The organism is Lysinibacillus sp. FSL W8-0992 (assembly GCF_038008685.1).
In the GTDB taxonomy this organism is placed as follows: Bacteria; Bacillota; Bacilli; order Bacillales_A; family Planococcaceae; genus Lysinibacillus.
In genome coordinates this window covers 1,842,939-2,073,624 of sequence record NZ_JBBOZQ010000001.1, presented here as the reverse complement: position 1 = coordinate 2,073,624, position 230,686 = coordinate 1,842,939, and the positions used below count along the sequence as shown (strand labels likewise).

The window sequence follows — 230,686 nt, the reverse complement described above, 5'->3', positions numbered from 1 at the left end:
ATTGGTACACTAAAGTAAATTAACATAATATGCATAATAATCGGTGTGCCTCTAAAAAAGGATACGTAAAAATTTAATAATGGTGCTATACCTTTTATTTGTTGTATCCGAACAAAGGCTACGACTATACCGATTACTATACCTAAACATACAGGTGTAATAGTCATAAACAAGGTTAATGGCAACACCTTAATAATTTCCTGCAACGCATCTATCATAAATGCTACATCTATCGTCATTATCAAATCCCCCTAGCTCGTCGCTATTTCTTTCATATAACGATTAAGATAGCGTTCATTGCGTTTTAATACTTTTTCTAATAGCAACACAATAAAATAGTAAACAACTGAAAGTGCCAAATAGATTTCTAAGGCCCGTGTCGTCGAAGCAATAAGCGTTTCTCCCCGACCGACCATATCCATTACACCAATTGAAAATGCCAAGGAAGTATCCTTTAACGAACTAATCATTGTATTCGACATATTTGGAAAAGCAACACGTAGCGCCTGCGGTAGTATAATACGGCAAAATGCTTGTGCTCGATTTAAGCCAACTGACAACGCCGCTTCCATTTGTCCTTTATCAATCGTTAATATAGCTGCTCTGAAAATTTCAGCAAACGCTGCAGCATTACTGAATGTATAAGTTATCATAACAAAATAAATAGCATCCATTCTTGTAACATCAATATGAACTAGCTTTAATATTGCTGGAATGCCATAAAACACTAAAAACAACTGTATTAAAATAGGCGTGCCACGAATAAATGAAATATATACCGTGACGATTTGCTTCAAAATAGGTATTTGCAGTAGCTTTGGTATAGCTACTACAATTCCAAGTAACATCCCAAAAAGGATGGAGCATACTAAAATTTCAAGTGTTACGGGTAAATATTGAAGCAATATCGGAAGTACATTCGCTATTAGCATCAAGTCAAAATCATTTGCCATACTTCCTTCTCCCTCTCCTATGTCGTCTAGAAGTCTACAGTGTAATCATCACCTAGCCATTTTTTACTAAGCTCGCTAATGACTCCCTCCGTCTTTAACTCTCGAATTGCCTCATCGATACGTTCCTGTAATGTCACTTCATCCTTGTTCAGTAGGAAGTAAACTTTTGAGTTTAAAAGTGCTTCTCCTACTACTTTTTGCTGGGCTTCATTGCTTTCGTTATAGTATCTCACTGCAAATGGTGTCGTAATTATCGCATCAATACGACCAGTTGCAAGTTGATTATTAACATCCACTGAACCAGAGGAATACACAATGTTGATCCCTAGATTATGCTCTTTATTGTATTGCTCAATAAAGACTGCAGAGTTACTCGTTGGTGAGACAGTAACATTTTTGTCTTTTAAATCAGCGATTGATTGTATATCATTATTTTTCGCATTCACTGTTACTTGTAATGGGAATACATTATAAGGCTCCTTGTTAAATAGAAACTTTTCCTCACGCTCACGATTAACTTCCATCTGATGTGCGATTAAATCTATTTTTCTCGTTTCTAAACTTAGTAATAGATTCGAGAACTCCATCGTTTTAAATTCAAAATTATACTCAGGTAGCTTTTCATCAATCGCTCGAACAAGTTCGACATCATAGCCTGTTAACTTCCCCTTTTCATCGAGGAAGCAAATATTCGGAAATTGTGTGCCTGTGCCAACTAGTATCGTTTGAACGTCATTTTTACTTTGTGCTTTAGCGTTGTCACTAGTACCTACCTGAGATTTTTCAGTACTTGAGCAAGCCGTTAAAAATAACGTAAGCACACAAGTTATATAGAGCGCTAGTTTCCTCATAAAATCTCCCTCTTTTCTATACTTTTGATGGTAAATCAATAGCAAGTGCTGTTTTGACATGCTCAAGCCCTATTTCTGTCACAGCTTTGTACACACCATCTTCACTTGACCCAATTTCTACTATAGGTACATAACGTACGCCATACTTTGCTTGTAAAATGTCCCGAAAAGCATCGTTATGTGTGACATCAACTGTTTTATACGGAATTTCCAACTCTTGTAAATACACTTTTACTTCATCACAATAACTACAGCCTTGCTTTGACCAAACGACTACATCTATCTTTTTTGCCATGTTCCTTCCTCCTTAGCTCACTGCTTCTTTTCGTTGTAAGTGTAAATTTACAGGACTTAATAGTTCAAATGAGCGTTGTCGTTCAAATGCCTTTAAAACAGGCGTATGCACAATGAATTCATCAATTTGAAATTGCTTGTGAAAGGCATCTAATGTCGCTTTGATATCTTCAGGGGTGCCAAATACAATATCAGCATCATACTGCTGGACAGTGAACGCCTCCCCTGATTCTTGCCCAAATTTTTCGGCTAATTCAACCGATTGTAGGGTCAAACTACGCCCACTTGCTAAATGCACCTTTGTAATTTTTTGTTCCCCTACTAATGCCTGCGCTTCTTCCGTTGTTGGTGCAGCAAGTGCTGCAATTGAAACAGCAAAATGACCATTCGGCAGATGCGTACGATAGGTCTTAGCCGCTTCAGTCAAAACATCGATATCACTATTGATAAAACGCGCAAAGACAAAGGCAATACCAAGTTTTCCTGCAATTTCTGCACTTTTCGGACTTGCACCAAGTAAAAATAACGATGGCTTTATTTTTGGAATAGGTGTTGCCTGCACACCATTTAGCTCATGTTCTACTGGTAGTGTGTTAGCAATTAATTGTTGCAAAAACGTTAGCCGTTCCTCAAAGTCTTCACCATTGTTTAGCGTGCCATATTGCAATGCCTTTGTGGACAGCGGTAGCCCCCCTGGTGCTTTGCCAATGCCCAAGTCCACTCTTCCTGGTTCCAACGATGCTAACACATGAAAATTTTCTGCAACTTTATAGGGGCTATAATGTTGTAACATAACACCACCGGAACCAATACGAATCGATGTCGTTTTTGCAAGTAAATACGATACTAAAATTTCTGGTGATGTCCCCGCTAATGTCTCGCTATTATGATGTTCCGACACCCAAAAACGTGTATATCCTAGCTGCTCAGCCTTTTGCGCCAAAGCGACTGTTTGTTGTAATGCTTGCTCGTTTGTTGCACCCTCGATAAGAGGACTTTGGTCTAATATGCCTAAAGAATAACTCATACAATACCTCCTCTAAATATATTTATTCAAATAAGTTTACTTGGTTTTTAAACAGACTGTTTGACGTATCGACTTTCTTTAAACGGTAAGCCTAAATTACCACGCAATGTATCTGCTTCATATTCCTCTTTGTAAATACCACGTGATTGCAAAATCGGTACAACCTTATCGACAAAATCATCAAGTGCACCTGGCACTGTTACAGCAACAATAAAACCATCTGCCGCTTCTTTTTCAAACCAATCTTGCACCAAATCGGCAATCTGTTCAGCAGTGCCAAAGAATGCTGTTTTTGGCGTTGCTTCACGTAATGCTACTTGACGAAGCGTAAGCCCCTCTTGCTTGGCATATTTTTTTATATAATCTGTCGTACTACGGAAGCTGTTTGCTCCAATATCACCTAGCTCTGGAAACAATGCATCCACATCATACTGAGTAAAATCATGATGATCGAAGTAGCGACCAAGATAAGCAAGTGCACGTTCAATCGAAACGAGTTCTACTATTTCCTGATACTTTGCCTCCGCTTCTTCAATCGTGTCCCCAATAATTGGCGATATCCCAGGGAAAATCTTTACTTCATCAGGATTTCGTCCAAAAGCAGCGACCTCCGTTTTCACCTTTTTATAAAATTTCTGCGCTTCTTCTAACGATGCCCCATGCGTGAATATTGCATCAGCATCTTTTGCAGCTAGACGAACACCCGCATCAGATGATCCCGCTTGGAAAATTACAGGCTGACCTTGTTTTGAGCGTGCAATATTAAGTGGTCCTTGCACAGAAAAGTATTTGCCCTTATGTTGCAATGTGTGTAATTTTTTCGGATCGAAGAACACGTCATGTTCCACATCTGCTATAAAGGCATCATCATCCCATGAATCCCAAAGTCCTTTTGTCACCTCTAAATATTCCTCTGCAATTTGATAACGTTCTGCATGACTTGGATGCTGTTCTATCGTTTTATTGTAGTTTAACGCCGAGCTTTCTAATGGCGTCGTTACAACATTCCAGCCTGCCCGACCGTTGCTAATATGATCGAGTGATGCAAACTGTCGTGCCACCGTAAATGGTTCACTATAGGATGTCGATACAGTTCCAACGAGCCCTATATTTTTTGTTGAAACAGCTAGTGCAGATAATATCGTTAGTGGCTCAAAGCGATTTAAAAAATGAGGAATCGACTTTTCATTGATAAATAAACCATCTGCGATAAAGGCAACATCAAACTTCCCTTGCTCCGCCTTCTGCGCCTGTTGTATATAGAAAGGTAAACTCACACTTTGATTGCTAGCTACTTTTGGATGGCGCCAGCTAGAAATATTCCCACCTACACCGTGTATAATCGCCCCAAACCGAATTTTATCCTGTCTAACCATAATGTTAATCCTCCTCGAATTTATTATTTTTACTAAACTTAGTGGTTAAGTATGCTTTAAGCTAAAAAATAATATTTCACTTATGCTGTCAGATGGACATTCATAAATAAAATAGGATTGAGGAAGATATTACCGTTCAATGGACGTGAATGCAATAGTTCTTGTAATAGAAAAAAATTTTATGTTCTATAAAATTTTTTATCAATGCAGCTTTTGGATACTTTCAAATTGAGTGGCTGTACTTAAAATGTTGTCCCAAAAAGCTGATTCTAGCGTATCCTTCTTTAAATACGTTAAGAAAATATGCTGATTTATATCGAGTAAATGCTTCACATCTATTTCAACAAACTCGCCACTTTCAAGCTCCGTTTTCACACATAGATGTGGTAAAAAGCTCACATATTCTTTCGTTCGAATAAATGCCTTTGCTACTTCTAAATGGTCTGTACGAACTTCAATATTTGCTGACACGCCTTCTACCTCAAACATTTTATGCACATAATTCCAATCAAACGCACCGCATTCAAAAAACACCATTTTTTGCTTTGCCAATTTTTTTGCTGTTATATTGGTCTCTTGTATAAATGGATGATCGCGATGCATAACGAGCTTCACAGCATTATTTAATAACAACTCATTGCATACCCCTTCTTTATGCACATATTGAATAAAAGCAAAATCAATTTGGTGACTTTGTAATTTTTCTAAAATGATCGCAGTAGAACCTGTAATGATTTGAAAACGCATATTCGGAAAACGTTCTTTCCATTTAGGTAGTGCATAGGCTAAAAAGTATTGAGCCGTCACACCGTTTGTTCCGATGCAAACTTCATTTGAAGCATGTGTTTCCTGCAATTGTTTTTTACCATGCTGGAACGTTTGCACAATCTGTGTGGCAAATGGCAAAAAGTCCTTTCCTTTTTCCGATAATATAACACTTCGCGCATCACGATAAAATAATTCAACATTTAACTCACGTTCCAATGTTTTGATGCGAGCTGTTACAGTTGGTTGTGATAAAAACAAAGCATTAGCAGCCTTATGAATACTTTTATAATGAACTACATATAAAAATGCCTCGATATGATCAATATTCAATTAAAGCCCTCCTAAAATTTCGTATTGTCCTTATTATATAGATTTATTTTTCATTTCTCTATAACATATAGGAAAACTATGTATATGTGCTATTAAAATAAAAAAAGTAACCCAGCGTCTCCCAGGTTACTTTCACTATGTAGCGATGAAGTCATCCATCTTGACAACGTACATCGCGCGCAGCTTACATCCCTCTGTCTGTATGCCACTAGTATGTTGCTCACATTAACACCCTCTGTTGCGAATGTGAACTTTGTATATAGGAACTCTCAATTAGAGAGTCAACTATCATATCCTTTTTTTAAGCCATAATTGAAGCTAAAACAGCTTTTTGAGCATGGAGTCTATTTTCTGCTTGCTCAAAAATATAAGAATTCGGGCCATCTATAACAGATGTTGCCACTTCCTCTTCACGATGTGCTGGTAAGCAATGTAGGAACATATAATTTGGCTTTGCATGTGCCACTAGCTCATCATTGATTTGATAATCAGCAAAATCATGTAAACGTTTCGCCGCTTCCTCTTCTTGGCCCATTGATGTCCAAACATCTGCATACACTACATCTGCATTTTGAACTGCTGCCACTGGATCATTCGTAATTGTAATTGTACTGCCATTTGCCATTGCGATAGCTTGTGCTTTTGCGATAACCTCTGCATCACATTCATAGCCAACAGGCGTTGCTACTGCGACGTTCATACCGACGTGTGCAGAAGCGACTACTAAAGAGTGCGCCACGTTATTGCCATCACCAACATATGCAATTTTAAGACCTTGTAATTCACCTTTAAATTCAGCGATTGTTTCTAAATCGGCTAATGCTTGGCAAGGATGATATATATCCGTTAAGCCATTAATTACAGGAATCGTTGCATGCTCTGCAAGCTCTTTAACCATCGCATGAGAGTTTGCACGAATCATAATGCCATCTAAATAACCTGATAACACATGTGCAGTATCATATATTGATTCACCGCGACCAATTTGTAAATCACGCGCATGCATAAACATACCTTTACCGCCCAATTGTTCCATTCCCACTTCAAATGAAATACGAGTACGAGTTGAATGTTTTTCAAAAATCATGCCGAGTGTTTTTCCTTCAAGTAGCTTCGGACATTTTCCTTCTTTTGTAATCATTTTAAGTTGCGTCGAAAGTGCAACTAATTGCTGAACCTCTTCACTTGTATAGTCTAGCAAAGTTAGTAAGTCTTTTCCTTTTAAGCTTGATACTAACTTTAACTGTACTTCTTCTAGTAATTTCATAGCCTTCTCTCCTTGCTTTTGTAACTGTTGAGTTTAGTATACACATGCATAAATATAAAATCAACTGAATTTTTATGTTTATTTTCAAAAGTTAGAATTCATATGTTGTTTGTGACAAAAATGCGTCTGTTTGAATATTTATGCATTTTCTACAATTAAAGAGCATATCGGCTAACGAATAATGAAGCTCCTAAACGATTCCAGTCCATCCTGCAAACTTATGTAAAGCACTATAAAAAAGAGCCTACCCGTAGGCAAGCTCCATTTAAAAATATGCTAGCATTTACTGCTAATTTAATGTTTCCTTTATTAATCTAGCGTAGTTTCATCACTTCGGTATTCTAAAATATCTCCTGGCTGACATTCTAGTGCCTTACAAATCGACTCTAAAGTAGATAAGCGAATCGCTTTTGCTTTTCCATTTTTTAAGATAGAAAGATTAGCCATCGTTATGCCAACCCTATCCGAAAGTTCCGTTACGCTCATTTTTCGTTTTGCTAACATCACATCGATGTTAATTATAATTGCCATATCCTCAACCTCACACTATTAACTCATTTTCAGATATTATATCTACGACTTCTTTAACAAGATGTTGGAGAACACCAGCAAAGGTTGCAATGACACTTGAAGCAAAAGTAAAATATAACCCTAATGCCATAATACCAGCTCTGTCCCCATCAAGAAATACCGCAACAAAAAGGGTTCCACCTACAATAAATGCACTGATGATGATTGCACAAAACTTAATAACCTTTAATGCCCCCACTGATAATTGCGAAAAGGTATTATTTTTATCAATGTAAATTAAAAGCTTAAATGCTTGATATAACGCAATAAAAAATGGGAGAGCCAATGCATAGGCAGCTAGTAAAAAAGGATATTGTAAATAAGCAGAACCTGGATTCATTTTTACATCACTACTAGCTATATCAGGCACACAAAATAAATATAAAGTTAACGTCACGATTCCTATAAGGAGAATCACTCCTTTTAAAAATATCGTTGCACCACGTTTCATCAAACACCTCCAACTATCAATCTTCTCAAACTACTAGGTCGTTTTCTGATTTTATATCAATCGCTTCTTGTAATAGTTTTTGAAGTACCGCCGCAAATACAGCAATGACCATAGATGCGAAAGGTACAAGCAATCCAACAAATATTACACCCGGTGCGTCGTCCATCTCTGCAAATAGGTAAAAGAGTGGCAAAGCTAGCACATGTAAAATGCTAATTGTAATGGCACAGTATTTGATTTTCTTTAATGACTTAACGGATAATTCCGAAAATGCTTTATTTTGATCGATGTTGCGTAAAAGTTGAAAAGCTTGATATAAAGCAAAGTAAAATGGAATCGAAGAAGCATAAAAAATAATCGAAACGATATATTTTATTGCTGAAAACGATGGGAGCAGTTTTGCTGCAAGCTCTCCTAATTCAGGCACAAGAAAAATACACAATGCTAGAACTGGAATGGCCATAAGAATCACCGCTATTTTTAAAAACAAAGTTGTTGCTATTTTCATAAAAACACCTCATTGGTTTATTTTCAATTTGATTTTAAACTAAAATTTATCGTTTTACAATAAAAAAACATTGAATTTCACCAAAATATTATTGTTAACCTAGTTAACCTTTATTGTTTTGACCAATTTTACCGCGAGTGTATAATGCAAACTTACTCAGATATAAGCATAAAAAAAAGCCTTCTAACATTTTAGTTAGAAGGCTTTTTTGTTTATTGTAACAATTAATCAAATGTAATTTTGTTTACTGCATCGCGGTCTAATTTTTTAATAACTTCAACCATTAGCTTAACAGCATTATCGTAGTCATCACGGTGTAAAATACCTGCGTGTGAGTGGATATAGCGTGTTGCAATACCGATTGATAAAGCAGGCACACCATTTGCAGTTACATGGATTGAACCAGCGTCTGTACCGCCACCAGCCATTGCTTCAAATTGATATGGGATATTGTTTTCATCAGCCACATCTAAAACAAATTCACGTAAACCACGGTGTGATACCATTGAAGCATCGTAAACAACGATTTGTGGACCTGCACCCATTTTGCTGTTTGACTCTTTCGGTGTTACACCTGGAGTATCTCCTGCCACACCTACATCAACTGCAAAACCGATATCTGGTTGAATTTTATGTGTTGCTGTTTTCGCACCACGAAGACCTACTTCTTCTTGTACGTTCCCTACAGAATATAGGATATTTGGATGTTTTTCATCTTTCAATGCCTTCATGACATCAATTGCAATCGCACAGCCAATACGGTTATCCCATGCTTTAGCTAATAAGTATTTGTCATTTTTCATTACATTGAATTCGAAATAAGGTGTTACCATGTCACCAGGGCATACTCCCCACTCAAGTACTTCTTCTTTTGAAGCTGCGCCAACATCGATAAACATATCTTTAATGTCTACCACTTTGTTACGCACATCAGCTGGTAAAATATGAGGTGGTTTAGAGCCGATTACCCCAATAATTTCTTCACCTTTACGTGTTGTAATTGTTACGCGTTGTGCAAGCATTACTTGGCTCCACCAGCCACCAACTGTTTGGAATTTGATGAATCCTTTTTCATCGATTTGTGTCACCATAAAGCCTACTTCGTCTAAATGGCCAGCAACCATAATTTTTGGGCCGTTTTCATCGCCCACTTTTTTAGCAATTACACTACCTAAATGATCTGTTTCTACAGTATCTGCGTATGGTGCGATGTATTTTTTCATTACCTCGCGTGGTGCACGCTCGTTACCTGCAATCCCATTCGCGTCTGTTAAATCTTTAAACATTTGCAAAGTTGAATCTAGTTGTGTCATCCTTTTGCCTCCTACATTTTGTATCTCATCTATTATACTTCGTTTACCGAAATATTCCTAGTGAATTTGTCTGAAAATTGGTGTTTTTTTTACTCTTTAGTCTAGTAAATTAATAGCCACTACGTTGACGAATATAATTTTCTTCATTTTTTTCAATGTATGCTGACACGACATCCTCAAATGTGTAACCGAGGTTATACGCAAGTAAACCATAGCATTGCCATATCGCTAAATATCTATCCTCTGTTGGATCGTTAACAAATGTTAATATATAATCCTGTGTCATTAAAAATGTTTCTGTTAAATCTCGCTTCTCCTCAACAACAGGCCATTTTTCAATAGACGTATACCCTTTTAATAGTCCTAGCGATAAAATAAAATGAATAGAATCCACATACTCCTCTAAAATCACATCACGCTCGGACGGCCCTTTCGTACTCCAAAACTTAAAGCAGCGTGTTTCATTTGCAAGTTCTGCCAGTTCTACCATTAATGCGAGGCCTTTTTCTTTAAAAACATCACGTTCAATTTTTTGTGTCGTTTCAATAAAATGATCTAGTTCTTTTTGCATTGAAAATAATTGTTGTAAATTCATTTTTTTCTCCTAAATTTCTAAAAAATATTTTTAAAAAGTGAAACTAATTGTCTCCCCTAATCGTATAGGTAGGAATAACCTTTCTTCAAGGGGGAATTTTAAAATGTTACCGTTACTTATTCGACTTGCTGTGATAGCGCTTATTATCTATGTATTCTATAAAGCGATTCGATATATAACCGATCCTAAACGAAAACTCGATGAGGCCTATGAAAAAGGCCAATATTACTTTTATGATGACGTAAAAAATGTTCGAAAGAATTTCTTTATTTCTTTTAAAGGTGCGCTTTTTGAAGGTGAAAAATACTTAGGCACAACAGAAGATGCATTTGAGGTCGTTACCATTTTTGTTGGTGCTCGTGATGCCGCAACTTTACAAGGGTTTACTAGGAGTGACTTCGAATATCTTCAGCAAGAAATCCTATTTAACTACCCTAACGCTAAAATTAACTGGAAGCAACCCATTGAACAACTTATGCGTAACACATCCTCCACATGAGGATGTGTTTTTTAACGCAAAAAGTGCCCGCGGGAGTGCCAGTCACTCACACAATTTCTATAAAGAGCTGCCCCATAATTGCACAATAATAAAAATTTGAATAGCCGCAATCAATGGGAAGCCAAACGCAAAGCTGTTATGGCGTGTTTTATGGCGAAATAAATACATGCCTAACACGCCACCAACTGCCCCACCTGCAATAGCTAGTGTAAATAACGTACGCTCTGCAATGCGCCATTCATGCTTTTTTGCGCGTGATTTATCCATGCCCATCATGACGAGCAATACGACTGAAACAATTGCCATATAGGCAAGTAATGCTTGAGCCATTAAAACAACCTCCTATGTAAAAAGACTGATGAAATAACCCCCATCAGTCTTAACTATACACTAATTTATTTACCCCTGTCGCTCCAGCTTACGAGGCAGAAATTTACTTTGCTCCTGCCGCTCTGCTTTCGGGGCTGAAACCTTATTTTGCCCCTGTCGCTTCGCTTTCCGGGCTGAAACTTTATTTTGCCCCTGCCGCTTCGCTTTCCGGGCTGAAACCTTATTTTGCCCCTGCCGCTTCGCTTTCGGGACAGAAATAACTTTATTTTGCCCCTGCCGCTTCGCTTTCGGGGCAGAAATAAAAAAGAGCGACTAATGTCGCTCTTTTTTATTTCGCTACTGCTTTTTTAGCAGCTTCTGCTAATTGTGTGAATGCTGTAGCATCTGTTACAGCTAAGTCAGCTAACATTTTACGGTTAACTTCGATACCAGCAACTTTTAAACCGTGCATTAAACGGCTGTATGAAAGACCGTTCATGCGAGCAGCTGCGTTGATACGAGTGATCCATAATTTACGGAAATCACGTTTTTTCTGACGACGGTCACGGTATGCATATTGACCTGATTTCATTACTGCTTGGTTAGCAACTTTATATAATGTATGTTTAGAACCATAGTAACCTTTAGCTAATTTCAATACTTTTTTACGACGTTTGCGCGTCACTGTTCCGCCTTTTACGCGTGGCATATGAATTACCTCCTGCTTTTCATTAAAAAATGAATATTAGTTTATTTTGTGTAGTCAATCATTTCATGTAAACAAGTAATGATTTGATGCGTTTGAAGTCACCTGATGATACAACTTTACCTTTACGTAGGTGACGTTTTTGTTTTGTAGATTTGTTTGCGAATAAGTGGCTTCCATAAGCACGGTCATATTTTAATTTACCTGAACCCGTTTTTTTGAAACGTTTCGCAGCTCCACGGTGAGTTTTCATTTTTGGCATGTCGAATTCCTCCTAAACTGTTTCGTCTAATACTATTTCTCGTTCTTTGGTTGAAGAACTAAGAACATGCTTCGGCCTTCCATCTTCGGTTTTTGTTCAACCGTAGATACTTCAGCACAAGCTTCAGCAAATCGATCTAATACACGCTGACCAATATCTTTGTGTGTAATCGCACGACCTTTGAAACGTAAGCTACATTTAACTTTATCACCTTTTTCAAGGAATTTAATCGCATTACGTAGCTTTGTTTGGAAATCATGTTCATCGATTGTTGGGCTCAAACGAACCTCTTTCATCACGATGACTTTTTGATTTTTACGAATTTCGCGGTCTTTCTTTTGCTGTTCAAACTTAAATTTACCATAGTCCATGATACGAGCGACTGGCGGCTTGGCTTGAGGGGCCACAAGGACAAGATCCAAGTTTACACGAGTGGCGATTTCTAGCGCTTCGTTACGTGTCTTTACACCAAGCTGGTCACCATTGTGATCGATTAATCGAAGTTCACGTGCGCGAATGCCTTCGTTTACATACATGTCTTTGCTAATAGTAATCCACCTCCAAGTAGTTGTCGCGAATACATGGTTTGGGCAAAGCCTTGCCCGGTTGAACGGTACATCCTCTTGTCATGTCCATAAAAAAAGGACGGACATTTTTGAAGATGTCCGCCCGCTATATGTGCATGCGTAAGTGTACGCAAAACAATTCAACGTGTAATACCTGTTCACAGCCTAAGCGTTGTATCAGGTGAGAAGCGGGCAGCCTCTACTTCAACCACAAACTTTGTATTCATTAACCTTAATTATATTAGCATGTACAATTTAGATTGTCAAATATGTTATTTACAATCTTATAATTATTATGTGCAATACATTGAAACTTTATACGTACTATAGCACAACGAAAGAACAATATCTAATCATTTGTTCTATTAAAAACGTGTAACCTCAGCTTTAATATTCGCTAGGAAGTCCTCGAAAGAAATTGTTTCTGAGTCTTTTGAGCCGTAGCGACGCACGTTAACACCGTTTGCCTCAACTTCTTTATCTCCAATAACAAGCATGTAAGGGATCTTTTTCATTTGTGCTTCACGGATTTTGTAACCAAGTTTTTCTTCACGGTCATCCATTTCAACACGTAAACCTGCTGCTGTCAACTGTTCTTCGATTTGTTTTGCATAATCAAAGTGTGCTTCGTTCGATACAGGAATTACCTCTACTTGAACTGGCGCTAACCAAGTTGGGAATGCACCTTTGTATTCTTCAATTAAGAATGCTACGAAACGTTCCATTGTTGACACAACACCACGGTGAATTACAACTGGACGGTGTGGTTTGCCGTCTTCACCTACGTATGTTAAGTCAAAGCGTTCTGGTAATAAGAAGTCTAATTGTACAGTTGATAACGTCTCTTCTTTACCGATCGCTGTTTTTACTTGTACGTCAAGTTTAGGACCGTAGAATGCAGCCTCACCTTCAGCTTCGAAGTAGTCTAGGCCAAGCTCATCCATCGCTTCTTTTAACATGCTTTGCGCTTTTTCCCACATTGCATCATCATCAAAGTATTTCTCTGTATCCGCAGGGTCACGGTAAGAAAGACGGAATGAGTAATCTTTTAAATCAAAGTCTTTGTACACTTCTAAAATTAATTGTACAACTTTTTGGAACTCTGCTTTAATTTGATCAGGACGAACAAAAATATGTGCATCGTTTAAAGTCATCCCACGTACACGTTGTAATCCTGAAACAGCACCAGACATTTCATAACGATGCATTGTACCAAGCTCAGCAATACGTAGTGGTAAGTTACGATATGAGTGCATGCTATTTTTGTAAACCATCATATGGTGTGGACAGTTCATCGGACGCATAATTAATGTTTCATTGTCCATTTCCATTGGTGGGAAAATTGAATCTTGGTAATGATCCCAGTGACCAGAAGTTTGGTAAAGCTCTTTTGAACCAAGTACTGGTGTGTATACATGTTTATAACCAAGAGATAATTCTTTATCTACAATATAGCGTTCGATAACACGACGGATTGTTGCACCATTTGGTAACCAAAGTGGTAAACCTTGACCAACTTTTTGAGAAGTTGTGAATAACTCCAATTCTTTACCGATTTTACGGTGGTCACGTTCTTTTGCTTCTTCTAACATTTGTAAGTGATGCTTTAATTCTTCTTTTTTGAAGAAAGCAGTACCGTAAATACGTTGAAGCATTTTGTTATCAGAGTTTCCTCTCCAATAAGCACCTGCTAATGATAGTAATTTAAACTCACGTAGTTTACCTGTTGATGGTACATGAATACCACGACAAAGGTCGAAAAACTCACCTTGATAGTAAATAGACACTTGCTCATCAGCTGGAATCGCTTCAAGTAATTCTAATTTGTATTCATCGCCAATTTCTTCATAGATTGCTTGTGCTTCTGCACGGCTTACATTTTTACGCTCTACTTCTAGATTTTCAGCGATAATTTTTTTCATTTCTTTTTCGATTGCTGGAAGGTCTTCAGCAGTGATTGGTGTTGGTGCATCAATATCATAATAGAAGCCACCTTCAATAACTGGACCAATGCCAAGCTTCACTTCTGGGAATAAACGTTTAATCGCTTGTGCTGTAAGATGGGCAGTTGAGTGACGAAGGATTTCTAATGCTTCCCCATCATCTTGCGTAATAATTGCAATTGTTGCATCTTCTTCAATTGGTGTTTTTAAATCTACTAATTCCCCATTTACTTTACCTGCATATGCTTTTTTACGAAGTCCTGGGCTAATAGATAATGCTACATCATCAGTAGATGTACCTTTTGCAAATTCCTTTACAGCGCCATCAGGGAACGTTAATTTAATCATATCTGACATTTTTTTGCACTCCTTATTTGGTTGTTTTTGTGATGCACGATGAAACAATGGACTTTATGTTTAGTGTAAGTTTGAGCAATAAAAACTCCTGAAAAACAAAAAAGCCCCGTCCCTCACAAAAGGGACGAAGCGTATGCTCGTGGTTCCACCCTTCTTCCTTCCGACAAAATAGTCAGACGAAGCTCAAGGCTAGCTAACGGGCTAGGGACCGGCGAAAGATATTCCCTTTCGCTGCTCAGTAGGTAGTAAAAAATGTGCCCAAACTAGGAAGCTTACAGCCGATGACTTCCCTCTCTAAAAGCTGTTACACAAAATTCATGTCCTCATCATTGCATTGTGATATATAGTATATGTGACAGTATACGCTCGATTGTCGTAAAATGCAACTGCCAATATTATAAACGTCGATTTTTGCCACGCATTTCAATTGGTTCTGTTAAAGCTTTAATACGTTCCATAATACGTCCAGCTTTCACAACCTCAATTCCTTTTTGGGACTGAGCTAAATGATGTTCTAATTCATCATAATTAAAATTGGAAGTAATGAATGTTGGCAATTGCTCTGCCATTCGATAATGGAAAATAGTACCCAAGATTTCATCGCGCGTCCAAGCTGACATCGTTTCTGCTCCTAAATCATCAAGCATTAACACGGGCGCCTTTTTCACATAATCTATTTTGTCATTTAAAGTATTGTCACCGATAGCATTTTTCATTTCACGTAAAAATTCAGGTACGAAAACAACGACTGAACGAATCTTCTTTGAAGCTAGTTCATTAGCAAGTGCACCAAGCACAAAGGATTTTCCTACACCGAACTTTCCATATAAATAAAAACCTTTCGTTGGAAGCTTCCCTGTTTCCTCAGTTTTCTTAACAAACTGTGCCGCTCTTTGCGCAATAAGGACACGAGATTCATCATCAATCATTAAATCTTGGATTGTCGCCTGAAGCACATCTTTCGGCATATGCATACTGGCAATCATATTAGCAACATCACGACGTTCATCCTCACGTACCTTTTGTTCACAGCGTACGTAATCAATTTCTACCGTATTGCGTACTACACGTAATGTTGGAATAAAACCTTTTAAATAGTTTGTACAATGTGCTGTATTATCGCAGCCACAGCAAACAGTAGATTGACTAATAAATTCATGAAGCTTTGGTAAATTGCGTTCGACGGCATCATAGCTAAGCTCTTCAGCATGCTCTGCTAAAAAAGCTTGCACTCTAGGGTGTTCTAAAATTTCTCTACGCATCGCTTCATATCGCTCTTGAAATGATGGTACATTAATTGCTCTTTTTAATGGCTTGTTAATTGGTTCGATTGCCATTCACCTACCTTACTTATCGCTTTTCCCTAGCATTGCTAATATTTTTTGACGCTCTTTTTCAAAATCCATTGCACTTGAAGAAGATGCGCTTTCTTCAGGTTGCTCATTACGCTTATAAAACCACTCAGGCACCTTTTCCTTACGCTGATTGTCTACTCGACCTTTAGCATATTGGTTATTTTTAGTCGGTGTCTGTGGTTTATTTTTCCACGTTGTATATTTATCATGTTCTTGGCGTGCAAGCTCCATTGCTTCCTTCGCCGTCTTAATATTTTTTCGTACCCAATGGTCGGCAATCGTTTCTACATACTTCTTTGGTAGCTTCATATCCGTGGAGAGCATGACATACTCAAGGAGTGCATTGACTACGCCTACTGGCATACCATGTTGGACGATTAAGCTCTCAGCTAGCTGGACAGATGTTTGCAATGGTTCTTTCCCATTATTAATATCTCGTAACACTTGGACAGGAGGTGTTGATTCTAAATAATGTTGCAACTCCTCATCCTTCGTTTTTTGAACAGCATCTACCTCTACTGGGGAAGCAAATACTTTTGCAAGTTTCGGTGGCTCTTTAGAAACGGTGAGTTTATAAAAATCAGCTGCTGCTTTTCGCAAACGTTCTAATGAAATACCTAAATCGTCATCAAGTGCTAAAATAACAACTTTTTGCATATCCAACGCAGTTAAATGATATAAGAATGCTAGTTTCGCAATTGTTTCGCGCACTTCAAGCGTCAATAAATTTGCTGGTACTAACTGGTCAGATAAACCTGCCTGTAACAACTCAAAATCAAATTGCTCAAAATAAAACGGATAAACCTTTTGCGAATTTTCTTTGCTTTCAATCCCACCTTGCAGGTCTGTAGGTATATTGGTGTTGACTGGTTTAAAAACATCCATAAAGGCACGTGATACATCTTTAAATTCTGCACCTCTTACAGGTTGAATAAAACGTTGGCGCAACTTCCGATACGCCTGTTCTCCAATTTTACTAAACAAAAACATAGACAATAGTGGATCTTTCATAAAGCTATCTGCATCAAGAGGGCGCATGAGCTCATATACAAAGCATCGCTGTTCTTGCTCTTCTTTTTTCCATGTTCGCAATAAACCGATTGCTTCAAGGGCAATACGCGCTTCGAACACTTTGCCTATTGGCAGCCCGAGCACATTCATTAAATAATAATGATTCATTTGCTGTCTTGGCATTTGCTCTGCTTCAGCCCATAACGTTAAATAAAGACTAATTGGTTCAGCACCAGTTAGTGGTTGATAAAATAACGTTACTAATTGACGTTCCATCGTGGAAAGCGCATGAGGTAGACGAATGTCAAAAGTATCTGCTGGTTGCAATTCTTTATACAAATGAATCAACGTCATTCACCCTCTCTGTTTTTCCTATGATTTTTGCTCTGTTTGACGTTGAATAATTTCTTTTATTTCCTCGATAAAAACATTGATATCCTTAAACTGGCGATAAACCGAAGCAAAACGAACATAGGCAACTTCATCGATTTTTGCTAAGCGGTCCATCACCATTTCTCCAACATCCTCTGATCGTACTTCAGCATTTCCAATACGTCGAAGGTCTTTTTCAATAGACATTACCAGTGCCTCTAATACATCTAGAGCGACAGGACGTTTCTCACAAGCACGAATAAGACCGCGCAAAACCTTCTCGCGGCTAAATTCTTCCCGTGAGCCTTCTTTTTTCACAACGACTAACGGTGTCTCTTCAATTTTTTCAAACGTTGTAAAACGAAAGCCACACGACTCACATTCACGACGTCTACGTATTTCTTTATTATCATCTACTGGCCTCGAATCCACTACACGTGTTCCGTTAAATTGGCAAGAAGGACATCTCATATTTTTACTCTCCTGATTCCACAACAATTTGATATTTATATTATAACAAATTTCCTACAAGTAAGAAAAGCTCATTCATCCAACCGGAGTATGGCAGATGCTTTCAGACCTAGAACAGTGTACATTTTCCCTCATTTTCTTTTTAGCAAACAATGTACTAGAAGCGTCTTGAATAAGACGAAAACAACAAAAAAATGCTTTTGCAATTGCTAATTCGTTCCCAAATAAAAAGTTCATGCACACTACTGTCGGAACGCACGCAATATAAGCAGCAGCAGATGGCGACTTACATCGTGCCCTCGAAAAGCGCAGTGGATTTTTACACTTTAGAGTCAAATAGTATGCTTATAAAAAAAAGCACATTGAAACCATTAAGATTTCAATGTGCTAAGACTTCATTAAGCGCTAACTGTTTCTAATGCTTTTGCAACTTTTTTCACTAGGTCTACAACACGTGCAGAATAGCCCCACTCGTTGTCGTACCAAGCAAGTACTTTCACTTTACGATTTCCCATTACCATTGTGGAAAGTCCATCAACTGTTGATGAGAAAGTTGTTGTGTTGTAATCAATAGATACAAGCGGCTCGATTGAGAAGTTTAAAATGCCTTTCATTGGCCCCTCAGTTGCAGCTTTCACAAATGCAGCATTGACAGAATCTACTGTAACATCAGTATTTAAATCTACAACAAGGTCTACTAATGATACATTTGGTGTTGGAACACGAAGTGCCATACCGTGAATTTTACCTTCCAATTCAGGTAACACTAATTTTAATGCTTTTGCAGCACCTGTTGAAGTTGGAATAATAGATTGTGCACAACCGCGCGCACGACGTAAATCTTTATGTGGATTATCTAAGTTTTTTTGGTCATTTGTATATGCGTGAACTGTTGTCATTAAACCGCTTTCGATACCAAATGTATCATTTAACACTTTTGCTACTGGTGCTAAGCAGTTTGTTGTACAAGAAGCATTTGAAATTACGTCATGTTTTTCAACATCAAGCTTTTCATCGTTTACACCTAAAACAATTGTAACATCCTCGTTTTTACCTGGTGCTGTTAAGATAACTTTTTTTGCGCCTGCTTCAAGATGCATAGCTGCTTTCTCACGATCATTGAATTTACCAGTTGCTTCAATTACAATATCTACACCCATTGTAGCCCATGGTAATTTTAATGGATCACGTTCGCTAATAATTTGGACATGTTTACCATTTACAATTAAAGCATCGCCCGCTGGTTCAATCGTACCTTCGAATGTTCCGTGATTTGTGTCATACTTAATCAAATGTGCTAACGTTTCTGCTGGGTAGCTTGCATTAATTGCAACAATATTTAAACCTTCCTGTACGATCGCTTGGCGGAATACCATACGTCCGATACGTCCGAAACCGTTAATAGCAACTGAGACTGTCATTATAAAATCCTCCTGTGAGTGCATACTCATATTCATTATATACTTTATGATGCTTTATGCTAATTAGTATAACACAATTTTAAAAAAGATGAACATTATATATCCATAATAAAAAAGTTCTTATTTTCTGAAAAATAGAACCTTTGTAGAAATGAAAAAATTCAGTACTTCATCCTTATTATTTCGCATAAAAGCAAAAAAATGCGCAGCAATTATCGCTGCGCAAAAGAATGCATTTGGCTATTACCGTTGATTTCCGCTCTGGGCAGGCGCTTTCCGCGGGCACACCGTAAGCCGCAACCCTCGCTACGCGCGGTCTGTTGCGTCTTACGTTTTGTGCGTTCCCGCAGGAGTCGCCTGCCCTCCGCTCCAATCAACTAAACAACGTAAATCGTGTTTTGCTAACTTAAAAAAACGATTATTCAGATATGAAAAACATCTTTATAAAGGGGATTTGATCAAATAGGATGTTCAATTGGGTATTTGAATGACATTTCAATTCTAAAAAGACTAAAAAAATAAAAAGAGACATCAAGAGTAAACTTCTTGATGCCTTTGACAGTACTATTATCCCCGCACTTTTCTAAAGTACGCCCCAATGAGTAAGAATCTTAATTAACTGCTCTTCTGTTTGCTGTAAATTTTCATTGTTATAAATGACAGCATGTGCACTTTTTTCTTTCACAGACATCGGTAACTGCGAATGCATGCGTGCTAGCGCATCTTCTTTTGATAATTGATTGCGCTCCATTAATCGTCGAAGCTGCACCTCTTCGCTAACTGAAACTACAAGTATGCGCTCAACAAAATGCTGCAATTTGCTTTCGAACAGTAATGGAATATCCATCACGACATGTTTTTGTCCTGCCTCTAAATATGCATCACGTTGATGGAGCATTTCCTGACGAATAGCAGGATGCATAATATCATTTAAAATTTTTCGTTTCGCAGGCTCATGGAAAATAATATCCCCAAGCTTTGGACGATTTAGATTGCCGTCATCAAGCAAAATATCTTCGCCAAAATTTTGAACAATGAGTGCTAACGTTTCCGTTCCTGGTTTTACCACATCACGTGCAACAACATCTGCATCGACAATCGGTAAACCAAGTGCTGTCATCATTTTTGCGACTGTACTTTTGCCACTCGCAATACTTCCTGTTAGTCCGATAATCATATTTAATTCCCCTTTAATGTTGACAATTTGGACAAAATACAGATGTACGTCCACCAATTGTCATTTGACTCGTCTCTGTACCACACACCGGGCATATTTTCTTTCCATACATTTGTAATCGGTTTTGCATGCTCCCTGCTTCACCGTTAATATTTCGATAATCCGAAATTGTCGAACCTCCTGCTTCAATGCTTTGACGCAGAACGGCAACAATTGCATCAAAAAGTGCACGTTTACGCTTTTCACTTATGCGGTTCATTTTGCGGGCAGGGTGAATTTTTTGTGCAAACAGCGCCTCTGTGGCATATATATTGCCACAGCCCGAGATAACTTGTCCGTCCATAATAACTTCTTTAACAGACTTTTTCTCATATTTCGGTAGCAATGATTTAGCTATAAAATAATCGCTCGCAGCCTCATCAAACGGTTCAGGCGCCATTTTTGTTAGTGGTGCATGATCTTCTATTTTCGTTAAAAACCGCAGCTCACCAAAACGACGAATATCAGAGTATATTAAATAGCCGCCGTCAGCCATTTGAAAAGTCGCATGAATATGCTTTTTAAATTTTTCCTCATTGATATCTTCAGGAGTGTCCACAATAAACCATGCACCTGTCATGCCTAAATGACTGACCAAAACATAGGACAATTCCTCTTTCATCAAATGAAAAAATATATATTTTGCACGACGCTCAATTTTCGTAATCTTCATTTGAGATAATGCCATCTCAAATGCATCCGGCTCAGCTTGCTTCACTATACATTGCTTTCCTTCATCATAAGAAAAGCGAATAACTTCTGAAAGCTGTACCTGCTTTATTGTGCGACCTTCAATTTCTGGCTTTAATGCCTGTACGACACCTTCTACCTCTGGTAATTCAGGCATTGTAACCCCTCCTTACTTTGCATCGTACCATGTTGCCCCAAAGTCAAAGTCCACTTTCAACGGAACATTTAGTTCAATGGCATTTTCCATTACTTCTGGCACGATTTTTTCTAGTAATGCAATTTCTTCTCTAGGTGCTTCAAAAATTAATTCATCGTGTACCTGTAGAAGAAGCTTTGCTTTCATGTTTTCCTTTTTCAAGCGTGCATCCATATCTATCATGGCTTTTTTAATAATGTCTGCAGCACTTCCTTGAATCGGTGTATTCATCGCTGTACGCTCCGCAAAACTACGTAAATTGAAATTCGAACTTGTAATATCCGGTAAATAACGACGGCGATTTAATAACGTTGTGACATAACCATTAAACTTCGCATCTTGTACAATTTCATCCATATATTTTTTAACACCTGGGAAGCTGGCAAAATATTTCTCAATAAAAATAGCTGCTTCCTTACGTGTAATATCTAAATTTTGTGATAAACCATAGTCACTAATTCCATAAACAATCCCAAAGTTAACTGCTTTAGCAGCCCTACGCATATTGCTATCAACTTCTTCTGCAGTAACATGGAAAACATCCATAGCTGTACGTGTATGAACATCCATGCCTTCGCGGAAAGCTTCCACTAAGTTTTTATCATCAGACATATGCGCTAAGACACGTAATTCGATTTGTGAATAGTCAGCGGAGAAAAGAATCCAATCTTCTTGTGATGGCACAAATGCCTGACGTATTTTACGACCTTCCTCTAAGCGTATAGGAATATTTTGTAGATTAGGATCTGTTGAACTTAGACGTCCCGTTGACGTTAGTGCTTGCTGGAAGCGTGTATGCACTTTACTGTCCGCTTCATGAATTTCTTTTAGCAAACCTTCAATGTAAGTAGATTGTAACTTACCAAGCTGACGGTACAATAAAATATGCTCGATAATGGCATGTTCAGGCTTTAATTTTTCCAACACATCAGCCGCTGTGGAATAACCAGTTTTCGTTTTTTTAATGACTGGCAACCCAAGCTTATCGAAAAGTATCACGCCTAACTGCTTTGGTGAATTAATATTAAACGCTTCTCCTGCTTCAGCATAAATTTCCTGCTCTATAACGACTAGCTTATTACTCAACTCTTGCCCCATCGTTTCAAGTGTTGAACGATTCACTGTGATGCCTTCGCTTTCCATCTCGCTTAAAATCGAAGCCAATGGTAGTTCTAGGTTTTTATACAAGTCAAACTGTTCATTTTCCTTTAGCAATGCCTCTAGCTTAGGTTGTAATTCCCACACAGCAAACACTTTTCGACTGGCATGTTCAGCTAAAATTTCGATAGCAGGAATAGCACGTTTTGCTCCTTTTCCATAGACTGCCTCATTAGCTTGCACTTCACGATATCCAAGGTCTTTTGCTAGTGTAGCCACATCATCACCGCTAAGTGCCGGATTATTGATATAAGAAGCTAGCAATAGGTCAAACTCGACACCTGCTAAATGAATGCCTACTCGTTTCAAAGCTGCCTGTGCTGCCTTCGTATCTGAAATATATTTAGTTTTAGTTGCATCCTCTAGCCAACGACGAAGTTCATCTGATGTAGTGACCACATCGAATGGCACATAAAACGTATCAGTACCATCAGTTAATGCGATACCTAACTGCTGACAAGTATGATAATGCTCGTCCTCTAACTCTAAATGTATCGCCATGACATCCTTTAATTGCTCTGGCTTTACCTCTTGCATAATGTCATAGTCAAATGGAGCACGTTGTTCTTCTTCCACAGAAAAATCACTTTTTTCAAGTAGTGATTTGAAGCCAAGCTCTTGCCACACACTAATTAACTCTTCTTCATTTGGCCCACTGTAAGCAAGGTCATTAAAAGTTACTTCAATTGGCGCCTCTGTAAAAATTGTAGCAAGCTTTTTACTCATAAGTGCCTGTTCTTCATTTGCAACTAGCTTTTCTTTCATCTTTGAAGCTTTTAGCGTATCCATTGCTTCATATAATGCCTCAACTGAACCATGCTCTTTTAGCAATTTAACAGCTGTCTTTTCTCCAACACCAGGTACCCCAGGAATATTATCTGAAGCGTCCCCCATGAGACCCTTCATATCTATAATTTGAAGAGGTGTTAAACCATACTTTTCTTCAATAAATGCAGGCGTATTTTTTTCAATTTCAGTAATACCTTTTTTCGTAATGTACACTGTTACCTTCTCTGTTGCCAGCTGGGTAAGGTCGCGATCTCCTGACACGATAATTACTTCCATATCCTGTTCTGCAGCTTCTTTCGCTAATGTTCCTATAATATCGTCGGCTTCGTACATTTCAAGTTCATAACGCTTAATCCCATAAGCATCGATAAGTTTACGAATATAAGGAAACTGCTCTGATAGTTCTGGTGGCGTTTTTTGGCGGCCACCTTTATATTCTGTAAATGTATCGTGACGGAACGTCGTTTTACCTGCATCAAAAGCAACGAGCATCTTCGTCGGTTGCTCTTCCTCTAAAATTCTTTGCAACATTGTTGTAAAGCCGTACACAGCATTCGTATGAATACCGCTATCATTCGTTAGTAATGGCAACGCAAAAAATGCACGGTAAGCTAAACTATTACCGTCTAGTAATAGTAATTTTTCCTTAGTCATTTTATTATCCTCCTGAAGTCGTCGTTCTTTTAATTGTAAAACGAAAACGTATGTTTGAAAATGCTCTTTCCTCTACTTTATCGGGAAAGTAAACTTTTTACCAATCATAGGACGCATATCAGATAAAAAATTCATGTGTATTTCTGCTAAATCCATAAAAAAAGTCAATTGCAAATTGCAATCGACTCACCTACTATTATTGACTTACATTATTAACTCTTTCTTTACGGTGGAATATTTCCTCATAAATAACTGTCATAATGAAGGCATTCATAAAAGCAATAACGAAAAATAAAGGCATTCCACCTAGCGTTAAATGTGTTAGCCCTGTACTGAATACCATAATCACACCGATTTGTGATAAGAAGAAAATAAAGCCAATTCCAACTTGCCATATTGGACGTTTTTCTTTACGTTTCTCGTACCAGAACATTTTTTTGAAAACTTTTCGTACATCCTCTGCAATGACTAAACTTAATAAAAACAAAATTACAAAAAATACCGGAATATAATAAACACTTTTCGTCACCCATGCAAAATCAGTTATACGGAAGAAAAGTGTAAAAAGCGATGCAATACTACAAGCAATCCCTAAATTTTGGAGCCACGTGCTAAAATATAATTTCACAGCTATTACCCCCATTTGTCATTTCTAAACATCATCATTTTATCAGAAAATAGCAATCTATAACACCACCAATTATTTGTTTGCATTATTTTCTTTGTTTTGGTGCTAGAAACTTTAAACGGAACAAAAGAGAAAAAGTGTTAGAATGACGGCCGTCAATCTAACACTTTTTTTGCTAACAGTTGAAGTCTACTATGGGGGTGCTTTCCGCAAGGGTCACCACCTCCACTACCATCAACTAATGTATTAAACCCCTGCAAGGATTACAATATTATTCTATATAGCCTGATAATAGTTTTGCATATGGTGAAGTTGAAGGCAATATGATGACCGTATCTTCACCAACTGTTTTCTTATATGATTCTAATGTGCGGTATAGTGAATAAAATTCAGGATCTTTCGAAAATGAGCCATTGTAAATTTTCGCTGCCTCCGCTTCTCCTTCCGCTTGAATCAATGCCGCTTCTTTGTTGGCTGTTGCTAGCATTTCTTGCACTTCTCTATCTGTTTGTGCTTCAATACGGCGTTTATCCGCATCACCTTCTGATAAATATAGCTGTGCAGTAGATTGACGTTCAGAAACCATGCGCGTAAATACAGACTGCTCGTTTTCTGCTGGCAAGTCTGTTCGACGAATGCGCACATCTACTACTTCAATACCGTACTTATCGTTTAGTAATAGTTCATTCACACGTGCTGTCACACGGTCATTTAAACTGCCTCGTGAAGAGTTTTCATCATTAATGATTTCATCGTATTTTAGTTGACCAAGCTCTGTTCGAATAACCGAATAAATAAACTCCGCCATCCTAGATTCCGCCTTCGTTAGCGTTCCAGCATTGGAGATAAGCGCTTTCGGATCTGTAATACGCCACACAGCATAGTTATCAATTATGATACGTTTTTTATCCTTTGTATTAATTTCTTCCTCTGAAATATTATAAGTTAATTGATTTTTCGGAAGTGTTGTCACGGTTTGAATAAAAGGCACCTTCATTTTCAAGCCTGGATCACGTTCAAACTTTACAACTTCACCGAACTGTCGAACTACTGCATATTCAGATTCTTTTACAATATACACATTAGCAAAGAGAATAACCGCAACAGCAAAAACAATCGTTAATGTTACAACAAGAGAAATGTACTTTTTAGGATTTAATGGGCCCTTTTTTGACATCTTAATTACCTTGTCTCCATCACTAGAAGCAGTATTTTTTGATTTCCCCGATAAAAAACTTAGAAATTTTTCAAGATCTTTATTTTTCTGGTCCATTAATTACCGCTCCCTTCTTTTTTCTCTGGCGATGATTGTTGCTCTGTTTGTGCTTGTTGTTGTGTTGGTGCTTGTTGTTGTATAGTTGGTTGTAACGCCTGTAGTGGTAAATACTTCATCGTACTACCATCATCATTCATAATATAAATTTGTGCCTTAGGTAACACATTTTCAAGAGTTTCTAAAATTAAACGTTCGCGTGTAATTTGTTGATTACCTTTGTATTGCTCATACATTTTATTGAAAACTGCTACATCCCCATGTGCTTGTTCAATACGTGCTGTTTTTGCACCATTTGCTTTTGAAATAATCGCATCTTTTTCACCATTCGCTTCACTAATTCGTTGGTTTTTGTATTTTTGAGCTTCATTCGTTTTTGTATTTTTTGTCTCACGTGCGTCTGTTACGGCTGTAAATGCTGCACGTACCTCTGCATTCGGTAATTCTACATCCTGCAATTTAACACCTAATACACCAATTCCAATATCATATTTGTCTATGAGTGAAACAAGCAATTCTCTTGTTTTTGCTTCAATATCTGCTTTTCCATCTGTTAGCGCAGCATCAATAGTCGAACTACCAATTATGGAGCGAATCGCGCTTGATGTAGCGCTATGTAAAATTTCTTCTGGATTTTGTGCATTAAATAAGTACTTACGAGGATCTGTAATTTTCCATTGAACAACAAGATCTGTTAGAACAATATATTCATCACCTGTAATCATTTTCGTTTCTGCATCAAAGGCTTCCAATTCGCCTTCTTTATTTTGCTTATAACCAAACTGTAAACTGAATGTTTCTCTCGATAAAATCTCAACTGATTGTACGGGCCAAGGTAATTTAAAATGTAAGCCTGGATTTGTGACCATCTCATCAGCACGACCAAATGTTATAACAACAGCTTGCTCCGATTCATCGACTGTGTACCACGAAGTAAATACAGCGATAAGTGCTACAATGCCGAATATCCCAAGTCCCACCATCATTAGTGTCTTTTTCACACTCATGTCTGTTCCTCCCTTTTGCTTAGTACTATTGTATACGGTATAGCTTTTAAAAAGATTCAAAATAATTTCATAAAGTAAACTCAGACTATAGACAAAGAAAAAATACTGCCGGTGATTTCTGTTGCGTGCGGACGCTTTTCGCGGGCACACAGGAGTCTGACTAGCACGGAAATTGTTTGAGTGCCTGGTACTTAGCATGGATACCTACATAATGGCGGCTTCTAAATTGAAAAATCCACTTCGCTTTCCGCGGGCACACACGTAAGCCACAACCCTCGCTGTCGCGTGGTTTGTTGCGTCTTACGTTTTGTGCGTTCCCGCAGGAGTCTTCGTGGATTTTTACTTGGATAACCCTACTGAAAATTTCAAAATTGTTTGTGTGCCTGGCACTAATAAAAAGAAAAAATCCTGTCGCCATTAAGGCAACAGGATATTCATAACTAGGTGTTCTAATACTGGGAAAAATGTTGTTGATAAAACAATACTTATTAGGGCGGCTACAATCATCGCTAAACTAGCAAAGGTACCTTCTAGTTCTCCTAATTCAAATGCTTTTGATGTACCAGTGCCGTGAGCACCCATCCCAAGCATTAAGCCTCTTGCAGATGGCTTTTGGAAACGACATATTCGAATAACGATTGGTGCAATCAAACTACCTAATATACCAGTTGTCATAACAAAAACAGCTGTAAGAGTAGGTGATCCTCCTATCATATTGGAAATATCCATCGCAATAGGAGTAGTGACCGAACGTGGCACTAAGCTATGAACAAGTTCATCATTTAGTCCAACAACGCGTGCAATGATAAATGAAGAAGCAATTGCAACAGCCGACCCGACAGCAATGCTAAAAATAATTTCAAAAGCATGTTTTTTTAATAGATTAAAATTTTTATAAATCGGTACAGCGAATGCAACTGTTGCAGGCCCTAATAAATTGGACAAAATATTTGCCCCTGCATTATATGACGCATAAGATGTATCGGTTAATAGTAACAATACAATAATAATTAATGGGCTAATCAATATCGGAGTAAGCCATTCTTTAGGAAACTTTTGATAGAATGCTTTGCAAGCATAAAAAATAGCAATGGTTCCTAGTAAACTGATGACAGCAATAACTATACTCATACAGTGTCACCCTTCTTTCTCTCTAACCACTGTGCAGTAAAACCCGTCACTAACATTACGACGAATGCACTTACTACAATAACAACTACAACTTTCATGCCTTGTATACCGATTAGCGCATCATAATCAATGACGCCTATCGCTGAAGGAATGAAAAACAATAACAATTCACTAAGTAATAATCCTGCCCCTAACTCGATCCATTCTAGTTTAATAAGATGAAACTGTAATAGTAAAAATAATAAAACAAGCCCAATTATACTACCTGGAATCGGCAAGTGAAGTAAACGCGCAATACTATTTCCTATAAATAACACTATATAAAGATAGCCAATTTGCACGAAACTTTTGACGATTTTCATGGTCAACCTTCTCTCAATTTTTTATGCTACTATACTTTACACCTAAATCAACGATGTGTAAAACAGAAAAGAATCCATTTCCACAAAATAGGAAATAGATTCTTTCTGTGGTGAAGCTAAGTAGTAACCATAAAAAATCTTCATACAAGCATAGTTAGATTTCAAAATTATTTTCATCTTATCATACAAAATAGGGGGTTTCTATAAAATAGTATAGCCCTCTATTTTGAATCTTATATATTATTATTGTAAAGAATTTGTTAATTTTTTTGGAATCATTACAATCATCTTTGTGCCAACGCCAACTTTACTTTCTACCTGAATCCGTCCATGATGAGCCTCCACTAGATGCTTCACAATGGCTAGCCCTAACCCAGTTCCACCAGAATTTCTGCTACGTGCACGATCGACACGATAAAAACGTTCAAAGACGCGTGCAATTTCATTCTTTTCTATGCCGATACCTTCATCTTCAATTTCAATAATTCCATATGTGTCATTTTCCTTCAAGCGAATCGTTACTGTTGTATTTTCAGGTGAATACGTAATCGCGTTTGTAATTAGATTCGTAACAATTTGAATAACCCGATTGGCATCCCCCATTACTTCTACATCACGGGCAATATCCACTTGAAAGCTCATATTTTTTTCATCGAGCCGCGGACCTGTTAATTCTGCACCACGTATAAGAACATCCTGCAAGCCCATTGGCATAATATTTACAGTGAATCCGTGTTGTTCAATTTTAGACAGCTCTAATAAATCTTGGATGAGCATTTGTAGACGATTGCTCTCTTTATGCATAATTTCTAAAAAAGATAGCAGCATCTTTTCATCTTTATAGGCACCATCCAGTAATGTTTCAGAAAAGCCTTTAATCGATGTAATAGGTGTACGTAGTTCATGCGATACATTGGCTACAAAATCTTTACGAATTTGCTCAAGTCGAACAAGCTCCGTAATATCATGCATGACAATGACTACGCCTAGCCATCGTCCGTGATCACCAATTACTGGTGCACCATATACTTCTTTATTGTATAGCTCTTGTTGTACTTCCATCTTTATTTGTTGTCGATATGGCATTTCCGTTAAAAACACATGGTCAATAAATTGCTCAAGCGTTTTCGGTAAACCAATCGTGCGGAAGACTTTTCCTTGCACATGCTCCAGTTGCATTCCAAAACGTTCTAAAAACACTCGATTGACGATTGATATGTTGCCTTCACGACCAATCATCATAAGTGAGCTGCCCATGTTTTCAATTAGCGTTTTTAGCCTTTCTTCCTCTACCTCTCTTATCGTCGTAATATCCTGTAAATTACGCGCTAAAATATTGATAGAGTGACTCAGTGGTATCATGCGCTCATGCTCATTTTCGTGTGCACGGGCACGATAATTTCCTTTTGCCAATTCAAGTGCCGTTTCGGTCACATTATCAATCGGTGCGGTAAAATTTCGAATCATATAGCGGCTTACAATAGCAATTAATATAAGCGTAATTGTAAATAATATCGCTAACACACCATATAGCCGAGCACGTACATATGACAGCAGTGAGTCCTTCATTTCGATTGTTTGAGCTGCAAATAATGCTTTCTTATCTTCATCAGATAAGGAAATTTGCCGTTCATCAAGTACTTTTTCCATTGCTTCTTGACTATAGGAACTCGATCGATCATTGTATTGTTCTACATAAACAGGAAAAAGCTGACCTATAACAATCATTAGGACAGCAAGAATTGATCCGAGCGAGAGCATGAATGTCAAGAATAAGCGGTTGCTCATTGATTTCATGAAGTTTTCGGCTCCTCAAATTTATAGCCAAGACCACGAATTGTTTTAATAAACATCGGTTTACGACTATTTTCTTCAATTTTATCGCGGAGGTGACTAATATGCACATCCACAATACGAGTATCGCCTGCAAAATCATATTTCCAAACAGCACTCAATAACTGATCACGAGTTAATACACGGTTTTTATTTTCTAGTAAATAAATGAGTAGCTCAAATTCCTTCGGTGTAAATTCAAGTGCTTCTTCTTGTAAAAATACTTCAAATCGCTCAGGAAATACACGCAGTTGACCAAACTCATACATTTTTTCTTGAGGCTCATCCTTATCCTCTATTACAACATTTTGTGTAAATCTTCTTAAGACTGCTTTGACACGTGCTAAAACTTCCCGTGGACTAAAGGGTTTGGTCATATAATCATCTGCCCCTAGCTCCAAACCAAGCACCTTATCGAACTCATCATCTTTTGCCGTTAGCATAATGATTGGTGTATTCATACGTTGTTGACGAATTTGTTTACAAACTTCCATGCCATCCAGCTTAGGAAGCATTAAGTCTAAAAGGATTAAATCAGGCTGTATTTCCATTGCTTTATTTAACCCTTCTAATCCGTCTGCTGCTGTTTCAACTAAATAGCCAGCTTGCTCTAAGTTATATTTTAATAAGGTCGCAATAGAAAATTCATCTTCTACAACTAAAATAGTTTTTGTCATGTGTATTGCCTCCGTTAGTGATTTGAAACCCCCATTTCAAATCTCAAGACGCTCGCTATAATGCCAGTGGTGGTGTCACCAGCAATGTACCTTCAATTACAAGCTGCTTTTGTTCATTATAGGAGAGCACAGAAACAGTAATGGTATTCTGTACTTTATTTACTGCTGTTACCTCTAAAAGCGTATCGAATAATTCATAATGATAGAGTGGCCCTAAATAGGTTAAATGTTGTTCTATAATACGCGCACCAGGTCCTGGAATATACTTCGACACAGCTGACGTAATAATACCATTTAACATAATAGTTGGTACAATCGGCTTTTTAAAAGGCGTCATTGCTGCATAATCATGTTGAATGTAAAGCGGATTATTATCATTTGTAAGTCCTAAATAAAGCAATAAATCCTTATCTTCTATTTTTTCAGTAATATGAATCTTCTCGCCGACTGTAATTTCATCAATAGTGAGACCAAGCTTACTGTTCTTTTGAAGCAAAGATACGCCAACCCCTTTTCTATCATACTACCTTCATAGTATCAATTTTATTCTAAAAGTACAATGAAAAGCAGAATAACCATTTTATGTGTATGCATATTATGAAGAATAATAGAGGCTGTTTTGACAGTTTCTTTATGTACAATAAAAAAATCGAGTAAGAATGATTCCTACTCGATTTCATAAGCTTTTATTAAGCTAAAACTTTCATCACTGCTTTTACGGCTTCAGCAGAGTTATCCAATGCTGCCTTTTCTTTGTCAGTTAATTCAAGCTCAAAGATTTTTTCGATACCATTAGCACCTAGTAATGTTGGGACTCCTAAATAAATATCGTTGTACCCATATTCACCTTCTAAGTATGCGATTGATGGTAGGATACGCTTTTGATCTTTAATAATTGCTTCAGCCATTTCAATAAGTGCTGCTGCTGGAGCATAATAGGCAGAACCATTTCCAAGTAAGTTTACGATTTCTGCACCACCATTGCGCGTACGGTCAACGATTGCTTCTAAACGCTCTGGGGCGATTAACGTTTCTAAAGGAATACCGCCAGCAAATGAATAACGAGTAAGTGGTACCATTGTGTCACCATGACCACCTAATACAAAACCAGTGATGTCTTTTACAGAGATGTTTAGCTCTTCCGCAACAAAAGCACAGAAACGAGCAGTATCAAGTACACCAGATTGACCGATTACTCGATTTTTAGGGAAACCTGTTTCTTTGAATACTGTGTAAGTCATTGCATCAACAGGGTTTGTTAATACGATAATGGTTGCATTTGGCGAATGAGCAGCGATTTCTTTTGAAACAGTTTTCATAACACCTTGGTTAATTTGAACTAAGTCGTCACGGCTCATGCCAGGTTTACGGGCAATACCCGCAGTAATAATTACTACATCAGAATCTGCAGTGTCTGCATAGTCAGAAGTACCTTTAACAAAAGAATCAAAACCTTGTATTGGAGCAGCTTCCCACATGTCTAAAGCTTTACCTTTTGTTGGGTTTTCAGCTTGTGGAATATCTACTAATACAACATCGCCAAGTTCCTTTTGTGCTGCTAAAAATGCTGCAGTAGCGCCGGTGAATCCGCCACCGATTACTGAGATTTTTTTACGTTTCAAAGTCATTTGAATACGCTCCTTTTTTAGGTTGTATGCTAAAAAAGGGAGGAGAATAAATTCTCTCTCCCTCCATTAAACCAGGTACTAATATTACTGTAGCAAACCAATTTTACATTAAACAAATATCTGTTAACCACGCTGGATTGTTACAGTGATAATTTTTACAGCTTCGTAAAAATTATAGGTTTTTAATTAGTTCGTTAGCGAATTCTGAACATTTCACTTCTTTAGCGCCGTCCATTAAACGAGCGAAGTCATAAGTTACAACTTTTGAAGAGATTGTATTCTCAACAGATTTAGTGATCATGTCAGCTGCTTCTTGCCATCCTAAGTGTTCAAGCATTAATACACCTGAAAGTAATACTGAAGATGGGTTTACTTTATCTTGACCAGCATATTTTGGAGCTGTACCGTGAGTAGCTTCGAAGATTGCGTGACCAGTTACGTAGTTAATGTTCGCACCTGGAGCAATACCGATACCACCAACTTGTGCAGCTAATGCATCAGAAATATAGTCACCGTTTAAGTTCATTGTAGCTACTACATCGAACTCAGTTGGACGAGTTAAGATTTGTTGTAAGAAGATATCAGCGATAGAATCTTTTACTAAGATTTTGCCAGCTGCTAAAGCTTCAGATTGTGCTTTGTTTGCTGCTTCTTCACCTTGGTCAGCTTTGATTGCATCATATTGGTTCCAAGTGAATGTTTGATCAGCAAATTCAGTTTCAGCTAATTCATAACCCCATTTTTTGAATCCACCTTCAGTGAATTTCATGATGTTTCCTTTGTGAACTAGTGTCACAGATGGACGGTTATGTTTAATTGCATATTCGATAGCAGAACGAACTAAACGCTCAGTACCTTCTTTAGATACTGGTTTTACACCGATACCTGAAGTTTCTGGGAAACGGATTTGATTTACACCAAATTCTGATTGTAAGAAGTTGATGATTTTTTTAGCTTGTTCAGAGCCTGATTCGAATTCGATACCAGCATAGATGTCTTCTGTGTTTTCGCGGAAGATAACCATATCAACGTCTTCTGGGCGTTTAACTGGAGAAGGTACTCCATCAAAGTGACGTACTGGACGTAGGCAAACATATAAATCAAGTTGTTGACGTAATGCTACGTTTAGAGAGCGGATACCACCACCGATTGGAGTAGTAAGAGGACCTTTAATTGCAATTAGGTATTCGTTAATTTTATCTAAAGTTTCTTGTGGTAACCATTCACCAGTTTGGTTGAATGCTTTTTCACCAGCTAGAACTTCTAACCATTCGATTTTCTTTTCACCGTTATAAGCTTTTTCTACAGCTGCGTCAATTACGCGAGATGCTGCTGCCCAAATATCTGGACCGATTCCATCACCTTCGATGAATGGGATTACTGGATTGTTTGGTACATTAAGTACGCCGTTTTCAACTACAATTTTGTTTGACATTGTTGTTGCCTCCTAAATTCATAATCATAGGACTGTGTTATAGGTAACACAGTCCCAAATATTCTAGCATATTTTCCAAATTAGCGCTCGCTGATTGGAACATATTTTTGCATACCTGGTCCTACATACTCAGCACGTGGACGGATCAGGCGGTTGTTAGCATATTGCTCAAGAATATGTGCTACCCAACCAGAAGTACGTGAAACTGCAAAGATTGGTGTGAATAAGTCATGATCGATGCCTAAAGAATCGTACACTGATGCAGAGAAGAAGTCTACGTTTGCAGGTAATTTCTTTTGTTCAACAATCATGTCATGGATTTTAACTGACATTTCGTAAAGCTCTGGTTTACCAGTTAGTTCAGTTAATTTTTGTGACATTACACGTAAGTGTGGTGCACGTGGGTCGCCTTTGCGGTATACGCGGTGACCGAAGCCCATGATTTTTTCTTTGTTATCTAATTTATTTTGAATGTAAGATTCAACGTTTTCAAGAGAACCAATTTCAGTTAACATCTTCATAACTTGCTCATTTGCACCACCGTGAAGTGGTCCTTTTAATGCGCCGATAGCTGCAGTTACACCAGAATAAACATCTGATAATGTAGCTACACATACACGTGCAGTAAATGTTGATGCATTTAATTCATGGTCAGCATGTAATACTAACGCTTTATCGAATGCTTCAACTTCGATTGGTGCTGGCTCTTCACCTTTTAACATATATAGGAAGTTTGCTGCATAGCTAAGTTCTGATTTAGGTTGGATTGGCTCTAAACCTTTACGTACACGTGCAAATGCAGTAACAACAGTTGCAATTTTAGCTTGTAGACGAATTGCTTTACGGTAGTTAGCTTCAGGATCCATAACATCCGCTTCTTCATCGAATACACCAAGTAAAGATACTGCCGTACGAAGTGCAGCCATTGGATGTACAGTTGAAAGTGGGTAAGTTTTGAATTGGTCTACAATTGCTTGTGGAATAGCCATGTTGTCTGCCAATTGTTGTTTTAATTCAGCAAGCTCGTCCGCTTTAGGTAAACGAGTATGCCAAAGTAGGTAAATTACCTCTTCAAATGATGCGTTATCTGCTAAATCATCAATGTTGTAACCAACATATGTAAGTGTGTCATCGATAATTGAACTGATTTTAGATTCCGCTGCTACGATACCTTCTAATCCTTTTGTTGCTGACATAAATTATCGCTCCCTCATACTAATAATTTTTGTTGTAAACGCTTTTTCAACCTTAGCATTTACGTTTTTGCTCACATGAACCATTAAGTAAATCGCTTACATTGTTATTATAATCATTTTTGACAGCTTTGTGAATGAAAAACCTTCAAATTAAGAAAAAGTCGGACGAGCGACTATATAAGCGTACTAAAGAGGGTATTTTGTATATTTTGACAATATATTTTCATTTGAATTGGGGTGAATTTGTTAAATTGAGGAATATTAAATATTTTTCATACGAAAGAACTATTAATGTTTTATTATTTGTTTTTTATTTAGTGATTCTTTGGTTCGTTTTACCTGTATCTCTTGCTATATTTTTATCATTTACAACATATCCTATAATAAATTTCCTTCATAAATACTTTAAAATCAATTACTGGATTGCCGCTATTATCGTAGAAATATTGATACTTTCTTGTATAGTTCTCCTCATAGTCATCTCAATAAACAGTATTATTCTCATCTTTCCTGAAATACGTGACACACTTCAAAACTTTCCATTGTTCACTGAGTATGAATCCATATTTATACAGTTTTTGCAAGAAAAATCAATGTCTATTTTCGATTCTATCGTCGTTTATACTGCAAATTTATTTCAAATATTTATGAAGCACGTCATTGAAGTTTTTATATTCCTTGTAGCATATTATTTTGCATTAATCGAAACAAGAAAATCTCGTTACTGGTTCTTTCAATATGTCCCCAAAAAATATAGAAATCAATGGCAATCTCATTTTTCGAAAGTGATGCAACTTTTTCATTACTTTGTATTCGTAGAATTTCAATTATTTACGATAACATTACTTATACTTTGCGCGGGCTTTATGATATTTCAATTTGAACAAGCCATTATTAAAGCATTCATTGTAGCATTTGCAGATGTACTACCCTTCTTTGGTATCGGCGTCTTTCTTGTACCAATGAGCATTTACTTCTATTTCAATGGCAATACCTTTTTATGTGGTGCGATTTTACTTTTGTATTTGTTTGTTCAATTAACAAGGCAGCTCGCTGAATCTATGCTTTGGTCAAATACGTTGCAATTACGAACGTTTCATACGTTTTTCATCAGCGCTGCCTCTATCTTATTATTTGGTTTTTACGGTATTTTACTCAGCCCAATTTTTTTATTTTTAGCAGTTAAACTGAAAGAAAAGTCTATTTTTGAACGATAATAAATTGACCTTTTTTCATTTTTTTACGCATCCAATAAAATACAAGTGGTTGGAACAATTTACGTGTCACTGGTAGTAGCATTAATAAACCAATTATATCTGTTATAAAACCTGGCAATGCTAAAAGCACACCGCCACTAAAATTCAACATTGCATCCACTAATGCTGGTCCAGGGGCTTCTCCACGTGCAACCATATGTTTTACGTTTTTTACTGAATTGATACCTTTATTTTTCGCTATATAAATGCCAATGATAGTCGTTGCGACAACAAGCAATAATGTATTGAAAACACCAATATTTTGACCAATAACTATTAATAACGCCAGTTCGGCTAATGCATATACAACAAAACTAAGAAAAAATTTTTTCATATTTTTCTCCTTTCTATTGAAAAAGCTATACCTTCTATACGTTATTATAGCCCAATAAGTTTCAACTAAAAAATAAACAGGCGTAAATACTAATTTTCATTGTTATTTAAAAGGCTCTAGTACGGTTACCCCATACTAGAGCCTTTTTACTATCTATTAAAGTACGCTTGCATGTCCTTTATAAATAACACCTGTTTCAGCATCCATTGTTATTTCTTGACCGTGGCGAATTAATGTTGTTGCTTCTTTTACACCGACGATTACAGGAATACCAAGACTTAACCCTACTACAGCGGCATGACTTGTCAGTCCGCCTTCCTCTGTAATTAGCCCGATACACTTTTCAATAGCTGGCATCATATCACGATCTGAACCGACCGTTACTAAAATACATCCTTCTGTATCATAGGCTAATGCCTCAGCTGCATTTTTTGCTACAACTGTATTACCAATTACTGACGCTTTGCCAATCCCTTGACCACGCGCAAGTAAATCGCCAATAATGTGTACCTTCATTAAGTTTGTAGTACCAGCTTCCCCTACAGGAACACCTGCTGTAATAACAACTGCATCACCATGATTTACAAAACCATGCTTCAAGCTTTCGTCAACTGCTAGTTCTAAAATTTCGTCTGTCGTTGTAACGCGTTCACAAACTACAGGATAAACACCCCAAACAAGCGTTAGTGTATTTGCAGTGTTTTCAGAGCCAGTAACAGCGACAATCGGCACACCAGGACGATATTTTGCAATCATTCTAGCCGTGTTTCCACTTTCTGTTGGTGCTAGTACAGCTTTTACGCCTAAGTTTATCGAAGTATATGCTACAGCCTGAGAAATAGCCTCTGTCATATTTGCTTCTTTTTCACGACTACGTGTAGAAACGATTGCTTTATAATCTAATGAATCTTCTGTACGTTGTGCAATTTTGTTCATTGTTTGTACGGATTCAACTGGGTATGTCCCTGCTGCTGTTTCACCAGATAGCATAATCGCATCTGTTCCATCAATAATGGCGTTCGCAACGTCACTTGCTTCAGCGCGTGTTGGACGAGGATTACGTTGCATGGAGTCTAACATTTGAGTTGCCGTAATAACTGGTTTGCCAACTTGGTTACATTTTAAGATTAATTTCTTTTGAACTAATGGTACCTCTTCAGCTGGAATTTCTACGCCTAAGTCACCACGTGCAACCATTAATCCGTCAGATACTAAAATGATTTCGTCGATATTATCGACACCTTCTTGGTTCTCGATTTTCGGGATAATTTGAATATGACTACCGCCATTTTGCTCAAGTAATTCGCGAATTTCTAAAACATCTTTAGCTCGACGAACGAATGAAGCTGCAATGAAATCCACACCTTGATTAATACCAAATAGAATATCCTGTGCATCTTTTTCAGTAATTCCAGGTAGTTGAACTGAAACCCCAGGGACGTTAACACCCTTTTTATTTTTTAAGACACCTGCATTTTCTACTATTGTGTGAATAAGCCCTTTTTCCGTATCTGTTGCTAACACACGTAATTGAATTAAGCCATCATCTAATAAAATAATTGAGTTTTGTTGTACATCTTCGATTAGTCGTTCATACGTAACAGAAAAACTTGCCTCTGTTCCTTCTACTTCCGTCATCGAAATGTCGATTACCTGACCTGCTTTTAAATGTAGTTCCCCATTTTGCATGTTATGCGTACGAATTTCAGGTCCTTTTGTGTCGAGCAAAATACCTACTGGTTTCCCTAATTTGTTTGCAACTTCACGAATTAAATTAATACGCACTTCATGTTCTTCATGTGAACCGTGTGAAAAATTCAAGCGAGCTACATTCATACCTGCTTCAATTAGTTTTTCTAAAATTTCTGGTGACTCACTTGCCGGACCAATTGTACATACGATTTTTGTTTTTCTCATTCTCTGCCCACTCCGTTTTACGCAAAATTATATTGATAGTTCTTTCATTAAAGTATATAAGCTTACATCAGACTCATGATTCTTTTCAAAAGCCTCTGGCATATCGTAGTCAATGACTGTATGGTTGCGTATTCCTACAGCTCGACCAGATTTACCTTCCATTAATAATTCTACCGCATGTGCACCAAATTGACTTGCGAGAACACGATCACGTGCTGTTGGAGAACCACCGCGTTGAATATGACCAAGAACAGAAACTCGCGTCTCTTTTCCTGTCTTTTCTTTCAGTAATTTTGCCAACTCGCCACCTGACATTACACCCTCTGCAACAATAATGATACTATGCTTTTTCCCTCGTGCTTCACCACGCTCTAAGCGTGATACGATGTCGTCTAAATCATATTCTTCTTCAGGAATTAAGACCGTTTCAGCACCTGCTGCAAGCCCTGCCCATAATGCGATATCACCTGCATCTCGCCCCATTACTTCAACAATAAAAGAATTTTCATGGGAAGTCGCTGTATCACGAATTTTATCGATTGATTCTACGACTGTATTGAGCGCGGTATCAAAGCCAATTGTGTATTCTGTTCCAGGAACATCATTATCAATTGTGCCAGGCACTCCAACAGCTGGAAAACCTTTTTTTACAAGATCCATTGCACCTCGGTAAGAACCATCACCCCCGATAACAACTAACCCTTCGATACCTGCTTCACGCATATTAGCAATTGCTTGCTGTTGAACAGCATCTTCCTTAAATTCAGGGCACCGTGCTGAAAATAAATTGGTACCTCCTCTTTGAATGATGCCACCTACAGAACCTAAATCGAGCGGCTCAAAAGATCCTTTTATTAAACCTTCATAACCATGCTTAATTCCTACAACATCCATTCCGTGATAAGCTGCCTTACGAACGACTGCTCGAATGGCTGCGTTCATGCCAGGGGCATCTCCACCACTTGTTAATACGGCAATTTTTTTCATTGTCGAACAACCTCCTGCAGTGTTATCTAATATTATTCACATTAACACGAAAAAACAAACTATGTAAGGGTTCTGGAGCTAGAAAAACATAACTTTTACATAAAAAATGAAAAGAATGCGCTTTCACACACTCTTTCCATCACAAAGCATCTAAAATTTAACATTTTATAAAAATATTTCGCTTTAATTTAACGGATTAGACCTTTAGAGCATCGCCATGTGATTTGTCTATTCTTCTATATATTGTCCGATTTTTTTAAATTTATCATATCGATCTTCGATTAATTGTTCACCATTTAAAGAATTTAATGATTTTAGTGTGTCGCTAATACATTCTTTTATATAGATTGCCTGCTTCGCCACATTGCGATGTGCTCCGCCAGTTATCTCAGGAATAATACCATCAATCACACCAAGCTCTTTTAAATCAGGTGCAGTAATTCGCATTGCTTCAGCTGCTTGCTTAGCAAGGCTACCATCACGCCATAAAATTGAAGCAGCACCTTCTGGAGATATAACAGAATAAGTAGAGTTCTCTAACATGTAAACGCGATTTGCTACGCCTAAAGCTAGGGCACCACCACTACCACCTTCTCCAATAACGATGCTAATGACTGGTACTGATAATCCCGCCATTTCTACTAAATTACGAGCTATCGCCTCACTCTGACCACGCTCTTCTGCTGCTTTACCAGGGTAGGCACCTTTTGTATCAATGAAACAAATGATTGGGCGATTAAATTTCTCTGCTTGTTTCATTAGGCGCAACGCTTTACGATAGCCTTCTGGATGGGGCATACCAAAATTACGACGAATATTTTCTTTTGTTGATTTACCACGTTGATGTCCAATAACAGTGACAGGTTGTCCTTCAAAAAGGGCAATACCGCCTAGAATCGCTGCATCATCGCCAAACGTACGATCTCCATGTAATTCAATAAAGTTTTCACACATAGCTTCAATATATTGTAGTGTTGTTGGTCGTTCAGGATGTCTTGCTACTTGCACGCGATCCCACGGCTTCATATTGGCATAGATTGATTGCTCGAGTTGCGTTAAACGCGTTTCTAGCTTTTCAATCTCCCCTGTCATATCTACGTCCGCTTCAGCAGCAATTGTTTTTAATTCATCAATTTTTTCGCGCAGTTGAACTACTGGCTCTTCAAAAGCTAAATTTTTAGACATGTTGCACGCCACCTTTCGTATGCATTTTTACAAGCACAGATACTTGTTTCCGTAAATCTTTACGATGGAAAATGGCATCCAGTTGACCATGCTCTAATAAAAATTCTGCTGTTTGGAAATCACTCGGTAGTTTTTCTCTTACCGTTTCTTCGATTACACGTCTTCCTGCAAAGCCGATTAGTGCCTGAGGTTCTGCAATATTGATATCCCCTACAGAGGCAAAGCTTGCAGAAACGCCACCAGTAGTTGGGTGCGTTAAGATTGAAATAAATAATAAGCCTTCATTGCTATGACGTTTTAAGGCAACACTTGTTTTCGCCATTTGCATTAAAGAAAGTACACCTTCTTGCATACGAGCTCCACCACTTGCAGTGAAAATAATAAAAGGCAAACCTAATTCAGTTGCTTTTTCAACCGCACGTGTTATTTTTTCTCCAACAACAGAGCCCATTGAGCCCATACGGAAATGAGAATCCATTATCGCTACTACAACTTCTTCTCCATCAAGCGTACCTAAACCTGTCAATACAGCCTCATTTAAACCTGTTTTTTGTTGATCAGCATTAATTTTCTCAACATAGGCAGGGAAATTAAGCGGATTACTTGTTTGTAAATGGTCGTCCATAGAAACAAATGATCCTTCATCTAAGAAATAGTCAACACGCTCTTGTGCAGTCATTTTAAAATGATGGCCACACTTCGTGCATACTTTATGATGCTTTTCCAATTCTTTTGTTAACTGAATATGACGGCATTCTGGACATTTTGTCATGAGTCCTTCTGGAAATGCCTTTTCCTGACCATCCTGTTTCTTTTTTCGATTTGCGTTAAATATGTCGCGTATTGCCATGTTTGACTCCCCCTTTATTGTCTAAAAAGTTTGACCAGTACCCATCCACTGCTCGTAAGCTAGTAATGCTTCTTTTTCATAGCCAAGTTGCATCGATTTCAACATCGTTTGAAGGATTAGTTTTTCATCTTCCGTTGAGTTTCGATTTAAACGGTCACCGTCATATGCTGCAAGTTGAAACCAGATTTTCAGCGAAAGCCGATTGCCTGACGTAACTAATATTTCTCTCAATACATCACGACAATTTACTGTTCCTTCAATTTCCAGCTTCACAAAAAAACTATCCCACACAGGTAGTGTACGAAGAATCTCTGTACAACTTATTACGCGAATTGCTTCCTTTTCATGAATTTGTCGCGTTAATTCGACATCTTTTTTTGATTTTTCATCTTCTAATATAAACATCGACAGTACTTCTACAAGCTGATGCTTATGTGTTGCGGCAAGAAATGTACCTCCACCGTGTCGCGTTTCAATGAGTCCAAGTAACTCTAAACTGCGCAGTGCCTCCCTTACAGAGGATCGCCCAACACCTAACCTTTCTGATAAAACACGTTCAGAAGGAAGCTTCTCTCCAGCTTGAATTTTTTCCATTCGAATAAGTTGACGCAATTGCTGAACGATTTCTAAAAACACTTTTTTTTGTTCGGTTTGTTTATCCATATGATTAACTCCCGTTATCAAAAAGTGGTCTGACCACTTTTTTAGCATTGACTACATCTTACAAAATAACTGTTTAAAAGTAAAGAAGAAACTGCATAAAATTCTATGCAGTTTCTAAAATCTTGTTTAATTTCATATCTTTTTAGTCGATTGTGCATGTTTTACTTTCACTTGCGATTTCCCAAAACGTTTTTCAAGTGTACCTTCAATATAAAGCAATTCATCTTCTATCAAAATTTCCTGTACTAGTTGAAATACTTGTGGAAATAAGGTTACTGATACGATTCCAAATTCATCTTGAAGCTGGACAAAGGCCATTTGCTCTCCTTTTTTTGTCCTTATTTTTTTCACTTCTTCAATTAAGCCAATCATTTTTACATACGTTCCTTCACGCGCATACTTCAGTTCAGCACATGTTACAGTAACTTCTCCCCAGTAACTTCTTTCTTCAGTAACTGGATGAGCAGATATATAAAAACCTAAACATTCTTTCTCATGCTGGAGTTTTTCCTTCTGAGACATCGCTTCAGCTTGCATATACTTCGGTTTCCCAAAATTAAAGGCAGTTGCTGTTTCTATATCTACATCTTCTGTTGGGCGCACGAGCTCTGCCTGTTTTAATGCTGCCTCTAAGGTAGCCACAAGTACAGCACGATCCTTCCCTAAATAATCGAGCACACCTGCATAAACGAGAGACTCCATTACATTCGGTTTAAAATGCTGCGCACTTAAAGCTACAGCCAAATCAAATAAATTATGAAAGGCATCTGGATTCGTTTTACGTAACGTTACTACTTTCTCTAAAAAGGTGTGCGGTACACCTTTAACGCCAGATAAACTATAGCGAATTCCATCCTTTTCTACTAAAAAGAATTTAGTACTTTGCAATAATGATGGCGGATAAAATGGAATGCCTTTTTCTTTTGCTTCCGTAACAAGCTGTTGAATTTTTTCTATATTTCCTGTTGCATTTGTTAATAATGCTGCATAAAAGCTTTGTGGGTAATGAGCCTTTAAATACGCCATATGATACGAGATGACACTATAGGCAACAGCATGACTTTTTGCAAAGCCGTAGTCCGCAAAGCGTACAATTAGCTCGTAGACATCTTCTGCATCTCTCCTAACAAAACCTTGTCTCAATGCTCCATCTACAAAGGCAGTGCGTTGTTCCTCTAATATATCGCGATTTTTCTTACTAACCGCACGGCGTAATAAATCCGCCTGCCCCATTGTAAAACCGGCCATAGTTGCAGCAATTTGCATAATTTGCTCCTGATAGACAATTACGCCAAATGTTTCACGTAAAATTGGCTCTAGCAACGGATGGGGCATCGTTACATGCTCTTTGCCTGCCTTTCTTCTTGCATAGACAGGAATAAAATCCATCGGCCCTGGACGATAAAGTGCATTGACAGCAACAATATCTGAAAAATGCGTTGGATGAATATCACGTAATGCTTGTTTCATGCCATCTGACTCTAATTGGAAAATACCTACTGTATCTCCTTTTTGAAGTAACTGAAAGGTGCGCTCATCATGCATCGGGATAAGATCAAACTCTATCCACGGTCCCCCTGCTTTGTATATAGACCAACGTACTTGCTCTAAAATTGTTAAATTGCGCAACCCTAAAAAGTCCATTTTTACAAGCCCACGTTCTTCCACGTCCCCCATCGGCCATTGAGTACAATAAATCCCTTCATGTCCATCCTCAATTGGGACCGTATCAACTAATGGCGTCGGTGCTAAGACAATGCCAGCAGCATGGGTAGAAGCATTTCTTGGCAAGCCTTCTAATTTTAAAGCTACGTCAAGCCAACGTCGATGGTATTCATTTTCAGCTAACCAACTTTGAAAGTTTTGCGACTCCGCTACAGCTCTTTGCAAAGTCATACCTGGTTTGTTCGGAATCATTTTCGATATTTTTTCCATCACTTCAGCATCAAATCCAAAAACACGCGCAACATCTCTCGCCACTGCTTTCGCAGATAAAGTACCAAACGTAATGATTTGCGCAACATTCGCCTTGCCATATTTTTGTGCGACGTATTGAATAACTTGTTGTCTTTTACTATCAACAAAGTCAATATCAATATCAGGCAATGTTACACGTTCAGGATTTAAAAATCGTTCAAACAATAATCCATAGGCAAGTGGATCTACCTGTGTAATGGAGAGACTAAATGCAACAAGCGAACTTGCCGAAGAACCACGTCCTGGTCCAGTTAAGATGCGATTTTCTTTGGCAAAGCGCATAAAATCAGCAACAATTAAAAAGTAATCAGCATAGCCCATTGAACATATAATTTCTAGTTCATATTGCAATCTATCTCGATAAATTGCAGGTACCTCAGACAGCTTTAGGCGCTCAGCTAAACCAGAAAACGTTTCTTTTACTAGCAAACTTTCAGCTGTTTCACCCTCTTGTATTGGAAATTTGGGCATTTGAACATGCATTTCAGGAATTTTTGCTACACAGCTTGCAAGCATGCCTACACTTCCCTCAATCCATTCAGGACGGTCTGAATACCATCCCTTCCACTGTTCCTCAGTTGGTACAAAATAGTTTTCTAAATGGGCTGTTAACATTGTGTCTTGAAGTTTTTCCCCTGTATCAATTGCTCTCGCAACCTCATAAGCAAAATGATCTTCAGGTTGTAAAAAATAACAACGCTGAGTAGCTACGATTGTAATTTCTTTTGTCTCGCACCAATGTGAAATCATAGCTTCATTGTCTGCTATTATTCCTCCTGGTCTTGCAATCCCTACATATAACCGTTTTCCAAATACTTGTTGTAAAGCACTTGTCATTTCTGTCCATTCTGCTATTTCCGCTACATCCATTGCCGAAAGTAATGCTATACAACCCGCTGCATAGCCTTCAAGCCATCTCCAAGGCAATACCTCATCTTCTCGAATAGAAACAGCACTACTAATCTTTAAAAGATGTTGGTAACCTTCCTGTGTTTGTGCATACAGCACGAGCGGTATTATTTTATTATCCCATTGCACCTTCACCGAAAGCCCTATTACAGCATGAATATTTGCCTGCTGCATTGCTTTACAAAAAGGCAAAAGCCCGTACAACTTCGAATTGACGATTGCACAGGCCTGCGTATTTTGTTCTTGTAAAAAAGGGATCAATTGTTCAAGCCGAATCGTGCTTTTTAATAAATCCGCGCTCGTATGCATTTGAGTATATACATGTGTCAAAAGAATCCCTGCCTTTCAAAAATTATTGATATGCCTTACAAATGTCTTTTAAACGTGTAGTGACGCGATCCGCTTCTTGCCATGAATAGGCAGTTGCACCAGAAGCAAGTGGATGTCCACCACCATTAAATTCCTTCGCTAATGTGTTAATAATCGGACCTTTAGAACGCAGACGGACACGAATTTGGTCTTCCTCTTCTATGAAAATTACCCATGCACAAATTCCCTTTACGCTACCTAGGCAACCTACTAAAAGCGAGGCTTCAGATGGTACAACTTTGAATTCGGCAAGCAATTCTTTTGTCAGCTTAACATACGCTGCGCCATTTTCATCCATAACGAAATTTTGGTAAATATATCCTTGTAAAGATAACAGCTTTTGCTCCATTTCATACATCCCATCGAAAATTTGATTTCGATCAAAGTTATATGAAATTAGTTCCGCTGCAACTTTAAATGTTTTTACAGTCGTACTTGGGAATTGGAAACGACCTGTATCTCCTACAATCCCAGCGAATAATAATCGTGCGGATGCATCTGAAAGTTTCCAATCAGCGATCTCTTTTCCTTCTTCAAAAAGCTCATAAATCATCTCACTGCATGAACTAGCAGTTGTTTCTACCCACAATAAGTCTCCGTATTGATCGTCATTAGGATGGTGATCTATTTTTACGACCATTTTCCCTTTTGTATAGCGCTGATCGTCAATACGCTCAGTATTCGCCGTGTCGGTAACAATAACCAATGCATTTTCATATACATCATCCGCTATTTGATCAGGTTCAGCTAAAAACGACAAGGATGTATCATGCTCACCAACAGCGTAAACTTTCTTTTCTGGATAATTTGCTAAAATCAATTCTTTTAACCCTAACTGTGACCCATATGCATCAGGATCTGGACGTACATGTCGATGGATAACGATTGTCTCATATGAAGCAATTGTGTCGATGATTTGTCTTTTCAAAATGGTTTCCCCCAAAATGATAGTAATAACCGTTAGCATTTTTCCTCAATTATCGTTACAATAATGTCTAGTTATGCTAGGAGGTTTACTATGTTCAATTTAATTTTTGTGTTTGCAATAATTATATCATTTGTCTTTTATTTTTATTTTAAAACAAAACAGTTCCGTTCTCCATTACCTATTGCTAAAAATTGGTACAAAAGTAAGTCAAATATAGGTTTAGGTTCTTTCATTCTTGCATTTGCATTGAACCAAGCATACTTATTCCCTGGAACGTTTACATTTATCATTGTAGCAATTCTTGTCGTATTAGGCATCTTTGTTGTTGTTGAAAATATTAAAAAGGCTCGTCACTATGGTCAATTTGTTGATGAAGAGTTTCGTATTAATCGATAACTATTACACTGCATTGCACATATAATTGAAAAAAACTGTTAAAGGGATGACCTAGTATTTGCCCTAGGCCATCCCTTTTTTGTTTGCTTAACGCTCTAATAGTTGGAACATCATCATTGCCTTACCGACAAGCATTTGCTGATTAAATACTTCGAAGTCCATTTTTACGAACTTACGACTCATATCTAATATGCGAGGTTTGACAGTAAGTGTGCTCTCCATTTGAACAGGTTTGATGAAATAAATTGTCATGTTTTCTGCAACTGCATCGCCACGCTTACGACGCTTTAATGCAAATGATCCAACTTCGGCTAGTAAAGTTGTAAATGCTCCATAAGAAATAGCCCCATATTGGTTTGTCATTTGCGGTGTCACTTTAAACTCCACGATTAAATCTTCATCGCCAAGTACTTTCATTTCATTTTTCACTAAATCATCAATGGTCTCACCGTGTTGAGGCTGTCTTTGCGCTAGCTGCAACGCCTTTAACACATCTTGTCGACTAATTACCCCTTGTAAAACATTATCGTCATTTACAATTGGTAGTAAATCGATACCTTCCCAAATCATGCGATGCCCTGCTGAAGCGACGCTCATTTTCATTGATCCAGCAATTGGGTTTTTCGTCATCACTTTCTCAATAAGCTCGTCCTCTTCCCTACCGATTACGTCTTTAACCGTAATCATTCCAACTAGCTTATTCATAGCAGTTACTACCGGAAAGGCACCATGAGTTGTACGCTCATTTAACTTATGGAAGTGATGAATCGTTTCATCATTATGGAGCACAGATGTCTCGGTCATTGGCACGAAAATATCCTCAATAAATAAAATATCTTTTTTGATTAACTGGTCATAAATCGCACGGTTAATCATCGTTGCCACAGTAAAAGTATCATAACTAGTAGAAATAATCGGTAAATCTAATGAATCGGCAAGCTGTTTGTTATCATCCGTTGTATCAAATCCACCTGTAATTAATACAGCTGCACCTGCTCGGAGCGCATTTTCATGAGCTTTAAAACGGTTTCCGACAATCAGTAAGCTACCTGCATCTGTATAACGCATCATATCTTCTAATTGCATCGCACCGATTACAAATTTTGTTAATGTTTTATGTAGACCGGTTTTGCCACCTAGCACTTGGCCATCTACAATATTAACAATTTCTGCAAATGTTAATCGTTCGATATTTTCTTTCTTTTTCTTCTCAATACGAATTGTTCCTACGCGCTCAATAGAACTTACAAGGCGGCGATTTTCCGCTTCTTTAATGGCACGGTAAGCCGTTCCCTCACTCACTTGCATTTCCTTTGCAATTTGTCGTACTGAAATTTTATCGCCCACGGGTAGTGATTCGATGTATTGTAAAATCTTCTCATGTTTTGTTGACAAAATATCACCTATTTCTCAAGCAATTAATTCTGTTATTAGTGTACCATATTTATTGCGAAAATATTGAGTATAAAGGTGTAAAATGTTTTACGTTTCCTATTATTTCAACTACGCACGTGGTGTCAATCATTATAGTACAGCAACTTAAATGATTAGGAACAGTTTACTTTTTCACCCGCTTTTAAAATTTGAACTTCTGCATTTTGCACTAAATTAGCAAAAATTTGCGGATCCTGTTCGATTGGAGGGAATGTATTAAAATGGATCGGTACAACGATCTTCGGCTTTAAAAATGATACTGCACATGCCGCATCTTCAGGACCCATCGTAAAATTATCGCCAATTGGTAAAAACGCAATATCAATTGGATGACGCTCTCCAATTAATTTCATATCACTAAATAGTGCTGTATCACCAGCATGGTAAATTGTTAATCCTTCGATAAACAATAAAACACCTGCAGGCATACCCATATAAATAATTTCATTGTTTTCTGTTACATAAGACGAGCCATGGAATGCCTGTGTAAATTTGACCTTTCCAAAATCAAACTCTCTCGCTCCCCCAATATGCATTGGATGCGCTTTCACACCTTGCCATGAAATCCAGTTTGCTAACTCATTCGGTGCAATAACTAGCGCATCCTTTTTCTTTGCAAGCTCTACTGTATCGCCCACATGGTCATTATGCCCATGTGTAAGCAAAATAATATCTGGTGCTTCTTCAGCAACCTTTAAATCAGTTTGGCTATTTCCATTAATGAAAGGGTCAATTAAAATTGTTTTACCATTTGTTTGAATTTTAACAACAGAATGTCCATGATAACTAATTTGCATTAATCGTTCCTCCTGATATTGAGAATATTTGCTCCATCTTTTAATTCGCTATCCATGCGCTTTTTCCCTTTTTTTGATATGCTTAAACAGGATATGAAAAGTGTATAGTGCTTAGCTTTTCCCGACATACAAATGCCGAGAAAAAGCCACGCCGTGTTTTACTTTTAAGGAGTGGGCACTAGTAAACTTTACTTTGCTTTCACCTTAAATCATTGAAGCTACATAAAGGCGTGCCGCTATAGGCTAACATCAGTAAACTAGGTGCAATATGAGGAGGAAATGGATGATGTCAAAAGTACAAGAAATCCAAAATTATTTACAAAAAAATCAAATTGATGCTGCTTTCGTTACGACTCCCGATAATGTTTTTTACGTATCTGGTTTCAAAAGTAACCCCCATGAACGATTACTAGGAGTGATGATTTTTAAAGAGGCAGAGCCTTTTTTAATTTGTCCACAAATGGAGATTCCAGATGCAAAAGCTGCAGGCTGGTCATATGAAGTCATCGGTCACCAAGATACAGACAATGCTATTGATATTCTTGCACAAGCAATTATTGCTCGTAATGTAAATCCTTTAACGTTTGCAATTGAAAAAGCACAGCTTATTGTAGAGCGCTTAGAAGCTTTACAACAATCATTTCCACAGGCAAATTTTGTACGTCTAGATGAAAAAATTAATGCAATGCGTGTTATTAAAGATGAAGATGAGTTGAACAAGCTTCGTAAAGCCGCACAGCTTGCAGATTACGCAATTGAAGTAGGCTGTAAAGAAATTGCTGAAGGTAAAACTGAAATGGAAATCTTAACAGCTATTGAAAGCGCTATTCAAGAAAAGGGCTGTAAAATGTCCTTTGAGACAATGGTGTTAAGTGGTCCTAAAACGGCTTCACCACATGGTAAACCAGGCGCTCGTAAAGTCGAAAAAGGCGATATGATTTTATTTGACTTAGGGGTAATTTACGATGGCTATTGCTCAGATATCACACGTACAGTTGCATTTGGAGAGCCTTCTGAGGCACAAAAAGCAATCTATGATGCCGTATTAGCTGCTAATACAAATGCAATTGCGGCAGTAAAACCTGGAGTACGCGCAATGGATTTAGATAAAATTGCTCGCGATACGATTACTAATGCAGGCTATGGAGAATATTTCACACATCGACTTGGTCATGGACTTGGTATTTCCGTACATGAATTCCCATCTGTTACAGGAGCGAATGACATGGTTATGGCAGAAGGTATGGTGTTTACAATCGAGCCAGGTATTTACAAATCAGATGTGACAGGTGTACGAATTGAAGATGATGTCGTAGTGACAAATGATGGTGTAGAAGTTTTAACAAAATTCCCTAAAGACTTAATTGTACTGTAATTAACAAAGTGTTTTACAGTTGTAGAGGATGGAACTAATTACTTTGGTGTTTCATTCAAAGTTGTTAATGAATTTCCACTATGTAAAATGAATAAAATGTTAGCTATTCTTTCTTTTGCAATCATAAGAGAGCACTAGTTGATGGTAGCGGAGGCGGCGACTCCTGCGGGAGAGCACGCATAGTAAGAAGCAACAAACCACGCGTCAATGATGTTGCGGCTTACAGTATGCCCGCCGTAGCGGACATCAACAGCATAGCAAAAAAGTGTTAGATTGACTGCCGTCAATCTAACACTTTTTATATCCGCACGTAACGGTAATGAACCTCAAAATTTTTCTATATTTATTTTAGTATTTTATTTAATTAATTCATCAACATTCACATATGGCAAATCTTGCGCTTCTGCTACCGCTTTATAAGTAATATGCCCATCTAATGCATTAACACCCTTTTTCAATGCAGGATTGTCTATACATGCTTGTTTATAGCCTTTGTTTGCTATTTGTAGCGCATATGGAATTGTATTATTTGTTAAAGCAATCGTTGACGTACGTGGTACAGCACCTGGCATATTGGCAACAGCGTAATGTACAACCCCATGCTTAATATATGTTGGATCATCGTGTGTTGTCACGCGATCAGATGACGCAAAAATCCCACCTTGGTCAATCGCGATATCCACAACAACAGAGCCTGGTTGCATCGATTGAATCATTTCTTCCGATACTAGCTTCGGTGCTTTAGCACCAGGAATTAGAACAGCCCCAACAACTAAATCTGAGCTTTTCACTGATTCTGCAATATTATAAGGGTTAGAAATTAACGTTTGTACATCGCGACCAAACATGTCTTCTAATTGACGTAGACGTTCCGGACTTAAATCAATAACCGTTACATCCGCTCCCATACCAACAGCGATTTTCGCAGCATTTGTGCCAGCAATTCCGCCACCAATAACTGTTACTTTTCCGCGTTGTACACCAGATACACCACCTAATAAAATACCTTTACCACCATGATTTTTCTCTAAATATTGTGCACCAATTTGAGTTGCCATTTTACCTGCAACTTCACTCATCGGCGTTAATAAAGGTAAAGAGCCATTTGCAAGTTGTACTGTTTCATAGGCAATACCTACAACTTTTTTATCTATTAATGCCTGCGTTAGTTCACGCTCCGGCGCTAAATGTAAATAGGTAAATAAGATTTGTCCTTCATAAAAGTAATCGTATTCCGATGCTACGGGTTCTTTTACTTTTAAAATCATTTCTTGAGCCCATGCTTCCTTTGCTGATGCAACAATATGTGCACCCGCTGCCGCGTAATCTGCATCTGTAAAGCTTGAACCAATACCAGCTCCTGCTTCAATATACACTTCGTGGCCAGCATGCGTTAATGAGACAACCCCTGCTGGTGTCATTGCTACGCGATTTTCGTTGTTTTTAATTTCTTTTGGAATACCAATCTTCATATTTCCAATCCCCTTTCATAACCTATGAACTAAGCAATATCTCACCAAAATACGATTCCTCGTAGATGATGACCCCCTTGCACTTCCATCTTACCAAACAAGTGAAAAAAATGCTTTAATTAAAGCAAATACTAATTAAATTCGTAACATTTTTAAAATACTAAATATTACTACTAATCAGTTGAAACGAGGTATTTCATAGTAAACGACTTTACTTATTCACAAATTTTCTCCGGAAAGTATTTCCTTTAGAAAATGATTTGGTATAATTACATTATACAAATAGGGAGGTAATACAAATGGCTAATCATTATAAAAGCATTGTAGTTGCAGTAGACGGTTCTAAAGAAGCGGAGTACGCTTTTCGTAAGTCAATCGATGTTGCTAAACGTAACGAAGGTGCTGTATTAAACCTAGTAAACGTAATTGATACACGTTCATTCGCTGCTATCGAAGCATATGACCGTTCAATTGCAGAACGTGCACAAGCTTTCTCAGAAGAATTATTAAATGGTTACAAAAAACAAGCTGAAGATGAAGGCTTAGCAAACGTAAACCTAATAATTGAGTATGGATCTCCTAAAAATATTATTACAAAAGAGCTTTCTAAAATCGTAGATGCAGATTTAATTATTTGTGGAGCTACTGGTTTAAATGCAGTAGAACGCTTCCTAATCGGTTCAGTTTCAGAAGCAATCGTACGTTCAGCTAATTGTGACGTACTTGTTATCCGTACACCAGAAGCTTAATAAGCAATACATAAAAAGGTATCCAAATATGGATACCTTTTTTATTATTTTCCTTCTTGCCACATTTTCACTTTTTCAAAGAACATCGCAAGAGCTTGTTTATTTTGCATATTTGGTACTTTCGCCAACAATACTTCTTTCGGAGCTTTAAAAGCTTCCCCTTGTTTTTGTAAAATCACAATACTTTTTTCAAGTGATTTATTAGCAAACATCGTATCTGGCAATTGAATTATTGCTTGAATCCAAGCATGCTTTTGAATGTACTTATGCAGTTGCTTAGACTGTTCAGATTCAAAGAGATGCGTCGGAGCTAGGAAAAATAAATATCCCCCATCCTTCGTATAATTGACAGACTGCTCAATAAATAAATGATGTGCATAGCTCATGCCCTCAGATGCACAAAGCTCATAATCTAACGCCACTTCCTCATTCGGATAGTAACCGACTGGTAAATCACAAACAATGGCATCTACAGGATCTACTAATAGGTCTTGCAAAGCATCTTGTCGATATAAAGAAACTGGCTGCTCTGTTAAATCTGCTGTTGCTGCGGCTAATCGGATAAGTAACTCATCAACCTCCACACCAGATGCCTCTACTTTTCCATCAAGTAAATTCATAACAGTTAACAGTAAGTTACCAGTGCCAACTGCTGGGTCCAACATTGTCAGTTTTTCTTTTGCTAATCGATCCGCAAAAATTTGTTCTACGAAATAGCCAACTAATAGACCAAGAGTATCTGGCGTCATTTGATGATTTGGCTGGGAACCTTTTCGCATTCCTTTTAAAATAGCAATTTGAATGGACTTGCGCACGTCTTCTTTCGTTGCACCTTGCTGTGAGAAATCTACATCCCCATCAAGCCAAGCCTCTAGTCCATCAAGTACACCCTCTAATAAAGTCGTATCCTGCTCTTTTTCTATTTTTTCTGCATGCTCATTTAGCATCCCAAATAGTTTTTCAATCTTTTCCATACATAACTTCCTTTCACGCAGAAAAGAGCCGTGACAAACTCTGTCACAGCCCTTTTGTCTAGTATTATCTTAGCCTAAAAGAAGCAAATTATGCTAGTGCTTTAACTGCTGCAATTGCTGCTTCATAGTTTGGATGATCTGTAGCCTCAGGTACATACTCGACATAAGTCACTTTTCCAGCTGCATCTACCACAAATACTGCACGTGCTAGAAGACGTAATTCTTTAATATATACACCATATGCTTCACCGAAAGAAAGATCGCGATGATCTGAAACTGTTTGAACTGCATCAATTCCTGCAGCCCCACACCAACGTTTTTGAGCAAATGGTAGGTCAACAGATACTGTATAAATAACAACGTTATCTCCTAAAATTGCAGCTTCTTCATTAAAACGACGTGTTTGTGCATCACATACGCCTGTATCTAATGACGGAACAACACTAAATAAACGAATTTTACCTTCTGAATCCGTTAAAGAAACAGGTGATAAATCATTTGCTAAAACTGTGAAATCCGGTGCTTGGTCTCCAACCTTTACTTCGTTACCTATTAGTGTTACTGGACCTTTTTTAAATGTAATTTGTGCCATGAAAACGCCTCCTAATCATCATATGTACATAATCTTACTAAATGTAGGGAATTAATTGCAACTAGGACAGCTTATTATAGGCTAATCTTTGTGAATGCCTGTCAATGCCTGTCATTTGCCACCTAATATTGCTCGACAACAGTCCAAAAAAGAAGGGCCACCTCATATGTTGGAGGTGGGCCCATTATTATTCTTCTTCAATCTTCTCCACTATCTGTTCAGGCTCTTTTAATTTTTCCTGAGTTGGTGTCGCTAATTGTGCTGTTTCTTTCGCTACGTATACTTTTTCATGGACAACCGTCGTATCTGCAAAATAATCATGTATGCCTTGGTTGTCAGGTAAAATCGCCACAAAAATATACAGTGGCATAATTATGTTACTAATTAAGCGACCAATCCATTCTCTGAACAGCACATCTGACCAAGTAAGTTTGTCATGCTCTAGTGAGATAACGCGTAGCCCGAAGGCCATTTTCCCTAACGTTTGCCCAAAAAATTTCGTCATTAGTACAAAGTAACAATAATAGAGAATAGCTGAAATAATTGAGATAGGTGCATACCAGACCGAATCCGATAGTGACCAGTCCATTAAGTAAAATATCGGATTGGCAACGATACCACCAACTGCTGAAATAATTAATCCATCTAAGACAAATGCCCAAAAGCGCACCCAAAATCCTGCTGTCTTCAATTCGTAATTTGTAGTCACTATTGGTGTCGTTGGCTTATCTAACAGTTCTTGTTCAATTGAGGGTGTCCCTTGCAAAACGAATTCATTGTTTGTCATGGTATGCCCTCCTTAGTATTCACCATATAAGTACATCATTTTAGGTGCCTTGTATTCTGTCATAATTTTCGTTAGCATTTTTTCTTCAGCCGATGGACCAAAAAGAGAGCTTACTTTCATACCAATTAATGACGGTAGGCCACCTTGATCATAGCTGTATTCAAACAAAACTGCATCCTCTAAACCGTAATCTTGACGTAAAGCTGCAATAGCTGCTTGCTCGTCGCCAATTTCATCGATTAAGCCTGCTTCAAGTGCCTTTGTTCCACCAAGAATTCGACCATCTGCCACTTTTTTCACGTCAGCTTCAGACATATTACGTCCTTGTTCAACAATATCAACGAACTCTTCATATGATTCGTTAATCATATCTTGCATCATAGCGCGTTCTTCTGCTGTAATTTCACGCGTTGGACTCAGCATGTCTTTATGTTGCCCAGATTTAAACGTCTCAAATTTCACGCCAACTTTTTCTGCAAGTTCCTGATAATTAATAGATTGCATAATGACACCAATTGAACCTGTTATCGTATCACGGTGTGCATAAATTTTATCTGCTGGTGCTGAAATGTAATAGCCACCTGATGCTGCCATCGAATCCATTGACACATAAATTGGAATTTGACGTTCCTCTTTAATTTGCAACAGTTTTTTATAAATCTCTGCCGATTCCTTTACACCACCACCTGGTGAATTAACACTAAGAACAATACCTTGTACTGAATCATCATATAAAATATTGTCCAACTGATTTAAGAAAAACTGGTGATCATAAGCAACGGTTTGCCATAATGTGTTCGATCCAACATCTTGAATCGTTCCATCAACTTTTAAATAGGCAATACGCTTACTATAATCTTCACCCTCAATAACCGTTTCATAAACATTTAAATTATTTCCAGCGACAATGCTGTCAAAATTACTAAAAAAGTCTGATTTAAATATGGCAAAAATCGTATTAATCCCTAATGAAAATACTAACAACACAGCTGCAATAGCCAAAGCTATCCACCTTTTCACATTCATACAAACGCCTCCTCATCACGTTATACGTCTAAATGTCCAAAACGTTTCACTTTTAAGTAATTTTTATGTAAAAATGTTCTGTTGTTTATTATTTTACTATAAATAAATGGGGCTACAACAAAAAATCAAAAGTTCATAAAAAAACATGAACTTTGATTTTCCGACTTTATTTCCTAGGAAATATTTATTGATGTGTGTAATGCGCTTTTTCTTGTTGTCGTAATTCGACACGACGGATTTTACCAGAGGCAGTCTTAGGTAACACTTCTACAAATTCAATCGCACGTGGATATTTATAAGGTGCAGTCAATAATTTCACATGGTTTTGTAACTTTTTAATAAGTGTATCATCCCCAGTCTCATTTTCACGAAGGACTATAAATGCCTTAACAATATTTCCTCTTACTTCATCTGGACTAGCAACAACAGCCGCTTCCTTTACTGTAGGATGTTTCATTAATGCATCTTCTACTTCAAATGGTCCTATTGTATAGCCTGAAGAAATAATGACATCATCTCCGCGGCCCTCAAACCAAAAATAGCCATCAGCATCTTTATATGCACGGTCGCCTGTTATATACCATTCTCCGCGGAATTGTAGGTTTGTGCGTTCAGGATCTTGGAAATATTTTTTAAAGAGTGCAGGTGTTTCTCGATGCACTGCTATATCCCCAACAACACCTTCCGACACAGGATGTCCTAGGTCATCGATTATTTCTACTGTATTTCCTGGTGTCGGTTTACCCATTGAGCCGACGCGCGCTTCCATGCCAACCATTGTCCCAACAAGTAATGTATTTTCCGTTTGCCCGTAACCATCTCGAACCTGTATATCAAACGTTTCAGAGAACACTTTTACTACTTCACTATTCAGTGGTTCACCCGCTGATACAGCTTGGCGAATTTCGCTTAAATTATAGTCCTGTAAATTATTGAGTGCTGCCATAAAACGATACTCTGTCGGTGTACAACATAATACATTTACTTTAAATTTTTCAAGCAATGACAAATAAGTTGACGCATCAAATTTGCCTTTATAAACAAATGCCGTAGCACCACTTCCTAAAGTTGCTAGGAATGGACTCCAAATCCATTTTTGCCAACCGGGCGCCGCAGTAGCCCATACTATATCATTTTCTTGAACACCTAACCAATTCGGTGCCGTTGTCCGTAAATGAGCGTAACCCCAGCTATGTGTATGAACAGCCGCCTTAGGATTGCCAGTTGTTCCACTTGTATAGGCTAAAAAAGCATTGTCAGTACTTTTTGTCGGTGTAGGATTCGTATAGTCTGTAGGATGCTCCTCCATTTTTTCAAGCAACGGTTGCCATGGTGTATGAGCATGACCAATAACATATTGCAAAATACCCTTTAAGTTTTTTACTTCGTCAAATTGCTCAATATATGGCTCGTAGGCAATTATTCCTTTTGCATTTGCATGTGTAATTCGGTATTCAATATCCTTTGTACGCAACATTTCCGAACTAGGGATAATCGTTAAGCCCGCTTTTAATGCCGCTATGTAGACGATATATGCCTCGACAGATCTTGGAACCATAACTAAAAGCACATCGCCTTTTGTTAGTCCCTGCGAAGTAAATACATGGGCCGCCTGATTTGCTTTTTCAAGTAAAGTTGCATATGTAATATGTTGAATTTCTTCATGATTATTATAAACAATTAATGCATTTTTAGTTGGGTCCTGAGCATATTTCTCAATCTCCTCAACAATGTTATACCATTCTGGTGCGATTAAATCCTGTCTTTTCATAATAACTGCCTCCTTATTGCTAGGTTTATTATAAAACTCATTTTTTATTATTTTCAATGGATGAACCTTATTTTAAGAAAGTCATGACAATTATCATGGTTTATTATATGGCATCAGTCACTGCTTTCCAGATAATGATAAAATGCTATTGAATACTGTGGATAGGTATGTTACATTTTGGACAACTAAAAACTTCATGATTGCGGGGGGACTCATAACGAGTTGAGAAGGTAAAACCTGACCCTTTGAACCTGTTAGTTAATACTGACGTAGGGAGCAACACACATCTTATTATTGATGATAGGCTCTTTTTACGTGTATATTTCGCACGAAAAAAAGAGCTTTTTTGCATGCTTACGTCCGTCCAAAAAAAGGAGGACTACGATGATTTTTCAAACTATTCGTAAAAAACAACCACTCATTCATTGTATTACAAATTATGTTGTGGCAAATTTTCAAGCAAACGGCTTATTAGCAATTGGTGCTTCGCCTGTAATGGCAGATGAATCTCTGGAAGTTGAGGAGATGGTATCGATTGCATCAGCCTTATTGATTAATATTGGCACGCTTACTACCCGTACAAAAGAATCGATGTTACTTGCTGGAAAAAAGGCAAATGCGCTAGGTGTACCGATTATTTTGGACCCAGTTGGTGTTGGAGCAACAAATTTACGTAAACAAGCGATACAGCAATTATTAGAAGCCGTTCATTTTGCTGTTATTCGTTGTAATATCGGTGAGCTTGCCGCTATTGCTAATGTTCATTGGCAACAAAAAGGAGTAGATAGTGGTAGCGGTTCAATTTCTGTTGAAGATAAAGCAAAAGAAATTTCTAAAAAATATAATTGTATTGTTATTGTAACTGGTGAAAAAGATTTTATAACTGACGGAGAGCACTCCCAATGGATTATTGGTGGACATGCTCGAATGACAGAAGTTACAGGAACTGGTTGTTTGTTAAGTGCCATTTGCTGTGCAGCTTATATTGCAGGTAATGAGCCATTTTCTCAGTTGTGCAATACATTAACGTGCTATAAAAAAGTTGCTGAACATGCCGCTTCATCCGCGCCATATAACGGTGATTTTGCAGTTTCGGTCTTAAATGAATTACACCGTTTATCGAAGGACGGTGAAAAATAATGCATATTGTAACAACAATAGCTGGCTCAGATAGCGGTGGTGGAGCTGGTATCCAAGCTGATTTAAAAACATTTCAGGAATTAGAAGTATTCGGGACATCCGTTATAACTGCTTTAACAGCACAAAACACATTAGGAGTGAACGGTGTACTTCCAATTGAACAAGCTTTTGTAAATAAACAACTTCATTCACTACTGGATGATTTTTCAATTAGTGCAATAAAAACAGGAATGCTTTTTTCTTCAGATATTATTCATACAATTGCACGAGCTCTGTCTAATTTAAATATTCCGCTTATCGTTGATCCTGTAATGATTGCCAAAGGTGGCGAAAACTTATTACAACAAGAAGCAGTTGAGGCATTAAAAAAAGATTTATTACCTCTTGCTACAATCGTAACGCCTAATATTCCAGAAGCAGAGACACTTACTGCTAGAAAAATAAACAATTTATCAGACATTCAGCAAGCTGCTCAATCATTATTAAAATTAGGTGTTCAATGTGTCATTATCAAAGGCGGACATTTACATGACGATCATTTTGCAACAGATTATGTATTTTTTGAAGATGGCGAATCATTTTCAATGCAATCTACTCGAATTGCAACGAAAAACACGCATGGAACGGGATGTACATTTTCTGCTGCATTAACCGCTTTTATTGGTCAAAAAATACCTTTAAAACAAGCAATTATTGAAGCGAAAAAATTTATTCAATTAGCTATTAGCCATGATTTATCGATTGGAAATGGCAATGGACCAACGAATCATTTTGCTTACAAAAAATTTCATGATACTTGCGAGGTGACCATACATGAAAAGGAGTGACTTACAGCTTTATTTTATAATGGGCACAGCGAATGTGAAAAATAGACAACCTTTAGAAATACTTGAGGCAGCATTGCAAGCAGGTATTACGATGTTTCAATTTCGTGAAAAAGGACAACATGCATTGACGAATGAGCACTACGAGCATTTTGCACGTCAATGCCAAAATCTATGCAGGAAATATAACGTTCCCTTTATCGTCAATGATGATATCGACCTTGCCCTTAAGCTTAATGCAGATGGTATTCACATAGGTCAAGATGATTATCCCGTCTCACTAGTACGACAAAAAATTGGACAAATGATCCTTGGTGTTTCTGTCCATACAGCTTCTGAATTGCAAGTTGCTTTAAAATATGGAGCAGATTATATAGGTATTGGTCCTATTTATGCAACCACATCTAAAAACGATGCCAAACCACCTTGTGGAACAGAATTTTTACATCAAGCACATAGCATTTATCCGCTGTTGCCGATAGTCGCAATTGGTGGTATTGACTGCCTGAATGCATCTGCTGTTATTAAAGCAGGTGCAGATGGTGTCGCTGTTATTTCCGCTATTTGCGAAAGTAATGACATTCAAAAAAGCGCTTCAACTTTCAAATCATTGTATTTATAGCTTTGTTATATGTATGCATGTAATCGTCTGGCATAAAAAAACTAAATTTAAACAAACTAAAACCAGTGCCTTTTACGGTCACTGGTTTTAAGTTTATAATTGCTTATTCTGCAATTATTGGTTTTTTGGCATACCTTTTAATTGAGATTCTGCCATTTGTACAAGACGTTTAGTGATTTCACCACCAACGGAACCGTTAGCACGAGCTGAAGCATCAGCTCCTAATTGAACACCAAATTCTTGTGCAATTTCGTATTTCATTTGATCAAGTGCTTGTTGTACACCAGGTACTGCAAGCTTGTTTGAACTACCATTGTTGTTTGTCATGTCTGTCTCACCTCCTTGTGATTATAGAATGTGCGATATTTGTTTTTTAATACAAAAAAAATAAAGGTAAAATGTAACTCTAAAGGAAATTGACTAGAAAATTAAAAAAAGAACCGTCCCAAATACGATTTTGAGACGGTTTCCTTCTTATTAAATGGCGTTTTTAAATAAATGCAAAACAACGATAAATTTATTTGTTACGCCCGTAATTTTTTTATAAAAGATCTGCAAATTTATCTGTTGGCTGCTCTTTTTTCGGGAAAATGTAAACTTCACGGTTGGTCACAGCACGTTCAATTAGGTCATCGAAATCAGAAAAGCTTTCATAATGCTCTACTTTTTCAAGCTTTGGTTTCGTTTTCGGACTAGCAGGTGTGAAAATTGTACAGCAATCTTCAAATGGCTGTATCGACGTTTCATATGTGCCGATTTTCTCCGCAATTTCAATAATGTCTAATTTATCATTCGATATAAGCGGACGTAAAATCGGTGTATTCGTTACAGCGTTAATAGCAGTCAAACTTTCAAGCGTCTGACTTGCTACTTGTCCAAGACTTTCACCTGTTACTATGGCAAGTGCGTTAATTTCTTCACGTACTTTATCTGCAACTTTTAACATCATACGACGTGTTGTAGTCATAGACACATTAGATGGCACTTTTTCTTTAATAAGCACTTGGATTTCTGTAAACGGAATAACATGTAATCGAATACTTGCGCCGAATTTTGTTAGCTCATTTGCTAACACTTTTACTTTTTCTAATGAATTTTGACTTGTATATGGTGGGCTAAAGAAATGAATTGCCTCTAAACGCACACCACGTTTCATCATTAAGTAGCCTGCAACAGGACTATCAATCCCACCTGAAAGCATTAATAATGATTTTCCGTTAGAACCAACAGGCATACCACCTGCGCCAGGAATAACTTGCGCCATCATATAAGTTGAATCGTGGCGCACTTCCACGCGTAGCTCTACATCTGGATGTTTCACTTTTACAGATAAATTTTGATATTGAGGTAAAACATGAGCGCCAATTTCACGCTGAATACCGTGAGAATCTAATGGGAATGTTTTATCTGTACGTTTAACTTCAACTTTAAAAGTTAATTGTTCATGTTTAAATGTATCCATAATCGTAATTGCAAGCTGTTTCATGGCATCCATATCTTTGTCACAAGCAGCAACAGGACTAAATGATTGAATCCCAAAAATTTTCGGTAATCCTTCTACTAAAACATTCATTTGTGCCTCATCTTGAATGGCGATAAACATACGATCACGTTCTGTACGAATGTGTAAATGCCCTAAATCTGCAAACGCATAGCGAATATTCTCACGTAAACGACGGATAAAATCCATTTTGTTGCGTCCTTTTGTCGATAGTTCGCCATAACGAATTAATATTTCTTTCCAAATCATAATAAAAGTTCTCCTTTTAGTTCCATCAATACTTTTTTGATAGCTAGTATAAATTGTGCTATGTCTTCAGATGTTACATGTGCGCCAAAACTCACACGAATCACACCTTTTTTAAAATGTTCATCAATATTTAATGCTTCTACAACATGGCTCGTTTTTGTTTGCTTTGACGAACAAGCACTTGATGTAGAAACAATGACACCATATTTTTGTAAGGCATTAATAATTACCTCACCTTTTAAATCACGAACACTAAATGATAAAATATGAGCTGCACTTTCTGGGGTAGATAAAATATGGACAACGTCACCAAATTGCTCTAGCTCAGCACGGATTTGCTGCTGCCATTTACGGTATTTTTCCGCGCGTTCATTCATTGTTTCTACTGCAATACGAGCTGCTTTCGACAGTGCTACTGCTTGCGGAACAGCAACTGTGCCACTACGTAAACCAAATTCCTGTCCACCGCCTAAAGCATATGGCTGCCATTGCATTTTTTTTCGGAATGCTAAGACACCTGAGCCTTTAAATCCATGAATTTTATGTCCAGAGATTGTAATACAATCAGGACCTTCCTCACCGTTAAATGCTAAAGGTAATTTTCCAAAGCTTTGCACTGCATCGATATGGAATGCCGCTCGACTTTCTGCATGGACGATTGTAGCAGCTTCAAAAACAGGTTGAATAGCACCCATTTCATTATTTACATGCATCATACTAACTAAAATCGTATCTTTGCGTATTTTTGCCTTTAGCTCGTCTAATGAAATTACACCTTGTGCATTTACATGTAAATACTCTATTTCAAAGCCTTCTTTTTCAAGCTGTTTGACTGATTCTAACACAGAAGGATGCTCTATTTCCGTAGTTAAAATATGTTTACCCTTATGTGTGTTGCCACGTGCTAAACCAATAATTGCTGTGTTATTTGATTCGGTACCACCTGAAGTAAATAGCACATTTTTTGCTTCAGTCTTCAAAATATCTGCTACTTGCTCACGCGCACGCATTAATAATTCATTTGATTCTACACCCATGGCATGAATCGATGCAGGGTTCGCATAATACTGTTCATTCACTGCCATAAACGTCTGCATTACTTCTTTATAAGGCTTTGTTGTAGCACTATTATCAAGATAAATTGTATTAACTTTCATTATTTTTCACACACTTTCAAAACGTTGATTTAACGGTATTTATCATAACGCAATCTGTGGCGATTGACTACTAATTATTCTGATTTAGTCATTTATCATCCCTTTTTGATGACCTATATAATTTATTTTGACCATAGAATAGCACGAATAAATTTACTTTTTTTGACCATTGCTAACGTTAGTAGCAATAAATAAAATAGCTACCTAAAAAGTTCATTACGTCACTTTTTAGGTAGCTGTTTCTTTAGTTTATTTTCTTTTATTCACTTCGAAGTACTTAAGACTTTGTTAGCGTCTCTTCTGCAACTATTGCTTCTATACGCTTTAATGCACCTGGCTCCATTTCCTCTACTGCAGTCCCAGCTTCTTCTAAAGCTTTCGCATAACGGTATTGATGGAATGCTTGTTCCGCTTCTTTTAAACGAGCATTTAATTTTGGATTCGTTGCACGGTGACGATTGCCATATTGAATGATACGTTCGATAAGCATGACATTCTCAATCAATTCATGTGCCTTCGAATGCACATCCTCAACACAAAGAGTCGCTGCATTCAAGTTATTATGGATTGTTCCCATGTTGAGTGGAACTTCTTGTAGACTTTGCATGACAATATAAATATGCTCAGCAGCCTCATCTAAACGAGCATCCATCTCTTCTGGAATACCAGGAATATTTGCCTTATTTAACAGGCGATCTGTTTCTTGTAGTGTTTTTTTCAAGTTTTCCACTTGTGTACGAGCTTTATTTTCATCAATGCGAAGCTTTTTCATTGTATTCGATAAATGCCCTTGCTCTTCGTGGATACGCTCTAGCTCTTCGCTAATTTCAATTAATTCCTCTTGTAGACTTGAATAAGCCGATTTTTCCTCTGAAACACGCATTGCCAATAAATCATAGCGGCGTTGAAGTGCTTCTAATTGTTTTAAAGCAGCTTTTGGAATTTCAGCATCTTTTTCATTCAAATGGTAACTTTGCTGAACAAATGTTGCTTCATCACTAACTAATCGAGTAGAGCTAATAACGTTAGTAATGGATCCTAACAATCGCTCACAATTTTGGTCTACATAATTTTTAGCAATTACTTCTTTTTCAAGTAAATCATAGAAACGGTCAATTTCTTCATTTATTTCAGCAACACGAGGTTTAACAGCTGTTAAATTCAGCTCCGCAAGTTCACCTTTTAACGTAGCAAATTCAACTTCCAGTTTGTCCAACGCGTCTGTTAGCTCTAAATGATGCAAGTAGTATGATTGTTCTTCCATTTCACGCTGACCATTGCGCAATTCTTGAACCGCACCTGGTAACTTTACTTGTAGTTCCGTCAAAATAGTTGGAACATCATTAATGTATTCAAATGTCTGCTGTGATTCTTGATTCAAGCTAATGACAATTTCACGCGCCTGCAAATAATTCCCTTCGCTTGTGAGTACATCAAATTCCTCAAATTTTTGAATAAACACTTCTAATTTTTGTTCAAGTGCTGGTAAAGCCACACCAAATGAGTGTTGATGCGCAAGCAATGTTTTACGTGCTGATCGATAATATTCTTTAAGCTGTTCAATTTCAATACGGTTTTTTTCTTCGCTGCCAATTAATTCATTAAGTTCTTCTAAGATTTTATCTTTATCTTTTTCACACTTAAGAATATAATCTTCTATTTCACGTTCTATCAACGTTGCTTTTTTAAAACGAAGACGATTGATTTGATCTTCAGCGTCGAATAGAAGCGAATCAATTTTTGTCATATGTACATCGATGACTTCATCCCAACTATTACGCCACCGTTCAAACATTTCCTCTGTTTCACCATTCATGTTTAAAGATTTAACTTTGGAAATTTCCTCATTTATGGGATTGTTTTGTATTTGTAATTTTTCATTTTCAAGTTGTGAAATGATTGTTGTATGTTTTCTTCGCATCATTAATCCTACTATGGCTAAAATTAATAGTAGGATAATTGGAATGATGATATACTCCATCGTAAGCCTCCTATTCTACAATAAACGAATTGGCTAGTTGTATACATTATATACTATGTTTTCGCCTTTTGTACTAAAATTTGAGTGATTTTCAGAAAAGTGTATTCACGACCTACATATTGACAGTTCCGCCTATGTCATTGAACATAGAGCTTAAATATGTAATTATCATTTTACTAGATAAAGGAGTGTAATATGTATGAAAAGAGACGGCCATATCCATAGCCCCTATTGCCCACATGGGACATCTGATTCATTTACACAATATATTGAAAAAGCTATTGCTGAAAACTTTACGGATATTACATTTACAGAACATGCACCATTGCCTTCTAATTTTAGCGACCCAACACCCGAACAGGATAGTGGAATGCAACCAGATTTTTTAATGCCGTATTTCGAGGACTTACAGCAGCTCCAAAAGCAGTACGCACAAGATATTCGCATTCGTATTGGTTTAGAGATAGACTATATTCAAGGCTTTGAGCAAGAAACGCGTAAATTCCTTGATACATATGGGCATTTTTTAGATGACTCTATTTTATCAGTGCATTTTTTACAATGGGAAAACACATATGAATGTATTGATTTTTCTGCTGATAGTTTTATAGCTTTTGCTAAAAAGGTAGGTTCTATTGAACAAGTTTATCACTTATATTATGATACTGTCCTACAATCTATAGATGCAGATTTAGGTCAATACAAACCGAAGCGCATCGGACATCCAACACTTGTTCATAAGTTTCAACTAGCCCATAATACGAAAATTGATGATACTGTCCGCATTCAGGAAGTATTAACTACTATGCAGCAAAAAGGATATGAGTTAGATTTAAATAGTGCTGGTTTAAGTAAAACATACTGTCAAGAGCCATATCCACCATTTGCCTTTATCGATTATAGTAAAACGATCGGATTACCTGTCGTTTTCGGTTCTGATGCGCATACCGCTGTTGATCTACATCAGCATTATAAAACTTTATTTCCAATTATATAACTTTTAAACGAGGTGCTATTATGTTTACACAAATTAATTATGAAGGATCCATCGTCGATCAATACAATACATTAGCAAAGCAATTAGATGCACTACTCACTGGAGAAACAGATCGTATTGCTAATTTAAGCAACGCGTCTGCATTGCTTAATCAATTCCTCCCTGACATTAACTGGGTTGGCTTTTACATATTACAAGAGGAAGAGCTAGTATTAGGACCATTCCAAGGCTTACCTGCATGCGTGAGAATTCCAGTTGGGCGTGGCGTTTGCGGATCAGCTGTGTCAACAAAAGAAACGCTTGTCGTAGATGATGTTCACGCATTTCCAGGACATATTGCATGCGATGCTGCCTCTCAATCTGAAATTGTCATTCCTCTAATTCAACAAGACAAGGTAATGGGCGTGCTTGATATTGATAGTCCTATCAAAAATCGCTTTTCTGCTGATGATCAAATCGGCTTAGAACATTTTGTAAAAACATTGCTGCTTCATATTTAAAAGACCCACAAGTAGCCACTAAAAAATGCCCTGAAATGGATTATAAATATATCATTTCGGGGCAAATTTATTGTAAAACATAGTTTATGCATTTGTTTGTAACGTTCGATCATGAATACAGAATCTATTTTTCCCATTATTTTTCGCTTCATATAAAGCTGTGTCAGCATGTAGGAAAACAGATTGAAAGGCTGGTCTATAGAATTGATCCCATGTAATAAGACCTGCTGAAATTGTTACTTGAGGATCTGTTGCATTCGGAATTACTTCTACTATTGTTGATGCTAGCTCGATAGCTTCTTGCTCATCAACATTAGGCACATACACCGACATTTCCTCTCCACCCCAGCGAGCACAAATTCCACTGGCACCTATTGTTTCCTCTAATTGCACGGCAATCTGCACGAGAATTTTATCACCTATTTGATGACCATAGGTATCATTGATGCGTTTAAAATTATCAATATCAATCAGTAAGAACATTCCTGATTGATCTGTTTTCAGTGATTTTTCTACAAATTGGTCTAAATAACTACGTGCATATAATTTTGTTAAATGATCTCGATCAACCATTTCTTGTAGCTGATTTCGTAAAATAGAGTTTGCTATCGCTAATGAAGAATGATGGATTAACGATTGCATTAGCTTAAAACTATCAAATGAAAAGAAATACGGCTCTTTGTGTAATACGATACTAAAGCCATTAATTTTTTCCTCCATTAAGATAGGAATCGCCATAATTGAACGATATTCTATTTGATTTGGGGTTAACCTGCTAAAATCGGCAATAAACAGTGGATCATTTGTATGCTCAAAATGTTGTTCAACATGATTTATATAAGTCTTGCCTTCGTCTGATTTAAATAAGGATGTACTAGCATCTTTCACTACATAGGTAGCATTATCTTTAAAAGCGAAACAAACTTCCATTGGTTGGAAAGACTTCATTAATTGTTTTTGTAGGAAAAGTAACATTTCATTAATATCAATTCGCATATTTAATCGATGCGATGTTTCATTGATAAGTTGTAAGTCACTTACGAGGCGATGCGATTGATGATATAATTTGGCATTTTCTAGTGCATTGCCAGATGCTTGTGCGAGCATGCGCACAAAATCTTTTTCAGTTGCTGAAAAAAGGTATGTGGTTGGTGCATTAACTTGTAAAATCCCATAAATGGCTTGTCTCCCTTTTATAGGAGCGTTTAATAATCGACAATTTAAGTCTCCAGCTAGTTCAGTTGTCAACTCACCTGATACAAAGGCTTCAATTGTAGCAGGTCTTTCCGATAAGTAATCAAAAAGCTTTATATCGATTGTCGTATGGCGATCTTGATCGTTGGATAAAATAAGCTCCACATTAAATTCCGGGAAATTATCTCGAATATTTTTTAAAACGTTTTCTAAAATCAAATCAATATCCATTGTTGAATGAAATAAGTCCGTCATATTATAAAGTTTTCTATATTGGTCTTCATTCAATTTTACTTCTAGGTTTTCAATCAGTAGTTGTAAAACTTTCGTAAGCGTTTCTACACACTCTTCACCATAATCCGAAGTCATAAAGTCCGTCCAAGTATCAGTGGCTTCTACAAGCAACACACCAATAGGATCTTTGCCCTCCGCCTGGAAAAGCACCATATCTGTCATCATATTATAGGCTGGTTTTTCTTTTAATATATAAGGAAGCTTCACCACTTTCTGTTGGTAAAAGCTGGCTTCTATCATTAGCCATGACACAGCATTTAGTTTTGTTTCAATCGTCAAATTAGCTAATTCTTCCACAGGTATTAAACTATTACCTTCAAAGCTAAGAAATGCCGCATTTTCAATTTTCAAGTGCTTCTTTAGACACTGTTTAAATGAATAAAAATACTCATTAAAACTAATTAGTCCTCCATTCGAACTCACCCAAATGCTCAAAACATCAGATTTTATATATTTCAGCGTTTGTAAATGGTCTGTCATGAAATCACCTTTTCTATATAACGTACAAATCAATTACTATTAACTTATAATGTATTATACATAATTTGTGTCATTTTGACTATTTAATTCTGCCTTACTTTTACAATTTACATTTAATACCGTATCATTAACCATTTCGTAGTAGTGTAAAATGACTTTCAAGGAAATTCCTACTATAGACCTTTTTGAAAAAAGCAATACTAATAATTGACGTCTACGCTATAAGCAGTTACAATGAAGATTGTGTAAAATAAACGCAGCAGTGGTATGAGCTTATTACTGTATTTTATTCCTCAATTTTACTGAGTATTACTTCTCAAAGTCTCTCAGATACAAATTGATGGTGTATTATGTAACCTAAAGGCTGCATAGGCGAAAATACATGAAAATAAAATACGTATAAGAATGGGTACTACTGGTTTTTGTTTTACAACAAAAAAACCAAATTTAAAGGAGGAGACAACAATATGTCTCGTTATACAGGTCCATCTTGGAAATTATCACGTCGTCTTGGTATCTCACTAAGCGGTACTGGTAAAGAAATCGAAAAACGCCCTTACGCACCAGGTCAACACGGCCCGAACCAACGTAAAAAATTATCAGAATACGGTTTACAACTTCAAGAAAAACAAAAACTTCGTCATATGTATGGTATGACTGAACGTCAATTCCGTACTCTATTTGACCGCGCTGGTAAAATGAAAGGTGTTCACGGTGAAAACTTCATGATCCTTCTTGAAACTCGCCTTGACAACTTAGTTTACCGTTTAGGTTTAGCTCGCACTCGTCGTGGTTCTCGTCAATTAGTAAACCACGGTCATATCTTAGTAGATGGCAAACGCGTTGATATTCCATCATTCAGCGTTAAACCAGGTCAAACGATTTCTCTTCGTGAAAAATCTCAAAACCTTGCTGTAGTAACAGAAGCTATCGAAGTAAACAACTTCGTACCTGACTACTTAACTTTTGATGCAGACAAAAAAGAAGGTACATTCACTCGCCTTCCAGAACGTTCTGAACTATCTGCTGAAATCAACGAAGCATTCATCGTAGAGTACTACTCTCGTTAATTTTTTAACGTTAGATTGTTTTCGTTTCTTAAACCCCGCAACCTTGTTTATTCAAGTGTTTGCGGGGTTTTTTGTGTATATTCACAAATTTAAAATAAACAGCTTGCATTTCAAAACAATCTCATATAGACATATTTAATTAGGGTATTAATTTTCCCTACATATAAAAGAAAGTCACTCATTATTTTCAAATGAGTGACTTTAGGTGCCAGGCACTCAAACAATTTAGAGTGCTGACGATCGTTTACACTAAGCCAACTGTAAAACAGGCTGGCTTACAAGGTTATGGTATGCAAGTAAATCTTGTTCATATAAATGATTATATGTCGCTAGGCTATGTTGCTTTATATAGTCAAAGTCGTTTTTATCTATTAGCTGAAGTGCATTATTAAGGGTCCGTGCATTATCCCATGCAGTTTCCTCAAATTGAATATTCATTTCGTGCTCTTCAATTATCATAGATAAAAGACGTTCATTTCGATAAATTTCTTTTTTTGCATGCTGTTTTTTCATTTTAAAAATTTCAATTGTTCTTGGAAGTGATGCTTGTAGCGCTTCACGGTCAATAGCATGACCTAGTTCATGTAAAGTAATGGTTTTTACATAAACCTCAAGTGGAAGTTGTAACATTAGCTCATTTCTTGCTTCTATTAATCTGTTCGCATCAAATCCTATATAATCCCCAATAAAGTTATAACTCATATTAATACCAGAATGATCTTGTTTTATCGCCACCGTTATCCCTACAGTTTGCATAACGGAATTAATTACATCATATAGTTCTTTTTCTTTATGCAATGTTGTCATTATTAACGCTTTCCTCATTTCCTCTGAAAACAAGCTAATGATAATTTATTACAAGCGGATTAAATATATACTACATTTAGGGGAAATTCAATATATTTATCCTGTTAAATCAGAGAAAATGAGAATTTTTCCATTAAAAAGGCGTTTGTAGTTATAAACTACAAACGCCTCTTTGCTTGGTTAAGCCTTTTACTTCATATTAATTAATTGTTGTTGTTATTGTTATTTTTATTACGTTGATTTTGGTTTTCATTGGAGTTGCTACTACGCTGGTTGCTGCGTGCTTCTCCACCTTTACGTCCTATTTCTTCATAAAAATCATGATCATGATTTTTGGAGGTAGCTTCTCCGCCTTTACGACCCGCTTCTTCTACAGTCATGTTTTCATTGTTGTTTCTGTTGCGATTGTTTTGCATGTTAGCCATTATAATTCCTCCTAAATAATTTTTTAAGCTATTGACTAGCTCACTGTTTATATTCCCAGTCTATACATGACTAAACATTATTTTTTAAAAAGTCTATTATTTTCTTTAAACTTATAAAAATAACTATTGTTTTCATAATAGAGATGGATATCGAATTTAATCGTATTTAATTGTAAAAAGTTAACGTTTCTATAGAGCCTCTATGTTCTAGTACTCTTGAACAGTTCTCTTCTTCATACTAATTAGCGCCTATTGTTAGATAAACCGCCGTACAAGTGTGTTGCAACTTCCTTGCTTACTCTCATTAGCATAACTACTATAAAGCACTCTCCCCCACTTCAACTTATTAAAAATGCAATTACACTTTCCTCTCTTCAATAATCCAAGAGCTATTATCTTTTCAGGAAAAATCCTTTCGTCTTAAATTGACAAAATTAACATTTAAATTAATTGTAAATTTTTCTGTACATTAAAATAGCAATTCTCCACTTCTCAAACAACATAAACACTATCATTATATTAACAACTGTATATCAGTTATTTACTATTCAACTAGCCTTATAAATAGAACGAATTTCCAAAAAATATATTTTACTTTTATACGATAGTATTTCTTAAAATGTATTCAAATCAACCATCTTACTCCCTATTAACTTCTTTAATATCATCTTTGCAGTTACTTTTTTGTGAAATAATAACAGGAAGAAAATTAACAATTTTAATAAAAATCCGTCTTGAACTTTCAAAAAAAATAGAATAATATGGATTTCGGAAGGTGGTTAGCCATCATTCAAGCAATAATAATTTGTTAAAAGGGGTTGGAAATATGTCAGACGTTCTAAAGCAATTTGTAATGCCAAAAACAAACTTATTTGGACCTGGAGCAATTCAAGAAGTTGGTAAACGTTTAAATGATTTAGAAGTGAAGAAGACATTGATCGTAACAGATGAGGGCTTACACAAATTAGGTCTCTCAGAGCAAATTGCTAACATCATAACAGCAGCTGGAATTGATGTTGCAATTTTCCCTAAAGCAGAACCAAATCCAACAGATCAAAACGTTGAAGATGGAATCGCTGTCTATCATGCAGAAAACTGTGATTCAATCGTATCTCTTGGAGGCGGTAGTGCACATGATGCAGCAAAAGGTATCGGACTTATTGCTTCGAATGGTGGACGCATTCATGATTATGAAGGCGTTGACAAATCAGAAAACCCACTGGTGCCATTAATCGCTATTAATACAACAGCTGGTACAGCGAGTGAAATGACACGTTTTACAATCATCACGGATACTGAACGTAAAGTTAAAATGGCGATTGTTGACAAGCACGTTACACCGCTAGTTTCAATTAATGATCCAGAGTTAATGATTGGTTTACCTCCAGCTCTAACAGCTGCAACTGGTTTAGATGCATTAACACATGCCATCGAATCTTTTGTATCGACAGACGCAACACCTATTACTGATGCATGTGGAGAAAAAGTACTTCAGCTAGTACCTGAGTTTTTACCACGTGCATACGCAAATGGTGCTGATTTAGAAGCACGTGAGCAAATGGTGTATGCACAATTTTTAGCAGGTATGGCGTTCAATAACGCTTCACTTGGCTATGTACATGCTATCGCTCACCAATTAGGCGGCTTCTATAACTTACCGCATGGCGTATGTAATGCGATTTTACTGCCTCACGTTTGCCGCTTCAACTTGACAGCACGTACAGAGCGTTTTGCTCGTATCGCTGAATTGTTAGGAGAAAATATTGAAGGCATCAGCAAACGTGACGCTGCTGAAAAAGCAATTACTGCCATTGAAAAACTGTCTAAAGACTTAAATATTCCTAGTGGCTTCCGTGAATTAGGTGCTAAGGATGAGGATATCGAAATTTTAGCAAAAAATGCAATGCAAGACGTTTGTGCTGCAACAAATCCTCGTAAAGCTACATTAGAGGACATTAAACAAATCATTACAGCAGCAATGGGACCTGTAGTAAAAACAGCACAATCCCTTGAAGCTGTTGCACTTTCTTAAAACATTAATAAAAATGGCGTGTCTCAATGAGGCACGTCTTTTTTTGAGCAAAAAGCAATCGCTTATTGTATGTGCGTCTAGTGACAGCTATACTTTTCTTAAAAAGATATGGGGGAAACATATGCGATTAATCTCAATTTGCCCAAGCAACACTGAGCTTGTTGCCTATCTAGGGTTAACCCATCAACTTGTAGGTGTTGATGATTTTTCAGATTGGCCTATAGCTGTGCATGAATTGCCAAAGCTTGGCCAAGATTTATCGATTGATATGGATGCACTAGAGGCACTAAAGCCAGACTTAGTACTTGCCTCGTTAAGTGTACCTGGCATGGAAAAAAATATAGAGGCATTACAGGAAAGAAACATTCCCCACATCGTCTTTAATGCCAACTCGCTAAATGAAATTGCGCTGGACCTCATAACATTAGGTGTTGCTTGTGGAGTAGAGGAACATGCTAAAAAGATTTCTGAGGAGTATTTGCACTTTATCGAACAGCTTCAAACGATTGCACAAACTATTCAAGAAAAACCAACACTATATTGGGAATGGTGGCCAAATCCTATTTTTACGCCTGGAAAGGTCAATTGGTTAACTGAAATTAGCAATCTTGCAGGTGGACAAAATCTTTTTCGCGATATCGAGTTAGCAAATGTCCAAACAGACTGGGAAGAAATTGTACGACGTAATCCTGATTATATTTTAATGGCATGGGTCGGTGTTGCCTTTGCGCGCATTAAGCCAGCTCATTTATTGAAACGTCCACATGCCAACGAACTTCAGGCAGTTCAAAAACAGCATGTCCACGTAATGGAAGAATGGTTGTACTGTCGTCCATCGCCTCGTCTCGTTGAGGGCGCACTAAAACTGGCTCAGCTTCTACACCCTCAAAGCTATCAGCATATAGCTCTGCCAAGCTTTTTAGAATGCTAAAAATGAAAACATCCCCTCGATAACGAGGGGATGTTGAATTATGTGAGAATTGTGTGAGTGACTGGCACCCAATCTATCCGAATTTCACCATATGGTATTTTTTCTTACCGCGGCGCACAATGCTAAATGCATCTTCTAAACGATCTTTTTCATCTACGATATATTCTAAATCCGTAATTTTTTCACCGTTCACGCTAATTGCACCATTTGTTACATCTTCACGAGCTTGACGTTTTGAAGATGAAATCCCTGCTTCCACAAGTAAATCCACGATGTTTTTCGCTTCTTTCGCCATTTCAATAGAAGGAACATCTTTAAATGCATCCTTCATTTCCTCAGCTGACAGAGCTTTTAAATCGCCCGAGAATAGGGCAGCCGTAATGCGAATAGCCTGATCTAATGCTTCCTGACCATGTATTAAGCGTGTCATTTCCTCCGCTAAAGCTTTTTGAGCCTTACGTAAATGTGGTTCTTCTTCGACAGATGCAGCTAACGCATCAATTTCTTCACGTGTTAAGAACGTAAAGATTTTTAAATATTTAATAACGTCCGCATCAGCAGCGTTAATCCAGAATTGGTAGAACTCGTACGGAGATGTTTTCTTACTATCTAACCATACTGCACCACCAGCAGTTTTACCGAATTTCGTACCATCTGCTTTTGTTACTAATGGAATCGTAATACCAAATGCTTTTGTTTCTTCTTCATGTGTTTTACGAATTACTTCTAAACCAGTTGTAATATTACCCCATTGGTCTGAACCACCCACTTGAATGCGACAGTTGTAGTTGTTGTATAAATGATTGTAATCAATACCTTGAATTAATGTGTAAGCAAATTCTGTAAATGAAATACCTGTATCAAGACGTGAAGCAATCGTATCCTTTGCTAACATGTAATTAACATTAATTAATTTCCCGTAATCACGTAAAAATTCAATTGTACTAATATTTCCAATCCAGTCACGGTTGTTAACAAGTTGCGCTCCATTTCCATCCTCTGCAAATTCAAAAATGCGTTCTAATTGGCCTCGAATAGCTTGCACGTTTTTGTCAATTTGCTCCACTGTTTGAAGTTGACGTTCTTCAGAGCGACCAGACGGATCCCCAATCATTCCTGTTGCACCACCAACAAGTAAAATTGGACGGTGGCCTGCTTTTTGGAAGCGACGAAGCGTTAATAAAGGCACGATATGACCGATGTGCATAGAGTCAGCTGTTGGATCTACACCACAGTAAAGAGAAACAGACTGTTCTGCTAAAAGTTTTTCCATCCCTTCAGCGTCAGTTTGTTGGTACAGCAAACCGCGCCATTCTAAATCTTGTAATAATTCGTTTGTCATTGTTTCTTCCTCCTAAAATGTTTTTCTTTAGCGTGTAGAAACAAAAAAGTCCCTACACGCAAAAATATTGCATGCAGGGACGTTAATAACTAACGCGGTACCACCCGGCTTGAAGATGTCATCCATCTTCCTCTCATTCAACCGCCTTTATCGCAGGCGCGCACGTCTAAGCTCCAAGTACGTAATTCGTCTCTACATTATGACCAGCTTTCACCAACCGCTGGCTCTCTAAACAGGGAATATAGACACTACTGCAAACTCTTCATCACTAGAAAACTATAAGCATTATTCTAAACGATTCTCTTTCAATGTCAATAACTATGTTCGAGGCAATTCATTATATGCTATAATAAACAAGATTTTAGGAGGTCGATACCTTGAAAGATTGGATTGAGAAAATCAATGCAAAGATCGATGAATTACTCGAACAAAAATGGATGAAGACATTACGTATTTCAGGCAGCGTAGTCTGGAACTTATTTTTACTATTTTTAGTCTTTGCATTGGTAGGCACAGTATTTGTTGGTTCTGTTGGCGCCGGCTATTTTGCCTCACTTGTAAAAGAAGAGCCATTGCGCTCTAAAGAAGAATTAAGGGACCTTATTTTCAACTATGAGGAAACAAGTGAAATTTATTTTGCCAACAATATTTATATTGGGAAATTGCGTACTGATTTAGAACGTCGTGAAACATCTCTTAGCGCTGTTGCACCAGACTTAATTAATGCAGTACTCGCAACAGAGGATGAATATTTCCGCGAGCATAATGGGATTGTTCCTAAAGCCGTTATTCGAGGGCTACTACAGGACGTAACTAACTCTGCTACGCAAACAGGTGGCTCTACATTAACACAACAACTTATTAAAAACCAAGTGTTAACAAATGAAGTTTCCTATGAACGAAAAGCAAAAGAATTGCTATTGGCAATGCGTTTAGAGCACTTTATGACAAAGGAAGAAATATTAGAGGCATATTTAAATATTATTCCTTACGGTCGAAATTCAACTGGACGCAATATTGCAGGTATTGAAACAGCTGCTGAAGGTATATTTAATGTAAAAGCAAAGGATTTAACGCTTCCTCAAGCCGCTTACATAGCAGGTATTCCACAGGCACCTTATACTTACACACCATTTACTAATACAGGTGTGCTAAAAAGTGAAGAAGCTTTACAATTAGGCATCGATCGTATGAAAACGGTGCTCTATCGTATGAAAGAAGCTGGCTACATTAACGAGACACAATATAAAGATGCGCTTAATTACGATATAACAGCCGACTTCCGTGCACCAGAAGCACGTCCAGAAGATCGTTATCCATGGTTAACGTATGAGCTAGAAGAACGTGCGAAACAAATTATTGCTGAAAAGCTAGCTAGTGAAGATGGCGTTGATCCAGAACGTTTAAAAACAGAAGAAAAATTACTAGAAAAGTATTCAATTTTAGCGGACCGTGACGTTCGTTCGAAAGGCTATCGTATTTATTCCACTATCAACAAGGATATGTTCGATGCCATGCAAAAAGCGGCCGATAACTTTAAATACTATGGTCAAACATATACAGGCAAAGACAAGGACCCTGTGACGGGTGAGGAAATTGATGTTCAAATGCCTGTACAAGTTGGTAGTATTTTAATAGAAAATAGCACAGGACGAATTTTAAGTTTCCTAGGTGGTCGTGACTTTAAAACGAATCAATTAAACCACGCTACGAAAGCTTACCGTTCTAATGGTTCTACAATGAAACCATTACTCGTATATGCGCCAGCGATTGAATATGGCGTTATAGGTGCAGGTAGTCCATTAGTTGACGTAAAATTCTCAATTGGTTCTTGGAGTCCGAGCAACTATCTTACAAATGATGAACGTGGTCTTATACCTGCGCGAGAAGCTTTAGCTGACTCACAAAATATATCAGCGCTGCGTTTATATAACGATATTTTAAATAGACGTCCTGCTGAATATTTAGCAAAAATGGACTTCTCAGAATTAAAACCTGAAGATTACACAAACCTTGCAACAGGTATTGGAGCTTTACAAAAAGGGACAACTGTTGAAGAAAATACAAATGCATTTGCAACTTTTGCTAACGGTGGTCAATTTATTGATGCCTATATGATTGAAAAAATAGAAGACCAAGACGGAAATCTTATTTATCAACATGAAGCTGAACCTGTACAAGTATTCAGCCCTGAAACGTCTTATATCGTGACAGATATGTTGCGAGATGTATTATCAAAAGGAACAGGGACAGTTGCAAATAATACGTTAAAATTCTCTTCTGATTTTGCAGCTAAAACAGGTACTTCACAAAACTATAATGATGTGTGGTTAGTTGGCTATAATCCAAATGTTTCACTTGGTGTATGGATGGGCTACGATAAACAACGCTCACTTTATGCATTTAATAATACGTATTTACAGCCAAGTGTACGTATTAACAAGCTTTGGGGTACATTAATGAACTCTATGTACGATGTAGATCCTAAATTAATTGATGCTCCTACAAACTTTAAGGCACCAAAAAATGTTGTAACTGCTTCGTTTTGTGGTATTTCTGGTCTTGCACCTTCTGCGGCTTGTGCTAGTGCCGGACTTGTACGCTCAGATTTATTTAACGCGAAAGTATTTTTACCGTCACAACCTGATGACAGCTTAGCTTCATCAAGCGTCGTAACAATTCAAGGTAAAACGTATAATGCACATCCAAATACACCAGCAGAGTTTGTAAAAGCTAGTGGTGCTGGTATTAACCAAGCCTTTATAAAACGGATGTTAGGTAAACTTGGTGGGAATCCAGCAAGTCTACTACCTAAAAATTCATCACTATCCAATTCATCTGTATCAGCAGTCGATTTCCCAGCAGATGGTAGTGCGCCTGCAGCTGTAAATGCTTCAATTAATGGCAATACACTATCTTGGAGTGGCTCGTCTAACGATGTAGTTGGCTATCGAATTTATAATGTAACGAATGGTGGGAACACGCTTGTTTCTTCGGTACTAGAAGCTACTCAAAGTATGACAGTTGCTAGCGGACAAGCTTATGTAGTCGTTGCTGTTGATATTACAGGTTTAACTTCACCACAATCAAATGTTGTTTCAACAGGTGGCAGTGATACAAAACCAGAAGAAGATGACGATGAAGAAAAACCAACTACACCTACTGTTCCAATACCACCGGCAAATGGGAATAACGGAAATGGGTCTAACAACGGCAATGGCTCCGGCAATAATGGGAACGGTTCTAATGGCGGCAATGGCTCTGGTAATGGTAATGGTGGTAATGGCTCTGGTAATAATGGGAACGGCTCTAATAATGGCAATGGTTCCGGCAATAATGGGAACGGCTCTAACAATGGCAATGGTTCCGAAAATAATGGAAACGGCTCTAATAACGGCAATGGTTCCGGCAATAACGGAGGTACGACACCCCCAACGGATCCATCAACCGAATAATACAAGGCTTACTACAATGAAATTTCAATTGTAGTAAGCCTATTTTTTTGTCATTATTAAGAGGATAACTAAACAAAGGGGTAGGTAAAATGAAAATTTTAGTTTTAGGTGGCACGCGCTTTTTCGGTAAAAAATTAGTGGAACTTTGCCTTCAAAACAAACATGACGTAACAATTTTAACTCGCGGTCAAAGTGGCAACCCGTTTGGAGAACAAGTTCACCAAATTACCGTTGATCGCAACGATGTCCCAGCATTAACACAAGCATTAGCGGATACAACATGGGATGTCGTCTACGATAATATTTGTTATTCACCAAATGAAGCACATGAAATGGCGCAAATATTAAAGAACAAGACGAAAAAGCTAGTATTCACCTCAACACTAGCTACATATGATGCAGATGGAAAAATAAAAACAGAAGCTGATTTTAATCCATATGAATATGAGATTCGTATGGGCGATATTAATGATTTCACATACGGTGAAGGGAAACGTCAAGCAGAGGCTGTCCTTTATAAAGAAGCAACATTTCCTGTTGTCGCTGTCCGTTTCCCTATTGTTCTTGGTGAGCACGACTATACGCGTCGCTTACATTTTCACGTAGAACATATTTTAAATGAACAACCTATATCGTTACCGAATGTTGATGCAAAAATGAGTTTCATTTCGGATGAAGAAGCTGCAGCATTTTTATATTTTGCTGGCGTTGCGCCAATTGAAGGGCCATACAATGCGACAGCATCTGGTACTATTTCATTGAAAGCGTTACTCGAATTAATTGAGAAGGAAACAGGAAAACTCGCAAAAGTTTCGCTAATTGGCGGCGATGAAAATTCCCAATCGCCTTATGGTGTTCCAAATCATTGGTATATGTCAAACGCAAAAGCAGAAGCAGCAGGCTTCACATTTAGTGAATTAAACGTTTGGCTTCCTAGCCTTGTAAACAAATTGGTCAAACAACTGCAATAACTTATACCCTAGTATCGCTAGGCTGGGACATAACGAAAAAATGCCAGAGAACAAAGGTGTTCTAAGCGGCGGTGACTCCTGCTCAGAACAGCAAAAAGGTTATTTCCGTAGAATAGCGAGAGTTGTAGCTTACGGTGCGCTGAGCGCAAAGCAACCGCCGTAGTGGACATCAATGGCAACAAAAAAGTGTTAGATTGATTGCAGTCAATCTAACACTTTTTCTCTTTTTAGGTTCTAGTAACACTCTTTTATTCTACCTACTGTAAAATCGTTTTTAAAATTTCTACTGCTTCGTCAATCTCTGTTTTAGACACCGTAAGCGGTGGTAAAAGTCGAATAACATTTGGGCCTGCTCCTACAAGAAGTAAACCTTTGTCCTCCGCTGCTGTAATGAAAGGTGCTACTTCCGTATCGCCACAACCAATCCCAAGTAATAAACCTTGACCTTGTACTGTATAGCCTGTCGGTAAATTGGCTTGGAGTTGCTTCACAAAATAGGATGATAATTCTTGCACATTTTCTAAAAAACTTGGCTCAAAAACGTTAGCGAGGACAGTTTCAGCAACACGCATTGCTAAAGGATTCCCACCAAAAGTAGTACCATGCGTTCCCGGACTAAACGTATCATATAATTCAGCTGTCCCTAACATTCCTCCTACTGGGAACCCTCCACCTAAACCTTTTGCTAATGTCACGATATTCGGCTTCAAGACTGTTTGTTCATATGCATAACGCGTTCCTGTTCTGCCGATACCTGTTTGCACTTCATCAACAATCAATAAAATGCCTTTATCCTCACAAATTTTTGCAATTGCTGCTGCAAATTCAGGCGATACACTATTAACACCGCCCTCACCTTGAATCATTTCCAGCATAATGGCTGCAACTGAATCGTCTATCGTTGCTTCAAGGACCTTTACGTCATTGAATGGGAGTATTGTAAATTTATCAACAAGTGGTCCGAACCCGTTATGTACCTTGCCTTGACCAGTTGCTGACATTGCTCCAAACGTTCGACCATGAAATGATTTTTCAAATGTAATAATATGATGTTTCCCTGTATGCTTACGAGCGAGCTTAATTGCCGCTTCATTAGCTTCCGCACCACTATTACAGAAAAAGGCATACGTAAAATGTGTATTAGCAACTAATTTTTGGGCTACCTTCTCTTGCCCAGGTATATCAAATAAATTCGACATATGCCAAAGCGTTTCACTTTGTTCTTGAATAGCCTTTACGATAGCAGGGTGCGCATGCCCAAGACTAACAACGGCAATACCACTTGTGAAGTCTAAATACTTTTTGCCATCACTATCTTGAACAACAGTTCCTTGCCCTTTAACGATTTGGGCACGACGTTTGCCATAGTTTCCAAATAAAGCGCTCATATTATCAGCTCCTGAACTTCATTTTTAATGGACACCACCTTCACAGCACGGCGTCCACTTATTACATAACTACATTACGGCAAAATCGTTGTGCCGACTAATGTGTCTCCAACAATTTGCACGGATGGAATGCCTGCATTTAGACACTCGATGGCCCCTTGTACTTTGGGAATCATTCCACCATAAATATGCCCTTCCTCTATCCACTGTGCTATTAACGGCGGCGTTACTTCTGTTTGATATTCATCTTGAATACGGATACCCGAAACATCCGTCACAAGCAGTAAACTTTCTGCCCCAATAGCAAGCGCTACTTCACTCGCTACTGTATCTCCGTTAATATTCAGCGCTTGCCCAGTGTGATTAGCCCCAACACACGCTATTACTGGGACAATTCCAGCTGTAATTAATGCTTCTAACAACGATGTATTGACTGATTGCACCTCACCTACGAAGCCGTAAGTTTCCTTGTCTAAAAAGTCCGCTACAAGTAATTGACCATCAAAGCCATTAAGCCCGACTGCTGCAATTCCTGCTGTTGTTAACTCATGTACTAATGAAGGATTAACATTCCCTATTAATGTAGACTGAACAATGTCAATAGCTGCCGCGCTTGTTACACGTATGCCATTTAATGCATGTGATTCAATATTTCTTGCAGCAAGCTCGCGATTAATAGCAGGGCCCCCGCCATGCGTAATAATCAGTTCTACTCCGCTATCTTGTAGTTTTTTAAAATTCTCAAAAAATGCCTCGTTTAAGCCTTCAAGCGTGCTGCCGCCGAGCTTAATAACCATACGTTTACGAGCGGTAAGATGCATTGATTTGAACGTAGTCATACGTTAAGTCACATCCCCAAGCATGCCCCTTGCCTTCGCCTATGCCAAGTGACACAAAGATTTTTACTTCATGCATTTTTAAAATTTGAATTAACTCATCTTCAGAAAATGCAATCGGTTCACCATTTTCGACCATTGTTGCGCCACCAATTTGAATTGTAATTTTATCAGAATCAACTGTTGCGCCACTATAACCAACCGCTGCAATAATTCGTCCCCAGTTCGCATCGCAGCCAAATACAGCTGTTTTTACAAGTGGCGAACCAACAACTGTTTTCGCAATTTTACGTGCTTCATCATCTGAAACGGCGCCTTCTACTTCAACCTCAATTAGTTTCGTTGCACCTTCGCCATCTTTCGCAATCATTTTCGCTAAATCTTCTGCTACAGTTTTTAATGTATAGTAAAAGTTATGCCAATCAGGATGCGTAGATGTTAAAAGTTCATTGCCGGCTACACCATTTGCCATCACCACTACCGTATCGTTTGTCGAAGTATCTCCATCTACCGTAATCGCATTAAACGTTAAGTTTGTAATTTCCGATAACGCCTCTTGCAATACATCCGATTCAATATTCGCATCTGTCGTAATAAAACCTAGCATTGTCGCCATATTAGGTTCAATCATTCCTGATCCCTTTGCTACACCAGCAATAATAATTTCTTTACCATCAATAATTGTGCTATAGCTCGTATTTTTCATAACCGTATCAGTTGTTAAAATTGCTTGCGCAAAATCGATTGCACTCTCTAAGCTATCCTTCGGCTCTAATTGGGATATCCCGCTAGTAACCGGCTCCATATTCATAATTTCTCCGATTACACCTGTTGAGCAAACACCAACTAAATTTGCAGTAATCCCTAACTTTTCAGCTGCTAAAGCTTGCATTGTTTGCGCATCTTTCACACCTTGCTTGCCAGTACATGCATTCGCATTACCGGAGTTTACAATCATTGCTTGTATTTTTTTTGTTGTGTAGACAACTTCTTTCGTTACTTTTAACGGTGCTGCTTGAACTGCATTTGTTGTAAATACGCCCGCTACACTTGCTGGTACGTCACTAACTAAAATAGCTAAATCTTTTTTCTTATGCTTTAATCCGCAATGGATACCTGCTGCTTTAAAGCCTTTCGGTGAAACGATGTTTTTACTTGATAATTTTTTCATAACGTTCGTTGATGCTGTTAATGTCATAAACGTATTCCTCCTCAGGATAAGAGTGACTGGCACTAAAACAATTAGGAAAATTCAAAATTGTTTGGGTGACTGGCACTTAAATGGGTTCTTAAATAAAAAACGGCACGACGTCTAAGCCTGTTGTTTGTGGTAAATCCAATTGCACATTCATATTTTGTATCGCTTGCCCTGCTGCTCCTTTAACTAAATTGTCAATAACAGCAACAATCGTTGCACGGTTTGTACGGTTATCAACTTTTACGAAAATATCACAATAGTTAGAGCCTTTCACACGGTTTGTAGCAAGGCTATTAACATCGGTTACAACCCGTACAAACGGATGTTTTTCGTATGTTGCTTGTAAGCAAGCGACTAATTGATGCTCTGTAATACCTGGCATTAATGGCGCATATGCAGTGGATAAAATTCCACGTGTCATCGGCACTAAATGTGTATTAAATGTAATAGCAGTATCTACACCAGCAAACATTGAAATAGCTTGCTCGATTTCTGGAATATGTTGATGCGTATTTGTCTTATATATAGAGAAGCTTTCGTTCACTTCACTAAAATGTGTTGTTTGCGATGGTTTATTGCCAGCTCCCGAAATGCCACTTTTTGCATCAATCACGAGATAATTAGAATCTATTAGTCTCTCTTTTAACAAAGGTAATAACGAAAGCAGAACCGCTGTTGGATAACATCCTGGGTTCGCAATGAGTGAAGCATTTTTCACATTATGAGCATTCCATTCAGTTAAGCCATACACACTTTGCTGAATAATTTCTAATGGAGCAGCCTTTTTTCCGTACCACTCTTCATAGCTAACTGGATTCTTTAATCGAAAATCCCCTGATAAATCAATTAACCTCGGACCTTTTCCAACTAAAGGTGGTAACAGTTCACTTGTCACACCTGAAGGCGTACTAGCAAATACTACATCCATTTTCGATAATGTTTCATAATCTATTTTTTGCAATGGCGAATCTGTAATCGTAACTAAATGTCCAAACTTTGTAGAAAAAACGACACCTTCTTCAGAAGATGTAAAAAGATCAATGTGCTCCACCGCCGGATGATAATGTAAAAAGCGGATAAGCTCCAATCCTCCATATCCTGTTGCTCCAACAATTCCTACTTTCATTACACTCACCTCTAAAATAAGTTAAAAATAGTATACGTCTGCATATTTATTAAGTCAACTGAATTTTTATTTATTTATATTATTTTCTCAATCTTCTGTTACAATTGTTCAAAATCCATAGTTTCTATTGTAAATCAAGAAAAAGAAGGTAGGAACCCTTTCGATAACCGAATGAATTCCTACCTTCTTTAGATGCATATATTGAATAAAAATAAATTACACGTTGAATGCCATTAGTCTTCCATCGTGGAAAGATCTCCAGTTGGCAAATCTAACTCCCATGCTTTTAACACGCGACGCATAATTTTACCGCTGCGTGTTTTCGGCAGCTTTTCCTTAAATTCAATTTCTCTCGGTGCCGCATGAGCTGATAAGCCCCTTTTCACAAACTCGCGAATATCCTCAATTAAAGCATCCGATGGCTCCACGCCTTCTCGTAAAGATACAAATGCTTTAATAATTTCACCGCGTACAGGGTCCGGTTTCCCGATAACCCCAGCCTCTATTACGTCTGGATGTTCTAGTAGCTTGCTTTCAACCTCGAATGGTCCAACTCGTTCACCTGCTGTCATAATGACATCATCCACTCGACCTTGGAACCAGAAATAACCTTCATCATCCATATAAGCTGAGTCACCAGACACATACCACTCACCTTTTAAGAAATATGATTCATAACGCTCTGGATTACCCCAAATTTGACGCATCATGGCTGGCCAACCACGACGTACAGCTAAGTTACCCATTGTAAATGGAGGAACTTCATTACCCGCATCATCTACAATTGTCGCGTGAACACCTGGTAATGGCTTGCCCATTGATCCAGGCTTAATATCCATGCTCGGATAGTTACAAATCATATGTGCACCTGTTTCGGTCATCCACCAAGTATCATGAATGCGATGTCCTAACTCCTCACTACCCCAACGGATAACTTCAGGGTTAAGTGGCTCGCCAACAGATAATACATGACGCAATGATGACAAATCATAATTTTCCAGCATTCCACTACCAGCCCCCATTAACATACGGAATGCAGTTGGCGCACTATACCAAACTGTTACACTATAATCCTCAATCGCTTGATACCATGCTTGTGGCGAAAATCTTCCACCAACAATAAGCATTGTCACACCATTTAACCACGGGCCAAAAATTCCATAGGATGTCCCCGTTACCCAACCTGGATCAGCCGTACACCAATAAATATCATTTTCACCCAAATCAAGTACCCATTGTGTCGACTGATATTGCTGAACCATTGCATTATGAACATGTAAAACACCTTTTGGGGCACCTGTCGAACCTGACGTATAATGTAATATCATACCGTCCTCGCGGTCCATCCACTCGATGTCAAACTTAGCAGAAGCCTCTTTCAAGCGCTTATTAAAATCTAAAATTTGTGGCGTTTCTTCTATATCGGACCCTACTAAAAATACATGTTGCAAGTTTGGCAGTTTATCTAATGGAACTCGCTCTAGTAATTCAGGTGTTGTTACTAGCACTTTCGCATCGCTATCAGAAAGACGATCATACACTGCCCCTTCCATGAATGCTTCAAACAATGGTCCTACAATAACGCCCATTTTTAAAGCACCTAATAAAGAAAAGTAAAGCTCTGGTGAACGAGGCATAAAAATAAATAAACGATCTCCTTTTTCAATGTTTGTCGCTGATTTAAAAACATTTGCTGCCTTGTTCGTCAACCTTTTCATTTCATTAAAAGAGTATGCTTCCTTGCGCTTCCCATCGTTGTAATACAATGCTACTTTATTTTTCCGAGATGTTTCGGTATGGCGATCAATAGCCTCATAAGCCATGTTCACTAATCCTGTTTCATGCCAACTAAATGCCTTTTCTGTTTCTGCCCAATCATGAGTTGTTGCTACCTCCTCATAATTTGGCAGGTTGTACTGCCCTGGTATTGCTTTTAATTTCTCCATTGTTTTCATCCCCATGAATTTACCCCTTCCTTTTTTGGCTTTAGTACATTCGTAAGCAAATTTCAAATCGTACTCACGATATCCCCCGCAATTACGCCTCAACGTAATCGTAGCTGCCTGCCAATTCGTTCCACTTTGCTTATGCAATAATCTTCTCTTGAAGCCCCCTATAAAGGATAAAAAAGTGAGCATCCATCCCCTTTTGGAAAATTAAGTGAAATAATGGCAATTGAAACAATTTCGCCATATAAAACAGCTACTGAATGATATTAAAATTCGCCACTTTCTCCAAAGACAAATACGTTATGTAGCAATTGTTATAGAACAGTTTATGTAGTTGTAATATGAACAATGCTTAATACATCAACATTTATCTGTTAAATAACAGTTGCAATATAAATCTATTTTACACGAATTCAACCAGAATGTCTCAATATTTTTATTTTTCCAAAAATGTAGTTATATTTCGTAAATTTAAGCGTTTTTCAGCTTTAAATCAGCTATAATGGAATTATTAAACTCAGGTGGTGTAATTATGGAACACAAAAAGACTTTTTTTTCTGTTACAAAGGAGACAAAGCATGGTACTGTTTATGTGGAAGGACCTGTTCCTCCAGAAAAATTAGCTACATATTCATTCCACGAGGGATTAGTTGCCTTTAGACCCCCTAAGCAACAACAGCAAGCCATCTTAGAAATCGCTGGCCTTCCTGAAGGCCGTATTATTATTATCCGAAATAACGACATTATTGTAGGCTACGTCACCTATTTATATCCTGATCCGCTTGAACGGTGGGCAGAGGACAGAATCGACAATATGATTGAATTAGGTGCTATTGAGGTCATTCCAGACTATCGCGGAACAGGGGCTGGTAAAGCCTTGTTAGCTGTGTCCTTCATGGGGGATGAAATGGAGGACTACCTTGTTATAACAACCGAATATTATTGGCATTGGGACTTAAAAGGTACAGGATTAAATGTATGGGATTACCGCAAAATGATGGAGCGGATGATGAGTTCAGTTGGCTTCGAATATTTTGCTACAGATGATCCGGAAATTACATCTCATCCTGCTAACTGCCTTATGGCACGAGAGGGCAAACGAGTGCCCCCTGAAACAATGGAAAGATTCGACAGACTTCGTTTTAGAAATCGCTTCATGTATTAAAACCAACACAAAGGGGATGAGTATATGATTGTTGAAGAAATTATGAATGATGAGCCTTACACATTGGCTCCGACAAACACTGTTTTAGAAGCGTTGAAATTGATGCGCGAGAGAAAAGTTCGTCATTTACCTGTCATCGATAATGAACGTCATGTTCTAGGTGTTATTACGGAGCGCGATATTAAAGAAGCTTTGCCTTCCTCATTGAAAGACGAACCTAATTCTCCAGTCTTTAGTGCGATGGTAGAAGAAATAATGATTAAAAACCCACTTGTTGGCCATCCACTTGATTTTGTAGAAGAAGTAGCATTAACTTTTTATGAAGCAAAGATAGGCTGTTTACCAATCGTCTCTGGTGGAAAACTAGTAGGCATTGTGACAACAACCGATTTACTCTACACATATATAGAACTAACTGGTGCCACTGAACCTGGCTCCAAAATTGAAATCCGAGTTAGCGATACACCAGGAGTCTTATTTGAAATTACTAAAATTTTCAATCTCCATCATGCAAATGTCCAAAGCGTTCTAGTATATCCTGATTCTGAAAATACACAAAATAAAATTTTAAGCGTCCGAGTAAAAACATTAAACCCACTTGCTATCATTGAAGATCTTCGTCAAGAAGGATTCGACGTGCTATGGCCTAATTTACCAGGTGTTTCTTTATAATGAAAAAGGCTGTCTTTGTTTATTCGCCAGAGCAACTCGGATATAAATTTTCAGATACGCATCCTTTCAATCACAAACGCTTGACGCTAACGATGGATTTACTTAAAAATATTGGAGCGCTCGATGATGTCGACATCGTTCCTGCACGCATTGCCACGGAAGAAGAACTTTTGCTTGCACATGATCCGAAATACATTGAAATCGTAAAAAATGCAGGCCATGGTAAGCTGAGCGAGGCACAATGTGCAAGCTATGGTATAGGCACTGAAGATACACCTATCTTTGAAAATATGCATGAAGCAAGTGCGCAGCTTGTCGGAGGTACATTAACCGCTGTTGATTGTGTAATGGAAGGAAAGGCTCAGCATGCACTAAATCTAGGCGGTGGACTACATCACGGTTTCCGCGGGCGTGCTTCCGGTTTTTGTATATATAATGATAGTACCGTTGCCATTCGCTATTTACAGGAAAAGTACAATGCACGTGTACTCTATGTTGATACTGATGCGCACCATGGTGATGGTGTACAATGGAGTTTCTACGAAGACCCAAATGTTTGTACATTATCAATTCATGAAACAGGTCGCTACTTATTCCCTGGAACGGGTAATATAACGGAGCGCGGCAATGGGCAAGGTTATGGTACTTCTTTTAACTTTCCTATTGATGCATTTACCGAGGATGAAAGTTTCTTAGAAATATATGAAAAAGCTATGCGTGAAGTTTTTGAATTTTTCAAACCAGATGTTGTTTTAACTCAAAACGGTGCAGATGCACATTATTTTGATCCATTAACACATTTATACGGAACAATGAATATTTATAGAGAAATTCCAAAGCTTGCACATAAACTTGCACACGAATATTGCGATGGAAAATGGATTGCAGTTGGTGGTGGTGGTTACGATATATGGCGTGTTGTGCCAAGGGCATGGTCAATGCTATGGCTAGAAATGACAGATCAAAAAATACCAACAGGTGCCTTACCACAAGCATGGTTAGACCGTTGGCAGCCAGAAGCGCCAGTTCCTTTTATCCCAACATGGGAAGATCCTAACCCACTCTATGAGCCAATCCCTAGAAAAGCTGAAATTGAAGAAAAGAACGCGCAAATGTTAGAAAAAGCGTTACATATTATCCGCACAGAAAAGCGTAGCTAGCGGGTGCTTAGCGGTGCCAGGCACGCAAACAATTCTGAATTTTCATAGCATTACTAGTATAGTTAATCCACGTAGACGCATACAGGAACAGCACAAGAAGTAAGACGCGACAGCGACGGTTGCGGCTTACTTCTTGTGCCTTGCGGAAAGCGTTCGCCATAGGGGACAACAATGTTTACTGAAGCACACATTTTCCCATAAAAAAACACGCAAATCATAAAATTAGATTTACGTGTTTTTTCTTATTTGCTTTTAACTGATTGGCGATGTTCAATACGGTGTGGTAATATAACCGCTACCTTTTCGTCCTCTACAGGCTCTTTATTCATAAGCTTCGTCAATAATCGCATCGCTACAGCCCCGATATCATATAGCGGTAATGCTACACTTGTAAGCTGTGGGCGAACCATACGAGCTAACTTAGAATTTTCAAAACTGATGACCTCGATATCCTCAGGCACATTTTTACCAGCATCTTGTGCACCATGAATCAAACCGATTGCAAGTTCATCACTTCCTGCAAAATAAGCCGTTGGAGGGTTTTCAAGGGCAGATAATATTTCCCAAGCCTCTAAGCCCATATCATAGCTAGATTCCTCTGCAGCAATTAGTGATTCATCTATACTTAACCCTGCATCTTGCAGTGCTTTTTTATAAGCTTCAAGCTTAAATTTACCATTAATCGTATAAGTAAGAGGACCTGTTACAAAGCCAATTCGTGTATGACCGTTTTGAATCAGTAACGAAATTGCTTCATAAGCTGCCTGAAAATAATCAATATTAACAGTGGCAATTGTTTGTGATTCATCTACAGAACCCGCAAGAACAATTGGTACTGGTGAATGATCCATCGTTTGTTGCATTTTCTCTGTTACTTCATCACTCATCATCACAATACCGTCCACTTGTTTACCTAGCATTGTATCTAGCAACTGTAGCTCTTTATCTTCATGTTGATCTGAGTTGGCAAGAATAATATTGTAGCGATACATTGTAGCGATATCCTCTACACCACGTGCCAGCTCCGCGTAAACATTATTTGCAATATCTGGGATAATCACGCCAACTGTTGTAGTTTTCTTACTTGCTAACCCTCGCGCTACTGCGTTCGGACGATATTCTAATCGTTCAATTACTTCTAATACTTTTTTTCGTGTTGCTGGTTTTACATTTTGGTTACCATTGACTACACGAGAAACGGTTGCCATCGAAACATTCGCTTCTCGTGCAACATCATAAATTGTAACAGTCATCGTACGTGCCTCCCTTTTTCCTTTTATAGCCTTATCATACGATAATTTTCGCCCCATTTTCAAGAAGAGTACATACATGAAATGAAATACCAAGTACAAATAGTACTATTATAGACATTTTTTTGTCACGATATAGTAAACACCGCCTGCTTATTGCGCAAGCGGTGTGAAAATATTATGCGTGAATTTCGTGATTCTTCATGAATTTTTGTAGCGTTTCGTAGAATGCATCAAATGTTGGAATATCCATTTGTTGTTGTGAATCTGAAAGTGCTACAGATGGATCTGGATGCACCTCAGCCATTACCCCATCTGCGCCGATTGCAATTGCTGCCTTCGCACATGGTAATAGTAAGTCGCGTCGACCTGTTGAGTGTGTTACATCGACGAATACTGGTAAATGTGTTTCTTGTTTTAAAATTGGTACTGCTGAAATGTCTAATGTGTTACGCGTTGCTTTTTCGTAAGTACGAATACCACGCTCACAAAGGATGATGTTTTCATTCCCTTTAGACATAATGTATTCTGCTGCATGAATGAACTCGTCAATCGTTGCTGCTAAACCACGTTTTAATAATACTGGTTTGTTCGTTGCACCCGCTGCTTTTAATAACTCGAAGTTTTGCATATTACGAGCACCGATTTGGATAACATCAATATAATCAAGTGCTTCTTCTAAATGACCCGGTGTTACAATTTCCGTAATAACACCTAAACCATATTCTTCAGATACACGCTTTAAAATTTTAAGCCCTTCTAAACCAAGACCTTGGAAGTCATAAGGAGAAGTACGAGGTTTGTAAGCACCGCCACGGATTAACTTTTCACCTTTAGCTTTAATAGATGCAGCAACTGCTGCTACTTGTTCGTATGATTCAACAGCACATGGACCAAACACGAAGGATGGTTTTCCTTGGCCGATTAGTTCACCATTAATATTGATGACAGTATCTTCTGATTTCTTCTTACGTGAAACTAGTAATTCTTTCTTTTTATCAGCTTCAAGTTGTTTTAAAGCTGTTTTAAAGATTTGTTTAAAAATATAATCAACCGTCATTTGGTTTAACGGACCGTTATTGTGTTCTTTAATTAGATCAAGCATGTGTCGTTCACGTAATGGATCATAGCGATTAACACCTTGTTTTTCTTTAATTTTACCGATTTCATCTACTACAGCTGCACGTTCGTTAATTAGACGAAGAATTTCTAAGTTTAATCCGTCAATCTGACTACGTAAGCTTTCTAAATCTTTTTGGCTCATGCTTCTTGCTCCTCTCCCCATGACAGACACTTTCAGAACTCTGAAATGTATGTTACATTTTTAGATATTAGCATCATTATAATCAATGTTGTTCAGAATGTCACGCATTTTTAATTTAGCGCTTCAACTCGCTAAATTATTTTGAGTTATTTCAAGGAAGGAAGCGATTACATTGAGTTCAAAATTATTTGCACTTGATATCGGTACACGTTCTGTTGTTGGCATTATTTTAGAGGAAGATAATGATCATTTTCATGTACAAGATATTTTAGTAAAAGAACACAAAGAACGGGCCATGGTAGATGGTCAAATACATAATGTCATGTATGTGGCTGAATTAATTAATGAAATTAAACAAGAGCTCGAAGACAAGTATGGGCCCTTATCAAAAGTAAGTGTCGCTGCTGCAGGTCGTTCATTAAAAACAGAGCAGGCAAGCGTGACCATTAATATTCGTAACCGCCCCATATTCACTGAAGAAGATATTAGCCGTTTAGAATTACAGGCAGTTCAACAGGCACAGCAACAGCTCTTACAGCATAAAGAGGATACCAAAACGAGTCACTATTATTGCGTTGGCTATTCAGTTCTTTATTACCGTTTAGATGGTGAAGAAATTGGTAGCCTTCTTGATCAGCAAGGTGACGAAGCACAAATTGAAGTCATTGCAACTTTCCTTCCACGTGTTGTAGTTGAATCTCTTATCGCTGCCTTGAAACGTGCAAATTTAGAAATGGGTGCTCTAACACTAGAGCCTATTGCTGCAATCAATGTTCTAATACCACCTACAATGCGCCGTCTAAATGTTGCACTTGTCGATATTGGAGCTGGTACGTCAGATATTGCCATTACCGATAAAAGTACAGTAGTTGCATACGGTATGGTGCCAACAGCAGGTGATGAAATTACAGAGGCGCTCAGCGACCATTATTTACTTGATTTCCCAGTGGCTGAAGAAGCAAAACGTCAACTGCACTGTGCTGAGGAAATTTTAATACAAGATATTTTAGGCTTTGACCAATACTATCCAAAAGCAGAAGTACTTACAGCCATTGAGCCTGCTGTTAAACAACTTGCGAAGTCTATTGGAGAAGAAATATTGCGCCTTAATAATCGGACTGCCCCAAAAGCTGTAATGCTCGTTGGTGGTGGTAGTTTAACACCTAATCTTACAACGGAGATTGGCTTAGTACTGGATTTACCAGCAAACCGAATTGCCGTACGCGGTGTCGATGCCATTCAAAATTTAACAAAGGAAGAGCATATTAAAGCATCTCCTGAGCTAGTAACACCCATTGGCATCGCAATTGCTGCAAAGAAAATGCCGATACAATATATGAGCTTAACAGTAAATGAACAAATTGTACGTCTTTTTGAATTAAAAGAAATGACAGTTGGAGATGCATTTTTAGCTGCCAATATTCGGGCTAAACAATTATATGGCAAGCCAGGTCATGGATTATCTATTAGTGTTAACGGACAAGATATTTTCATACCTGGAGGTCACGGTCAACCAGCAAAAATTTTAGTAAATGGTCAACAAGCCTCTACAAAAACAATTATTAAAACAGGCGATGCCATTCAGTTAATAGAAGGTCAAGACGGTCATCCAGCCACTGCTACAGTAAGAGATATTGTGGATCAAGCGGTAACTAAAACAGTAACAATTCAAGAAACAAAGTATGTTATCGAACCAAAAATTACTGTCAATGGTTCCCCTGTATCAATGGATACTATGTTAAACGATCGTGATATTATCGCGTTTGAAATAGCTGAAACGGTAGAGGATATATTTAAATCTACTAACAATAATAATTTGTTAAAGCAATTCGAATCTTTTGTTGTTTATGTAGATGGAAAGCCATTATATTTACCAGCTTGTTCCGCACAACTACTCATTAACGGTAAACCTGGTAAACTGTCATTTGCTGTTCAACATAACGATATCATTACCTTTTCGCAACCGTCGTTACCAACTGTACAGCGAATAGCTGACCATATGAATGTTTTACTTGAGGATAAAATCATCATTCATTTCCAACAGGAGCTATTAGAGCTGAAAAAAACAACGAATGAAATGGTTGTTAACCAGGCAGTTGTTTCACCACTCTCAACCGTTCCCAACGGTGCGACAATTGCCATTCATGAAAAAGATCGAAGTCCTTGGATTTACCAGGATGTTTTCCGCTTTTCAAATTGGCAACTACCTACAACATTTAAAGGTAATTTTACGATTCTGCGTAATGGGCAACTCGCAACATTTGATACAGAAATCTTCGGTGGCGACCAACTTGAAATAGTGCTTGAAGACGCATCTTTATCATTATAAAAAGGTATTTCGCTAGTTGTTGGTTGCGAAGGCGGTAACTCCTGCTCAGAATGTACACAGCGTAAGACGCAGGCATTCCGAGGGTTGTAGCTTACAATGTAATGTGCCCACGGAAAGCAATTGTCCTAAAACAACGGCATAGAAAAAAAGTGTTAGATTGATTGCAATCAATCTAACACTTTTTCTTTTAGTTACAGCTTTTTTACTTTAAGCACGAACCTCTTGTGCTTTATCTTCATCAGTTTGTTCTGTTTTTTCTGGAACTTCTTCTTGTTCTGATTTAGCATCATCAATAAAGTCCTCAAGCGGTTCTTCCCCTTCGAAAGAGACGGTGCCATCATCAAAAACAGTTGGTGCTTTTGCAGTCTTAAGCGTCTTAACTTTTTCTACCAATTGCGAAGATTGCTCTTGAATTTGTTTTGATAATTGCACTGTTTTATCCTTAGCTGTTGATGATAAATCAGCACTTTTATCTTTTAAATTAACAGCTTGCACTGCCACATCACTACGTAAATCTTTCCCTGATTTCGGAGCTAATAGTAAACCTGCAGCTGCACCCACTATACCCCCAACTAAAGCGCCAATGACGAAATCTTTCATATTTACACGCTCCTCTTCATAGATCGAATCCTGCGAATTATAAAGCTGTGGCAATGTACTTTCTAGTTGTTGTTCTTTCACTTCGTTAAAGTTTGGCTTTTGTGTAGTCATGGACAATTCCTCCCATTTTATAATCTAATGCGCCTAGACGTATGTATTTCCACTTGTACGTGTCATACAATAAAAATTGCCTAAGGCTTTATTTATATTCAGCTGGCATAAAGAAAGCACCTGCTAAATAATAATTATTTTTTGCGACCCCATTTTCTTTTCGGCTTGTCCGCCTGAACTTCCTCAAAACTATATACGTCCTCAGGCATTATCCCTGGTGCCTGCTCAATCACTTTACGCTTCTTCCATTTATCTGCAATGCCCATTGCGACATTACTCCATTGAACAACTTGCGCAATTTTTTCTTCATTCTGTTCAACACTTTTTGAAATCGATGACGTAATTTGCTGTACGGAAGCATTTAAACCATTTACAGAGTCACCCATTCCTTTCACCGCATGAACAACAGTATTTAACTGTTCAGATTTTTGTTGAATATCCTCGGCTAAGCTATTTGTTTTAATTAACAAAGAAGTCGTTTCGCGTGTAATCCCTTCCATTTGTTTCTCAATGCCTGCTAATGTGCCAGATAAACTGTTAAGAATTGACTTGAGTGAAAATAACGTCATACCGACGCTCACACATAAAAATAAAAAACCGATCGCTGCTATTATTGCTGCAATATACAAAATGACTTCCATAAATAGACCTCCTGCTAGTAATAATTTCTCTCTGTATACTATTACTTACCTTATCTTCGACAAATAAAACTTAAATCCTTCTCATATTTTAGAAAAAACAGCTTATTCCTTGCGGATTAAGCTGTTTCGTTGCTTTTAAGTACATCTTCAAAGGCATCTTGGAACTTGTGAACATCGCCAGCACCCATAAATAAGAATACTGCATCTTTATGCTTTGTTAACACATCAATACCTTCTGTAGTAATTACAGCGCTTCCGTCAATAAGAGAAGCTAAATCTTGAATTGAAAGTGCACCTTGTGTTTCCCTTGCAGAACCAAATATATCGCATAAGTATGCTGTATCAGCCAGACTAAGGCTGTCTGCAAAGTCTTGTAAAAACGCTTGGGTACGCGTGAATGTATGAGGCTGGAATATCGCTACTAATTCACGTTCAGGATATTTTTGTCTAGCCGATTGAATTGTTGCACGAATTTCTGTTGGATGGTGCGCATAATCATCGATTAAAACATGATCCCCAATATTCGATTCTGTGAAACGTCTTTTTACACCTTTATACGTGTTTAAACGTTCTTGAATAATTTCAGATGAAATACCCTCATATTGGCAAAGTGTAATAACAGCTAATGTATTCAACACTGCATGGTCGCCAAATAATGGGATAAAGAAAGTACTATAAAATTCATTGCGCACAAAAACATCAAATGTTGTGCCTTCAGTTGTTTTTTCAACATTACGTGCCTCAAAGTCATTTTCAGCTCCAAACCCGTAATAAACAACAGGTACTTTCGCTTGAATACGTTGTAGATGTTCATCATCGCCACATGCGATAATCGCCTTTTTCACTTGTAATGCAAGTGATTGGAAGGCTGCATAAACATCTTCAATATTCGCAAAGTAATCTGGATGGTCGAAATCAATATTTGTCATCACCGCATAATCAGGATTATACGCTAAAAAGTGTCGACGATATTCACACGCTTCCATCACAAAGAAGTTAGCATTTTCATGGCCTGCACCTGTACCATCCCCGATTAAATAAGAAGTTGGTTTATAGCCGCCTACAACATGTGCCATTAAGCCGGTTGTAGAAGTTTTACCATGTGCGCCAGTAATGGCAATCGATGTGTAATTGCCAATATACTCACCAAGAAATTTGTGATAACGAATAATTTCAACACCGATTTCTCGTGCTCGAACTAATTCAGGATGGTCATCAGGAAAAGCATTCCCTGCAATTACTGTCATACCTTCTTTAATATTATCCGCATTAAATGTGAAAATTGGAATATTTCGTTCACGCAACGGCTGTTCCGTAAAGAAATATTTATCAATATCTGAGCCCTGTACTTGTTCACCAGCATCAAATAAGATTTGTGCAAGCGAACTCATGCCAGAACCTTTAATGCCTGTGAAATGAAAAACTGTCATTAATTAAACCCCCCGGGAAATACAAAATCCCATCTATCATCTATTAGGTGTATCGTATTTTGCACTAGGTATTAATACCTTTACACGTACAGAAAAATACGTACTATGTTAAAACATCTTGTCTATTATAGCACTATTTATGCACAAGGATAAATGTGCAACTTTTCTAAAAAAACTAATTTTGACGAAAGTCAGATAATCTTTACGAAAACAATGCAATTCTTATTCAAACATAGCAATTAAATCTTGCTCGGTAATATAGCTTTCACGTGGTTTACTGCCTCTTGCCTCCGACACAAAACCATGCGATTCCAACATATCAATTAATCGTGCAGCACGATTATACCCAATATGATACTTCCGTTGAATAAGAGATGTAGAGGCCCCACCTTGCTCATACACAAAACGGCAAACATCCTCAAACAGATCATCTTGCTCTGCCGAAACTTCTGATTTCTTTAAAAGTTCTTCTTGGTCGAATATATAATCTGGTTCGCCTTGCTCACGAACATGATCGATAATCGATTCGATTTCGTCATCTGTAACAAACGTCCCTTGCAAACGTACTGGTGCAGACATGCCATTACCTAAATATAGCATATCGCCTCGTCCCAATAATCGCTCCGCTCCTTGCCCATCTAATATTGTACGCGAATCGATTTGTGAAGATACCGCAAAGGCAATTCGTGTAGGGATATTGGATTTAATAAGACCTGTAATAACATCTACAGAAGGTCTTTGTGTTGCAACAATTAAATGTATACCACAAGCACGTGCCTTTTGAGCAATACGACAAATCGCTTCCTCGACATCAGCAGGCGACATCATCATTAAATCTGCTAACTCATCAATGACAATTAAAATATACGGTAATTTTAAACTATGCTCATTATTTTTATCTGCTAAAGCATTATAACGTGTAATATCACGTGCACCTGCATGAGCAAATAACTGATAACGTCGTTCCATTTCCTCTACGGCCCATTTTAACGCTGCTGTTGCAGCCTTAACATCCGTAATGACCGGACTGACTAAATGAGGAATATGATTAAACGGAGCAAGCTCTACCATTTTTGGATCAATCAGCATTAGTTTTAATTCATGTGGTGCAGCTTTATACAATAAACTAACCAAAATAGAATTGATACAAACAGACTTACCTGAACCGGTCGCCCCGGCAATTAAGCCATGTGGCATTTTACGTAAATCAATCGTCACAGGCTTCCCTGTTAAGTCTAGACCTAATGCAGCTTCTAGTGGTGAATCGGAGTCGAGGAAAGAAGCGCTATTTGTCACTTCCGATAAACGAACAGCACGAGATACTCGGTTAGGAATTTCTATTCCGATAGAGCTTTTTCCTGGAATCGGTGCTTGAATTCGAATGTCCTTTGCAGCTAAAGCAAGTTTCAAATCATCTGCTAAGTTACGAATTTTACTTACCTTCGTACCATGACTTACTGTAATTTCAAATTGAGTTACCGCTGGACCTTGCATAATCGATTCAATTTGTGCTGACACTTGGAAATAAGATAGTGCTTCAACTAGTGTGTCCCCTTGTTGCTCCATCCACTCTGTATCTTGTGTTTTTTCCTCAGGCGGCTCTAAAAATTCATCCGTTGGTTTTTGGTAAACATGAATAGGCTTTGGAGGACTAACTTCATTTTCTATAGCTTCAACATCAGAAATGACCAATGTATCAGTAAGATTCCCCTCGACTATTTCAGATTCTTCAATGCTTTGAATTGCAATGGTTTCTTCTGTTTGCTCGGCAAGTACAACATCATTTTTCACAGACGCTGGGTTTGTATTTTCTTCGATTAGCTCAGCTTCTATTATTGGATTTTCTGCTTGTAGTAAAGCATTTTCTTCAATCATTATTGCTGGCTTATTTTCAATCGTTCCAGCTTCAATCACTGGAGTTTCTTCTTGTGGCAGAACATTTTCTACAAACATCATTGGTGTCGATTCTTCTTCAATTGAATCAACTTCAATACCTGTAGTTTCTTCTTGTGGTAAAACATTATCTACAAACGTTGTTGCTGCAATTTCTTCCATTACCTCGGCTTCAATCGCTATATTTTCTTTAGTTGGCACATGTGTCATTGTTGCTACAGGTGACATCGTAATGACAGAAATATTTTCTGTCTCTGCCTCTCTCGGTGATGGCTCTTGATTTGATTGCTCTACTTCAACAATAGGTTGAGGTGAAGGTGTTGATTTGTCTTCTGACAACGCTACAGCTTCATAATTATCGCGAATAAACGCACTCTCAATTTGCTTTTCTTCTGTAGTCGTTTTTGATATCGATTTTAATTGCTGTGAAATTCGCCATTTCTCTTTATCTGTTTTTAACATTAAAACATTAAATGGAATGCGACTCTTCTCTTGCTTTACAGATGGTTCCTCTACTATTTCTTGATTGACCTCTTCATTAGTTGGCTGGACTACTGTCACTTCTCCAATATGAATCGTAGAATTCTCAATTTGTAATTGTTCCACAACTACTTCTTTCACATGAATTTCAGACTGATCAGCAGAAAGTTGCTCGACAGCAAGTTCTTGCTGTACCGCTTCCTTAATTTGCTCTTCAAAATTCACTGCAAATGATGTCGTTTGTGGTACAGGTAGCTCCAAATTATCGTCATCTGTTATTTGATTTTGCTCATCAGCTACAACTTCCTCAAATGTAATCGGTTGCTTCGATGGCGCTTCCATATATACTTCATCCATTGATTGGCTTTGCTCAGCTACTTCAACTTCTTCAAAAGTAATAAGTTGCTTTGAAGGTTCTTCCGTATTCACTTCATCCGTTGATTGGCTTTGCTCAGTTGCTTCAATTTCCTCAGTTGCTTCAATTTCCTCAGTTGCTTCAATTTCCTCAGTTGCATGTGGTTGCTTTGATGGCGCTTCGATAGAGCGAGGTATCTCAAGCAATTCACGGACATCAATGGAGGCTTTGATAGGCTCTTTTTCTTCTAGTATATTTTCAATAGGCTCGTTTGTTGTCGCTTCTTTTGCAAACTTAGCCACAGAAGGCATTTCGGCTTCCTGTTCTTCCTTCCGTTTATTTAATAACTGCTCAATTGGGCTTGGTTTTGCAAAGCCATAAACTGGTGAAGGGACATCCGTTGGCACAAAGCGTTTTCGATTCTGTTGTAAAATATCCTCTACTTTACTTTCCTGTTTCACAATTGGCTCTTTTTGAACAGGTTTAGCTTCAACTTGTGCATCGCGAAAAACCATACTTGCTTTAGTTGGATATTCTTGCTGTTGCTTAGGCTGACTTCGTGTAGTCGTCGTTCTGCCAGTTCGCTTCGAACGATTTTCTAATAATTCACGAATACCAGATACCTCTATATCGTAAACACGAGAATCTGCCATTTTATGATTTAAATGTTTTGGTAATGTTAAATCTTCAATTTGTCCATATGAGTCATCCATTTGATCAAAAACGTCTCTTGATTGTGAAGCTTGAGGCATATCTTCTTTATCATCGATTAAAGGGAATCGGAAAGTTTTTTGTCTCGTATCCGATGTTTCATTTAACGGCTGTTGGTGATCCGGTTGTTCTTCATACTCCTCATAATATTCATCATATTCGTATTCATCTCTATTTAAAATTTTTTCAATTTTCTTTTTAAACCAATTCACGTTGTTTCACTCATTTCTCTTACACTTCATTTATAGCATTGTTTTAGTTTTCAATAATTGACTAATAAAACTAAGTTCAATGTCCACATAAAAAAGCATACCATAAAAATGATATAGAAACTTGTATTTATAGGCCCGACCTAGACAAAAAATCGTTATACCACCAGCTATTGGTAGTCTAACGATTCTTTTACAATTTATATAATTATCGAGTTGGTGTTTCAAACGCGCTGCCTACTACTGCATCCTCAGGTAAAACTAAAATACCTTTTTCAGATGGAGCATTAGGAATAGCTAATTCACGCGCTGAGCATAACATGCCAAATGAATCAACACCACGTAAATTCCCTTCTTTAATAAGCATTCCTGAAGGCATTACAGCGCCAATTTTAGCAACAACTACTTTTTGACCAGCATCAACATTCGGTGCACCACATACAATTTGAAGTGTTTGTTCACCTACATTTACAGTACAAATATTTAATTTATCAGCATTTGGATGTTTTTCTTTTGTTTCTACGTAACCTACAACGAATTTTGGTGTGAAATCTACATCAAGGCTAATCGCAGCGCCATTACTTTCAATAGCGGCTTCAAGTTGTGCTACAAACTCTGGTGTAAGCTCAACATTCCCTCGCGCCTCTACTTGAACATACTTGCTCGCATTAAATAAGTTAAATGCTTTTACTTCCCCTGTTTGTGCTTCTTTTAAAATGGCGATATCCCCAGCGCGTACTAATTCTGTTTTTACAATCGCCTCTGTTGCCAATTGTACTAATAATACGTCTCCTACATGCTCTTTGTTGTAAAATACATTCATTATTTTTCTTGCTCCTTTTTTACTCTGTTTTTTGCTAGTATAAAGATTGGTTCAAGCTCCCCATCTTCATAAATAAATGATAATGACGTAATCGGTACTGTCCCTACCGCAAAGAAATGCATCGTCATCTGTGCTAATACATCATACCCTGTTTCATTCCGAATATCACCTAGTATTAACACATCTTGATGAGGTACAGATACAGTCATATCCCCTTCAATTTTTGCTTTCATTTCTTTTAAAAAGTTTTCGTTTAAAATACGACTGGCATCATAGCCATCATTTGCATTAACAAAATAAAAGACATTTCCTGCTACTTCATCTTTTTTATAGACAGTTGGTAGCTGCTTGACAGAAAATCGTGCCATCTCTCGTATTTGTTCCACTGTTAATTTTAGTTCTTCTAACATCGATTCATCAATAAAGCGATACGTTTTTCCCAAATCAAGCGCATAGAAAATACGAGTTTCTGCAGTATGCTCTGTAGTGATAAATGCATGTCCTTCTTTTGAAGCTTTCGGATACGATGTTGCGCGAATAACCGGATAAATTTGCCCTGATTCTTTGAAGCCTCGCTCTTGCTCCTGCTCCATCGCCAAAAAAGTTTGCTCAATTGTATAGACAACTTCTTCAACAGCTGCCTCTTGCTTTTCATTATATTTTGCTAAAATACCTGGTAAAGAGAGCTCCATCCCTTTGCCTATTTTTTTATGATTCAAGCGTAGTTTATCTTGCTTTTTGTCAAATTGAAAATCAAATTTTTGCTCACTTAACTGCTTTTTTAATAGGGACACAAGTTGCTCTGATTTTATTTGTTTCAATTAGCTCACGTCCTTTCTTCATAATGAAACGGCTCACATAATTTTGTGAACCGCTTTGGTCAAAACTATGCAATTATTTAATCTTAACCGAATGAACGATTTTCGTCATCTCATGAAGATTATTTTCAATATTTTTCACTTGTGAAATGGTTGTCATCTTTACGCCACCACAGCTTACAATTAACTCAAATTCATCTTTATTATCCGTTTTAGAAACAGCAGCAAAACCGAAAATACCATCCTTTTCATAGGTAGTTTCATTGATGACTTTTTTAGAGCTATCTTCTTTTAGTAAATTATAATAGAGTTTACTATTGGCTTTTTCACGATCATTGATGAAAAGAATATAAGAGTCCATTCCTTTTGATATTAAAATATTATAAGCATCTGAACTATCATCAATTTTAAATTTTGACGGTAAAAACAATTGTACATGACCAATTTTGTCGGTATATGCTTCTGGCTCTTCTGCAAATACCGTTTCCGTTATTTGAAGTCCACTAGCAATTTGTTCATCAACCGATTGATTACAGCCAGAAAGCCCCAATAGTAAAAGCATTAATCCTAGTGCTTGTAGCCATACACGAGACATTTCTATCTTCCTTTCATTGCTAACTTTTTTCTATTTTAAAAAAATTCTACATAAGTTGCAACATCACTGCTCCATTCTCACTAGTTCAAAGACACTATTTTTGCGCTAATGTGAACAAATATTGTCCAATAAGCAGCGAGACAATATGCTCAAACATCGTCTGACGAGTCACAATTCCTTGCGTAAAAATACCTACCGCCCCTGCTCCTTGACGAATATCTAATCGCTGAGTGTATTGTTCCATTATCGGACCCAGCTCCTTGCCTGCTCTTATTTCCTGGGCAATTTCTTCTGGCAATATAATTTGTGCACCTGCAGCTGTATATGTAGTACCATCAGCTAATGTAAGAGCGCCCCAGTTACAGACGTACATATCACCATCTATTTCCGTAACGCCACCTTCTAGTCCAAAAGAAAGCATAGCACCCGTAGCAATCGATGTATTTTTTGCACGATTGATCGCACCAAGTCTTGTTTCTTCCGTAGTTATTGGTTGATTGGAAACTTGTGATGGTGCCTTAAAATATGTAAAAGTTACTTTTTCAAAATATTGATTAACAATTGCTTGAACTGACTGGATTTTCGCTTTATTCGTTGTCCCAATCGCTATTTCCATTATAATCCCTCTTTCTTTGCATAGAAAAAGATGCCCTAATAGGCACCTTTTCTTTTACTTATACATTAGCGCGAATCGTTTCTAATGTCGAACGATCAGCTTTTTTCACTAATTCTATGATTAGTGCTTTAGCTGCAGCATAATCATCAATATGAATGATAGAAGCTGATGTATGGATATAACGTGAGCAAACACCAATTACAGCACTTGGTATACCGTCATTAGATGTATGTACACGGCCAGCATCTGTGCCACCTTGTGATACAAAATACTGATAAGGAATATGATTAGATTCTGCCGTATCTAACACGAACTCACGCATACCACGATGTGTTACCATTGTACGGTCAAGAATTCGTAATAATGTCCCTTTACCTAGTTGACCAAATTGATTTTTATCTCCAGACATATCATTGGCTGGCGATGCATCTAAAGCGAAAAATAAATCTGGCTTTATCATATTAGCTGATACTTGAGCACCACGAAGTCCAACCTCTTCCATTACATTTGCGCCTGAATATAAATGAGAAGCTAATTTTTCATCTTTTACTTCTTTCATTAATTCAATTGCAAGTCCACAGCCATAACGGTTATCCCATGCTTTTGCCATAATTTTTTTCGGGTTTGCCATCGGTGTGAATGAACATACTGGAATGATTGACTGTCCTGGACGAACGCCAAGTGCAATAGCATCCTCTTTGTTGTCTGCACCAACATCAATTAGCATATTTTTAATTTCCATTGGCTTTGCACGTTCAGCATCTGTTAGTAAATGCGGTGGAATAGACGAGATAACACCTGGAATTGCACCATTTTTCGTGTACACTTCTACACGTTGTGCTAGCATAACTTGGTTCCACCAGCCACCTAGTGTTTGAAAACGAATTAATCCATTATCAGTAATCGATGTAACCATGAAAGCCACTTCGTCCATGTGGCCAGCTACTAGAATTTTAGGGGCATCTGATACTGCACTATGCTTTACACCAAAAATACCACCTAAATGATCTTGAATTACCTCATCTGAGTACTTCTGTAGCTCAGTTCGCATAAATGCACGCACCGCATGCTCATTGCCTGGAGCGCCAGGTAATTCAGTTAATGTTTTAAATAATTGTAATGTTTCCTCATTCATGATGACTCTCTCCCCTCGAAGTAGAATTTTCTTCCTTGCTTATTGTATCATAATTATTTCAGAAGTCGAAATATTGATACATTTCATGAAAGTCCTTTACAATGAACGTGCTTTCCTTCTTTGTGCTATGCTAAAATAGAGCTATAGGAAAAGGAGGAAATTACCCATGAAATTACGTGATTTTTTAATTGGTGTTGCAACAGGCCTCGCCGCGGCAGTCATTATTAAAGAAGCCAGTGAAAAAGTTTCTCCGTATGTACCCGCAGGACAAGTACTTGAAAACATAAAAAAGGAATTTAAAAAAGATTCGCCAATAGACGGTTCTTGGATTTTTATGAAAACTGACAATTTCACAAACGGATTTATGACTATTCCTGTTTATCGTGGTGGTATTTCACGCATGCACGAAGGTGAAATGCAAACATTCGAGTTCGCTGCAGATGCACGCTCTGGCGTCGTCGTAGAATTGACTGAAGTCTAAACAATACAAGTTAGAATAGCATGTGGACATTATGATGTCTCCACATGCTATTTTTTTATAACTACATAAATTAGTGAAGGACTCGCTACTGGCATGGATCTACCGTTGCTCCGCGGAATTCACTCCTTGCTTCGCGGAATTCACTCCTTGTTTCGCGGAATTCACCCTTTGCTCCGCGGAATTCACCCTTTGCTCCGCGGAATTCACCCTTTGCTCCGCGGAATTCACCCTTTGCTCCGCGGAATTCACTCATTGCTTCGCGGAATTCACTCCTTGCTTCGCGGAATTCACTCCTTGCTCCGCGGAATTTACTCCTTGCTCCGCGGAATTCACTCCTTGCTCTGTGCGTAAACCACGAGGGAGGGTGACAGGCACTCAAACAATTTACTTTGCTAATCATGAATTTTTTGACTGTCCGAGTAAAAATCCACGTAGACTCCTACGGGAACAGCACAGCACGTAAGACGCAACAAACCGCGCGACAGCGAGGGTTGTGGCTTACACTGTGCCCGTGGAAAGCGAAGTGGATTTTTACGATTTAGGTGCCGCTATTTTGTTAGAAGCCTATGCTAAGTGTCAGGCACTCAAACAATTGACACTCAAACAATTAATGAGGCTTAGGGTGTGTCCGCAAAATAGCGCCTGCCCATAGCGAAAATCAATAGAAGGAATCGTTCTTCAAACTTTTCTACAATTTAAAAGGAGGTATATGTGTTATACCTCCTTTTAATAAATCTTATTCTTCTAGACCTTTATTATTAAAATACTTTTTATATTTTCGATAATAATTTAAATTGTTTAGTGTAAGTTTTACCCAACGCTTCGCATTCATGTCCTTATTGAAGTAAAGAGAATTTGTATACTTCCCTTCACGAATCAATTTTTGCGCTTCAAGCTTAAGCTTTTCGTTTGATGCGTATTTAAATAACACGCCTTTCGGAATAATCATCCATAAATGCTTATCCTCTACATATGTTAACGGTTGCTCGATATTTAACATATGGTCATCCGCTACATATTTCATTAAATTTTGTCCGCTTGCCGTTACATAATAGCTTGAGCGACCGTTACGTAAATTAATTTCAAATAACTTATATTGTTTATCGCGAATGTCGTATTTCATATCGAAATTAGCAAAGCCTGTATAGCCGATATCCTCTAAAAAGTGGCGTACTTGGTCCATAAGCTCTTTATCGTATGTCGTTACGATTGCTGCATAGCTTCCGATACCTTCTGGCGAATGCTCCTCTAAAATCGGGTTACCTAGGCACATTAGCTTCACTTTTCCGTCTTTTCCAACATAGGCATTTAACACGCGCATATAAGAATCATCACCAGGGATGAATTCTTGAATAATCATTGTATCCTGATAAGTGGAACTATAAATGGCTTTTAAAATTGCACTTTTTTCCGCTTCATCATGTGCAACGAACACCTTTTTCTTCCCTGGGAATTTACATGCCCAATATTCTACTGAATTCGATGCTTTTATAATGATTGGGTAGTTAAACGGTGGTGTGAAGTTTTCATAGTTTTTCGCTGTCACCGTTGTTGTACCCGGATATTTAAAGTCGTACTTCTCACACATTTTATAGAAATTCTCTTTTAATAAAATTTCATCCATTAATGATTCGTCAATATATGGTACTGTAAAATGCTCCTGTAGTGCAGGTTTGTTTTTAATGATGAGCTTTGCATAATCATCGCCACAAGCAAGTAGCAGTAATTTTTTATCAGCATATTGTTTTGCGATTTGAGCAAGTGCTGGTGCAAATACGTCCTGTTCATTTAAACGATCAATTTCTTTGAAATCCAAAATATGGCTATCTTGTGTTGCTGTTAAATGTGAACGTCCTAATACAAGTGGCTTAATGCCATATGCCTCATAAAATGCTCGTGCCATGCCGTATGCATTCATATCTGATCCTAATAATACTGGTAAAAATGGTTGCTCCGTTACCATAATCTATTTCAACTCTCTTTTGTGTTTTAGTATAGCTTTTAGTGTATCATATTTTCCAAAATGTTCACGAAAAAAAGCCCCCAAACGGAGACTTTTCAATTATTCATAATGCACCTTATAGTCTTCAGATGTAATCCATTTCAGTTTCATCGAGAAGATTCGTAGTAAGACAACATTTAATAGAATCGGTAGAGCGATAAATAATGTAATTGCAATAGTTAGCGTATAAGGAGTCCAACCAACTAAACTTAAATACTTCAACGGGCCAACAAAGCCTCCTAGACCGAAACCAGCGCTGTATGGTGTACCTACAATTTCAAAGAGCCCTGCTAATGCGCCTAATATTCCCGCAGTAATAATCATCGGAAATGCTATTTTTGGCTTCATGAAAAAATTACGCATTTGAATTTTTGCAGATGCAACATGTGCAATGGCAGTACCAATATTATTAGCCTTATAACTGGCAATACACATACCTACTCCAGATGCACAAACACCGAGATTTGCTGCACCCGCACCGATACCTGATAACATAATTACTGTCGCTACACCTATTGTAGAAATTGGTGAAATAATTAATATTGAGAAAATCATAGCAATGAGTGAGCCCATTACCACTGGCTGTAACGTCGTTAAATGCTCAATAATAAGACCAACATATCCTGAGCCTGTTCGCACATATGGTAAAAGGGCGTTCCCGATTAACCCAGGAACAAACATAGCAAGTGCAGGCATTAATAAAAGTGTAAAGTCTTTCAGCTTATTACCTAAAAATTGCACAAATAACACAGCTAAAGCTGTCGTAATCCCAATATTAATAACAACACCAATACCGGCAATTGTAATGCCCGCCTCAGAATCAATTGTATATACACCGCTACCGACAAAAGCAGCTAGTCCAACGCTACATGTTTGGACAGGTGTTAATTTAAAGCAAATTCCTGTCATAACCCCAATAATAACTGGCAGTAGACTCATTGCTAATACGGATGTATTTAAAATGATTTCTAACTGCGGCACATAGGGGATTATTAGTTTTAATATCTCACCTACTAATGCATTGGGAATTAAACAAACAACTATCCCCATGCTCATACCAGTCAGTACATTATTGATAAAATTTTTCATTGTATTTCATTTCCCTTCTGTCAATCTAACGCTCTTTGATGTTATCTCAGTATATTAATATTAGATTAATCAGTCAATATGTAATATTCAGAATATTACATGTTAAAATTGGTAAACAGCATATTATACCACCACTAAGAAAGTAGTCGTTTTCAAATAGCTGAATAATGCAAAAAAATATTTTGAAATATTAACAAAAAATCAGACTTTACGCAAACTGCCTTTTCTGTCCAGAAAAGAGAGCGATACTTATTAGTTGGAGCGAAGGGCGGCGACTCCATCGGGAACAGCACAAAACGTAGGACGTAACTGACAGCGTGCAAACGAGGGTTGCGGCTTACGGTGTGCCCGCGGAAAACGTCCGCCCGTAGCGGAAATCAACAGCAGTAGTTACTAATTAAAGAATTTTATTACGGATGCACGCGTCTTACTCATACGATTTAAAATAAAAAAGACTATAGACTTGCCTCCAAATTGTTGGGGCTTGCCTATAGTCTGTCATGCGGGCTTTAAAAGTGCTTACGCATTAAGCCAACATTTAAAATGTAATAACAGCTTGTCTACTGCGTTCTAACTTATCAACAATTTCCTTGCCAGTCTCATTCCATTTAATCATACGGTAATATGCATCATGGTAGAAAATAAAACTGTAGCCGTTTGCTAAAGCTTCTTTCATAAGACGTTCCTTGGCAAATACACTCGTCATCGGATAATCATCATATGCTAAAACCCATAATGGATTTTGATGTGCATGTGTTGGCATAATATCTGCCATGTGCAACATTACTTCACCATTTTGTGTTAACTTAATAATAGCATGTCCATCACTATGTCCACCTGTGTGAATCATTTCAATGCCAGAAGCAACCTCTAACGTACCTTCATATGTTTCTACTAAATGCTGAACAGGCTCCCAATTTTCTTTCCAATACGTATTCTTAGAGCGAATATTCGGCTCACGCATTTCATCCCATTCAATTTTTGTTACATAAATTTTTGCATTAGGGAATGTAGGGACTAACACTTCATTTTCCCATTGCGTAAGACCACCTGCATGATCGAAATGTAAATGCGTCATTAATATTGCATCGATATCAGCTGTTGTTAAGCCCAGCTCTTGCAAACTATTAGCTAGAGTCGATTCCTCTGTTACGCCAAAGTTGCGCAATTGCTTCTCATTTAATTTGTTAAAACCAACACCCGTATCAATAATATAGTTTTTCCCATCATATTGAATTAAGATAGGCTCTGTAGGTAATTCGATTTGATTGTTTTCGTTTACTGGATATTTGCGTGACCAAAGTGGTTTTGGTACTACGCCAAACATTGCACCGCCATCAAGGCAAGTGACACCCCCGTTTAGCCATGATAATGACATATTGTGAAACTGTAACTGATCCATCCATACTCCCCCTACTATTTACTATTTTTTAATAAATTGCGATTCTAAACGATAAATCGGCTGTCCTTTTGCAGAAAATTTCTGCTCATATTCTGTCATAACATTATCTTCTGGCATATTTGCATGTAGGTCGAGTGATACATACTTTAATAACATACCATATTCAGACATACTAATTAACGAATACTCAAACAAACCACGGTTATCCGTTTTAAAATGGATTTCCCCATTATCCACTAGAATCGACTCATATAATTTCAAAAAACCCTCGTGCGTTAAGCGACGCTTTGCATGGCGTATTTTCGGCCAAGGATCTGAGAAATTCAAATACACACGGTCTACATCATTTTTTTCAAAAAATTTATATAAATCTGCGCCATTTACTTTTAACAAACGTAAATTCGCTGGAGATTTAGCTTCTAATATATTTTCTAATGCGCAAACGATTACGCTATCATAAAGCTCAATACCGATATAATTGATATTTGGATTTTGTAGGGCCATTCCAGTTACAAATTGACCTTTCCCAGTACCTACTTCAATGTGTAGTGGGTGATCGTTACCAAAAGCAGCTTGCCAATTTCCTTTAAAGTCTTCAGGATTTGGAATAATCACCTCTGGATGATTTGTAATCATTTCCTCTGCCCAAGGCTTATTTCTTAATCTCAATTTTCTTCCTCATTTCTTAATAGTTAAATTATTGATTTTTTATTAGTATAACGTAAAAACGTCACATTCGCATAAAATTATTGCGAAATGACGTTTTTCGATTTTTCCAATGTTATACATTTCCACGCATGTTGTTGCACTGTACATCGCACAACCGCATCATGCCCAATCGCGCCAATATAATTCCCATCAGTATGACAATCAACGCTATTTGCATGCACAATAATCTCAAATTGTTCACTTTGTAAAAAAGATATTTCTCGAAACTTAGTATGCTTTTCAAAAAAAACAGTGGCGAAAATTAATAGTAGCTTTACTCTTGAAATATTGTGAACAATAGTTAACTCAATTTTGCCATCATCTGCTTTAGACATAGGTGAAATTTTCATACCACCGCCAAAATACGGTTGATTGCTCGTAGCAACAAACCAGACATTTTGAAAGTGAAGCGTTTCATTTTGCGCAAGAACTGTAACATCGAAACAAGTAAAGCGAAATAGCCCTCTAACAACCGCAGCAGCATATGATAGCTTTCCTAGTCCTATTTTATTGAAATAGTATTTAAGACGTGACTTATTTATTTGCCTTGTGACATAGGCATCAAAGCCGATGCCTGCATTATTGACGAACACTTCGTGTTGAATAGCTCCTAGCTGCAGCTTTCCGATATCCATCATAGTAGAAGGCATTTCAGTTTTCACATATGTTTCAATCTGTTTCGCATTTTTAAATGTTTGAAAATAACGTGCAAAATCATTACCAGAGCCTGCACTAACAACGGCAATAACGACTAAATTATTATGTACAATTCCACTAACAACTTCATGAACGGTGCCATCCCCGCCAACTACTATGATTAACTTTTTTATTTGGTCTTTTTGCACCCATTGCTTAGCAATTTCTTGACCGTGCCCTTCATATTGTGTGAGCACGACTTGATAGTCAATGGTTAAATGCTGCTGTAGTCTATTCCAAACAATTTTACCTTTTCCATTCCCTGCACACTCATTAACAATAAATAATACACGCATTTGTTAGTCCTCAGCTTTTGAAGATGTCTGTTGCCAAATATCACGATTAAACGACGTCGTTTGCACGTTATTTAAAATTGTTTGTGCTGCCCGAATTTGCATATGTTTCATAGGAGAGGAAACATTTTTCAATGATTGCATCCATTCATGATAATTACGACGATCGACTAATCGAACACTAAAAGATGAACCAGGGTAATCAAAATAACCGTTACGTGTTAAAATGACCTTGCGAATCGGCATGTCTATTTGGTCTTGCTTAAATAATTGTGTTAAGACAGATTCCATTCTGCTTAAGCTAATCATCGGGTTCAGTATTTTAGAATCCTTTGTTCCAACTTTTTTCACCCAGAAGCGTTCACTGCCACCTACGTACACCGCCTGATTCTCTGCTTCAAGCACAGTAATACAAATACACTCTGTTGGTGACATTAACACAACATCTAACTCGATTGGTGCTTTTCTCACCTGTAAAATCGGATAGTAAAAAACTAAATAGTTATCTGGTAAGTTTTGCAGCAACGTACGTAACAAAGAATCACGCATAAATCGAGGGTCTACATACGATTTTTCTCGCAATGTGGAGCTTGCCCATTTCATTTGAAAATGAAAAAACTGGTCAATAAACATCCGCTTCAGTTCATGGATGGACTGAGGTGCGTAAACAATATTAGGTTCAAATGATAATGTTGTTTCTTCTTCCGGAATTATATCTTCCTCATTGGCAAATTCGTTCGTAATATCTACTTGCTCAATATCTTCTTGTATTTCTTCTTTTTGGCGCCCTGCAAAAATCTTTTTAAATAATGAGAAGCGTTCCTTTTCATCAAATGAATCATTGTCTTTTTCATTCTCAGTATGTTGCCATTCGGTAATATCTTCTCCTAATTCCCATTGACGTTTAATACGCTCCCATTGACTTTTTTTTAAGCGCACAAACTGTGTAGGATATCTAGCTAAATCAATTTGATAACGTGAAATATAATCTTGTATTTTCACTAATTGTGCCATGTTTAGGTCACTCCAATCTTACTGCCCCATATCAACTTTACCTCATTGCGGTTTTTACTAATACCAATTAAAGGCTCTATCCTTTTCATTTTACATGACGTTTCAGGAGAATACATGCATATTTTGTTCTATAAAAAAGAGCTAGCCTAGCAGCTCGGCTATTAACCAAGTTTTAGGTAGCTCTTTTTAATTACTTACTGTTATTTAGCGTTGATTGAAATTGGTAATTTCGCCTCAAATGCTTTTTGTAATTTACGAGTCCATTCTCCAGGTACACCTGCACCAATTTGACGACCATCTACATCGATAACGGGTGTTACTTCAGATGAAACAGATGACACGATAATTTCATCCATTGCTAATAAATCGCCTTTCGTCATAGGCTCTTCAATAACAGGTAAATTAATTTCTGCTGCACATTTCAAAATAACTTGGCGTGTAATACCATTTAAGATGTAGTTATTTGCTGGGTGTGTATAAAGTTTACCGGCTTTAATACCGTAAACATTAGCAGATGAACATTCTGTTACGGTATCACCACGGTGTAAAATTGCTTCATAGCAGCCTTTTTCAGAAGCCTCTTGCTTTGCAAGCACTGCTCCAAGTAAATTTAAAGACTTGATATCACAACGTAACCAGCGAACATCTTCTACCAATGTTGCCTTAACACCTTTTTCAAAATTTTCAATTGAACGCTCACCAGCTTTAACATTACCTGTTAGGACAGCTGGTACACTTGCATCAGGGAAAATGTGGTTACGAGATGTCGTACCACGTGTAATTTGAAAATAAACATGACCTGTTTCTAAGTTATTTTTTTCGATTAAATCATGCAGTAATTTGTGTAAAACGTCTTTTGTATAAGGAATGACAAGACGAATTTTTTCGGCACTAGCATAGAAACGATCAATGTGTTCTTGTGCTGTGAACATATTTCCGTTATAAACTTTAATTACTTCATAAATACCGTCACCAAATTGGTAACCACGGTCTTCTGGTGAAACTGTAATAGATCCTTCTTCAACGATTTGATCATTCCATAATGAGTATGCCATGTTCATACATCCTTTTCATTTTTGAGTTGTTTTTCGCATTTACAAGTGCGGTGTTTCCTATTACACAATAAAGTAAGACTAGAAATAGGAAATCAAAGTACTTATTCAGTGAAGAGCGTTGCACGTAGCGCTTGTCTATCTAAGCGCGTCAAGACATCACTCTCTTGCTGATTACATTTACTTTCCCGCAAGTTCAACAATTGCTTCTGCGTAAATAGCCGCAGCTTTTACTAAATTTTCAATGACAACGAATTCATCCGCACGATGTGCCACATCTGGCTCACCAGGGAATAACATACCGAATGCCACACCCTTTTTCATAACGCGTGCATACGTACCACCACCAGTAGAAAGGAGCGGTGTTTCGTTATCACCTGTTTGACGGCGGTAAACACCGGCTAACGCTTGGATTAATGGGTCATCCTCGCTTACATAATGCGGTTTTGAATCATCTTGAATATCGAGTGAAAATCCTTTATTAGCAGCTAAGCGTTGAGCCTCTGTAATTTTTTCATCAAATGGATAAGTTACAGAGTAGCGCATACTAATTACCATACTGCCACCTTGCGCCACATCATATGTTACAATACCCGGATTTAATGTCGTTTTACCAGACATATCATCCTCAAATTGTAATGCTAGTGCGTTGCCATAATGGTCTTGATGGAATACATCTGCGATAAAATCGACAAATTGCTTACTTCCTTCTGTCGTCAACTCTTGCTGTAAAAATGCTGCAAGGTAAACAGCTGCATTGACACCTTTCTCAGGCTCCATTGCGTGAGCTGCTTTTCCTTTGATAGTTATTATATAGTGAGAACCCTCTATTAATAAAGAGCCTTCTAGCTGATTTTTGCTTAAAAATGTTTGAAAATTCTGTTCGAATTGTCCAGATACGAATTGAATTGTCGCTTTTGCGAAATCTGGTACCATATTTGGACGCTTACCAGCATTAAATAGTAGTAGCTGTTCTTTCGTCGCATCCCCAGTTTTATTTTGAGAGAACACAAGCTCAGCGATGCCCTTTTCGGCATTAATGAGTGGGAAATCTGCATCTGGTGCAAAACCGAATGTTGGCATTTCCTCATTTTTAAAATAATGGTCGACACAGCGGAAGCCTGTTTCTTCATCCGTCCCGATAATCATTCGTACACGTTTGTTTAATTGAATGCCTGCATCTTTCACAAGCTTCATCGCCATCCATGCAGCAACTGTTGGTCCCTTATCGTCAATAGCACCTCTGGCGAATAATTTCCCATCGGCAATAGTGCCACTAAAAGGTGGATACGTCCAATTCGTTTCATCACCTTCAGGCACAACATCAACATGACATAAAATACCGAGCAATTCTTCACCTTGGCCCATTTCAATATGTCCAGCATAATTATCAACATTTTTCGTTTGTAGCTCTTCAGCTTCACCTTTTGCTAACAACCATTCCAGCGCCTTTAACGGTCCATCACCAAACGGCACATCTGCTGTTATCGTTTTTTCATCCAATACACTATTAATTTGCACGAGCTCTTGCAACTCTCTTATTAATTCATCTTGTCTTTCCTTTGCAGCATGTAACCAATCCATACTATGTACCTCCTCCATTTTATAATAAGATTATTCTACTCTTTACTTAGAAAAATACAATCGTCTTTCTAACTATCATTTACCTATCTTCCCTTTACACTACCACATATAGCATCTTTTACACGAATGTCCACAAAATACAGCCAATTCTTTATGTATATATTGTAAATTTCTATTGCATTCACTAGAAAATTGCTTCGTTTTTCTATATAATAGAGTTATCAGAATTGTTGTTCTGAACATAAAATTAGAAAAGGGGATGTCTAAGGCAGCTATTTAAAAAGCCTCAGTGCACTCCGCACATAGTGTCGTCCGCTAGTCTATGCCAAGTGAATTAAGATGAAGGAGTGGTTCATTTATGAAACCAACTACTGATCGAATGCTTAATCGTATTAAAGACGTGTACATGTTTATTTTAGACAAAGGAACCGTGTCTACACAGGATTTAGTCGAAGAGTTTAGCATCACTCCTCGCACCGTTCAAAGAGATTTGAACGTGTTAGCCTTTAACGATTTGGTGATGAGTCCAAGTCGAGGCAAATGGACAACGACGAGTAAAAAAGTAAAATTGACGTCTTAGTTTTTGCGCACGTTGCGTAAAGCATTTTTGTAAGAAAAAAAGAATGACCTTTCGTCGGGGTCATTCTTTTTTTCTATTTACAGTCTCTTCACAATCCGTTACACTCGAAACATTCTACATGTTGAGAGGAGGATTTTATGCAACTATCCAAGATGTTCCACCCACTCGTTTGGATTATTTTAGGTGGTACTATATTTACACGTATTGCGAGCTTTATGGCAATGCCTTTTTTAGCTATATATTTACATAACGAAATTGATGCCTCCCCTTTACAAATAGGGCTGACCATTGGTATTGCACCATTAATTTCCACAGTAGGCGGTTTTTTTGGTGGTTACTTAACAGATCGCTTTGGTCGCAAAAGTGTCATTTTACTTACGATACTCGTTTGGAGTATTGTTTTCTTCGGCTTTGCTACAGCACATACGATTTGGTTCTTCGTCGTACTAAATGCGTTGAACGGTTTATGTCGCTCGTTCTTTGAGCCTTCCACACAAGCATTAATGATTGATTTCACTCCGGCAGAAAAACGTAAAAGATTGTTTTCATTGCGCTATACAGCCATTAATATAGCCGCAGTTATAGGGCCTCTTATTGGTGTTTATATAGCACAGTTATCCAGTCCTAGCATTCCGTTTATGCTGACAGGTGCTATGTACATTATTTATGCAATATTTTTATTTTTCGTTTTGAATCGTTATGAAATGCAGCAACAAAAAGCTAAAACACAAACAAAAGTGCTTCAAACCTTTACGATTCTTTTAACAAACAAAGTATTACTGAGCTTTATTTTTGGGGCAATTTTAATAAATATTGGCTACTCCCAATTTGATTCAACACTTCCGCAACTTATTGAGCTTAAAATCGAAGATGGTGCTAAGCTCTATTCTTTACTCATTTCGTTAAATGCGGCGGTTGTACTTTTACTACAATTACCGATTAGTATTTTTTCAGAGCGTTTTTCATCATCAACCATCCTTCTTATTGGTATCCTGTTCTTTGCGGTTGGTTTAACGTTATTTGGCTTATCTACGGGATATCCACTGTTCATTTGTGCAATGGTCATTTTTACGATTGGCGAAATATTTGCTTTCCCAACGATGAATGTTATGATCGATGAAATTGCGCCAGATACACAAAAGGCAACCTATTTAGGCGCATCCCAGTTTAAAAATTTAGGTGGTTTTATTGGTCCTATAATTGGCGGATGGCTTTTAACGCATTATATTGATGCAATGTTTGTTGTAATAGCTGTCCTTGTTTTATGTAGTTCCCTGTTCTATCGTTCCAAAACACAAGGTGCTTCCTAACAATGCACTTCACTTATAAAAGCACGAGTCACGTAGGTCAGCAGTTTACCTGTTCCTACTTGTCTCGTGCTTTTTCACTTTTCTTCTGTCGATGCAACTTCATCATAACTGGAGTATTGGTCTTTACCTGCTTTCTTAGACAGATATAATGCTTTATCAGCTCGTTCAAATAAACTTAATTCTGTTTCATTTGGTTTTTCACAAATTACCCCGCCCATACTAACAGAAATTACAGACCATTTCATATTATCGACTTTCTTTAAACTTCGTATTTTCGCCAAAATGGCATTTGCTAACTGCACCATAAGCTCCTCGTTCGTATCATATAAAACAATTGCAAATTCATCGCCGCCAAATCTTACAACAAAGCCATTGTTTTTCACGGCTTCATTTAAAATATTGGCTGTTTTAATAAGAATTCTATCGCCTTCTGCATGACCAAATTGATCATTTACTTGCTTAAAGTTATCTAAATCTATTAATAATAAACCAGGCGTATTGGCTTTTCTTTTTCTTAATAACTTATCCATTTTACTTATATATGTAGCACGATTGAATACATTTGTTAGTGGGTCATACGTTGCTAATTGTATCGTTTTAGACAACAATCTATTAATAACCATCAGCATAATAAATGATGTTACTAATGCAATCATCAGAACAAACCAAAACTGTTTCGTATTATTGGCAAGTGCAGTCAGCTTCGTATCGTTACCATATTTCACATACACTACTCGCTTTGTAGATGCACCTCGAATAGCCTCTGCCTCATATGGTATAAAACGATATGTCTCTTTATAACCATTGCCTAACTCTTGTTGATATTCAGCTGGCTCCATCGTTTGAAGAGCTAACTTAAAATGCTCCTGAAATTTTTTTGATTGGTTTTTTACAGTAGTTCGACTGGGATCTGTGTCTGAGAAAAAAATACCCCCTGCATTAATCGTTCGTAAATCTAGCAAATCAGCATATTTATCAATTAAATAATCAGCGGTTTTCCCAAAATTGAACGTTTGAAAAACAGGCACTTCACTTAATTTCAAGCCAAGCTCTAATAAATATTTTTTATCATGCGTTGCCAAATAACTAAATTTTCGATACTCACCTGTAGTTGTCGAAATATCAATGCCATCTGTATAAAACTGTCCACTCGCTCTTCTTTCATCTAATAAAGCAGAAAAGTTTTTACAGCAAAGGGAAAAATTCAGCCCTCTATCTTTTTCAAATGTGGTATAAATGACGGTATTCGTTTTATCTAATATGTATATATCCATGCCATGGTTGCTTTTCATTTGCTGTAAATCCCACGTAGCAAGATTAGGATTTTCCTTATAATAAATAGCTAATGCTTGCAGTTCTTGTTCCATGTCTTCCGAAATATTTTTATCAAAATAAAAGTGTGCATTGTCTACAGTTTGCATATCCGTTAGAATATGATTTTCAATTAATGTTCGATTACTAGCTTCTTGGTCTTCAATATTTGCCACAAGTATTTGCCTATTTACAGAAGAAATTACAGCAACAAGTATTAACGCAAAGGCAATTAAAGATATTAATAATTTAATTCGTAGTTTTTTCATTAACATGTCCTCTACTCATCTTCACTATCATTATTTGAACATAAAATTTTCGGTACGCTATAATCCCCTATAATATTTTATTGATATATTATATTATACAGTTATTGGGACAAACATGTATAAAAAAATCCTCGATACTAAAAGTATAGCATCGAGGATTTTTTTAATCTCTATTTTGTAAACCTGCTAATTCTTCAGACGTTAACTCACGGTACTCACCTAATGCTAAACTTTCATCAAGTTGTAAGCTTCCCATAGAAAGGCGTTTTAAGTAGATAACATGTTTACCAACTGCTTCAAACATACGTTTCACTTGATGAAATTTACCTTCTTGTATCGTCAATTCAATTTCTGATTGCGGTGCAGAATTCAAAATGACAAGCTCGCCTGGCTTTGTTACATAGCCATCATCTAACTCAACGCCACGAGCAAATATTTCTCCGTCTTCCTGCGTAACAATGCCCTCAATTTTGGCATAGTACACTTTTGGTACATGTTTTTTTGGAGATAATAAATTATGTGCCAATACACCGTCATTCGTCAACAGTAACAAGCCTTCTGTATCTTTATCTAAACGCCCAACAGGAAATGGTTGAAAATGCTGGTGTAGCGGATCCAATAAATCAATGACCGTTTCATCTCGTAAATCTTCAGTTGCAGAAATAACACCAGGAGGCTTATTCATCATATAGTACACAAATTCTGTATATACAACACGTTCACCATAGACGACAACATTTTGTTGGTCGGGATCAACATGCATTGCTGCATCCTTCACATATGTGCCATCAACGGAAACTGCCTTTTGTTTTAGGAGTTGCTTAACTTCCTTTCGTGAGCCATAGCCCATATTGGCTAGTAATTTATCTAAACGCATAGTTCCTCCTATTTAAATCCAAATTTACTTGTAATACGTGTCAATCGCTCACCAAGTAATTTTTGTGCTAAGCCTAGACGTAATGACAAATATCCATAAACAGCAATACCCACTGCCGCACAAATAACAGAGTATACGAGCGCAGAGAATTTGCCATCCACTGGTCCCATTACAAGTTCTAATAGCTTATGGACAATTAATACACCTACTGCCATCGCAACTGTTAAAAGTGTAATAAGCATTACGCGACGTAATACCATTTCTGATTTATAATTAAGCGTTTTTCTAAGGACTAACATATTAATAATAATGGATACACTGTAGCCAATCGCAGTTGCCAAAATAGCTCCATCTGCTTCTAACCAACGAATGAACGTTATATTAAGTGCTAGTTTGACTAAAATACCTGATAGTAAGCTGAAGACAATCCACTTTTGAAAGTCGATGCCTTGTAGCAGTGCAGCAGTAACTTGGAACAACGCAAATAAAATCGCAACTGGTGCATAATGTGCTAAAATAGCTGCGCCCATCTCACTTTCTGAATAAAGCATAAAGTAAATTTCATTTGCTAATAATGAAATACCAACAACAGCAGGCAAGGTAATGAAAATCAATATTTGATACGTTTTATCCATCGCATGACGTAGCGATAAATACTCACCTTGTGTATAATATTTGGTTATTGTCGGTACTAGTGCCATCGAAAAGCCAGTAGCTAGCATAACTGGAATAATTACAACTTTATGTGTTGTAAAGTTGATCATCGATAAATATTCATCTGTAACTTTCGCTAAGCCATTTGAACTCATCGCTCCATTAAACGTTAGCATATCCACTAATTGAAATAATGGATTGGCAACCCCTACAAATACCATAGGAATCGAATATGTTATCACTTCTTTATAAATATTCGACATTGGTAGCTGTGTTGAAGTAACACTTTGACTACGCAATAAATTAAATTCAGGTTGATATTTTTTCCAATAGTAATAGAGCACCATTAAACCACCAATTGCACCGATAAAGGCTGCAAATACGGCAAAAGAAACTGCTGTTTCAGGTTTGCCATTAAACACAACTACTACTAAGAAAGAACCGCCTAATAACACGACAATTCGAACAATTTGTTCCACTAACTGCGAGATTGCTGTTGGTTCCATTTTGTCATAGCCTTGGAAGAAGCCACGCCACAAACTCATAAATGGCACAACAATCAGTGCAAAACTTACCCAGCGGATAACAGAAGCAATTTGCTCAACTGTAAATTTCTGTTCATCACTTTTTATAACGAGCTCACCAATCGGTGTTGCAAGTATAAAAAGGGCAGCAAATGACGCAATACCCGTAATCATCATAATGAGTATACCTGACTTCATCAGCTTGCGACCTGATTGATAATCTCCCATTGCATTATATTTAGAAACAAACTTAGAAACAGCAATGGGTGCGCCTGAAATGGCTATTGCTAGCATAATTGAGTAAGGAATATATGCATATTGATACAGCGCGATATTTTCTTGCCCAACAATCGCATAAAAGGGAAAAATATAAATTAATCCAAGCACCTTGGATAAAAACATCCCTAAAGTTAATATCGCTGTACCTTTCATTAAATTGGACATCGTATCCATCCATTCATTAGTAAAATCAAGCTTTTATAAGTGATCAAACGTCATCACTTTTGAAACAATAAATAAGTAAACCAACTGTTATCTTAACATATTTAAAAGAAAACAGATGCATAATTACGCTGAAAAATTTTCGAAGCAACATTCCAAACTTCAATCGATTAATTTGATGTTAAATAATTAGCACATTCCCAAAAAAATAGCGGTTCAAAAAATCGGATAGATTCTTTGAACTGCTACTTCTATGTTACATATCAACAAAGAATTGTTTATACCATACTAAGAACACATAAGCTGTCCAAATATAGCGACCACGATTTGCTTTGCCCTCATAATGTTCATCTAAATAACCAACTAATTGTTTTGTATCAAAAAACTCATTGGCAAAGTCAGTTGTAAACATGTCCTTCACCATATTGTAATACTTTTCTTCACGCAACCAGTGGCGAATTGGTACTGGGAATCCAAGCTTTGGACGCTTTGCCCATTCTTCTGGTAACTCTTGATGCGCTGCTTGACGAAGCACATATTTCGTATCGATATCATTTACTCGATATTTTGATGGAATGTCTTTTGCAAGTTCCATTACTTCTTTGTCTAAAAACGGTACACGCAATTCAATAGAATGCGCCATACTCATTTTATCAGCCTTTAATAAAATATCTCCAGGCATCCACAAATTCAAATCTAAATACTGCATTTTTGTAATATCATCATCACCTGGTACTTCATCATAAATACGTTTTGTAATCGTTTTGACAGAAGGACCGTTTTTGTAGTCAGGTTTTAGAACATTTAAAGCATCTTCCTCATCCCAAACAACCGCTTCCCCAATAAATCGTTCTTCTACGGTTTGACCGCCTTTTACAAGGAAATGCGTGTACTGGTTTTTAGGTAACGCTTCTGCAACACCACGTAATGCTTTTCGAATACCGAATGGCACCTTCTCGTATTTTTGCATTCTACCTGAGTTTTGGTACCAAGAATAGCCACCGAAAATTTCATCCGCACCTTCACCTGAAAGGACTACTGTTACATCCTTCGCCGCTAGCTCTGATAGGAAGTAAAGCGGTACAGAAGATGGGTTTGATTGTGGCTCATCCATATGCCACTGAATTTTTGGTAATGCTTCAAAACATTCATCCGCCGAAATATATTTACGCTCGTTTTGAATGTTTAATGTATCTGATAAATCTTTTGCTAAGTTTGTTTCATTGAACATATCTTCATAGTCAGAGAAACCGACAGAGAATGATTTATCAGGGCGTAATAATGATGTAATATAACTTGAGTCAATACCGCCAGATAAGAAAGAACCAACCTTTACATCACTAATTTGGTGGGCGTCTACAGATTCTTTCACTGTTGAACGAATATTTTCCACATATTTTTCAATTGGCGCTTCTTTAGCATGGAATTTTTTATCCCAATATTGCACAATTTGTTTTTGTCCATTTTGAATGACCATATAGTGCGCAGGTGGTAATTTGTACACACCTTTAAAGAATGTTTCGTCCATTGAAGAATACTGGAATGTTAAGTAAGGACGTAATGCATTTTTGTTTAATTCTTTAATAAAAGCTGGATGTGGCATGAAAGATTTGATTTCCGAACCAAAAATAAATGTTCCATCCGTTGTGTTTTCCGTATAGTACAACGGTTTAATGCCGAAGCCATCACGTGCGATAAATTGTAAATCTTTCTTTTTATCCCATATACAGAATGCGAACATCCCGCGAAGCTGTTTGACGAATTCTACACCGTACTGGATATAGCCGAAAATTAATACTTCACTATCTGATTTAGTTTTAAACGTATGACCCTTTGCTTGAAGGTCTTCACGTAACTCTTGGAAATTATATATCTCCCCATTGAAAACAAGCACGATGTCGCCATCTGGGCTATAAAGAGGTTGATTTGCCACGTCTGATAAGTCAATAATACTTAAACGACGGAAACCTAACGTTACTTTATCGTCACTATGAATACCACCACTGTCCGGTCCACGGTGAATAATCGTATTCATCATATTTTCAATTGTTTGGTGATGATCAATCACATTTGTTCCATTAATATAGCCAATAAATCCGCACATCTATTTTTTCACCTCATAATTTAGTGCATAACCTCTACCATCATAGCACGAAAAGCCGTTCATTTCATGCAGTCATTATAGATAAAAAATTATAATGCACTTTATTATAATTTTCAATGTAAAGTAGCCGCCCTCTATATAGACTTCATGTATAATAGGAAAAGTTCCTAAAAATGAAAAGAAAGTGAGTTCACATATATGTATGATGTAATCGTTATTGGTGGCGGCCCTTCTGGATTAATGGCTGCTATCGCTGCTGGAGAACGAAAAAAGAAAGTTTTACTACTTGAAAAAGGGACAAAGCTTGGTAAAAAGCTCGCAATCTCTGGAGGTGGGCGTTGTAACGTAACGAACAGACTACCTGTTGAAGAAATTGTTAAACATATTCCTGGTAACGGTCGTTTTTTATATAGCCCATTCACTGTTTATAGCAATGAAGATATTATTGCCTTTTTCGAGGGTCTAGGTGTTGCATTAAAAGAAGAAGATCATGGTCGTATGTTCCCTGTGTCAAATCGTGCGCAAGATGTCGTCGATGCACTTATTCGTCAATTGCAACGACTACATGTTGAAGTTCGCTTAAATACTCCTGTTAACAAATTATTAATGGATGAAGAAAAAATTCTTGGTGTGCGCTTAGCGGACGGTATAGAAGTACGATGTGAGGCCGTTGTTGTTGCAGTGGGAGGAAAGGCAGTCCCTCAAACAGGTTCTACAGGTGACGGCTATCCTTGGGCTGAGAGAGCTGGCCACAATGTAACAACACTATTTCCAACTGAAGTACCCATTTTATCGAAGGAAGAGTTTATTCAAACAAGAGAGCTCCAAGGACTAGCATTACGAGATGTTGCAGTTTCAGTTCTCAATAAAAAAGGCAAGCCACTTGTAACACATCAAATGGACATGCTCTTTACGCATTTCGGATTAAGCGGCCCTGCCGTTTTACGCTGTAGTCAATTTGTTGTCAAAGAGTTGATGAAAACTGGTTACGAGCCTGTCACAATGCGAATTCAAACACTTGTGGACTACAATGAAGAAACATGTTTGCAATATTTAAATAAACTTATTAAAGAAGAACCGAAAAAAGCTGTGAAAAACGTTTGGAAAGGTGTCGCACCAGAACGCTGGCTATTATTCTTATGTGACCGTGCAAACATTGATGTTCAAATGACTGGCACTGAATTATCTCAAGAAAAAATCCGCGCTCTAGCACATCTACTAGTTAATTTCACAATGACTGTTAGTGGTACGCAATCTCTCGACAAAGCATTTGTTACAGGTGGTGGCGTATCTGTAAAAGAAATCGAACCGAAAACGATGGCGTCCAAGAAAAAGTCAGGTTTATTTTTCTGTGGTGAAATTTTGGATATTCATGGCTATACAGGCGGCTACAATATTACGTCTGCACTAGTAACTGGGCGAATTGCAGGAATGAACGCCGCATTATAAATAACTCGATTCGATTGGCAACGACAAAGGTGCCAGGACAAAACTTTAAAATATGTTAGAAGAATGCACTAGTTGATGGTAGCGGAGGCGGTGACTCCTGCGGGAACGCACGCAGCGTAAGACGCAACAAGCCGCGCGTTAGCGAGGGTTGCGGCTTACGGTGTGCCCGCGGAAAGCACCGCCGTAGCGGACAACAACGGCATTGCAAAAAGGGTTGGATTGTTGGCATTTTCCCGCTACGCAAAATGGATGAAGCCTTCGCTATGCTTACTTTTGCAATAAGAAATTTAGAAGAATGCACTAGTTGATGGTAGCGAAGGCGGTGACTCCTGCGGGAACGCACGCAGCGTAAGACGCAACAAGCCGCGCGTTAGCGAGGGTTGCGGCTTACGTGTGTGCCCGCGGAAAGCAACCGCCGTAGCGGACAACAACGGCATTGCCAAAAGGGTTGGATTGTTGGCATTTTCCCGCTATGCAAAATGGGTGAAGCCTTCGCTATGCTTACTTTTGCAATAAGAAATTTAGAAGAATGCACTAGTAGATGGTAGCGAAGGCGGTGACTCCTGCGGGAACGCACGCAGCGTAAGACGCAACAAACCGCGCGTTAGCGAGGGTTGCGGCTTACGGTGTGCCCGCGGAAAGCAACCGCCGTAGCGGACAACAACGGCATTGCAAAAAGGGTTGGATTGTTGGCATTTTCCCGCTACGCAAAATGGATGAAGCCTTCGCTAAGCTTACTTTTGCAATAAGAAATTTAGAAGAATGCACTAGTTGATGGTAGCGAAGGCGGTGACTCCTGCGGGAACGCACGCAGCGTAAGACGCAACAAGCCGCGCGTTAGCGAGGGTTGCGGCTTACGTGTGTGCCCGCGGAAAGCACCGCCGTAGCGGACATCAACGGCATAGCAAAAAAGTGTTAGATTGATGGCAGTCAATCTAACACTTTTTCCCTTTTGTCCCTGCTTCTTTGCAACCTGTGAATTACTGATACCGTAGCGCTTCTTTTAACTTTCACCAGACAAATAAACCTCTTCATATGGCTGAATAATGACAAACCCTTCGCCAGAGAAAGCCATTTGAATCGATTCACCACTTCCACGTCCAATAAACGTACGGAAGCTAATATCTGTTTTAAATTCAGGTGTTAAATTGCCTGACCACGCTACTGTAGCATGTGGATCTGTATAAACCGTCTCACCAGGCTTCACTAATAAAGTTAAAGGCTCAAAATGAGTTGTAATGGCTACCTTACCTCTTCCTTGTAATGTTACATTAAACAATCCACCAGACATAATACCAGCCATTTTACGCATTAAATGAATGTCCCAATTGATAGTTGGTTCAAATGCCAGTAAGTCATTTCCGTTTACACAAATGCTTTCGTCTTTCAAATCAAAAATAGTCACTTTTTTCCCTTGATCAGCTAAATAGAGGCGTCCCTTCCCTTTTGCTTTCATAAGTTGCGTTCCTTCGCCTGTCAGTGCCTTTTTAAACATTTTTGAAAGACCATGCTCTAAAACACGTTCTCGCTCAAACTTAATATCGCCTATGTATGAAATCATAGCCCCCATTTTCGACCAGACCTCACCATCTAAGTTAACCTCTAGTACACGTTCCGTTTCTAACTCAAAATATTCGTTTACATGATCATTTTGTTGTGTCGTGTTTACGAAGTCGTTCAATGAATACTTCCCCATGTACATCTCCTCCTCTTTATTACCTTATATACGTTGCATGTCACGAAAAGATTCACTTACTCTTGTTACTTTCAACAGCCAAACGGAACGAACACATTCATTTACGATAATTTTGATTATCTCCACAGTAATGTGCTGTCATCAATAAAAGAATATCGTTGCAAAAATTCTCTTTTAGTACCAAAATCACTTTATTTACCATAATAATGTTGACATCAACAAACAGCTGTTATATGTTAGACGGAGATTAATCAAGTGTTGTATAACAATCGCTACAAATAAAAACCGCATCAGTGTCATATGCGATATGACACTAATACGGCTATACCTTCAAGTGTGAATTGAAAGTGAAAATTATCGTGTAGCGGAGACGTCTCCAACTTTTTGTGATGCTGCTTTTAAAGCTGTTTGTTTACGTACATCAGCACGCAACGTTATTGAAATAATGAATGAAATGGCAATCAATCCTGCAAATATATAAAAGACAGGAATGTAACTGTCATAAGCATTTCTAATAGTACTCACTAGAAGTGGACCAAATACGCCACCTAATGACCAAGTTGTCAGTAAATAACCATGGATGACACCAAGTTGTTTAGTACCAAATAGATCACTTGCGAATGCAGGTAGGTTTGAGAAACCACCACCATAACAACTAACTACTAAGAAAATAAGTGCTTGGAAAATAATAACGTTTGTCGTATGTGGTAATACGATAAATGTAATAAGTTGTGCTGTAAAGAAAATAACAAAGACGTTTGGACGACCAATATAGTCAGACACAGCAGCCCAAATTAATCGGCCACCACCATTGAATAACCCCATTACTCCTACCATTGCTGCGGCACCCGCAACTGATAAGCCCACAATTTCCTGTGCCATCGGAGATGCTACAGAAATCATCATAATACCCGCTGTTACATTTACTAAATGCATTGACCATAACATCCAGAAATGCTTTGTTTTCACAGCTTCACGAGCTGACATAACAGCTAAGTCTGTTTTCACTACTTTCTTGCCTTTTTCTGCAGCCGCTTTCATATTCGCAGGCATATAACCTGGTTTTGGCGGTGCTATATATGAAGCCCCTAAAATCATTAACGTGAAGTAACATGCCCCTAAAATAAAGTAAGTTGTAGAAATGCCGACTGCTTCCATTAAGTTCGCTGCTACTGGTGCAGTAATAAGTGCACCCGAACCAAACCCTAATACAGCCATACCTGTTGCTAAACCTCGGCGATCCGGGAACCATTTAACTAAAGTTGATACAGGTGCGATATAACCAATCCCCATACCTAATCCGCTTAGTAAGCCGTAAGTTAGCCAGTACAATGTTACAGAATCCATAGAAATCGCAACACCTGCTCCTGCTTGTCCTGCTCCAAACAGCACTGCAGCTACCATAGCAGATTTACGTGGACCCATTTTTTCTACTAAACTACCAAATAGCGCTGCTGAAAAACCTGCAAGCCCCATCATAATTGTAAAGGCAATCGTAACCTTCGTTTCACTCCATCCCATTTCTGTGACAATCGGCAGCTTGTATACACTGTATGCATAGGCTCCACCAATTGAAAGGTGAATAGCGATTGCAGATAATGCAATTAACCATCTATTTTTATTCATAAATTCTCATTTCTCCCCTCTTTTGCTACCTGTGAAAATTCTATGAACGTCCATGTAAAACAATTTACCACTTATAATTATTCAAATGCAAGATGTTTTTCTAAAAAATATTATTTCTCTAAAAAGTTTTTTATCGTTCACCATATATTAATAATACAGAAATCACTACAGCCCCTAAGGAAAAATACGTTTATCGGACAATAACATCAACATTTTTTAGCTATTATTACTTTTCTACTGTACTTTATCGGTTTAAATAAACTATCTTAAAATAATTAAACATGTGCATAATTTCACATAAAAAATAATACTTCTCACTATAAGACAGCTAGATAAAAAATAGGAATTAGTTTGTTACGTAAAAATAGAAATAATCGACATACAGAAATATTAAGAACGAAAGAGAATTTTAAAACGATAACAAAGCAAATTTTCTTTGCGCAAAAAAATTGAAGTATCTATAACATAAGTAAGTTAAACCATTATATTATTTAAATGTAAATTATTTCTTAAAATTATCTTGTATAACCTCATTCTAAAGATAAATAGCCAATTATTTTTTATTATTCAAATATAAATTTTTATTTTTAAAAAAAATAAACTTCTATACCACTTCCTATTTATTTCCTAATACTAATGTGATATTAGAGAACAAATTGTTATAGTACACAATTAAAACAGATACTTTATAGCTGTTATTGTATTACAACAAGCTATTCTTTTATGGTACTTTATTATAGAATGATAGTCCTAGTTCATTGCTAGTAAAATGGGTTTTGCTTCTCTCCATTAAAATAGGATTTTCCTACATATTGAAATATTACAAGATAGAGGTGATGAATTAATAAAAGGCTGCTAATCTGGCATTCCTTTTCATTGTTATGAAAAACATATCATTACGACTCAAAATGTTTATATTTTCGTTCATTATCGTTATTTTTTCTATCACTACGAGTGGGGCAATTATGATTCATAATTTAGCTGGTGCTTTAGAGAAGGAATTTGGAGCCCGTGCAATAGCTATAGCAAGAACTGTTTCTCAGCTTACAGAAGTACAAAAAAACGTAGGTACTAAAGAGGGATTTGAAATTATTCAGCCGATTGCTGAACGCATTCGATTAACAACAGATGTTGATTATATTGTCATCATCGATATGAAACGCATTCGTTATTCGCATCCTTCTGAAAGTAAGCTTGGTACCGTTTTTGAAGGGGGCGACGAAATAGAAGCTTTTTCACAGCATGAATACATATCTAAGGCACGTGGTGTACTTGGTTATTCCATACGAGCATTCGTACCCATTATGAACGAGGAAGGCACGAAGCAAGTCGGTGTTATTACCGTTGGGCTACTAGCACCAAAATGGTATGACCTTCTAGACGAATATCAATTTGATATATTAGTCTCCCTTTTTGGGGGTCTAGTAATAGGGTTAGGTGGATCTGTTTGGGTTGCTAATCATTTAAAGCGTCAAACCTTTAACTTAGAACCTTACGAAATCGCTCGTTTAGTGGAAGAACGTTCAGGTATTATTCAAGCGATGGATATTGGCATTTTAGCTACAGACGAAAGTGGAAACGTAACATTTATTAACCGTTTGGCCCGTCAGTATACGCATTACTTTGGACATAAAGTTTCTAGAAAAACTCTGTTTAAAGACACATGGCTTGCTGAAGACACCATTCAACAGCATGAGATTTATCGACCACTTTTAATGTACGAGCAAATGTATTTAGTTCGGACATTTCCCATTCGTATTATGGAACAAAATGCTGGCTATCTTATCATGTTAACTGATAGAAAAGAGGCAAATATGCTTGCTGAAGAATTAACAGGTATTAAAATGCTCGTCGATTCCTTGCGAGCACAGCAACACGAATACATGAACCGTCTCCATAGTATTGCTGGGCTTATTCAATTGGAGCGCAATGATGATGCTTTAAGCCTCATTATCGATGAAATTACGGATGAAGAAGAACTAATTCAAAGCTTGCATGATAAATTTCAGGATTATTCAATTCAAGGTTTATTACTCGGCAAATACTCACGTGCTAAGGAACTAGGGGTTGAACTCACAATTGATGAAGAATCTAATCTTGTTGATTTTATGAGTGGCTTATCGAGTGGCGATATTATTACAATCATTGGCAACTTATTGGACAATGCAATGGAAGCTTGCTTTGAATGTGAACACAAGGATGTTCACTTAACAATCATTGGTGATAAGCATTATTTAATTATAGAAGTACAGGACAGTGGTAAAGGTATTGAAGGCATACCCCAACGAATTTTTGATTACGGATTTAGTACGAAACAAAAAGAAGGACATGGCATTGGACTTGCACTTGTCAAACAAATTGTCGAATCCAACAACGGCACGATTCAAGTAGAATCCACTGTTCATACGGGTACAACAATTACAATTAATATAGGGGTGATAGAAGAACAATGAGCAAAATCACAGTTTTTATCGTAGAAGATGATCCAATGGTGCTTGAGGTAAACAAAGGGTTTTTGAATAAAATGAGCGGCTTTCAACTCATAGGGGAGTCGGTCAATGGACGTGATGCATATGAAAAAATCATTATTCAAAAACCAAACCTTATTTTACTTGATATGTTCTTGCCAGATATGACAGGAATGGAATTGTTTTTAAAAATTCGAGCACAACGTATTCCATCAGATATTATTATGATTACAGCTGCTCGAGATGCACCCACTGTACAAGAATCCCTTCGACTAGGTGCAATCGATTACCTTATAAAGCCATTTCGTTTTGATCGCTTTGAGAGGGCTTTGCTACAATATAAAAACTCTACAAAAAATTTATTAAGTACAGCTACTATTAATCAAGAGGATATCGATCAATGGTTAGGTATACAACATGAAATATTAGAACTTCCAAAAGGCTTAAATAACATTACAATGGAGCAAATTTTAGGTTACTTAACGACACATCAAGCACCGATTACTTCTGAACAGCTTGCACAAAATGTTGGTATGGCAAGAGTAACTGTACGAAAGTATTTAGACTTTTTAGCTACAAAAGGTACTGTGCATATTGAATTAAAATACGGAACTGTAGGACGGCCAACTAAATACTATTCTATTAAATAATAATGAATTGGTATATTATCGCTCTATTTTGTTGACCATTCCAATAATATCCAAATACCAAGAATCTGTTCACTTTTCATGGGAAAGCAACAGGCATCTGTATACACTTTGCCAATCACACCTTGCTTGCTTTCATTTCCCATAGAAGATTAGCAGATTCTTTTTTTATATAGAAGCAACCCTACTTGAATTTACAAAAATAGCAATGTAGCCGTTTTGTAACAGTTTTTCAAAATAATAAATTGTTATATACCATAAATACCAAAATGTTCATTAATACCATAATATTGTGTATTTTAATATTTACAATAGAATAAGAAGCGTTCACATCTTAAATAGATTAGAGGTGAATTTGTATGTGGCGCAATCATATTAACAAGCAATTTGTTAGCGTTCTCATTTTACTGACAGTTCTGTTAGTTTCCTGTCAGCAACAAGATTTTCCTACTGATAATGAGCAGTTAAGTCATGAAGAACAAATTGTCATTCGATTTTCACATGTAGTTGGTGAAAACACACCAAAAGGAATGGCGGCAATCAAATTTGCCGAACTTATTAAGCAGCGCAGTAACGGTCATGTAGAAATTCAGGTCTTTCCAAATGGGGTTCTTTATAAAGACGGTGAAGAAATGAATGCACTTTTACGTGGAGATATTCAAATGATCGCACCAGCTATTTCAAAAATTACAACGCTCGTACCTGAGTGGTCAGTTATGGACTTACCCTATGCATTTAAAAATGCAGAAGAAGTGCATACATACGTTGATAGTGATGTTGGTCAATCTTTAATGAAGAAATTAAATGACCATAATCTGTTTTCAATCGGAGTTTGGGATAGCGGGTTTAAACAGTTTAGTAATAGTATCCGCCCTATTCATGATATCACTGACTTGAAAAACTTACGCATGCGTATTATGCCAAGTGATATTTTAGCAGAGCAGTTTTCTAGTGTTGGCGCCTACCCAAAGAGAATAGATTTCAATACCGTTTTCCATCAATTACAAAAAGGAAATGTAGATGGACAAGAAAATACACTCACGAATATTACTAGTAAAAATCTACATTCCCTACAAGACTACTTAACAATTAGTAATCATGGTTATTTAGGTTATTTACTACTCATGAACAATGAATTTTGGCAGTCCTTACCGAAGGATGTTCAAACATTGCTTATCGATACACTTGCAGAGGTACAGGAATGGGAATGGCAACTTGCAGAAAATCTTACAGCAGAACGTTTGCAAGAAATGGAAGCTTGTAATTGCATCAATATTCATTATTTCACGGATGAGGATGTTAAGAAATGGGAGTCAGCATTTGAACCAGTCTATGATTATTACGCCAAAAGTTATAGCAAGAAATACATACTTGCGCTGCCAAAAAACCAATCACGTCACTAACTTGGGTTTAAAGGGGATCCTTTTAACTATAATCAAAACTTTAAGGGGGATTTGAATTGAAAAAATGGCTTTTAATGTCACTTATAACTGTGCTTATGCTTGCATTAGCTGCATGTAGTGGCGATAAAAAAGAAGCAGCTTCTGCTCCAGCAGCTGATGGAGATGGTGGCTATACAAAAGAAAAACCACTTGTTATAAAATTTTCTCACGTAACATCAATTGATAGTGTTAAAGGGAAAGCTTCTGAAGCTTTTGCAAAATTAGTGGATGAGAAAACAGATGGTAAAGTAAAAGTTGAAGTTTATCCATCATCTCAATTATATGGCGATAATGACGAGCTTGATGCTTTAGTATCTGGAAACGTACATATGATTGCACCATCTGTTACAAAAATGGTGAAAATTGACCCTCGTTGGCAGTACGTGGACATGCCTTACCTTTTTGAAGATGAAGAGCATGCTCGCAAGTTCTTTGAATCTGATGTAGCAAAGACAATTCTTGAATCAGATCAATTAGCAGCAAATGATATTAAAGGTTTAGTATTCTGGGAAAATGGCTTTAAACATTTTTCAAATAACAAACATCCGCTTGTCAATGTTGAAGATTTTAAAGGTTTAAAATTCCGTGCACAGGCAGGTAAAGTACTTGAAGCACAATTTAAAGCTTTACATGCTGGCTCAGCTACGATTTCATTCGGTGAGACATATGCTGCTCTTCAACAAGGAACAGTTGATGGACAAGAAAACACATTCAACAACTTCGATACACAAAAATACCAAGAAGTTCAAAAGTACTTCTCAGTATCTGAACACGGTCGTCTTGACTATGCAATCTTTGTTAACAAACCATTCTGGGAAAAAATCCCTGTTGATTTATTGAAAGCAGTTGAGGATTCTTTAGCTGAAGCTACAACTTTAGCATGGGAATTAGCTGCTGAAGAAAACGCAAAATCGTTTGAAAACATTAAGAACTCTGGTATTGAAGTGATTGAATTAACATCTGCTCAAAAAGACGCTATTAAAGCTGAGCTTGAGCCAGTTTACGAAGAGTTCGGTAAAGCTATTACGGAAGAATTAATTAATGGTATTCGTGATTTGAAATAAGTTCTTTAGACTGAGTGTCGATAAGTAATCGACACTCACTCTTTTTCTTAAAGTAAATCGCTTACAATCCCGTTTTACTTTATAGGAGAAAAATCTTATCATCTTATATTTTAAGGAGGCATCAGGATGAATGTTTTACATAAAGTATGGGGCTATTTAGAGGAAATTCTTGCTGGATTCTTTTTCGTAGCTGGTATTGCACTAATCTTCTACGGTGTAATGATGCGTTATATTTTTAACGAACCTCAAGCTTGGGTAGAAGAATTAGCACGTTACGCAATTATTTGGGGAACGTTTCTTGGCTTCGGTTTAGCACTTCGTCACAATCAGCACATCCAAGTAGATATTTTATACGATAAATTAAAACCATCAAATAAACGCATTTTAGATTTAGTCGCAACAAGTTTAAGTATCGTATTTTGTTTAATTTATACGTACTTTGGATTTGTATTAGTTGAGAATCGCTATACATCAGGTATGGTATCACTTGATATCGGCATTCCAATGTGGGTTGTCTACTTAGTACTACCGATTTCAGGCGTTTTATTTTTACTAAGATTCGTAGAAAGATTAGTCAATATTATACGAGGAAAGGACGAAGAATATGCTAATCCTCTTACTTAGTTTCTTTGTTTTATTATTTTTACGTGTACCTGTCGCAGTTAGCTTAGCACTTTCAACGATTTTAGTGTTCTTCCAAATCGACTTTAATATGAATATGATTCCACAGCGAATTTTTACAGCGCTAGATTCATTCCCGATGATGGCCATTCCAGGATTCGTTCTTGCTGGTGTGCTCATGGCACGTGGTGGAATTTCTAAATATTTAATAGAGGCATTACGTGCTTGGATTGGTCACCTGCCTGGAGGACTTGCAGTCGTAACAATCGTTGCCTGTGCTATTTTCGCAGCGATTTCAGGTTCTTCACCTGCAACAGCCGCTGCAATCGGTTCAATTATGGTTCCTGCGATGATTTCTGCAGGCTATAAAAAGCGATACTCAATGGGGCTTGTTGCAGCTGGTGGTACGCTAGGAATTTTAATACCTCCAAGTGTTCCGTTAATCATTTATGGTATTACATCCGAACAATCCATTGGTGAATTGTTCATGGCTGGTGTTATTCCTGGTCTTGCGTTAACAGGCATTTTGATTGTTGCTGCTATCTTCTATGCAAAGCGCAATGGTTTCAAAGGAGATGAGCCTGCCTCTTGGGAAGAACGTGGCCGTAAATCATTAAAAGCCATTTGGGGTGGTTTCTTACCGTTCTTAATTTTAGGAACTATCTATTCTGGTGTTGTAACACCTACTGAGTCAGCAGTTATTGCCGTATTTTATGGTTTATTAGTATCACTATTCATTTATCGTGAAATGAAGTTAAAAGACTTTCGTGAAGTATTAGTAGAGTCCATTAATATTACAGCGATGATTTTCTTAATTATCGGTGCAGCTTCACTATTCGGTTTATATTTAACGAACGCACAAGTTCCTCAGCAAGTTGGTGCTTGGATTGCAGAGAGTGATTTAAATAAATGGATTTTCATGATTGTCGTGAATGTTTTATTCTTTATTATGGGTATGTTCTTAGAAGCCGTTTCAATTATTTTAATTACATTACCAATATTGCTACCAATTCTTGTCCACTTCGATATCAACCTTATTCACTTTGCAATTATTATGACAATCAATATGGAACTAGGTATGATTACACCTCCAGTAGGTCTGAATCTTTTCGTGGTAAGTGGTATTGCGAAGGAAAAACTCGGAGAAGTTGTCAAAGGGGTTATTCCATTTATTATTTTAATGATTGTGTTCTTAGCTATCGTAGTTGTACTTCCACAATTGTCGCTTTGGTTACCAGAGCAAATGAAGTAAGGGCTTCCTTATGGACAGTGGCACAAAGGGGTATTCCATTCAAGATCGTCAATTTTGGCAGATTATTATTAGTTTAGGAGGAGCATCGGTTTTTGTTTTTGCCGCGATGTATTCAGTTCAACCATTGCTCCCCTTTTTTACAGAACAGTTTCATGTCTCAGTTTCATTTGCTAGCCTTGCAGTTTCGATTACGACGATATCGGTTATTATCGGATTAATTGTTTTAGGGTTTTTATCGGATCGACATGGAAGAATTCTTTTTATAAGACTATCAATCATTCTGACTGTCATTCCTTTTCTATTTATGCCATTAACTGATTCTTTTGTAACCATTATACTATTACGCTTTATTCAAGGCTTTGCTATTGCTGGTGTTCCTGCTGCGGCACTCGCCTATATTAGCGAAGAGATTGATAGCCAGTCAATGGGATTTGCTACCTCTCTCTATATTTCATGTAATGCGCTAGGAGGAACGATTGGCCGTTTGTTAATGGGCTATGTAACTGAACACTATTCTTGGGAGACAGCGTTTAGTTCACTAGCTTTGTTAGGTATAGCAATTTTTATAATGGTGTTGCTTACACTTCCGAAATCAAGAAATTTTACTGTCAACAATCGTACGATTTCAAAAGATTTACAAGGCTTTTGGCTCCATCTAAAAAATCCAAAACTGCTTATCTTGTTCGGACTAGGCATTGTACTCCAAACATCCTTTAGTGGTATGTGGTCCTTCATTCCGTATTACTTAATAGAGCCGCCCTTTTCGCTATCATTAAAAATGATTTCATTTATTTTTTTAGCGTATAGCTTAGGTATCGTCGGATCACCTATTGCCAGCTCACTTGCAGAAAAAAAAGGCATTAATCGCGTTCGAACATATGGCGTGTTTTTATTAGTTAGTGGAATAATCCTAACATTAAACGATTCACTCATTATCGTAATTGTGGGACTTTGCATTGCATGTTTAGGCTTTTTCACCGCCCATGCCTTAACATCAGCAACCGTTAGTCGTACAGCTATCCACCAAAAAGGCAGTGCGGCAAGCCTGTATCTCGTTTCTTATTATATTGGTGTTGCTTGTGGAAGTACGTTACTCAGTCCGATATGGCTACATTTTAATTGGTTGGGTATCGCCATCACAACCGTTTTCCTTCCTATAATATATATACTGTTTCTAAATTACACATTGCATAAAAAAGATACACAGTAATTTTAGTGCCATGTACCTACAAAAGTACCAGGCACTCAAATTCCAAGAAAAAATCCACGTAGACTCCTGCGGGAACGCACAGAACGTAAGACGCAACAAACCGCGCGTTAGCGAGGGTTGCGGCTTACGTGTGTGCCCGCGGAAAGCGCAGTGAATTTTTACGCTTTAGGAGCCGGTATTATGCTAGGAATCTAAGAGAGGTGCCAGGCACTCAAACAATTTACCAGGATGTTTTATGACTTAACAAGTAAAAATCCATGTAGACTCCTGCGGGAACGCACAGAACGTAAGACGCAACACACCGCGGTTAGCGAACGGTTGTGACTTACGTATGTGCCCGCGGAAATCGCAGTGGATTTTTACGCTTTAGGAGCCGGTATTATGCTAGGAATCTAAGAGAGGTGCCAGGCACTCAAACAATTTACCAGGATGTTTTATGACTTACCAAGTAAAAATCCATGTAGACTTCCTCTGGCTTACGATGTGCCCGCGGAAAGCGCCCGCCCGTAGTGGAAATCAACGGTGGCAATAGTTCTTATTTAGAATACGCTTAGTGCCAGGCACTCAAACAATTTTTAACTCTAGCACTGCTAGTAGGGTATTTTATTAATTTCCGAGTAAAAATCCACGTAGACTCCTGCGGGAACGCACAGAACGTAAGACGCAACAAACCGCGCGTTAGCGAGGGTTGCGGCTTACGTGTGTGCCCGCGGAAAGCGCAGTGAATTTTTACGCTTTAGGAGCCGGTTTTATGCTAGGAATCTAAGAGAGGTACCAGGCACTCAAACAATTTACAAAGATAGTCGTGTGTTTTATGACTTACCATGTAAAAATCCATGTAGACTCCTGTGGCTTACGTTGTGCCCGCGGAAAGCGCCCGCCCGTAGCGGAAATCAACGATAGCAATAGCCCTCTTATTTATAAACTAACCCCTTTATTTCTTTATAGTAAATACAAAGGATTATTCCTAATAGAATCAACAAAGAACCGTAAATTTGGATGCTAGTTGGCAGCTGATTTAAAATAATAGCACTTAGAATCATCGCGATAGCTGGTTCAAAATTTAACAAAAGCGATGCATTTGTCGACCCTATTTCTTTCATTTTTCTATTCCACATTAAATTACTAATTCCATGAATAACGATAGCTGAAATAATTAGCAGTAACCAATATGGAAATGCCACTTGCATATTCTTTTGGGCTACTATAGATGCTCCGAATGGCATGAGAACAATTAGACCAATCAAGTTTGTATAAAAAGTAATAGCCGCCGCAGAAATTCTTGCGCTAAGGTCATTTACAATAATTAGGAAAAGTGCAAAACTTAACATCGTAATCAAGCTTAAAATTTCACCTTTACCGATTGAAATGCCGATAAATGCTCCTTTTGTAATAATCATTGAAACGCCAACTATTGAAATAATAGCACCAATCCAAAAAATACTATTTCGATATTCTTTATAGATTATTTTATTAAGTAACGACGTAACAATCGGTGCACAAGCTAAAATGAGAGCTGCTGTTATTGGAGTAGTATGCTGAAGACTTGCATAAAAACTATAGTGATTAATCGCAACACCTAAAATGCCAGCTACAATTAATAATAAAATATCGCGGCGCGTAACGGATAAATGGATGATAAATCGCCAACTTATACACCCTAAAAATAGAACAATTACAATCAGTCTGTAAATGGAAATCACTATAGGATCCCAATGATGAATTAAAATAGCGCCAATAATAAAGTTACTAGCCCAAAAAAATACACAGCTAAATAAAATCATGTATGTTGTTAGTTGTTTCATTTATTGCTCCTTCTCACATGAAAAATAATCATTTACATCTCTGCGCAATTACGGCGAGATTTTTTTCTTGATTCAGCCGGAGTTTGAACCCCACTGATAAAACATTTGCTACAAATTAAAAAAACCGCTTCGCCTTCCTTTGCCAGTATCGCTTTCACCATGAAAGCGATACTTCAGCATAGGAATGTAAGTGGATTTTCGTCTATATAAAATTATTTAAGGGGGATAATTTTATTATTAGCACGGCACAATTTCAGTATGCCTCTCCAATTATGTTTAACGAATAAATTTTCCTTTAGACATGACAGTACGATCTAAAGGTCTTCTTGCAATGACTTCGGCGCTTGAAACTGCGTCAAAAAATACGAAACTTGCTTCATCGTTAATATTTGGCCAAACTTTCTGACCATTTGTATCTAATGGCGTAATACCATTTGTAATGTATTTCAATGTTTGACGTATGGAACGTTCATCTAGTTTTCGAGAAATGTCTGCAAAAGTAGTTACTTTTTCTAAAATATCTCCAGAACCATATGGGCTCCATGAATCAAAAAATCCATCACAACCAAAATGCACATCGACTCCATGCTCTGACAGTAAATCGATTGGTGGCATCACACGGTTGATATTATATGGCACTGTAGACATGATTTTCACCTGTTGCTGTGCAAGACGATTTGCAATATTATGTTGCTCCATAATAGAAACATCACCTAATGCAAAGGCATGACTTATAGCTGTTCTGCCTTGGTAATTTGTCTCTTCGACTATATCAAGCCACTTATCTATTGTATAGTAGCCAACGTGACCGCCATCATGTAAATGAATATCAACATCGACATTAAATTCATGGGCAATATCCATTGTTTCGTATAGAGAACGCTCAATAGTATTATCGATTCCAGCCGGATCAAGTCCACCAATCATTGTAGCACCGTTGCGTAATGCTTCACGTAGTAACTGTGGCACATTATCTCTTAGTAAGCCGTGCTGCGGAAAAGCGATTACCTCGGCTGTCACAATATCTTTATAATCATCTAACGCTGCTAATACACCCTCTAAGTTTTTTAACCCTATATACGGATCAATATTTACATGGGTACGTATATGATTCGTTCCGTTGTTAATAATTTTTTCAATCATTGAAACAGCACGCTGCTTTCCTGTATGCGCTAAAATAGGTAGCTCCCTTGCTTCTTGCTCCAATCGATCTTTTAAATTTTTTGATGGTATTACTGCCTTCCAAGGTAATGATAAATAGGTTTTATCTAAATGATTATGCATTTCCTTAAAAGCAGGTAAAAGGAGCTTGCCCTTCATATCTGTAGCGTTTTGCGACGCATCGATTGCTTGTGTTGCTGGAATAATTTGCGAAATTAAACCTTCCGTAATTTCAATGTTGAAAAGCTCAACCTTTGTACCAACTGTATTATTATCTTTTATATACTCGCCTGTTTCAAGTAGAACGTTTGTAAGCCACTGCTTCATCTGAATTCTCCTTTCAACTCTCCTACTTCCTGCTGGTGAATAATTTTGCCTTGTGAAATGACTGTAGAGATTGGACATCTTCTAGCTACAACATGTGCCGTACTAACGCCATCTACTAGCAGCATATTAGCAACATCACCAGCCTTTGGCCATACACGCTCACCCTCATCGTTCAAAGGTGTTATACCGCCAGAAGCATATTTCCATGCACGACTTAAAGAATATTCATCCATGAAACGGAATCTTTCAGCCATAACATTTAATTTTGTAATTGTGTTGCCTGTGCCATATGGGGACCAATGATCTGTTAAACTATCATGCCCTACTGAAACCTTAACCCCTTTTTCATATAAATATGGAATCGGAATTGTTGAACGATTAATAGCAATTGGTACCGTTGTTGTCACATCCATTTGGACAGAAGCCATTGCTTGTACAAGATTTTCTAGTTGTGGCTGCGCTAAATCAGCCAGTGCCATCGCATGACTAATTGTCACTTGTCCCTCTTTTTTGGCCTGCTTTGTCAAATCAATCAGTTTATAAAACTCAAATTCTCCCAATGTATTGGCTGTATGAATATGAATATCGATGCCAGTGTTATAATCTTGTGCAATTTGCATTGTTGTTTGGAGTGATTTTTCAATATTGCGATCAACAATCGATGGATCAACACCTCCAACTAACGTTGCCCCCATTGTCATTGCCTCTCGGATTAACCCTTCTACATTTGAACGAAGAAGACCATGCTGTGGAAAAGCAACAATATCATACGTAATTTGTTCCTTATATTTTTCTAACACTTGCTTTGTAATTTCGATATGCTTTGTGCCAATTTGTGGATCAACATTACAATGGGAACGAATATGTGTATGCCCCTGTGCAATAAGCCATTTCACCATCTCCTCGGCACGATAAGCTGCCGTCGGCAATTGCTTCGGTAAAAGTGTCTGCTCTTCCTCAATACGTGTTAATATTCCTTTTGTTATTGGTCTAGGCGCTTGCCATTCACCACCAAAATACGTTTTATCGATATGAATATGCATTTCGCGGAAGGAAGGTACTAATAATTGATGTTGTGCATCCAACACCTCAATATCTTCGGTCACAACTATATTTTTATCTACCTTTTTTACATGTCCATCTTCAATTAGGACATCATAAATTGCAGTACGAGTTGCAACAATGTGCTCTTTTTCATGTTCAAAAGCTTCTTCCAGTCTCACATTTTTTAGCAATAGTGTGCTCATAGTTTACTCTCCTAATTAGTATTTTGATGTTTGTTTCACTAAACAGGTACAACGAATGTACTTACTGGACAATTTCTACTCCGCTAACCATTGTGTAATTTGATGCATCTAACCAAAAGCCCTTTACTCCATTACTATAAACTGCTAAATGCTCGTAATTTCGAACAGGAATATATACCGCTTCATCTAGCTCTAATTGCATCGCTTTTTTGTAGATTTCATTACGAGTAGCTTGGTCTGATTCAGTACGTCCTTCTTCTATTAACTTATCAATTTCTGGATTACTATAATAGAAGTGATTTCCTGGTGCGCCCATTGAAGCTGTATGGAACAGATTGTATTGGTTATAATCAGCGTCACCCGTAGCATTACCCCAGCCACTAATAAATATTTGATGCTGTTCTTTCGTAATTTCTGAAATAAATGCACCGTATTCCATTACTTGAATTTCAACATCTAAGCCAATCCCTTTTAATTGAGATTGCACAACCTCAGCCATATTAATGCGTTCTTTGCGATCACTTGTCAGTAATTTGATTTTAGTGCCTTCTTTAATTCCTGCCTCTTTTAACAGTTGCTTCGCCTTTACAACATCATAATCATATGCCTTCGTTTCACTTGAATAACCAATAACCTTCGGACTCATTGCTGAATTTGCAAGTGTACCTACATTATTATAAATTCCACTAATAATTGCCTCGCGGTCAACTGCATAGCTAATAGCCTGACGTACTTTGACATTTGATAATAATGAATCTTTTACATTAAAACCGATAAACTCAACGGCAAGTCCTTCTGTGCGGAATAAATTCATCGTTGAAGAATTTTCAATTCTGGCAATATCCGTCACAGGGACTTGGTCGGCAATATGCGCTTCACCGCTTTCAATCATAGCTAAACGTGTTGAATCTTCAGGTACAATTTTAAATGTCACTTTATCAATCTTCGGTACAGTACCCCAATAATCCTTATTTGTATTTAATGTAATTGCTTGACCAGATTTCCACGACTCAAAAATAAATGGACCCGTACCCACTGGATTTGTCGCAAGCTGATCTGCTGATTCACTAATTGCTTTCGGGCTAATAATGCTACCTTCTTGGCTCGCTAAAATAGAAAGAAGCGGTGCATAAGGATTTTTTAATTTTAATGTCACAACATACGTATCATCAACAACAACTTCGCTAATCATAGATAGCTTATCGCGTTGTGGTGAACCTGTCGCTGGATCTAAAATTCGATTGAATGTCGCTTTTACAGCCTCTGCATTAAACTCTTCACCATCATGAAACTTAATGCCTTCATTTAAAGTAAATGTCCACGTTAACTCGTCCTTTTGCTCCCATGATTTTGCTAGTAACGGAACAATTTTTCGATCTCTATCAAAAGCTACTAACGTTTCATAGACTTTACCATGAATAATATTTGCTGAAGGAATATCCGTTATAAAGTGCGGGTCAAGACTAGTAGCATCTGAAGCTCTTAATACGATAAGTTCCCCTCCAACACTTTTAGATCCTTCCTTGGAGCCCTCCGTACTATTATTACTTGCAGTCGAACAAGCTTGCAAAATAAAGACAGTCATAAGCGCTAAAAATAAAAACACTTTCATTCTCTTCATAAATTACTCCTCCTTGTTAAATTGTTGCTTACATTTCGAATTATAAAGAAATAAAATTTACTTGTTTTTTAAAATCTTTACTTGTTTTTTAAATTTTCTGACTAATAGCTTCTAAAACATTTACTTTCTGTGCTCTTTTCAATAAATTGATATCACATCTAAAAAAAAGGAGAAATCATTATGGAGAAAGTAACTACAACGATAGATCATTCGATTTTATCGGATGCACGCAAAGCATCTCGGAAAAAAAATATGATCAGTTTTCTCAACAAAATTAAAAAAAATAAAGCGGCTGTTGCAGGTGGTATTATTATTGTTCTTTATTTAATTATGTTTCTTATCGGGCCTATCATTGCTCCTTACGATCCATACGATGTGCAATTGGATCAGAAATTACAAGCACCTAGTTTGGATCATCTCATGGGTACGGATGATAAAGGCCGTGATATTTTTAGTCGCATATTATATGGCTCACGCCTATCAATTGGTGTTGGTTTTTCAGCCGTACTTTTTGGTGGAACGATTGGCACGTTATTAGGGCTTGTTGCTGGCTATTACGGCAGATGGATTGACTCTATTATTAGTCGTATTTTAGATATCATGCTAGCTTTCCCTGGTATTTTACTAGCTTTGGCAATTGTCAGTGCATTAGGTCCAAGCCTGATTAACGTTACAATTGCTGTTGGCTTTTTCTCAATACCTATGTTCGCTCGTATCGTACGTGGTTCTACGATGGAAGTTAAAAAATTGGAATACATTGATGCTGTTAGAACACTTGGTGCGAACGATGTGACGATTTTAGCGAAGCATGTTTTCCCTAATATTTTATCACCAATTATTGTACAAGCATCTATGCGCTTAGCTACCGCCATTTTATCTGCAGCTGGCTTATCATTTTTAGGTTTAGGTGCTCAGCCTCCATCACCAGAATGGGGAGCAATGCTCTCTAACGGTAGAGACTTTATTTTTACTGCTCCATATATGGCGATGTTCCCTGGACTGATGATTTCGATACTTGTACTTGGCTTTAACTTATTTGGAGATGGTTTGCGCGATGCACTTGATCCAAGAATGAAAAATTAAAGGAGTGTAGCGATATGACACTATTTATCTTAAAACGAATTGTGCAAATTGTCCCTGTGACATTAGGTGTAACCCTCGTTGTATTTTTAATTATGCAGATGATACCAGGTGATCCTGCATTAATATTAGCTGGTGAAGGTGCTTCCAATGAAACGGTTGAAGAGTTACGCGAGAATTTAGGGTTGAACAAGCCTTTATATGTTCAATACGGTGAATATATAAACAATCTTTTACATGGTGATATGGGGAATTCTTTAAAAAATAAGCAGCCCGTTCTTGAGGAAATTACGGCGCGTTTACCGATTACAATTGAGCTTGCGATATACAGCATTTTAATCACCATTGTGTTAGGTCTTATTGCCGGCATTATTTCAGCAATACGTCCCTATTCTATTTTAGATGTTGGATTAATGATTGTTGCGCTACTCGGTATTTCTTTGCCAAGCTTTTGGCTTGGAATTTTATTAATGTATGTATTTTCAGTACAGCTACATTGGCTGCCTGTAGCGGGATGGGAAAGTGCAAAACATATTATTTTGCCAGCCATCACACTCGGTGCTGGGGGTGCTGCCATCGTAGCCCGTATGACGCGCTCCAGTATGCTTGAAGTTGTCAATCAAGATTACATCCGTACAGCAAAAGCAAAAGGTTTAAAAGGCTATGTTATTATTCTAAAACACGCATTACGTAATGCATTAATACCTGTTATAACAGTAGTAGGATTACAGTTTGGTACTTTACTTGGTGGAACAGTATTAGTAGAATCTGTTTTTGCTGTGAACGGCCTTGGCCGAATGATAGTTGATGCTATTCGTACTCGAGATATACCAATTGTGCAAGGTGGCGTACTAGTTGCTTCATTAATATTTGTTGTTATCAATCTATTTGTCGATATTTTATACAGAATATTTAATAAACGAATTGATTTAAATTAGGGGGGACATGAACATGAAACGAGATACGGTATTGGAAGTAAAAAACTTACAAACATATTTTTATTCCAGTGAAGGGGTCGCAAAGGCTGTAGATGGTGTGTCATTTACACTTCATAAAGGAGAAACGTTAGGAATTGTTGGTGAATCAGGATGCGGAAAATCAATGACCTCACTCTCCCTCCTAAGATTAGTACCTTCACCACCAGGTAAAATCATTAATGGTGAAATACTACTAAACAATACAGATTTACTGAAATTATCAGAAGAAGAGCTACGGAAAATAAGAGGCAATAAAATATCGATGATTTTTCAGGAGCCTATGACGAGCCTAAACCCCGTATTAACAGTTGGTGAACAAATTGCTGAGACAATACGCTTACATCAAGGTTTGTCGCGCAAAGAAGCATGGCAACAGGCAGTTGAAATGATTCGTCTTGTCGGCATACCTGCACCAGAAAAAAGAGCAAAACAGGAGCCTTATCAACTAAGTGGCGGGATGCGACAGCGCATTATGATTGCGATGGCTTTAGCTTGTACACCAGATGTATTAATTGCTGACGAGCCAACAACAGCGCTTGATGTGACGATTCAAGCACAGATTATCGATATTATTAGAAACTTGCAACAACAATTAGGGATGAGCATTATTTTTATTACACATGATCTCGGTGTAGTGGCTGAAATTTGCGATAAAATTGCGGTGATGTACGCGGGTCAAGTAGTAGAAGAAGGTTCTACAGATAGCCTTTTTGCAAAGCCTCTTCATCCTTATACAAATGGCTTAATTCAATCACTACCAAAGCTTTATGAAGATCAAGAAGAGCTATCGACGATTCACGGCACTGTACCAAGTCCATATCACTATCCAAACGGCTGTCGTTATGCTGAACGCTGTCCATTTGCAACTGAGCTATGTCATGCACAGCAACCAGAGCTCATTACGATAGAATCGGATAAAAAGGTAAGATGCTGGATGTATAGCGAACAATGGCAAGGAGAATCAGCGATGGAGGAGATGATGGTATGACAATGAATGAAAATATGCAACCATTATTACAAGTAAACGAGTTAAAACAGCATTTTTTCTTGAAAAAAGAAAGACTTTTTGGTTCACAACAAGTTGTAAAAGCTGTAGATGGTGTTTCTTTCAATATTATGCCAGGTGAAACGCTAAGCATCGTTGGTGAATCGGGCTGTGGGAAATCGACAACAGGTCGTGCTATTTTACGATTGGATGAACCGACATCTGGTGAAGTATTATTGTTCGGCAAAAACTTAGTAGAAATGAACAAAAAAGAACTGCGAGCGGCAAGAAAAGATATTCAAATTATTTTTCAGGACCCTTACGCTTCCCTCAATCCGCGAAGAACGATTCGTAAAATGCTGACGGAGGCCATGTCTATCCAAAAAATTGTACCGCCAGAGCAGCAGGAATCTCGTATGCTAGAATTAATGTCACTCGTTGGTTTACGTCCAGAATATCTCGAGCGCTATCCACATGAATTTTCTGGCGGGCAACGACAACGTATTGGTATAGCAAGAGCACTTGCAGTCAATCCAAAAATTATTATTTGTGATGAATCGGTTTCAGCTTTAGACGTGTCCATTCAAGCTCAAATTTTAAATTTACTTAAAAAACTACAACGCGATTTGGATTTAACGTTTTTATTTATCTCTCATGATTTAAGTGTCGTTCGACATATATCTGATCGTGTCATGGTAATGTATCTCGGAAAAGTCGTCGAAATAGCCGACAAGCATTCCCTTTTCTCTCAGCCGCTTCACCCTTATACAAAAGCACTTTTTTCGTCTATACCAATTATCGACAAGCAGCATCGTAAGGAACGCATTATTTTGAAGGGAGATATTCCATCCCCTCTTAATCCACCTACAGGTTGTAGCTTTCACACACGCTGTCCATTTGCAACCGACAGATGTAAAGTTGAAATTCCAGCGTTGCGGGAAATAAATGCCACACATAAGGTAGCTTGCCATTTTGCAGAAAATTTAGTTTAATGTAACTTACACTTATATAAAACTGGAGAGGTCATTTTCATTATGTTACAACTAGAAACATTCAACATATATATTCTCCTATGTGTAATTGCTCCAATTATTGGAGCTTTTCTGCTTACATTTATATTTATTTTTGAAAAACAGATTGATAGTCTTGAAGAAGAAAAAAGACATTTGGAGCTAGAGCAGGATTTACAGCGTGCGAATATCCTTCAACTCAACCAACAAATACAGCCACACTTCTTTTTTAATGCCTTAAATTCTTTGTTAAGTCTAGCCCGCATTAATCGTAAAGAAGATTTGGTTGCGGGTATTGAAGCTTTAGCAACGTTTTTTAAATTTAAATATAATGATCACGATGTCTTAATTGCCTTAAAAAATGAGGTCCAATTTGTTGAAAGCTATTTAAATATTCAGCAGCTACGCTTCGGGCATCGTTTAACGATAAACAAATTTATCGATAATGATGCTCTTTCAGTAAAAATACCTCCGTTTATTTTTCAAACGATTATTGAAAATGCCTTTAAACATGGATTTGAGAAGCATGTAGGACCTGCCGAGCTGTCTATTTATATAAAAAAATTGGACAACATTTTATTGATTGAAATAAAAAATACACAGCCAATCGATACGGCACTTAATCATACCGAAGATGAATTGCAGCAAGGCTACGGACTTGAAAATGTTCAAAAACGTCTCCAACTTATATATGGACTTGAAAATATTTTATTTTCAACCATTAGCGAGGAGCAACTTTATACCGTTACTATTCATGTTCCTGCGTAAGCAATAAAAGTAGATCCTAAAGGAAAGGATGAAGCAACATGAATATATTAATCGCCGATGACGAGCCATTAGAATTAGAACAAATGATTTATTTATTAAAGCCACATTTTCCAAATTGGAAATTCCACACTGCTCTAGATGCTTCTCAAGCACTACAATTAGCGAAAAAGCATCGTATGACCATCGCCTTTTTAGATATTCAAATGCCTGGAAAGGATGGTATAACATTAAGCAAGGAATTAAAAAATCTTTATGAATTAGATATTATTATGGTCACTGCATTTCAAACCTTTGAATACGCACAAAAGGCTTTACGAATCGGAGTGACTGATTATTTAACAAAGCCTGTTATTGCTAGTGAATTAAACGATATTGTCGAAAAATATAAGGCTTGGAGCTCCAACCATGATGCAATTCAAAGTGCACTTTCTTATATTCATGAAAATTATCACGAAAAACTTACGCTCAATATTATAGCTGAAAAAATACATTTAAATCCAAGCTATTTAAGCCGTAAATTTTTAGAGGAGCAATCAATCGGCATTAACGAGTATATTAATAATTATCGCTTAGAAATTGCTATTAAGAAGATGAATGAAAACATGGAAGCTAGTATGTCTACTATTGCAGAAAGCTGTGGCTTTAATAGTCAGCATTATTTCAGTGTAGCTTTTAAGAAAAAATATAATCAGTCTCCACGACAATACAAAGTATCACAAAAATATAAAGGTCAGTAAAAAATATGTATTTTAAAAAACTTTCACTTCTTGTACCGCTTGCAAGTTTAAGTACAACAGCTGGCGTCATCATATTATTAGCAAGATGGATTAGTGGTAATTTTTTATTATCTTCCCCATCCGCACTTATTTCTTATGGTTTTATGGCAGGTATTTGTTATACATTAGCAACAGCCATTTCGTTTATCGTGCTAGGTTCTTTTTTAAATAAAAGTGGCTATTCACAAAGCCAACACCAACAAAGTTTTCTAATGATGAAAATGCAGGACAAACTAAGTGGTATGAACTTAAAAGTTGTACGGCTGTTTTACTTACTAACAGGCATAGAAATATGGCTTATTCAATTCATTAGCATTAGTGTATTATCAACCATTATGTTCAATATACCAGTGCCGATTACTTTAGCAATGTTTCTAATTGGCATGCTATTATTGGACCGATTAATGTCTTTAAAGGGGATATTATGGCTAGATACGTTGTTTATTATTATGTTATTTTCTCTCCTCATATTTATCCCTATTTTTTATTTTGTGCAAAATGGAGCCAGTACGGTTTATGAAGGAATTCGTTTATACCATCCGTATTTATTTTACTTTAAAAACAGTGAAATTCTGTTGTTTTATGTTGTAATCCAATTAGCTATTTTAGGACAAGTGTTATTTGATAAGTCTACTTGGTATTTGATTGCCTTTATCAAACCTAAAAAAGTACGCCGTAGCCTATTTTCTTCAGGTGTCGTTTTAGCGTTATTAACGTTGTCCTTTACAGCAATCTTAATGATTGCACTGTATAGTGGCTCATACGGCCAATTTCAAATTTTAGTGCTAACATTTTTATATGAGGTACAGCCAGGTTTGCTTACATTTGCTTTCCTTGTAATTACGCTTTTAGCAATTGTGACAACACTACTTGTAGAAATGCGAGCAACAAAACGCTTCTTTACTACACGTAGACCTTATTATTACTATTTGATAGGCTTAATGCTGCTATTATTTAGTCTATTTATATCAATCAAAATAACTATTTTAGGCGTCATTTATAGCTTTGCGTTTATCCATATCACAATGTTGCCGTTTATCATTATTCTTTTATTTACGAAGCGAACGATTCATAAACATAGTTGGTTAGCGATATTGCTCTCTATTATGATTGGCATTATTGTTGGCCTCTATTTTAGTGCTCTATACGGTCTAGCTGTAAGCTTTATCATCTCTTGCATTTATCAATTTATGCTTCAGCAGGCTAGACGTTTTCCATCAGCAGACGGCTAGCCTCCATATACAAATACAAAAAAGATGCTTCGCAAACTAGCGAAACATCTTTTTTCTGTTTTTAAACCCAAATGACAAAAGCGATAAATACAATAAACGAAAAAATTGTAGTTGTTAATGCCAAGTAATGCCTTTTTTCATGTCGCCCAAAATAATATTCGATTGCTGTATTAATCAACAATAATATAAAAATAAGCGTAAAATCAGCAGCAATATATATAATCCAACCTTTTAGATTAAATGTAGCAAACGCAATAAAGTTTATGAACTTAAAAATAAAAACCGTGCGTCGATGGTTGTCACTTACATACTTCGGCTCTTTTGGGATGTTAAATTTCCAACGAACCGCCCTATCAGCTACCCAACCTATTAGTATAATACCGCCGATCCATATAAGAAATGCTATAAAGTTAAATTCAATATCCTGAAAATCGAAGTCTGCAAATGCTAATGTAGCCTCCTCATCATTGACTTTATAAAACTGATTGGTCTTTACATCGAGAAAGGCGATTTGTTCATTATTTTTTAACATTTTTAGCTTAACTGCTTGCCCATTACTAAATTCTATCCAAAAATCTCGAACTACATAATAATCATCCGATTTCTGTGCTACAACTGCCTTCTGAAGTATGCTTTCTAGAAGCTTCGTGTCAGCCCCTTTTAAGTACTCTTGTTGCCCTATAACCCAACCTATTCTACCAGCATTAAATGAATCTTCATCCCAATTTTGTACAATGGACAATTGTTGTATTTCTTCATTTTGCGCTAGTTCAACAATTGAAGCATGCTGAATATACTCTGTTCGTTGCCACGGTCCAACAGCGATTAAAAAAAGCAACGTCACTATTGCGCCTACTATAATTGTAGGGTACTGCCAACCGCCATATTGTTTGTGCCGATGATGTTGCTCCGCACGATGTACAATACGCTCCTGTAATGCTTTCGTAAAACGTGGTGCTTCTCCTATTTCCTCATTCAGCTTCTTTTTAAAAGATGTCATCTCCTAGCACCTCCCAATCACTTCGTTCGAGTTTGTCTTGTAGCATTTTCCTTGCTCTACGTAACCTTGTTTTTACTGTATTTTCAGTACAACCAAGCACATCTGCTATTTCACGTACTTTTAATTCCTGATAATAATAAAGAATTAACACTTCCCTATAAGAAATGGGTAACTCAAATAAAGCTGCTTTCAACGTCACTCGTTCATCTGCTTTGATGAGATCTATTTCTGGAGTCCTTTTACTTACACCAAAATGAAGCTTGCCAAATAATTGATGGCGTTTATTTTTCCAGCTTCTTAAATAATCATGACTTTTATGTACTGTAATTTTTACTAAATAGGTTTTAAGCGAAGCTCTTTGTTCAAAGCGATCCTGTTGCAAGTAATAGGCGAGAAATACATCTTGCACAATTTCTTCAGCAATAGACCAGTCTCGCACATATAAATAAGCCACACGTAGGCAATATTCGCCGTGCTCTTCCATAATGGCTGTTAAATGCTCACTCACGAGAGCCCCCCCTTTTCCATTCATCCTATAGTCGTAAAATCTTTTAAGATAGTTTCACAAAAACGAAAAAAGTGCCCATATTTCGGACACTTTTTTCTTAACTATACTTTGGCAAATGTTGAAATCTCAACACAAGTCCCTTAAATTTTAAAATGATTAATAGCATCAAACATTTTTTTAGAGCTGTTTTCTAATTCTTCAACAACAGACTCTAAATCATGGACAATTGCCATTTGTTGGTCTGAAGCTTGTGCTACACTTTCCGCACGATTGGCATTCATAACTATTACATTATTCATTTGCTCAGCAGATGCTAATACTTCCTCTGAGCTTGCTGACATTTGCTCGATAATAGCCGAGTTTTCCTGTATTTCTTGGTTCACACTTTGCACACCTTGTAAGATCATTACTAATGCTTGGCCTATTTTACCTACTTCTTCGCTTCCATCTTTAACACTTGTAGCACTAGTCTGCATCTCTTCCAATGCTTTAGTTGTTGTAATGCTAAAACTTTGTAATTGATTTTGAATATTTTCAGCTGAAACACGAGACATTTCAGCTAATTTTCTTACTTCGTCAGCGACTACCGCAAACCCTTTTCCTGCCTCGCCTGCACGGGCTGCTTCAATCGCTGCATTTAATGCTAGTAAATTAGTTTGATCTGCGATACTTGTAATAACAGCTACCATTTCTTCAATAGAACGGAATTGTTTACCCATCTCCGTAACATGATCAGATGTAGCTAGTACCGATTTTTCAACTTGATGAATTTTAAATACAACATTTTCAGAATCTGCTACACCTGTTTGGACACGATCCGTAATATCGTTCGATGACTCCGCCACATTCGATGTAGCGTCTGCCATACGTTGAATTCCTGATACCATCTCCTCCATCGCACGAACAACTTCTTCATTGTTAGCACGTTGCTGTTCGCTACCACTTGCAATCGTCACAATACTACTCGCCACTTCACTGTTTGAACTACTCACCGTTCCCGTCGAAGTATGAATATTATCAATCGCCTGTTGTAAATTAACAGCTGTCCCATGAATCAAATGGAATGTTTCTTTTAATTTGTACATGGATTGTGTAAATGCTTTAGCAAAAGCAGAAATTTCATTGTTTCCTGCCACTTTAATCTCATCTAAGCCTTTTTCAGCACTGCGAATATCACCATCAGCGAATTGCTCTGCTACATCTTTTAAAACAACAAGAGGCTGTAATAAGCGATTTGTATAAAAGCGAATAATACCAATTAAAATTACTCCACCAATTAATAAAATAATAACAATATAAGGAATCGTATGTTTTAACACATCGCTTTGAACAGCCTGTACATCATTTGCCATCATGTCTACACCGACAAAAGCAACCGTATTTCCTGAACTATCTTTTAATGGTGTAATTGCTGACATTAAAGAACCGTATGTTTCACTTTTTTGTATTGCTGAATAATAGCCATTTTTATCAATAGCCTTTTGACCATCTTTATATGTAAGAACCTCAGATGGATCCCCCATAGCACCAGCCATTTCTTCATCTAACGGTAAACCGTCGACTAAAAATTTCAAATTTTCTCCCTCTGTTGGGGGATATAAAACATAAGCATATAAAAGACCATTATGTATACGTAATGTATTTAACTCTTCCCGCAAATCTTTATATAACGTTGACTTTGCATCATCTGAGTCAATTAATTTTTTATACGCCTCCACATCTACAAGTGAGGCGATTGTTTGTGCTTTCGTTACGCCATCACGACCTATTGCTCCTTCCACGGAATTATTCGTATTCATATATAAAATACCTATCACTAGTCCTACAATTAGGACTACCACAATACTAGCGAACAATAATACCTTATCGCTCAATCTCTGTGACTTTTTCATAAATATTCTCCTTTTCGCATCGTTTTCATTACTATATACATAGAGAATTTTAACCTTTATTAACGCCAAAAGATACATATTTTGCTATAAAAATCTAAAATAACATCTTTTTTACCTAAGTCTTGTCAAATCATGTCGCTTACTTTTCTAATTTACGATTGGCATTTTGGCGAAAAAAAAACCGTGAAGTACGCTATTGAAAAGCGTATTTCACGGTTTTTCCTATTTTTATTTAACAACGATATTAACAAGTTTACCTGGAATTACAATAATTTTTACCAAGTCTTTACCTGCCATATATTCTTGTACTTTTTCATCAGCTAATGCTACTTTTTCGATTTCTTCTTTTGAAGCATCTTTTGCAACGATGATTTTTGCACGTACTTTACCAGCCACTTGAACAGCAACTTCTACTTCATCGTCTACTAGTTTAGACGCATCGTATGCTGGCCATTGCTCGTAAGACAATGTTTCTTCATGACCTAACAGCTGCCATAGCTCCTCTGCGACATGTGGTGCAATTGGTGCTAGCATTTTCACAAACCCTTCAGCGTAAGCCGTTGGAATAACTTCTGCTTTGTAGCAATCATTAATGAATACCATCATTTGTGAAATGGCTGTATTGAAACGAATACCTTCGTAGTCTTCTGTCACTTTTTTCACTGTTTGGTGATATGACTTTTCTAGGAATTTATCGTCTGAAGTTTGAACCTTCGCTGATAATGTACCATCTTCCTCACTGACAAATAAACGCCAAATACGGTCTAGGAAACGACGAGCACCATCTAAGCCATTAGTAGACCATGCAACTGATGCTTCTAATGGACCCATGAACATTTCATAAAGGCGTAGTGTATCTGCACCGTGAGACTCAATAATCTCATCTGGGTTCACGACATTGCCTTTTGATTTAGACATTTTTTCATTACCTTCACCAAGAATCATGCCTTGGTTAAATAATTTTTGGAATGGCTCTTTCGTGTGAACAACACCTAGATCATATAGTACTTTGTGCCAGAAGCGTGCGTATAGTAAGTGCAATACTGCATGCTCTGCTCCTCCGATATAAATATCGACTGGTAACCAACGTTTTAGTAACTCTGGGTCAGCAATCGCTTCCGTATTGTTCGGATCAATATAACGTAAGAAGTACCAGCTTGAACCTGCCCATTGAGGCATTGTATTTGTTTCACGGCGACCCTTCATACCTGTTTCAGGATCTACAACATTTACCCAATCTGTAATATTAGCTAATGGAGATTCTCCTGTTCCTGATGGACGAATATTATCTGTTTTCGGAAGCATTAAAGGTAATTCTGCTTCTGGAACTGGAGTTGTTGTGCCATCTTCCCAATGAATCATTGGAATTGGCTCTCCCCAATAACGTTGACGAGAGAATAACCAGTCACGAAGACGATAAGATACTTTTTTCTCACCTACACCTTTTTCTTCTAACCATTCAATCGCTTTAGCAATACCATCTGCTTTATTTAAGCCGTCAAGGAAGTCAGAGTTAATGTGCTGACCGTCACCTGTAAATGCTTCTTTGTCGATGTCTCCACCTTCAAGCACAGCTACGATGTCTAAGCCGAACTCTTTGGCAAATTCATAATCACGTTCGTCGTGAGCAGGAACCGCCATAATAGCACCAGTGCCATACGTAGCTAACACATAATCAGCAATCCAAATCGGCACTTTTTTACCGTTAATAGGATTCACTGCATAAGCGCCAGTAAATACACCTGTTTTTTCTTTAGCTAAATCAGTACGCTCTAAATCCGATTTCATTTTTACCTTTTCAAGATACGCTTCTACAGCAGCTTGTTGTTCAGCTGTTGTAATTTCAGCTACTAGTTTATGCTCAGGTGCAAGTACTGTATAAGTAGCACCGAATAACGTATCAGGGCGTGTAGTAAATACCGTAAAGTTTTTATCTGTTCCTTCAATGCCAAATGTTACTTCAGCACCTTCAGAGCGTCCAATCCAGTTACGTTGCATATCTTTAATCGATTCTGGCCAATCAACTTCTTCTAAATCATCAATTAGACGATCCGCATAGGCAGTAATTTTCAGCATCCATTGTTTCATTGGGCGACGTTCTACCGGATGTCCTCCGCGCTCAGATTTTCCATCAATGACTTCTTCATTGGCAAGCACTGTACCTAATGCTGGGCACCAGTTTACAGCCACTTCATCTACATACGCTAAGCCTTTTTTATATAATTGAATGAATATCCATTGTGTCCATTTATAGTATTCAGGATCTGTTGTGTTAATTTCACGATCCCAATCATAGCTAAATCCTAGCTCTTGAATTTGACGCTTAAATGTTGCAATATTTTTTGCCGTAAATTCTGCTGGGTCATTCCCTGTATCTAATGCATATTGCTCTGCAGGTAAACCGAATGCATCCCATCCCATTGGATGTAAAACATTAAAGCCCTGCATACGTTTGAAACGTGAAAGGATATCTGTTGCTGTATACCCTTCAGGATGCCCTACGTGAAGTCCCGCTCCTGATGGATATGGGAACATATCAAGTGCATAAAATTTCGGTTTATCCGTTTCATTTTCTGTTTTGAATGTTTTGTTGACATCCCAATATTGCTGCCACTTTTTTTCAACTTGTTGATGATTAAAGCTCATAATATTTCCTCCTTATATATGTTCAATACCACTTATCGTAAGAATTGACAAAATATTTAAAAAATAAAAAAACTCGCCCCTTCCTTTGTCAGAAGGGACGAGAGCATTCTTATCTCCCGCGGTACCACCCAAATTAGTGATTACACTCGGCTCAAGCTTCCTTAACGCGGAAATGACGGCACACATAACACTTATGTACGCAGACTCAGCAGGCGAGTTCAATTTGCATCCCTACTAGCTTCCACCAACCGCTAGCTCTCTAAAAAGAACCACAAATTTACTATTCCTCATCAATGTCTTTACATGTATTGCATTTATTCTAATGGAAAGTCCTAAAAAGCACAAGCCTCTTTTTATCGGTGCCAGGCACGCACACAATTCACACACAATTAGCGAAAAAAATTATTTCCCATGATTTTTGGATAGATTCGTGATATTTCAACCTTTTTCCTTGATAAAAATAAAATTATTAGTTGCTTCTGATACTTTCCTATATTTGACGTTATTTTCATTCATTTTTATGCTATAGAAAACGAAAAAGGAGGAAGTATCGTGTGCCAAGAAAAAAACGACTTTGGTCTCCACATCATTATCATCATGTAGTAATGCGTGGCAACAATCGTCAACCTATTTTTTTGAATGTTGCTGATTACGATGCTTTTTTTCGTGTACTGCAATATGCTTATCAAAAATACACTTTTAGCATTGTTGCTTATTGCATTATGTCTAACCACTATCATCTTCTAATTCAGTCACCTGAAGTTCCACTAGGGAAATTGATGGCGGTCATCAATTGGCGCTACAGTAATTACTTTAAAAAGAAATATCAATATTGCGGTCATCTGTATGAGAGTCGCTATTTTGCAGATCTTGTTCCCTCACAACTAGATATGCTAAGTGTTAGTCGCTATATCCATCGCAATCCTATATCAACAGCTCCACCTATTGTTGCGAACATGGAAGATTATCCATATAGCTCCTATCATCTTTATAAGCATAATACATCACCAGATTACCCATTTCTTAATACGAGTATTCTCAAAAATTGTTTACTTCAAACCTCACAGTTTCATCCTCCATCCTATTGTCAATATTGCGAAGTACAGCAAAGCGAGTAATTGCTAATGCAGTACAAACTGAAAAAGGCTCCACACGATAATTCATCATGTGGAGCTTTTATTTAACCCAGCTTCAATTGTCAGAATCTTTTCTGTGCCTGTCACTCGAGGGTCACCTGAGGAAAAGTCCACGCATTCGTGGAAGGCAAAATGTTTGCAGCCGATGCATTTGTTCATATCTAAATCCTTTAATGCCCTGTTAATAGCATCTCCTGTATGTTCATAGAAATTATCTTCTCCAATTTGATCGTATAAACCATTACGAAGCAGTGCCACTTTTAAATCTTTAGAGACACCCGTTACTAAAACGATGCCACCTTGTGTTGTGAAGTTTTGCACGATATTGCTAAAATAAGACTCTCCCGTAGAATCCATAAAAGGCACTTTACTCATACGCAAAATTAAAACTCTTGGATGGTCGTTCATTGAATGTTGTAATGTCTGCTCAAAGGTTTGTGCTGCACCAAAAAATAGCGGCCCCTCAATTGAATAAATACTAATTTGTGGGCAGTCATGCTTTTGATTGACAACATGCGGCTGTACCTTGCCATTATTTTTTGTATGGTCTGGTAAAACCTTATCTACAACCAACTTCTCACTCATTCGTTTAACAAATAATACAATCGCCAAACCAAGCCCTACTTCTACAGCTATCGTTAAGCTAGCGAAAACCGTAAGTAAAAACGTAATCATTAAAACAAGTGAATCTCCTGATTTCGCTTTCACAATATGGGCGAAATGCTTTCGTTCACTCATATTCCACGCTACGACCATCAACACCGGTGCCATACTAGCTAACGGAATATGAGAAGCAAAGGGCGCTAACAACAATAACGTGACTAATACAAAAACACCATGAATAATACCTGACATTGGGGATGCCGCACCCGTTTTTATATTTGTTGCAGTACGCGCGATTGCCCCTGTAGCAGGAATCCCTCCAAATAAAGGTGTTACGATGTTCGCTATGCCTTGCCCTACTAGCTCACGATTACTATTATGCTTACTATTTGTCATTCCGTCAGCAACTACCGCTGATAAAAGAGATTCAATTCCTCCCAACATAGCAATGACAAATGCAGGCCCAATTAATAATTGCATTCGTTCAAAGGTAATTTCAGGTATTGAAAACGCCGGTAAAGTATTTGGAATTTGGCCGTAAGCTGTAGCAATTGTTGCAACTTGTCCTGAAAAAAAGAAGCTAGCAACAAGTGTAGAAACAACAATACCTACCAATGCGCCAGGTACTTTTGGAAAAACTTTAGGTGTCACTAATATTATTACAAGACAAATGATTGCGATAAAAATACTATAATAATTTGTTGTACCAATATGCACAAAGAGCTCTTTCATATTAGCGATAAAATATTCATGCCGTGTAATATTTGTCAGACCTAAAAAATTGGCTATTTGCCCCGTAAAAATAATGACCGCAATACCCGCAGTAAACCCTATCGTTACAGGACGCGGAATAAATTTTATTAGGGAGCCCAGCTTGAAAATGCCCATTAAGCATAGCAAGACACCCGCCATTAACCCCGCAATCAATAGATTTTCATAGCCGTATGATAAGACAATTCCTAATAGAATGGGCACAAAAGCACCAGTAGGACCACCAATTTGATATTTTGAACCACCAAAAAGTGAAATTAGTATGCCTGCAATACACGCTGTATAAATGCCGTATTCTGGTTTTACACCTGATGCAATTGCAAAAGACATCGCTAAAGGAATTGCAACAATACCAACAATAATCCCAGACAATAAATCCTTTTTGAAAAGATTTACAGAATAACCTTCAAACCGCCCCGTAAACAGTGACTTCATATAGTAATCTTCCCTTCGAAATAATAAATTCTTTGAATCCAGACCGTTCTTTTATTCAATACTAGGCTGTTTTCTAAGGGGGAAATGAAAATATGACCTTACATCATCTCTTCATCATTTTCACTGACGGTCATTTCTTCTAATCTTGAAATTGTATGAATTAAATGGTTGTTAAAAATGTCTTTGGCAACACGCAGCAGCTCAACAATCATCGGATCACTCAAAGAATAGTAAACTTTTTTTCCTTCCTTCGTGCCATAAACAATATTTTTCGCCCGTAATACACTTAGCTGCTGCGAAACTGCTGAGCCCTCTTTTTCAAGGCAACTTTGAATCTCATTAACACTTTTCTTACCATCTACCAATAATTCAAGAATTCTAATTCGTAACGGGTGTGCTAAAGCTTTAAAAAAATCGGCTTTAAACTGTTGTAAGCCCTCTTCCACGTTAATCCCCCCATTATTATGTCTACATATTCAAATATTTGAATATGTATGATTGTATCGTTTTGCGAGGTCAATTTCAATCCAAAAAATAAAAAAAGCGAATGATTTTCATTCGCTTTAATATAAATCGTCTTTAATTTTCAGAATTGTTTCCGTGCCTGTCACTCATCAGCAACGGTCGGTCATACATAAGGCATGGGAAAATACCCATTAATACAACGACTACTAAAATAGAAACGAGTGCAATCATTCCAAACTGATCTACCATTATGCCACCGAACAATGGACCTATCATACGGCCTGCTGTTGCCGCACTATTGATAATCCCTTGGTAGAAACCCTCTCGGCCTTTTGGTGCAAGCTGATTCGCGATTGTAGGTAATGCTGGTGTATAAAACATTTCTCCAAATGTTAGTACGACCATTGCAGCTGCAAACATTTTAAAATCTTCAGCAAATGCTATAATTCCAAATGAAGCTGCTATAAGCGTAATACCAAATACTAATTGTCGCTTTATTTGATGCTCCCAGCGTCTCACAAGTGGAGCGATTAACGGCTGCCCAATCACTATGAGAAGTCCATTAATAGTCCAAAGTAAACTATATTGCTTTAACCCTAAACCTAAATCTTGTGTATACGAAGAAATCGTCGCACTCCATTGTGAATAAGCAAGCCAGCATAATACAGAAGACGTGCTTAAAATTAATAGCGCATAAAATGGTGCTTTATTTGTAATGCGTTTACTCTCACTTACTACATTTTTCAGCGCTATACTTTCTGAATCTATTCCTTTAAATGTAATCAATGCTATGAGGAAAAATAGAATATACATTGCTAAATTGACCACAAAGACATAATCAAATTGATAATCTGCAACAATGCCAGCTAATGCAGGACCAACAGCAACACCAACATTTTGTGCTAAATAAATCGCATTAAACGCTTTACGTCCGCCCTCAGGCCAAGCAGCTCCAGCTAGCGCAAACATTCCTGGAAATACAATGCCTCCACTAAATCCAAGGACAGTTAAGAACCACACATAATGAGGCCAACCATGCCAAATCGTTAAGCCGACTAACGAGGCAACTGTTAAAAGAATACCTAGCATAATAGACTTGTAGCCACCAATTCTATCAAATAAAAATCCACCTAAAAGATTCCCTAACACACCTGCAGCCGAATTCAACATTAAAATAAAGCCAGCCATGGCAAGTGTCTTTCCTAGGTAGTCATGCATATAAATGGCATTTAAAGGCCATAAAAAAGAGTTGCCCGTCGTGTTCACAAGCATACCGATAATTAAAAACCAAACACTTTTTGGCATATTCTTGACCTCCGTTATTTCGTATCTCTAAATAGCTAGTTTATGCTGAAAAATAAAAAAGTACAAGGAAAATAAATTTACCTTTTCTTCATAAAATATTCCTTTTTTAAATAGACTTTTTTCCTCACTGTGCTCTTGCTATAGCAGACATGCATTCCTCCATCTGGACAATAAATCACATTGCTTATTTAAATGAATAAACTTATATCTCAACCATTCCTACATATTAAAATTCTTATCCATGACGGAACCTTACGCACATGATAAAATATAACGTTAGAGGAGTGAAATACATGACAGAAATAAACTTTCCTTTTCCTACAGAGGGGAAAAGATACTATACATGGAATCGATATTTACGTGATCAGTTTGGTCACAAAGTATTTAAAGTAGCGCTCGATGCAGGTTTTGATTGCCCGAACCGTGATGGTACTGTTGCATTTGGGGGTTGTACATTTTGCAGTGCTGCAGGGTCAGGAGACTTTGCGGGTAATAAAGTAGACCCAATTGATGTGCAGTTCGCAGAAATTCGTGACAAAATGCATCAAAAATGGAAAGATGGCAAGTATATGGCTTACTTCCAAGCGTATACAAATACACATGCACCGCTTCCTGTCTTAAAGGAGAAATTTGAGGCAGCATTAGCGCAAGAAGGCGTAGTAGGACTTTCCATTGCGACACGTCCAGACTGCCTTCCTGATGATGTTGTAGAATATTTAGCAGAACTCAACGAACGCACTTATTTGTGGATTGAACTCGGCCTTCAAACAGTTCATGAAAAAACAGCAAACCTCATTAATCGTGCACATGACTATGCAACATATGTAGAAGGTGTTGAAAAACTTCGTAAGCACGGAATTCGCGTATGTTCACATATTATAAATGGGCTTCCACTAGAAGACTATGACATGATGATGGAAACTGCACGCGCAGTTGCAAAGCTCGATGTCCAAGGCATTAAAATCCATTTACTCCACCTATTAAAAGGGACACCAATGGTAAAACAATATGAAAAAGGCATGCTAGAATTTTTAGACCAAGATGTTTACACAAAACTAGTAGCCGATCAGTTAGAAATTTTGCCACCACATATGGTAATTCATCGTATAACAGGTGACGGGCCCATTGATTTAATGATTGGACCGATGTGGAGTGTCAATAAGTGGGAAGTACTGAATGGGATTGATGCGGAGTTAGAACGCCGTGGCAGTTGGCAAGGTAAGTTTTATAATGCTGAGGTCACAAAATGAAGCTTCAACGAGTCTTACAATATGCACAGCAATTATTAGTAGACACGATACAAGAAGGCGATACAGTTGTAGATGCCACAGCTGGAAACGGCCATGATACATTATTTTTAGCACAGCTTGTTGGCGATAACGGACAAGTTTATGCATTTGATGTGCAAAAAAGCGCTGTTGATGCTACTTTACATCGTCTGCTAGACAACGCGTTAGAGCACCGTGCCCTAGTGTTACAAACTGGGCACGAAAATATAAACCAACATGTGCAAAAGCCCGTTACTGCTGCAATTTTTAATCTTGGCTATTTACCTGGTAGTGACCATGATATCGTGACAAAACCGAATACAACTATACAAGCGATTAAAGATTTACTACAACTCCTAAAAATTGGAGGCTTAATTGTGCTTGTCATCTACCATGGCCATCCAGGTGGTAAGGAAGAACGTGACGCTGTTATTGAATTTGTCAGTCATTTACCACAAAAATATGTACATGTGTTAAAATACGAATTTTTAAACCAACAAAACGATCCACCATTTGTCATTGCCCTAGAAAAAATGAAAGACTTACCTACCAATTAACCCTTTTTACAAAAGCCCGAACTTGAAATTTCGGGCTTTTTCCTTTCTCAGAGGCACAAAGAATTATGATGGAATACTTTTTAATATAGAAAATACTGTTTCTATATAATTTTAGCTAGATGTCTTCTAAGATAGACTCTACTTATTCATCAAAATCTTAGACAAAAGACATAAAACAGTTAACGCTTGATACTTTTGTCATTTTTTTATCTTTTTGATTTTCAAAAAAATGAAATTCCCCACTAACTTAGAATTGGTGCCAGGCACTCAAACAATTATACGAGTTGATTGGAGTGGAGGGCGACGACACCTGCTCATAACGCACAAAACGTAAGACGCAACAGACCGTGTGATAGAGAGGGTTGTGGCTTACAATGTACCCGCAGAAAGCGTCCGCCCGTTGCAGCAATAAAAATAAAAAAGCCCTCTCATAATGAGAGGACCCTTTTTACACATTATTTATTTTTTCGTTTATCATTGTATTCAATCCAAAAATCTGCACCTTTAATTCCTAGTTTACGAGGATCAAAAACAGGGTCTTTGCCCTCTTTTTTCTGTTTCTCGTAATCTTTTAATGCTAGAATCGCAGGTTTCATAATAATTAAGATAGCAATTACATTTATCCATACCATTAAACCTAAACCAACATCTCCCATTGCCCACGCAAGGTCAGATGTACGAATCGTTCCATAAAATGTTGCAATCAAAAAGGCAATCTTAGCTATCCAAATGAAAATCTTTTCGGTTTGCCCAGTGAATAAGTAGGCTACATTCGTTTCAGCTATATAGTAGTACGCCATGATTGTCGTAAATGCAAAGAAGAACAAAGCAATTGCTACAAACTCTGAACCAATGCCTGGCAATGAAGATTCCACTGCATATTGTGTATACGCAGCACCTTCTTTAATACTTTTCGCAAACGTGATTTGTTCGTCTCCTGTAAGACCGTTTTGATTGAATTCTCCTACGTAAATAAACGAATCTGTACCTTCAACAGCCTTTTCATTTTGAACATTATACATACCTGTAAATAAAATCATAAATGCAGTAGCCGAACAAACTAATAATGTATCAATGTACACAGATGCTGCTTGTACAATACCTTGTTTCGCAGGGTGTGAAACTTCTGCAGCTGCAGCTGGATGCGCTCCAGTTCCTTGACCAGCTTCGTTTGAATAAATACCACGCTTAACACCCCAAGCGATTGCTGAACCAATAATACCCCCAAATACTTCTTGAGCACCAAAAGCACTTGAAAAAATTAAAGAAAATACAGCAGGCACTTGTGAAATATTCATAAAAATGATAATAATTGCCATTAGAATATAAGCTAAAGCCATGAACGGTACAACGACCTGTGCTACATTTGCAATCGATTTAACCCCACCGAAAATAATTGCACCTAATAATACGACAATTATTATTCCTGTAATCCAAGGTTCCATACCGAAAGCGTTTTCAACAGCAACCGAAATTGCATTCGATTGAACGCCAGGCATTAATATTAACATTGCGATTAACGCCGCAATCGCAAAAATGACTGCAAACCATTTTTGCCCCATTCCTTTTTCAATGTAAAAGGCCGGACCACCACGGTATTCTGTATCTTTCTCTTCTTTATATATTTGTGCTAATGTCGACTCAACATAAGCCGTCGCCGCACCGATGAAGGCAATTGCCCACATCCAAAAAATTGCACCAGGCCCCCCCATTGCGATTGCAGTTGCCGTACCAGCAATATTACCTGTACCAACACGCCCTGATAATGCAATCGACATTGCCTGGAAAGAAGAAATTCCTTTTTCCGATTTCTCTCCTTTAAACATTAAGACGAACATATCCTTAATGAGTCTTACTTGTAGGAACCGTGTAATGATTGAAAAGAATAAACCAATCAATAAAATACCATAAATAAACCACGGCCCCCATAAAATACTGTTTAGAAAACTTACAATACCTTCCATTTTACCCCTCCCAAAATATGAATATTCTTACTTTAAGACATTATAGTATTACATTTTTCTGAAAATTACAATATTATTTCCAAGTTACTATACATCTTATTCAACAATATTTTTCGGAGGGGAAACATTCTATCGAATTATATATCCAATTCGACGCAAGGCATTATTAACAAAATCTCGGATATAGACAAAAATCTCTTCACGCTCTATTTCATGGAATAGATTATGGTAGCATTTTGCCCATTCTTTAAATTGGAATTCAGCAAACTCCTGTTGATGTAGCCAATTGCGTGTTTGTCTAGTTTCCGTGATACTATCTCTTTCACCAGTCATAATAAGCATAGGCGTGTTCGGAAACTCTGCTTTTGGCATGACCGCTAAATTGCGCATCATTTGCTGTAATTCACGATACCACTTTACTGAGATAACGGACTTAAAAGGAAACTCGTCCTTCATTTCATCTCTACCTTCGACACTACGCGTTAATTTGTCAAAAGAGATATCGTGTGTCATTTTAACGCTTGCCGTTAAAGCACTTAAGCTCGTTAATGCATTTGATAACTTACCAGGCTGTAATTTTAAATGCAGCCAAGGTGATGTCAAAATAATTCCTGCACACTCATATTTTCTCTTATGCATTGTATGAAGGATTAACGTTGCTCCTAGTCCGTGCCCCATTAAAAACACTGGCAAATCATATGAAAAAGCATTTTCAATTAAATGCCTTGTATATTTGTTGTACTCTTTAAAGTCCTCATCATGGACACGTGAGAGTTTCGCATTTGCCCCATGATTCGGTAAATCCCCCATGACTACGTGGAAGCCTTCCATTCTGAGTTTTTCAATAAGCCATGCGTACCAACGGTGATTTTCATAAGCACCGTGAACAATAGCAATCACAGCCTTCGCTTGTCCATCAGCTTCCCATTTCCACATTCACATAGTCCTCCTAAATAAATAGTTACACAATGATTATAACGAAATATTCTCGTCTTTATAAAATTATATTTGCATAAAATTGCGCATTTGATACGATAATACTACATCAAAGAAAGAAAAGAGGCGTTTAGCATGATTTATCCGTTTAAAGACAAAACACCTAATATCGATCCATCAGTTTTTATAGCTGACTATGCAACCGTTACTGGTGACGTAACGATTGGTGCCGAGACAACTATATGGTTTAATACAGTTATTCGAGGTGATGTATCACCAACAATAATTGGTAAACGAGTAAGTATCCAAGATCTTTGCTGTCTACATCAAAGTCCAAAATATCCATTAATAATCGAAGATGAAGTAACAGTTGGACACCAAGTAACTTTACATAGCTGTACAATTCGAAAAAATGCATTAATAGGTATGGGATCAATCGTGTTGGATGGGGCAGAGATAGGAGAAGGTGCATTTATTGGTGCGGGTAGTCTTGTACCTCCAGGTAAAGTCATTCCTCCTAATTGCTTAGCATTAGGTCGTCCAGCAAAAGTTGTACGTGAATTAAATGCTGAAGATAAAGAAGACATGGAACGTATCGTTAGAGAATACGCCGAAAAAGGTCAATATTACAAATCTCTTCAAAAATAATGGATGCCCTAAAAATACGCGGGCTGCGATATAGGTGTAAGTGCTCTAGTAATAAACAAAGTTATATAGGATAAAAAATAAATTCGCGATTTCCTTCCAAGGTAAACGGAAAGACGCGAATTTTTTTGCAATCAATTACGCCTAGGCATCATTTCATCCAAATTTTTACAGTATGCTCGAAAAGCGCCTTAGAAAATCTATGACATCCGCCTAGGCCTTTAACTTGCTTCAGCATTCAAATCCAACCTTTAGAAGTGGGGTGTGAATGCTGAAGCAAGTTAGAAAGGGGCCATTACGTAGCCCCTTCACTAAAACATTTGCTTATGTTTACCACATATTCGAATGCTCTTTACAAAATAGCTTATAGACTTGCTTTTTCTCTTAATGCATCAGCCTTGTCCGTATTTTCCCAAGGCACATTTAAATCTGTACGACCAAAGTGACCATAAGCAGCCGTTTGTTTGTAAATTGGGCGACGTAGATCTAGCATTTTAATGATGCCTGCTGGACGTAAATCAAATAGTTCGCGAACCCATTGTACGATTTCGCTTTCGCTTACTTTTCCTGTACCAAATGTATCTACTGCGATTGATACTGGTTGTGCTACACCAATGGCATAAGCAAGTTGGACTTCAGCACGTTCTGCTAAACCTGCAGCAACAATATTTTTTGCCACATAACGAGCAGCATATGCAGCTGAACGGTCTACTTTTGTAGCGTCCTTACCAGAGAATGCACCACCACCATGACGTGCATAGCCACCGTATGTATCAACGATGATTTTACGCCCAGTAAGTCCAGCATCTCCTTTAGGTCCACCAATAACAAAACGACCTGTTGGGTTGATGAAATATTTCGTTTGAGCATCTAATAACTCACTAGGTACTACTGGTGCTATTACTAACTCTTTTAAGTCTGATTGAATTTGTTCAAGTGATGCTTCTTCATCATGCTGTGTTGAAATAACAATAGTATCGACACGAACTGGGATGTTGTGTTCATCATACTCAATTGTCACCTGTGTTTTACCGTCTGGACGTAAATATGCTAGTTCACCTGATTTACGTACTTCTGTTAAACGACGAGCTAATTTATGCGCTAAACTAATAGGTAATGGCATTAACTCAGGTGTTTCGTTACAAGCGTAACCGAACATTAAGCCTTGGTCACCTGCGCCAATAGCTTCAATATCTGCATCAGTCATAGAACCTTCGCGCGCTTCTAATGCTTGGTCTACACCTTGGGCAATATCTGGTGATTGTTCACCAATTGCAACTAGTACTGCTAAGTTTTCAGCATCAAAGCCATATTTACCGCGTGTATAGCCGATTTCTGCTACTGTATCACGCACGATACCTTTAATATCTACATAAGTAGAAGTAGTGATTTCCCCTGCTACTAATACTAATCCTGTTGTTACAGTTGTTTCACACGCTACACGTGCATTTGGATCTTCTTTTAAAATGGCATCTAAAATGGCATCCGAAATTTGGTCACAAATTTTGTCGGGATGTCCTTCTGTTACACTCTCTGATGTAAACAATCGACGGTTTGTCATTTGATTTTCCTCCTATTACTCTTACAAATAGCATTTGCGAAATTAATACGGTACTCATTACCCATGTCAAGTTCGCTCCTGAAGGATAGAACTTTCAAGCCGTTGTTGCTTTTAACATGAGGATTTCGAAAGATCCGTCATTATAATAAGGAAAGAATTGTATATACTTACCTTTACATTCATTATGAAAATAAAAAAAATCCTTTTCTCACGTACTTTACATGAGGAAAGGAATAATGACTTCGTAACCTTTCACTCTTATCGTTCAAGGGTTTTCCCCTTGCATCAGGTTGGCACCAGCGCATGTCGTGAAATAGTTCATGCAGGTTGCCGGGTTTCACAGGGCCTGACCCTCCACCAGCTCGGGATAAGAGTATCCGTTCAATTCCTCATCTTACGTAAAAGGTCGAACGTTGTCAATTATTTTATGACTTTTTGTTGAAAGTTATTTAAAACACGAAAATAATTTTTGAATTAGTATAGATTATTAAAGCAATTGTGTTATACTATTTTTGAAATTAAGAAAAACTCCCTCAAACTCAAGGGAATACTATAAAAAAGGATGGTATTTAATCGATGAATTCAGTAGAAATTGCAAACGAACTGAAGGAATTATTAAACGGCGGGAACATTAACGTTCAACTTTCAGTACCACAATTAGCGGAAAAAGCTACATCTCGTGGTGAGGCTATGTTAACAGTAGATGGCGCAGTTCGTGCAGAAACTGGCAAATACACTGGTCGTTCACCTAAAGATAAATATACGGTAGAAGAAGAAAGCACAAAAGATAAAATTGACTGGGGTAAAGTAAACCAACCAATTTCTTCGGAAGTGTTCGATAACTTATATGTAAAAGTAGTTAAATACTTAAAAGAACGTGACGAATTATTCGTATTCAACGGTTTTGCTGGTGCTGACAAAGATTCACAATTAAGCATCCAAGTAATCAATGAATATGCTTGGCATAATCTTTTCGCCCATCAATTATTTATCCGTCCAACACAAGAAGAATTAGCTTCTCATGTTGCTGACTTCACAGTTATCTCAGCTCCTAACTTTAAAGCAGATCCAGCTATCGATGGTACATCTTCTGAAACATTCATTATTGTATCACTTGAAAAGAAAATCATCCTAATCGGTGGTACTGAATATGCTGGTGAAATGAAAAAATCTATTTTCGGTATTATGAACTACCTATTACCACAACAAGGCATCCTATCAATGCACTGTTCAGCAAACGTAGGTGAAGCTGGCGATGTGGCATTATTCTTCGGTTTATCTGGTACTGGTAAAACAACTTTATCAGCTGACCCTGACCGCAAATTAATCGGTGACGATGAGCACGGCTGGTCTGACAACGGCGTATTCAACATTGAAGGTGGTTGCTATGCAAAAACAATTAACCTTTCTGCTGAAAAAGAACCTGAAATCTATAACGCAATCCGCTTCGGTTCTGTACTAGAAAACGTAGCTGTAGATCCTGAAACTCGTGTTTGTGATTACGATGATGTTTCATTAACAGAAAATACACGTGTTGCTTACCCTATCCAATATATTGAAAATATTGTTGATCCATCTGTTGCAGGTCATCCAAAAACAATCGTTTTCTTAACTGCTGATGCATTTGGTGTATTACCTCCAATCAGTAAATTAACAAAAGAACAAGCAATGTATCACTTCCTAAGTGGTTTCACATCTAAACTTGCAGGTACTGAACGTGGTGTAACAGAGCCAGAACCAGTATTCTCTACATGCTTCGGTTCTCCTTTCCTTCCACTTCCAGCAACTGTTTATGCTGAAATGTTAGGTCAAAAAATCGATGAGCATGGCGCACAAGTATTCTTAGTAAACACTGGCTGGACTGGTGGCGAATACGGTACAGGTAGCCGTATGAAGCTTTCTTACACTCGTACAATGGTACGTGCTGCAATCGATGGTAAACTAAACAACGTTGAAACGACTCAAGATGCTGTATTTGGCTTACACATTCCTACATCAGTTGAAGGCGTACCTTCAGAAGTGCTTAACCCACGCGATGCATGGGCAGACAAAGCTGCTTATGATGTAAAAGCTGCTGAACTTGCTGGTCTATTCAATGGCAACTTCAAGAAATTCTCAAATGTTTCTGAAGCAATCACTAAACTTGGTGGTCCATTAAAATAATAATGCGGCTAAGGGAACGATTTATTCGTTCCCTTTTTTTTACCCGTTTTTATAAAAAATACTCTTCAAATTTTTATGTTTTGGATAGTATTGGAGGATACATATGAAAAAAAAATACAAAATACTAGTTGGCATCATCGTTTCATTATTTGTATTGTTTATCGGAGCTGGATTTATTGCAGGCAATTACTTTTACAACTTGGCGTTAAATCCACAATCTGATAAATCAGCCGTTCTTGATGCACCACATAATTTAATTGATTCAAATCCGAATGAAGTGAAAGAGAAAGAGGCTCGTGAAACATGGTTTAACAGCCATTACGAAGAAACAACGATTCAATCCGTAGATCAACTAAAACTACATGCCTATTCCATTAAAAATCAAAATGATTCAAACAAATGGGCAATTATTTTTCATGGATATTCAAGTGATGGATTACAGATGACCAAGTATGCAAAACACTTCTATGATATGGGCTATAATGTACTTATTCCTGATGCGAGAGGTCATGGTAAAAGTGAAGGAGACTATATCGGAATGGGCTGGCATGATCGCTTAGATGTCGTGTCATGGATTGACAATACGGTTCAATTAAATAACGATGCAGAAATTGTCCTTTTTGGTGTTTCGATGGGAGGCGCCACAGTAATGATGGCATCTGGTGAAGAATTACCTACAAACGTTAAGGCAATCATCGAGGATTGTGGCTATTCTTCTGTTTGGGGCGAATTTTCTTATCAGCTAAAAGCGATCTTCCACTTACCAGCCTTCCCTATCATGTATTTTGCTTCAGCCGTAACGAAATTAAAGGCTGACTATACACTTGGTGAAGCTGATACGGTCAAACAAGTTGCAAAATCACAAACACCGATGCTATTTATCCACGGTAGTAACGACACATTCGTCCCTTCTTCAATGCTAAATGAAGTCTATGAAGCAGCCAATGTGCCTAAAGAAAAACTACTTGTTGAAGGTGCTGGACACGGTAGAGCCGAAAATGTAGCAGGAGCAAAATATTGGGAAGCAATCCAATCTTTTTTAAGCACCTACGCAAAATAATCGGTGCCAGTCACTCACACAATTTACTATTCTAGTCCTATTTTTTATAACTAACATAATAAAAATCCACGAACATTCCTATGGCAACACAAGTAGCCTAAGCCGCAACAACGGCACAGTTAGCGAGGTTGCGGCCTACCTTGTGCCCATGGAATGCGCAGTGGATTTTTATGATTTATAAGTGCCAGTCACTCAAACAATTTAAAATGTTCCTTTGCTATGATCATTGTTTCTTCATCCATTCGCACAAAGCGCGCACAGTTTCGCGATTTTGAGCAGGTGGATATTGATGTGCAAAACGGTAATCATACCACGTTTCAAACTTTTTATTGGCGTCCTCTAAGAAAAATACTAATTGCCTTGCATGTTCAATATCTACATTTTCATCACGATAGCCGTGAATAATAAGCACCGGTGCTGTAATGTGTTCAACTTCAAATAAAGGTGTACGTGCATCATAAGCCTCTGGTACACGATTAGGTGTCCCTCCAATTACGCGTTTCATCATACGACGCATATCTGTCCGCTCCCAATAAGTAGCTGTCGCATCTGAAACACCTGCCCACGTAACAACCGATGTAATATCTTTACGTAAAATTGCCGTCCACAGCGCCATAATACCTCCACGTGAAAAGCCAAACACATGAATATTATCATTGCAAAATTGCTTTAGCACATCTACTCCATGCACTGCATCATAACGATCCTGACCGGCAAACTCATCACGACCTTCTCCTCCTCTATTCCCTCGATAGTAAGGGGCAAAAACGATAAAACCTTGTGCGGCAAACTGAGCAACACGAGCTGGTCTCACCATGCCGATGCTTTGCATTCCTCCACGTAAATATAAAAACCCATCGTATGTACCTTCTGCCTTAGGCTCTGCTAGCAAGCCTTTAACCCGTAATCCAAGTGATAAATAAGTAATTTCTGATAAACGAATAGCTGGATTCGGTGAAGGGTATGGACGTTTTTCAACTATTTCACCATTGATCGTCATAACGCTTCAGCTCCTCTAGCATTTTTTGCATGCCTTCGTCCTTCATATGAAAGCTTAAATTTTGGTGACTTACAAACTCTTCATCAGTTAGCCAGACCATTCCCGATGTCTCCAAGTCAAACTCTACCTTCTCCTGACTTACAAATTGCGCAGTAAAGACTGTTTTACAAAACAATAGTTCACCATGGACAGCGTATTCTGCGAACCAACGAAGATTTTTCACATGTACACCTGTTTCTTCAAATACTTCTCTAACAGCAGCTTGTTCTAATGTTTCGCCAGGTTCTACCTTACCACCTGGAACTTCTACGCCACGACGCTTATGAATCGTGCATAACCATTTATTTTTATGCTTTAAAAAGATAAGTACATGCTTTGGCTCAACTTCAAACTCACCTCTTGTAAAGCTTAAATCGACTTGAAAACCATTTAAATCTGTAAATGAAAACATTCCATTCCACTCCTATTATTATATTGTAACGAATGTATTCATTACGTTCTGCTGACTTTATTTCATATACTGCGAGGAATCAATTACAAGGAAATAGTGACATTCTTCATTTGTTATATTGATAAATCGATGCTCTGTATCCGCTTCAAAAAAGAAGGAATCCCCTGCTGCTAATTCTTCATAAAAAGTGCCGCGTCCTAATTCAACACGTAACTTCCCGCTTTTAACAAAAATATACTCTTTTACGCCTGATTTATGTGCAGGAAATATACCCGATTCTTTATTGGCTGGAATGATATTTAAAACAAACTCAATGCCTCTAGAAGGAACGGAAGGTGATAATAAATGACGTTGAAACCCAGACTTTTCGTCGACATATATTGGGCGTTCATCTTTTCTTATAACTACAATATCCCTTTTTTCCTGTTGATCTAACAAAGCAGAAAGCGTTGTATTTAATGCCTCCGCAATTTGACAAGCTATTTGAATCGTTGGATTTTTTTCTTCTCTTTCAATTTGAGATAGCATCGAGGCACTCACGTTACTTACGACTGAAAGCTCCTGTAATGTCATCTTATTTTTTTTTCTAATAGCATTTACTTGCTTTCCAAATCCCATTATAAAAGCTCCTCTCACTACTTCGTTATTGTTCGTCCTACTATTATTTTTACTTTAGTGAAATTTTTATTTCAGAGATTGCCCTTCTACTATGATATTGTACATTATCTACAACAATCAACTTATAAGATGGTTCCCCTCAATACAGAAAAAATAACCAACATTACATATTTACACTTTAGTGAAAATAAAATATACTAAAGCGAATAAATAGTACATAGGAGTGTTGTTCAATGATAAAAGTCGTTTTAGCACTATTACCTTTAATTAGTATTTTATTTATGATATTCATTTTAAAAAAATCTTCTATTTTTACTGGCACTGTCGCTTGCATACTTACAACCGTTATCGCTATTTCTCCTGTATTTCACACCAGCGTCGTGTTGCTTCCTAAACCTTTCATCAAAAGTTTTCTTACAACAGTGCCAGTAATTTATATTTTATTTTTTGGCATTTTATTATTTCATTTAATGGAGAAATCAGGAGCGATACAAAAAATAGCTACTGCCATCGCCACCTCTACCGATGACAAAACGTATCAAGTGTTGTTATTAGCTTTAGGGCTTTCACCTTTAATTGAATCTGTTAGTGGCTTTGGCTTAGCGGTAATTGTTATTGCACCTATTTTAATAGCTTTAAAATTTAATGCGATCCAATCTTCCCTCATTGCATTAATTAGTTTATGTATAATTCCTTGGGGGACGTTAGCGATGGGCACAATGATTGGTGCATCATTAGGAAACATTCCCTTAGAGGATTTAGGTGTTGGTAGTGCCCTTCTGTGTATCCCTATTTATATTTATTTCGCCTTTTTAGTTACTTATATTGGAGTGGGAAAAAAAGCAATGAAAAAGAAACAATTGCAAATACTATGGATTGGATTGCTATTAGGTTTAAGCGTGTGGATTTGTAATCGCTTCATCAGTGTCGAGCTTGCAGGTTTAGTTGGGTCATTAACAGTTATCATAACAATTTTTATGATGATTACTTTACACAATAGGAGCAATCAGCATCGTTCTAATGCATTGTTAAAAAATATTTCTCCATATTTGCTGTTAATCGTTTTATTGTTCATTTCAAGAACCATTCCGCCCATTAAAGATTTTTTAACTCACCTATTTACCGTAACAATAAAGTCTTATCATTTTCAGTTATCTTTTTTATATTCGCCTGGATTTTTTCTCTTCATTGTTTGTCTTTTTACATGTATATTATTCCGTTTAAATAGCGCATCAATAATCGATAGCATTAAATTAACAATCAATAAATGTTACCCAGTATTGCTTACTACTTTTTTATATATTGTTGTTTCAGAAATGATGTCAGAGGCAAAGATGATTCAGCTACTATCTTTAACTGCTGCACATTCTTTTGGTTCACTTTTTATATTCATTACACCTTTAATTGGCGCTACGGGGGGTTTTTTAACTGGTAGTAATACGGCTTCAAATACGATGTTTATTCGATTACAAACAGAAACTGCGATACAGATTGGAGCTTCTCCCACTTTACTCGCTTGTATCCAAAATGTTAGTTCATCATTAATGACAATGGTAAACCCTTCTAGAGTCGCGTTAAGCTGTTCTGTTTGTAATATAACTACACTTGAAAACAACATTCAAATAAAAATGGCTATAGTTAGTATTGGTACGCTTGCCATTATTTTTATAGAAATCATTTTCCAATTACTATTTCTAAAATAAAATATTTAAGATAAAAAATGTCTAGCATAAAAAGCTAGACACGTTTATTGAAATATGGAAGCTGTTCTACAAATTCCTTTGTATCGTCATCTCCATATTCGTGAATGAGTGCGTAAATTTTCTTTAACCGTAAATCTAATTCGTCATTTTCTCTGTCCAAATGATATTGCAAATAAGGTAATTGCGCACGCCATCCATTCGCAATTTCTAATAGTTGCATTTGTTGAAATATTTTTTCGAAGACATCCAATGCTTGTCGATCTACGTTGAGCTCGAAATTCCATTGACCCTCGTATGGATTTGTATAATATGTTTTTTGAGCAAGTGAAAAATATACACGCTGACGATCCATTTATAACACCCCTTTTTCCATAGTATGGTGGTAAACAGAATGTTTTATTCGCTGGAATGTCAAACTTCCTTCACAACTAAACTAGAGCATCTATTTTATAATAGGTATAATGAACAAGAACGGAGTGAATGCAATGAGTTTAGTCTCGCTCTTAACGGTAGCAATCATAATCGTTGTTTTAGTTACAATTGCTACCATTGTAAGTGTCAATCGTGCTTATGCCTTTAAGCATACGGTTGATGAAAAGCCTAATCAAAGTTTTCATCAACACGATGAATAATCAATTACGCCACGACGTAATTGCACCAGATTTATATAGCCCGATCAGAAAACTTCTGTAAAAATCTGTTGACAGTCGCAGGGCCTTAATTTGTTTCAGCTATCGTTTGAACCTAGCCAAGCAAATTATAAACACATTCTTAAGATCATCTTTTATAATTACAATAACGAATAGAAATTGGAGTGAAAACAATGGGTGTGCCATTACCAATAATAATTATGATTGCCATGATGATGCTAATGTTTGGTGTCTCCGTCATTGTCATTCTCAAGAAAAAAGGCGACTTTTTTACACAAACAATTGATGCTAAGCCTGAGCAATCAAATTCACATCACAAGGATGGTCAAGCATGAAATATCCCTTTATATGGCTCATTCAGTTTTACAGAAAATTCATCTCACCTATGACGCCACCAACGTGCCGCTTCTATCCAACATGCTCCTCATACGGACTAGAAGCTTTTCAAAAGCACGGTGCTATTAAAGGTCTAATATTAACCGTAATACGTATTTTAAAATGCCAGCCACTTCATCCTGGTGGCTTTGATCCTGTGCCTGAAAAATGGCCTTCGAAAAAGAATTAATTTTCGAAGGTCATTTTTTCTTGTACTTTTTTCCGATGTGCGTTATTATAGAAACTGTCAAAAAAATAAATCGTAATGATTACTATTTGAAAGAGGTATCTAACATATGAAAAAAGTATTTCTATTTTTCTTAATTACTGTGCTTGCATTATTTACAGCTGCCTGCGGTGATAAATCATCTACATCGAAACAGACGACGGACAATAAAGACAAGTTATCCGTATACACAACTGTCTATCCATTGAGCTATTTTACAGAGCGAATCGGTGGCGATTTTGTAGAAGTTTCTTCTATTTATCCTCCTGGTACAAACGAGCATACATTTGAGCCAACACAAAAAGATATGATGAAATTAGCAGATGCGAATATATTTTTTTACATCGGCTTAGGGCTTGAGGGCTTTGTTGAAAATGCTAAAAAAACTTTAGCCAAGGAAGACGTTACAATGGTTGCGACTGCAGCTCAAATTTCCGATGAAAAATTAGCGGTTAGCACTGGCCATTCGCATGACGAAGAAGATGAAGCTGATCATGACCATGAACATGATGCAACTGAAGAAGATCACCATGATGAGCATGAAGCTCATGATCATGGTAGTGTCGATCCGCACGTATGGCTCTCGCCTATTATTAGTCAAGATTTAGCACTATCTATTAAAAATACATTAGTTGAAAAAATGCCAGCACAAGAAGCGACATTTACAGCAAATTATGAAGCTCTAGTAAAAGAGCTACAAGATTTAGACAGTGAATACAAAGCGATGGCTGATGCAACTCAAGACAAGACATTTTTTGTGTCACATGCAGCATTTGGCTACATCGCTGGCCAATATGGTTTAACACAAGTCCCAATTGCAGGCTTAAACTCACAAAATGAACCTTCTCAAAAAGAACTAACAGCAATTGTCGATAAAGCGAATGACTTAAATATTCATTACATTTTATTCGAGCAAAATGTTTCTTCTAAATTAGCAGAAGTCATTCAAAAAGAAGTTGGTGCTCAATCACTTGTATTGCATAATTTAAGTGTGTTAACAAGCGATGATGTAAAAAATAATGAAACGTACTTTACATTGATGAAGAAAAATATGCAAACATTAGAGAAGGCACTTAATGAGCATAAGTAATACAAAAAAACTTAGTTGTTAATATGAAGAAGGAGGTGCCCCAAGCAAAGGGGACACCTCCTTTATTATGACGTATTTTTCTTGTGGCATTCTCTTTTCAGTTCTGTCAACGCTAATGAGCCTCTTTTGTCCAACTTTAGCATACGTTTTTACATTCACAAAAATCGGACGAAGCGTAAAACTTCTCTGTAGAATGAATTTTTCATTTTGTTCATCGAAAACTATTTGAACAGACTTGCTGTTATTTTGATCCTGATTGAATAACAGAGGCGTTGGTTCTACTAATTGTTTTATATGAAGTGTATTTTCTTCTAGCATAGCGAGCCCTCTATTATAATTTAAATAATTAGTTAAAGGTTTCGTAAGAACTTCAACTTTAGTTATTTGCTGCCAATCAGCATATTTCTCACTTGTTGCCGCTGGAAAACTTGCATAATCCCATGTATGATCTTGTGCTAGTTGCTTATCAGAAACGAGAAAATAATTATAGCGTACCTCGCCCTTATGATCGGGCAATGGATCATCCCATGTAACATCAATATGGTACCACTCATTATCAAGCTTCACTAATACCCATGCATGCAATTGTTCTCCCACTTTACCTGGTACATATTGTACTTCAAAGTCTAGCATCTCTAACATCCGATATAGTACTAAAGCATAGGCCTGACATACACCCTTGTTTTCAGTTAGCAACGTGTATGGGGAATACTGACTTCCTTCACTATCCTTTGAATACTCAGAAGTTAAGACGATATAATCATGTGCAGCCTGTATTTTCTCCAGTTTGCTTAATCCATGCATAGATGCAACAATAGTTGTCAAATTTTGCTCGACAAATGCCTCCTCTTCCTGTGAGATATGATAGGTAAACTGAAATTGAATGACAATATTATTTGCATAGCCATCATATTTCCATTTGAAACTAGAAATATTGGCGTAAATATATGGATCTGTAATGGCATGTTTTATAAGCTCTGTTAGTTGGTCTTTTAAGTCAGATATATTACCAGTGTATCGAATATCAAATTCAGTAGACAATTGCATCACTTCATTCTGAATTTGCTGTTGTAATGTTTCTATTGAATTAGCCGTTGCTATATTTTGTTGTTCATAATTTGCGAATACTTGCACATGACTCATTTGTAAAACAAATAATATAATGACAACATTATATATATATTTTCTCATATGAGTCATTCTCCTTTACTAAATAGTTTATGCCGCCCATTACTTATTATGTTAATGAATCATTAATTTAATCTAAAAAAATGAGGATTTAAAAATTTAATGGGATTGTATGGTGAAAAACTACGTAGTTGTATAGTGACGAGGAAAATAAAGCAATGTCGGCAAAATGCGTGAATGTAATAGAAATTACAGGACTCTTCATAATTTCTTCTATATCAGCATAATACCCGAATTTTTATGTCTTAAAAAATCCACTGCGCTTTCCGGAGGATTGTTGAATGACTGGTACTTAGCATAGACACCTAATAGAACATAGGCTTCTCAAACCGGAAAAATCCACTTCGCTTTCCGCGGGCACGGTGTAAGCCGCAACCGCCGCTTTTGCGTAGTCTGTTGCGTCTTACATTGCGTGTATTCCCGCAGGAGTCTTCGTGGATTTTTACTTAGCTATGACACTAGCAATGCTATAAGATTCGAAATTGTGTGAGTGACTGGCACTATGGTATAGACACCTAATAGAATATAGGTTTCTCAAATCGTAAAAATCCACTTCGCTTTCCGCGGGCACGTTGTAAGCCGCAACCGTCGCTTTCGCGTCGTCTGTTGCGTCTTACATTACGTGTGTTCCCGCAGGAGTCTTCGTGGATTTTTACTTGGATATGACACTGCAATGCTATAAGATACGAAATTGTGTGAGTGACTGGCACTATGGTATAGACACCTAATAGAATATAAGCTTCTCAAATCGGAAAAATCCACTTCGCTTTCCGCGGGCACGTTGTAAGCCGCAACCGTCGCTTTCGCGTCGTCTGTTGCGTCTTACATTGCGTGTGTTCCCGCAGGAGTCTTCGTGGATTTTTACTTGGATATGTCACTTGCAATGCTATAAGATTCTAAATTGTGTGAGTGACTGGCACTATGGGAGTCCGTGGATTTTCTGTTCTTACGGTGTTAATTAAATTTGAAATTGCCAGAATTGTTTGGGTGACTGGCACTTTAAATTAATGAAAGTTATTCAGTTGAAAGTAATTCTAATAATTTTCTTCTTAGCAGCTTATTTGCTCCATTACGTGGAAGTTCATCGATAATAATGAATTGTTTTGGGACTTTATATTTAGCTAGTTTATTTTCACAATATTGCTGTAAAATTTCTATAGCTATCTGTTCCTTTAAAACAACAAAAGCTATTGGAACCTGTCCCCATTTCTCATCATCGATGCCACATACCCCCGCTTCCTGAACTGCAGGATGCGCCAATAGAACATTTTCTATCTCAGCTGGATAAATATTTTCACCACCAGAAATAATTAAATCTGCACGACGATCGACAACAAACAAATAACCATCCTCATCCATGTAGCCAATGTCTCCAGTATGAAGCCACCCCTCCTCGGTTGAACTTCTTTCGGCAAAGCGTCCAATGTATCCAGGCGTTACATGTGGGCCTCTAATACAAATTTCACCCTCACCTTGCCCATTTGGTGCTGAAATTTTTATTTGATTAAAAAATAATGGCTTGCCTGCAGAACCTATTTTTTTCATAGCATCTTCACTTGCTAGTGTTGCTGTTTGCGATGAAGTTTCTGTCATACCATATGTTTGTGCTACGGCTAAATGTAGTGCATTCGCCCGTTTTAAATAATCTACTGGCACAGGACCACCACCTGCTAGCATCAATTTAAATCGCGGTGAAGCTACCGCATTGTTTAGCTCAAGTGTATTTAGTATGCGTTCTAATGTAACAGCGACCACTGACATATGTGTAACATTGCCATCCATTATGTTTTGTGCAATAGCATCCACATTAAAATGCTCGTATAGCTGTACTTTATTGCCGTATAACAATGAACGTACTAAAATGGAAAATCCACTTATATGGAATAATGGTACTGCACACAACCAAACATCATCGGCTTGTAAGCCTATGTTGAGAACAGAAGCTGTTGCACTTGCCTGGTGATTGCCAACCGTTTGACGAACCCCCTTTGGAAAGCCTGTCGTCCCAGACGTATACATAATGGATGTTGTTTGATTGAGTGACCATTCTTTTGCAATATCAACAGATTGTTCTGCACCATTTTCTATTGCAGTAAATATATGATAAGACGTATGGGGCGGTAATTTTGCTACATCTTCATCTGCAACTAGCACAACCTCTGCTTGTGAATCTTCTAGTTGATAAGCGATTTCGGCTTGAGAAAGCCTACGATTAAGCATTACCATTTCACATTGCAAATGCATACAAGCATACATCATCACTACAAGTGCAGGCGTACTCGGCCCCATAATAGCGATACGTTGCCCTTGCTTGATATTTATTGCTGATAATTGCCGAGCACGTTTTAAAGATAGCTCATTTAATTGTTGAAACGTCCATGTTTGTCCTTCATATGTGAGAGCGCTACGTAATGGCGTTACATACGCACGCTGCAAAATCCAGTTTGGGTACATTATTTGCTTCCTCCGATCATTTACAATGATAATGGTACCGCTTTTTCCATCATCGGTCTATTCGTCTGTCTCCCCTTTATAAAAATAGAAAAAGCTCGTATCTACATAGAGATACGAGCCTTCCACCATTCCGAATCAAGGGAATCTTGGGAATTGACCGAAGTCTGGTTGACGTTTTTCTTTAAATGCGTCACGACCTTCTTTTGCTTCATCAGTAGTGTAGTAAAGAAGTGTAGCATCGCCTGCCATTTGTTGAAGACCAGCTAAGCCGTCTGTATCAGCATTCATAGCCGCTTTTAGGAAGCGTAGAGCTGTAGGAGACATTTGTAGCATTTCTTCACACCATTGCACAGTTTCGTCTTCCAATTGTGCATAAGGAACAACTGTGTTTACTAAGCCCATATCAAGCGCTTGTTGTGCATCGTATTGACGGCAAAGGTACCAAATTTCACGAGCCTTTTTATGACCGATAATACGTGCAAGATAGCCTGAACCGTAACCAGCATCAAATGAACCAACTTTTGGACCAGTTTGTCCGAAACGAGCATTGTCTGCTGCGATTGTAAGGTCACATACAACATGTAATACGTGTCCTCCACCGATTGCATAACCAGCAACCATCGCTACTACTGGTTTTGGAATAACACGGATTAAACGTTGTAAATCAAGTACGTTTAAGCGTGGAATTTCATCATCTCCTACATAGCCACCATGGCCACGTACCTTTTGGTCACCACCTGAGCAGAAAGCTTGCTCGCCTTCACCTGTTAAAATGATAACACCTACGTTTTTGTCATCGCGGGCACGAGAAAATGCATCAATCATTTCCATGACTGTTTTTGGTCTAAATGCATTGCGCACTTCAGGACGGTTAATCGTTACTTTAGCGATACCGTTATAAAACTCATACTTAATATCTTCGTAAGTATGTAATGTAGTCCATTGACGTGTCATTGAAATACCTCCTAATTAAAATTCGCCTCATAACTAAGATGAGGCGCTAACGTAAAAAACATTACGTTAAATACTCATTTACTATTGTAGCAAATTCAGCTGGATTTTCCACATGAATTGCATGTCCAACGTCATTTACTGTCATATGCTTTCCATTTTTTAATAACGCTTTCATTTCTAATGCAATATTACAAAATTTAACATCTAACGATCCGGTAATTAATAACACAGGTAATTCTAATTGTGTTAAATTGCCCCAATTTGACGGCTGCATGCCAGTTCCAATTCCCCGTAAACTGCCAGCCAAGCCCATCTCACTTTGAGCCAGTCGCTCTGATCGTACAGCTTGTCTTGCATTATTAGATAACCGTTTTTGCGACTCGAATAACGGTATATTTTCCCACGCATGAACGAAGGACTGCACACCATTATTCGTAATTTTCGTTGCTAACGCATCATCACGCTCACAACGCTCAATACGCTCTTTTGATGTTCGCAAACCAGGAGAAGCACTTTCTAACAATAACTTCTCAACACGATGCGGGTAAGCTATCGTATAGGATAATGCTATACGTCCACCCATTGAATAGCCAAGCAATGTAAATGTCTCTAATTGAAATTGACTAAAAATCTCCTCTAAATCACGCAATTGTTCATCCATTGTAAAGCGGCTATCTTGTTCCGGCACAGCTGTTTGACCATGACCGATTAAATCAATTGCTACGATACGCATATGCGGAAGATCCTTCGCCAAATTTCGCCATGTAGCGGTACTTCCAGTAAAGCCATGCAGGGCAACAATTGTTTGCCCTGCTGCTTCATTCCAAATATCTACATGTGTCTCAAGACCACGAATTATTAGCTTTGCCATGCTTTTAACCCTGCATTAATACGATTCCAAAGAGCGCGATGTGCATAAACGTTTTCTTCACGATCTGTAAAAATTTCGATTAATCGTAATGGACCTTTTTTCACCATATTAAACTTAGGTACTAATTGTGCAATATCCTCGATGCAGATGTAGTCCATATCATACATGCGAGCAATTTCTTGAAATTCGAGCGCAGTCGGTGTACCAAATAGATTCTCATAATGAGCATCTACAGTGGATTGTGGTAAATAAGAGAAAATACCACCGCCATCGTTATTCATCACAATAATTGTGATATTACATGCTTGATAGCGTGAAGCAATTAGACCATTCACATCATGTAAAAAGGCTAAATCTCCAATCAGCAAATACGTTTCACGGTTATTTCCTTGACTTAAACCTATCGCAGTTGATACAACACCATCAATACCATTAGCCCCACGGTTTGCAAAAACACGAATATCTTTTGATGTTGTCATTAAAAATGTATCGATATCACGAATTGGCATACTACTGCTGACGAATACATCACTTCCATTTGGAATTAATTCAAGTAAGCGACTTACCATTGCTCCCTCGTCAATTGCTCCTTCTGCATAGTGCTCAATATATTCAAGTGCGATGTCATTGGCATCTTGCCATTCCGCTAAGTATGCCGCTTCTAGCGCTGTTTCAGAAAGATCTAATTGGACAAGCCATTCGCCAATGCTCGCATGTAGGAAATGTGTTGATACCCCTGTAGAATCACGGAACATCGGGTCTTCATCAACAACAATATAAGCTTGTGGCTGTGTTTTTGTAATAAATTGCATAATAAACTTCGATACAGGCTGAGCTCCTAGGCGAAGAACTGTTTCAGGTTCGACAAGCGCTTTAAAGTCATCATTTTTCATAATTGCATCATATGTAGTAATCACATATGGTAGACAATCATTTGGTACGGAAGTACGCATATTTGATAGACTCTCAACAATAATTGGCCATTTTAATTGGCGCACAAACTCCCACATAACAGTTAAATCTGTTCCTAGCGGTAGCTCACCAACAATAACAAATCCTTTTTTCGTTTGTCGTAATATAGATGCAAGTTCTAGCTGAGTATCCTTTGATGGTGTTAACTGTCCAATATTACTTTGCTTAAACGTAACATCTGGAAGCTCATCACGAAAATCAATGAGCAACGGTTCACGGAACGGTACATTAATATGCACTGGACCAAAAGGTGCACTAGTTGCAATAGCTAATGCACGTGCGATATGACGCTCGATAAACGGCAATGTCGGTGCAGCACCATCCGCAAGCGGAAAATCAACACTCCACTTTACATGTGCCCCATATAAATTTGTCTGATTAATAGCCTGTGGTGCTCCTACCTCACGTAATTCATGTGGTCGATCGGCTGTTATGACAATTAAAGGTACTCGCGCATAACTTGCTTCTACAATAGCAGGATAATAGTTTGCAGCAGCAGTGCCTGATGTACATAACAACACGACTGGCTTAGCAGTAGACTTAGCAATCCCTAGCGCAAAAAATGCAGCCGCTCGTTCATCTACTTGTCGGTACATTGTCAGTTGCTTTGTTGAGGCAAAAGCATAGGCTAATGGTGTCGAACGTGATCCTGGGCTTACAACAACATGTTGGACACCTGCATGCACTAGTGATGCAACCATTTTATAAACATAATCAGTCAATATTTTCCGTTCACTCATGTACTTGTCCTCCTAACGCTCGAAGCATCGGACGGAATTTCACTAATGTTTCCTCATACTCAGATTGTGGCTCTGAATCAGCTACAATACCGCCACCTGCATATAAATAAGCTTTATCTTTTATTAAAGCTGCTGAACGAATCGCAACAGCGAATTCCCCATTCCCCTCTGCATCTAACCAACCAATTGGTGCAGCATAAAGCCCGCGATTCATCGGCTCGTATTTACGTATAGCGGTCATTGCCTCTTTTCTTGGCACACCGCCTAAAGCTGGCGTTGGATGCAAATGCTTCGTTAACTGTAAAATGGTTGCCTCGTTATTAAGCTGACCTTCAACTGGTGTATATAAATGTTGAATATCTCTAATTTTTAATAAGCGTGGTCCATCTGGTATTTTCATCGCAACACAGTTTTTACGGAACGTATCCGCAATCATATCGACTACATATTGATGTTCGCCACCATTTTTCGGATCATTTAATAAGCTTTGTCCATATGCGTTATCTTCCTCAGCTGTTTTACCTCGTTGAATTGACCCTGCAACGCATGATGAGTAGGCAAGACCATTTTCCACTTTTACAAGTCGCTCTGGAGATGCTCCAAAAAATAATAAATCTTTCCACTCTAGCCCAAACAAATAACTTTCAGGCTGTTCGTGAATAATTTGAGCTAATACTTGAGGTGAAGTTACTTGTTCCTTAAATTGCAGTGCAAGTGATCGTGCTATTACGACTTTATCTGCTTGCTTTGCCTTAATCAGTGCTGTTACCTGGTCAATTGACGCTAAATATGGTTCCTTATAGGGCTCGAAATAATCATTTATTTCAGGCTTCGCATACATTTTCACTTCTTTTACTTGTGCAGCATGGATTAAATGATCTCGCTCTTTACGCAACGCTTCAAATTGTTCATCTGCCTGCGTCGCTTTTGCGATAAGGTTTATACTTACATAGGCTTTGTCATCACGTAATACGAGCTGATACGTTGCCAAGGCAAAATAAGCCTCTGGAAAGTCTGTCCACTCACCATTCACACTATTTTGAGGATCAAATGTAAAACCACCAAACAAAATTGGTTGTAGTTCAGCCTGACCTTTTACGCAATTTTTCGTTAAGCTTTTCCATTCTGCCTCTACAGCATCAAAGCGGTCACTTTTTGCGTTATTTTGAATTGTATGGGCATGTCCTAGCCCAACTAATGTCATTGTTTTTTCTCTATTTTGCCAATAAAATCGTTCACCTTTATAACGCTCCTCGCCCGCTGCATAAAATGCAAGAGCCGATAAGCGACTTACTTCGATTGTTTCCATATAAAAATGAAGGTTTTGGCCCAAAGAGTCCACTTCTACTTCTGTGGCTTGGTACCACTTCTGTTGCATGAAAATTACCTCCGTTATTGCAATGTACATAATCAATTATGTTTTCGCGTCATAGTACGTGTTGCTATAAATTCCACGTACATAACATCATACGTCTGTCGCTTCGATTTCACACACAAAAACATCTGTGACATCCGTCTTTAGCATTACTTATTGCGCTAAAATAGCCATCCTATTTGTTTGACGGCTTTAGTCTTTCTACTGCTACGATTAGCTTAATTTATATTCCCATCTCTCAAATGCATGTACTATTGTATCATTTTTTTAAACATAACTGTATGTAATAAGCTGTGAACCTATCCATTTTCTCTTTCTTCGTATAAAATAAGAAGAGTCTACAATAGTTGAAGGAGAGAAAGACCTTATGACCAAAGTCATTGAAGCTGATAGGGGTTTTAAAGTTTGGTGGCATTTAACGCGCCCACATACTTTAACCGCTTCATTCGTTCCAGTATTTTTAGGAACAGCGATTGCTCTTGCAATTGAAAAAGAAACAATTAATTTTGGACTATTTTTTGCTATGCTGATTGCTAGTATGCTAATTCAAGCAGCAACTAATATGTTCAACGAATATTATGATTACAAGCTAGGATTAGATAATGAACATTCTGTCGGCATTGGCGGCACGATTGTCCGTCACGGTGTGCAGCCGAAAACAATTATGATGATTGCTTTAAGCTTTTATGCACTAGCCATGCTTCTTGGCATTTATATTTGTGCCTCAACTTCTTGGTGGCTTGTTGCAGTTGGACTAGTTTGTATGCTGATTGGTTTTCTATATACAGGAGGACCATATCCTATCGCATATTCACCATTTGGAGAGCTTGTTTCAGGGGCAGTCATGGGTATGGGTATTGTCTTAATCGCCTTTTATATTCAAACACTTACTGTAACATTAGATGCGGTTTTACTTTCTATTCCGAGTATGATTTTAGTTGGTGGCATTATGCTATCTAATAATATTCGTGATATCGTTGGGGATACAGAAGGTGGACGTAAAACGCTTGCCATCTTAGTAGGCCGTGACCGTGCTATTTCTGTATTATCTGGCTTTTTCATCGTTTCGTACCTATGGGTCATTGCATTAGTAGCAATTGATGGTATTACTTTTTGGGCGCTTATTATTTTCCTAAGTATACCGAAGCCGCTACGTGCTATCCAAATTTTCCGCGATAAAAAAGAAGCCAAGGAAGTAATGCCAGCGATGAAATATACAGCGCAAACAAATACATTCTTCGGTTTCCTATTAGGAATCGGATTGTTAGTGAATTATTTCTTTTATTAATATGCACAAATAGTGACGACTGCAGTTGATTTCCGCTGCGTGCGGACGCTTTCCGCGGGCACACACGTAAGCCGCAACCCTCGCTACGCGCGGTTTGTTGCGTCTTACGTTCTGTGCGTTCCCGCAGGAGTCGCCGCCCTCCGCTCCAATCAACTAAATAAAGTGATTATGCGGAACATGGAAAATGTAGAAGATGCTACGCTTGAAGAGTATATTCACTTTGTTAGCAAAATGCCATTTCCAAATAATAAAAATGACAAAAGGCATCAAGAGCGAAATTCTTGTTCCTTTTGTCAAAACTCTAAAGCAACAACCTTATTTGGTTGCTGCTTTTTTTATATATTGTCTAAAGTTATTGTGCGCGATCCCAAGAACTTCTTCATCTGTAAAATGCTCTCGTAAACGCTCTAATAAATTTTGAGCCTCACCTGCGTGAGCGAGCCCTTTAACGGTAACATCTATTCCGTCAAAATCAGAACCTACTCCGAGATGCTCAACCCCAACGATACTTGCCAGATGCTTCACATGCGCAATTAAATCATCCATTGTTGCATTGTCCCCAATAAAATGCGGGAAGTAGACTAAATGAATATGACCTCCATGCTCTACAAGTGCCTTTGCCTGTTGATCTGTTAAATTACGTGGGTGGTCGCAAATCGCACGTGCATTGCTATGGCTTGCAACAAGATGCTTTGCCAATGGCAGCAAATCCCAGAATCCTTGCTCGTTTAAATGGGATACATCGATAATTATATCCCGCTCATTTAGCATATTGATAACCTCTCTGCCGAAAGGTTTTAACCCAAGACTAGCATCCTGCTCAGCGCCATAGGCTACACCATTCTCTTCATTCCATGTGAGACCTACCAACATTACACCAGCATCCAAAATTGCCGACAGCTTTGTAATATCCTCACCAATTGCACTACAGCCTTCTAAACTTAAAATAGCACCAATTTCATGAGGCGCTAAAGTATTTAGTTGTGACCATTCCGTAATATGCACCATGCCTTCAGTTTGTAACACTTGTGTATGGAATGCTTCAATTTGACGCATTACCTCTAAAAATTGCATATTTTGTGGTGTCTTAGGGTCGATAAAAATAGCGAATACCTGCGCCTTTACTTGCCCTAATTGTAATCTTTCTTTACTTGCGTGTAATCGCACATCATCCGCAAATTTTGGCGCTTCTAGCGTCGTTAACTTTAATAATACATCACAATGTAAATCAATTATTTCCATGTTATCACCCCATACAGTTATTATACTGGTCAAGGGAATAATTAGGAAGAAATCCTCGTATTTTTTACATTTTATCTGATGGCGTATCTGACGAGCCAAATTCCTCAAGCTCTTCGAAATCATCTGATTTTGGTAATGCTGATAGTACCTCTTCTTCTACTGGTCGTATTTGATCTTCTCGTTGCTCCGCATGCTCTACACATGTCAATGCATGTGGCATCGCTTCTAAGCGACCTAGCGGAATTTCTTCACCACATTCTGCACACTTACCATATGTTCCATCTTCAATAGCTTGCAGGGCATTTTTGATCTCCTCCGCATGGTCACTACGATGCTCATCAATAGCCATTTCTGTAAGCTGATCAGTTAAATCACTCGCATTATCAGCTGGATGATTATCATAATTGGAGAGCTCTGTTGCCTGTGGTCGCTCTGATTCCTCTAGCTGCTGCTCTATTTCCTGTAATTCCTGCTCTAATTGTTTTTTAAACTTTTCTATCATTTGTTGTTCCATGAAAATCTCCTCCTCATACATTCATTTTTTCCTAAATACTTATTTCTAAAACATCAGTATGAGAAGGATTCCTTTAGTTTTGTGTATATTCTCTAATTACATCATGCAGAAATTGAGTGGCACCAACAGATACATGATTATCGTAATAAGCTGTAAAGCGGTCATCTGCTACATACATTTGTGCTAAACCAGCATGTGCTTCCTTTGTATATTGCGGCCACGAAAAGCTCAACCAGCGTTTATGAAGCTCTGCAACTTCCATTGAAACATCATTTTTCGCATCTCCTATTGCCATCGCCTCTTTTAATCGTTCAAATAATTGCTGTTCTAATTGTTGCATTGCATTATACTGCTCCTCAGTTAAATTTCTAAACTTTGCATTCGATGCATCAACAGTTTCTTGACCATAGTTTGCACGTATTTCTTTACCATATTGCTTTTCATTTTCCTCAATTAGCTGCTCTTTAAAGCCATTAAATTTCTCTTCGTTCGTCATTGGACGTTCCTCCTCAATCGATTGAATTGTTTGTTCTACAGTTTTTAATAATTGATCTAGCTGCTTTTTTCGTTGTAGTAAAGCATCTCGATGTGTTTTTAATGCAGCAGTATGTTGAAAATCAGGTGCGTGAATAATGTTGTGAATCGTCACTAGTTTCATATCTAGTGCTCTATAAAATAAAATTTGCTGAAGTATATCGACTTCATGTTGACCATAAAAGCGATAACCCGCCTCGTTTGTTCTTGCTGGTTTTAGCAAATCGATTTCATCATAGTAGCGTAACGTTCTCGTACTGACCCCAGACAATTTGGCAAGTTGTTGAATTGTATATTCCATTGCTCTCACCTCCATATTCATACTGTAAACCTTTACGCAGCGTTAAGGTCAAGGGCTATTTACATTATTCTCTCCTAAAGGAAAAATAAAAAGAGCAGTGTCTACTTTACTAACAGACATAGCTCTTAAAAGTCGCTTATACTATTTGGTACAGAAATATCCTAGAGATGTTCACTCATTACTATTTTGCATACTTACCATGCCACACAATATTACGGTAGTTTTCCACGTCCGTGTCTCCCTCTGTATTAACAAATAGTATATTTGATTGTGCATTTAGCTGTAATGCCGCCTTTAATTCTGCATAATCCTCATTGGTCATTAATTCATAAAAACATCCGAATGGTGCAGCACCTGATTCGCCTGCAATAATGCGTTGATCCGAAGCAAGTGGGTTAGCTAGTACACGCATGCCCGTTGCAGCTACATTTTCATCACAGCAAATACTAACTTTCGTATACGCTTTTAAAATATCCCAAGCTATGGGATTTGGCTCCCCACATGCTAAGCCAGCCATAATCGTTTGCATTTCTCCACCGACAGTAACAAAATGCTCCGTTCCCTGTTTAAAACTTTCGTAGAAGCAATTTGCTGCATCAGGCTCTACTAAAACAACTGTTACTTGCTGACCATAAAAATGTTGTAGAAAAGCAACGACTGCTCCCGCAAAGGAACCTACCCCTGCCTGTAAAAATACATGGGTTGGTGCTTCTTCTAATTGATCGACGGCTTCCTTCGCTAAAGTTGTATAGCCTTGCATAATCCATAAAGGGATTTCTTCATAGCCTTCCCACATCGTATCCTGTATGATTACCCAGCCATTTTCCTCTGCCAGCTGTGACGTATAGCGTACGGTATCATCATAATTCATCGTCGTGATTTCCGCATAGGCCCCTTCGTTTTTAATATTTTGCAAACGCTCTTCTGCACTGCCAGCTGGCATATAAATCCGTGCTTTACATCCTAGTTCTCTTGCAGCCCATGCAACCCCCCGTCCATGATTGCCATCTGTCGTTGAAATAAATGTTAAATCGCCTAGTTGTTCTTTTACTTCAGGCGACTTTAATTGTTCGAATGACAGTTCATCAATATGTTGACCTAGCAATTTCGCAACATACTGTCCAATTGCATAAATACCACCTAAAACTTTAAATGCATTTAAGCCAAATCGAAATGACTCATCTTTCATAAATATTTTATTGACCCCTATATGGGATGCTAAAAAATCTAAACTACGTAAAGGTGTCTTTTCGAAACCATCATATGTACGATGAAACTGTTCCACACGATTAACCTGTCTCACTGTGAAATTTTGTAGTACAGGTTCTACTCGTTCTATGTTTTCCTGTAACTGATATTGCCGATTGTACACCCATCTCAATTTATGGCTCATCCTAATCCCCCTCTATTTATCGTTCATTACTATATTACCTGAAAATTCAATTAAAAAGAATAATAGTATGCGCAACAGTAGATGATATTATGTATAAATCGTAAGTACTGAAATCTCACTTATATTTAGCTCTCAAACTTTCACTCTAGCAAAAAAAAACGCAGCAAATGTGATGTTCACATTTACTGCGTTTTAGTATGACCCCTACGGGATTCGAACCCGTGTTACCGCCGTGAAAGGGCGGTGTCTTAACCGCTTGACCAAGGGGCCAATGGCGGAGAAGGAGGGATTTGAACCCTCGCGCCGGTTACCCGACCTACACCCTTAGCAGGGGCGCCTCTTCAGCCTCTTGAGTACTTCCCCACAAATAAAAAAATGGCTCCGAAGGCAGGACTCGAACCTGCGACAACCTGATTAACAGTCAGGTGCTACTACCAACTGAGCTACTTCGGAATAATGGTGGGCCTAAATGGACTCGAACCATCGACCTCACGCTTATCAGGCGTGCGCTCTAACCAGCTGAGCTATAGGCCCATTTGGAGCGGGTGATGAGAATCGAACTCACGACATCAGCTTGGAAGGCTGAGGTTTTACCATTAAACTACACCCGCGTATATGGTGGGTCAGGACGGAATCGAACCGCCGACACTTAGAGCTTCAATCTAATGCTCTACCAACTGAGCTACTGACCCATATACTTCTTACTAAGCTATCAACTTATTTAAAAATGGCGGTCCCGACCGGGATCGAACCGGCGATCTCCTGCGTGACAGGCAGGCATGTTAACCGCTACACCACGGGACCATTTGGTTGCGGGGGCCGGATTTGAACCAACGACCTTCGGGTTATGAGCCCGACGAGCTACCACTGCTCCACCCCGCGAAAATAATATTCATTTATATCGAGTTGTTAGCACACCATTTACAAAATAAAAACTGGAGGAGGTAGAGGGATTCGAACCCCCGCGCGGTGTTACCCGCCTGTCGGTTTTCAAGACCGATCCCTTCAGCCGAACTTGGGTATACCTCCGTAACATTATATAAATGGTGGACCTTGCAGGACTCGAACCTGCGACCGGACGGTTATGAGCCGTCTGCTCTAACCAACTGAGCTAAAGGTCCTTTAAGATGGCGGCGGAGGGAGTCGAACCCACGACCTTTCGGGTATGAACCGAATGCTCTAGCCAGCTGAGCTACACCGCCAGGATCTTTATACTGGTTATAAATTATGGTGGAGCCTAGCGGGATCGAACCGCTGACCTCCTGCGTGCAAGGCAGGCGCTCTCCCAGCTGAGCTAAGGCCCCATAAATTCATGTTACTAGGAAATGGTCGGGAAGACAGGATTCGAACCTGCGACCCCTTGGTCCCAAACCAAGTGCTCTACCAAGCTGAGCTACTTCCCGTTCATTTATTGGCGCGCCCGGCAGGAGTCGAACCCACAACCTTCTGATCCGTAGTCAGACGCTCTATCCAATTGAGCTACGGGCGCTTAATATTTTAAAAATGGTGCCGAGGGCCGGAATCGAACCGGCACGGTAGTCACCTACCGCAGGATTTTAAGTCCTGTGCGTCTGCCAGTTCCGCCACCCCGGCACATTTGGAGCGGAAGACGAGGTTCGAACTCGCGACCCCCACCTTGGCAAGGTGGTGTTCTACCACTGAACTACTTCCGCATGTGCATAAGATTATTTATCCTGGCAATTATGAAATTAAAATAAATGGTGCGGGTGAAGGGAGTCGAACCCCCACGCCTCGCGGCGCTAGATCCTAAGTCTAGTGCGTCTGCCAATTCCGCCACACCCGCATATTATTGTTGGCAATTTAAATGGTGAGCCATGAAGGACTCGAACCTTCGACCCTCTGATTAAAAGTCAGATGCTCTACCAACTGAGCTAATGGCTCAAAAAAATGGTGCCGGCTATAGGAATCGAACCCACGACCTACTGATTACAAGTCAGTTGCTCTACCTGCTGAGCTAAACCGGCATATGGTGGAGGATGACGGGCTCGAACCGCCGACCCTCTGCTTGTAAGGCAGATGCTCTCCCAGCTGAGCTAATCCTCCTGGGTATTATGCCTAGCGACGTCCTACTCTCACAGGGGGAAGCCCCCAACTACCATCGGCGCTAAAGAGCTTAACTTCCGTGTTCGGTATGGGAACGGGTGTGACCTCTTTGCCATCATCACTAGACTATTTTCGGTTTCCAATTTATAACGTATCTTGAAATCCTTATGTATTTCGTTTTGAAGTTGTTTACCTGTCCTTCAAGACAAGAATTATTGTATAACGTTTATCAACATAATGCAACCCTTTTTTATAAAAAAAAGAAATTACTACTTTTTGAAGATATTTTTGTTATGTGAGAGAAATAATCGCTCTGCTAATCATTATAGCAATTGTTTTTTCAAAAGAAAACATTTTATTACATAAAAATTAAAAAGTTTAGTTTTAGCAAATAGAATAAAGAATATATATAAACTACCAAACACAACTACTGTCCTTTTGATAATCTAGCGGTAAACAATTCAAGAGCACATCACGAATTTGCCTGATTGCAGTTTCCCCAATAATCTCGTAGTTAAAACTACTTCGTAACAATTAAAAATGCAGGTGTTAGCTTTCTGTAGGCATTAAGTAAAGTTCACATCAAATACTGAAATTTATTAACATATCCTGAATTCAATCTCCTATCTTTCGTTCCGTTTAACTTACTTTAAGAAAAGCTTTGATTTTCGCTGAAAGTGGCGACTCTAAGTGAAAATCTAAAGCTTTTTATTTAAATATTTCCCTACCATTATTTTCGTTTAGTATTTCGCAAAAACATTCGTCAGTGCAGAAAGTAATTGATCAATTTCTTCGAATGTTGTTGTTGGTCCAAAGGATATTCTAAAAAATTGACGTGCCTCCTCCATCGTATAGCCCATTGATAAAATTGCCTTCGTACCAGATTCACTGTGTATATCACAGGCACTACCAGTTGAAATACAAATACCTGCCTCGTTTAATTTTAACAATACATATTGCCCTTCCACTTTTTCCATTATCAAACCGCATATATTAGGCAGTTGCTCTACACTGTCAATCAATTGACAAGCTGAAGGTAAATTTTTTCGTAAATATTGACGTAGCAAATCATAATGTTGACGCTCATATTGATAATTTTCAATGGCTGCCGCAAACGCAACAATGGCAGGTGTATCTAGTGTTCCACCACGTAAACCTCGTTCATGCGTTACACCAGGCGTTAATGCTGGAACTCGAATTTTTGGATTTATAAATATAGCCCCACACCCTTTAGGTCCTCCTATTTTATGGGCTGAAATCGTCATCGCATCTACGTATGCACTAAATGAATTTGTTGCTAGTTTACAATAGGATTGAACACAATCTACATGGAAAAATATATTTTCGTTATTTGCTATTATTGCAATTTCCTCTACAGGTTGGATGGAACCTATTTCGGAATTTACATGTTGAATCGTTATTAATGCTGTATCTTCCCTTATCGCCTCACGAACTTGTTCTACATCAATACATCCATTAAGCTGTAAAGGTAATTTCGTGATGGTAAACCCCATTTTTTCAAGTGTATTTAATGCTGCATGAACGGATGTATGTTCGGCTTGTGATGAAATAATATGCTTTCCTTTTTTTGAAGCTAAAGCAAGTGACAAAATTGATATTAAATTTCCCTCTGTTCCGCTCCCAGTAAAAATAATCCCATCACTTTCTACACCGAGAGTCCCTGCTACTATAGCCCTTGCCTGCTCAACAAAATAATTTGCTTGTCCTCCTAAATCGTGTAAGCTCGCACTATTTCCATAATACCGTTTTGCAACGTCACAATAAGCCTGAAGCGCATTACTCGCCATTGGAGATGTTGCTGCATAATCCATATAAATCATCTTATTCTCCCTTTCTAGTCATCAAGTCTTGTTTTCCTTTTTATTTTATGTAAAGATATGTGTCAAGACAACTGTAAAGAAGGTATAGCTATGGATGTAAAGACAGACATACTCATTATTGGTAGCGGCATTGCGTCTCTTCAAGCAGCACGACTACTCGGACAATATTTTCAAGTACAGATTGTTACAAAATCCTCTGTTAAAACAAGTAGCTCTTATCGTGCACAAGGAGGAATAGCTGCTGTTACTAGTCCAGAAGATCATATAAAGTTTCATATCACTGATACACTGTCTGCTGGTGAATACCATCATGAAAACAAATTTGTTGATGTACTTATACAGGATGGAATGACGATTATCCAACAACTGCTATTAGATGGATTACCAATTGATCGACTAGATAATGGCGAACCTGCCCTTGGCTTAGAAGGAGCACATAGCCATCATCGCATTTTACATGCTGGTGGTGATAGGACTGGTCAAATACTGATTGATTACTTGCTTCAGCATCTATCTCCAAATGTTCACGTTAATAGCAACGAGATGGCATTCGAGTTGTTAATGAATACGGATGGTGCTTGTATTGGCGTGCTGACAAAAAGCGATAAAGGAATAAAACGTTATTTTGCTCATCACGTCATCCTTGCTTCAGGTGGTGCGGGTGCTCTCTACTCAAGTACTTCTAACTATTCAACGAATACTGGAGACGGTATTGCATTAGCGTATCGTGCGGGTGCTGCCATCAGTGATATGGAATTTATGCAATTTCATCCAAGTCTATTATGGTGTAATGGTGAAGCTAAAGGATTGGTTTCTGAAGCTGTTCGGGGGGCTGGAGGAATTTTTGTTAATGCAGAGCGTCAACCGATTATGGCAGGTGTGCATCCATTGCTCGATTTAGCACCACGTCATGTTACTGCACACACGTTATATATTAAACGTACATTCGGGCAAGAAACGTTTATTGATATTTCAAGCATTCAGGGATTTGATAATAAATTCCCTACTATTACAAAACTTTGCATGGATAACGGTATTGATTTACAAAACGGTCTAATTCCTGTAGCTCCAGGCAGCCATTTTTTAATGGGTGGTGTGATTGCTGATGATACGGGAAGAACCTCGATTTCTAATCTTTATGCAGTTGGTGAGGTTGCTTGTACAGGGGTTCATGGTGCAAACCGTTTAGCTAGCAATTCATTACTTGAAGGCATAACATTCGGTCAAAAAATGGCTCAATTTATTATAAAAACTGGTTGTAAGCAAACTAATTTCACGCTTGCTGTTGCTCATTGCCATCAATCGATGCCTGCTTTATTAACAAAGAAAAACTTACAACAAATAATGATGCACACATTGGGCATCGTCCGAAACCCTTTGGATATGCAGCTTTTGATAGAACAACTACCTTCATTACAAATTCTACGTCAAGTTAATGTAATGGGCCTAAATCAACAGCAACTAGAACTTTACATGATGCATATTGTTGCATCATTGATGGTACATGCTGCCATCACACGAACAGAAACTCGTGGTGCCCACATTCGGAATGATAAGCCTAACAGTGAAGCAAAGTGGGCACAACGCTGGATTATTTTCCAACAAGGACAAATGAAAGTGAGGAATTCATTGTATGAATATCATCAAACTCGAGGAAATGCTCAAGCAATTTTTTAATGAAGATATAGGAGATGGGGATTTATCAAGCGAGCTGATCTTTTCATTTGAGCAAATAGGTTCTTTTTCGTTTTATGCGAAAGACAGCGGCATTTTTTGTGGAACACCTATTATCGAACATGGATTTCGTTTACTCGATCCCTCCATGCATATAACTATGCATAAAAATGATGGTGATACCGTGAATTTCGGAGATGTTCTTGCTGTTATTAAAGGACCTCTACAAAAATTATTATTAGGTGAGCGAGTAATTTTAAATCTTATTCAACGCATGTCTGCTATCGCCACTGCAGCCAATTTAGCAGTTCGTGAAACAGTAGGAACCTCTGCGAAAATTTGCGATACACGCAAAACAATTCCTGGATTACGTATGCTCGATAAATATGCTGTACGAGTAGGTGGTGCCTATAATCACAGAAGTGGCTTATACGATGCTATTATGCTCAAGGATAATCATATAGCTTTTGCAGGAAGTATTACTGAAGCCGTACAAACTGCTCGCAAAAAAATTGGGCACACAGTAAAAATCGAAGTGGAGATTGAAACGAAAGCACAATTAGAAGAAGCTATATTAGCTGGGGCGGACATTATTATGTTCGATAATCGTACACCAGACGAAATACGTGCTTGGCTTCAAATTGTTCCAGCACATATCGCTACTGAAGCTTCTGGTGGCATTACATTAGAAAACCTCAATGCTTATGCAAAGTCGGGTATTCAATGGATTTCTTTAGGTGCATTAACTCACTCTGTAAAAGCTTTTGATATTAGCGCACTTGTACAAATGAAAGGAGAGCATACACTTGTCCATCACTAGTTTACTACAACAAACTTCACTTCTTCCTGAGCATTATCGAACATTGTCAACAGAAGAAATGGAATCTCGTATTCGAGTTATTAAAAAGAAATTAGGTAAGAAACTCTTTATACCTGGACATCACTATCAAAAAGATGAAGTAATACAATTTGCTGATGCTACGGGAGATTCCTTACAGCTTGCTCAAATATCAGCTACTAATAAAGAAGCTGAGCATATTGTTTTTTGTGGAGTGCATTTTATGGCAGAAACAGCCGATATGCTAACTACTGAGAAGCAACATGTCTACTTACCTGATATGCGTGCAGGGTGTTCGATGGCAGACATGGCAGATATTTATCAAACAGAACAAGCATGGCCTATTTTACAGCAACTTTTCGGCAATACAATTTTGCCATTAACATATGTTAATTCTACTGCTGCAATTAAAGCATTTACTGGACGTCACGGTGGCGCCTGTGTAACCTCCTCCAATGCAAAAGAAATGGTAAAATGGGCATTTTCACAAAAACAACGTATTTTATTTTTACCAGATCAGCATTTAGGAAGAAATACAGCGTTCGATTTAGGTGTGCCTCTCGAAAATATGGCCGTATGGAATCCACATACGAATGCGCTTGAAACAGATCAATCGCCAGAAAATATTCAAGTAATATTGTGGAAAGGACACTGTTCAGTCCATGAAGGCTTTACAGTGCAACATATAGCAATGGTTCGTCAATCACATCCAAATATGCGTATTATCGTTCATCCTGAATGTAGCCGTGAAGTTGTCGCAGCTGCAGATGATGCAGGCTCTACAAAATATATCCTTGATACTATTAATAATGCTTCAAGCGGATCAGCGTGGGCAATTGGAACAGAAATGAATCTAGTAAACCGCATTATTCAACAACATCCTGATAAACATATTATTTCTTTAAACGAAAACTTTTGTCCTTGTCTTACAATGAATCGCATTGACCTTCCACATTTACTATGGTCACTTGAAAGCATTGATCAGGGCCAGCCACATAACCGTATTCAAGTGGATACGTCAACGGCAAAAGAAGCTCGTAGCTCTCTTGAAAGAATGCTGTCACGTGCGTAAGCAAAAAAATCGTCTACCTATTTAGTGGTAGACGATTTTTCGTATTTCTTCTGTTAAAAAAAGCACAGTCGATGTAAACAATTACATCGACTGTGCTTTAGTATGACCCCTACGGGATTCGAACCCGTGTTACCGCCGTGAAAGGGCGGTGTCTTAACCGCTTGACCAAGGGGCCAATGGCGGAGAAGGAGGGATTTGAACCCTCGCGCCGGTTACCCGACCTACACCCTTAGCAGGGGCGCCTCTTCAGCCTCTTGAGTACTTCCCCACAAATAAAAAAATGGCTCCGAAGGCAGGACTCGAACCTGCGACAACCTGATTAACAGTCAGGTGCTACTACCAACTGAGCTACTTCGGAATAATGGTGGGCCTAAATGGACTCGAACCATCGACCTCACGCTTATCAGGCGTGCGCTCTAACCAGCTGAGCTATAGGCCCATTTGGAGCGGGTGATGAGAATCGAACTCACGACATCAGCTTGGAAGGCTGAGGTTTTACCATTAAACTACACCCGCGTATATGGTGGGTCAGGACGGAATCGAACCGCCGACACTTAGAGCTTCAATCTAATGCTCTACCAACTGAGCTACTGACCCATATACTTCTTACTAAGCTATCAACTTATTTAAAAATGGCGGTCCCGACCGGGATCGAACCGGCGATCTCCTGCGTGACAGGCAGGCATGTTAACCGCTACACCACGGGACCATTTGGTTGCGGGGGCCGGATTTGAACCAACGACCTTCGGGTTATGAGCCCGACGAGCTACCACTGCTCCACCCCGCGAAAATAATATTCATTTATATCGAGTTGTTAGCACACCATTTACAAAATAAAAACTGGAGGAGGTAGAGGGATTCGAACCCCCGCGCGGTGTTACCCGCCTGTCGGTTTTCAAGACCGATCCCTTCAGCCGAACTTGGGTATACCTCCGTAACATTATATAAATGGTGGACCTTGCAGGACTCGAACCTGCGACCGGACGGTTATGAGCCGTCTGCTCTAACCAACTGAGCTAAAGGTCCTTTAAGATGGCGGCGGAGGGAGTCGAACCCACGACCTTTCGGGTATGAACCGAATGCTCTAGCCAGCTGAGCTACACCGCCAGGATCTTTATACTGGTTATAAATTATGGTGGAGCCTAGCGGGATCGAACCGCTGACCTCCTGCGTGCAAGGCAGGCGCTCTCCCAGCTGAGCTAAGGCCCCATAAATTCATGTTACTAGGAAATGGTCGGGAAGACAGGATTCGAACCTGCGACCCCTTGGTCCCAAACCAAGTGCTCTACCAAGCTGAGCTACTTCCCGTTCATTTATTGGCGCGCCCGGCAGGAGTCGAACCCACAACCTTCTGATCCGTAGTCAGACGCTCTATCCAATTGAGCTACGGGCGCTTAATATTTTAAAAATGGTGCCGAGGGCCGGAATCGAACCGGCACGGTAGTCACCTACCGCAGGATTTTAAGTCCTGTGCGTCTGCCAGTTCCGCCACCCCGGCACATTTGGAGCGGAAGACGAGGTTCGAACTCGCGACCCCCACCTTGGCAAGGTGGTGTTCTACCACTGAACTACTTCCGCATGTGCATAAGATTATTTATCCTGGCAATTATGAAATTAAAATAAATGGTGCGGGTGAAGGGAGTCGAACCCCCACGCCTCGCGGCGCTAGATCCTAAGTCTAGTGCGTCTGCCAATTCCGCCACACCCGCATATTATTGTTGGCAATTTAAATGGTGAGCCATGAAGGACTCGAACCTTCGACCCTCTGATTAAAAGTCAGATGCTCTACCAACTGAGCTAATGGCTCAAAAAAATGGTGCCGGCTATAGGAATCGAACCCACGACCTACTGATTACAAGTCAGTTGCTCTACCTGCTGAGCTAAACCGGCATATGGTGGAGGATGACGGGCTCGAACCGCCGACCCTCTGCTTGTAAGGCAGATGCTCTCCCAGCTGAGCTAATCCTCCTGGGTATTATGCCTAGCGACGTCCTACTCTCACAGGGGGAAGCCCCCAACTACCATCGGCGCTAAAGAGCTTAACTTCCGTGTTCGGTATGGGAACGGGTGTGACCTCTTTGCCATCATCACTAGACTTATGTACAGCTTGCAATATACAACGTAAATTGAAGCTTCCTTTTATGAAAGATTTGTTCTTTCAAAACTGGATAAACGTTTCATTGAATGTTTCAAACTTTTTTGGTTAAGTCCTCGATCGATTAGTATTCGTCAGCTCCATGTGTCACCACACTTCCACCTCGAACCTATCTACCTCATCGTCTTTGAGGGATCTTACTTACTTGCGTAATGGGAAATCTCATCTTGAGGGGGGCTTCATGCTTAGATGCTTTCAGCACTTATCCCGTCCACACATAGCTACCCAGCGATGCCTTTGGCAAGACAACTGGTACACCAGCGGTGTGTCCATCCCGGTCCTCTCGTACTAAGGACAGCTCCTCTCAAATTTCCTACGCCCACGACGGATAGGGACCGAACTGTCTCACGACGTTCTGAACCCAGCTCGCGTACCGCTTTAATGGGCGAACAGCCCAACCCTTGGGACCGACTACAGCCCCAGGATGCGATGAGCCGACATCGAGGTGCCAAACCTCCCCGTCGATGTGGACTCTTGGGGGAGATAAGCCTGTTATCCCCGGGGTAGCTTTTATCCGTTGAGCGATGGCCCTTCCATGCGGAACCACCGGATCACTAAGCCCGTCTTTCGACCCTGCTCGACTTGTAGGTCTCGCAGTCAAGCTCCCTTGTGCCTTTACACTCTACGAATGATTTCCAACCATTCTGAGGGAACCTTTGGGCGCCTCCGTTACCTTTTAGGAGGCGACCGCCCCAGTCAAACTGTCCGCCTGACACTGTCTCCTGCCCCGCTAAGGGGCATGGGTTAGAATTTCAATACAACCAGGGTAGTATCCCACCGACGCCTCCTTCGAAGCTGGCGCTCCGAGATCTCTGGCTCCTACCTATCCTGTACAAGTTGTACCAAAATTCAATATCAGGCTACAGTAAAGCTCCACGGGGTCTTTCCGTCCTGTCGCGGGTAACCTGCATCTTCACAGGTACTATAATTTCACCGAGTCTCTCGTTGAGACAGTGCCCAGATCGTTACGCCTTTCGTGCGGGTCGGAACTTACCCGACAAGGAATTTCGCTACCTTAGGACCGTTATAGTTACGGCCGCCGTTTACTGGGGCTTCAATTCGCAGCTTCGCTTGCGCTAACCACTCCTCTTAACCTTCCAGCACCGGGCAGGCGTCAGCCCCTATACGTCACCTTACGGTTTTGCAGAGACCTGTGTTTTTGCTAAACAGTCGCCTGGGCCTATTCACTGCGGCTCTCGTGCGCTTGCACGCTCAAGAGCACCCCTTCTCCCGAAGTTACGGGGTCATTTTGCCGAGTTCCTTAACGAGAGTTCTCTCGCACACCTTAGGATTCTCTCCTCGACTACCTGTGTCGGTTTGCGGTACGGGCACCTCTCACCTCGATAGAGGCTTTTCTTGGCAGTGTGAAATCAGGAACTTCGTCCATACGGACTCGCCATCACAGCTCAACGTTACAGTGTGCGGATTTGCCTACACACACGCCTTACTGCTTGGACGCGCACAACCAACGGCGCGCTTACCCTATCCTACTGCGTCCCCCCATTTCTCAAACGGTGAGGAGGTGGTACAGGAATATCAACCTGTTGTCCATCGCCTACGCCTATCGGCCTCGGCTTAGGTCCCGACTAACCCTGAGCGGACGAGCCTTCCTCAGGAAACCTTAGTCATACGGTGGACGGGATTCTCACCCGTCTTTCGCTACTCATACCGGCATTCTCACTTCTAAGCGCTCCACCAGTCCTTCCGGTCTGACTTCAACGCACTTAGAACGCTCTCCTACCACTGACATCGTAGATGTCAATCCACAGCTTCGGTGAATCGTTTAGCCCCGATACATTTTCGGCGCAGCGTCACTCGACCAGTGAGCTATTACGCACTCTTTAAATGATGGCTGCTTCTAAGCCAACATCCTGGTTGTCTGTGCAACGCCACATCCTTTTCCACTTAACGATTACTTTGGGACCTTAGCTGGTGGTCTGGGCTGTTTCCCTTTTGACTACGGATCTTATCACTCGCAGTCTGACTCCCGTGTATAAATATCTGGCATTCGGAGTTTGTCTGAATTCGGTAAACCGGGATGGCCCCCTAGTCCAAACAGTGCTCTACCTCCAGTATTCTCATCACGAGGCTAGCCCTAAAGCTATTTCGGAGAGAACCAGCTATCTCCAAGTTCGATTGGAATTTCTCCGCTACCCACACCTCATCCCCGCACTTTTCAACGTGCGTGGGTTCGGGCCTCCAGTAAGTGTTACCTCACCTTCACCCTGGACATGGGTAGATCACCTGGTTTCGGGTCTACGACCACGTACTAATTCGCCCTATTCAGACTCGCTTTCGCTGCGGCTCCGCCTTATAAAGCTTAACCTCGCACGTAATCGTAACTCGCCGGTTCATTCTACAAAAGGCACGCTATCACCCATTAACGGGCTCTAACTACTTGTAGGCACACGGTTTCAGGATCTCTTTCACTCCCCTTCCGGGGTGCTTTTCACCTTTCCCTCACGGTACTGGTTCACTATCGGTCACTAGGTAGTATTTAGCCTTGGGAGATGGTCCTCCCGGATTCCGACGGAATTTCACGTGTTCCGCCGTACTCAGGATCCACTCTGGAGGGAATGAACTTTCGACTACAGGGCTTTTACCTGCTCTGGCGGACCTTTCCAAGTCGCTTCATCTAACTCATTCCTTTGTAACTCCGTATAGAGTGTCCTACAACCCCAAGAGGCAAGCCTCTTGGTTTGGGCTCTTCCCGTTTCGCTCGCCGCTACTCAGGGAATCGATTTTTCTTTCTCTTCCTCCAGGTACTTAGATGTTTCAGTTCCCTGGGTCTGCCTTCAAGACGCTATGTATTCACGTCAAGATACTACGCGATTAAACGTAGTGGGTTCCCCCATTCGGAAATCTCCGGATCAAAGCTCACTTACAGCTCCCCGAAGCATATCGGTGTTAGTGCCGTCCTTCTTCGGCTCCTAGTGCCAAGGCATTCGCCGTGCGCCCTTAATAACTTAACCTTCAACGGCTTCCAATCCACTGCGCATTTCGTTGTCAGCTTCTTTCGTTCAGTCAGTCACGTACGTAAGTACGCTCCTTCTTTCACTCAATTGCTTCCTAGAACTGCTTGTGTCTTGAAACCCTATTATTAGTTATTAAGCCTAAAAAACTTAATTTAAAAATAAATGTGTTTGTTACAATTTCAATGTCGTTTTATCCAGTTTTCAAAGAACAAAGCTACTACCTGTTTCTACTTCTTCGCAGCTTTGCGACGAAAGCGTAGCGACAGGAGCAAGTATATATTGAAGTATTTCATCGTAATGATGAACCTTCAAAACTGAACGCAAAACGTAATCTTACAAACCCAAGGTTTGTATTCCGAAAATATCCTTAGAAAGGAGGTGATCCAGCCGCACCTTCCGATACGGCTACCTTGTTACGACTTCACCCCAATCATCTATCCCACCTTCGGCGGCTGGCTCCAAAAGGTTACCTCACCGACTTCGGGTGTTACAAACTCTCGTGGTGTGACGGGCGGTGTGTACAAGGCCCGGGAACGTATTCACCGCGGCATGCTGATCCGCGATTACTAGCGATTCCGGCTTCATGTAGGCGAGTTGCAGCCTACAATCCGAACTGAGAACGACTTTATCGGATTAGCTCCCTCTCGCGAGTTGGCAACCGTTTGTATCGTCCATTGTAGCACGTGTGTAGCCCAGGTCATAAGGGGCATGATGATTTGACGTCATCCCCACCTTCCTCCGGTTTGTCACCGGCAGTCACCTTAGAGTGCCCAACTAAATGATGGCAACTAAGATCAAGGGTTGCGCTCGTTGCGGGACTTAACCCAACATCTCACGACACGAGCTGACGACAACCATGCACCACCTGTCACCGTTGTCCCCGAAGGGAAAACTGTATCTCTACAGTGGTCAATGGGATGTCAAGACCTGGTAAGGTTCTTCGCGTTGCTTCGAATTAAACCACATGCTCCACCGCTTGTGCGGGCCCCCGTCAATTCCTTTGAGTTTCAGTCTTGCGACCGTACTCCCCAGGCGGAGTGCTTAATGCGTTAGCTGCAGCACTAAGGGGCGGAAACCCCCTAACACTTAGCACTCATCGTTTACGGCGTGGACTACCAGGGTATCTAATCCTGTTTGCTCCCCACGCTTTCGCGCCTCAGTGTCAGTTACAGACCAGATAGTCGCCTTCGCCACTGGTGTTCCTCCAAATCTCTACGCATTTCACCGCTACACTTGGAATTCCACTATCCTCTTCTGCACTCAAGTCTCCCAGTTTCCAATGACCCTCCACGGTTGAGCCGTGGGCTTTCACATCAGACTTAAGAAACCACCTGCGCGCGCTTTACGCCCAATAATTCCGGACAACGCTTGCCACCTACGTATTACCGCGGCTGCTGGCACGTAGTTAGCCGTGGCTTTCTAATAAGGTACCGTCAAGGTACAGCCAGTTACTACTGTACTTGTTCTTCCCTTACAACAGAGTTTTACGAACCGAAATCCTTCTTCACTCACGCGGCGTTGCTCCATCAGGCTTTCGCCCATTGTGGAAGATTCCCTACTGCTGCCTCCCGTAGGAGTCTGGGCCGTGTCTCAGTCCCAGTGTGGCCGATCACCCTCTCAGGTCGGCTACGCATCGTCGCCTTGGTGAGCCGTTACCTCACCAACTAGCTAATGCGCCGCGGGCCCATCCTATAGCGACAGCCGAAACCGTCTTTTAGAATTGTCTCATGAGAGACAACAAGTTATTCGGTATTAGCCCCGGTTTCCCGGAGTTATCCCAAACTATAGGGTAGGTTGCCCACGTGTTACTCACCCGTCCGCCGCTAACGTCAAAGGAGCAAGCTCCTTATCTGTTCGCTCGACTTGCATGTATTAGGCACGCCGCCAGCGTTCGTCCTGAGCCAGGATCAAACTCTCCATAAAAGAAATTTGATTAGCTCAAATTGTTTTGCTGGCATCAATTTTGATGTCCGAAATTTTGTTTCGTTCACTAACGAAGTTAGCTAATAAAAACTATATTGATTACGTTTTGCTTGTTCAGTTTTCAAGGTTCATTTTGTTATCGCTTGTTTTCAGCGACTTTATTAGTCTAACTTGTTTTCAACAAGAAGTCAACAACTTTTTTTAATTGTTATTTTCAAGCCGTCCTTCTTGTTAAGGACAAGTAATAATATATAATATTGCAATATAAAAATCAAGCTTTTTTCATAAAAAACTTTAAAATCTTTTTTTCGTCCACTACAAATAATAGAATCCCTACTATTACAACTAATCCACCGATGATTTGTGTTGCAATTAAATACTCTTTAAAAATAACAAGAGCTAAAACAGCCGCTCCAATTGGTTCGAATAGAATAGCAATTGATATAACATTCGTACTAACATATTTAATGGACCAATTAAATAAAGTATGGCCTAATAAATTTGGGACAATGGCTAATAAAATAAACCATATCCAATCCGTTGAAGAATAAGGACCGAATGATTCTCCTTTAATTAGTACATAGAAAAACAACGTAATCGTGCTCACTACGTAAACTATCATTGTATATGTCACAAGTGACAGTCGTTTTCTTACATCCTGGCCAAATAAAAGATAGGTTGTAATAAGTGCACAAGCAATTAGTGCAAGCATATCTCCATAGAAAGCAGATCCACTAAGCTTAAAATCTCCCCAGCTAATTAATACACTTCCAACTATGGCAATTGCCCCTGCCAAAATGGTTTTTAAAGTAATAGCCTCTTTAAAGAAAAAGTATGTACCAACAAACGCAAAAAGTGGTTGAAGAGTCACTAGGACAGTTGAACTTGCAACAGATGTGTAATTTAGTGATTCAAACCACAAAATAAAGTGAAATGCTAAAAATACCCCCGCAATTGAAGAGAAAAGCCAATCCCTATTAGATAGCTGCTTTAATTCTTTTGTATATTTCATGAAAAATAACGGTGCCATGATTATGACAGAAAACAACATACGATAAAAAGCAATAACACCCGACTCCGCATTAGCTAATTTTACAAAAATAGCTGATAAAGATACTGAAATAACGCCAATAAAAATTGGGATATACGGATGAATCTTTGGTTCATTCATTGAAATCGACCTCCAGAAAAAAAAGCTTATACATCATAACTTCCATGATGTACAATACAAAAAAGTAATGTACATATAATAATGACAGCTTGCATATCTCTTAGCAATACGAAATATTAATGGAGGGGTGCGTTTGGAAACATTATTGGAGAATATGATTACATATGAAGTTGGCATAAAATTAGTGATTGCAGCCACATTAAGTTTAGTAATCGGAATTGAAAGGGAATTAAAAAAGAAACCTGTTGGATTAAAGACCAGTTTAGTTATCGCTACATTCAGCTGCTTACTTACAATTATCTCGATTGAGACCGCATACTCAACACCTCCAAGAGCAGAAATTAACATAACTATGGATCCTCTACGGCTGGCAGCCCAAGTAGTAAGCGGCATCGGATTTCTTGGAGCAGGAGTTATTTTAAGACGCGGTAATGATAGCATTTCGGGTTTAACTACTGCCGCTATGATTTGGGGAGCTGCTGGTATCGGGATTGCTGTAGGTGCAGGCTTCTATATGGATGCTACAATGGCTGTTATTATTATTGTTTTCGGTATCGAAGTATTGTCTCCATTTCTTATGAAAATTGGACCAAAGAGAATTCGCATGCGAGAAGTATCGCTAAAAATTCAAATTGATGATGATGGTAATACAGAATCGTTCCTTCTATTTTTAAAAGACAACAATATTGTGATTGAAAACATTCGTATAAAAGACATTCCTTTAGGCAATAATCAAGTGTTACACGAATTAGATTTCCGTTTATCTTTAATTGTCTCTGATAACTTATTGTCGTTTTATCGTTCATTACGTACCTTACCTTATATTGAAAAAATTGAAATGGAAATTTTAAACTAGCTGGAGGATTCTCTAATGACAGAAATATTGAAACTACTTAAGGAAGGTAATAAGCCTTCATTAATGGCTGCATTTGTAAATGCATTTTTAGGGATTATAAAAGGCATTGCCTTCTTCTTCACAGGTAATGTCGCAATGTTTGCCGAAATGATGCATTCACTAGGAGACGCTGCAAACCAACTATTTGTATATGTTGGTTCAGCGCTATCCAAAAAAGCCCCTACAAAAAAATTCCCCGGAGGCTTTGGTCGAATTGTTAATCTAGTTTGCCTGTTTGCCGTTATTATTGTAGCTATCCTTTCTTACGAGACAATAAAAGAAGGCTGGCATCATTTTATGCATCCTTCAGGTGAATCAAAAGGAATGTTAATAGCACTTGGCGTGTTATTGGTTGGGGTTATATTAGAAGGAACAGTTCTGGCAAAAGCGGCAGTGGAAGTACTTCACGAAGCAGGGCAAGAAATTGCTGGTATGATGTCTATTCCAAAAGCATTCGGATTTTTGAATCGTGCAAAACCTGCGACAAAATTAGTCTTTATGGAAGATTTAGTAGCAACAGGTGGTAATGTTTTAGCCTTTGTCGCTATCTTAATTGCACATTTTACAGGTTGGACGAGAATCGAAGGACTTGTATCAATCATTATTGGCTGTATGATGTTTTATGTAGTTGGAAAGGTATTCTTAGATAATGCACGTGGCGTTATTGGTGAAACAGATGAAGAAATGCTCAATCATATTGCTCATCTTGTGATGGATGATCCTAACATTAAAGATATTGTACGCTTAGAGGTTGTAAAAGAAGGCGAATTTTTACACGTTGAATTAGTTGCTGAAGCTGATGCTAATTTATCACTTGCATTTCTAGATGATGTCCGTGATCATTTAACAGAAGTTATTTTAAGTCAAAAAGGTGTCTCCAAAGTAGCCATATTATTTGATGAAGATGACGGAAAAGCAAACTGGGTACATGTCGGCGAGCGACCATCAACCGCCTATAACAAACAATAAATAATAGAAGAAAAGCCAATTGCCTACGCAGGCAATTGGCTTTTCTATCGTATACCTATAACGCGTTTTGTAAAATTATACGAACATCATCTTCGTGTAGCTTATTAAAGTTACCAAAAGGTCCATTTTGCATTGCATGTTCAATGATTTGGTCAAATTTCGAATCATCAATATCATAATCAGCTAGACGGCTCGGTGCATCCAAGGAAGTCCAAAATGCTGATAAACGATCAATTCCTTCATAGGCAATTTCTTCTGCTGTTTTTCCTGTCGCATCAACACCGAAAACGCGAGTTGCTAAACCGGCAAAACGTTCTGGATTTACTGGCACATTTAGTCGCATCCAATGAGGCTGTAATATTGCTAAGCCACCAGCATGTGGAATATCGTAAATTGCTGATACAGCATGTTCGATATTATGTGATGCCCAATCTCCGCGAGAGCCGATTGATAGGAAACCATTTAAACCAATCGTCCCTGCTAGCAATATTGTTTCACGCAATGAAATATCCTCTAAATCTTTTAGTAATTTAGGTGCTGTCGTCATAACAGTTCGTAAAACACCTTCACACATTTCATCTGTAACCGGCGTATTCGTCGTGTTGTGGAAATATTGCTCGAAAACATGAGACATCATATCGACCATACCGTAAACTGTATGGTTTTTCGGTACTGACACTGTGTAAGCTGGATTTAAAATAGAAAATTTAGGGAACGTAGCAGGACTTCCCCAACCTAACTTTTCTTCAGTTGCCGCATTTGTAATAACAGAGCCTGAATTCATTTCAGAGCCTGTAGCAGCTAATGTTAAAACAGTTCCAAGTGGTAAGGCATCTTGAACTAATACTTTTCGTTTAACAATATCCCATGCGTCGCCATCATATTTAGCACCGGCAACAATTAATTTAGAACAGTCAATGACCGAGCCACCACCAACAGCAAGCACAAGATCAATGCCTTCTTTTTTACAAATATCAATGCCAATTCGCGCTGTTTCTACACGAGGATTAGGCTCTACGCCACTCAATTCAAATACCGTTTTATCCGCTTGTTGTAGCTTTTCAATAACAGCATTGTACACGCCGTTACTCTTTATACTTCCCCCACCATAAACTACTAGTACTTTGCTACCATATTGCTCTAACTCTTTCGGTAATTTTTCCAGTGCATCTTCACCAAAGTGTAATTTCACTGGGTTATAAAATGTAAATGAATCCATTGAATTCGCCCCTTTCTAGTTGGATTTTCTCATATCTACAATGAAGAAAGCAAAGATTTAAAACCTAAAAATGCAAAACATTGGAGAATACAAAAGTGTCAACTAATAGCATCAGGCATTTTACCTTGCTGCCTATTATTTAGTTGTTTGGTGAAGAGGACGAAGGGTGGGTGCCTGGCACTGGAGGGCGAGTGCCTGGCACTCAAACAATTCACCAGGCTAATCATGCATTTTATGACTATCCAAGTAAACATCCACGTAGACTCCTGCGGGAACAGTACAAGGTGTAAGACGCAATAAACCGCGCAACTGCGAGGATTGTGGCTTACATTTTGCCCGAGGAAAGCGTAGAGATTTTTTACGTTTTAGGAGACGACTACTACTACTTAGTGCCAGGCACTCAAACAATTAAGGTTGCCGCCCGGAGCATAAATCAACTGCAATCAATAAAAAAAGACATCCCTAATTAGGAATGTCTTCTTATTTAAGTATCTATTGATTAAACCCAGCCACGGAAGCGAGATGCTTCTGCAGTACGGCGTACACCAACCATATATGCTGCTAAGCGCATATTGATATTACGTGTAGTCGCTGTTGTATATACATTATCAAATGCTTCAACCATTTTTTTGTAAAGGCGTTCTTCTACTTCTTCTTCTGTCCAATAATAACCTTGGTTATTTTGTACCCATTCAAAGTAAGAAACTGTAACACCACCAGCAGATGCTAATACGTCTGGTACAAGTAAAATGCCACGCTCTGTTAAAATTTTAGTCGCTTCTGCTGTTGTTGGACCATTTGCTGCTTCAACAACAATGTTTGCTTTAATATTATGCGCATTGTCTGCAGTAATTTGGTTTTCAATTGCAGCTGGAACTAAAATATCACAATCAAGCTCTAAAAGATCTTTATTCGAAATTGTGTTTTCAAATAATGTTGTTACTGTTCCGAAGCTATCACGACGATCTAATAAGTAGTCGATATCTAAACCTTCTGGATCATGAAGTGCACCATATGCATCAGAAATACCAATTACTTTAGCACCTAAATCATTCATGAATTTAGCTAAGAAACTACCTGCGTTACCAAAACCTTGGATTACAACGCGAGCGCCTTTAATGTCGATACCACGTTTTTTCGCAGCTTCTTCGATAACAATTGTTACACCTTGAGCAGTTGCACGGTCGCGACCTTGAGAACCGCCAAGAACAAGTGGCTTACCTGTGATGAAACCTGGAGAGTTGAATTCGTCCATACGACTATATTCATCCATCATCCATGCCATAATTTGTGCATTCGTAAATACGTCTGGAGCAGGAATATCTTTTGTTGGTCCAACAATTTGACTAACCGCACGAACATAACCACGGCTTAGACGTTCGATTTCACCCATAGACATTTGACGTGGGTCACAGATGACACCGCCCTTACCTCCGCCGTATGGTAGATCTACAATTCCACATTTCAATGTCATCCACATTGAAAGCGCTTTAACTTCCTCTTCGGAAACAGCTGGATGGAAACGTACTCCACCTTTAGTTGGTCCTACTGCATCATTATGTTGTGCACGGTAACCAGTAAATACTTTTGTAGTTCCATCATCCATTTTAACTGGAATGCGGACTTGCAGCATACGAAGCGGCTCTTTTAGTAGTTCATACATTGCTTCGTCATAGCCTAGTTTATTAAGAGCTTCTTGAATAACATCTTGAGTTGATGTGAACAGATTTAAGTTTTCAGACATTTTAAATCGCCTCTTTGTTTTTTTTAATGATTGTATATCGGCATCATTGTAACACACTTCTGAATTAAAATGTGAACATTTTGTTAAAGTTTAAATACTTTTTCAATTTGAGCAATAGACCAATCTAAATCTTCTTGAGAAATAACTAATGGTGGTGCAAAACGAATTACAGTATCATGTGTTTCTTTACATAATAAACCTAATTCTTTTAGTTTTTCACAATATGGACGTGCAGCTTCTGTTAGTTCCATACCGATGAATAAACCACGGCCACGAACGTCTTTAATCACTGGGTTGTTAATTTCACGTAATTTACCTTTGAAATATTCACCAAGTTGTTGTGAGCGCTCTGCTAATTTTTCATCTAATAATACTTTAATAGATGCGATAGAAACAGCACATGCTAAAGGATTTCCTCCGAAAGTTGAACCGTGAGAACCTGGATTGAAGACACCTAAAATTTCACGATTAGCAGCAACACAAGAAATCGGGAATACACCGCCACCTAATGCTTTACCTAAGATGTACATATCAGGCTCTACTTCTTCCCAATCACATGCAAACATTTTACCTGTACGAGCTAAACCAGCTTGAATTTCATCCGCAATGAATAAAACATTATTTTCACGGCATAATTCACGTGCAGCTTTTAAGAAGCCTTCTGGTGGAATAACAATACCAGCTTCACCTTGGATTGGCTCAATTAAAAATGCTGCTGTATTTGGAGTAATTGCAGCTTTTAATGCTTCTAAATTACCGTAATCAACAAGTTTAATATTTGGTAACATTGGTCCGAAACCGCGACGGTATTCTTCATCAGATGATAAAGATACAGCTAGCATCGTACGTCCATGGAAGTTTCCGTTACAAGCGATAAGCTCTGCTTTACCTTCTTCTACACCTTTTACATCATAAGCCCAACGACGAGCAGCTTTAAATGCAGTTTCTACTGCTTCTGCGCCTGTATTCATAGGTAAAACCATTTGTTTATTTGTTAATTTTCCTACTAGCTCATACCATTCACCTAAGTTTTCACTGTAAAATGCACGAGAAGTTAAAGTTACTTTATCAGCTTGTTCTTTTAATGCAGCAATAATTTTCGGATGGCGATGCCCCTGATTCACTGCAGAATATGCTGATAACATATCTAAGTATTTGTTTCCTTCTGGATCTTTAACCCAAACACCTTCAGCCTCTGCAATAACGATTGGCAGTGGATGATAGTTTGCAGCACCGTAATTTTGTGTTTGTTCAATAACTTGTTGTGATTTTGACATATAGCATTCTCTCCCTACTAACTAAAATGAAAATCTATAAAGATAGGACGGTTTATAAGATCTGATAAAAGAGCTCTTTAATAGAAACAAAACAAAAAATTGGTCACCTATTAATTAAGCCGCACACCTCGTAGGTTTTACTATCTACGTACGAGGCGTTGCTAGCTTTTTCTTCTTATTTAAACAGCCCATCTATGAACATGTGGTTTTGCGCCACACAAATCAGTAAAAATTAAAGCATTTCTGAAGTTGTTTTTGCTTGCATATGAAGTTGTAGGTAGTCAGGGCCACCAGCTTTTGAGTCAGTACCTGACATGTTGAAACCACCAAATGGTTGGTAACCAACGATAGCACCTGTACAACCACGGTTGAAGTATAAGTTACCAACATGGAAATCTTCACGAGCTTTTTCTAAGTTCATACGGTTGTTAGTAATAACCGCACCTGTTAAGCCGTATTCTGTGTCGTTTGCAATTTCGATTGCTTCATCGAAATCTTTTGCTTTCGCAATTGCTACAACTGGTCCGAAAATTTCTTCTTTCATAATACGAGCAGAACGATCTACGTCAGCGAATACTGTTGGATTGACGAAGTAACCAACTGAATCATCAGCTGTACCACCTGCTACAAGGCGACCTTCTCCTTTACCAATTTCAATGTATTCAGTAATTTTATTGAATGCTGCTTGGTCAATTACTGTAGCCATGAAGTTGCTGTTGTCAGCTGGGTCACCAACTGTTAACGCATTTGTAAGCTCAGCTACACGGTTAACAACTGTATCGTAAACATCTTCTACGATAACGGCACGAGAACATGCAGAACATTTTTGACCTGAGAAGCCGAAAGCTGATTTTACGATTGATTGTGCCGCAAGCTCTAAATCTGCTTCTTTATCGACAACAATTGTATCTTTACCGCCCATTTCAGCGATAACACGTTTAATCCAAATTTGACCATCATTATGTGTTGCTGCACGTTGGTTAATACGTAAGCCTACATCACGAGAACCTGTGAAGCTGATGAAGCGTGTTTTCGGATGATCAACTAAGTAATCCCCAACTTCTGCACCTGAACCTGGTACATAGTTCACTGCACCTGCAGGTAATCCCGCTTCTTCTAAAACTTCGATAAATTTATAAGCAACAACTGGTGTTGTTGAAGCTGGTTTTAATAATACTGTGTTCCCTGTTACTAAAGCTGCTACTGTAGTACCAGCCATAATAGCGAATGGGAAGTTCCATGGTGAAATTACAATACCAATACCTAATGGAATATAATCATAACGATTGTATTCGCCTGGACGGCTTTCTACTGGTTGACCGTCTTTAATACGTAACATTTGGCGACCATAGTATTCAAGGAAGTCAATTGCTTCTGCTGTATCAGCATCTGCTTCATTCCATGGCTTACCAGCTTCTTTTGTTAAAAGTGCTGAGAATTCATGTTTACGGCGACGGATAATTGCTGCTGCTTTGAATAGCACGTCAGCACGAATAGCTGGGTCTACTTTTTTCCAAGTTTTAAATGTTTCATCTGCTGCTTGCATAGCTTTTTCAGCTAATTCTCTGCTTGCTTTTGAAACGCGACCAATTACTTCTGTTTTCTTTGCTGGGTTATATGAAACAATTTTATCTTCTGTTGTAATACGTTCTCCACCAATAATTAGTGGATAGTCTTGACCTAAATAGCCTTCAACTTTATTTAATGCCTCTAAATAAGCTTTGTAGTTTGCCTCTTGAGAAAAATCTGTAAATGGTTCGTGTTTGTATGGAATCATACTATATCCTCCTTTTGTGAGCTGTAAAAATTTAGTGTGCAAAAAACATTGACGCAAATTTTTTTTGCGTATAAAATATTCTTACACTTATTATAATGCAAAATTTCGTTGCATATTTCAAGTAAAAAATTTTTGAGGTGCACATTTTATGAAAAATTCTGAACCCTTATTACCTTTTTATGAGTTTATTGCAACTAATGTATCCGTTGGTATACATGCGATTGACGTAACAGGTAAAACAATTATCTATAATTCAAAAATGAAAGAAATTGAAGGATTTCATTTTGATGAATTAGCAGATCGTTCAATTATTGAGTTGTTTTCCTTCCGTCAACATGAAAGTACTTTAATGCGGGTATTACAAACTGGCTTACAAGAAATGAATGTGAAACAAACCTATTGGAATAAAAATGGTCATGAAATTACAACGATTAACGATACATTTCCGCTTTTTAAAAACAATCAACTAATCGGTGCAATTGAATTTGCACGTGATATAACATCTTTAGAAAAACTAGTGTACCAACCTCTCCGTCGATATGGTGAGCCTTTAACATTTGATATGATTACCGCCGTTTCAGAGACGATGAAACAAGTTATCGTAAATGCTAAAAAAGCTGCCGCAGTAAAATTACCTATATTACTCATCGGGGAGTCTGGTACAGGAAAGGATTTAGTTGCAGAAAGTATTCATCATGCGGCTTCAGCTGATACTGAAGCTTTTGTTACACTATTTAGTCGACGTTCAGCGAAATCAGTGCTAGATAAAATGCAAGAGCTTTTACAGGATGACAAAGCATATACATTTTTCTTTGAACGGATTGATTTTTTAAGCCTTCATGTTCAGGAGCAATTACTGGAATTATTACAGTCGCTTCCACAATCAAAATATATGCTGATAGGCAGTGTCGGCAGTGATCCGATTACACTTATAGCGGAGAAAAAGCTTTTAAAATCTTTGTATTATTTCTTTGCAACAATGTCCATCACTATTCCAAATTTAACAGACCGAAAAGAAGATATTTTACCGTTTGTTGATGATTATTTTAGTCGCCATCGTGAGCGATTTGCATCAAACGTAACAGAACTAGCACCTGATGTTCAAGCATTATTCTTACAATATGATTGGCCAGGAAATCTGAAAGAGCTCGAACTCTTACTTGATGAAATCGTATCATTTATGACAACTGAATCGACTGTTACGTTCGATTTACTCCCTGTTCATTTTCGATTTAAGGTGCAGAGCCAAGATACATCTGAGCGCGAACCTGAATTTTTTATGTTCCAGCAGCAAAATGATGTCATGCCTCTTGATGCTTATTTACGGGAAGCCGAATCCTATTATGTGCAAAATGTCTTAAATCTATATGAGGGTAATATAACAAAGGCTGCTGGTGCGCTTGGCATGAGCCGCCAAAACTTGCAGTATCGCATACGGAAGATGAAAAAGGACTAATCTTAATTATGAAAATGTTTATAAAAAAACGAGGATGCCTTCATATGGAAGCATCCTCGTTTTTTAATGTCCTGACTGTTCGATCCAGTCCTGTAGTTTATCTTTTAGGGAATTAAAGCCGTTTGCATCGGATTCATCTACACGATCCTGTAGAGATTTCCGTGGTGGCGCATCTTTTTTTCTTATTGCTGCTGGGCGCTCTTGTAAGGCACGGATCGATAAACTAATTTTTTCGGCCGCTTCATCGATTTCAAGTACCTTCACTTCAACCTCTTGCCCTACTGATAAAAACTCACTGACGTCTTTTACAAAGCCGTACGTAATTTCAGAAATATGCACGAGCCCTTGTGTATCGTCATCAAGTGCTACAAACGCACCGTACGGTTGAATACCTGTAACTTTTCCGGTCAATACGTCTCCTAATTCATATTTTTTTGCCATAACCTTTGCCCACTTTCTATATGTTTGCTACGTATATATCACGTTAAATTATAACATACGTCAATATCTGGAGCAAAAAATCGTCCCACTAATCAATGATCTCTGTTATACGATAATACCCTTCCTCTTGCTTCGAAAACTTTATTAGGAATTGCCTTCCGTACTTATCCTGTTCACTGATTGCAACGCGAGCAGCTACAATTGGATAAATCCCATCGTATTCGCCTAGCTGACTAAATATTTCTATATTTTTCATTGTTTGTAACATCAAACTTATATCCAATTCGGAATCTGGCATTAATAAAGTTTCTTGCAAAGACTCATCACCAATGGATATGGCATATAAATAAAGCGCAGCAATATTTATTGGGCGAAGTTGGTTTAATATAGCTATATCGTTATGTTTTTTATATTGCTCATATATTCCTTTAATTTGCTCTATACGAGAATCATTCATGTCAACAATATTAAAATCACTATCGTTGATATAACCTGCTGTTTCTTCCCGTGTCTGTAAAAGTATTGTCCATATATCATAAGCAGTAAGTTGCGCTAAAGTTTCAGAATGATTATTTTGCTGTAATTCCTTAAAGATATTGGCAGCTTTCTTTTTCATAACCTCCCCATACTTACCCTTGGCTACTTCCTGTAAAAATGTTATATATTCCTTATCAGGTTGCCCATCTTCCGCTAAGACAGGATATTTTTTAGTACCTAGTAATAATGCCTCCCACGTGTTTTTAAAGGTTTCTAGTAATAATTTGTAATTGGGAGAACCGGCATTGACATCTGAAAGTAACGAACGTTCCATTATTTTAAGCGAATTTGCTGTTTCTTCTCGTGAATAGCGTAAATCGTCGACTAATAATAAATAACCCGTTTTTAAGTATTCGAAATACCCAAAAACATCCGGATGTAATTGATTTATATAAGCTGGTGCAAACTCCCCATCTACTGGATTCGCTTTAAAATAAAACGAGCCTTTTTCATCCTTTTTCAGCTCCATATATTGATTATTTGCCGCTTCAATAATAGCTTTTAAATCAGATGGATATTGCTTTTTATCTGCTTTCTTCAGTAGTGGTTCAAACGGTTCAAGTAGCTCGCTGTAAAAATCTTCCAACTCTTCTACAGCAATAACGTATTGGTTATAAACCTCATACGATTCATCAAAAGTTAAATTGTTATATGTTTTTATCGTCTCTATAGCCCTTTTAGGAGTCATTAAATAATATAAAATGTATTCTTCTACATTTTGTGCACTATCACTCTCAATTGATGACGAATGCAAATTATTTGCGATATAAAAATCTAACATTGTATCTGCCGTTTGAATAAATTCAAATGTTTGCAGTTCATCTTTCGAAACTTTTAATTCTCTTCTAATATCCTCTTTTCGACTTTTATATTTTTTCGTTAAATAGTCGGCTACCTCTTCTTCTTCTGCCTTTTTTAAAAGTTCATTTTGTGGGACTTCAGTTTGGTTATTTTCTTGCTGTTTCATTGTATAGAGCGTCACTAAAAAACCAACTAGTAATACGCTTGCAATACTCGCTAGCCACACCGCTGGCTTTTGCCATTTTGGGAAGGGCTTCTTTTGTATGGCAATCGTTTGCTTTGCGAGTGCTTCTTTTTCTTCTTCTTCAATTTGCTTCAAAACATCTGCTGGATTTAATTTTTGTTCCATTCGGTCGTATGATTTTTTTAATAATGCCATGCGTTTGTCAAATTGTTTGTCATCCATTTTCAACACTCCCATCCTGTGTCAAAGAGACTTTGAGCTTTTCCTTTGCGCGTAAAATTCGCACTTTGACCGCCGACAATGAAATACCAAGTACCTCTGCAATTTCCTCGTACTTTAACTCATGAAAGTAAAACAATACAAGTGGATAGCGATATTTTTCATCCAATGCTTGAATGTTATTGTGCAATAATCGATCTTCTTCAAAATTTAATACGTGCTTTTCCGCAGAGGGACTATAATTTTGTGGCTGTGCATTTAACAGCTCCTCTTTCGCCTGCTCCCGTTGCTCCCGACGATAATAATCACGCGTAGCATTGAGCGTGACTTTATAAAGCCATGTAGTAAAACGATCCTGCTTGAATTGATGTAAAAAGCGGTACAGCTTAACAAAAACTTCTTGTGCAACATCCGCCAAATCACTACTATGTACGCCACATTGAAAGGCAAATTTTTCTACTGTTCGCTGATGGATGCGAATTAGTTCGATATAGGCTTCTTTATCACCTTGTTGTGCTCGTTCGATTAATTCGGACTCATTCACTCGTTATCCCTCCTTTTATATGTAACGACCTATTTTCCCTAATTGTTACATTTTAACTGAATTGGTGATAGCGCATAGTTTTGTGCTAATAAAACCAATAGAATCGGTCTTTTGCGCTGTTAAACTAACACTTTAGCACGTAAGCTTTAAATCCCATTTAAAAGTAGCTAGAAAAAAAGTATTTATAATCAATTTTCAGAAATTTGACTTGTGTTATGACGTTTTTACGGTAAAATATAACTTTAGTATAAGGAGACTTTATTTTCGTATCATTTAGAGATCAATTCCATATATGGCGGGAACGATTGATGGAAGTGTATTTATTTTATGTACATTTTTCATCAGCTTACCGGTGTTAATTGCAGAATTTATGATTGGCCGACACGGGCAAAAGGATGCTGTTAAATCGTTCAAAGAACAAATGCCAGGAAAATCATGGTTTTTAATAGGATAGGGCGGCATAATTATTGCTTGTTTAATACTGTCCTTCTATAGTGTAGTTGGCGGTTGGATATTAAGTTCTTTAGGGCGTTCATTGACTTTTCAATTATCAAGTAATGGTAGTGAAGGCAATTACGCTGATTTATTTAGCAATATCATCTCTAGTCCAATTGAAGCTATTCTTGTACAAGGACTATTTTTACTTTTAACAATTGCCATCGTATCGGGAGGCATTAAAGGTGGGATTGAAAAGGCTAGTACGTGGATGATGCCACTATTATTCATTTTCTTCATTGTGTTAGTTATCCGTTCATTAACACTTGATGGTGCAATGGACGGCGTAAAATTTATGTTTGTTCCTGACTGGTCTTACTTAAATGCTAAAACATTTTTAAAAGCACTTGGACAAGCATTCTTCTCTCTAAGTATCGGTATTGCCGTTATGATTACGTACGCATTATATCTCCCGAAAACCGAAAAGATTGGTAATTCAGCTATCAATGTAGCCTCTATAATAGTATTATTTCGCTACTTGCAGGTTTAGTTATTTTCCGAGCCGTGTTCGTACTAGGCTATACACCTAACCAAGGCCAAGGCTTGTTTTTATTATTTTGCCTGCGTTTTCGAACAATTGCCACTCGGTGGTCTATTCCTGACAATTTTCTTTATTCTTATACTGTTACAATTCTATGTTAGAAATAGTAGTAGCTATCGCCACTGGAAACAAACCTGAAAAGCGTAAAAAAATGCATGGATTGGCGGTATTATTATTTTCGTCTTTGGTATTCCGAGTGCCTTATCTTTCGGAATTGTATCGGACGTACAAATTTTAGATCGCTCAATTTTTAATTTTGTAGACTTCTTTACAAATAGTGTCGACATGCCAATTGGTGCATTACTGATTTCTATTTTTGCAGGCTATTACTATACAAAAGATATTTCCCGAAAAGAGCTTGCTTCTTCAAGTCTTATGTTTAACATTTGGTACTTATTAATTCGCTACGTATCACCAATTGCGATTTTCCTTATTTTTATTCAAAGGATTTTACCATTGTTTTAATAAGAAAATGAGGCTGTCTAAGTATTGAAGACAACCTCACTTTTATAAGGAAAGAGAGCTTACGGCATACATGCTCGCCCCATACGCCCTTTCCAATAGAAAAACATTATATGTCGTTTAAATAATGCATTTGGCTTCAAACTTAATGGCAATTAGTTTGTATGAAATGGAAACACAATCTTCAATTGGAATCCATTGCTCAAACGAGTGCTCGTAAGTTTCTTGAATGACCTTTGCAAGAGCCGATGGGTCATCAATACCTTGTAATGCTGCAACAACATCTGCTGTTTCTGTATCATAATTCTCAGCACCGATGTGGAAAGGGTCCCACTCCGCTAGCAGATGTACGGCTGCTCGATTCATTTTTATATTTTCCAAAATACTCACCTATTATCCTTTAATCTTAATAGGTATGATACCATAGTAAAAAAAAAAGAAAAGAGTGATTTGCTTGTCTATTTTCGATCAAACTTTAAAACGTCGCTATACTAACTCAGTAAAATGGGACGCAATGGAGAAAATTTATGGCCTAAACGATACTACAGAAATATTACCAATGTGGATAGCAGACATGGACTTTGCCCCACCATCAGCTGTTTCAAAGGCACTACAAAAACATGCTGAGGGTGCCATCTTCGGTTATGGCTTTGTATGCGAGGAAGTAAAACAGTCGATAGTGGACTGGCAATATAATCGTTATAATTGGCACATTGAAAAAGATTCCATTTCTTTTAGTCATGGCGTCGTGTCAGCATTAGCAAATATTCTAACAGCAATGACAAATCTAGGAGATAAGGTACTTATTTCAACACCTGTCTATCCGCCATTTTTTAATATCCCAAAAAGTAATGGTCGTGAAGTGATAACTTGTCCGTTAGTAGAACAAGACGGGACATTTGTCTATGATTTTGAGGCATTCGAACAAGCACTTGCCCAAGACATAAAAGCTTACATATTGTGTAACCCTCATAATCCAGGTGGTTATGTATGGGACGAAGCCACACTAAAAGAGATTATTCGTCTTTGTGCTAAGTATGATGTTCTAATTATTTCAGATGAAATTCACGCAGATTTAATGTTAGATGGTGCCAAGCATACGCCGCTTGCAAAAATTGCAGGCGATGAAATCGATCGTGTAATTACGTGTATGGCACCGACAAAAACATTCAATCTTGCAGGTATTCAAGTCTCATATATCATTGCCACTGATAAGAAAAAACGCCTACAATTAGAGGCTGTCAATATGGCCAGTGGTCAAGGCTCATTAAACAGCTTTGCCCCTATTGCACTGCAAGCAGCTTACACTGAAGGTTTACCATGGCTAGAAGAATTACTTCTTTATATTTCTAATAACATGGATTATGTCATTACAGAGTTAACGCAATTGCCTGGCATACACATTGCTAAGCCTCAAGGCACATACTTACTGTGGATAGATTGTCGTCAATTAGCAATGGATGAAAAAGAGTTAATGAAGCAATTGCTTGAAGTTGGGAAACTTGCATTAGAGCCTGGTTCAAAATATGGCGAAGAAGGCCGTGGCTTCCTACGTATGAACGTGGCCTGCTCATTTGATACTGTAAAAGATGCAGTTGCTCGCTTTAAGCTAGCATTGTCATTGTAAGTGCCTGGCACTCAAACAATTCTGAATTTTTAACAAAGCAAAAATCCACGTAGACTCCTGCGGGAATGCACGCAAAGTAAGACGCAACCAACCGCGCGCCCGCGAGGTTTGTGGCTTACACTGTGCCCGAGGAAAGCGCGTGGTTTTTTGCGCTATAAAAAATGGATTTTTCCTATTCGTTACACTAGTGCTAGTTACTTAAGTCTTCACTTTGCATACAGGAATGTTTTATGTATTAATCTAAAAAAAACTATAGACAAACCGAAAATTATTCGAGTTTGCCTATAGTCTAAGGCACTCTTACACAGAGTACCTTTACTTATACATTTTGTTGATTATTTGTGCTATTTCGTTCAGCTAAAATACGTGTTTCGATTTCCTTAGATTTTAATTCCTGCTTTTTAGAGATTTTACGGAAAATCATAAATACACCTATACATAAAATAAGCATGATTAAAAATTCAAAAGCTGCTGGAATATAAGCTGTTTTATCTTCAGGGAAATATAAAAATTGATACATTAAATGTTCCATATTTTCTACACGTCCTTACAATTATTATTCAAAAACTGTAATTGACTCAATTTTAACATCTTCAAGCGGTTTATCGCGGTTATCTTTTGCTACATCAGCAATTTTATCAACGATATCCATACCCTCTACAACATGACCAAATACAGAGTGTTTATGGTCTAACCATGGTGTACCACCGTTTTGTGCATATGCTTCAATAATTTCTTCTGGGAAACCAGCACCTTGAAGTTGGCGTAGCATATCACTTGGAAGGTGTTTCATTTGTACGATAAAGAATTGAGAACCGTTTGTGTTTGGACCAGCGTTTGCCATTGAAAGTGCACCACGTAGGTTAAATAATTCATCAGAAAACTCATCTTCAAATGAGTTACCCCAAATTGACTCACCGCCCATACCAGTACCAGTTGGGTCACCGCCTTGAATCATGAAATCTTGAATAACGCGGTGGAAAATGATTCCATCGTAATAACCTGATTTTGCATGCCCTAAGAAATTTTCAACTGTTTTTGGTGCTTGTTTTGGAAATAATTTAATTTTTAGCGCACCTAAAGTCGTTTTCATTTCTACTAGTACTTCGCCTTCTTGTACTTCTGTTGTTAATTGTGGAAACATTGGAGTCTCTCCTTTAAATGTAAAATTTCAGTTTCAATGAAAATGATCATCCTAGATCATTCCTGACCTCATATTAGTCTAACATACTTCCTAGCCGTTTTCTCCACCTAAGTATTGACGAATTTTGTAATTTTACAATCGTTCAGCCAATTATATTTTTGAATATGGGGAACTTCTGTTTGATACCTATGGTAGTATAACCCAAAATGATGATGGAAGAAACGGGCTATCTTTGCTATTTCTTTTTATAGTTTCGTATTGTGTAAATAGGTCTCAACGAGTATTTGGAATACATCCAAAATATGCTATTCTGTTGAAAGACTTATTTTCAAAGTTGGAGGCATTTATGAAAAAAGTTTTTGGTTTTATTATTATTACTCTATGTTTACCTACCATTTGGTGGATCGGTACGAATATACGATCAGAGTTAAATGCAGCCCAAGCCCACGAACAACAAATCGAGGAAACGATTGATGTGCCTGAAGTACAGGTTCAGCTTCCCGTCACATTAATAGATCAAGATGGTCAAACCTTTAGCGAAGAATATGTCGAATGGAGGCAGCCTTTAACACTGCAAGAAATTCCACAAATTGCCCAGGAAATTTTTATTGCTAGTGAGGATGCCGACTTTTATGATCATATCGGCTTCGATCTTAGTGCCATTATTCGTGCTGTTGTCGCGAACTCTAATGCCAATGCTACTTCGCAAGGAGGCAGTACCATTACCCAACAGCTTGTTCGAATGCGCTATTTATCTGACGAAAAAACGTACGAACGAAAATTGACGGAATTATTTTATGCCTACGAGCTTGAAAAAAAATACGATAAAGATGCTATTTTAACTATGTATTTAAATGAATCTTATTTTAGCAATCAAGTATATGGTATAGGAAGTGCAGCGACCTATTATTTCCAAAAACCTATTCAAGATTTATCAATTGCTGAGATAGCTTTTATTTCTGCTATTCCAAACAATCCATCACTTTATAATCCTTTAAAAAATTTTGATGAAACAAAGGCAAGACAAGAACGGCTACTCGATACACTAGCTGCTAGTGGTGCTATTACAAAGGAAGATGCAGCTTCTTATAAAGCAGCACCAGTCATATTAAATGTGAAAAATAAGATGCAAAGCTACCCCATGTATAGCACTTATGTTCTGCAAGAGCTACGCTGGCTTGTAGCTGAGAAAGAAGGCTATACGGATCGACTTCAAAATACGCAAAGTGATGAAGAAAAAAAGTTGATTCAAGCACAACTAGACAATCGTCTCAATACTTTGTTCCAAAATGGTTTAACCATTTATACGGCTCTTGACCCAACTAAACAAAATCATGATGAAGAGCAAATGACGGCTATATTAGGAACTGGCCAATTGCAAGCAGCGGGAGCTGTAATTAATAACACCTCTCGTGAAATCATCAGTCTATATGCCGGTAAAAATTACGAGAAATTTGATTATCATCGGGCTTTTCAAGGACCAAGACAGCCAGGTTCAGCATTTAAGCCACTTGCTGTCTATGCACCTTTTTTTGAAACGACAACAAATACACCAGATTCCATCGTGAATGGTGGTAGTTATTGTGTCGGTTCTTTTTGCCCTCAAAACTATGGGGGATATAAATATGGGGATGTGACTATTCGAACAGCATTTCGTAATAGTTATAATACTTCTGCTCTTCGCCTTTTTAATGCTGTTGGTGTCGAGACGGCATTTAGTTACCTTGATCGCTTCCATTTCCGCTCCATCGTGGCAAAGGATCATACGTATGCCGCATCATTGGGTGGATTAACATATGGTGTTACAGCTCTGGAGTTAGCAGATGCCTACACAAGCTTTATTGACGGCTCATATGTCCTTGCACATAGTATTCGTAAAGTGACAGCCAATGATGGCACTGTACTATTTAGCTGGGATACGGAACGTGATCAAATATGGTCACCCAAAACGGTAAAATATATGCGAGAGTTACTTACAGAAGTTGTAACAAATGGTACAGGGCAAGGTGTTTATAATAATAGTAACTATGTTGGTGCTAAAACAGGTACGACAAATGATTACCGCGATTATTGGCTAGCCGGTTTAAATGATCAGTATACAGCTGCTGTTTGGCTTGGCTATGATAAACCTCAACCAATGGAAAAACTAGAAGCGTATAAAATTCATCACAAGCTATTTAATATTTTACTAGAGTAAAGTTTCCTAGCAAATAACGACTTATTATAGCGTAAAAATCCACTGGCAGAATTCTGAATTGTTTGAGTGACTGGCACTTAGCAAGGACACCTAGCACAATGGAATCTTCTAAAACGTAAAAACCCACTTGCTTTCCGCGGGCACTCCGTAAGCCGCAACCCTCGCTGTCGCGCGGTTTGTTGCGTCTTACTTTACGTGCGTTCCCGCAGGAGTCTAAGTGGGTTTTTCAATATATTACTGGCAGAATTCAGAATTGTTTGAGTGACTGGCACTGACTTTATTTTGCAAAAGGTAGACTTGCCAGTACACCGTTATACAATTTTAAAATCACATAAACTAATAACGAAAATAATATTGTCCACATGAAAAGTTCAAATATTAGTAATCCAATCGTGCCACCCATGGACATAAAAAGGCTCATTTTATAAATAAGATAAATGAAATAGATAAAAATCGTTAAAACGAATATACCTGCTAATGCATAAATGGATTGAATAGCAAAGACAGAACACATAGCTCCAATAAATAGAATGACATAGCCTCCACGCGCTTGGCTTACTGCTGCCCCTTCATTATCTTTTGAAAAAAATAACATACCTAGTTCATGAATTGTTTCACCAACTAATTTAAGCGCAGAAATTGCCATAAAAAAAATAACCGCAAATACAACTAGCAATAATACACGTAATTCAAAATCCGATAAAAATTCACGCATTCCTGAATAAACACCGATTGCTTGAAATAATTGTAATGCTTCGCCTACTGCATACATGCCGAACGTTAAACTAAACAATAAAATTGTGATTAATGGTAAATAACCATATATGTAAGGGTTCCTCATAAAAATTTTTTTCCTCTGTTTTTTTTGATAACTTCCTATTTATAATATAGCTAAAATTCTCCTGCTATCCAAGCTAAATCCTGTTAGTCCAAATGCATTCCCTACGAAAGTACGTTATAATTATTACACTTACCTGCATAAAGGAGGATTTTTTTGTTACAAGTACTCTATATTTTCATCCCGATGCTTGCTGCAATATTTGTGCCTTTTATATATAAAAGCGTTAAAAATATTCACACAGGCTGGTTTGTTCTGGCAGTACCTGCAACACTCGCCGTTATTTATGCTACTTATATAGCGAGAGTTGCCCAAGGAGAAGTGTTTTATGATGGAATACCTTGGATTCCATCGCTCGATATTTCTTTCGTATCATATTTGGATGGACTTAGCTTACTATTTTCGTTACTCATTACAGGAATTGGCTCACTCGTTGTGCTTTACTCCATTTTTTACTTAGATAAACATAAAGAAAAACTACATAATTTTTATGTTTACTTATTATTGTTTATGACCGCAATGCTCGGTGTTGTACAATCTGATCATTTAATTACTTTGTACTTCTTCTGGGAGTTAACGTCGATTTCATCATTCCTACTTATTGGTTATTGGTACACACGTGATGCTTCTCGCTTCGGTGCACTAAAATCAATGATGATTACAGTCTTCGGCGGCTTAATGATGTTAGGAGGATTTATCCTTCTTTATTTAATGGGTGGAACATATTCAATTCGTGAACTTATAGCAATGGCACCAAACTTAGTGCAACATCCATTGTTCACATGGGCACTCGTTTTATTACTCCTAGGGGCATTTACAAAATCTGCACAATTCCCATTCTACATTTGGTTACCTGATGCAATGGAAGCACCGACACCAGTCAGCGCATATTTACACTCTGCAACAATGGTAAAAGCAGGGATTTACTTAGTGGCTCGCTTTACACCAATTTTTGCAGCTTCTGAGCTATGGGTATGGCTTGTTACAGGAGTAGGTCTGTTAACGCTATTCTGGGGTTCGTTCTTTGCCTTAAAGCAAACCGATTTAAAAGGAATTCTAGCGTTTTCTACTGTCAGTCAGCTTGGATTAATTATGTCACTACTAGGCGCTGGGGCAGTTGCATTTCATGTAAACGGTGCAGCTGATTCAGTGTTTAAATATGCGGCATTTGCAGCCATTTTCCACCTTATTAACCACGCAACATTTAAAGGTAGCTTATTTATGATTGCAGGGATTATCGATCATGAAACAGGTACTCGTGATATCCGTAAACTTGGGGGATTAATGAGCATTATGCCTCTTAGCTTTACAGTGGCGGCAATTGGCAGCTTCTCGATGGCAGGATTACCTCCATTTAATGGTTTCCTAAGTAAGGAAATGTTTTTAACTGCTATGTTAGCACTTCAAAATTTCGAATTTTTTGGTTTTGATACATGGGGCGTTCTTTTCCCTATCGTTGCTTGGGTAGCGAGTATTTTTACGTTTATTTATAGTTTCTACTTTGTATTTAGAACATTTACAGGAAAATATAAACCAGAGCTTTACGCTCATAAACCACATGAGGCTCCTATTGGTATGCTAATATCACCGATGATTTTAGCATCATTAGTAGTCGTTATTTTCTTCATTCCTAATATAATTGGGGATACGTTTGTAAAGCCTGCAGTACAAGCCATTCAGCCGTTTTTATATGATGTTCCTAAAGATATCAATATTCACGTGGCAGCCTGGCATGGAGGTCTAACACCGGAGTTAATCATGACTATCGGCATTGTCATTATAGGCGTCTTATTATTTGTTGCTTTACCTAAATGGCAAGGCATCTATAACCTATTCCCACGTGCTCTTACGCTCAATAATGCCTATGACAAAACAATGCTTGGTTTAGATGTCGGATTAAATCGTGTATCACGTCTTTATATGACTGGTTCTATGCGTCACTATCTACTGTATATGTTCAGTGCTATTGCTGTTATTTCAATTGGGACGTTATTTGCCAAGGATGCCTTTTCAATATCCTTTGAAGGCGCAGCCCCAATTCGATCTTACCAATTAATTTTAATAGTTGTATTAATTATTGGCACAACGATTACTATTTTTGCGAAGTCACGTCTTACAGCAATCATTGGACTTGGCTCTGTCGGATACACTGTTGCATTATTTTTCGTAATTTTTAATGCACCTGATTTAGCTTTAACACAGCTAGTTATTGAAACTATTTCTGTCGCATTATTTTTATTGGCGTTTTACCATCTTCCGAAGCTTGGAAAACGTGAAGAACGCATGCGCTTTCAGTTGAATCGTGCGGTTATTTCAATCGCAGTTGGTGTGATGGTGACGCTTATAGCCTTATCGGCACATTCTCAAAAGCTTGTTCCGACTATCTCAAAATATTACGAAGAAACCGTCTATTCATTAGCAGGCGGCGGGAACATTGTAAATGTTATTTTAGTAGACTATCGTGGCTTTGATACATTATTTGAAATTACAGTGTTAGGTATTGCTGGAATGGCAATTTTAGCAATGATCAAGCTGCGTATGAATAGAAAGGAGAAATCGCATGAAAACAAATGATGTGATAATACAATTTACAGCTAAAATTGTATTCTTCATTATTTTCTTCTTCTCCATTCATATTTTTTTAGCTGGTCATTATACACCAGGTGGAGGCTTTGTAGGAGGACTTTTAACATCCAGTGCCATCGTGCTCTTAGTACTTGCCTTTGATTTAAACACTGTACGCAATGTTTTACCGATCAACTATACGTATTTAACTGCAACGGGCTTATTATTGGCACTTGCAACAGCGGCATTCCCTATGTTTTTAGGGAAACCTTTTTTCACACATTTCTTTGATTATTTCGAACTACCGCTTCTAGGTAAGCAATCCTTACACACTGCAATGCTTTTTGACAGCGGTGTTTACTTGGTTGTTGTTGGCGTTACGATGACCATTATTCAAACGATTGGAGAGGATGAATAATGGAAATAATTATGGCGTTTGTCATTGGCTTTTTGTTTATGGCAGCGGTTTATTTAATATTATCGAAAAGCTTATTACGTATTATTATCGGTACTGGGCTTCTAAGCCACGGTGCACATTTACTCATTTTAACAATGGGTGGACTTACAGGGGAGGCTCCTCCTGTTTTAAAAGAAGGTGCCAAAACGTTTGCTGACCCTTTACCACAAGCTTTAATTTTAACCGCTATTGTTATTAGCTTTGGGGTAACGGCTTTCTTCCTAGTACTTGCATATCGCTCATATCAGGAGCTAGAGACAGATGATATTAGCTTAATGAGAGGAAGTGATGAGGATGAATAACTTCCTTTTACTACCAATCATCATTCCGTTCTTCTTCGGCATGATTTTAATGTTTGGGCAGAAAAATTTAAAATATCAGCGCACGTTTGCTTTACTAGGCATTCTACTTGCTTTCATATCAGCCGTTTCACTTTTATTGAAAGTAAAAAATGACGGTCTGCAGAAAGTTACATTCGGAGATTGGCCCGTACCATATGGTATTACAATGGTTTCGGATATGATGTCTGCACTGTTAGTAACGACAACATTACTCATTGCATTCTTCGTTGTTTGGTACGGCTTTGGTTCTATTACAAAGGAGCGTGAACGCTTTTTCTATTATCCTGGTATTATGTTTATTTTAACAGGTGTGAATGGCGCATTTACGACAGGGGATATTTTTAACTTATTCGTATTCTTTGAAGTATTATTAATGGCGTCCTATTTACTAATTGTACTAGGTGGAGAAAAAGGACAACTTAAAGGCTCCATTAAATATATTTTAATTAATGTCATATCTTCAGCATTGTTTGTAATTACAGTAGCTTTCCTATACTCAGTTGTAGGCACACTGAATATGGCAGACATTGCGGTGAAAATTAGCGAGATTAATCAGCCAGGTATCATAACCGTTATTGCTGTGCTGTTTTTAATGGTATTTGGTTTAAAAGCGGCGATATTCCCGCTTTACTTCTGGCTTCCAACTTCTTATGCAGCTGCACCGATTCCTGTGTTAACACTATTTGGTGCACTTCTAACAAAAGTTGGGGTTTACGCGATTACTCGCACATACACACTATTTTTCGTACATGATTTATCGTATACACATCATTTGCTGATGATACTAGCAATTGGAACGATTATTGCAGGCTGTATCGGGGCACTTGCCTATTTCGATGTCAAACTCATTATTATTTATAACATTGTTATTGCAGTAGGTGTCATTTTATTTGGTGTATCTCAAATGAATGAAGTGGCGTTAAAGGGTGCGATGTTCTACTTAATCCATGACATGCTTATAAAGGCAGCCCTCTTTATGTTGATTGGTATTGTAATCTACATTACAGGCACATCAGATTTACGGAAAATGGGCGGACTTATGAAAAAGTACCCTGTGCTAGGCTGGTTTTATTTAATAGCTGCCTTCGGTTTAGCAGGGATTCCCCCACTTAGTGGTTTTGTTGGAAAGCTGTTAATAGTTCAAGGCGGCTTTGAGGCTGGTAGCATGTGGAGTAGTATCTTTATTTTAGCCTCATCTTTACTTGTGCTACTTTCTGTTATTCGTATTTTCCTTTATGCCTTCTGGGGAGAGGAAAAAGCGACAATGGGTACTGTCGATAAAAAAGTATACACTACCCTTTTCGTACCAACTGTCGTATTGGTGCTTATTACAGTAGCATACGGTGTTGGTTCAGAGTGGATAACACCATTTATGGATGATGCTGCGAAACTATTAAATGACCCATCTATTTATATAGATGCTGTAATGAAGGAGGATTAGAGCTATGGCATTTCAAATTATTTTAAACTTTGCTCTTGCCTTCGTTTGGATGTTTCTTTCATCTAACTATACAGCAACAGGCTTTATAGTAGGCTTCATTCTCGGTATTATATTGCTCGTGATTATGAGAAGATTCTTTTTTAAACGTCTCTATGTTTTCCGTATATGGGC

196 protein-coding genes, 40 tRNA genes, 4 rRNA genes, 1 pseudogene, 2 riboswitches and 2 other annotated features (2 of these 245 only partly in view) are annotated in these 230,686 nt (G+C 38.1%); of the genes and pseudogenes, 65 read left to right on the top strand and 176 right to left on the bottom strand.

The window, feature by feature from the left end:
* The 13 genes from NSQ74_RS10245 to NSQ74_RS10185 form a co-directional block, all read right to left on the bottom strand.
* On the bottom strand, positions 1–239 hold the start of the coding sequence (locus NSQ74_RS10245) for an amino acid ABC transporter permease (RefSeq protein WP_340823121.1). 469 nt of this gene lie to the left of the window's left edge; 239 of the gene's 708 nt are visible here — the first part of the coding sequence; its start codon is at positions 237–239; its stop codon lies beyond the left edge, outside the window.
* Between the two features lie 12 nt (positions 240–251).
* A complete protein-coding gene (locus NSQ74_RS10240; RefSeq protein WP_340823119.1) occupies positions 252–953 on the bottom strand; it encodes an amino acid ABC transporter permease in 702 nt (233 codons plus the stop codon).
* 26 nt (positions 954–979) lie between these two features.
* Positions 980–1,804, bottom strand: coding sequence for a transporter substrate-binding domain-containing protein (locus tag NSQ74_RS10235; protein WP_340823118.1), 825 nt, complete (start codon positions 1,802–1,804; stop codon positions 980–982).
* 16 nt (positions 1,805–1,820) lie between these two features.
* Positions 1,821–2,099, bottom strand: a complete 279-nt coding sequence (locus tag NSQ74_RS10230; RefSeq protein WP_340823117.1) for a glutaredoxin family protein — start codon at positions 2,097–2,099, stop codon at positions 1,821–1,823.
* Between the two features lie 12 nt (positions 2,100–2,111).
* Positions 2,112–3,125 (bottom strand): LLM class flavin-dependent oxidoreductase, encoded by a 1,014-nt coding sequence (locus NSQ74_RS10225; RefSeq protein WP_340823116.1) that lies wholly within the window; start codon positions 3,123–3,125, stop codon positions 2,112–2,114.
* Between the two features lie 47 nt (positions 3,126–3,172).
* A complete protein-coding gene (locus tag NSQ74_RS10220) occupies positions 3,173–4,501 on the bottom strand; it encodes an LLM class flavin-dependent oxidoreductase (protein WP_340823115.1) in 1,329 nt (442 codons plus the stop codon).
* Between the two features lie 201 nt (positions 4,502–4,702).
* Positions 4,703–5,599 carry a LysR family transcriptional regulator gene (locus tag NSQ74_RS10215; RefSeq protein ID WP_340823114.1) on the bottom strand — a complete coding sequence of 299 codons (897 nt, stop codon included), beginning with the start codon at positions 5,597–5,599 and terminating at the stop codon, positions 4,703–4,705.
* Between the two features lie 301 nt (positions 5,600–5,900).
* On the bottom strand, positions 5,901–6,866 hold the full coding sequence (gene argF, locus NSQ74_RS10210; protein ID WP_340823113.1) for an ornithine carbamoyltransferase: 966 nt from the start codon (positions 6,864–6,866) through the stop codon (positions 5,901–5,903).
* A gap of 309 nt (positions 6,867–7,175) precedes the next feature.
* A complete protein-coding gene (locus tag NSQ74_RS10205) occupies positions 7,176–7,397 on the bottom strand; it encodes a helix-turn-helix domain-containing protein (RefSeq protein WP_340823111.1) in 222 nt (73 codons plus the stop codon).
* 10 nt (positions 7,398–7,407) lie between these two features.
* On the bottom strand, positions 7,408–7,887 hold the full coding sequence (locus NSQ74_RS10200) for a DUF2975 domain-containing protein (protein WP_340823109.1): 480 nt from the start codon (positions 7,885–7,887) through the stop codon (positions 7,408–7,410).
* 25 nt (positions 7,888–7,912) lie between these two features.
* A complete protein-coding gene (locus tag NSQ74_RS10195) occupies positions 7,913–8,395 on the bottom strand; it encodes a DUF2975 domain-containing protein (protein ID WP_340823107.1) in 483 nt (160 codons plus the stop codon).
* Positions 8,396–8,619: 224 nt separating this feature from the next.
* Positions 8,620–9,708: a M42 family metallopeptidase gene (locus NSQ74_RS10190; RefSeq protein WP_340823105.1), complete on the bottom strand. Its 1,089-nt coding sequence runs from the start codon at positions 9,706–9,708 to the stop codon at positions 8,620–8,622.
* Between the two features lie 109 nt (positions 9,709–9,817).
* On the bottom strand, positions 9,818–10,303 hold the full coding sequence (locus tag NSQ74_RS10185; protein ID WP_340823104.1) for a dUTP diphosphatase: 486 nt from the start codon (positions 10,301–10,303) through the stop codon (positions 9,818–9,820).
* Between the two features lie 103 nt (positions 10,304–10,406).
* Between NSQ74_RS10185 and NSQ74_RS10180 the strand changes: the two genes are divergently transcribed.
* A complete protein-coding gene (locus NSQ74_RS10180; RefSeq protein ID WP_172772388.1) occupies positions 10,407–10,802 on the top strand; it encodes a sigma-w pathway protein ysdB in 396 nt (131 codons plus the stop codon).
* A gap of 57 nt (positions 10,803–10,859) precedes the next feature.
* On the opposite strand, the gene NSQ74_RS10175 is transcribed toward NSQ74_RS10180, so the two are convergent.
* The 23 genes from NSQ74_RS10175 to citZ all read right to left on the bottom strand — a co-directional run bounded on the left by NSQ74_RS10175 (position 10,860) and on the right by citZ (position 35,448).
* Positions 10,860–11,132 (bottom strand): DUF1294 domain-containing protein, encoded by a 273-nt coding sequence (locus NSQ74_RS10175; RefSeq protein ID WP_340823103.1) that lies wholly within the window; start codon positions 11,130–11,132, stop codon positions 10,860–10,862.
* A gap of 328 nt (positions 11,133–11,460) precedes the next feature.
* A complete protein-coding gene (gene rplT, locus NSQ74_RS10170; RefSeq protein WP_340823102.1) occupies positions 11,461–11,820 on the bottom strand; it encodes a 50S ribosomal protein L20 in 360 nt (119 codons plus the stop codon).
* Positions 11,821–11,878: 58 nt separating this feature from the next.
* Complete coding sequence (rpmI, locus tag NSQ74_RS10165) at positions 11,879–12,079, bottom strand: 50S ribosomal protein L35 (RefSeq protein ID WP_024363825.1); 201 nt, start codon at positions 12,077–12,079, stop codon at positions 11,879–11,881.
* A 32-nt stretch (positions 12,080–12,111) separates the two neighbouring features.
* Complete coding sequence (infC, locus tag NSQ74_RS10160) at positions 12,112–12,615, bottom strand: translation initiation factor IF-3 (protein ID WP_024363824.1); 504 nt, start codon at positions 12,613–12,615, stop codon at positions 12,112–12,114.
* Between the two features lie 395 nt (positions 12,616–13,010).
* The gene (gene thrS, locus NSQ74_RS10155; RefSeq protein ID WP_340823100.1) at positions 13,011–14,945 is read right to left on the bottom strand and encodes a threonine--tRNA ligase; all 1,935 of its coding nucleotides are present in this window, start codon (positions 14,943–14,945) and stop codon (positions 13,011–13,013) included.
* Between the two features lie 395 nt (positions 14,946–15,340).
* Positions 15,341–16,276: a primosomal protein DnaI gene (gene dnaI / locus NSQ74_RS10150; RefSeq protein WP_340826441.1), complete on the bottom strand. Its 936-nt coding sequence runs from the start codon at positions 16,274–16,276 to the stop codon at positions 15,341–15,343.
* A gap of 15 nt (positions 16,277–16,291) precedes the next feature.
* Entirely contained in the window at positions 16,292–17,665 is a 1,374-nt protein-coding gene (locus NSQ74_RS10145; RefSeq protein ID WP_340823099.1) for a replication initiation and membrane attachment family protein, read from the bottom strand.
* Positions 17,666–17,683: 18 nt separating this feature from the next.
* A complete protein-coding gene (gene nrdR / locus NSQ74_RS10140; RefSeq protein ID WP_172772392.1) occupies positions 17,684–18,154 on the bottom strand; it encodes a transcriptional regulator NrdR in 471 nt (156 codons plus the stop codon).
* 398 nt (positions 18,155–18,552) lie between these two features.
* Positions 18,553–19,575: a glyceraldehyde-3-phosphate dehydrogenase gene (locus NSQ74_RS10135; RefSeq protein WP_340823097.1), complete on the bottom strand. Its 1,023-nt coding sequence runs from the start codon at positions 19,573–19,575 to the stop codon at positions 18,553–18,555.
* Between the two features lie 583 nt (positions 19,576–20,158).
* Positions 20,159–20,752 carry a dephospho-CoA kinase gene (gene coaE / locus NSQ74_RS10130; protein ID WP_340823095.1) on the bottom strand — a complete coding sequence of 198 codons (594 nt, stop codon included), beginning with the start codon at positions 20,750–20,752 and terminating at the stop codon, positions 20,159–20,161.
* Between the two features lie 13 nt (positions 20,753–20,765).
* Complete coding sequence (gene mutM / locus NSQ74_RS10125) at positions 20,766–21,638, bottom strand: bifunctional DNA-formamidopyrimidine glycosylase/DNA-(apurinic or apyrimidinic site) lyase (protein WP_340823094.1); 873 nt, start codon at positions 21,636–21,638, stop codon at positions 20,766–20,768.
* Between the two features lie 12 nt (positions 21,639–21,650).
* A complete protein-coding gene (polA, locus tag NSQ74_RS10120; protein WP_340823093.1) occupies positions 21,651–24,278 on the bottom strand; it encodes a DNA polymerase I in 2,628 nt (875 codons plus the stop codon).
* 196 nt (positions 24,279–24,474) lie between these two features.
* Positions 24,475–24,906, bottom strand: coding sequence for a DNA polymerase I (locus NSQ74_RS10115; RefSeq protein ID WP_340823091.1), 432 nt, complete (start codon positions 24,904–24,906; stop codon positions 24,475–24,477).
* A 271-nt stretch (positions 24,907–25,177) separates the two neighbouring features.
* Positions 25,178–26,179, bottom strand: a complete 1,002-nt coding sequence (gene hflC / locus NSQ74_RS10110; protein WP_340823089.1) for a protease modulator HflC — start codon at positions 26,177–26,179, stop codon at positions 25,178–25,180.
* Positions 26,179–27,186, bottom strand: a complete 1,008-nt coding sequence (gene hflK, locus NSQ74_RS10105; protein WP_340823088.1) for an FtsH protease activity modulator HflK — start codon at positions 27,184–27,186, stop codon at positions 26,179–26,181. Before hflK ends, hflC begins: the two co-directional genes overlap by 1 nt.
* 417 nt (positions 27,187–27,603) lie before the next feature.
* A complete protein-coding gene (locus NSQ74_RS10100; RefSeq protein WP_340823087.1) occupies positions 27,604–28,317 on the bottom strand; it encodes an LrgB family protein in 714 nt (237 codons plus the stop codon).
* Positions 28,314–28,679 (bottom strand): CidA/LrgA family holin-like protein, encoded by a 366-nt coding sequence (locus NSQ74_RS10095; protein WP_340823086.1) that lies wholly within the window; start codon positions 28,677–28,679, stop codon positions 28,314–28,316. Before NSQ74_RS10095 ends, NSQ74_RS10100 begins: the two co-directional genes overlap by 4 nt.
* 243 nt (positions 28,680–28,922) lie before the next feature.
* Positions 28,923–30,476, bottom strand: a complete 1,554-nt coding sequence (gene pnpS / locus NSQ74_RS10090; RefSeq protein WP_340823084.1) for a two-component system histidine kinase PnpS — start codon at positions 30,474–30,476, stop codon at positions 28,923–28,925.
* Complete coding sequence (locus tag NSQ74_RS10085) at positions 30,473–31,189, bottom strand: response regulator transcription factor (RefSeq protein ID WP_340823083.1); 717 nt, start codon at positions 31,187–31,189, stop codon at positions 30,473–30,475. Before NSQ74_RS10085 ends, pnpS begins: the two co-directional genes overlap by 4 nt.
* 55 nt (positions 31,190–31,244) lie before the next feature.
* On the bottom strand, positions 31,245–31,685 hold the full coding sequence (locus tag NSQ74_RS10080; RefSeq protein WP_340823081.1) for a MaoC/PaaZ C-terminal domain-containing protein: 441 nt from the start codon (positions 31,683–31,685) through the stop codon (positions 31,245–31,247).
* A gap of 193 nt (positions 31,686–31,878) precedes the next feature.
* Complete coding sequence (mdh, locus tag NSQ74_RS10075; RefSeq protein WP_340823080.1) at positions 31,879–32,817, bottom strand: malate dehydrogenase; 939 nt, start codon at positions 32,815–32,817, stop codon at positions 31,879–31,881.
* Between the two features lie 172 nt (positions 32,818–32,989).
* Positions 32,990–34,252, bottom strand: a complete 1,263-nt coding sequence (gene icd / locus NSQ74_RS10070; RefSeq protein ID WP_340823079.1) for an NADP-dependent isocitrate dehydrogenase — start codon at positions 34,250–34,252, stop codon at positions 32,990–32,992.
* An 80-nt stretch (positions 34,253–34,332) separates the two neighbouring features.
* Entirely contained in the window at positions 34,333–35,448 is a 1,116-nt protein-coding gene (citZ, locus tag NSQ74_RS10065; protein ID WP_340823078.1) for a citrate synthase, read from the bottom strand.
* Between the two features lie 134 nt (positions 35,449–35,582).
* Here citZ and NSQ74_RS10060 point away from each other — a divergent pair, with 134 nt between their 5' ends.
* Complete coding sequence (locus NSQ74_RS10060; protein ID WP_340823076.1) at positions 35,583–36,665, top strand: AI-2E family transporter; 1,083 nt, start codon at positions 35,583–35,585, stop codon at positions 36,663–36,665.
* Here NSQ74_RS10060 and NSQ74_RS10055 read toward each other — a convergent pair.
* The 8 genes from NSQ74_RS10055 to NSQ74_RS10020 all read right to left on the bottom strand — a co-directional run bounded on the left by NSQ74_RS10055 (position 36,649) and on the right by NSQ74_RS10020 (position 46,823).
* Positions 36,649–37,038, bottom strand: coding sequence for an FxsA family protein (locus NSQ74_RS10055; protein ID WP_172772408.1), 390 nt, complete (start codon positions 37,036–37,038; stop codon positions 36,649–36,651). The two genes, NSQ74_RS10060 and NSQ74_RS10055, sit on opposite strands and share 17 nt — an antisense overlap.
* 156 nt (positions 37,039–37,194) lie before the next feature.
* Complete coding sequence (gene pyk, locus NSQ74_RS10050; protein WP_340823073.1) at positions 37,195–38,955, bottom strand: pyruvate kinase; 1,761 nt, start codon at positions 38,953–38,955, stop codon at positions 37,195–37,197.
* Between the two features lie 27 nt (positions 38,956–38,982).
* Positions 38,983–39,942, bottom strand: coding sequence for a 6-phosphofructokinase (pfkA, locus tag NSQ74_RS10045; RefSeq protein WP_340823072.1), 960 nt, complete (start codon positions 39,940–39,942; stop codon positions 38,983–38,985).
* A gap of 228 nt (positions 39,943–40,170) precedes the next feature.
* A complete protein-coding gene (locus tag NSQ74_RS10040; RefSeq protein WP_340823070.1) occupies positions 40,171–41,127 on the bottom strand; it encodes an acetyl-CoA carboxylase carboxyltransferase subunit alpha in 957 nt (318 codons plus the stop codon).
* The gene (gene accD, locus NSQ74_RS10035) at positions 41,120–41,977 is read right to left on the bottom strand and encodes an acetyl-CoA carboxylase, carboxyltransferase subunit beta (protein WP_340823068.1); all 858 of its coding nucleotides are present in this window, start codon (positions 41,975–41,977) and stop codon (positions 41,120–41,122) included. Before accD ends, NSQ74_RS10040 begins: the two co-directional genes overlap by 8 nt.
* Positions 41,978–41,998: 21 nt before the next feature.
* Positions 41,999–42,640 (bottom strand): FadR/GntR family transcriptional regulator, encoded by a 642-nt coding sequence (locus NSQ74_RS10030; RefSeq protein WP_340823067.1) that lies wholly within the window; start codon positions 42,638–42,640, stop codon positions 41,999–42,001.
* A gap of 132 nt (positions 42,641–42,772) precedes the next feature.
* Positions 42,773–45,856: a DNA polymerase III subunit alpha gene (dnaE, locus tag NSQ74_RS10025; protein WP_340823066.1), complete on the bottom strand. Its 3,084-nt coding sequence runs from the start codon at positions 45,854–45,856 to the stop codon at positions 42,773–42,775.
* 22 nt (positions 45,857–45,878) lie between these two features.
* The gene (locus NSQ74_RS10020) at positions 45,879–46,823 is read right to left on the bottom strand and encodes a DHH family phosphoesterase (protein WP_340823065.1); all 945 of its coding nucleotides are present in this window, start codon (positions 46,821–46,823) and stop codon (positions 45,879–45,881) included.
* Positions 46,824–46,913: 90 nt separating this feature from the next.
* Between NSQ74_RS10020 and NSQ74_RS10015 the strand changes: the two genes are divergently transcribed.
* The gene (locus NSQ74_RS10015; protein ID WP_340823063.1) at positions 46,914–47,219 is read left to right on the top strand and encodes a YtpI family protein; all 306 of its coding nucleotides are present in this window, start codon (positions 46,914–46,916) and stop codon (positions 47,217–47,219) included.
* 87 nt (positions 47,220–47,306) lie between these two features.
* On the opposite strand, the gene NSQ74_RS10010 is transcribed toward NSQ74_RS10015, so the two are convergent.
* Both NSQ74_RS10010 and NSQ74_RS10005 read right to left on the bottom strand, forming a co-directional pair.
* Positions 47,307–48,614 (bottom strand): DRTGG domain-containing protein, encoded by a 1,308-nt coding sequence (locus NSQ74_RS10010; RefSeq protein ID WP_340823061.1) that lies wholly within the window; start codon positions 48,612–48,614, stop codon positions 47,307–47,309.
* A 152-nt stretch (positions 48,615–48,766) separates the two neighbouring features.
* Complete coding sequence (locus tag NSQ74_RS10005; protein WP_340823058.1) at positions 48,767–49,450, bottom strand: metal-dependent hydrolase; 684 nt, start codon at positions 49,448–49,450, stop codon at positions 48,767–48,769.
* A 286-nt stretch (positions 49,451–49,736) separates the two neighbouring features.
* On the opposite strand from NSQ74_RS10005, the gene NSQ74_RS10000 reads away from it, so the two are divergent.
* Positions 49,737–50,825 (top strand): M24 family metallopeptidase, encoded by a 1,089-nt coding sequence (locus tag NSQ74_RS10000; RefSeq protein WP_340826440.1) that lies wholly within the window; start codon positions 49,737–49,739, stop codon positions 50,823–50,825.
* Between the two features lie 356 nt (positions 50,826–51,181).
* Here the strand turns inward: NSQ74_RS10000 and ald are convergent, their stop codons facing one another.
* Positions 51,182–52,297, bottom strand: a complete 1,116-nt coding sequence (gene ald, locus NSQ74_RS09995) for an alanine dehydrogenase (protein ID WP_340823056.1) — start codon at positions 52,295–52,297, stop codon at positions 51,182–51,184.
* A 299-nt stretch (positions 52,298–52,596) separates the two neighbouring features.
* Here ald and NSQ74_RS09990 point away from each other — a divergent pair, with 299 nt between their 5' ends.
* Positions 52,597–53,046, top strand: coding sequence for a universal stress protein (locus tag NSQ74_RS09990; protein WP_139860572.1), 450 nt, complete (start codon positions 52,597–52,599; stop codon positions 53,044–53,046).
* Between the two features lie 44 nt (positions 53,047–53,090).
* On the opposite strand, the gene NSQ74_RS09985 is transcribed toward NSQ74_RS09990, so the two are convergent.
* From NSQ74_RS09985 to mbcS, 5 genes are all read right to left on the bottom strand, one after another.
* Positions 53,091–54,020 (bottom strand): class I SAM-dependent methyltransferase, encoded by a 930-nt coding sequence (locus NSQ74_RS09985; protein WP_340823055.1) that lies wholly within the window; start codon positions 54,018–54,020, stop codon positions 53,091–53,093.
* A gap of 88 nt (positions 54,021–54,108) precedes the next feature.
* A complete protein-coding gene (gene tpx, locus NSQ74_RS09980; RefSeq protein WP_340823054.1) occupies positions 54,109–54,612 on the bottom strand; it encodes a thiol peroxidase in 504 nt (167 codons plus the stop codon).
* Between the two features lie 187 nt (positions 54,613–54,799).
* The gene (locus NSQ74_RS09975) at positions 54,800–55,399 is read right to left on the bottom strand and encodes an RDD family protein (protein ID WP_340823053.1); all 600 of its coding nucleotides are present in this window, start codon (positions 55,397–55,399) and stop codon (positions 54,800–54,802) included.
* A 12-nt stretch (positions 55,400–55,411) separates the two neighbouring features.
* Complete coding sequence (gene sppA / locus NSQ74_RS09970) at positions 55,412–56,425, bottom strand: signal peptide peptidase SppA (protein ID WP_340823052.1); 1,014 nt, start codon at positions 56,423–56,425, stop codon at positions 55,412–55,414.
* A gap of 184 nt (positions 56,426–56,609) precedes the next feature.
* Positions 56,610–58,196 carry an acyl-CoA synthetase MbcS gene (gene mbcS / locus NSQ74_RS09965; protein ID WP_340823050.1) on the bottom strand — a complete coding sequence of 529 codons (1,587 nt, stop codon included), beginning with the start codon at positions 58,194–58,196 and terminating at the stop codon, positions 56,610–56,612.
* Between the two features lie 194 nt (positions 58,197–58,390).
* Positions 58,391–58,489, top strand: a riboswitch (TPP riboswitch).
* A gap of 91 nt (positions 58,490–58,580) precedes the next feature.
* Between mbcS and thiM the strand changes: the two genes are divergently transcribed.
* The 3 genes from thiM to thiE are packed head-to-tail and all read left to right on the top strand — an operon-like array spanning position 58,581 to position 60,782.
* Positions 58,581–59,336 (top strand): hydroxyethylthiazole kinase, encoded by a 756-nt coding sequence (gene thiM, locus NSQ74_RS09960; protein WP_340823049.1) that lies wholly within the window; start codon positions 58,581–58,583, stop codon positions 59,334–59,336.
* Positions 59,336–60,163 carry a bifunctional hydroxymethylpyrimidine kinase/phosphomethylpyrimidine kinase gene (gene thiD, locus NSQ74_RS09955; RefSeq protein WP_340823047.1) on the top strand — a complete coding sequence of 276 codons (828 nt, stop codon included), beginning with the start codon at positions 59,336–59,338 and terminating at the stop codon, positions 60,161–60,163. The genes thiM and thiD overlap by 1 nt, the downstream gene beginning before the upstream one ends.
* Entirely contained in the window at positions 60,150–60,782 is a 633-nt protein-coding gene (gene thiE / locus NSQ74_RS09950; protein ID WP_340823044.1) for a thiamine phosphate synthase, read from the top strand. Before thiD ends, thiE begins: the two co-directional genes overlap by 14 nt.
* Positions 60,783–60,896: 114 nt before the next feature.
* Here thiE and NSQ74_RS09945 read toward each other — a convergent pair whose 3' ends face one another.
* From NSQ74_RS09945 to ezrA, 4 genes are all read right to left on the bottom strand, one after another.
* Positions 60,897–61,109: an alpha/beta-type small acid-soluble spore protein gene (locus NSQ74_RS09945; protein ID WP_173477551.1), complete on the bottom strand. Its 213-nt coding sequence runs from the start codon at positions 61,107–61,109 to the stop codon at positions 60,897–60,899.
* A gap of 214 nt (positions 61,110–61,323) precedes the next feature.
* Positions 61,324–62,532 carry a tRNA uracil 4-sulfurtransferase ThiI gene (gene thiI, locus NSQ74_RS09940; protein ID WP_340823042.1) on the bottom strand — a complete coding sequence of 403 codons (1,209 nt, stop codon included), beginning with the start codon at positions 62,530–62,532 and terminating at the stop codon, positions 61,324–61,326.
* Complete coding sequence (locus tag NSQ74_RS09935) at positions 62,529–63,689, bottom strand: cysteine desulfurase family protein (protein ID WP_340823041.1); 1,161 nt, start codon at positions 63,687–63,689, stop codon at positions 62,529–62,531. Before NSQ74_RS09935 ends, thiI begins: the two co-directional genes overlap by 4 nt.
* Before the next feature lie 277 nt (positions 63,690–63,966).
* Positions 63,967–65,670 carry a septation ring formation regulator EzrA gene (ezrA, locus tag NSQ74_RS09930; RefSeq protein ID WP_340823040.1) on the bottom strand — a complete coding sequence of 568 codons (1,704 nt, stop codon included), beginning with the start codon at positions 65,668–65,670 and terminating at the stop codon, positions 63,967–63,969.
* Between the two features lie 199 nt (positions 65,671–65,869).
* On the opposite strand from ezrA, the gene hisJ reads away from it, so the two are divergent.
* Both hisJ and NSQ74_RS09920 read left to right on the top strand, forming a co-directional pair.
* Positions 65,870–66,667 (top strand): histidinol-phosphatase HisJ, encoded by a 798-nt coding sequence (hisJ, locus tag NSQ74_RS09925; RefSeq protein ID WP_340823038.1) that lies wholly within the window; start codon positions 65,870–65,872, stop codon positions 66,665–66,667.
* Between the two features lie 20 nt (positions 66,668–66,687).
* Positions 66,688–67,167, top strand: coding sequence for a GAF domain-containing protein (locus NSQ74_RS09920; protein ID WP_340823037.1), 480 nt, complete (start codon positions 66,688–66,690; stop codon positions 67,165–67,167).
* 84 nt (positions 67,168–67,251) lie between these two features.
* Here the strand turns inward: NSQ74_RS09920 and NSQ74_RS09915 are convergent, their stop codons facing one another.
* Entirely contained in the window at positions 67,252–69,135 is a 1,884-nt protein-coding gene (locus tag NSQ74_RS09915) for a sensor domain-containing diguanylate cyclase (RefSeq protein ID WP_340823036.1), read from the bottom strand.
* Positions 69,136–69,602: 467 nt separating this feature from the next.
* Between NSQ74_RS09915 and rpsD the strand changes: the two genes are divergently transcribed.
* A complete protein-coding gene (rpsD, locus tag NSQ74_RS09910) occupies positions 69,603–70,205 on the top strand; it encodes a 30S ribosomal protein S4 (RefSeq protein ID WP_173477557.1) in 603 nt (200 codons plus the stop codon).
* Positions 70,206–70,454: 249 nt separating this feature from the next.
* On the opposite strand, the gene NSQ74_RS09905 is transcribed toward rpsD, so the two are convergent.
* Positions 70,455–71,012 carry an integrase gene (locus tag NSQ74_RS09905; RefSeq protein WP_340823034.1) on the bottom strand — a complete coding sequence of 186 codons (558 nt, stop codon included), beginning with the start codon at positions 71,010–71,012 and terminating at the stop codon, positions 70,455–70,457.
* Between the two features lie 274 nt (positions 71,013–71,286).
* A pseudogene (locus NSQ74_RS23425) lies at positions 71,287–71,392 on the bottom strand (KGG domain-containing protein); the annotation flags it as partial.
* Positions 71,393–72,263: 871 nt separating this feature from the next.
* Between NSQ74_RS23425 and NSQ74_RS09895 the strand changes: the two are divergent.
* Positions 72,264–73,469, top strand: coding sequence for an iron-containing alcohol dehydrogenase (locus NSQ74_RS09895; RefSeq protein WP_340823033.1), 1,206 nt, complete (start codon positions 72,264–72,266; stop codon positions 73,467–73,469).
* 121 nt (positions 73,470–73,590) lie between these two features.
* Positions 73,591–74,400 (top strand): cobalamin-binding protein, encoded by an 810-nt coding sequence (locus NSQ74_RS09890; protein ID WP_340823031.1) that lies wholly within the window; start codon positions 73,591–73,593, stop codon positions 74,398–74,400.
* 73 nt (positions 74,401–74,473) lie between these two features.
* On the opposite strand, the gene tyrS is transcribed toward NSQ74_RS09890, so the two are convergent.
* Positions 74,474–75,742 (bottom strand): tyrosine--tRNA ligase, encoded by a 1,269-nt coding sequence (gene tyrS, locus NSQ74_RS09885; protein WP_340823030.1) that lies wholly within the window; start codon positions 75,740–75,742, stop codon positions 74,474–74,476.
* A 72-nt stretch (positions 75,743–75,814) separates the two neighbouring features.
* Positions 75,815–76,017: a binding site (T-box leader), on the bottom strand.
* A 102-nt stretch (positions 76,018–76,119) separates the two neighbouring features.
* On the opposite strand from tyrS, the gene NSQ74_RS09880 reads away from it, so the two are divergent.
* Together NSQ74_RS09880 and NSQ74_RS09875 are read left to right on the top strand one after the other, a co-directional pair.
* Positions 76,120–79,197: a transglycosylase domain-containing protein gene (locus NSQ74_RS09880; protein WP_340823029.1), complete on the top strand. Its 3,078-nt coding sequence runs from the start codon at positions 76,120–76,122 to the stop codon at positions 79,195–79,197.
* Positions 79,198–79,286: 89 nt separating this feature from the next.
* A complete protein-coding gene (locus NSQ74_RS09875; protein WP_340823028.1) occupies positions 79,287–80,168 on the top strand; it encodes an NAD-dependent epimerase/dehydratase family protein in 882 nt (293 codons plus the stop codon).
* 257 nt (positions 80,169–80,425) lie between these two features.
* Here the strand turns inward: NSQ74_RS09875 and NSQ74_RS09870 are convergent, their stop codons facing one another.
* The 5 genes from NSQ74_RS09870 to acsA form a co-directional block, all read right to left on the bottom strand.
* Complete coding sequence (locus tag NSQ74_RS09870; protein ID WP_340823026.1) at positions 80,426–81,556, bottom strand: acetylornithine transaminase; 1,131 nt, start codon at positions 81,554–81,556, stop codon at positions 80,426–80,428.
* Positions 81,557–81,630: 74 nt separating this feature from the next.
* Positions 81,631–82,395, bottom strand: a complete 765-nt coding sequence (gene argB / locus NSQ74_RS09865) for an acetylglutamate kinase (protein WP_340823024.1) — start codon at positions 82,393–82,395, stop codon at positions 81,631–81,633.
* Positions 82,358–83,590: a bifunctional glutamate N-acetyltransferase/amino-acid acetyltransferase ArgJ gene (argJ, locus tag NSQ74_RS09860; protein WP_340823023.1), complete on the bottom strand. Its 1,233-nt coding sequence runs from the start codon at positions 83,588–83,590 to the stop codon at positions 82,358–82,360. The genes argB and argJ overlap by 38 nt, the downstream gene beginning before the upstream one ends.
* Positions 83,591–83,681: 91 nt before the next feature.
* Positions 83,682–84,716, bottom strand: a complete 1,035-nt coding sequence (gene argC, locus NSQ74_RS09855) for an N-acetyl-gamma-glutamyl-phosphate reductase (protein WP_340823022.1) — start codon at positions 84,714–84,716, stop codon at positions 83,682–83,684.
* A gap of 233 nt (positions 84,717–84,949) precedes the next feature.
* Positions 84,950–86,677, bottom strand: a complete 1,728-nt coding sequence (gene acsA / locus NSQ74_RS09850; RefSeq protein ID WP_445669059.1) for an acetate--CoA ligase — start codon at positions 86,675–86,677, stop codon at positions 84,950–84,952.
* Between the two features lie 520 nt (positions 86,678–87,197).
* Here acsA and NSQ74_RS09845 point away from each other — a divergent pair.
* The 3 genes from NSQ74_RS09845 to NSQ74_RS09835 are packed head-to-tail and all read left to right on the top strand — an operon-like array spanning position 87,198 to position 89,662.
* Positions 87,198–87,830 carry a GNAT family N-acetyltransferase gene (locus NSQ74_RS09845; protein ID WP_340823020.1) on the top strand — a complete coding sequence of 211 codons (633 nt, stop codon included), beginning with the start codon at positions 87,198–87,200 and terminating at the stop codon, positions 87,828–87,830.
* Between the two features lie 24 nt (positions 87,831–87,854).
* Complete coding sequence (locus NSQ74_RS09840) at positions 87,855–88,502, top strand: acetoin utilization AcuB family protein (RefSeq protein WP_340823018.1); 648 nt, start codon at positions 87,855–87,857, stop codon at positions 88,500–88,502.
* A complete protein-coding gene (locus tag NSQ74_RS09835) occupies positions 88,502–89,662 on the top strand; it encodes an acetoin utilization protein AcuC (protein WP_340823016.1) in 1,161 nt (386 codons plus the stop codon). Before NSQ74_RS09840 ends, NSQ74_RS09835 begins: the two co-directional genes overlap by 1 nt.
* 242 nt (positions 89,663–89,904) lie before the next feature.
* Here NSQ74_RS09835 and ccpA read toward each other — a convergent pair whose 3' ends face one another.
* Both ccpA and NSQ74_RS09825 read right to left on the bottom strand, forming a co-directional pair.
* Positions 89,905–90,915, bottom strand: coding sequence for a catabolite control protein A (gene ccpA, locus NSQ74_RS09830; RefSeq protein ID WP_340823014.1), 1,011 nt, complete (start codon positions 90,913–90,915; stop codon positions 89,905–89,907).
* A 175-nt stretch (positions 90,916–91,090) separates the two neighbouring features.
* Positions 91,091–92,176 carry a bifunctional 3-deoxy-7-phosphoheptulonate synthase/chorismate mutase gene (locus tag NSQ74_RS09825; RefSeq protein ID WP_340823011.1) on the bottom strand — a complete coding sequence of 362 codons (1,086 nt, stop codon included), beginning with the start codon at positions 92,174–92,176 and terminating at the stop codon, positions 91,091–91,093.
* A gap of 172 nt (positions 92,177–92,348) precedes the next feature.
* Between NSQ74_RS09825 and NSQ74_RS09820 the strand changes: the two genes are divergently transcribed.
* Positions 92,349–94,505 (top strand): cell division FtsA domain-containing protein, encoded by a 2,157-nt coding sequence (locus tag NSQ74_RS09820; RefSeq protein WP_340823009.1) that lies wholly within the window; start codon positions 92,349–92,351, stop codon positions 94,503–94,505.
* Positions 94,506–94,712: 207 nt separating this feature from the next.
* Here NSQ74_RS09820 and NSQ74_RS09815 read toward each other — a convergent pair whose 3' ends face one another.
* The 9 genes from NSQ74_RS09815 to NSQ74_RS09775 all read right to left on the bottom strand — a co-directional run bounded on the left by NSQ74_RS09815 (position 94,713) and on the right by NSQ74_RS09775 (position 104,922).
* Complete coding sequence (locus tag NSQ74_RS09815) at positions 94,713–95,216, bottom strand: YtxH domain-containing protein (RefSeq protein WP_340823008.1); 504 nt, start codon at positions 95,214–95,216, stop codon at positions 94,713–94,715.
* 134 nt (positions 95,217–95,350) lie between these two features.
* Complete coding sequence (locus NSQ74_RS09810; protein WP_340823007.1) at positions 95,351–95,857, bottom strand: DUF948 domain-containing protein; 507 nt, start codon at positions 95,855–95,857, stop codon at positions 95,351–95,353.
* Between the two features lie 116 nt (positions 95,858–95,973).
* On the bottom strand, positions 95,974–97,287 hold the full coding sequence (gene murC / locus NSQ74_RS09805) for a UDP-N-acetylmuramate--L-alanine ligase (protein ID WP_173477571.1): 1,314 nt from the start codon (positions 97,285–97,287) through the stop codon (positions 95,974–95,976).
* A gap of 222 nt (positions 97,288–97,509) precedes the next feature.
* Positions 97,510–100,938, bottom strand: a complete 3,429-nt coding sequence (locus NSQ74_RS09800) for a DNA translocase FtsK (RefSeq protein WP_340823006.1) — start codon at positions 100,936–100,938, stop codon at positions 97,510–97,512.
* 205 nt (positions 100,939–101,143) lie between these two features.
* Complete coding sequence (gene ytpR / locus NSQ74_RS09795) at positions 101,144–101,758, bottom strand: YtpR family tRNA-binding protein (protein WP_340823005.1); 615 nt, start codon at positions 101,756–101,758, stop codon at positions 101,144–101,146.
* Positions 101,758–102,579 (bottom strand): DUF1444 domain-containing protein, encoded by an 822-nt coding sequence (locus NSQ74_RS09790; RefSeq protein WP_340823003.1) that lies wholly within the window; start codon positions 102,577–102,579, stop codon positions 101,758–101,760. The genes ytpR and NSQ74_RS09790 overlap by 1 nt, the downstream gene beginning before the upstream one ends.
* A 73-nt stretch (positions 102,580–102,652) precedes the next feature.
* A complete protein-coding gene (locus tag NSQ74_RS09785) occupies positions 102,653–103,171 on the bottom strand; it encodes a hypothetical protein (RefSeq protein ID WP_340823001.1) in 519 nt (172 codons plus the stop codon).
* A gap of 94 nt (positions 103,172–103,265) precedes the next feature.
* On the bottom strand, positions 103,266–103,787 hold the full coding sequence (locus NSQ74_RS09780; RefSeq protein WP_340822999.1) for a DUF84 family protein: 522 nt from the start codon (positions 103,785–103,787) through the stop codon (positions 103,266–103,268).
* Positions 103,788–103,845: 58 nt separating this feature from the next.
* Entirely contained in the window at positions 103,846–104,922 is a 1,077-nt protein-coding gene (locus NSQ74_RS09775; RefSeq protein ID WP_340822997.1) for a M42 family metallopeptidase, read from the bottom strand.
* Between the two features lie 166 nt (positions 104,923–105,088).
* On the opposite strand from NSQ74_RS09775, the gene NSQ74_RS09770 reads away from it, so the two are divergent.
* Entirely contained in the window at positions 105,089–105,403 is a 315-nt protein-coding gene (locus NSQ74_RS09770) for a hypothetical protein (protein WP_173477578.1), read from the top strand.
* Between the two features lie 99 nt (positions 105,404–105,502).
* Here NSQ74_RS09770 and NSQ74_RS23420 read toward each other — a convergent pair whose 3' ends face one another.
* The 9 genes from NSQ74_RS23420 to pepV form a co-directional block, all read right to left on the bottom strand.
* Positions 105,503–105,652 (bottom strand): hypothetical protein, encoded by a 150-nt coding sequence (locus NSQ74_RS23420; protein WP_445669058.1) that lies wholly within the window; start codon positions 105,650–105,652, stop codon positions 105,503–105,505.
* A 487-nt stretch (positions 105,653–106,139) separates the two neighbouring features.
* Positions 106,140–107,366: a carboxylate--amine ligase gene (locus tag NSQ74_RS09765; protein WP_340822994.1), complete on the bottom strand. Its 1,227-nt coding sequence runs from the start codon at positions 107,364–107,366 to the stop codon at positions 106,140–106,142.
* A 99-nt stretch (positions 107,367–107,465) separates the two neighbouring features.
* Positions 107,466–108,494 (bottom strand): PTS transporter subunit IIC, encoded by a 1,029-nt coding sequence (locus tag NSQ74_RS09760; RefSeq protein WP_340822993.1) that lies wholly within the window; start codon positions 108,492–108,494, stop codon positions 107,466–107,468.
* A gap of 538 nt (positions 108,495–109,032) precedes the next feature.
* Entirely contained in the window at positions 109,033–109,896 is an 864-nt protein-coding gene (locus NSQ74_RS09755) for a YtnP family quorum-quenching lactonase (RefSeq protein WP_340822992.1), read from the bottom strand.
* A 21-nt stretch (positions 109,897–109,917) separates the two neighbouring features.
* Positions 109,918–110,565 (bottom strand): tRNA (guanosine(46)-N7)-methyltransferase TrmB, encoded by a 648-nt coding sequence (gene trmB / locus NSQ74_RS09750; protein WP_340822991.1) that lies wholly within the window; start codon positions 110,563–110,565, stop codon positions 109,918–109,920.
* Positions 110,566–110,642: 77 nt separating this feature from the next.
* The gene (locus tag NSQ74_RS09745) at positions 110,643–111,596 is read right to left on the bottom strand and encodes a diacylglycerol/lipid kinase family protein (RefSeq protein WP_340822990.1); all 954 of its coding nucleotides are present in this window, start codon (positions 111,594–111,596) and stop codon (positions 110,643–110,645) included.
* 3 nt (positions 111,597–111,599) lie between these two features.
* A complete protein-coding gene (locus NSQ74_RS09740) occupies positions 111,600–112,607 on the bottom strand; it encodes a nuclease-related domain-containing protein (RefSeq protein WP_340822989.1) in 1,008 nt (335 codons plus the stop codon).
* A gap of 200 nt (positions 112,608–112,807) precedes the next feature.
* On the bottom strand, positions 112,808–113,662 hold the full coding sequence (gene dat / locus NSQ74_RS09735; RefSeq protein ID WP_340822988.1) for a D-amino-acid transaminase: 855 nt from the start codon (positions 113,660–113,662) through the stop codon (positions 112,808–112,810).
* Between the two features lie 177 nt (positions 113,663–113,839).
* The gene (gene pepV, locus NSQ74_RS09730; protein ID WP_340822986.1) at positions 113,840–115,243 is read right to left on the bottom strand and encodes a dipeptidase PepV; all 1,404 of its coding nucleotides are present in this window, start codon (positions 115,241–115,243) and stop codon (positions 113,840–113,842) included.
* A 358-nt stretch (positions 115,244–115,601) separates the two neighbouring features.
* Here pepV and NSQ74_RS09725 point away from each other — a divergent pair, with 358 nt between their 5' ends.
* Entirely contained in the window at positions 115,602–115,823 is a 222-nt protein-coding gene (locus tag NSQ74_RS09725) for a DeoR family transcriptional regulator (protein WP_025220342.1), read from the top strand.
* Positions 115,824–115,960: 137 nt separating this feature from the next.
* Entirely contained in the window at positions 115,961–117,133 is a 1,173-nt protein-coding gene (locus NSQ74_RS09720) for an MDR family MFS transporter (RefSeq protein ID WP_340822979.1), read from the top strand.
* A 74-nt stretch (positions 117,134–117,207) separates the two neighbouring features.
* On the opposite strand, the gene NSQ74_RS09715 is transcribed toward NSQ74_RS09720, so the two are convergent.
* From NSQ74_RS09715 to asnB, 4 genes are all read right to left on the bottom strand, one after another.
* Positions 117,208–118,713: a GGDEF domain-containing protein gene (locus tag NSQ74_RS09715; RefSeq protein ID WP_340822977.1), complete on the bottom strand. Its 1,506-nt coding sequence runs from the start codon at positions 118,711–118,713 to the stop codon at positions 117,208–117,210.
* A 163-nt stretch (positions 118,714–118,876) separates the two neighbouring features.
* Positions 118,877–119,590 (bottom strand): pseudouridine synthase, encoded by a 714-nt coding sequence (locus NSQ74_RS09710; protein ID WP_340822976.1) that lies wholly within the window; start codon positions 119,588–119,590, stop codon positions 118,877–118,879.
* Between the two features lie 8 nt (positions 119,591–119,598).
* Positions 119,599–121,212, bottom strand: a complete 1,614-nt coding sequence (locus tag NSQ74_RS09705; RefSeq protein ID WP_340822974.1) for a putative polysaccharide biosynthesis protein — start codon at positions 121,210–121,212, stop codon at positions 119,599–119,601.
* 253 nt (positions 121,213–121,465) lie between these two features.
* On the bottom strand, positions 121,466–123,313 hold the full coding sequence (gene asnB, locus NSQ74_RS09700) for an asparagine synthase (glutamine-hydrolyzing) (RefSeq protein ID WP_340822972.1): 1,848 nt from the start codon (positions 123,311–123,313) through the stop codon (positions 121,466–121,468).
* A gap of 198 nt (positions 123,314–123,511) precedes the next feature.
* Here asnB and NSQ74_RS09695 point away from each other — a divergent pair, with 198 nt between their 5' ends.
* The gene (locus tag NSQ74_RS09695; protein WP_340822971.1) at positions 123,512–124,762 is read left to right on the top strand and encodes a BaiN/RdsA family NAD(P)/FAD-dependent oxidoreductase; all 1,251 of its coding nucleotides are present in this window, start codon (positions 123,512–123,514) and stop codon (positions 124,760–124,762) included.
* A gap of 1,003 nt (positions 124,763–125,765) precedes the next feature.
* Here the strand turns inward: NSQ74_RS09695 and NSQ74_RS09690 are convergent.
* Together NSQ74_RS09690 and NSQ74_RS09685 are read right to left on the bottom strand one after the other, a co-directional pair.
* On the bottom strand, positions 125,766–126,458 hold the full coding sequence (locus tag NSQ74_RS09690; RefSeq protein ID WP_340822970.1) for an AIM24 family protein: 693 nt from the start codon (positions 126,456–126,458) through the stop codon (positions 125,766–125,768).
* A 354-nt stretch (positions 126,459–126,812) separates the two neighbouring features.
* Positions 126,813–128,084: an L-lactate MFS transporter gene (locus tag NSQ74_RS09685; RefSeq protein WP_340822969.1), complete on the bottom strand. Its 1,272-nt coding sequence runs from the start codon at positions 128,082–128,084 to the stop codon at positions 126,813–126,815.
* A gap of 965 nt (positions 128,085–129,049) precedes the next feature.
* Here NSQ74_RS09685 and NSQ74_RS09680 point away from each other — a divergent pair.
* The 7 genes from NSQ74_RS09680 to NSQ74_RS09650 all read left to right on the top strand — a co-directional run bounded on the left by NSQ74_RS09680 (position 129,050) and on the right by NSQ74_RS09650 (position 136,788).
* Positions 129,050–130,537 carry a sensor histidine kinase gene (locus NSQ74_RS09680; protein WP_340822967.1) on the top strand — a complete coding sequence of 496 codons (1,488 nt, stop codon included), beginning with the start codon at positions 129,050–129,052 and terminating at the stop codon, positions 130,535–130,537.
* Positions 130,534–131,202, top strand: coding sequence for a response regulator (locus NSQ74_RS09675; RefSeq protein ID WP_340822966.1), 669 nt, complete (start codon positions 130,534–130,536; stop codon positions 131,200–131,202). Before NSQ74_RS09680 ends, NSQ74_RS09675 begins: the two co-directional genes overlap by 4 nt.
* Before the next feature lie 356 nt (positions 131,203–131,558).
* Complete coding sequence (locus NSQ74_RS09670) at positions 131,559–132,602, top strand: DctP family TRAP transporter solute-binding subunit (RefSeq protein ID WP_340822964.1); 1,044 nt, start codon at positions 131,559–131,561, stop codon at positions 132,600–132,602.
* A gap of 56 nt (positions 132,603–132,658) precedes the next feature.
* Positions 132,659–133,705: a DctP family TRAP transporter solute-binding subunit gene (locus tag NSQ74_RS09665; RefSeq protein ID WP_340822961.1), complete on the top strand. Its 1,047-nt coding sequence runs from the start codon at positions 132,659–132,661 to the stop codon at positions 133,703–133,705.
* 126 nt (positions 133,706–133,831) lie between these two features.
* Positions 133,832–134,329, top strand: a complete 498-nt coding sequence (locus tag NSQ74_RS09660) for a TRAP transporter small permease (RefSeq protein WP_340822959.1) — start codon at positions 133,832–133,834, stop codon at positions 134,327–134,329.
* A complete protein-coding gene (locus tag NSQ74_RS09655; protein ID WP_340822957.1) occupies positions 134,310–135,578 on the top strand; it encodes a TRAP transporter large permease in 1,269 nt (422 codons plus the stop codon). Before NSQ74_RS09660 ends, NSQ74_RS09655 begins: the two co-directional genes overlap by 20 nt.
* A 10-nt stretch (positions 135,579–135,588) precedes the next feature.
* Positions 135,589–136,788: an MFS transporter gene (locus NSQ74_RS09650; RefSeq protein ID WP_340822955.1), complete on the top strand. Its 1,200-nt coding sequence runs from the start codon at positions 135,589–135,591 to the stop codon at positions 136,786–136,788.
* Positions 136,789–137,702: 914 nt separating this feature from the next.
* Here the strand turns inward: NSQ74_RS09650 and NSQ74_RS09645 are convergent.
* From NSQ74_RS09645 to NSQ74_RS09630, 4 genes are all read right to left on the bottom strand, one after another.
* Positions 137,703–138,593, bottom strand: coding sequence for a DMT family transporter (locus NSQ74_RS09645; RefSeq protein WP_340822954.1), 891 nt, complete (start codon positions 138,591–138,593; stop codon positions 137,703–137,705).
* A gap of 276 nt (positions 138,594–138,869) precedes the next feature.
* Positions 138,870–140,081, bottom strand: coding sequence for an amidohydrolase (locus NSQ74_RS09640; RefSeq protein WP_340822952.1), 1,212 nt, complete (start codon positions 140,079–140,081; stop codon positions 138,870–138,872).
* Complete coding sequence (locus NSQ74_RS09635; RefSeq protein WP_340822950.1) at positions 140,078–141,328, bottom strand: amidohydrolase family protein; 1,251 nt, start codon at positions 141,326–141,328, stop codon at positions 140,078–140,080. Before NSQ74_RS09635 ends, NSQ74_RS09640 begins: the two co-directional genes overlap by 4 nt.
* A gap of 61 nt (positions 141,329–141,389) precedes the next feature.
* Positions 141,390–142,949, bottom strand: coding sequence for a glutathione ABC transporter substrate-binding protein (locus tag NSQ74_RS09630; protein ID WP_340822948.1), 1,560 nt, complete (start codon positions 142,947–142,949; stop codon positions 141,390–141,392).
* Positions 142,950–143,129: 180 nt separating this feature from the next.
* On the opposite strand from NSQ74_RS09630, the gene nikC reads away from it, so the two are divergent.
* The 7 genes from nikC to NSQ74_RS09595 are packed head-to-tail and all read left to right on the top strand — an operon-like array spanning position 143,130 to position 149,777.
* Positions 143,130–144,032, top strand: a complete 903-nt coding sequence (gene nikC, locus NSQ74_RS09625; protein ID WP_340822946.1) for a nickel transporter permease — start codon at positions 143,130–143,132, stop codon at positions 144,030–144,032.
* Positions 144,033–144,046: 14 nt separating this feature from the next.
* Positions 144,047–144,967 carry a nickel ABC transporter permease gene (gene nikB, locus NSQ74_RS09620; RefSeq protein WP_340822945.1) on the top strand — a complete coding sequence of 307 codons (921 nt, stop codon included), beginning with the start codon at positions 144,047–144,049 and terminating at the stop codon, positions 144,965–144,967.
* Between the two features lie 13 nt (positions 144,968–144,980).
* Complete coding sequence (locus NSQ74_RS09615) at positions 144,981–145,994, top strand: ABC transporter ATP-binding protein (RefSeq protein ID WP_340822943.1); 1,014 nt, start codon at positions 144,981–144,983, stop codon at positions 145,992–145,994.
* The gene (locus NSQ74_RS09610; protein WP_340822941.1) at positions 145,991–146,983 is read left to right on the top strand and encodes an ABC transporter ATP-binding protein; all 993 of its coding nucleotides are present in this window, start codon (positions 145,991–145,993) and stop codon (positions 146,981–146,983) included. Before NSQ74_RS09615 ends, NSQ74_RS09610 begins: the two co-directional genes overlap by 4 nt.
* Positions 146,984–147,025: 42 nt before the next feature.
* A complete protein-coding gene (locus tag NSQ74_RS09605) occupies positions 147,026–147,769 on the top strand; it encodes a sensor histidine kinase (RefSeq protein ID WP_340822939.1) in 744 nt (247 codons plus the stop codon).
* Positions 147,770–147,807: 38 nt separating this feature from the next.
* Positions 147,808–148,506: a response regulator transcription factor gene (locus NSQ74_RS09600; protein ID WP_340822937.1), complete on the top strand. Its 699-nt coding sequence runs from the start codon at positions 147,808–147,810 to the stop codon at positions 148,504–148,506.
* Positions 148,507–148,511: 5 nt separating this feature from the next.
* Positions 148,512–149,777 (top strand): permease, encoded by a 1,266-nt coding sequence (locus NSQ74_RS09595; protein ID WP_340822936.1) that lies wholly within the window; start codon positions 148,512–148,514, stop codon positions 149,775–149,777.
* A gap of 61 nt (positions 149,778–149,838) precedes the next feature.
* On the opposite strand, the gene NSQ74_RS09590 is transcribed toward NSQ74_RS09595, so the two are convergent.
* The 4 genes from NSQ74_RS09590 to leuS all read right to left on the bottom strand — a co-directional run bounded on the left by NSQ74_RS09590 (position 149,839) and on the right by leuS (position 155,823).
* Positions 149,839–150,777 carry a hypothetical protein gene (locus NSQ74_RS09590; RefSeq protein ID WP_340822935.1) on the bottom strand — a complete coding sequence of 313 codons (939 nt, stop codon included), beginning with the start codon at positions 150,775–150,777 and terminating at the stop codon, positions 149,839–149,841.
* Complete coding sequence (locus NSQ74_RS09585) at positions 150,764–151,285, bottom strand: sigma-70 family RNA polymerase sigma factor (RefSeq protein WP_340822934.1); 522 nt, start codon at positions 151,283–151,285, stop codon at positions 150,764–150,766. Before NSQ74_RS09585 ends, NSQ74_RS09590 begins: the two co-directional genes overlap by 14 nt.
* A gap of 140 nt (positions 151,286–151,425) precedes the next feature.
* Entirely contained in the window at positions 151,426–153,177 is a 1,752-nt protein-coding gene (locus NSQ74_RS09580; RefSeq protein ID WP_340822932.1) for a methyl-accepting chemotaxis protein, read from the bottom strand.
* Positions 153,178–153,405: 228 nt separating this feature from the next.
* Positions 153,406–155,823, bottom strand: a complete 2,418-nt coding sequence (leuS, locus tag NSQ74_RS09575; protein ID WP_340822930.1) for a leucine--tRNA ligase — start codon at positions 155,821–155,823, stop codon at positions 153,406–153,408.
* A 90-nt stretch (positions 155,824–155,913) separates the two neighbouring features.
* Positions 155,914–156,126 (bottom strand) — a binding site (T-box leader).
* Positions 156,127–156,377: 251 nt separating this feature from the next.
* Between leuS and NSQ74_RS09570 the strand changes: the two genes are divergently transcribed.
* Positions 156,378–156,941 carry a transposase gene (locus NSQ74_RS09570; protein WP_340822929.1) on the top strand — a complete coding sequence of 188 codons (564 nt, stop codon included), beginning with the start codon at positions 156,378–156,380 and terminating at the stop codon, positions 156,939–156,941.
* 45 nt (positions 156,942–156,986) lie between these two features.
* On the opposite strand, the gene NSQ74_RS09565 is transcribed toward NSQ74_RS09570, so the two are convergent.
* The 3 genes from NSQ74_RS09565 to NSQ74_RS09555 all read right to left on the bottom strand — a co-directional run bounded on the left by NSQ74_RS09565 (position 156,987) and on the right by NSQ74_RS09555 (position 160,538).
* Positions 156,987–158,768, bottom strand: a complete 1,782-nt coding sequence (locus tag NSQ74_RS09565) for a SulP family inorganic anion transporter (protein WP_340822928.1) — start codon at positions 158,766–158,768, stop codon at positions 156,987–156,989.
* Between the two features lie 98 nt (positions 158,769–158,866).
* The gene (locus NSQ74_RS09560) at positions 158,867–159,214 is read right to left on the bottom strand and encodes an ArsR/SmtB family transcription factor (protein ID WP_340822926.1); all 348 of its coding nucleotides are present in this window, start codon (positions 159,212–159,214) and stop codon (positions 158,867–158,869) included.
* A gap of 133 nt (positions 159,215–159,347) precedes the next feature.
* The gene (locus NSQ74_RS09555; protein ID WP_340822925.1) at positions 159,348–160,538 is read right to left on the bottom strand and encodes an MDR family MFS transporter; all 1,191 of its coding nucleotides are present in this window, start codon (positions 160,536–160,538) and stop codon (positions 159,348–159,350) included.
* Between the two features lie 293 nt (positions 160,539–160,831).
* On the opposite strand from NSQ74_RS09555, the gene NSQ74_RS09550 reads away from it, so the two are divergent.
* Both NSQ74_RS09550 and NSQ74_RS09545 read left to right on the top strand, forming a co-directional pair.
* Positions 160,832–161,788 carry a TIGR01212 family radical SAM protein gene (locus tag NSQ74_RS09550; RefSeq protein ID WP_340822924.1) on the top strand — a complete coding sequence of 319 codons (957 nt, stop codon included), beginning with the start codon at positions 160,832–160,834 and terminating at the stop codon, positions 161,786–161,788.
* Complete coding sequence (locus NSQ74_RS09545; protein ID WP_340822923.1) at positions 161,785–162,363, top strand: tRNA (mnm(5)s(2)U34)-methyltransferase; 579 nt, start codon at positions 161,785–161,787, stop codon at positions 162,361–162,363. Before NSQ74_RS09550 ends, NSQ74_RS09545 begins: the two co-directional genes overlap by 4 nt.
* Positions 162,364–162,818: 455 nt before the next feature.
* Here the strand turns inward: NSQ74_RS09545 and NSQ74_RS09540 are convergent, their stop codons facing one another.
* On the bottom strand, positions 162,819–164,327 hold the full coding sequence (locus NSQ74_RS09540) for an alanine/glycine:cation symporter family protein (RefSeq protein WP_340822922.1): 1,509 nt from the start codon (positions 164,325–164,327) through the stop codon (positions 162,819–162,821).
* 129 nt (positions 164,328–164,456) lie between these two features.
* Positions 164,457–165,263: an alpha/beta hydrolase gene (locus NSQ74_RS09535; RefSeq protein ID WP_340822920.1), complete on the bottom strand. Its 807-nt coding sequence runs from the start codon at positions 165,261–165,263 to the stop codon at positions 164,457–164,459.
* Positions 165,264–165,398: 135 nt separating this feature from the next.
* Between NSQ74_RS09535 and NSQ74_RS09530 the strand changes: the two genes are divergently transcribed.
* Positions 165,399–165,911, top strand: a complete 513-nt coding sequence (locus NSQ74_RS09530) for a gamma carbonic anhydrase (protein ID WP_139860748.1) — start codon at positions 165,399–165,401, stop codon at positions 165,909–165,911.
* A gap of 361 nt (positions 165,912–166,272) precedes the next feature.
* Here the strand turns inward: NSQ74_RS09530 and metK are convergent, their stop codons facing one another.
* Positions 166,273–167,469, bottom strand: a complete 1,197-nt coding sequence (gene metK, locus NSQ74_RS09525; RefSeq protein WP_340822917.1) for a methionine adenosyltransferase — start codon at positions 167,467–167,469, stop codon at positions 166,273–166,275.
* 255 nt (positions 167,470–167,724) lie between these two features.
* Positions 167,725–167,843: riboswitch (SAM riboswitch) on the bottom strand.
* Between the two features lie 202 nt (positions 167,844–168,045).
* Here metK and pckA point away from each other — a divergent pair.
* Positions 168,046–169,632: a phosphoenolpyruvate carboxykinase (ATP) gene (gene pckA, locus NSQ74_RS09520; RefSeq protein WP_340822916.1), complete on the top strand. Its 1,587-nt coding sequence runs from the start codon at positions 168,046–168,048 to the stop codon at positions 169,630–169,632.
* 103 nt (positions 169,633–169,735) lie between these two features.
* Positions 169,736–170,692 (top strand): alpha/beta hydrolase, encoded by a 957-nt coding sequence (locus NSQ74_RS09515; RefSeq protein WP_340822915.1) that lies wholly within the window; start codon positions 169,736–169,738, stop codon positions 170,690–170,692.
* Between the two features lie 223 nt (positions 170,693–170,915).
* Here NSQ74_RS09515 and NSQ74_RS09510 read toward each other — a convergent pair whose 3' ends face one another.
* Genes NSQ74_RS09510 through NSQ74_RS09500 form a run of 3 tightly spaced genes read right to left on the bottom strand, consistent with a single transcriptional unit; the run spans position 170,916 to position 172,761 of the window.
* Positions 170,916–171,692, bottom strand: a complete 777-nt coding sequence (locus NSQ74_RS09510) for an alpha/beta hydrolase family protein (RefSeq protein WP_340822914.1) — start codon at positions 171,690–171,692, stop codon at positions 170,916–170,918.
* On the bottom strand, positions 171,676–172,143 hold the full coding sequence (locus NSQ74_RS09505; RefSeq protein ID WP_340822913.1) for an NUDIX domain-containing protein: 468 nt from the start codon (positions 172,141–172,143) through the stop codon (positions 171,676–171,678). The genes NSQ74_RS09510 and NSQ74_RS09505 overlap by 17 nt, the downstream gene beginning before the upstream one ends.
* 57 nt (positions 172,144–172,200) lie before the next feature.
* A complete protein-coding gene (locus tag NSQ74_RS09500; protein WP_340822912.1) occupies positions 172,201–172,761 on the bottom strand; it encodes a helix-turn-helix domain-containing protein in 561 nt (186 codons plus the stop codon).
* Between the two features lie 233 nt (positions 172,762–172,994).
* Between NSQ74_RS09500 and NSQ74_RS09495 the strand changes: the two genes are divergently transcribed.
* Positions 172,995–174,464: an L-lactate permease gene (locus tag NSQ74_RS09495; RefSeq protein WP_340822910.1), complete on the top strand. Its 1,470-nt coding sequence runs from the start codon at positions 172,995–172,997 to the stop codon at positions 174,462–174,464.
* 34 nt (positions 174,465–174,498) lie between these two features.
* Here the strand turns inward: NSQ74_RS09495 and NSQ74_RS09490 are convergent, their stop codons facing one another.
* The gene (locus NSQ74_RS09490; RefSeq protein ID WP_340822908.1) at positions 174,499–174,816 is read right to left on the bottom strand and encodes a transposase; all 318 of its coding nucleotides are present in this window, start codon (positions 174,814–174,816) and stop codon (positions 174,499–174,501) included.
* Positions 174,817–174,949: 133 nt separating this feature from the next.
* On the opposite strand from NSQ74_RS09490, the gene ytzI reads away from it, so the two are divergent.
* The 4 genes from ytzI to NSQ74_RS09470 all read left to right on the top strand — a co-directional run bounded on the left by ytzI (position 174,950) and on the right by NSQ74_RS09470 (position 176,805).
* Complete coding sequence (gene ytzI / locus NSQ74_RS09485; RefSeq protein ID WP_340822907.1) at positions 174,950–175,096, top strand: YtzI protein; 147 nt, start codon at positions 174,950–174,952, stop codon at positions 175,094–175,096.
* A 191-nt stretch (positions 175,097–175,287) separates the two neighbouring features.
* Complete coding sequence (locus NSQ74_RS09480) at positions 175,288–175,449, top strand: hypothetical protein (RefSeq protein ID WP_340822905.1); 162 nt, start codon at positions 175,288–175,290, stop codon at positions 175,447–175,449.
* Positions 175,446–175,679, top strand: coding sequence for a membrane protein insertion efficiency factor YidD (yidD, locus tag NSQ74_RS09475; protein ID WP_340822904.1), 234 nt, complete (start codon positions 175,446–175,448; stop codon positions 175,677–175,679). Before NSQ74_RS09480 ends, yidD begins: the two co-directional genes overlap by 4 nt.
* A 106-nt stretch (positions 175,680–175,785) precedes the next feature.
* Positions 175,786–176,805 carry a metal ABC transporter solute-binding protein, Zn/Mn family gene (locus NSQ74_RS09470; protein ID WP_340822902.1) on the top strand — a complete coding sequence of 340 codons (1,020 nt, stop codon included), beginning with the start codon at positions 175,786–175,788 and terminating at the stop codon, positions 176,803–176,805.
* An 18-nt stretch (positions 176,806–176,823) separates the two neighbouring features.
* Here NSQ74_RS09470 and NSQ74_RS09465 read toward each other — a convergent pair whose 3' ends face one another.
* From NSQ74_RS09465 to NSQ74_RS09440, 6 genes are all read right to left on the bottom strand, one after another.
* The gene (locus tag NSQ74_RS09465) at positions 176,824–177,996 is read right to left on the bottom strand and encodes a transglutaminase domain-containing protein (protein ID WP_340822901.1); all 1,173 of its coding nucleotides are present in this window, start codon (positions 177,994–177,996) and stop codon (positions 176,824–176,826) included.
* 1,011 nt (positions 177,997–179,007) lie between these two features.
* Positions 179,008–180,447 (bottom strand): o-succinylbenzoate--CoA ligase, encoded by a 1,440-nt coding sequence (locus NSQ74_RS09460; RefSeq protein ID WP_340822900.1) that lies wholly within the window; start codon positions 180,445–180,447, stop codon positions 179,008–179,010.
* Positions 180,448–180,582: 135 nt separating this feature from the next.
* Positions 180,583–181,401 (bottom strand): 1,4-dihydroxy-2-naphthoyl-CoA synthase, encoded by an 819-nt coding sequence (gene menB, locus NSQ74_RS09455; protein ID WP_340822899.1) that lies wholly within the window; start codon positions 181,399–181,401, stop codon positions 180,583–180,585.
* A gap of 61 nt (positions 181,402–181,462) precedes the next feature.
* On the bottom strand, positions 181,463–182,272 hold the full coding sequence (gene menH, locus NSQ74_RS09450; protein WP_340822898.1) for a 2-succinyl-6-hydroxy-2,4-cyclohexadiene-1-carboxylate synthase: 810 nt from the start codon (positions 182,270–182,272) through the stop codon (positions 181,463–181,465).
* Positions 182,260–183,984, bottom strand: a complete 1,725-nt coding sequence (menD, locus tag NSQ74_RS09445) for a 2-succinyl-5-enolpyruvyl-6-hydroxy-3-cyclohexene-1-carboxylic-acid synthase (protein WP_340822897.1) — start codon at positions 183,982–183,984, stop codon at positions 182,260–182,262. Before menD ends, menH begins: the two co-directional genes overlap by 13 nt.
* A complete protein-coding gene (locus NSQ74_RS09440; RefSeq protein WP_340822896.1) occupies positions 183,977–185,362 on the bottom strand; it encodes an isochorismate synthase in 1,386 nt (461 codons plus the stop codon). The genes menD and NSQ74_RS09440 overlap by 8 nt, the downstream gene beginning before the upstream one ends.
* 364 nt (positions 185,363–185,726) lie before the next feature.
* Between NSQ74_RS09440 and NSQ74_RS09435 the strand changes: the two genes are divergently transcribed.
* On the top strand, positions 185,727–186,647 hold the full coding sequence (locus tag NSQ74_RS09435) for a 1,4-dihydroxy-2-naphthoate polyprenyltransferase (protein WP_340822895.1): 921 nt from the start codon (positions 185,727–185,729) through the stop codon (positions 186,645–186,647).
* Between the two features lie 315 nt (positions 186,648–186,962).
* Here NSQ74_RS09435 and NSQ74_RS09430 read toward each other — a convergent pair whose 3' ends face one another.
* The 26 genes from NSQ74_RS09430 to NSQ74_RS09305 form a co-directional block, all read right to left on the bottom strand.
* Entirely contained in the window at positions 186,963–187,889 is a 927-nt protein-coding gene (locus NSQ74_RS09430; protein ID WP_340822893.1) for a dipeptidase, read from the bottom strand.
* Positions 187,890–187,953: 64 nt separating this feature from the next.
* Positions 187,954–188,403 (bottom strand): TraR/DksA C4-type zinc finger protein, encoded by a 450-nt coding sequence (locus NSQ74_RS09425; protein WP_340822891.1) that lies wholly within the window; start codon positions 188,401–188,403, stop codon positions 187,954–187,956.
* A 73-nt stretch (positions 188,404–188,476) separates the two neighbouring features.
* Positions 188,477–189,238 (bottom strand): MerR family transcriptional regulator, encoded by a 762-nt coding sequence (locus NSQ74_RS09420; RefSeq protein ID WP_340822889.1) that lies wholly within the window; start codon positions 189,236–189,238, stop codon positions 188,477–188,479.
* A 181-nt stretch (positions 189,239–189,419) separates the two neighbouring features.
* Positions 189,420–190,631: a diaminopropionate ammonia-lyase gene (gene dpaL, locus NSQ74_RS09415; protein ID WP_340822888.1), complete on the bottom strand. Its 1,212-nt coding sequence runs from the start codon at positions 190,629–190,631 to the stop codon at positions 189,420–189,422.
* Between the two features lie 198 nt (positions 190,632–190,829).
* Positions 190,830–190,901, bottom strand: a tRNA-Glu gene (locus tag NSQ74_RS09410).
* A gap of 2 nt (positions 190,902–190,903) precedes the next feature.
* Positions 190,904–190,994: transfer RNA gene (locus tag NSQ74_RS09405), tRNA-Ser, on the bottom strand.
* A 13-nt stretch (positions 190,995–191,007) separates the two neighbouring features.
* Positions 191,008–191,084 (bottom strand) — tRNA-Asn (locus NSQ74_RS09400).
* A gap of 4 nt (positions 191,085–191,088) precedes the next feature.
* Positions 191,089–191,165: transfer RNA gene (locus tag NSQ74_RS09395), tRNA-Ile, on the bottom strand.
* A 3-nt stretch (positions 191,166–191,168) separates the two neighbouring features.
* Positions 191,169–191,242: transfer RNA gene (locus NSQ74_RS09390), tRNA-Gly, on the bottom strand.
* 5 nt (positions 191,243–191,247) lie between these two features.
* Positions 191,248–191,323, bottom strand: a tRNA-Phe gene (locus NSQ74_RS09385).
* Between the two features lie 36 nt (positions 191,324–191,359).
* Positions 191,360–191,435 (bottom strand) — tRNA-Asp (locus NSQ74_RS09380).
* A 3-nt stretch (positions 191,436–191,438) separates the two neighbouring features.
* Positions 191,439–191,513, bottom strand: a tRNA-Met gene (locus tag NSQ74_RS09375).
* 54 nt (positions 191,514–191,567) lie between these two features.
* Positions 191,568–191,660: transfer RNA gene (locus NSQ74_RS09370), tRNA-Ser, on the bottom strand.
* 15 nt (positions 191,661–191,675) lie between these two features.
* Positions 191,676–191,752: transfer RNA gene (locus NSQ74_RS09365), tRNA-Ile, on the bottom strand.
* A gap of 7 nt (positions 191,753–191,759) precedes the next feature.
* Positions 191,760–191,833 (bottom strand) — tRNA-Met (locus tag NSQ74_RS09360).
* A 26-nt stretch (positions 191,834–191,859) separates the two neighbouring features.
* A tRNA-Ala gene (locus tag NSQ74_RS09355) sits at positions 191,860–191,935 on the bottom strand.
* Between the two features lie 22 nt (positions 191,936–191,957).
* A tRNA-Pro gene (locus NSQ74_RS09350) sits at positions 191,958–192,034 on the bottom strand.
* A gap of 9 nt (positions 192,035–192,043) precedes the next feature.
* A tRNA-Arg gene (locus NSQ74_RS09345) sits at positions 192,044–192,120 on the bottom strand.
* Between the two features lie 15 nt (positions 192,121–192,135).
* Positions 192,136–192,224 (bottom strand) — tRNA-Leu (locus NSQ74_RS09340).
* 5 nt (positions 192,225–192,229) lie between these two features.
* Positions 192,230–192,304: transfer RNA gene (locus NSQ74_RS09335), tRNA-Gly, on the bottom strand.
* Positions 192,305–192,350: 46 nt separating this feature from the next.
* A tRNA-Leu gene (locus tag NSQ74_RS09330) sits at positions 192,351–192,435 on the bottom strand.
* Between the two features lie 22 nt (positions 192,436–192,457).
* Positions 192,458–192,533 (bottom strand) — tRNA-Lys (locus tag NSQ74_RS09325).
* A 7-nt stretch (positions 192,534–192,540) separates the two neighbouring features.
* Positions 192,541–192,616 (bottom strand) — tRNA-Thr (locus NSQ74_RS09320).
* Between the two features lie 3 nt (positions 192,617–192,619).
* Positions 192,620–192,695 (bottom strand) — tRNA-Val (locus NSQ74_RS09315).
* 10 nt (positions 192,696–192,705) lie between these two features.
* Positions 192,706–192,821: ribosomal RNA gene (gene rrf / locus NSQ74_RS09310) — 5S ribosomal RNA — on the bottom strand.
* A 614-nt stretch (positions 192,822–193,435) separates the two neighbouring features.
* Entirely contained in the window at positions 193,436–194,527 is a 1,092-nt protein-coding gene (locus NSQ74_RS09305; protein ID WP_340826437.1) for a cysteine desulfurase family protein, read from the bottom strand.
* Positions 194,528–194,626: 99 nt separating this feature from the next.
* Between NSQ74_RS09305 and nadB the strand changes: the two genes are divergently transcribed.
* The 3 genes from nadB to nadA are packed head-to-tail and all read left to right on the top strand — an operon-like array spanning position 194,627 to position 198,120.
* Complete coding sequence (nadB, locus tag NSQ74_RS09300) at positions 194,627–196,213, top strand: L-aspartate oxidase (RefSeq protein WP_340822887.1); 1,587 nt, start codon at positions 194,627–194,629, stop codon at positions 196,211–196,213.
* Positions 196,170–197,030, top strand: a complete 861-nt coding sequence (gene nadC / locus NSQ74_RS09295; protein ID WP_340822886.1) for a carboxylating nicotinate-nucleotide diphosphorylase — start codon at positions 196,170–196,172, stop codon at positions 197,028–197,030. The genes nadB and nadC overlap by 44 nt, the downstream gene beginning before the upstream one ends.
* Positions 197,017–198,120 (top strand): quinolinate synthase NadA, encoded by a 1,104-nt coding sequence (gene nadA / locus NSQ74_RS09290; protein WP_340822885.1) that lies wholly within the window; start codon positions 197,017–197,019, stop codon positions 198,118–198,120. The genes nadC and nadA overlap by 14 nt, the downstream gene beginning before the upstream one ends.
* A gap of 103 nt (positions 198,121–198,223) precedes the next feature.
* Here nadA and NSQ74_RS09285 read toward each other — a convergent pair.
* The 24 genes from NSQ74_RS09285 to NSQ74_RS09170 all read right to left on the bottom strand — a co-directional run bounded on the left by NSQ74_RS09285 (position 198,224) and on the right by NSQ74_RS09170 (position 206,344).
* Positions 198,224–198,295 (bottom strand) — tRNA-Glu (locus NSQ74_RS09285).
* 2 nt (positions 198,296–198,297) lie between these two features.
* Positions 198,298–198,388 (bottom strand) — tRNA-Ser (locus NSQ74_RS09280).
* Between the two features lie 13 nt (positions 198,389–198,401).
* A tRNA-Asn gene (locus NSQ74_RS09275) sits at positions 198,402–198,478 on the bottom strand.
* Between the two features lie 4 nt (positions 198,479–198,482).
* Positions 198,483–198,559 (bottom strand) — tRNA-Ile (locus NSQ74_RS09270).
* 3 nt (positions 198,560–198,562) lie between these two features.
* A tRNA-Gly gene (locus NSQ74_RS09265) sits at positions 198,563–198,636 on the bottom strand.
* 5 nt (positions 198,637–198,641) lie between these two features.
* Positions 198,642–198,717 (bottom strand) — tRNA-Phe (locus tag NSQ74_RS09260).
* Between the two features lie 36 nt (positions 198,718–198,753).
* Positions 198,754–198,829 (bottom strand) — tRNA-Asp (locus tag NSQ74_RS09255).
* Positions 198,830–198,832: 3 nt separating this feature from the next.
* A tRNA-Met gene (locus NSQ74_RS09250) sits at positions 198,833–198,907 on the bottom strand.
* 54 nt (positions 198,908–198,961) lie between these two features.
* Positions 198,962–199,054, bottom strand: a tRNA-Ser gene (locus tag NSQ74_RS09245).
* A gap of 15 nt (positions 199,055–199,069) precedes the next feature.
* A tRNA-Ile gene (locus NSQ74_RS09240) sits at positions 199,070–199,146 on the bottom strand.
* Between the two features lie 7 nt (positions 199,147–199,153).
* Positions 199,154–199,227: transfer RNA gene (locus NSQ74_RS09235), tRNA-Met, on the bottom strand.
* A gap of 26 nt (positions 199,228–199,253) precedes the next feature.
* Positions 199,254–199,329 (bottom strand) — tRNA-Ala (locus tag NSQ74_RS09230).
* A gap of 22 nt (positions 199,330–199,351) precedes the next feature.
* Positions 199,352–199,428 (bottom strand) — tRNA-Pro (locus NSQ74_RS09225).
* A 9-nt stretch (positions 199,429–199,437) separates the two neighbouring features.
* A tRNA-Arg gene (locus tag NSQ74_RS09220) sits at positions 199,438–199,514 on the bottom strand.
* 15 nt (positions 199,515–199,529) lie between these two features.
* Positions 199,530–199,618: transfer RNA gene (locus NSQ74_RS09215), tRNA-Leu, on the bottom strand.
* A 5-nt stretch (positions 199,619–199,623) separates the two neighbouring features.
* Positions 199,624–199,698: transfer RNA gene (locus NSQ74_RS09210), tRNA-Gly, on the bottom strand.
* A 46-nt stretch (positions 199,699–199,744) separates the two neighbouring features.
* A tRNA-Leu gene (locus tag NSQ74_RS09205) sits at positions 199,745–199,829 on the bottom strand.
* Between the two features lie 22 nt (positions 199,830–199,851).
* A tRNA-Lys gene (locus NSQ74_RS09200) sits at positions 199,852–199,927 on the bottom strand.
* A gap of 7 nt (positions 199,928–199,934) precedes the next feature.
* Positions 199,935–200,010, bottom strand: a tRNA-Thr gene (locus NSQ74_RS09195).
* Positions 200,011–200,013: 3 nt separating this feature from the next.
* Positions 200,014–200,089, bottom strand: a tRNA-Val gene (locus tag NSQ74_RS09190).
* A gap of 10 nt (positions 200,090–200,099) precedes the next feature.
* Positions 200,100–200,215 (bottom strand): 5S ribosomal RNA (rrf, locus tag NSQ74_RS09185).
* 104 nt (positions 200,216–200,319) lie between these two features.
* Positions 200,320–203,247: ribosomal RNA gene (locus tag NSQ74_RS09180) — 23S ribosomal RNA — on the bottom strand.
* A 374-nt stretch (positions 203,248–203,621) separates the two neighbouring features.
* Positions 203,622–205,173: ribosomal RNA gene (locus NSQ74_RS09175) — 16S ribosomal RNA — on the bottom strand.
* The 16S, 23S and 5S rRNA genes sit together here with 20 tRNA genes alongside, the layout of an rRNA operon.
* A 271-nt stretch (positions 205,174–205,444) precedes the next feature.
* On the bottom strand, positions 205,445–206,344 hold the full coding sequence (locus NSQ74_RS09170) for a DMT family transporter (RefSeq protein WP_340822884.1): 900 nt from the start codon (positions 206,342–206,344) through the stop codon (positions 205,445–205,447).
* Positions 206,345–206,477: 133 nt separating this feature from the next.
* Between NSQ74_RS09170 and NSQ74_RS09165 the strand changes: the two genes are divergently transcribed.
* Positions 206,478–207,200, top strand: coding sequence for an MgtC/SapB family protein (locus tag NSQ74_RS09165; protein ID WP_340822882.1), 723 nt, complete (start codon positions 206,478–206,480; stop codon positions 207,198–207,200).
* A gap of 15 nt (positions 207,201–207,215) precedes the next feature.
* Positions 207,216–208,208, top strand: coding sequence for a cation diffusion facilitator family transporter (locus tag NSQ74_RS09160; protein WP_340822881.1), 993 nt, complete (start codon positions 207,216–207,218; stop codon positions 208,206–208,208).
* A 55-nt stretch (positions 208,209–208,263) separates the two neighbouring features.
* Here the strand turns inward: NSQ74_RS09160 and NSQ74_RS09155 are convergent, their stop codons facing one another.
* The 4 genes from NSQ74_RS09155 to pruA form a co-directional block, all read right to left on the bottom strand.
* Positions 208,264–209,427: an iron-containing alcohol dehydrogenase gene (locus tag NSQ74_RS09155; RefSeq protein WP_340822879.1), complete on the bottom strand. Its 1,164-nt coding sequence runs from the start codon at positions 209,425–209,427 to the stop codon at positions 208,264–208,266.
* A 499-nt stretch (positions 209,428–209,926) separates the two neighbouring features.
* Positions 209,927–211,171, bottom strand: a complete 1,245-nt coding sequence (locus NSQ74_RS09150; RefSeq protein ID WP_069509732.1) for a Glu/Leu/Phe/Val family dehydrogenase — start codon at positions 211,169–211,171, stop codon at positions 209,927–209,929.
* A gap of 83 nt (positions 211,172–211,254) precedes the next feature.
* Positions 211,255–212,448: an ornithine--oxo-acid transaminase gene (locus NSQ74_RS09145; RefSeq protein ID WP_340822876.1), complete on the bottom strand. Its 1,194-nt coding sequence runs from the start codon at positions 212,446–212,448 to the stop codon at positions 211,255–211,257.
* 232 nt (positions 212,449–212,680) lie between these two features.
* On the bottom strand, positions 212,681–214,225 hold the full coding sequence (gene pruA, locus NSQ74_RS09140; protein WP_340822875.1) for an L-glutamate gamma-semialdehyde dehydrogenase: 1,545 nt from the start codon (positions 214,223–214,225) through the stop codon (positions 212,681–212,683).
* 148 nt (positions 214,226–214,373) lie between these two features.
* On the opposite strand from pruA, the gene NSQ74_RS09135 reads away from it, so the two are divergent.
* Positions 214,374–215,681, top strand: coding sequence for a sigma 54-interacting transcriptional regulator (locus NSQ74_RS09135; RefSeq protein ID WP_340822874.1), 1,308 nt, complete (start codon positions 214,374–214,376; stop codon positions 215,679–215,681).
* Positions 215,682–215,744: 63 nt separating this feature from the next.
* Here the strand turns inward: NSQ74_RS09135 and yugI are convergent, their stop codons facing one another.
* The 3 genes from yugI to NSQ74_RS09120 form a co-directional block, all read right to left on the bottom strand.
* Positions 215,745–216,122 (bottom strand): S1 domain-containing post-transcriptional regulator GSP13, encoded by a 378-nt coding sequence (gene yugI / locus NSQ74_RS09130; RefSeq protein WP_340822872.1) that lies wholly within the window; start codon positions 216,120–216,122, stop codon positions 215,745–215,747.
* An 88-nt stretch (positions 216,123–216,210) separates the two neighbouring features.
* Complete coding sequence (locus NSQ74_RS09125; protein WP_340822870.1) at positions 216,211–217,866, bottom strand: hypothetical protein; 1,656 nt, start codon at positions 217,864–217,866, stop codon at positions 216,211–216,213.
* A complete protein-coding gene (locus tag NSQ74_RS09120; protein WP_340822868.1) occupies positions 217,859–218,407 on the bottom strand; it encodes an RNA polymerase sigma factor in 549 nt (182 codons plus the stop codon). The genes NSQ74_RS09125 and NSQ74_RS09120 overlap by 8 nt, the downstream gene beginning before the upstream one ends.
* A 292-nt stretch (positions 218,408–218,699) precedes the next feature.
* On the opposite strand from NSQ74_RS09120, the gene NSQ74_RS09115 reads away from it, so the two are divergent.
* The 3 genes from NSQ74_RS09115 to NSQ74_RS09105 all read left to right on the top strand — a co-directional run bounded on the left by NSQ74_RS09115 (position 218,700) and on the right by NSQ74_RS09105 (position 219,908).
* On the top strand, positions 218,700–218,861 hold the full coding sequence (locus NSQ74_RS09115) for a hypothetical protein (protein ID WP_340822866.1): 162 nt from the start codon (positions 218,700–218,702) through the stop codon (positions 218,859–218,861).
* An 81-nt stretch (positions 218,862–218,942) separates the two neighbouring features.
* Positions 218,943–219,392, top strand: a complete 450-nt coding sequence (locus tag NSQ74_RS09110; RefSeq protein WP_340822865.1) for a hypothetical protein — start codon at positions 218,943–218,945, stop codon at positions 219,390–219,392.
* Positions 219,393–219,728: 336 nt separating this feature from the next.
* Positions 219,729–219,908 carry a hypothetical protein gene (locus NSQ74_RS09105; RefSeq protein ID WP_340822864.1) on the top strand — a complete coding sequence of 60 codons (180 nt, stop codon included), beginning with the start codon at positions 219,729–219,731 and terminating at the stop codon, positions 219,906–219,908.
* 117 nt (positions 219,909–220,025) lie between these two features.
* On the opposite strand, the gene NSQ74_RS09100 is transcribed toward NSQ74_RS09105, so the two are convergent.
* The gene (locus NSQ74_RS09100) at positions 220,026–220,286 is read right to left on the bottom strand and encodes a DUF1871 family protein (protein ID WP_340822862.1); all 261 of its coding nucleotides are present in this window, start codon (positions 220,284–220,286) and stop codon (positions 220,026–220,028) included.
* Positions 220,287–220,359: 73 nt separating this feature from the next.
* Between NSQ74_RS09100 and NSQ74_RS09095 the strand changes: the two genes are divergently transcribed.
* Positions 220,360–221,532, top strand: coding sequence for a MalY/PatB family protein (locus NSQ74_RS09095; RefSeq protein WP_340822861.1), 1,173 nt, complete (start codon positions 220,360–220,362; stop codon positions 221,530–221,532).
* A gap of 319 nt (positions 221,533–221,851) precedes the next feature.
* On the opposite strand, the gene NSQ74_RS09090 is transcribed toward NSQ74_RS09095, so the two are convergent.
* Together NSQ74_RS09090 and NSQ74_RS09085 are read right to left on the bottom strand one after the other, a co-directional pair.
* Positions 221,852–222,064 carry a hypothetical protein gene (locus NSQ74_RS09090; RefSeq protein WP_173479753.1) on the bottom strand — a complete coding sequence of 71 codons (213 nt, stop codon included), beginning with the start codon at positions 222,062–222,064 and terminating at the stop codon, positions 221,852–221,854.
* Positions 222,065–222,088: 24 nt separating this feature from the next.
* On the bottom strand, positions 222,089–222,676 hold the full coding sequence (locus NSQ74_RS09085; RefSeq protein ID WP_340822860.1) for a peptidylprolyl isomerase: 588 nt from the start codon (positions 222,674–222,676) through the stop codon (positions 222,089–222,091).
* A 346-nt stretch (positions 222,677–223,022) separates the two neighbouring features.
* On the opposite strand from NSQ74_RS09085, the gene NSQ74_RS09080 reads away from it, so the two are divergent.
* The gene (locus NSQ74_RS09080; RefSeq protein WP_340822859.1) at positions 223,023–224,873 is read left to right on the top strand and encodes a transglycosylase domain-containing protein; all 1,851 of its coding nucleotides are present in this window, start codon (positions 223,023–223,025) and stop codon (positions 224,871–224,873) included.
* A gap of 277 nt (positions 224,874–225,150) precedes the next feature.
* On the opposite strand, the gene NSQ74_RS09075 is transcribed toward NSQ74_RS09080, so the two are convergent.
* Positions 225,151–225,714 carry a DUF5366 family protein gene (locus NSQ74_RS09075; protein WP_340822858.1) on the bottom strand — a complete coding sequence of 188 codons (564 nt, stop codon included), beginning with the start codon at positions 225,712–225,714 and terminating at the stop codon, positions 225,151–225,153.
* 153 nt (positions 225,715–225,867) lie between these two features.
* Between NSQ74_RS09075 and NSQ74_RS09070 the strand changes: the two genes are divergently transcribed.
* The 5 genes in view from NSQ74_RS09070 to NSQ74_RS09050 are tightly spaced (at most 4 nt apart) and all read left to right on the top strand, a layout consistent with a single transcriptional unit that may run on beyond the window.
* A complete protein-coding gene (locus NSQ74_RS09070) occupies positions 225,868–228,285 on the top strand; it encodes a Na+/H+ antiporter subunit A (RefSeq protein ID WP_340822857.1) in 2,418 nt (805 codons plus the stop codon).
* A complete protein-coding gene (locus NSQ74_RS09065; protein WP_340822856.1) occupies positions 228,272–228,694 on the top strand; it encodes a Na(+)/H(+) antiporter subunit B in 423 nt (140 codons plus the stop codon). Before NSQ74_RS09070 ends, NSQ74_RS09065 begins: the two co-directional genes overlap by 14 nt.
* Complete coding sequence (locus tag NSQ74_RS09060) at positions 228,694–229,035, top strand: Na(+)/H(+) antiporter subunit C (protein ID WP_024364871.1); 342 nt, start codon at positions 228,694–228,696, stop codon at positions 229,033–229,035. The genes NSQ74_RS09065 and NSQ74_RS09060 overlap by 1 nt, the downstream gene beginning before the upstream one ends.
* Positions 229,028–230,515 (top strand): Na+/H+ antiporter subunit D, encoded by a 1,488-nt coding sequence (locus NSQ74_RS09055; RefSeq protein ID WP_340822854.1) that lies wholly within the window; start codon positions 229,028–229,030, stop codon positions 230,513–230,515. Before NSQ74_RS09060 ends, NSQ74_RS09055 begins: the two co-directional genes overlap by 8 nt.
* Positions 230,516–230,519: 4 nt before the next feature.
* Positions 230,520–230,686: the beginning of a Na+/H+ antiporter subunit E gene (locus tag NSQ74_RS09050; protein WP_340822852.1), read on the top strand. Its footprint extends 313 nt past the window's final position; only the first 167 of its 480 coding nucleotides appear in the window; its start codon is at positions 230,520–230,522; the stop codon falls past the right edge of the window.

Coding starts and splice junctions, on each gene's coding strand:
- NSQ74_RS10240 (WP_340823119.1), bottom strand. CDS start 953: ATGGCAAATGATTTTGACTTGATGCTAATAGCGAATGTACTTCCGATA.
- NSQ74_RS10235 (WP_340823118.1), bottom strand. CDS start 1,804: ATGAGGAAACTAGCGCTCTATATAACTTGTGTGCTTACGTTATTTTTA.
- NSQ74_RS10230 (WP_340823117.1), bottom strand. CDS start 2,099: ATGGCAAAAAAGATAGATGTAGTCGTTTGGTCAAAGCAAGGCTGTAGT.
- NSQ74_RS10225 (WP_340823116.1), bottom strand. CDS start 3,125: ATGAGTTATTCTTTAGGCATATTAGACCAAAGTCCTCTTATCGAGGGT.
- NSQ74_RS10220 (WP_340823115.1), bottom strand. CDS start 4,501: ATGGTTAGACAGGATAAAATTCGGTTTGGGGCGATTATACACGGTGTA.
- argF (WP_340823113.1), bottom strand. CDS start 6,866: ATGAAATTACTAGAAGAAGTACAGTTAAAGTTAGTATCAAGCTTAAAA.
- NSQ74_RS10205 (WP_340823111.1), bottom strand. CDS start 7,397: ATGGCAATTATAATTAACATCGATGTGATGTTAGCAAAACGAAAAATG.
- NSQ74_RS10200 (WP_340823109.1), bottom strand. CDS start 7,887: ATGAAACGTGGTGCAACGATATTTTTAAAAGGAGTGATTCTCCTTATA.
- NSQ74_RS10195 (WP_340823107.1), bottom strand. CDS start 8,395: ATGAAAATAGCAACAACTTTGTTTTTAAAAATAGCGGTGATTCTTATG.
- NSQ74_RS10190 (WP_340823105.1), bottom strand. CDS start 9,708: ATGACACAACTAGATTCAACTTTGCAAATGTTTAAAGATTTAACAGAC.
- NSQ74_RS10185 (WP_340823104.1), bottom strand. CDS start 10,303: ATGAATTTACAACAATTATTTTCAATGCAAAAAGAACTAGATCATTTT.
- NSQ74_RS10180 (WP_172772388.1), top strand. CDS start 10,407: ATGTTACCGTTACTTATTCGACTTGCTGTGATAGCGCTTATTATCTAT.
- NSQ74_RS10175 (WP_340823103.1), bottom strand. CDS start 11,132: ATGGCTCAAGCATTACTTGCCTATATGGCAATTGTTTCAGTCGTATTG.
- rplT (WP_340823102.1), bottom strand. CDS start 11,820: ATGCCACGCGTAAAAGGCGGAACAGTGACGCGCAAACGTCGTAAAAAA.
- rpmI (WP_024363825.1), bottom strand. CDS start 12,079: ATGCCAAAAATGAAAACTCACCGTGGAGCTGCGAAACGTTTCAAAAAA.
- infC (WP_024363824.1), bottom strand. CDS start 12,615: ATGTATGTAAACGAAGGCATTCGCGCACGTGAACTTCGATTAATCGAT.
- thrS (WP_340823100.1), bottom strand. CDS start 14,945: ATGTCAGATATGATTAAATTAACGTTCCCTGATGGCGCTGTAAAGGAA.
- NSQ74_RS10145 (WP_340823099.1), bottom strand. CDS start 17,665: ATGACGTTGATTCATTTGTATAAAGAATTGCAACCAGCAGATACTTTT.
- nrdR (WP_172772392.1), bottom strand. CDS start 18,154: ATGAGATGTCCTTCTTGCCAATTTAACGGAACACGTGTAGTGGATTCG.
- NSQ74_RS10135 (WP_340823097.1), bottom strand. CDS start 19,575: ATGACAGTCTCAGTTGCTATTAACGGTTTCGGACGTATCGGACGTATG.
- coaE (WP_340823095.1), bottom strand. CDS start 20,752: ATGATTATCGGACTAACAGGAAGTATTGCGAGTGGCAAAAGTACAGTC.
- mutM (WP_340823094.1), bottom strand. CDS start 21,638: ATGCCTGAATTACCAGAGGTAGAAGGTGTCGTACAGGCATTAAAGCCA.
- polA (WP_340823093.1), bottom strand. CDS start 24,278: ATGACTAAGGAAAAATTACTATTACTAGACGGTAATAGTTTAGCTTAC.
- hflC (WP_340823089.1), bottom strand. CDS start 26,179: ATGGACCAGAAAAATAAAGATCTTGAAAAATTTCTAAGTTTTTTATCG.
- hflK (WP_340823088.1), bottom strand. CDS start 27,186: ATGAGTGTGAAAAAGACACTAATGATGGTGGGACTTGGGATATTCGGC.
- NSQ74_RS10100 (WP_340823087.1), bottom strand. CDS start 28,317: ATGAGTATAGTTATTGCTGTCATCAGTTTACTAGGAACCATTGCTATT.
- NSQ74_RS10095 (WP_340823086.1), bottom strand. CDS start 28,679: ATGAAAATCGTCAAAAGTTTCGTGCAAATTGGCTATCTTTATATAGTG.
- pnpS (WP_340823084.1), bottom strand. CDS start 30,476: ATGAAATCAATGAGCAACCGCTTATTCTTGACATTCATGCTCTCGCTC.
- NSQ74_RS10085 (WP_340823083.1), bottom strand. CDS start 31,189: ATGACAAAAACTATTTTAGTTGTAGAAGATGAATTTTCTATTGCGACC.
- mdh (WP_340823080.1), bottom strand. CDS start 32,817: ATGACTTTGAAACGTAAAAAAATCTCAGTAATCGGTGGCGGATTCACC.
- icd (WP_340823079.1), bottom strand. CDS start 34,252: ATGTCAAACAAAATTGTAGTTGAAAACGGCGTACTTAATGTACCAAAC.
- citZ (WP_340823078.1), bottom strand. CDS start 35,448: ATGTCAGCAACAAAAGGATTAGAAGGTATCGTAGCAGCGGAATCTAAA.
- NSQ74_RS10060 (WP_340823076.1), top strand. CDS start 35,583: ATGAAAAACCTTCAAATTAAGAAAAAGTCGGACGAGCGACTATATAAG.
- NSQ74_RS10055 (WP_172772408.1), bottom strand. CDS start 37,038: ATGAAAAAATTTTTTCTTAGTTTTGTTGTATATGCATTAGCCGAACTG.
- pyk (WP_340823073.1), bottom strand. CDS start 38,955: ATGAGAAAAACAAAAATCGTATGTACAATTGGTCCGGCAAGTGAGTCA.
- pfkA (WP_340823072.1), bottom strand. CDS start 39,942: ATGAAAAAAATTGCCGTATTAACAAGTGGTGGAGATGCCCCTGGCATG.
- NSQ74_RS10040 (WP_340823070.1), bottom strand. CDS start 41,127: ATGTCTAAAAATTTAGCTTTTGAAGAGCCAGTAGTTCAACTGCGCGAA.
- accD (WP_340823068.1), bottom strand. CDS start 41,977: ATGGCAATACGCGACATATTTAACGCAAATCGAAAAAAGAAACAGGAT.
- NSQ74_RS10030 (WP_340823067.1), bottom strand. CDS start 42,640: ATGGATAAACAAACCGAACAAAAAAAAGTGTTTTTAGAAATCGTTCAG.
- NSQ74_RS10015 (WP_340823063.1), top strand. CDS start 46,914: ATGTTCAATTTAATTTTTGTGTTTGCAATAATTATATCATTTGTCTTT.
- NSQ74_RS10005 (WP_340823058.1), bottom strand. CDS start 49,450: ATGCAAATTAGTTATCATGGACATTCTGTTGTTAAAATTCAAACAAAT.
- NSQ74_RS10000 (WP_340826440.1), top strand. CDS start 49,737: ATGTCAAAAGTACAAGAAATCCAAAATTATTTACAAAAAAATCAAATT.
- ald (WP_340823056.1), bottom strand. CDS start 52,297: ATGAAGATTGGTATTCCAAAAGAAATTAAAAACAACGAAAATCGCGTA.
- NSQ74_RS09990 (WP_139860572.1), top strand. CDS start 52,597: ATGGCTAATCATTATAAAAGCATTGTAGTTGCAGTAGACGGTTCTAAA.
- NSQ74_RS09985 (WP_340823055.1), bottom strand. CDS start 54,020: ATGGAAAAGATTGAAAAACTATTTGGGATGCTAAATGAGCATGCAGAA.
- tpx (WP_340823054.1), bottom strand. CDS start 54,612: ATGGCACAAATTACATTTAAAAAAGGTCCAGTAACACTAATAGGTAAC.
- NSQ74_RS09975 (WP_340823053.1), bottom strand. CDS start 55,399: ATGACAAACAATGAATTCGTTTTGCAAGGGACACCCTCAATTGAACAA.
- sppA (WP_340823052.1), bottom strand. CDS start 56,425: ATGAATGTGAAAAGGTGGATAGCTTTGGCTATTGCAGCTGTGTTGTTA.
- mbcS (WP_340823050.1), bottom strand. CDS start 58,196: ATGAAAAGACAGGATTTAATCGCACCAGAATGGTATAACATTGTTGAG.
- thiM (WP_340823049.1), top strand. CDS start 58,581: ATGATTTTTCAAACTATTCGTAAAAAACAACCACTCATTCATTGTATT.
- thiD (WP_340823047.1), top strand. CDS start 59,336: ATGCATATTGTAACAACAATAGCTGGCTCAGATAGCGGTGGTGGAGCT.
- thiE (WP_340823044.1), top strand. CDS start 60,150: ATGAAAAGGAGTGACTTACAGCTTTATTTTATAATGGGCACAGCGAAT.
- NSQ74_RS09945 (WP_173477551.1), bottom strand. CDS start 61,109: ATGACAAACAACAATGGTAGTTCAAACAAGCTTGCAGTACCTGGTGTA.
- thiI (WP_340823042.1), bottom strand. CDS start 62,532: ATGATTTGGAAAGAAATATTAATTCGTTATGGCGAACTATCGACAAAA.
- NSQ74_RS09935 (WP_340823041.1), bottom strand. CDS start 63,689: ATGAAAGTTAATACAATTTATCTTGATAATAGTGCTACAACAAAGCCT.
- ezrA (WP_340823040.1), bottom strand. CDS start 65,670: ATGGAGTATATCATCATTCCAATTATCCTACTATTAATTTTAGCCATA.
- hisJ (WP_340823038.1), top strand. CDS start 65,870: ATGAAAAGAGACGGCCATATCCATAGCCCCTATTGCCCACATGGGACA.
- NSQ74_RS09920 (WP_340823037.1), top strand. CDS start 66,688: ATGTTTACACAAATTAATTATGAAGGATCCATCGTCGATCAATACAAT.
- NSQ74_RS09915 (WP_340823036.1), bottom strand. CDS start 69,135: ATGACAGACCATTTACAAACGCTGAAATATATAAAATCTGATGTTTTG.
- rpsD (WP_173477557.1), top strand. CDS start 69,603: ATGTCTCGTTATACAGGTCCATCTTGGAAATTATCACGTCGTCTTGGT.
- NSQ74_RS09905 (WP_340823034.1), bottom strand. CDS start 71,012: ATGACAACATTGCATAAAGAAAAAGAACTATATGATGTAATTAATTCC.
- NSQ74_RS09895 (WP_340823033.1), top strand. CDS start 72,264: ATGTCAGACGTTCTAAAGCAATTTGTAATGCCAAAAACAAACTTATTT.
- NSQ74_RS09890 (WP_340823031.1), top strand. CDS start 73,591: ATGCGATTAATCTCAATTTGCCCAAGCAACACTGAGCTTGTTGCCTAT.
- tyrS (WP_340823030.1), bottom strand. CDS start 75,742: ATGACAAACGAATTATTACAAGATTTAGAATGGCGCGGTTTGCTGTAC.
- NSQ74_RS09875 (WP_340823028.1), top strand. CDS start 79,287: ATGAAAATTTTAGTTTTAGGTGGCACGCGCTTTTTCGGTAAAAAATTA.
- NSQ74_RS09870 (WP_340823026.1), bottom strand. CDS start 81,556: ATGAGCGCTTTATTTGGAAACTATGGCAAACGTCGTGCCCAAATCGTT.
- argB (WP_340823024.1), bottom strand. CDS start 82,395: ATGACTACGTTCAAATCAATGCATCTTACCGCTCGTAAACGTATGGTT.
- argJ (WP_340823023.1), bottom strand. CDS start 83,590: ATGACATTAACAGCATCAACGAACGTTATGAAAAAATTATCAAGTAAA.
- argC (WP_340823022.1), bottom strand. CDS start 84,716: ATGAAAGTAGGAATTGTTGGAGCAACAGGATATGGAGGATTGGAGCTT.
- acsA (WP_445669059.1), bottom strand. CDS start 86,677: ATGGGGATGAAAACAATGGAGAAATTAAAAGCAATACCAGGGCAGTAC.
- NSQ74_RS09845 (WP_340823020.1), top strand. CDS start 87,198: ATGGAACACAAAAAGACTTTTTTTTCTGTTACAAAGGAGACAAAGCAT.
- NSQ74_RS09840 (WP_340823018.1), top strand. CDS start 87,855: ATGATTGTTGAAGAAATTATGAATGATGAGCCTTACACATTGGCTCCG.
- NSQ74_RS09835 (WP_340823016.1), top strand. CDS start 88,502: ATGAAAAAGGCTGTCTTTGTTTATTCGCCAGAGCAACTCGGATATAAA.
- ccpA (WP_340823014.1), bottom strand. CDS start 90,915: ATGACTGTTACAATTTATGATGTTGCACGAGAAGCGAATGTTTCGATG.
- NSQ74_RS09825 (WP_340823011.1), bottom strand. CDS start 92,176: ATGAGCCAAAAAGATTTAGAAAGCTTACGTAGTCAGATTGACGGATTA.
- NSQ74_RS09815 (WP_340823008.1), bottom strand. CDS start 95,216: ATGACTACACAAAAGCCAAACTTTAACGAAGTGAAAGAACAACAACTA.
- NSQ74_RS09810 (WP_340823007.1), bottom strand. CDS start 95,857: ATGGAAGTCATTTTGTATATTGCAGCAATAATAGCAGCGATCGGTTTT.
- murC (WP_173477571.1), bottom strand. CDS start 97,287: ATGACAGTTTTTCATTTCACAGGCATTAAAGGTTCTGGCATGAGTTCG.
- ytpR (WP_340823005.1), bottom strand. CDS start 101,758: ATGAATGTATTTTACAACAAAGAGCATGTAGGAGACGTATTATTAGTA.
- NSQ74_RS09785 (WP_340823001.1), bottom strand. CDS start 103,171: ATGTCTCGTGTATGGCTACAAGCACTAGGATTAATGCTTTTACTATTG.
- NSQ74_RS09780 (WP_340822999.1), bottom strand. CDS start 103,787: ATGGAAATAGCGATTGGGACAACGAATAAAGCGAAAATCCAGTCAGTT.
- NSQ74_RS09775 (WP_340822997.1), bottom strand. CDS start 104,922: ATGAATGAGGAAACATTACAATTATTTAAAACATTAACTGAATTACCT.
- NSQ74_RS09770 (WP_173477578.1), top strand. CDS start 105,089: ATGAAATTACGTGATTTTTTAATTGGTGTTGCAACAGGCCTCGCCGCG.
- NSQ74_RS09765 (WP_340822994.1), bottom strand. CDS start 107,366: ATGGTAACGGAGCAACCATTTTTACCAGTATTATTAGGATCAGATATG.
- NSQ74_RS09760 (WP_340822993.1), bottom strand. CDS start 108,494: ATGAAAAATTTTATCAATAATGTACTGACTGGTATGAGCATGGGGATA.
- NSQ74_RS09755 (WP_340822992.1), bottom strand. CDS start 109,896: ATGGATCAGTTACAGTTTCACAATATGTCATTATCATGGCTAAACGGG.
- NSQ74_RS09745 (WP_340822990.1), bottom strand. CDS start 111,596: ATGCGTGTATTATTTATTGTTAATGAGTGTGCAGGGAATGGAAAAGGT.
- NSQ74_RS09740 (WP_340822989.1), bottom strand. CDS start 112,607: ATGGCACAATTAGTGAAAATACAAGATTATATTTCACGTTATCAAATT.
- dat (WP_340822988.1), bottom strand. CDS start 113,662: ATGGCATACTCATTATGGAATGATCAAATCGTTGAAGAAGGATCTATT.
- pepV (WP_340822986.1), bottom strand. CDS start 115,243: ATGGATTGGTTACATGCTGCAAAGGAAAGACAAGATGAATTAATAAGA.
- NSQ74_RS09725 (WP_025220342.1), top strand. CDS start 115,602: ATGAAACCAACTACTGATCGAATGCTTAATCGTATTAAAGACGTGTAC.
- NSQ74_RS09720 (WP_340822979.1), top strand. CDS start 115,961: ATGCAACTATCCAAGATGTTCCACCCACTCGTTTGGATTATTTTAGGT.
- NSQ74_RS09715 (WP_340822977.1), bottom strand. CDS start 118,713: ATGAAAAAACTACGAATTAAATTATTAATATCTTTAATTGCCTTTGCG.
- NSQ74_RS09710 (WP_340822976.1), bottom strand. CDS start 119,590: ATGCGTTTAGATAAATTACTAGCCAATATGGGCTATGGCTCACGAAAG.
- NSQ74_RS09705 (WP_340822974.1), bottom strand. CDS start 121,212: ATGTCCAATTTAATGAAAGGTACAGCGATATTAACTTTAGGGATGTTT.
- asnB (WP_340822972.1), bottom strand. CDS start 123,313: ATGTGCGGATTTATTGGCTATATTAATGGAACAAATGTGATTGATCAT.
- NSQ74_RS09695 (WP_340822971.1), top strand. CDS start 123,512: ATGTATGATGTAATCGTTATTGGTGGCGGCCCTTCTGGATTAATGGCT.
- NSQ74_RS09690 (WP_340822970.1), bottom strand. CDS start 126,458: ATGGGGAAGTATTCATTGAACGACTTCGTAAACACGACACAACAAAAT.
- NSQ74_RS09685 (WP_340822969.1), bottom strand. CDS start 128,084: ATGAATAAAAATAGATGGTTAATTGCATTATCTGCAATCGCTATTCAC.
- NSQ74_RS09680 (WP_340822967.1), top strand. CDS start 129,050: ATGATTCATAATTTAGCTGGTGCTTTAGAGAAGGAATTTGGAGCCCGT.
- NSQ74_RS09675 (WP_340822966.1), top strand. CDS start 130,534: ATGAGCAAAATCACAGTTTTTATCGTAGAAGATGATCCAATGGTGCTT.
- NSQ74_RS09670 (WP_340822964.1), top strand. CDS start 131,559: ATGTGGCGCAATCATATTAACAAGCAATTTGTTAGCGTTCTCATTTTA.
- NSQ74_RS09660 (WP_340822959.1), top strand. CDS start 133,832: ATGAATGTTTTACATAAAGTATGGGGCTATTTAGAGGAAATTCTTGCT.
- NSQ74_RS09655 (WP_340822957.1), top strand. CDS start 134,310: ATGCTAATCCTCTTACTTAGTTTCTTTGTTTTATTATTTTTACGTGTA.
- NSQ74_RS09650 (WP_340822955.1), top strand. CDS start 135,589: ATGGACAGTGGCACAAAGGGGTATTCCATTCAAGATCGTCAATTTTGG.
- NSQ74_RS09645 (WP_340822954.1), bottom strand. CDS start 138,593: ATGAAACAACTAACAACATACATGATTTTATTTAGCTGTGTATTTTTT.
- NSQ74_RS09640 (WP_340822952.1), bottom strand. CDS start 140,081: ATGAAGCAGTGGCTTACAAACGTTCTACTTGAAACAGGCGAGTATATA.
- NSQ74_RS09635 (WP_340822950.1), bottom strand. CDS start 141,328: ATGAGCACACTATTGCTAAAAAATGTGAGACTGGAAGAAGCTTTTGAA.
- NSQ74_RS09630 (WP_340822948.1), bottom strand. CDS start 142,949: ATGAAGAGAATGAAAGTGTTTTTATTTTTAGCGCTTATGACTGTCTTT.
- nikC (WP_340822946.1), top strand. CDS start 143,130: ATGGAGAAAGTAACTACAACGATAGATCATTCGATTTTATCGGATGCA.
- nikB (WP_340822945.1), top strand. CDS start 144,047: ATGACACTATTTATCTTAAAACGAATTGTGCAAATTGTCCCTGTGACA.
- NSQ74_RS09615 (WP_340822943.1), top strand. CDS start 144,981: ATGAAACGAGATACGGTATTGGAAGTAAAAAACTTACAAACATATTTT.
- NSQ74_RS09610 (WP_340822941.1), top strand. CDS start 145,991: ATGACAATGAATGAAAATATGCAACCATTATTACAAGTAAACGAGTTA.
- NSQ74_RS09605 (WP_340822939.1), top strand. CDS start 147,026: ATGTTACAACTAGAAACATTCAACATATATATTCTCCTATGTGTAATT.
- NSQ74_RS09600 (WP_340822937.1), top strand. CDS start 147,808: ATGAATATATTAATCGCCGATGACGAGCCATTAGAATTAGAACAAATG.
- NSQ74_RS09595 (WP_340822936.1), top strand. CDS start 148,512: ATGTATTTTAAAAAACTTTCACTTCTTGTACCGCTTGCAAGTTTAAGT.
- NSQ74_RS09590 (WP_340822935.1), bottom strand. CDS start 150,777: ATGACATCTTTTAAAAAGAAGCTGAATGAGGAAATAGGAGAAGCACCA.
- NSQ74_RS09580 (WP_340822932.1), bottom strand. CDS start 153,177: ATGAAAAAGTCACAGAGATTGAGCGATAAGGTATTATTGTTCGCTAGT.
- leuS (WP_340822930.1), bottom strand. CDS start 155,823: ATGAGCTTTAATCATCAACAAGTTGAAAAAAAGTGGCAGCAATATTGG.
- NSQ74_RS09565 (WP_340822928.1), bottom strand. CDS start 158,768: ATGAAGTCACTGTTTACGGGGCGGTTTGAAGGTTATTCTGTAAATCTT.
- NSQ74_RS09555 (WP_340822925.1), bottom strand. CDS start 160,538: ATGCCAAAAAGTGTTTGGTTTTTAATTATCGGTATGCTTGTGAACACG.
- NSQ74_RS09550 (WP_340822924.1), top strand. CDS start 160,832: ATGACAGAAATAAACTTTCCTTTTCCTACAGAGGGGAAAAGATACTAT.
- NSQ74_RS09545 (WP_340822923.1), top strand. CDS start 161,785: ATGAAGCTTCAACGAGTCTTACAATATGCACAGCAATTATTAGTAGAC.
- NSQ74_RS09540 (WP_340822922.1), bottom strand. CDS start 164,327: ATGGAAGGTATTGTAAGTTTTCTAAACAGTATTTTATGGGGGCCGTGG.
- NSQ74_RS09535 (WP_340822920.1), bottom strand. CDS start 165,263: ATGTGGAAATGGGAAGCTGATGGACAAGCGAAGGCTGTGATTGCTATT.
- NSQ74_RS09530 (WP_139860748.1), top strand. CDS start 165,399: ATGATTTATCCGTTTAAAGACAAAACACCTAATATCGATCCATCAGTT.
- metK (WP_340822917.1), bottom strand. CDS start 167,469: ATGACAAACCGTCGATTGTTTACATCAGAGAGTGTAACAGAAGGACAT.
- pckA (WP_340822916.1), top strand. CDS start 168,046: ATGAATTCAGTAGAAATTGCAAACGAACTGAAGGAATTATTAAACGGC.
- NSQ74_RS09515 (WP_340822915.1), top strand. CDS start 169,736: ATGAAAAAAAAATACAAAATACTAGTTGGCATCATCGTTTCATTATTT.
- NSQ74_RS09510 (WP_340822914.1), bottom strand. CDS start 171,692: ATGACGATCAATGGTGAAATAGTTGAAAAACGTCCATACCCTTCACCG.
- NSQ74_RS09505 (WP_340822913.1), bottom strand. CDS start 172,143: ATGTTTTCATTTACAGATTTAAATGGTTTTCAAGTCGATTTAAGCTTT.
- NSQ74_RS09500 (WP_340822912.1), bottom strand. CDS start 172,761: ATGGGATTTGGAAAGCAAGTAAATGCTATTAGAAAAAAAAATAAGATG.
- NSQ74_RS09495 (WP_340822910.1), top strand. CDS start 172,995: ATGATAAAAGTCGTTTTAGCACTATTACCTTTAATTAGTATTTTATTT.
- NSQ74_RS09490 (WP_340822908.1), bottom strand. CDS start 174,816: ATGGATCGTCAGCGTGTATATTTTTCACTTGCTCAAAAAACATATTAT.
- ytzI (WP_340822907.1), top strand. CDS start 174,950: ATGAGTTTAGTCTCGCTCTTAACGGTAGCAATCATAATCGTTGTTTTA.
- NSQ74_RS09480 (WP_340822905.1), top strand. CDS start 175,288: ATGGGTGTGCCATTACCAATAATAATTATGATTGCCATGATGATGCTA.
- yidD (WP_340822904.1), top strand. CDS start 175,446: ATGAAATATCCCTTTATATGGCTCATTCAGTTTTACAGAAAATTCATC.
- NSQ74_RS09470 (WP_340822902.1), top strand. CDS start 175,786: ATGAAAAAAGTATTTCTATTTTTCTTAATTACTGTGCTTGCATTATTT.
- NSQ74_RS09465 (WP_340822901.1), bottom strand. CDS start 177,996: ATGAGAAAATATATATATAATGTTGTCATTATATTATTTGTTTTACAA.
- NSQ74_RS09460 (WP_340822900.1), bottom strand. CDS start 180,447: ATGTACCCAAACTGGATTTTGCAGCGTGCGTATGTAACGCCATTACGT.
- menB (WP_340822899.1), bottom strand. CDS start 181,401: ATGACACGTCAATGGACTACATTACATACTTACGAAGATATTAAGTAT.
- menH (WP_340822898.1), bottom strand. CDS start 182,272: ATGGCAAAGCTAATAATTCGTGGTCTTGAGACACATGTAGATATTTGG.
- menD (WP_340822897.1), bottom strand. CDS start 183,984: ATGAGTGAACGGAAAATATTGACTGATTATGTTTATAAAATGGTTGCA.
- NSQ74_RS09440 (WP_340822896.1), bottom strand. CDS start 185,362: ATGCAACAGAAGTGGTACCAAGCCACAGAAGTAGAAGTGGACTCTTTG.
- NSQ74_RS09435 (WP_340822895.1), top strand. CDS start 185,727: ATGACCAAAGTCATTGAAGCTGATAGGGGTTTTAAAGTTTGGTGGCAT.
- NSQ74_RS09430 (WP_340822893.1), bottom strand. CDS start 187,889: ATGGAAATAATTGATTTACATTGTGATGTATTATTAAAGTTAACGACG.
- NSQ74_RS09425 (WP_340822891.1), bottom strand. CDS start 188,403: ATGGAACAACAAATGATAGAAAAGTTTAAAAAACAATTAGAGCAGGAA.
- NSQ74_RS09420 (WP_340822889.1), bottom strand. CDS start 189,238: ATGGAATATACAATTCAACAACTTGCCAAATTGTCTGGGGTCAGTACG.
- dpaL (WP_340822888.1), bottom strand. CDS start 190,631: ATGAGCCATAAATTGAGATGGGTGTACAATCGGCAATATCAGTTACAG.
- NSQ74_RS09305 (WP_340826437.1), bottom strand. CDS start 194,527: ATGGATTATGCAGCAACATCTCCAATGGCGAGTAATGCGCTTCAGGCT.
- nadB (WP_340822887.1), top strand. CDS start 194,627: ATGGATGTAAAGACAGACATACTCATTATTGGTAGCGGCATTGCGTCT.
- nadC (WP_340822886.1), top strand. CDS start 196,170: ATGAATATCATCAAACTCGAGGAAATGCTCAAGCAATTTTTTAATGAA.
- NSQ74_RS09170 (WP_340822884.1), bottom strand. CDS start 206,344: ATGAATGAACCAAAGATTCATCCGTATATCCCAATTTTTATTGGCGTT.
- NSQ74_RS09160 (WP_340822881.1), top strand. CDS start 207,216: ATGACAGAAATATTGAAACTACTTAAGGAAGGTAATAAGCCTTCATTA.
- NSQ74_RS09155 (WP_340822879.1), bottom strand. CDS start 209,427: ATGGATTCATTTACATTTTATAACCCAGTGAAATTACACTTTGGTGAA.
- NSQ74_RS09150 (WP_069509732.1), bottom strand. CDS start 211,171: ATGTCTGAAAACTTAAATCTGTTCACATCAACTCAAGATGTTATTCAA.
- NSQ74_RS09145 (WP_340822876.1), bottom strand. CDS start 212,448: ATGTCAAAATCACAACAAGTTATTGAACAAACACAAAATTACGGTGCT.
- pruA (WP_340822875.1), bottom strand. CDS start 214,225: ATGATTCCATACAAACACGAACCATTTACAGATTTTTCTCAAGAGGCA.
- NSQ74_RS09135 (WP_340822874.1), top strand. CDS start 214,374: ATGAAAAATTCTGAACCCTTATTACCTTTTTATGAGTTTATTGCAACT.
- yugI (WP_340822872.1), bottom strand. CDS start 216,122: ATGGCAAAAAAATATGAATTAGGAGACGTATTGACCGGAAAAGTTACA.
- NSQ74_RS09125 (WP_340822870.1), bottom strand. CDS start 217,866: ATGGATGACAAACAATTTGACAAACGCATGGCATTATTAAAAAAATCA.
- NSQ74_RS09115 (WP_340822866.1), top strand. CDS start 218,700: ATGGCGGGAACGATTGATGGAAGTGTATTTATTTTATGTACATTTTTC.
- NSQ74_RS09105 (WP_340822864.1), top strand. CDS start 219,729: ATGCCAATTGGTGCATTACTGATTTCTATTTTTGCAGGCTATTACTAT.
- NSQ74_RS09090 (WP_173479753.1), bottom strand. CDS start 222,064: ATGGAACATTTAATGTATCAATTTTTATATTTCCCTGAAGATAAAACA.
- NSQ74_RS09085 (WP_340822860.1), bottom strand. CDS start 222,676: ATGTTTCCACAATTAACAACAGAAGTACAAGAAGGCGAAGTACTAGTA.
- NSQ74_RS09080 (WP_340822859.1), top strand. CDS start 223,023: ATGAAAAAAGTTTTTGGTTTTATTATTATTACTCTATGTTTACCTACC.
- NSQ74_RS09075 (WP_340822858.1), bottom strand. CDS start 225,714: ATGAGGAACCCTTACATATATGGTTATTTACCATTAATCACAATTTTA.
- NSQ74_RS09065 (WP_340822856.1), top strand. CDS start 228,272: ATGAAAACAAATGATGTGATAATACAATTTACAGCTAAAATTGTATTC.
- NSQ74_RS09060 (WP_024364871.1), top strand. CDS start 228,694: ATGGAAATAATTATGGCGTTTGTCATTGGCTTTTTGTTTATGGCAGCG.
- NSQ74_RS09055 (WP_340822854.1), top strand. CDS start 229,028: ATGAATAACTTCCTTTTACTACCAATCATCATTCCGTTCTTCTTCGGC.